The organism is Tenacibaculum sp. MAR_2009_124, assembly GCF_900105455.1.
Lineage (GTDB): Bacteria > Bacteroidota > Bacteroidia > Flavobacteriales > Flavobacteriaceae > Polaribacter.
On record NZ_FNSF01000005.1, the window covers coordinates 288,356 to 519,041 of the forward strand.

Genomic DNA, 230,686 nt, shown 5'->3' on the forward strand with positions numbered 1-230,686 from the left:
GAGGGTTAGACTGGGCGCAACAAGGACGAAATCATGATGCCGCATTAATCAAATATCAAAAAGATAAACTTGCCATAGATTTTGCTTTAGCTTATAATCAAGATTACGACAATCCTACGGGTTTTACTAATACCGGCAATACTTATAATACAACAGGTTTTTTCTCTTATAAAACTATGCAAATGCTTCATTTATCAAAAAAATGGACTAACTTTTCAAGCAGTTTATTGGTAATGAATAATGGGTTTCAAAAGTATAAAGAAGACGGTGTAACTCCAGATGGAACTAACAATTTGCAAACCATAGGAGCTCATTTAAACTATAAAAAAGGTAAACTAGGAATCTCTGGAAATGCCTATTTCCAAACTGGAGAACGCCAAGGTTCTGTTGATGTTCAAGAAGCTAGCTTATTAGGGCTAGAATTTAGTTATAAAGCTGCGGATAAAATAACTGTAGAGCTGGGTATTGAAAGTATTAGCGGAGCGAAGGATGATTCAGCTGCTTTCTTTCCTCTCTATGGAACTAATCATAAATTTAATGGACTTATGGATTATTTTTACGTGGGCAATCATGCGAACTCTATTGGATTAATTGACATTCATGCTAGCGCAAATTTTAATCTAGGAAAAAAAACTAACCTTATGATCAAAGCCTTAAATTTCAGTGGTCATCAGGAATTATCTAGTGGAGAAAAATCATTAGGAACCGAAATTGATCTAGTTCTTAAAAAAGGATTTAAAGGATTTAACATTGTTGGTGGTTATTCCCAAATGTTTGCTAGTAATGGTATGTATGAATTAAAAGGCGTTTCAGAAAATTTAGCTTCGAATAACCAGAGTTGGGCTTGGATAATGCTGGTTATAAAGCCCCAATTCTTTACTACCTCAAAATAGTATATATACCCGTTTTACCAATTGAAATTACTTTTATTAAATGTTAGGTTGCTCTTTTCACTTTGAGAGCAACCTTTTCTTTAACAAAAAATAATTACCTTTATACCAAAGAGATAGCTATGTTAAAGAAAATATATGGAAGTGCCGTATTTGGCATTGAAGCCACTACTATTACGGTAGAAGTTAATATTGGAAAAGGAATTGGATATCACCTAGTAGGCTTGCCTGATAATGCTGTAAGAGAAAGCTCTTATCGTATTTCAGCAGCTCTTAACAACATAGGTTATAAACTCCCTGGTAAGAAAATAACCATTAATATGGCACCTGCAGATATTCGTAAAGAAGGCGCCTCTTATGATGTTACTTTAGCCATCGGCATTCTCGCCGCTTCAAATCAAATAAACTCCGAAAACATTGAACAATACATTATCATGGGTGAATTATCTCTTGATGGATGTGTACAGCCTATAAAAGGAGCTTTGCCCATTGCCATAAAAGCAAAAGAAGAGGGTTTTAAATACTTCATTCTTCCGAAAGAAAATGCCAAAGAAGCTGCTATTGTTGATGGCTTGGAGGTTTTAGGAATTGAAAACATTACTGATGTAATTGAGCATTTTAGTAGAACACAATCCATTGAATCCACTACAATAGACACCAGAACCGAATTCTTTAAAAATCTAGAATTTCCTGAGTTCGATTTCGCAGATGTAAAGGGACAAGAGAGCATTAAAAGATGCATGGAAATAGCTGCTGCTGGCGGTCATAATATTATTCTTATTGGGCCTCCAGGAGCTGGAAAAACCATGTTAGCAAAACGATTACCATCAATTCTACCACCGATGACTTTACATGAAGCTCTCGAAACTACCAAAATACATTCTGTTGTTGGCAAAGTAAAGAATTCGGGACTCTTGTTTGAAAGACCTTTTCGGTCACCACATCATACTATTTCTGATGTGGCACTCGTTGGAGGTGGACAATATCCTCAACCTGGTGAAATTTCATTGGCTCACAATGGTGTTTTATTTCTTGACGAGCTTCCAGAATTTAAAAGAAGTGTTTTGGAAGTGATGCGACAGCCTCTTGAGGATCGAGAAGTAACGATTTCAAGAGCAAAATTTACGGTAAACTATCCTAGTAGTTTTATGCTAGTGGCAAGTATGAACCCCAGTCCATCAGGTTTTTTCCATGATGCTAGTTCTCCTGCCACCTCATCGCCTGCCGAAATACAGCGCTATTTAAGTAAAATATCAGGCCCTTTACTAGATAGAATTGACATCCATATTGAAGTAACTCCTGTTCCTTTTGATAAACTTTCCGATGAAAGAAAAGCAGAAAGTAGTGGAGAAATTAGAAATCGTGTCATCAAAGCAAGAGAATTGCAATCTTATAGATTTGAGTCTTTTGAAAACCTGCACTATAATGCTCAAATGAACGTAAAACATATACGAAACTTTTGTAAACTATCAGATAAAAGTAAGAGCTTACTAAAAACGGCTATGGAAAAACTGAATTTATCAGCCAGAGCCTATGATAGAATTTTAAAAGTTTCTAGAACCATCGCCGATTTGGCTAATGAACAAGATATTCAACCTCATCATATTTCTGAGGCCATTCAATACCGAAGTTTAGATAGAGATGGTTGGTTGGGGTGATATAAATCGTAAAAATCTACTTTAAATTACATTTCTTAATGGCAAAGAATCTAGCTTATTTAATCACAATGATTAGCCTAAATAAAAGCCCAAAAGAACATCCTTTTGGGCTTATTCATTAATTATTGATTGTATTAATTATTTCGAAGTTACTTCAGGTTTTTCCTTCTCCAATTTAGCAATTATTGGGTCAACACCAGCGGCGTACATCGTAGTCATAAATTGTAACACTTCAGGAGTTGTTTTCTCAGGACTTCCTCCTTCAAATGGAGGAAAAGGATCGTACTCCACATCTAACATTACTCCTTCTGCATAGTTTCTACCAACGATTTCCTCTAGTAATGCTAAAGACATATCCATACCTGCGGTTACACCAGCAGATGTCCAATACTTCCCGTCTTTTGTATAACGCTTACCAGTAAACTTGGCACCATATTTAGCTAACATTTCTTTCGCTCTAAACCAATTGGTAGTTGCTTTTTTACCTTTCAACAATCCCGTGCTACCTAAAATCCACGCTCCTGTACAAACACTCGTTGTGTAAGTTGTTGTTTTATCAATTTTTCGAATCCAATCTTGTACTTCCTTATCATATGCCGCTTCAATGGTTCCTTTAAAACCTCCTGGAATGACCAAAACATCTAAACTATTTACTTGATCTATGGTCGTATCGGGCACAAATTCAATTCCTGTAACTGAGGTGACATTACCCAATTTTAAGGCTATCAACTGAGTTTTAGCTCCCATAATCTGACTTAGAATATATCTAGGGCCGAAAACATCTAGACTATTCACACCATCATAGACCAAAACACCAATGGTTTTAATATTATGTGCTTTGGGCAGTACACTTGCCATTAATTCATCATGAGATAGTTCCTTTTCTACTATTTCTTCGTTGTCTTTAGATTTCTCTTTTTGTTGTTGCGAACAGCCCAGAAGAATTAAGAACAAGGCCATTATTATAAAGTTATTTTTCATTTGTTTATTTTAAGTTTGGTGAGTTCATAAACAACCAACAAGTACTTAAGCATTATGTAAAAATTCATTACATGAGAATATATTTCTTATTGGTGGATACGACTATTATGAATTGTTTTTTTTATAAAGTCAATAGACTGAAAGAATGACTGACACATCTCTTAACCATTAATCTATCAACTATTTAAACATGAAGGTGGATGAAAAATATCGTTTATAAATTGAAAACTATAATTATTATCATAACCAAGAATACAACGCCCTTTTTCACAAAAAGCAATACCTTGAACATCTTTATTCGAATGAGAGACCAAAACAAATTCATACTTAAAATGAACTAACTCTGGAAATTGTTGCTCTCTTTTATTTTGAGTTTCTTCCAATTGCTTTGTTAAATAACATTTTCCATTACAAGCAAGTTCTGGCTTTTCTTTATTAATGCATAAAAACTCTTTAATATACTCTTGATTCAGCAAAAAATCAATAATAACCACACCATTTGCTATGGGGTGAGCATGCAATGTTAGAAGTAGAAATATGGCTATAGATTTTCTCAAAATTTAGTACTGTACTCAAATTTACAGCAGTCCTGTGTATTTTCCATGAAAAATCACACATAAAAAACGCGCACTTATAAAAGTACGCGTTCACATCCAATCAAATTGTTGTAATCGAAAATTATTAGTAGTAAGCTATTTTAATTGAATGTTTAATTAAACTTATATTCTGTGAAACCTAATAAGAGTTTAGAAATTTCTATGTAATGAATTTACGAATACATTATTACCATCTAAAGCCGCACCTTTTTCAAATCCATTTGCACCACCTCCAATAGTAATTTTATATATATTAGCATCTCCTCCGTTTACATTTACAGGAATATAAAAATTACCATTTTCCACACAGTTTAACGAGAAAATATTAACATATGTCGCTTTTGGTATGTTTAACTCTGTAACCGTCTTAGTTTCTAAGTTAATTTCTACTAGCGTGCCATTATTCCCTGAAAGATCTCTCCAAACAGCTATATCTGCTTCTCTTACGACATTTGCATAAACAATATTGTTTCCAGCGTACCATGCATTCCAAATAGCAATTGGCTCAGTGAATTTCGATGAAATATCAAATACATAATCATCATAATCCCCGTCTTTAATTCTAACAAATACGGTTGGCTTCTCGGCTAATTCATCATGTCCATACCAGTGGATACTGTTTAAATTATATTGATAAATATCACCGTTTTCTGTTTTAAATGCTCCATTCGTTCTATATCCCCCATTATTCCCTGCAGATGCATCATTCTTTAAAACCACTGGATTGGTTATTGATGGATAATCAAATTTTATAGTTATCAAAGATTGAGCAAGTCCTGTTCTGTTAAGGTTTCCATAATAAGAACCAAAATATATTTTATCGTCTTTCACTAATCCGTTAGCCCATAACGCTTTTTTACCATCAACATCTGGCATATTGAAAAACCCATGCTTTTCTACTGTAAATGTAGCTAGGTCAATTATTGCAAAAGGAGCATCGCCATTTTCATTAGGAAAATTAGACAAGAATAAATCACCATTCCCAGTATCCTGAATATATCTATAAAAACTTCCAGGAAGCAATGCCGTCGTAGAAATGGCATCTCTCTTTACAAGACCATCAGTCGTAAATTCCATTTTATCAAGAGTTCCTTCATTACTATTTAAATAATAGAAAAATCCATCAACACTGGCCGATAAATTTGCATAACCTTCATTTCCGTTTCCAACTATAGAAATAGCTCCTGAAGTAAGGTTATCAGTCGTTAAGAAATATCCTTCTTCTCCAACCTCTGCTCCAATTAAGAATTTAGAATTAATAGGGCCAAGAAAATCGCTGTCATCATCATTATTTGCAACATATCCTTCTGGTTGATCACATGAGGTTTTTGACACATTTGGGTCTCCTAAACCATCGTTATCTGTATCTGCATACCAAACAGCTCCATTACAATCTTCATCTCCGCATGAAGTGAAGGTAGTTCCCATTGCTAAAACAAAGCAAAGTATCGTTAATTTTAAGATTTTATTTGTTGTCATAATTTAGTGTTTATCCGAATTGTTAATTTGTTTTTATTGTGATAGCTGGTAGTTTAATTTTACCGAAAAGGCTCTACCTGGTTTTTGAAGTAAATAATTATCATAAACCTGTTCATTTAATATGTTTGACATATCAAAAGCTATAATTACTTTTTTTGAAGGAAAAGTATAGCTCAAACCTGCATCAAAGATGAGTTGAGAAGGAATAACACTTTTGTTTTCTTCACTCGCTAAACTTGGCCAGCTTAGAAAGAATTCATGAACATAGCTAGATTGCACATAGAAAAACGATTTTGAGTTTTTTTGAATTAAGTCGTCAGTATTATACTGTAACCCTGCATTGGCTAATAAATAAGGTAAGTTTCTAAGTCTATCTCTGTATACAATATTCCTATTCCCATTCTCCTCAAATTCTAGATTGTTTCTGTAATCGTAATAACTTCCATTTAAGGATAACCTCAATTTTTCATCAAACTCATACATAATATCAAGCTCGGCACCGATACCAGAAACTTTATTAATATTTCTGAATTGACCATTTCCCTGACCATCGATTACAGTAAATAACAATCGATCAGAAACGTTTCTATAAAAGGTATTTACTTCTGCTTTTACTTTATGATTCCCTATTTCATAATTACCTAGTACTGCACCAAAATTGAAATTAAAACTCTGTTCAGGTTTAATGAATGGGTTGTTATCAATAGTTATTCCATCACCCAAAGCTTCCGTTGGACTAGGAAATCTAGTTGCTTGTTCAAGTGATGATTTTAACAATAAGTTGGGGATTAGCTTATAGGAAACAGCAAAGCCTCCTCCGAAGTTTGATATGCTATTTGTATATTCTACTACTTCATATTGATCTGTAAACTCTAAATCGTTCACCGTAGCATTGTAACCATAATATTTCAAGAAAACATTTGCCCGAAGTTTATCTTCAAACTTTTCTGTTTCTAATGATAAACCAGCAAACTGAGTTCCTAAACTTTGAGGTTCGATATAAGGAATTCTATAAACAGGTAAAAAAGGATCTTCTCCACTTCGAGTTGAATTTGTTTGTAAATAATTTACCCCAATTTTAAAGTCGTTTGGTAACTCATAAGTGGCATTTGCTCTGTATAGTTGATAGTGGTTTTTTTGTGTAAATTGAGATTTACCATCATATCCCATTTCTCCTCCTGCTAATCGAGTTCCAATAATCTCACCTCGCCAATCATATTGTACGAGAGTTGTGTCTATCAAAACACCTTTGGTATAAGAATACCCAGCAAATGCGTTTACATCTAGGCCTTTTGCAAAAAGATCTTTCTTTTTGTAGGTAAGTGTTGGAGCGATAGTCTGTTCATTATTTCTTACTCTACCAAATACTCTTGCCATTGTTTGCGCCGTTTGGACACCTTTTTTAAGATCAGAAGCGAGCAATGAAACAAAAACCTGATCTGCCCATTTTTTATCCGTTAGACCTATATCAAATTTTGCTGTTGTCGTTTGAAAATCATCATTAAATCGTTCTGCTGGATTCTCTTCTGTAAATTCAACCGCTTTAAATCCAGTTGATTCATCGGCATAGTGCACTCCTTTACCCCATACTTCATAATTATTATCCGAAAAATTATAGAAAGCTGATAATCGAGTCGTTAATCCATTTTCTTGTATCCACTGTCCATGTATTGCCGTTTGATGCGTATTAAATGAACCGAAAGAATATGATACTTCAGCAAAATTTGTCTTTTGTTTTTTTGTTACCAAGTTAATGGCTCCTCCTAAGGCATCGGATCCTAAATCAGTAGGTACAACTCCTTTATAAATATCTATACGCTCAATTAACGAAATTGGCAAATTGTTTATTGAATAAGAAGTTCCGTAAAAATCCATGGGGATACCATCAACGAAAAACCGTATTGCATTCCCTGACATACCGTCCAAAGCATATTCAAAATCAGATCCTAAACCACCTGTTCTTCGAACTCTTACACCCGCAGTTTTATCAAGAATATTATTTATTTCTAGGTTTTGAGCCTTTAGTGCTTGTGTTTCTATAGCCGTTACACTAAACCCTTTTTCTTTTAGTTTTGTTGCCTTTTTCTTTCCCTTTACAATTACTTCATCAATTCTTTCAACATTATCAAACAAAACTATTTTTTTATGTATCTCATTCTGTTTGGTTAGGTCTACTATAATCGATCGTGTTTTAAATGAAATCGCTGAAAACGTTAATGTATATTGAATACCACGAAGTTTTTCTATTTTAAACTTTCCGTCAATATCGGTAAACGCACCTTTTATAGAAGGTTTAACAATGATACTAACATCAGGGACAGGAACATTATTCTGATCAACAACAACACCTTTTATTACCTTATTGTCTTGCCCTACAACATTAATCGACACTTGAAAAAACAAGAGAATAGCTAAAAAATTTCTCAAAACTTTATTTAGATTTACTTTAAATAGCGAAATTAGCTATTCCTTAGAACCCTAAAAGCAATAATCTGTGAACGACATTTTTATTCTTTAAACAACATTTGAATCGTTAAAAGAAATATTTTGGAAAGCCCTAAATTTGGAAACTCATTGTTGCTATATCGATTAATGTAGAAAGAATTTAAATGAATATAATTACGACCTTTTTCAAAAAACATATTTCAGAAATTGCTTATCAACTATTCGTTGCAATTTTTGCTTTTCTATTTTTTGCATACAGTCAAGAAGTCTATGAGATTCAATCTTTTCAAGGATATCAACTACCACATGAGCTAGCGTTCTTTCTGAATTATTTTATTGCATCAATCACAATTAACTATTTACTGATTCCTAAATTTCTGAATACTAATAAACATCTATTATTTATTTCGTTGTTTACCTTAACCATCGGTTTTGTTATCTTAATAGATGAATATTTTTTAGAAAAATTATATTTCCCCGACACAAGAGGTACATATTTTCCAGGAATACTCTTCAGTCTATTAGAAACATTACCTCTTATTTTGTTAATGGTTTCTTTTAAAATATTTTGGGACTTCCGTAAAAAGCAAAATGAAGTAAAAAAATTAGAACTCCATGTTAAAGAGAGTGAATTACAATTCTTAAAACTGCAAATAAACCCTCATTTTTTGTTTAATAACTTAAATAATTTGTATTCATATTCTCTGGAGAACTCACCAAAAACCTCCACCATTATTATAGAATTATCTTCTGTTCTTAGATATATTCTTTATGATTGTAAAGCCGACTTCGTTCCTTTACATAAGGAATTGGATCATTTAAAAAACTTTACAGAACTCAATAAACTTCAAATAGAAGAAAGAGGTGTTATATCTTATGAAGAAAATATAGGTTCTTCAAAATTCGAAATTGCCCCTTTAATCTTAGTAGTTTTTATTGAGAATGCTTTCAAGCATAGTATGTTAAACCAATCTGGTGACATTTCAATTACTATTAATGTTAATGTTTCTATTGATGGTGTTTTAAGCTTTATTTGCAAAAACAATTATATTCCGTTTCACACAAAAACCAACTTGCAAAGCGGTATTGGATTGGTAAATGTTAAAAAACGTTTAGAACTAATGTATCATGACAAATACCAACTAGAGCTTAAAGAAAACGAAAACACTTACGAAGTACATTTATCCATGCAACTTAAACCTTCAAAAAATGCTTAACTGTATTATTATAGAGGATCAACCACCTGCGCAAAGAATACTTAAAAAATATATTGGAGACTCAGAAATTCTGATTTTAAAAGGCACTTTTGCTGACGCTATTAAAGGAGATGAATTTCTGAAGAAAAACCACGTTGATATTATTTTTTTAGACATCAATCTTCCTAAACTATCGGGTATCGACTTTTTACGATCTTTAGAAAACCAACCTCATATAGTTTTGACTACTGCTTTTTCTGACTTTGGTATAGAAAGTTACGAACATAATGTTATCGATTATTTATTAAAGCCTTTTTCCTTTGAAAGATTCCAAAAATCGATTCATAAAGTTCTCAAAACCCGTTCATCAGTAAAAAATAACGAAACAGTATTTATAAAATCTGGTTATGAGTTAATAAAAATAAATGCAGAGAATATTATTTATATAAAATCTGATGGTGACTACACAGAAATCATTACAAATAATAAAGTTTATTTGAGTAATGATTCATTGAAATACTGGGCTACAACACTAAATAAAACTTTTAAACAAATTCATAAATCTTATATAATTAACAGCAGTCATCTTGAAAAAATATCGACAAATAAGGTTTATTTACTAGAAGGTAATGTATTGCCTATAGGACGAGCGTTCAAAAAAAGTTTTATTGGAAACTTATAAATACCGCAATTAGTTACTAAAGAATTTGATGTAATTTCCCGGTAAAACAAAACTTAAGTTTCTTTTCTATAAGTGCTTGGGTTTACTCCAAAGTATTTTTTAAATGCCTTTGTAAAATGCTGTGAATATTTATACCCAACAATTTCGGCTATTTCATATACTGATTTGCTTGAAGATTTTAACATCCCTTCAGCTAGTTCCATTCTCCTTGCTGTTATAAATTTGAAAATGGTTTGTCCGAAGTTAATTTTAAATTCCTTCTTTAAATCTTGAGTGTTCATTCCTATTTTTTTCGCTATTGACGAAATTGTCAACTGACCACTTATATTCTCCTCTATAAATGACTTCGCTTCAACAATTTTATCATGATGCCTTATGATATGGATATCTTTTGATCGATCTTTAAAGTCTTGTAACTGTAAAATTAGCAGCTCAATTATTTTACACTCCAAATAGTGCGTTCTATAATGGTTGTCAATCTTACAATTTGCTATTTGCTGAATAACCAAAAGCATTTCCGAATTAATTTTATGGCTTTTTTCTCCAAAAACAAAGGGTTGATTGTTTCTAATCGCATCTCCTAAACGTTCCAATTCCTCCCAGTTATCCTTGAAAACTTTATGCACAAAACTTAGTGAAAGTGTTATTTCTAAAGTGTTTCTGGTAATATTAGCAGGAAAACTTAAAACGCCATCCACCTTAGGAAAAAAGAATAATTGATGATAGCCATTAGGAATAATAACAGGTAAACTTTTTTCATTTCTTGGCGAATATGAAGAAGATCCTTCTATTTCAAAATGCATTTTAAAAAAAGGAAAATTGTGTTTGACATCGATACTTAAATCTTTCTTTAAGTTTACTTTTCCCATCTCAATTTTAGCTCCATGCAAGAGATACTCATCAAATATGGCATCTACAAATTCTGTACATACTTTGTTTTGAGTTTTTTCGAACGAAGTATTATCTGAAAATCCTAGAGGATATCTGATTACCTTCTTTGTATTAATTGCACCGGTAAGTGAAAATGTAGATTTATAAGGTGGGAATTTCATATTTCCGAATGAGTTATTTTAACTTCCCTTTGCGTTATTTCTTAGCAAAAATATGAATTTATTTTTGCTGCGAAAAATCAGTCTAAATAAGAATAACGTTAAATGTTTATTAATACCAAACTTGCTTCTTACTTTTTATTAATCCTATCATTACTAGTTTGGAATGTTAGTTCTCAAAACAAGCTCATATCATTAAAAGGGGAATTGATAGATGAAAACGGCACCTCATTAAAATCTATTAGCATATACTTAGTGGAACTAAACATTACTACAAAAAGTAATTCTGCTGGTTCTTTTGAATTTAAAAACATTCCCCCTGCTATTTATACACTGATTATTGAAAGTGATAGTCATGAACTTTTAACAAAAAAAGTATCTCTAAAAACTCAAAATCAAGAAATTCAAATTGTCTTAAAAAGGAATGAAAAGTTAAAGGAAGTTATTGTTTTGGGTAAAAAGAAAAACCAATTCAAAAGCCTGGGCTACGAACTTGAGATACTTAATATTGCTAATGAGTTAAACAACACCAAAACACTCAATCAAATACTAGAGCAACAATCAAGCATTAATGTTCGCCAAAGTGGAGGTTTAGGTTCAAGGGTCAATTATTCCATTAACGGATTATCTGAAAAATCCGTTCGGTTTTTCATTGATGGTATTCCTATGGAATTTTATGGTGCTTCTTTTTCAATTAATACCATTCCCATATCTGTAATTGATAAAATTGAAATTTATAAAGGAATCACCCCTATTTACCTGAGTAATGATAATCTTGGCGGAGCAATTAATTTAATTACTAAAAAAGTATCCCAAAATCTAATCAAAATTTCCTATTCTTTCGGTTCTTTCAATACTCATACTTCATCCGTATACACAAATATAAACTTAGATAAAAAAGGAGCTTATATTAATGCTTTTGGTTTTTACAATTATTCAGATAACAACTATGAAATTTGGGGAGATAATGTTCTGGTAACGGATCCAGAAACTTTTAATGTAACAAGAAACAATCGCGTTGAACGATTTCATGACGCCTTTCAATCCAAAGGGATTAAAGCTTCCTTTGGAATCAAAAACAGGAGTTGGACGGATCATTTTGAAACAGGACTCATTCTAACCGACTTTGATAAAGAAATTCAACATGGCCCTACTATGGAAATTCCGTTTGGCGAAGCCACTTATTCTCAAAAAAACGGAACCGCGTATTTACGTTATTCAAAGAAAAACCTGCTTAACAAAAAACTAGGCATTCAATTATTCGCTGGGTATTCTGACCGAACTAGAGTTCATATTGATACAACCAAAAATATTTATAGCTGGAATGGTAAAATTATCGGTCAGAGAGTTCTTGGAGGTGAACAGTACGGGGTCTTAACCCAAAACACATTAAAGAAGAAAACTTTTATTCAAAAATTAAGTGCTGACTATAGATTGAACAACCAGCATAAAGCATACTTTACCTCTCAAATTGCCTTTGTCAATAGAACAGATAATGATCCTACTATTACTAATAAAAATGAAGCTTATTGGGCACCTCAACACTTTAACAAAAACACCTTCGGATTAGCTCTTGATTCGAAATGGTTGCATAGAAAGCTAAGCACCTCTTTTTTTATAAAAAATCATTCCTTTAATGCTAAAATTAAAACTACAGAAGACGGGCAATTGTTTAAAAACAGCAATGCAGATGCTAACTTCTTTGGTTTTGGGTTTTCATCTTCATACAAAATCAACCAACTCCTTATACTGAAAACCTCTTTTGAAAGAGCCAATAGACTTCCTGAGGAAACGGAAATTTTGGGAGACGGTGTAAACATTTTAAGTACAGATCAGCTTAAAGCCGAACAAAGCTTTAATTATAATATTGGTGTGCAACATCAATTATTACTGAATAATAATTCGACTTTAACATATAATCTATTCTTCTTTCGAAGAGATGTCGATAATTTTATTAAGCTATGGCAAAAAGATGATTCCGCCTTTGTTTACATCAATTTTGACAACATTGACATCCATGGTTTCGATGCTGAATTGAAATACAAATGGAAAAACAAATTTCAAGTGAACTATGCCATTTCTAGACTTTTTCCAATCATCAAATCGAGATTAGATAGCGATGGTAACAAAAACCTATTATTCAATTCAGAATTGCCGAACACGTTACTTTTTAAAAGCACTTTAAACACTCAAGTAAACTTTGAAAACACTTTTAAAACAAACGATGCCTTATCAGTTAAATGGGCTTCAAATTTTGTGGATTCATTTTTTGTTCGTGATAATGTTTTCGGTGCCGATAACAAAGATGAAATACCTCAACAACTCTCTCATAACGTTGGTGTAAACTATTCCTTCCCCAATAAAAAAATTTCTATTGGACTGGATTGCAATAATATTTTTGATGCACAGTTATTTGACAACTTTGCAATACAAAAACCTGGGAGAGCATTTTTTACTAAAATTAATTGGTCTATATAACAACTATAATTATTATGAATACTCGATTTAAGTTTACACAATTGCTAGGTTTAATATTCCCAGCAGTTTTTATGATGTCATGTTCAAGTGACAATGATAATGCTGGGGATAATCCTCCAGTTGAACCTGCTAACTACTCGGTTTTAGCGAATATTGACAGAACCTACTATTTAGCTCAAACAGATGATTTAACACAAGGAAATTTAAGTTTTGTTAATAACGGTACTCAGTTAAATTCAGATATCTCAGCAAAAGTTTTAAAACAAGGAGATTTTTTATATTCTCTTAATTATGGAACAGGTATTCTTACACAATTAAGAACCCAAGAAGATGGCAGCTATGCAACGGTTAAGGAACTTGACGCGGGTTTAGCTGTTGGATCAACAACACCTCGTTACAAAATAGCTAACGAAACAACCTTAATGTTATACAATGTAACCACTGAGGAAGTAAAAAATAATGCAGATGAAATTGTAGACTATGTTTGTACACTTCGTTTTGCGGCAGTTAATCTTCCTGATTTAACAATTAGTAACTTGACTGAATTTGTGATTCCTCAATCAGAAAATGCAAAATTAGGTGGTAGTTCAATTGGGTTTCATCCAATGCGTGTTGATAGTCCTGTAATTTCAGGAAACAAAATCTACTTTGGAATCATGCACTTAGATATTCAATCATCTCCAATTCCTCCTTTCAGAACTCCAAAACAAACTGGATTGGAAACTTTAGTATTTGATTATCCATCGTTTGCAAATGGTAAAATAGTAGAGTCTAACTCAGCAGCAGGGCACACTGGTGGCTATAGAGCTCCTTCTATGCATGTTGATGAAAGAGGTGATGTGTATCAGTCGAACTGGTTTGCTTCGGGAAGTAGATTCGATTTATCAGCAGGTGATAAAACTGTGATTAAAAAACTAACCAACGGATCGTATGATGAAACTTATGAATTTAATATTTCAGAAGCGTTGGGGCTAGATTCAAATGTTGGAACCATAGGTTGGTTCTATGTTGGAAATGGAGTTGGTTTTATGCCAATTCATATTGAAACCGAAGGAAATATTGTTAGAGAAGATTCGTGGAAAGTTGCTAAAATTAATGTGTACAACAAAACTGCTGAACTATTAGATGTTCCTTTTTCGAGATTATTCTCGTATCAAAATGGAGTAATTGAGGGTACTAAGTTTTTTATGGCTATTTCTCCTCAAAACCAAGATGCTTTTATCTATGAATTTAATACTGAAAACTCTTCAGTAAAAAAAGGACTAGCTCTTGACGGTGGTAATCTTTTAATTGAAGGAATTTATTAATTTGTTTTAACCTTGGTCTCTCCTCTGCATGGGGGAGGCCATTTTTATTCGTTATTATGAACTTAAAAAAACTAACATATTTATTAGCAATTTCCCTGTTAATATTATCGTGTTCTTCCAAAAAACACGAAGGTCCGTTTAACTATAATCTTATTAAAAACAAGTTGAACCTTACCCTGTCGGAGATTGAAGAGTTTGATAAAATTATTGGAGAATATAATGGAAAGTTGGTAGCTAATTTTCAAACTTCCGGTAGATCTAAATCCGAAAAAATGAAAAATGCTAAAGAGATTTCTTCAATTCAAGATAGTTTGATAAAGTTACTACTATCGAAAGAAAAATATAGTATTTATAAAACGGAAATTGATATTGAAAGAAAAGGAAGAGATCAACATAATATGAACTTGATAAAAGCACAACTGAGTTTAGATAGTTTGCAAACAAAAAAGTTTGAGGCTGCTAATAAGGCGTTTTACACCACCTTAATTGGCAACCATGATTATTATCATGGAAAGCCAGATGTTTATCTTCAATACTATAAAGAAATTGATGCCAATCGCCAGAATTTATTCGAAAAAATGTTAACCAAAGAGCAGCTAAACACTTATAATAAACTAAAAAGTGAATACAAAATTGGTCAAAATGAGCATTAGTTCATGAAGAAATTATTTATTCGAAAAAGAAGGAAGAATGAGAGTTATTCAAAATATTTAATAGCTCTTTTTCATTTATGGTTAGGACTTCTCTCCAGCCTAGTGATTTTTGTGGTATGCCTTACAGGAAGTATCTATGCTTTTAAAAATCAACTTCTACATTTTTTTTCTGATGAAATTGCTAAGACTTCAAACATCAAAAGTGCAACACCTTTACAAAAGTCGATAGATCTATTTACGGAAGAGTTTGAAACTCCTGCGACTATTTGGATAAAAGAGAACAATTTTGAAATCTCTTCTTTTTCAAAAAACAACTTGGGTACGCATGCTTATTTCAATCATAATACGGGAGAATTAGTTCGAATACAAAAACCAGAATTAGTCTCATTTTTCGAAGTTATACTAGAACTTCATCGCTATTTATTGATTAAAAATCCAGGTAAAATTATTGTTGGTATAAGTGTTCTATTTTTTACATACTTACTGATTAGTGGATTCATCCTATGGATTCCGAAACATTTCAAAACCTTGAAAAGTATTCTTACGATAAACTTCAAACTAAAAATCAAACGGATTAATTATGATTTACATCGAGTTTTAGGTTTTTATTCTCTTATTCCTTTATTATTTATCTCAATTACTGGTTTATATGTTTCTTTTTATTGGTTTAAAAATATAAGTATCCAAGTTCTAGGAGGACCTTCGATCACAATTAATCAGTCAAACATCGGAAATAATGGGCTAAGCAATGACATTGCCAATTCTTTCAATACCTTTTTTTATGAACTCCTCAATACCAAAGAAAACAAAGTCCAGAAGACGATAGATCAACTTTTAGAAATCGCAAAAAATAAGGTACATGACTATGCCTACATTAAAATAAGTTACCCTATTATGGCCAAAGGATATTATTCCTTCAAATTCTTCCGGAAAGGGCCATGTTCCATGTCTATTTATGATGAAATTAAAATTAATTCATTTGGAGAAATTAGCAAAACGAGTCTTTTCAGTGAGTTGGAACTTTACAAAAAGTACATGCTTATCGTAAAACCTCTTCATACTGGTGAAATCTTCGGAATTACTTCGATAATTATTTACTTTTTAATAAGTTTAATCGGTTCTTCTTTACCAATAACCGGATTTATAATTTGGTATCATAAAGCGGTTAAGTTAAAAAAATAAATTCCTATCATATCTCCGACAAAATTAAGAAAGTACTTGTATCTCCAAATTGCATTAATTCGTCAATAAGGTTTTGTAAGTGAAGTTGATTTTTTAAAACTACTTTTAAATGGACATTCTGATTTCCAGTGATTCTGTAGGCTTCTTTAATTTCCGTTTTTGAATTAATAAAATTGAATAATAATTTCAAATTCCCATGAAAAACTTTTACTAAAACAAAAGCCTCAATATCGAATCCCAGCAATTTGTAATCAAGTTTTAGATTATACTTTTTAATAACCCCTTGTTCCTCTAATTTCAGAACTCTATCTCTAGTTGCTGAAGGAGATAAACTTACCTTTCTACCAATTTCAGCAAACGTTTCTCTTGAGTTTTCTTGCAAACACTTAAGAATATCTTTGTCAATAGCCTCTAAACTAAAATCACTTGCCATATATTAATAAATACAATGAATTCTGTCTAAAAATACGTTTTTACAATTGAATCCACTTTAAAAACTCTGTAGAAAATAATAGTTTTACACTAAATTAATCGGAATATGAGTATTGCAATCATTTTTAATAATAAGAATCCTGACACTTGGCAAAAAGCATTAAATAAGAAGTTGACAGATGATACGGTTGAAATATACCCGAACATTAAAAATCCTGATGATGTCAAATTTATAGTATGCTGGAAACCTGAGGAAGGCGTCATTTCGAAGTTCAAAAACGTAAAAGTAATTCAATCAGTGGGTGCTTCTGTAGAACATATAACAAACACTCAAAAAATAGATAGTAACACCGTTGTAACAAGAATCATAGATCATAATTTATCGATGGATATGTTTGAATTCTTACTCTCTTCAATTCTATTCAACATGAAGAATTTGGACTATTACTCACAGCAAAAACAACTTCAAAACTGGTCGCCTAGAAATTATAAAGCTATCAAAGAAGTGACTGTTTGTATTCTTGGGCTTGGAGAAATAGGAAGTTTTGTTTCTGAAAAACTTTCTAACGTAGGCTTTAGTGTAAAAGGATGGTCTAACTCTGTTAAAAATATAGCTGGTGTACAAAGTTATCAAGGCGAAAAAGGATTGTACCATTCGATTGAAGACGTTGACTATCTGATTAATCTACTTCCTTTAACAAAGCAAACTGAAAACATACTCTCAAAACGGTTTATGAGTTCATTAAAAAAAGGAGCCTTTTTAATCAACGTAGGTAGAGGAGAACATCTGGTTGAACAGGACTTAATTCAGTTATTAGATTCCAAACATTTATCTGGTGCCTTATTGGATGTATTCAGAGAAGAACCATTACCAAAAGAACATCCTTTTTGGAAACATCCGAATATTACAATTACTCCGCATGTGGCTTCATTAACAAATGTAAATTCAGCAATAGATATTGTTGTAGAAAATTACCTTAGATTTAAAAACAATCAAGAATTATTAAACATTGTTTCACTTAAAAAAGGATATTAATTATGAATAGTTTTCATTATGCATTTAAAGTAAAAGACATCGCAAGTACCATTGAATTTTATGGTACTATTTTAGGATGCTCACTTGGAAGACAAACAGAAACATGGGTAGATTTTAATTTTTTCGGACATCAACTATCTGCTCATATATCGAAAAGTTTACCTGAGCTTGACTACTGTGGTCTAGTGGACGGAGTCAAAGTTCCTATACCTCACTTCGGTTGTATTTTACAAAAAGAAGAATTTGATTTTGTAAAACAGCAACTAGAAAACCATTCGATTGATTTTATTGTTAAACCTCAAGTTCGTTATGAAAACTTAAAAGGCGAACAACAAACCATGTTTGTATTAGACTACAGTAATAATCCTATTGAATTTAAATCATTTAAAAACGATCATGAGATTTTTTAATTTTGTTTTTGTAAAAAAATATAAAAACGACGACAATTGTCATAAATAGCAGGAGTACATAATAAAGGCTATTATTATCCGTAAGCGTAATGGGGTCCATATTTCCGGATGGTATAAATCCAGCCCAATAATATGGATTTACCAAATTTTCATTTTCAATATATGATAATTTCGCTTTATTTAATGCTTCATCCTTCCTCATACCTGTACGAAGATTTTTGTAAAACAAAATCATTAATTTTTCAGTCTGCGAATCATTCACATTCCATAGACTAGTAACCGTACTCTTGGTTCCAGCGTATGTAAATGCCCTAGCTAAACTAATAATTCCCTCTCCTTGTTTCAACTCCCCAACTCCAGTTTCACAAGCACTTAAAACTACCATTTCATTATTCAGTCTTAAATTATACAATTCACTTGCATAAAGTTTATTGGCATCATTTAGGTCATCTTGATTTTCGTTAAAAATTATGTATGAGTAATCACCGAAAGAATCATTCGCTTTTGCATGAGTAGATAAATGAACAATTTTATAATCTTTTGCATAATTAATAAAATTAGATTTAGTTGCATCTCCAGATTTATATACATCTCCATTAAAAACATTTGATATAGCTTCAACTTCTCTAATATTATACTTTAACTCACCGAATCCACTTTTTGGCTCTCCATTTTCAAAAGAAGGAGCAAAAGCAAGTAATCCCTCTTTTTTATCGATATGACTAGTCTTTAAATAATCATTTAACATTGAGGAATAGTTATAACTAATTTGGTGCTTCTTTAATAAATAAGGAAACTCATTAACCTTGATTTCTTCCGACGTTATTTCTGTTAATAAGGCGCCAAAAGGTATTAAACTTAAAGATCCATCAGGAATTATAATGACTCTTTTGGTTAACTTATCAGCTACAGGGAATATCAATTTGTTATAAAGATTAAATGCTAGGTCTCTATATTTGGTACTTCTTTCATTTTCCCCTGAATCAGATATGGAATTATTCAAATTAGATGTTATCGATTTTTTGAATTTTGTAATCCAATCGTTTAATGGAAAATCCTTTTTTATTTCTTTTACGACATACTCATTCTTCGAAAGAAAAAACAAAAAGATATTATCTTCTCCTACAAAATATTTCAATAAACATTGATCATCTTCCAAATTACTTTGTATATAATCAACTCCGAAAGATTTCTTTTTATAAATTAAGTCATAATACTCGGGGTAATTCTTTTTAGTCCTAAGATGAAATTCATCCTGTTCCTTTTTTAGATCGAAAATTGAATTTTTTAATTTAAAAAGCGTATCTTCATTAATAGTAGTATTCTCTTCATAAATTCTTTTCTCTATTCCAAAAAGTTTTGACTCTAGTTGGTTTTCTGTAACCAAAATGCTATCAGGTAGGTCTAGTAATTTTTTAGCGTCTAGTTTGTAAAAGTTCTCCAATAATAACCTTCCGTTAACCTTTTCGGAAATTTCAAAAGCTTTTAGCTCTCCACTTTCAGTATTACTATCTAATAAATGTTTTATTCTTCCTTCATACAAGTTATAACTACTGGAAATTCTAAAGTTTTTTGAAGATTTTCTAGAAAATATGTTCTGAACTCTATCTTGATATTTAATAAAATCGTTATAAACTATATTCAAAGAGTCTAAATATTTATTGTTACCAGATTGCTCTTTTATTTTTTTAAAAACTTTAATTTTTGTTTCAAAAAAATCATTTACATCTGATATTCCATAAAAATTATAGGAATTAAAGTTCCTGTTATTCTTTATGGTTAATTGATGATTGGCCTTTTCAAGAAATTGTTTGGACTTTACAATGTCTTTTTTCATAATATAGGCCTCAGCAAGTCTTAAATATATATCTATTAAAACAATTTCTCCTGTTGACTCAACCTTTGTTAACGCTTTGTTTAAAATTGATATAGCCTTACTATAATTACCTTTTTTAATGTATATCCTAGCTATATTCGTATGAATTTTAGTTACGTCCAAATGCTTTTCATCTAATTGATTCTGAAAAACATCTTCTGCTTTTTTTAAACTCTCTAAAGCACTATCATAATTACCTAATTCAAAATCTGTATTTCCTATGTTTCCATATACATAACCAATATATTGATGATTACTCCCTAAATGGGTTTCCCATATACTCAAGGCTTTTTTAAAATTAGAAGAAGCTTGAGTATATTTCTTTAACTCCTTATAAGACAAACCAATTGAATTATAAAAATCAGCTAACTTAGGATGCATAGGTCCGAAACTATTCGAATAAATTAAAATTGCTTTATCAAAATAATCTAACGATTTATCATACTCTTCATTTTCTCTGTAAATATTCCCCAAATTCCCATAGGCATGGGCTAAAACAGGATGAGTTTCTCCTAAATGTTTAGTATGTATCCGCAATGATTTTTTATAAAAAATTTCTGCCTCACTAAAGCTATTTTGATGATAATATATATTACCTCTATTAAGATATAAACCGGCTACATTAGGGTGGTCTTCTCCATAAATATCCATAAATATTTCTACAGCTATGCCATTGTATTTTATAGCATTTTCGAAATCCCTGAGCAACATTGTAACATTAGACAAATTAGCATAAGTCTTTGCTTTATTGAAGTGGTTCAGCTCTGTTTCGCTACTTTTATTTTGATACTCTAATGCCTTTTCTAAATATTGATAACTGCCCTTATAATCTCCTTTGATCGCTCTTAAGGTTCCAATATTATAATTTAAAAGCCCTTTTATTTCATTATCGGCTTCTTGTCTACCTTGTAATACCTCAAACCCTTTATCCGTGTAATACTTTATTGAATCAAGGTTCCTAAGAGAAATATGAATATTTCCTAACATAGCATATACTTCAGCAATTTTAATATTATTAGGAGATTCCTTAATATACCTGTATAAAGCTTCTTTATTTAAAACTAACGCTTCTTTGGGTTTAGATAACTTGAGCATTGTTCTAGCACTATCTAATAACTTTTCTGCTTTTTTTATTTCTGAATTTTGCCCAAAAGACGAAAAAGAGGCCAAAATAAATACTAGCGTAATTTTCTTTTTTAAATTCATTTTAGTCAATTTTTTTTAAAATTTCATCAATCTGTTTTTTTCTATTCCTACCATGTGAGTCTTTACTAAGTTCGAATATTTCTTTCGCCTTATTAAGACTATCTTGCTTTAAGTAAGTCAATCCTAAATACCATTGAGCTTCAATGGAAGAAGTTTCTTTTGAATTTATATTTCTGAATACAGATTTAGATTCTTCTATGTTATTCACCATCAAAAGAGAAATTCCGTAGTAAAGACCTGGAAATCCACTCAGCTCTTTTTCACTGAGTTCTCTAAATTTAAGGATAGCCTCTTCATACTGCTCATTATCATAATACCCCATTGCCTCTTTTAATAAATCATTTGTTTTATTATCTTCTCCTTTTACGGCATATACATTAGGGTATGGGGAAAAATTAGACTCAAATAACGTTGAATTTGAACTTGTCATAAATCGAAATGTTCCCAAAAAGATGACAGCTGCAACACTTGAAGTAGTAAGAAACATTTTGACAATCTTGCTTCTTTTTCTCTTTTTTCTTTCCATATTCCCTATACCTTCCAATTTTTGTTTTAGGTTATATCTTCCCATTTCCTTAACCGATGTTTCGGTCAGTGCATCAATAAAACCTTCATCTTCATTTAACGAACTCAACTCTTCTCTATCTGAATCTTCAATCTTATCATTAAGAAATTTATCAATTAAATTTTTAATTGACTTTTCATCTTTACCCATTAGTCTAACTCTTTAATTAATGATTGATACCTTTTTGAACTCACCACAATACTCTTCAATTTCTTTAAACATTTATATTTTTTATTTCTCGCTGCCTGTTCATTCTTTAACCCATTCAATTTGGCTATATCAATCATAGACATGTTTTGATATATATGCTGAATAAGAATCTCTTGGCAACCAATTCCTAAATGAAGAAACAATTCCTTTATAAAAGCAGTTTTAGAAAACGAAAATATCTCCAAGTTTTGTAATTCAAAATCTAAATCTTCTATACCAGTTGAAGTAGATTTATAAACTTTTCTTTCATTTCGAATCTTTTTGTACCACAAAAATCTTCCTATTGAGTAAATATATCCACAAACTGACGTTTTAAGAACAAATTTCCCTTTTTTTAAATTTTCATAAAAAACTATAACAGCCTCTTGAATAATATCATCAATATCAAAAGAGTTACCTCCGTTTTTTTTAATAAATACACTCAATGACTTATAATTCTCTTTGTATAGATAGGTTAGAACACGATTTTCCTTTTCATCATTAGTAATTAAGGATCTAATTATTTCCTCATCACTAAAAACACTTATTTTTTTTAACATCAATAGTTTTTTGATACTTGATTTTGTTCACTTTACAGACAAAAATAAAAAAAATAAAAAAAGCAAGGTTACGTATATAAAGTTTAGGGTATATGTAAATAGAAACATGTAATTCGAATTACTAAATATCAACATTAATTTAATATCTATTTATTATGAAAAAAGTTTTTATTATCATCCTATGCTTAGGAATACTTTCTTGTCAAAATCAAGAAGACAATTTATTTACTCAAAAAGAACAAAACTCTATTGTAGAAGATTCGAAAAACACTAATAATTCTGAATCCAGAACCATGGATATTCTAATAACTCCACCCGACGAAAACGGAGGCGGTGCTGGTAATGGCTGCGAATCTTCTCATTCAATCCTTGGAGGGTGCACTCCAGACATAAATGGAAACGCAGGTGGGAGTTTTGCTATTAATTATGATTTAGAAAGTGATTGCGATAAAGTAGTTTTTATAGGTGGTGTATTTAGAGTAAACAATAATCTGCCAAGAATTACTGAATTTAAGATTAAAAAGAAAAAAGGTAACTTAAAAGTTAACGGTTACAATTTAAGTTATAATAATAACACAGGAGAGTTCATCGCAACTCTTTTAATTACTATACCGAATCAAAGCACCGCTATAACCAATCCTATTGGTTATGATGGTAACATAGATTTAGTAGACCCAGATTTAAGCGTAATGCCAGAAGATGACAACGGTGATGGGCATATTAGTCCGGATGAGGTAGATTGGACTCCAACTGGAAGCACACCTACTATTATATCTCCAAACTATTCAATTAAAATTAAACAATTTAAAATTAACCCATGTGTAGGGTATATAAATTATTAATTATTGAGGGGAAGACACTATGATAAAGAACATAACCTTGAATACTAAAGTATTCAAGGTTTTATTATTTAACCAACTTAATTGTTAAAAAATACAACCAGAATTTAAATCATTTAAAAACGATCATGAGATTTTTTAGTTTTGAATAAAGAGAGTTTCAATACTAAGAATAATCTGCTATTAAAACACCGACTTTTTCACTTAAATCTTCAGTTTCATTAATAATTTTGCTTACTTCTTCTAAATCTTCAAGTGCGTCAAAAATTTGAATTTTAGGTACTAAATCTCTTAAAAGTCTCTCCGACCTGAGCTTAGATTCTACTAAATTATCATAGTCTTCAACTCTATTTCGACGATTAAAACTCCAGGCTCCCAAGCCCCTATTTAAAAATATTGATAGAATACTTCCTATGGTAGCAATGACACCAGAAATAAGCTGTAATTTAAACTTCATATCTTTATTTTCCTCAAACTCATTCAATAAAGTAATTAATATAGCGCTACTCCCTATAGCGGCAATAATTTGAGAAATTAACTCTAATTTTTTATAGGTATCTATTTTCTTTTTGATTTTCTTAAAAAACTCATGTGCTTGATCCGATACCGTTTCTAATGTTTCTTTCGCTGTTTTTGCTTTGATAAATATTTCCTCACGATTCACATCAACATCACCACCTTCTTCAATATTAGCACCAAGATCGTCTCCTATGTTGAACAAGTACTCATAGTTTGAATCTGTAGTATCTTTCAATCCTTGATATTTAGTTTGACTTAGCTTATGTAATAAACTAACCGTTTTCGAGTTTACCATGTCCGATTTCTTAATTTCTCCCATTTTTTTAGATTTTAAAATAATTAAATATAAAGTCGACCAGTTTTCGCCAAACCCCATTCTTTTTATAGAAAACTTCCACTTTAGTATCCCCCACATTGCTAAAGGAATCGGGTTTTAATATAATTTTCACTTTGCCAATACCTCCATTTATTTTTTCGTTTGAAATTGACGTGATTAAGTCTTTATAAGTATTTGCTTTTTTAAACGAATTCGCAATAGCCAATCCAAAATTTAAATCATTAATTATATCTGTAGTACCGGCTGCTACATTATAATACGAAGACGAACAACCTCCTGTAAAAACATCAACATTATACTCTTTTCCTAACTTTTTCACATACTCAAAATCCACTATATAATTACTATTACCCACTCCCTTAAATGAGCCATTTTCAACATGTCCTACCAAAAAAAGTTTCCCGCCTTTATTTTTTTTAAACTCATTTTTTATTTTTCTTTTTACATAGTTTGTACTCTTGTTTTTAATGAAATTAATAGCTCCTTTCGGAAACATTTTTCGCAAACTATCAATTACCTTATCTTTTGTCAACTTTAAATTTGATTCATGTTTTGATAAAAACACTGTTTTCATATTTCGTTTATCAATAGCCGTTGATAAATCTTTTTTTAGTTTAGAAATATCATCCCCCAAAGTACTTGTTCTCTCCATATAAACATTGGCCCCATCAAATAGTTGAATTGCATCCTTTTCTTCAACTTTATTTAACGCTACTTTTATAGGTATTTTATTTCTATGAAACTTCTGGTATTCAGCGTTTGTCTTCACATAGTAATTCTGATTAGTTATATCCTCCTTCAATTTTTTTCGAATGTCCGAACTCAAAGCAAACTCCCCATTATCTAAATTCTTATGAATCTTGAGATAATCTGACATCAGTGATTCTAAGTCGTTTTTATCAGTGTCAAGAACAATTTGAAATTCCTCTTTTTTTCTATTTAATTCCTCCTGAGCCCTCGTCTTAAAATCTTGATGTGCTATTTCTTCATTTAGAGAATGGTCTTTTTTAAATTGGTTTTTCGCCTTTTCCAATCTCTTATGAAGAAAATCAAGTTCCTCAAAAAAGTCTTTTTGGTTTTTAATAAGAATTTCGGTGTTCGGAGATTCAATATATCCAAGTGTATACAACTTCCTTTCCAACTCATTTGTTTCTTTAATTATGAGATCTAAATTCTCATCAACCAACGCATTTATTTTATCAAAATCTAAATTATCAACAGCCTTATTAAAAGGCTTTGCTTTTGCTATAAAATCAAGATCCTTTGGAGCCAATCGAAATCTTTTTAATTCTCTCCATTTGTAATATAAATGCTGTCTTAAGGTTGGTAACTCAGTGGGTACCTTAAATTTCCTTGCAAGCTTCTGCCCTACGAATAATCTTGTTTTTAACTCTTCATATGCAGCTATAAACCGCTCAACACCTTCCTGTGTTACTTTGTATTTATCACCAAATCCAACTGCGAAATCATGAGGTTTTATGTTATTCTTTTTCTGAAACGCACAAATAGCATCATATACCTTATTATTCACATATTTACCCCAGCCCATATTGTAACCAAACTCATCTTCAACGAGTAATAAGGCCTTTTTGTTTTCAAAAAATAATGATTCTTCCTTTAGTGAAACATTTTTTGTTCCAAATGCTTCCTTCAATTCTCTTTGTTTCACATAGTCTTCAACATTAAATTGATACCTTTTATATAATTCTTGATTTCTGGTATATAGATTTTTCCTCTTTTCTATCCATGGTTTATAAAAATCGTCAGTATATAACTTGTATTTATTTCCTTTAAACGTTGTCGGAAGTTTTTGAGTTCTGAGAATGGGGCCAAACCTTGGTTTAGGTTTTGCAATTCGAAACAATTTGACAAGTCCTTCGACTCCTCTTTTTACAACTTGAACCTGTGAGCAGGTGGTATGAATAGTAAACAGAAGAAGTACTAGTAAAGCAATTTTCTTCATGGTAGTAAGTTTGATTAAATAACAATAATTAAATACAATAGCTTCTGAAAATATCAGAATAGTCCCCGATAAAATATTATCTAACAGCGTGTTAGTTTCCAGTAAATTTAAACTAAATAATTGACTTTGAAAACTATACAAAAAAAAATCTGAAGCCAAATTACTTCAGATTTAACGTTGGTATCATACTTACATATAGGTATTCTTCCAATAAAATTAGAGCGCTCTATTTTATAGTGTATGTTTTTTTATCTGGCCCAACTCCTTTTATGATTAATGATTTCCATTCCTTCGGTAGTACTGGATTTTTTTGAACAACTCCCTCCTCAGTAAAATATAGGCCTCCAAAACCAAAAAGAACGGTTTGTAGCATCCCTCCAGCACCTGTTGCAAAATACGGATGTGTTCCAGTAGCTGTTTCGGAAAGGGCTCCGAAAGGTGGACGTTTATTTGGTTCGTAACTTTCTTTGAACAATCGAAAAGCATTTTCTGCATCTCCCAATCGAGCATAAATAACGGCAAAAACCGATTTCCCCATTGCAGGGCCTTCTTTAGCTAATTTAGGTTCATAATACTTTAAGTCTTTCAAAACAGTTTCTTTGTCTTTTACAATCGTTAATGGATATGACAGTAGATTTACATCCGCTTGCTTTATAGTTTCTCCATTGTATTTTTTGTGTTCCATAGTAGTTCCATCGGGAAATTTATGAATTACCATTCCATCCGCAACTGTTTTCCATATTGAATTAGCTTCTAACTTCAAAACTTTGGCAGCATCTACTGCATAACGTAAAGCTGTAATTGCTGAACCATTGGTAAAAGCATTATCATCAACATTAGGCGCAAATTCATTAGCTCCTACCACATTTAAAATACTATAGGTACCGTTTGAATTCTTTACAGAGCGACTCACCCAATAATCAGCAATTTCCCTTAGCATTGGATAACCTCTTTCTTCCAACCATTTTTTATCTTTTGTTACCAAATAGTAATTCCAAAAAGCAATGGCTATATCGGCCGTTATATGATGTTCAAAAGTTCCTGTTAATGCCCAGGCTGGTGTTGCTTCTTCGCCTGTGTCATCGCTTTCCCAAGGAAACATAGCACCTTTGTATCCAAAATTAATAGCTTTTTGCTGTGCTTTTTCCAAACGATCAGAACGATAATTAACCAATGACCTTGCAATATCTTGATTTAACACCAACAACGGAGGATACATCCATAATTCTGTATCCCAAAAAACATGTCCATTATAGTTCTGAGACGACAATCCCATGGGGGCAATACTTAAATCTGAATCGCCTCTTCCAAAAGCATATAAATGGTATAATGCCAATCGAATATCTTGCTGTGACTGTAAATCGCCTTCCACAATAATATCCCCTTCCCAAAGATTTGCCCACAAGTCTTTGTGTTGTTTTAATAATGCCTCTTTCGGTGTCAATAAATTGAAAATAACAAAGCGCTCGGATTCCGTTTGAGGGTCATGAAAATCTTGGGTTGTGCATTGTGCAGCTGTCCAAGAAAAATTAAACTTGGCATTGGTTTTTAAGTTTTTACTAAATGATAAACTATGATTGTATTCAGAAACCTTTTTGTGTATTAGCTCTGGTCGCTGATGTTCACGAGTACTATTGATTCCATCCCAAATAAAAGTACCGGAAGCAGCCACTTTATGTCTTCCTTGCCTACTCGTTGCCACCGTTTGTAGAATAGGCATCGTAGTTTCCAAGTCTTTTAAAACTCTGAATGTACTTGTAGGGTTTCTATATTCTTCAGGTGTTTTTAGACTTGCAGCAACTTCTACTAAAACATCCGTATTTGGTGTTATTGTTATATCTAAAAAACCTGAATATTGCACATTTCGTAAAGCATACATGGTGTATTCAATGCTGGCTTTGTTTTTAAAATCGAACCTAGTCGTAAAAGAAGCTTCTTTCATATTCAAGGTTTGTCGCCAATTTGATATGTTTTCATCAGAAATAAGCTCCCCATCAATGCTAATCTCCATTTCTTGAAAATCAATTCCCTTCAATATTCTACTCACTCCTAAAGGAGATTCTTTGTCATAAACATTATTCAAAATAATTTGTTTTGTTTCCAAAACGTGTTGAGAGGGTAAAATACCAATTCGCCCATTGGCTACTACGATTCCAGTATAGTTATTAGCCTCGCTCGTTGAAATATGCCAACCGTCATTTTGAGCATTTAAATAAATTGAAGCAATATTGAATAAAACGACCATCAATATTTTAAAATTATTCATAATCATGGTAAATATTATTTAGTTTGTTTGTCAACATAGAATCATCATATAATTCTCAAAAATTCCTTAAGAAGTATATGCTACTATTAAGTTATTTCTGAAAAGTTAAAATACAAAAACAATTTAAAACACTGAAAAACAAACAACAAACAGAAAAAAAACATCTTTCGTTTCCTAAAAAGGATACCGAAATTACTATGACTCCAGATGTCTCTAATTTCAACCAATTATTAAAATTTTCTCGTAGTGGGTCAAAAGAAGGTAATTACTTAACCGATTCGTATTTAGCACAAAATCTACTAATATCAAATAATTCACTATTCCGATTACCTAAAGAGGATTTTCAATACAAAATCAATGAGCTTATAATAGAGCAAAAGGAAATATCTCTACTAAGTTTTTAAACTATAAAAATCATAAAGGAGGAACAACCTCGCTTGATAATCTCAAAGAAAAATAGGTTTATATTGATGCTTGGACTTCTTGTTGCTAGCCTTATGAAACGGTAATTGTAAATACTTAGGCTCTAGCCTTTCCTAAAACTGCCTGTATCTTTTTATAGGGAATTTGTTTTTAAAAACTCCCTTATATTTCTTCCACAGAATCTACCTCGTAAATTACCCTTATTTTCAAGGCAATTAAAACGGAGATGATAAAACTCTACAAAACAACACCATAGCAATTCAGTTACCAACTCATTTCATTTATTGCATAAAATATAACTCTTTATTATTCGTTAAAAACGAATAGGATTGACATATATTCATTATTTTAGTCCACCACAAAACCGTTAATTATACTCAAAATGAAACGATTAATTTATATGGCAGTAGCTTGTTTGGCTATTGTTTCTTGTAAAGAGCAGCCTAAAGACTACGTTACGTTTACAGGTAAGATCACCAACAAGAATTCAGATTCTCTTGTAGTTGCTAACCCAAAGACAGGAGCAAAGAAAATTATAAAAGTAGATGAAACAGGAACTTTTAGTGATACATTAAAAGTTGAAACAGGTCTTCATGTTATTTTCGATGGTAAAGAGCAAACAACTGCATTTCTTAAAAATGGAAGTGAACTTAATTTAACTCTTGATACAAAAGAGTTTGATGAAACTGTTGTATATACTGGAAAAGGTGCAGATGAAAGTAATTTCTTAGTAAAATCTTCTTTGATAGAAGAAGAACTTCTTAAGAGTGGAGCAATATTCCAATTACCAAAAGAAGAATTCGAAGCGAAGTTAAAATCTTATGAAGAATCTTTCGAAAAAAGACTTATTGAAAAAACTTTAGATACTTCTTTCGTTGCTACTCAAAAAGGACGTGTAACAGGACTTAAAAACTATGCTTCTAGATACTATGAGCAAGTTGCTTATATCAATAAAAACCTTGCTAAAGGATTAGCTTCACCGAAGTTTGTTAATTTTGAAAATCACAAAGGAGGAACTACTTCTTTAGATGATTTAAAAGGAAAATATGTTTTTATTGACGTTTGGGCTACTTGGTGTCAACCATGTAAAAACGAAATTCCTTACTTAAAGAAAGTTGAGGAAAAATTCCATGGTAAAAATATTGAGTTCGTAGGAATTTCAATTGATCAAGCTAAAGATCATGAAACATGGAAAAACATGGTTTCAGAAAAAGACTTGGCAGGTACTCAATTATTTGCTGACAACAATTGGAACTCAGAATTCGTAAAAAGCTATAAAATAAACGGTATTCCTCGCTTTATTTTAATTGATCCACAAGGAAATATTATAAATGCACAAGCACCGAGACCTTCAGACGCTAAATTGGTTGAAGTATTAGAATCTTTAAGTATTTAAGGAGTCTATCTCGCAAAAACTTAAAACATCATTGATAAGTTCATTACACTTATTAATGGTGTTTTTTTATGCCCAACAACAATGAAAACTGACGTTTTTTGAAGGAATATATTTGGTTAAATATTTATTTTGTTTAGATTAATTAAAAATAATATATTTGCTCCATGGAAGTTTGTACACAAAAACATCAATATCGTTTATCGTACTCCAAACGTAATGCTTATCAATTACATTTGGGACATAAAACTATTCAGCTTACTTTTTGTCAATTATTAGCTTTCAGAAAAAAAATTCTAGAGCATACGAGTTTTAACGGATTAGAAACTATTATAAATGAAGACAACTTCGTTTTAATCTTCGTTGCAGACCGTAATCATTTATTACTTCTTGATGTTTCTCAATTATTAGAATTGAACGAGCTCATACAATCTATATTTACATCTAGCCCTGTAATTTAAAGGGCTCTGCTTTACTAAGACTACTTTTAAATTAGGCTCCGTACTTCTTAACGCTTCTTTTAATGCGTATCTTTGGCTTGCAATCATCTAAAACCACTAGTAACATGGAAACCGCAATAAGAAGAGACATGATTTTACATGTTGAAGTTGTCGATTTGTTGAATCATCAAATTATGATGGAACAGAAAGCTTCTTCAAAATATTTAGCAATGGCATCTTGGTGTGACCAAAGAGAGTTAAGAAATAGTGCTAAATATTTTTACAGTCAAGCTGAAGAAGAACGCGCTCACATGATGAAAATTTTTAAGTTCGTTAATGATAATGGAGGAAGTGCACTTTCACCAACTGTTACTGAAGTATCTCACGAATATGATAGTTTAAAAGGTATTTTCGAGGCGTCTTTAGATGCTGAAATTGAAGTTACGCAAGCGATACACAACGTGTTTAAAAAAGCCCGTCAGGTTGGAGATTTTACTTCTGAAATATTTTTACAATGGTTTGTTACTGAACAAGCTGAAGAAGAAGAGAAAGTAAGAGATATTTTAGATATGATTGAACTAATGGGAGACTTCCCTTTAAGAATGATTGACGAAAGAATTCCTACGGAATAACAGCATTATATACAGAAACAAAAACTGACAAAAAAAGAGCTTCGATTTGATTATCGAGGCTTTTTTGTTGTATTTATCATATTACTCTCTTTTTCCATTGAGCATATCTTCAATTTCTTTTAGAGTCTTTTCAATCCGATCAAGTCTTTCTTCAATATTTGATTCCTTCTTATCTTCCAAAGAATTCTGAAGTAAGCTAACAATAAAACCGAATAAAAAAACTGCAACTAAAACATTATGAAGAAAATGAACTAATTGAGAAAAGCTCTTTTTAGGTTTAAAACTATCTGAAAATAAAATATTGATTGTATATGGAAGAACTTCTTTATAACTCCAAAACTTATTGGATTTTATTATCTTTAATTCGTTCTTCCTTTCTTTACTCAATAGCTCGAGTCTTCTCAGCCCCTTATCCAGTATTTCAATAACAGACATCTCAAAATCTCCTTTCAACTCAAAATCTTTATAACTCTTATCTTTTGGTTCAACCTCTATGAACCTTCCATAAGGCTCATTCGGAATTTCTTTATCTCTTTCGTAAAAATATAATGTACTACTACCTGTTGTTATTGAATAATCGGGTTCATCTTCGTGAAAAGGATCATTATCATTGAACCAATAAATGGTTTCTTTTTCCAATAATTTCTTGTCATTCTTTAAAATGTTTTCAATAATTAACTTTTGATTGTCAATATCATTTTTATTGTAGTTTAATTCTAAATTATTCAGCTGTGATTTTTTTTCAAACGACAGTACTTTACTGTCTATTTCGATACTACTAGGGTCATTTTTTATGATAAGGACATAAATAATCGGAAAAACAACAACATGAATTAAAATAAAAAGAGAAATCATTTTTAATAACAATACATTTTCTTTTCTTTCTTTCCCAATTTTCCACAGGTAATAGCTGACAAATAGTAAAACAAGTATGATAATAGTATTAATGACGAAATCTAACATAAAAACTTAATTATTACTGTAAATATAAAAATCCCGCAGCATAGCTACGGGATTTTTTATATAATTCTTGATTCTAAAAATCTTGTATCGATTTTCTAGTATCTATAGTGTTCTGGCTTGTATGGACCTTCAACAGTAACTCCAATATACTCAGCTTGATCGTTGCGTAATTCTGTTAACTCAACACCAATTTTAGCTAAATGTAATTTTGCTACTTTTTCATCTAAGTGCTTAGGAAGCATATATACTTCATTTTTATAAGCATCAGAGTTATTCCATAATTCAATTTGCGCTAAGGTTTGATTTGTAAACGAGTTAGACATTACAAAACTTGGGTGTCCAGTTGCACAACCTAAGTTTACTAAACGTCCTTCTGCCAATACAATAATATCATTCCCATTCACAGTATACTTATCTACTTGTGGCTTGATTTCAACTTTTGTATTACCATGATTTTCATTTAACCATTCCATTTCAATTTCATTATCAAAATGCCCAATATTACAAACAATCGTTTTATCTTTCATTGCTTCGAAATGCTCCGCACGAACGATATCTTTGTTTCCAGTTGTTGTAATAACAATATCAGCCTTACCAACAACCGTTTCTAATTTCTTTACTTCAAAACCATCCATAGCTGCTTGTAATGCACAAATTGGATCAATTTCAGTAACGGTAACAATACTACCTGCACCTCTAAAAGAAGCCGCTGTACCTTTACCAACATCTCCGTAACCACAAACAATTACTCTTTTACCAGCCAACATTAAGTCAGTAGCTCTTCTAATTGCATCAACAGCCGATTCTTTACATCCGTATTTGTTGTCAAATTTAGATTTCGTTACAGAATCGTTTACATTAATAGCAGGCATTGGTAACGTACCATTTTTCATGCGCTCATATAAACGGTGAACTCCAGTAGTAGTTTCTTCTGATAAACCTTTAATTCCATCCACTAAGTGAGGATATTTATCTAAAACCATATTGGTTAAATCACCACCATCATCTAAAATTAGATTTAATGGCTTCTTATCTTCTCCAAAAAATAATGTTTGTTCAATACACCAATCAAACTCTTCTTCATTCATTCCTTTCCAAGCATATACTGATGTTCCAGCAGCAGCAATTGCAGCAGCAGCTTGATCTTGAGTAGAAAAAATATTACAAGAACTCCAAGTTACTTCAGCTCCTAAAGCTTGTAACGTTTCAATTAAAACCGCAGTTTGGATTGTCATATGCAAACATCCTGCAATTCTAGTTCCTTTTAATGGTTGCTCATCTTTATACTCTTCACGTAAGCTCATTAACCCTGGCATTTCAGCTTCTGCCAATTCTATTTCTTTTCTTCCCCAATCAGCTAAAGAAATATCCTTAACTTTGTACGGAACGTATGTAGCTGTATTTGTGCTCATATTTTTTGTATATTTTTTATCAAACTTTTCGAGCTACAAAGTTACGGAATAACTTTTTAACTTATGCCTCTCTATAAAACTGTAAATGTTAATAATACCACCCAAGTACTAATTTGGAAAATTGAAGAATCATTTGATGATTTATTTTCTGAAATTGACTTAACCGATGCAAGTAAAAATAGGGTTGAAGGAATGAAATCTGATTTGCATCAAAGAGGTTTTTTAAGCATTCGCCATTTATTAAACCTTGTTGGATACACCGATCATGATCTTATTTATGATGAATTTGGAAAACCTCATTTAAAAGATGGCAAATACATTTCTATAACTCACTCTTTTACGTTTACTGGTATTATTGTTTCTTCGGATACTCCTGTTGGTATTGATATTGAAAAAAGGCGCGATAAAATTGTAAAAATTGCACACAAGTTTACTCCTATTGAAGAATATAAGTCAATTGCTAATCACGATGCTTTGGTGAGTAAGCTAACTATTGTTTGGGGAGCAAAAGAAAGTTTGTATAAAATATATGGTAAAAAGAAACTCTTGTTTTTAAACCATATGTATATCGAGGATTTTTCTTTTGATACGGATCAAACTACAGGTAAAATATTATATGAAGGTCAAACTTCGGAATATGAGATTAAATTCTTGGAAATTGAAGACTTTACATGCGTTTATGCGTATTAAACATGTTTTTTCTGAAGTTTAGAAATAAGAACTATTTTTGCTAGAAATCATTTTTAATGAATATCTCAGTAGAACTCACTTTATCTCCACTTCAAAATGAATTTGAAGAACCAATCATCAATTTTATTAAAAAACTTAGAGCCTCAGGATTAACTGTTTTGGAAAATCCTCTAAGCACCCAGGTTTACGGAAACTATGATGAAGTAATGCAGCTATTACAAACTGAAATAAAAAATGTTTTCGAATACATAGACAATGGTCTTATTTTTATTAAGATTGTAAAATCAGACAGAAGTGATTATGAGCCAAATTTTTGATATTCTTTTCGGCCAATATTCTACGTATGATACCTTAGATATTGTTTTAGAAATTACCGCTGTAATTTTCGGTTTTTTGTCGGTCTGGTTCTCTAAAAACAATAATATTTGGGTATTCCCTACAGGAATGATTAGCACCGCTATTTTCGTGTATTTATTGTTAAAATGGGAATTATTAGGGGACATGATGATTAACGCCTATTACTTTATCATGAGTGTATACGGATGGTATATATGGACACGTAAAGTCAATGGAGATCGTGCTACCCCTATTTCAAAAACAACGGCAATAGAAAAACAAATTAGTGTCCTTATTTTTATAGCAACACTTGGGTTTGTTTATTTAGTATATACTATTTTTGATAAATGGAATGACTGGACGGCTTATGCTGATACCATTACAACTGCCATATTTTTTGTAGGAATGTGGTTAATGGCACGACGAAAAATTGAGAACTGGATTTACTGGATTATCGGTAATATTATTTCGGTTCCTCTTTATTTTTATAAGGGTTTCACCTTCACAAGCTTCCAATATTTCATTTTTACATTTGTCGCAATTTCAGGATACAAAGCATGGAAAAAAAATATAAACAGCAACCAATTAATTTAGTCAAAGTTGTTTTGTTCGGGCCGGAAAGTACTGGTAAAACAACACTTTCAGGACAGTTAGCTAGACATTACAATACCGTTTGGGCTCCTGAATATGCAAGGGAGTATTTGCAAGACAAATGGAACAATGAACGTAAAACTTGCGAAGAAAGTGACTTATTGCCTATTGCTGAAGGGCAAATGAAACTAGAAAACGAATTGGCAAAAAAAGCGGATAAAGTACTTGTTTGTGATACGGATCTATTAGAAACGAAAGTGTATTCTGAAGCGTATTATGGAGGTTTTGTGGATCCTACTTTAGATGAAGCAGCCAAATCGAATTCCTATGATATTTACTTTTTAACCTATATTGATACGCCTTGGGAGGCCGACGATTTAAGAGACAGACCTGAGCAACGATTGGAAATGTTTGAAGCTTTTGAAAAGGCTTTAAAAAAATACAATCGCTCGTATGTTTTGTTGAAAGGAGATAAGGAAACTCGATTAAAAAAAGCGGTGGAAGTAATTGACAAGCTACTTGCTGGTAAAGAAAATTTATATTCTTTTTCCAAAACTCTTACCGATTTGGACATGCATTTTATGCATCAAGATAACCCTATGACGAATGATCTTTTTTAATACGATTTGTCATTAAAAATTTCGTGTGTATTAATTGAATTATGTTTTCATTATAATAGGCAACAAAATAAAGCATAGCCTTAGCAATAGAATGCAAAAAGAAACTGTTTATATGGGAAATATTTATTTATAAATTGTATAGAATGCAAAAAGATCAGGTTTTAAAAGAGCTAAGCTTTAAAGCAATTCGTAGTTCTGGTAGCGGTGGACAGCATGTCAATAAAGTATCTTCTAAAGTAGAACTTAGCTTTTCTATTGCTGCTTCAGAAGGACTTTCAGACAACGAAAAAGATAGACTTCTTAAAAAGCTATCGGGTAAATTATCTAAGGAAGGTAGTATTACACTCACCTCTCAAGAGAGTCGTTCACAACACAGAAATAAAGAATTGGTTATTGAACGTTTTTTAAACCTGATTCAACAAGCATTGATTGTTCCGAAGGTTCGAAGGAAAACCAAACCCAGCAGAGCTTCAAAAAGGAAACGATTGGATTCTAAAAAACAGCATTCTGAGAAAAAAGACAATCGTAAAAAGTTTCGGTTTTGATATAGATTCTTTTTTCAATTAGAACTACAGATGTGTAATGATTATTTATAGTTTCTGATCGAGATCTTGTTCTCCTAGAATTGCCATTATCTAATAATGAACACTTAGCCATTAAATAAAGACCTTGATTGATTTAAAATATCTGCTTTACTATCCTTGGTAAGCCCTCTATTTTCAGCTTTCTCAAGTTTAGCACGAATCCAATCTATTTGAGCCTTTAACGATTCATCATCCGGTTCTGTTAAAGAAATACTTTTTTTTGCCATCATTCCAACTTTTGATGTTAATATACGCCAAAAACGAACTATGTCAAAATTATGTACCCAACAGTCATCGTAAAACAGTGTTGATGAACTCAAACAGTATTGCATTGGTGGGAAAGTAAGTGTTTTTATAATTAGGGTTTATAAGTAATACCAAATATCTTTTAGAGCATATTCGGTAGTATATGTTTATCTCTAAAGAAAAATCAATACCATTCTTCTAAAAAAAGCCATGTTGAAAACGATTATCTAATTTAAGAATACATTTTTTTGGTTATTTCCGACGTACTTGCAACGAATCAGGCAACAAGGCATATAGCGTTAGCCTATCGGCACGCCATATGCTTAGTTATTGTGCCCCGTTTTCATTTATTGTAGATTCTAAATAAGGCTTCATTTCGTTAAATACTTTCCCAAACTGTTCCTTAAGTAGAAGACTTCTTTTTTCAGTCAATTCTATTATATTACTTTTTTCTATTTCAGCAGTATCGGGTAATTCTTCAAGTGCCAGAATAAGCTGCGAATCTTTTGGTTGCTGTGATAAAATGAAATCTATCAAAATTGGTAAATTCTCACTGTCTTGACCCTGCTGATTTGGTGAATCAATAACAATAGGACAAAATGCAGAAGAGCCTTCTTTTCGTATTGTATGAAGGATACTATAGTAGTAAGCCATTAAAGCTCTTGGCATGGCACTACCTGATTCCTTGATACTTGCATCAATTCTTGAATAAGACTTTTCAGATAAAGAATGAACATTAAGCTTTTTCAAAAAGCGAGACATCAATTCTCTATAATCTGTTTTAATCCTATTTGACCTTTTGCGGTCTTCAAATCTTTTAACATCTGCTTCATATTCCTTCTGTAGCAATAACTTTGATTTCAGTTCTTCTTCATACTCACTAATCTCGCTTTCGAACAGTTTTCTTATTTCTTTTTTACCCTCACTTTCAATTACATCTTTGAGTTTTACTTTCTCTTTTTTACTTTCTAACTGCTTTTGAATTTCGACTATGGTTTTATTATTAGTCGAAAACTTGTTGTTAGTTTTTTCTATTTTACCCTTAACAGCAGATAATTCTTCTTTTAATTCTATAATTAAGTCTAAACACCTTTGTTCATCTTTTGCAATTCCAAAACGTTCTGAAAAATTATTTTCATAATCAGCTCCGCAGCTTGGGCAAGAAACGACTTCCTCTAAGTTATTTACAGCGAATTCATAATCACTATTTGTTTCACTTAAAGCCTTTTGTGTGATAATTAATTGAGATTCTATGTTGATTTTATGATTATAAAGATGTGTTAACTCATGTTTTAGCTGGTTTTGAGATTTATTTAAAACTTCACAATTCACAAGTAATTCAGTGATTTGAATTTGAAAATCTTCGATATCAATATTGAAGTCAATCTTCGATAATTTTTCCTTTAAGTTTTTAAGTAAACTACGTACAATTGCTAAATCTTTATCTATTTCCGATATCCCAATATTAACTAGACTTAATTCATTTTTCGCTTCATAAAATTTATTAGGTCGAATTCCAGTATGATAATTTACAATACTCGTTTTAGCATTAGGAAGATATAGTTTAGAGAATGAAGACCAGTTTGCTGTCCAACTCTTATCTTGGTCAGCATAGTAAGGGAGTAATAGGTAAGCAGGCGGAGGCGTTACTATTTCACCTTTTTTGTTAGGTAACTGAATTTTAAAATCAAAAAGTGAAGTGAAATATTCGGACAAATCTGAAACCTTACCAAAAGCTTCTAATTGATTTTTGTTATTATCAAATATGCTGTAACTCTTACCATTTCTTAAGATATGCAGAGTTTCATTTTCAATAGAAAATTCAATTAATGAAATTACATTTGCATCCCTCCAATTAGGATGAAGGTTCTGTGGTTCAGCACCAAAAGTCTGATATATAGACTTTAATAAACAGGATTTACCTGTACTATTTCTTCCTAGTATTATCGTTCTTTTGCTGTTGAAGTTTACTTCTCGTGCCTTGTCCTCTTTTAGTGACAATAGTAGCATCCTCTTTAATTTGAACTCCTTCATTTTTCCAATTTCTTAGGGTTCTAACTAGTTGTTTAAAATTCCCTTTATTCATATATTATATATAAAACCATGGCTGCAATTAAGTCTTTATTGAGACTGATACTGGCAAGGTTTGTAGTGTTTAATTCAGAAACTATTTGCTGTTGGCAGTCTAACAGACTAGAATTTTCAGCAAAAGTCAGCTTAGATTTTGTCTTTCGAATTTGATCTTCAACTTTTTTAAATGCCTTGTCGTTATAGGACATTTTTTTAAGCTCATAAATCCTTGATTGTGTCTTAAAAGATTGTACAATTTGAAAATTCACTCCCTCAGCATTTAACCTGTTTTCAATAGATAGGGTGGTTTTAGGTATGGAGTTAGAGCTTTCTAATTCTTTTATGTATTTATCAAAGTCATTTCGACTAATTGATTTCTTTGCTTTTAACTCTTCAAAATTTGTCACAGATTTTTCATAATCAGTCTTCATTTTGATTTCGTCAAAAATTGATTTGTACAGAGGAGCAATCTTATAGCTTAGCTCTGAGAAGTTATTGTCCAAAAAATCAACAATTCTAGCCTTTGCTAAGTCAGAATGTTTGTCAATGTCTAATTCTCCTAGTTTGAAAAAAGTAATTTTTTCAAAGTCTTTCAAATCATTTAGTGAGTGTTCGCTTTTTAGTGCGTCTATAATTTTATTAAGCTCTATATTTCTTAATTCTGACACACAAAATCCAGAAGTGTCTTCACATTTATTATTATCCGCCAACACACCTTTAACCTTGTTATTAGTAATAAAGTTTAGTGATTCAACATTATCGCCAAATTTGACTAAGTGATCGAAAAGCTTACCAAGGGGTGAGTTAAGAAGAGATGTTTTGCCTTTTTTTTGCTTAATTAATTGGTTTAATGTCCAATGATTTTTTTTGTTAGTCTTTACTTGATAAAACGAAATTTTAGTTGGGTCTGAAGATGAATCAAAAATTATGATGTCATCATGATGTTCTAACGTCAAAAGATAATCTTCTGGTTTAGAATGTAATTCCAGCAGTTTACAAATTGCCCAGTCTTTTTGAAAATCAAATCTATTTGAAGATGATGAACCACTATTTTCTCTTGGTCTGGTGGAAATAATGTTTTGTTTAAGTTCACTCATTCTTTAAAGTTTGTTCTAATGGGGTACAACGGTCTCGTATAAGAATAGTAGCGGATTTTACTCACTTACTTTTCGTTTAAACACAGACCTTTTTTATATTCACTTACTTTCGTTTTAGCGATTAAACCGCTATTATTTTTATACAATGTTGTGGTGCGTTTTTATGGCATAGGGTATTTGCATTCCTCATCTTTTTTCGATTCAGATGCTACCTTCTCAACATTAAACCAACCATCAGTTTGTCCTTCGTAAATCTTTTCCTCACATTCTGGACAATAAGCTTCTTCAGTTGCTTTTGTTTCCGAAAACATTAGTTTTTCTTCTCGGATTTCTGATTCCGATTTACAATTTTCGCATTCTACTGTTATAATTTCCATTCCTATACGTTTTAGAGAAATAATCTTTTTAAATCAGGAACAGATACTTGGTTTAAGTAATTGTCCCGACAAAAACATCCATTACAAGTTCTTGTTTTAAATTTATTTTTTAGTGGGGGATTAATTTTTAAAGTTTCTTTTAAATCAGCCATTGCTTGATTGAAAAAGACAAGTCCAGTTTTGGTTATTTGGACAGCAGGATTGTCAACAATAACTTCTTCAACATAATCCATAAGAATTGAATCCATATTATTTTTGATTGTTGTCATTTTTCGTTGTCTTTGATACTGTTCCCAATTTTCGCTCAATTCCTCAACTGAAACGAAATATTTTTGCTTGTCCGTCATTTCTACATTCCAATTTATCGGATTGTCTTTTGTAACCCAAACATCTAAATCTATCTCATTTAAAAAATCGGTCGTTAATTTAAAAAGTACTGGACCATAATAGTTTTGACGACTAAAGTATGTATGAAGGTCAACTGTATCTAAAAAAACATCATTCCAAACATCAAATACTTTATCAATTGCGTCTGATGATTGAGGCGTTTGGTTAAGACCTTTTGATTCTACAGCACCACGAGACATTAAACCTCCTTGTTCGATAAAAGTTCGTGATGTGCCAACAGTATTTGCGTGATACAAATGATGTATTCCTTTTTCGCTTAATAAATTATATAAATCTTTATTATTTAGTTTCATTGTTTCTTAAATGCACCACAACTAGTTATATCCAAACAAATACACCAGTCATCCATTTTATATTCCCAGATAACCAAACCTTTTGGGTTTTGTTATCCATTCAATTAATTATTAAAAAAGCCTTGCTAAAAAGGAAAAGATTACTTTTAGAAAAGAAATATGGAAGCATGCGGTTAAAACATAGATATTTCTTTAGATTTTGTAGTATTTCGTTAATTTTTTAGTGTTGCTTTTTCTTTACGAGACTAAACTATAAAAAACAGTTCAAATTTCCTTGCGGGTTCCCGTAAACACCTTGTTTTTAATTGTAAATGTTGAGTTTTTAGTATTGAGTTTTAAATGTTAAATTTTGAATTATGAGTGTTCACGCTAGTCTTTACGACTTTAGCAGAAATCTAAACCTACTTCAGTATAAAAAAAGAAATGAGATTTCTCAGTCGTTGCCTTCTTCGAAATGACGCTGCTTTAATTTTGAGTGTTGAGTTTTGAGTATTAACACGAGTCATTTCGACTTTAGGAGAAATCTAAACCAACTTCAGTAATAAAAATAGCAACGAGATTTCTCAGTCGTTACCTTCTTCGAAATGACACTGTTTTAATTTTGAGTGTTGAGTTATCAGTGATCAATGTTTAATTATGAATGTTGAATTTTAGATGTCTAGTCTTTTGTTATCGTCATTACGAACGTAGCCAAAGCGAAGTGAAGTAATCTTCCAAAATTGAGTTCTAAAGTTAATCGGAAATATCAAGAAACAGATTGCTTCGTCGCATACTCCTCGCAATGACCTTCCTTTTAATAATTATCAATGTTGAATTTCGAGTTTTAAGTGTTTGTACTAGTCATTTTGGCCTTGGGAGAAATCTAAACCAATATCAGTACTAAAAATAGTAATAAGATTTCTCAGTCGTTGCCTTCTTCGAAATGACACTGCTCGAATTTTGAGTGTTGAGTTATCAGTGATCAATGTTTAATTATGAATGTTGAATTTTAGATGTCTAGTCTTTTGTTATCGTCATTACGAACGTAGCCAAAGCGAAGTGAAGTAATCTTCCAAAATTGAGTTCTAAAGTTAATCGGAAATATCAAGAAACAGATTGCTTCGTCGCATACTCCTCGCAATGACCTTCCTTTTAATAATTATCAATGTTGAATTTCGAGTTTTAAGTGTTTGTACTAGTCATTTCGACCTTGGGAGAAATCTAAACCAATATCAGTACTAAAAATAGTAATAAGATTTCTCAGTCGTTGCCTTCTTCGAAATGACACTGCTCGAATTTTGAGTGTTGAGTCAACAATGATCAATTATCAGTGATCCGTGATCATTATTATTTATTCTTTAAGGATGATAAAAAGCCAATACCGAATCTAGCCAGATACTGGGTAAACCTAACTGCCCGAAGTGTCCAACTCCTTTCATAATGCTTAGTTGCGCATTTGGACAAACCTTTTTCTTTAAATGATAAGCTATTTCAACTTTTGCTACCTCATCTTTGTCTCCCCAACAAATATGAACAGGAATTTCTGTATTTTTTAATGCAGGTAACCAACGTTTTGCTTCGTATTTCCTTCTATCCAAAATGTATTTTATGGTAAGATGGGTTACTCGCTTTCCTTTGTTATAGGTCGTCATATCCCATAATCGCGTGATTTCTTTTTCATCTAAAGGGCTATCACCATGTGCGCTTCTAATTTGATGACGAAAAATCCATTTGGTAGAGATCTTCGCTAAGTACTTCCCGAGTTTTGTTAACAATAACTTCTGCATTATTCTTAAATCTGCCAATTCAAGAACAACACTTCCATTGGTAAACGTATAGCTCTTAAATCCGTCAGAGAATGTATTTGGAAGACTTTTTTCAACTTCTCTAGCCACTAATTCGGTTGCCACACTATTTCCCATATCATGCGCCAATAAATGCCCTCCAGTAACACCAAAATGCTTCCATACCTCTAAGGCTACATCTGCTTGTTCTAATAATGAATACGAATATCCTTTTATGGGTTTATCGCTAAAACCATAGCCTGGAAAATCAAATAAAACAATGCGTTCGAAATGGTTTGACAATCCATTTAACACCAAATGATAGGAAAATGAGCTCTCAGGAAAGCCATGCAATAATAACAGTGTCTTGTCAGAAGAGGCCGAAGAATTTCCAACTTCCTTTGCAAATATTTTTAGTCCGTTTGCCTTGTTCGAGTTGATATAAACTCCAGAGACTTCCCATTCTTTTAATTCTTTATCCTTCATCATTTGAATCTGTTGTTTGTTTTAAAATCCAATTCATCATTTCTTTTTTATCAATAGCATTCCATGTACCTTGTGTGCTCTTCATTTCTGAAGGATTATCTTCAGGCTGCAAAATGATTAACTCGGTATTTTCATTTCCTCTAAGATTTAGTTCTGCCAAAAAACCAACGATATCCGTTACGTTGTTCTCATAGAGAGTTCTGAAGTACTTTTTTAATCTGTAGTGAATCGCAGGTTCAGCATAAGCTCTTATCGCATAGTTTTTGTACAGATCAACATTGTTATTTTCAAGATTGGAATAGCTATATGAAGAAAAATCGTGATAGTGTTGCGGTGCAGTTTCGGGCGTGCCTTTTAAATGAGTTTCTAGCATATAGTTCATAAACTTCGGTTCCCAAAGATTAATTTTATTAATACGAATATCCCGTTCGTGCTGATGCCATTTCCTTGTAAAATCTAAAGTAAAATTGCACATTACAATTCCTTTGATGTCAAGCTGAAAATCAGCATTAGATTCCTTCATATATTTAATATACTGCATGGCTCTATGCCCAACTAAACTCGTACCTAAAAAGAATACATTTCTATTAGGTAATTTATGTTTTAAAAAAGCTTCTTTAATTAACTCTTCAGCAGAAAGCATGGATGATTTATCAAAATAAAAGTCAAGAGGAACTTCCGTTGACACAGACAATACGGCAAAGCCGTTTATATCTGCTTGGTTATATAGTTGTTTTGCACTCCTGTTCTTTTTGTCATACTCTGAACCTTCTAGAAAAACAAGAACACCTTTTACCGTCTTCTTTTTCGGAAGCATCAGTGTATATCCACTTTTGATAAAAGGCAAGAAGTCTGTATCTCCTTTTCCAATTCGTATGCTATCGTTCTTTAAAGGCTTGTATTCCTCAACAATTTTCTGAGAGAAAGCTTCATAACAAGAAACAAATAAGATGATTAAAAAGATTAACTTAAAGTTCGTTTTCATGGTAGCTGTTTTAATACCTGAGGAACTAAAGTTAGGGTTTTATTTTAAATTTATCTATAATACCAAAGAAACATAGCCCCTATTTAAGGTTCTATGTTCCTTTAGAAACTGCCTGTAACTTTTTACGCTACATGAGTAAATATTTTATTCACAATTTTCCAATGATTATCAATTTTCACCAAAGACAAATAATCATAGTAATTATAGCCTAACATTGGCACATGTGCTTTAACCATGGCAGTATTACCAATGACATCAACTCCAATAATATTCATTTTAAAAGTCTCATTTAACTCCGATGGACTCTGTCTGTTCTTAACTCCTTCAACATACTCCTGTACATTTTTCAAATAGGCCTCACCTTTTATGTCTCCATGAATTAACGTATTTTCATAAAAACAGTTTTCTAATTTCTTAACTTCTCCATAAAAAATTCCTTCGAAATAGTTCTCAATTAAACTTTCTATTTCTAGCATGTTTTCCTTGTACATAATTATTTATTTAAAGTGAATGTCCGATGGTATGCCCACCAGCTACGTTAATAGTTTCTCCTGTTACAAAATTGGAGCTAGCCAAATAATAAGCCGCCTCAGCTACTTCATAAGCTTCCCCTATTCTTTTCAACAAATGCAATCCTGCCAAACTATCGGCATTTTCAATTCCTATTTTTCCTTGCAAAGGACTTCTTATAATTCCTGGAGCAATTGTATTTACCTTAATATTATTTTTACCAAATTCAGTAGCCAATTGTCTAGTTAGTGAATGAATAGCTCCTTTACTTGTAAGGGGAGCTGAAGCCGGAAACCCTTCAATAGCATGATCTACTAAAACGGTTCCTAAATTAATTATTGAGCCATTGTTTTGCTTGATCATTTCAGGAATTACTGCCTGCGATGCGAAATAAGTCCCCTTCAAATTGACATTCCAATAAAACTCTAAATCCTTTTCTTCAACATCTAAAAATGGCTTTGGAGAAAACACGCCTGCGTTATTGATTAATACATCAATAGTGTTGAACTTTTCCAAAGCTAAACGTACTAGTTTTTTACTCGTTTCTTTCTTGCTAATATCTCCAGCGAGATAAGCTGCATTCGAAGGAGCTCCTAATTCTTCATAACTCTCTTTAAGCTTTTCTTCATTTGAAGAGTTCATAACCACATTACTGCCTCTTTCTATAAAATATTTGGCTATTTCTTTACCAATTCCTGATGATGCTCCTGTAACAATTACTGTTTTGTTTTCCATTTCAATTATTTTTTAGTTCCTAAATATTGTTCTCCATTAACTCCCCAATTCTCAATAGGGATTTCTTCAATTACTACATGGGTTGTTTCTGGGTTTTTATGAAGAATATCAACTACTAAGGAAGTGGCTCCAGCTATCAATCTACGTTTTTGTTCTGTTGTTACTTCTTCATCTGTAACTTTAATATTAATGTATGGCATAACTTTTTATGAAATTATTGTCCTACAAAATTGATGAGAAATTGAAACTATGGAAAGGAGGTTTGTCACCTATTTTAGGTGATATAGGTCACATTATATCAGGAAAAGAATATTATGAATTCAATCTGCTTAGAGTTTCTCTCGAAACACCTAAATAGGCGGCTATCATTTTTTTGGGAACTCGCTGAAAAAGCTTCGGATATTGCTCGAGAAGAAGTTCATAGCGCTCTTTGGTTGAATTTCTTAGTAAGGATAGCACTCTATTTTGGAGGGCTATTCGTCCAAACTTACTTTTTTTGGCCCAAAAACGCTCCATCTTGTGCATTTGAGAAGTCAACTTTTCTCTATTTTCAAAAGAGATGTATAATAACTCACTATCTTCTATACAATCGATATAAGTTTTAGACCTCTGTTGTGTCACAAAGGATTCATAATCGGTTATCCACCAATTTTCCATTCCGAATTGAAGAATATGTTCCTTGCCGGAATCATCAACGAAATAGCTCTTTAAACATCCTTTTATTATCCAAAATTCTTTCGATACAACTTCACCTTTCTGTACAATGTATTGATGTTTTCGCTTTTTAATGGTAGTAAAATGCCCTAAAATAAAATCGAACTCTTCGTCTGTAAGATCTACAATTTCTTCGATATGTTTTCGTAGTGGATGCATAATTTTCAAAGTCATTTATTAAACTTCATCTTAATCTCTAAAAGGACTTTTCTTGCTATTTACAATGTTTTGGAAAGCCTTTGTTTATATTTTACTTTACTATAATGAAGTTAAGATTATTAGTATTCTATTCATTGATTATCATTAATTCCTTCAGGTATCTGAATTTCACTCTTGAAATGTTTTTCTATAACTAAAAATGTCAATGCTATAAAATTCTCAACCACCACTTGATAGTTTGGAGTTTATCTTTTTCTATTTCGTTTAAATTGCTCTTTTCAAATTCAATCAAACCATTCCTAACAATTTCTATTCCATAGTTTTCTCTTATCCAAAAAGGAAATTCTTCAATACTTTTATTCCAGTTCTGCAAAGTTGATTTTAAAACAGTTACCACATCTAATTCCGTCTTAGGACAGTATTCATTTAATATAATACCAGCATATTTTTGATCTATATGTTCAGTTAGAGGCCTTTGGTTATTCCCAATCACATATAAAACGCTGGAAACAACTATATCATTTGAAACATTATTTAATCTTTGAATGAATTGACGAATTCGTAAATCACCAATTTGATCAATTAAATCGATGGATTTGTAAAACTCGTCTTGAAACTCTTCTAATGTTTTTGGAATATTCATTTTTCTTTAAATACTGCGAAATCTACACTCTCTTTCAATTATTTAATTAACTACTCCACGTTTTTTCCCATTGAAAAAATATTCTTTACAAAAAATTATTTTTTAACCCTTTTGCCATTTTTGTACTCTGTTATTTTCTCTTTTCCTTTTTTACACACACAATATTCTTTCCCATTCTTCTTTCCATCAACATAGATAGCTCTATAAATGAGTTTTTCTCCTTTTTCATCATATTCTAACTCTATTCCGTGCTTCTTTTTTCCTTTGTATTGGCAACTATATGTTAACTTTCCCTTATTAAAAATCTGAACAAAAATTTTCTTTCCATCTTCATCATAAGTCATAGTTCTGAAAAGAGACTTATCCAGTCTATAATCATTTTCTTTTGAAACTACATTTGGTTTCCTCGAATTATAAATTGTTTCATTTGAAACTCTTACCTGTTTTCCATTAAAATACTGTTTACTCCACAAGATAACACCGTTGTCATAAGCTTCCTCATAAACCAAATGATTATTCTTTCTTTTCCTGTGTGCCACTCCAGAGAATAGCGCATCATTTATGTTTTTATACACCAATTCATTATAAACATATAATTCTTTATAATCAACTACCTCCTGAGAGAATAAATGTTGACTAAAAAAAGCTATAGCAAGTATTAATAGCATTTTTTTCATTTTCTGATTTTTAACGCAATATCATATTCAAAATTCTTGGCAGGGAATGGTTCTCTCAGTTCTACTCAAAAACTTCAATCAAATGCTCCCAACCCATAGCTTCTGCATATTCCAAGGCTGTTTTTCCACTGCCAGACTTTATATCTTTATCAGCACCTTGCTCTAATAAAATTTTGATACCTATTTTATTTCCCGCAATTGCTTCTTTGTGCAACAGAGACAGTCCATCATCATCGATTATCGTTAATTCTTCAGGGTTATCTTTTAAAAACTCAGACATTTTTTCAGTCATGTTCTTACTCATTGGATGTTCTGCAAGGTTTTCAGGTTTCTCTTTTTGTTCGTATACTAATAAAACCTCGTTATAATCACCGAAATCCAGTCCCCAAGTAGTATCATGATGTTCTCTTTCCTGATCGTTCATTCCTGAGCGCATAACTTGAATTGTAAATCCGCCATAGGTTTTACCTTTAATTGAAATCATCCAATCGCCAATCTCATCGATTTTACGCGTAACAATATCTCCTTTATCAACATTGGTTAATCTATTAGGTTGATTGACCAATTCTCCTGTAATCACTTCTCCATTAAAGCTTATATTATTAACCCACATATGTTCCACAAGAGTTTCCTTCTCTCTAGAAAATTTCTGTTGAAATGGAACTTTAACCATCGCAAAGTCATGCGCAGGAACAATTCTTCTCTGCTCCCAATATAACTCTCTCCAAAAATATTTAAAGTTCGTTTGAGCATCGAGTGACGCTTGTTTCATTAACTCATCTTGTTGAGCATAAAAAACATTCTTATTTCTTCCTTGAATTTTCTTTTTACCAAATAAAGTTGAAAATAGCCCCATTTTTCTAAGTTTAAATTAAAGCAGTTTTTGCTTTGTGTTAGTTGATTAATTTTTACCAAAATTGCACAAAAAAGCCCAATAATAAATGTTATTGAGCGTTTTTTAATATGATTCTTGTCTCAAAGTTTCCCTTTATACATTTTCAAAAACCTTATTTCTCACCTTTTTTACTACCACAATAACTATAGATTAAATCTTCAACTGAATTATCTCCAAGCTTTTTTGCTTTTTTTAAGTCTCGGCAAGCATGTCGAGTTTCACTTCTGCTCGGTTGTAAATTCCCTCTTCCAGTCAAAAGATTAATCTTAGCGGTTCCACGATTCGCAATTGCTTGAACATAATTCGGTTTAAGTTTAGTCGCTTCATTATAATCTTTAATGGATTGCTCATAATTTCCTTGCATATCATTTGAAACACCGCGAATAAAATATAATTCTGGGTCTCTTGGATTTATTTTTAAATACTGATCACAATTTTTTATTACCTCATCAAACTTCCTTTCAGAATAATGAATCCGAGCCAACCAATATAAAGCGGACTCCATCATTCCTTCATTACTTTTTGTGTCAACAACATAGGTGTAATCCTCTTTCGCTTCTTTATAATTTCCTGAATACATTCTTGATAAACCTCTATCAATAAAAGAAGCCATATCAGTACTATCTAATTTGATTGCATTAGTAAAATCAGCTATAGCCAAATCATATTTGCCTAAACGATTATAGGACAGCCCTCGATTAATATAACACGTTTTTTGAATTGATGTTTCTTCAATAATTGTCATCAATTTTGTATAATTCTCGATGGCTTCTTCATAATTTCCAGATTTGTAGTTGGAAATTCCTTTATTGTACAGCACAATTGAATCATTTTGTCCATTGATATAAATTGATACTAAAAGAAAAATTATTGTTAATTTTAATTTCATAGACTTAATTTATTAAGAAGATTTTATTTTGTAATATAAACTAAGATTACACCACAGATTTACGATTAGTAGATAACTTATAGTAACCTTGCTTCATTAGCTTTTCTGCAATTTCAATTCTTCCTTTGGCTCCATTTTCCATAATAAAATCTAGCTCTTTTTTGGTCAAAATCGACACATTAACTAGAGAGACCTCTTCAATACTCAATTGTATTTTACTGGAAACCTCATTTGTTTTTAGTCCCAATAAAACACCTACTTCTCCAGCCTCGTTTAAAAATTGACTCGGTAAATCAATTCCATTCACTACCGATGAGATGTAGGTATAATCATTTAAGGTATATGATATATTTGGATTCGATGCCGCCATTCTACTAACCTGACTTAAAACTTTAAACTCCCAAGAGTCTATAATCTCCTGAATATTTTTATACTTACTATCCGTTATTGTATACAATTCAATACCGACACCATTGTAATTCTGGTTTTCAGGATTGGTATCATAATCATCATAAGGGTCAGTCAAACCATCAGAAGCGATAATGGTTCCGTTTTCAAGTTGAACTCCTATATGTGCTTGTCTTAATGATGGCCATCGTGGTCCTCCCATAAAAGAAGGATTTATCATGTTTCCAACAACATCGGAAAATAATTCACCTGTAGTTTTCCAATAGTGTTCTCTTTTTTCACATGAAAGTTTAAAATGCTCTTCGTAGTTCATAGTGTTTGTTTTATCAATTTTCGATTTCGAATGTTGCTGATTTATGCTGTAAAATTACTGTTTTTCGAATAATACAAAACAACTCATACTACAAATAATAGCGGACCATAAGACACTTTAAATTGCGAAACATTCATTTTACAACTTACCACTTATAAACCGCTATTAATTAAAATATAATATTACGAAGAGAATTTATTCTACAACAGTAATTAAATCTTCTTTACTTTTCCTCACCTTTTTAAGATTCACCAGCCAATCATTTTTTACGTCTCTATAACCCAAAGGAAGCAAAACGCAGCTTCTTAATCTCTCTTTTTTGAGATCTAAAATTTCATCCAACGCATTTGCATCGAAGCCTTCCATTGGTGTTGCATCTACCTCCTCGAAGGCAGCGGCAGCAATGGCCTGTGAAAAAGCGATATAAGCTTGTTTCGCAGCATGATTAAAGTTTACTTCTGGATCTCTTTGAGGATAATTACTCAATAACATTTGTCTGTAGTTTTCCCAACCTTCATTTTTGAATCCTCGAACTTCATTTACAAGATCGAACATTTTGTTAATCCTAGCTTCTGTATAATTATCCCAAGCTGCAAAAACCAATAAATGAGAACAATCAGAAACAACAGCCTGATTCCATGCTATTGCCTTAATTTTATCTTTTACCTCTTGATTTGTGACTACATACACTTCAAAAGGTTGTAATCCACTAGACGTTGGAGCTAATGATATTGCTTCAATAATAGTATCAATCTTTTCTTGAGAGATTTTTTGGCGATTCATTGCTTTCGTTGCATAACGCCAATTCAATTTATTTATTAATTCCATGTTTATCTTAATTCTTTTAATAATGTTTTTGCTGCTAATTTTCCAAGCTCATTAGATGCTAATGGGCTCGATCCAGTGATTAATCTCCTATCTAAACAAACAGTCTTATCCATTTTAGTGTTCATCAAATTAGCTCCAAGGCTCTTTATTTTTTCACTAAGTCCATTAACCATTTTTCCTGGAAGGTATCCAAACATTGGAGTCTTATTGTCTACTGAATCAGGGAATACTGCCATATTATACCCTTTGTACAAAAATTCTTGATCGTTCAAAGTAGTTGATAAAAATGCTCCAGGACCATGACAAAGACTGATTGTAAACAGATCATTTTCATGAGCCCATCTAAGGATTCTACCTACATTTTGATCTTCAGGTAAACCAATCATTGCTCCATGCCCACCTGGAACAAACACCGCTGCATATGCATCTGATTCCTCAAAATAAGAATCAATAAAATCAGCTAAACTACGTGGCTTTTCAAAACCTGATTTAAGTTTATTATAGATTTCCTTAACGTGCTTATCTTTCTCAGGAAAAGCCCACATTTCCAAAACTACTGGTTTTCCCGTTGGAGTTGCAATTTCAAAATCAAATCCAGCATTTTGTAAATGCAACATTGGCACTAACGTTTCTACTGGATGGTTTCCCGTTGAAAAATATTTTCCATTCTTCATTTTTAAATTCTTGTTTTCTGTGAATATTACAAGAATCTTCGACTTTTTACCTTGATATTTTTGGTACGTGATATTTTCAAAATCCGTTTTATCAGACACTGCCATTTTTAAGGCCATTTTTGACGGACTGTATGATCCATCTGACTCTAATTTTGGAGCGAAACCCAGTATTTTTTTCAACATGACTTTTATGTTTAGAATTATTACCTCAAAAGTAAAAGACACATTTCGGATAAAAATTACCCTATGTTAATAAATTGATTATCTGGTTTTTTTGGCTCGAACTCTACTCAAACTTTGTTGAGTTATTCCTAAATAAGAGGCTATGTGGTAATTGGGGACGTACTGCTCAATATCTGGATATTGTTGAAGAAAGAAATCATATCGTTCCTGAGCTGTTAATTGAAGTTGATTGATGATGCGTTTATGTAAACTAACAACATGCCGTTCTAAATTCTTCCTTTGAAAAACTTCAAATTCAGGAAATAACGAATGTATATTCTCTAAATCTATTGCATTAAACTCAATAAGTTCAGCATCTTTAATACATTCAACAGTAAGCGTGGCAAGCTCATCATTATAAATAGCTATAAAATCACTGATCCACCAATCTCTAATAGCAAACTGAAGTGTATGTTCCTTTCCGTTTTTATCAAGACAAAAAGAACGTAAACAACCAGTAGTAACGAAATAGGTCTTATTCACAGCTTGACCTTGACGAATGAGTATGTCTCCTTTTTCAACAGATTTTACTTTTCCTATAGAATAAAGATGCTTTTCTGCTTCTTGAGAAAGCGAAATAGCCTTTTTTATTTTATCTATTAAATTCTGCAACAGCTTATTTATTATTGATTCCTAATTTTGAAGCTTTAGCTTTTAAAATTACTGTTTTTAAACCAAATAGTAATAACTAATGTTCTCTTAACAACATATTCATTGTTGAATTAGACACAGCAGTTAGCTCTTCCTTTTTCTTATCAGACTCATCATAGGAACAATCGCCTCCTAAATGAACAACTGCAACTTTTTTACCTGAAATTGTATCCAATCCTACCCCATAAACTGGTGCATATCCTCCAGAGTTTTTCAATAACACATAACACTTAGCTTTAAAAAGCTCTGTTGCTATTGCTTCTGTTCTTTTTTTTAGATCAGCTCTTAAGTCTTTATTTACTTCAAGTTCATCCATTCGAGCAAATAGATCTATACAAGAAGAAATTGTATTTAATTCAGAACCTAATTTGTCAGTCAATACATCTTCTTTTAAATTTTTAATAGGAAGATCCATTATAAAAGAAACTTGGGAATCAACTTCTTTCACCTTTCTTAACTCATTCAGAAGTTTATTCTCCTGTCCAAATGTAATTGAGTTAAAGCTTGATATTAATAGTAAGTATATAATCTTTTTCATAATTGTTTTACGACCGTTGAGTTTTTTGTAGAAAATTTATCATCATTTCAGGACGAGACAAATCTATAGATAAAACTAAACATGAATTTTTATTTTTTATTAGATCTTTTCGCCCAAATTACTAGCCCAATTAGTAATACTCCAATAACAGTCATCCATTTTATTCCAAACTTCACGCCTAGCAATGGATATTCCTGTACTGGCTCATTAAACAATCCAAAAATCACATAAATCAATCTCGTAGGCAAAAATGACAGACTAATTAGAATTGCCAAATATTTTGGATTTGAATATTTTGTTAAGACAGAATGGATTATTGGAGCGATATGAACTTCCGCTATTCCAAGAAAAATAATTGAAACCAAATAGGTAATTGTATGTTCTTCAGTCGGTGCTTCTGGAATTAAATATAATATACCAAGTGATGTTGCTCCAAAAACAAAACCTAGCAGTAATTTAAAGAACTGACTGCTGTAAAAATATGTCCATAAAACATACATTATTAAACTTATTGGTAAAACAAAAACGGAGTTAATTGATTCCCAAAAATATGATGGAATATCAGAAGTAGATAATTCACGTAATTGTAATTGCAAATCAAAAATTCGAATATTTGACATTTGGTAAAGTCCCCAAAACAAACCAACAATAATGCATGTCACTAAAATGCTAAAAACTCTCTTACCTAATGGAAATTCTTCACACTTCTGATCGTTTTCCAATATTACCTCTTTTGAAGATAAAATAGGAATTAACGAAATTAGCATTAATATCCCAGCAAAAGCAAAACCTATGTTATAGCCATATTTTTCTCCCAAATACCCCAATACCAATATTCCAAGAAACGCCCCTATATTTGTCGCTGAATAAAGTAATGTAAATCCTGAATCCAATAACCTAGTCCGTTTCAAATAAAGTTTCCCGAAATTTGAGGTAATATTGGGTGTAAAAAAACCACTCCCAACAATTACGAAAAACAATCCTGTATAAAGTCCAGTTAATGAAGGAATGCACAAAACAAATGCTCCAATTGCTTGCATAACTCCTCCTATTAGAATCGCCTTTTTGTTACCAATCAGCAAGTCTCCAAATATAGCTCCTACAATCCCAGAAAAAACTAAAGAAGCCGTAAACCAACCGTAAATTGTAAGTGCTTCTCTGTTTTCCATTTTTAACGTTTCTCCAATCATATAAAGAACCGCAATGGCACGAAGACCATAGTAAGCAGCCTTTTCAAGCAGACTAGAAATAGCATAATTATATATCTCTTTTGTATGTTTTTGATGTTGATTATTCTCCATGCAATTTTTAATTTATATATTATTAGTAGCTCTTTTTAAGTAGTCCTGTAATCGTTAATTTCTCTGAATAGCAAAAATCAAAGTCGAATCAGGCAGTAACTTTATCGATTCTTCATGATTCTTGTCTAACTTAATTTCTTTTGTTATTCTTAAAATAAGATACTCTGCACTTTTCTCTGATTTGTAGGAATATTCAAGTCCGTTTATAATCAAATCACAAGCGCCATCAATTAATGACAATTCATATAAACCTCCTCTAAACCTAATACTCAATGAATTTGCTGAACCATAAGTCTGATATTCTATTCCCGATTTTCCACTAGTCGTTTTTCCAAAATACTTTTTATAACTGACATCATACACCTCGTGTTCATCTTTTTCAATTTCCAGTTTAGCATAACTGCCTTGAAAATCCAATAAAGTTTTTTTGTTTTCAGAATCTTTGATGATTAAAATTCCATTGACCGTTCCTTTAAAACTACCAGACTCTACATTCTGAAAAACGGAGTTAAACTCACTTCCATCAATAGCATATTCAGAATATTGCCCAAAACTTTTAATAGAAACAAGTATTAAAAGCAACGTAAAATTTAATTTCCTTATTTGATTAATCATCATGTTCATAGCTTAGTTTTATTTATTTCAACAACTCGACCCTCCAGCCATTTTAGAGCAATTTTTTTTGTTCTACTTCTATAGAATTCAGTCCATTTTGATTTAAAATTCTCTTCTTCAATTCCATTTGTAAGATATTCCATGTCTACACCAACCTTAATTCCTTTTCGATGAAATTCTATACCATAATTTTTTGTCGAATCAACTAAAATTTGGTAATTAACTTCAAGTTTTTCCTTGAATTTTTCTGTAGAACCTATGAAATCAGCTATTATTTCAAACCTTTCCTCTTTTGTTAATCTTGGAATAAAAATATGAGTATCGTACCCTTTTTCATTTGCAATAATAGCTTCCTTTATATCTCTCTCTTCCTCCTTTGTCAGACCCGAATTATACTCTGCCTTACATTCCGAAATCAACGAATAATCAAAAATGTGAACCCCAATTACCTTAAGATCTCTTTTTCTTAAATAGAAACTTTGATTCAAAGAAGCAAAAGAATAAGTAAAGGCTGTAATTAAAAATTCTATATCTGTTTTTGTCTCTTTCATTTTTTAGTTAATATGTTATTGATAACACTTTTTAAGTAGTTGTTTTTTCAATCAATAAGCCCTTCATCCTTCATTATTTTAAGAGCTTTTTTAGTTTCTCGATCACCTCCTGTCATCGATCCAAGAAGCATGATCAAACGTTTTTTTATTTTTCCTTTTTCATCTTCAAATAACACTTCAAATCTTGATCGACTAAGTCCTTTAAATGCCTTTTTGAATCGTATTTCTTTAATTTTTATCCGATTTATTATTGGTGTAGCAGAATTGTTAATACTAGTAAAAACCCCATAAACTAGGTAAGTCCCTAATAAAACAAATACTATAGGCTCCAAGATCTTTCCATTTCGAAATCCTTCAATGACAACATATAAAAGCCCTATTGTGATAACTCCATAAAGAACTAAAATTCTTGTTATGCTCTTACCAATGGTTACATTTGCAACATTACCAATAATTCCATCTCTTAATAAAACGATCTTGTCAGGGAGTACATGACAAAATCCCGTTTTTGTTTTGAATGTATTTTCTTGTTTCATTTATTTATCAATATCGTATGACGAGTTTCTAAGTACTTATAATCTAAAGAAATCATTTTTCTAATAATTATTTTTGAGTTAGTACGTGCATAACTTCTGAATAACTTAAATCTACTGTTGACTCTATAAACTCCATCCGTTTTGCTTCAGCTCCATGTCTCGCAGAATCAATAATCGCTCTCTTCTCAACCTCTGAAACCCCTCCTTCTATTCTTTCCATCTGCTGAATCAAAACATTAAAACAGGTAAACCAATTCTTTGTTGAGTATAATTTAGAAATTCCTTCTTTCATCAATTCCTCAGCTTTCATAAAGTCGGCAAAGACAATTCTTGAATCAGAAAATTCACCTTCCATAAGTTGGATTCTTTTTGAGTTTAAATCATGAATTTCAATCTTGTTTACATATAATTTTATATATAGGTATTTTTCTTTTATCATGTATTCGATTTAGGATAAGGGTTCATATTAATCAATTGCAATTTCATCTATAGCAAATAGCTCTTTTTTTGTAAAGTTAATAAATAGAGTCCAATTTTAGACAAGTCTCTACTTTGAACACCATCAAATTTAAAAAGCGTTCAAAATTACTAGTATAACAAAAAAACTGCCTCAAATCAATAAGGCAGTTTTTAAATATCATTCAAAAAACATTCCTATAACGGAATGTTTCCATGCTTTCTTTTGGGTTGTTCTACCTTTTTACCTTCCAACATAGCAAAAGCCTTGATGAGCTTTCGCCTTGTTTGTTCAGGTAAAATTACCTCATCCACAAAACCACGTTCTGCTGCACGATAAGGATTCGCAAACTTATCTGCATATTCTGCTTCTTTTTCAGCTAACTTCGCCTCATGGTCATCGGCTTCTGCGATTTCTTTTTTAAAGATAATTTCACTCGCTCCTTTGGCTCCCATTACGGCAATCTCCGCGGAAGGCCAAGCAAAATTCATATCTGCACCAATATGTTTGGAGTTCATTACATCATAAGCACCACCATAGGCCTTTCTCGTAATTACACTTATTCTTGGCACCGTTGCTTCACTTAAAGCATATAACAACTTCGCTCCATTGGTTATAATGGCATTCCACTCTTGATCCGTTCCTGGTAAGAACCCTGGAACATCTACCAATACCAACAGTGGAATATTAAAGCAGTCGCAAAAACGAGTAAATCTAGCGGCCTTTTTAGAACTATTTACATCCAGACATCCAGCTAAACTCATCGGTTGATTCGCCACAATTCCAATACTTCTTCCTGCCAAACGCGCAAAACCAACTACGATATTGTCCGCATAATCCTTGTGAATTTCAAAAAATGAATTCGAGTCAGTAATACCGTCAATCACCGCACGCATATCATAAGGTTTGTTGGCATTATCAGGAACAATACTGTTCAATTCTTCTCTAATTTCTGTGCCTAATTCAAAAGGTAATTTTTGAGTGGTTTCTTGATTGTTTTGAGGCATATAGCTCAACAATGTTTTAATATCTTCCAAACATTGGACATCATTTTCTGAAGTTAAATGGGTTACACCAGATTTGGTTGAATGCGCACTTGCTCCTCCTAACTCTTCTGAAGTTACCTCTTCATTGGTTACCGTTTTCACCACGCTAGGTCCAGTAACAAACATATAACTCGTATTTTCAACCATAATGGTAAAATCTGTCATGGCCGGAGAGTACACCGCTCCACCTGCACAAGGCCCCATAATTCCCGAAATCTGAGGAATTACTCCCGATGCTTGTACATTTCTATGAAAAATATCGGCATAACCACCTAACGAACGCACTCCTTCTTGAATACGCGCTCCTCCAGAGTCATTTAATCCAATCAGCGGTGCTCCAATTTTCACGGCCAAGTCCATAATTTTACAGATTTTTTCCGCGTGAGTTTCCGATAACGAACCTCCAAAAACGGTAAAATCTTGAGCAAATACATATACCAACCTTCCATTTACGGTTCCGTATCCAGTCACTACGCCATCACCATAAAACTTCTGGTTTTCCATTCCGAAGTCTGTGGTTCGGTGGGTTACCAAAATCCCTACTTCCTCAAACGATCCTTCATCTAATAAGTAATCAATTCGTTCACGCGCAGTTAGCTTACCTTTGCTATGATGTCGGTCAATTCTTTTTTGTCCTCCACCAACTTTAGCTTCCGCTATTTTATTTTGTAATTGTTCTATTTTAGTATTCATGTTTTTTCTTGTTTTGGGCGTTTCCCAAGGGTCGGGCTTTCCGCTATATCTTTTATGGATTTTCGCAAACTCAAACCAATAAAAGGATGCCGCTGCAATCCCTAACGCAACTTAAAGTTTTATTGATTTACAAGACCTTACAGGTCTATAACATCAGCTATCAATTTTCATTCGATTTAATTTACTTCTGATAGCTTTTAACATGTTTTTAAAACTTGTTGTTCTTTTAAATAAACTTGTAAAGCTAATTTCGCTGCGATCTCTGCTTCATGTTCGTATCTCGATTCCAACTGTTCGGGAGTATAATATTTTTTTACAAAATGCGTATCAAAATCTCCTGAAGTAAAGGCTTCATGCTCACAAACAAATTTCCCAAACGACAAGGTGGTTTCAATTCCTTTGATATGATAATCATTAATTGCCTGCTTCATGAGTTCAATCGCTTCTTCACGATTTTTTCCATAGGTAATTAATTTAGCAATCATCGGATCGTAATAAATCGGAATTTCCATCCCCTCTTCAAAACCGTCATCTACTCTTATATTAGCTCCTTTCGGAGTTTTATAGGTTTCCAGTACTCCAATACTTGGAGCAAAATTGTTTAACGGATCTTCGGCATAAACTCTTAACTCTAAAGCATGACCATTAATCGTTAAATCTTCTTGAGCAAAGTCCAACTTTTCACCCCTAGCAATTTTAATCTGTTCCTCTACTAAGTCAATTCCTGTTATCATTTCAGTTACAGGATGCTCTACCTGCAAACGAGTATTCATTTCAAGAAAATAAAAATTTTTGTTTTCGTCCAACAAAAACTCTACAGTACCTGCGCCTAAATAATCACAAGCTTTTGCTACTTTAGCCGCAGCTTCTCCCATTTGCTGACGAATTTCAGGAGTTAATACACTTGAAGGAGCTTCTTCAACCACCTTTTGATGTCTTCTTTGTACCGAACATTCTCTTTCAAATAAATGCACCACATTTCCATGTCCATCTGCCAACACCTGAATTTCAATATGTCGAGGCGACCCTACATATTTTTCTATAAAAACCGATCCATCGCCAAAGGCAGACTCTGCCTCGGAAATAGCTCTATTCATTTGTTCTTCGATATCTTCTGCCTTATCAACCACTCGCATACCTTTTCCTCCACCTCCAGCAGACGCTTTTATCAAAATAGGATATCCGATTTCGTCGGCTACTTTAGCGGCATAAACTACATCAGTTACGGCTTTATCTATTCCTGGAACCATGGGGATATCATAAGCTTTTACGGCATCTTTAGCTGCCAGCTTACTTCCCATAACTTTAATTGCTTTTGCTTTCGGACCAATAAACGTAATTCCATTTTTGGCAACAGCCTCACTAAATGCAGCGTTCTCACTCAAAAATCCATATCCTGGGTGGATTCCATCAACATCGAGTTGCTTTGCTAGTTCGATGATTTTATCTCCTAATAAATAGGATTGATTTGAAGGGGCTCGCCCAATACAAATGGCTTCATCGGCGAAAGCCACATGCGGCGAATTTCTATCAGCTTCAGAATACACTGCTACCGTTTTTATACCCATATTTTTTGCCGTACGCATAACACGCAACGCTATTTCTCCTCTATTTGCTACTAAAATTTTCTTCATTAAAACAAACTTAATTCAGTTATCAACTGTGTTAAAAATTATTTATACTTCAAACATTTTTAATTAAATTCCTCTAAGAGGGTTCCATTTCAATTAATACTGCATTCTTTTCAACCTTGGCACTTGTTTCCACTAGAACAGATTTCACTACGCCATCTCTCGGGGCTAACAACGTGTTTTCCATTTTCATGGCTTCTAGCACCAAAATACCTTCCCCTTCTTTCACTTCCTGACCAACCTCAACATTCACTGAAACAATTAATCCTGGCATTGGCGCTTTAATATCGTTTTCTTTTTTAACCGAACTTACTTCAAGCCCTAATTCACCTATTAAAATATCTAATGAATTGGATATTTTCACCTCATAACTATTGCCATTAACTTCAACAACATAGGTTTTATCATTAAAATTCTGTTCTAATATTCTTGCCTGAAAAGATGTTTCTTTTTCTAAAACATGAAAACTTCCATCAGATTTCACTACAGCATCTAATTCTTCAATTTGTTCGGCTGTAAAATCAAAATTATCATAGTTATTGACTTTTGCCTTGAATGGTTTACTCATAAATTCACTATTTTTCCGCACTAAAATATTAAAATTTCACGAGATAGTTTAACAGAAACATAAACGAAAACGTTGTTTTAATACAGATACTTCAAAAAAAACATACTTTATTGTAATTTCTTTACATATTTTGAACTTATATTGCTTTAGACATTGCTATTTAACTTTTCTTGGGTAATTTTGCCCTGTTCTCAAAAGGGGTGCCTTTTATAGTTTTGAATTTTAAGTTATTAATACTTTTAGAAATACACCATGCTAATATGGTTACAATAATTTTCTAAATTTCAAATTACGATTTTATCATTCTAAATAAGGCTGAGATCATACCCATCGAACCTAGAACAGGTAATGCTGTTTAGGGAAACATTAGAAAGTTTGATACTTTCACAATAAGACAACACTGATTAATCATTGAATAATCACCTCTTTTTATTCATTTTATTTTTTATAAAATGACATTTCACTCATTCGTTAAAAAAGTAAACTTAGTTGCTTTTTTAACTATCATGCTTACTACGCTAAATGTAAATGCGCAGAGCGTTATTTTAACAGGGAAGGTAATCTCTAAAAATCAAAAACCACTTGAAGGAGCTTCCGTTATTATTCCTTCACTTAAAAAAGGAACTATTACAGATGCTGAAGGAAAATTTAAACTCAAACTTGAAAAAGGGAACTATCAAATTGAAGTTTCTTTTGTTGGATATAAGCCAATTCAAAAGCAAGTAAATACTGATAACACAAAAGAGTTAGTATTCCAACTATCTTCTGAAAACAGTGTTTTAGATGAAGTATTGGTATCGGCTGTTCGTGTAAAAGCAGATGCACCTGTAACGCACTCGAATTTATCAAAAAAAGAAATCGCCAAACGTAATTTAGGACAAGATATTCCTGTATTACTAAACTATTTACCATCTGTAACGTCTTCTTCTGATGCAGGAGCAGGAATTGGATATACCTACATTCGCGTTCGTGGTTCAGACGCTTCTCGTGTAAATGTTACGATTAACGGAATTCCTTATAACGATGCTGAAAGTCAAGGAACTTTTTGGGTTAATATGGGAGACTTCGCTTCGTCAACTGAAAACTTACAGTTACAACGTGGTGTTGGAACTTCTACCAATGGTTCAGGTGCTTTTGGAGCTAGCTTAAACATCTTAACAGATGCTGTTTCTGAGGAAGCCGGAGGAGAGATTTCAAACTCTTTTGGTTCTTTCGGAACAAGAAAGCATACAGTAAAGTTTACTACTGGAAAAATCAATGAGAACTTCGAATTCGCAGGACGTCTTTCGAATATTTACTCTGATGGTTATGTTGATCGTGCTTTTACAGATTTAAAATCGTATTTCCTGCAAGGGAGTTATACCGATGAAAATACTCTAATCAAAGCTCTTGCTTTTGGTGGTCAAGAAAAAACTTACCAAGCTTGGTTCGGATTAACAAAAGATCAACTAGAAGAAAACCGTCGTCAAAATCCATATACTTACGATAATGAAACCGATAACTACTGGCAAGATCATTATCAATTGCACTGGAATGAAAAATTATCTGACGAATGGACAACCAATATTGGTTTAAACTATACTAGAGGTAAAGGTTATTTTGAGCAATTTAAAGATGGTGAAAATGCAGCAGATTATAATAACTTAATCAATGATGACAGTGATGTAATCGTAAGAAGATGGTTGGACAATCATTTTTATGTTGCCAACGGAACTATAACCTATAATAAAGAAGATCTTGAAGTTATTTCTGGTGTTTCGTATAGTACGTATAACAACGAACATTATGGTGAAATAATCTGGGGAAGTGATTTAGCTGCGAATACTAACTGGGGAGATCGATATTATTTTAGTGATTCAAAGAAAACAGATTGGAGTGTTTTCTCTAAAGTTAGCTTTAACATTACAAACTCTTTAAAAGCATTTGTTGATATTCAAGGACGTTTTGTTAACTATAAAACCAAAGGATTAACTTCAGATAGAGATGCAATTGATGTGGACAAACAGTTCAATTTTTTCAATCCAAAATTAGGACTAACGCATCGCTTTGATGAAAAGCACAGTATTTATGCCTCTTATGGACGTGCAAACAGAGAACCAAACAGAAATGATTTTGAAGGTGGAAATTCTCAGCATGAGAGTTTAAATGACTATGAATTAGGATGGAGATTCTCAAATGAAAAAATTAAATTGAATACGAACATTTACTATATGGATTATCAAAATCAGTTAATTTTAACGGGTGCTATCGATCCAAATTCAGGAGAACCTTTAAGATCTTCTAGTGGTAATAGTTATCGATTCGGAATTGAAATCGATGCCGACATTCAATTAGATAAAACCTTATCCATTAGACCAAACATAGCTTTTAGCGAAAACATCAATCAAGATTATTTCTCACAAATAGATGGAGAATTAACCAATTTAGGAGATACCCCTATTACTTTTTCTCCTGATATTATCTTCGGAAATGCACTGGTTTATCAACCTATTTCAAATCTTCAACTTGCTTTCCTATCTAAATATGTAGGAAAACAGTTTATGAGTAACTTAAATAGTAGCGTAACAGATTTAGATGTTTTAAAAGGGTTCTTTACAAGTGATTTCAACCTTACTTATGAGCTTAAAACGAAAAAAATATTTAAGTCAATTGTATTTACTGGAGTGGTAAACAACATCTTTAATAAAGAATATGTTGACAGAGGTTATTACTATACCTACGATGATACTTGGTCTAATCCAGGTACCACAACTACTTTAGACGGTGCTGGGTATTATCCACAAGCAACGCGTAACTTCCTGTTAGGAGCAACTTTAAAGTTCTAATAACAGTCTAACAATAAATCTTTAGATATTTTATCCAACCTACTTCGAATAAATTATTTAAAACTAAATTTAGATTTCGTTTATAAAAAAGACCGAGCACGAGCTCGGTCTTTTTGTTTATTCAGGTTTTCCCAACCTCATCATTGTTTCAATGATTTCTTTCAGTTCTTCTGGAGGATTTCCATCATCAAATATCGACGATTTATACTCTTCTCCATTTACTTTAATGATCAACTCGGCTTGCATCGCTCTGTCAGAAGCACTTTCGTTTGAAAGTACTTTATACTGCCCCATTTTAGAAAGTACTATTTCATTTATTAAATCTATTAACTTTTCTCTATTTGCATTAGTGATCTTCTCATTTCTTTCCTGTTTTCTATCTTTATAAAACACATTTTCAGATGTTATTTTTAAAACTACAGAATTACCTCGAGTAATGGCTTTATAAAGAATTTCGTCAAAATTCTTAATTACTTCTTGAGAAAAAGAAATACTTCCCATCAAGAAAAACAGCAACATAAATAATTTCGAATACTTCATTTAAGAAAGAGTTTAATGCTTTGGTTAAAATTACGTCTTTTTTCTTTTAAGAACTATCAACAAAAAATCACTGGCTAAACTAATATGTTACAATCTCCTAACTGCTAATGAGATGTACTCGTTTTATAAAGACAAAAACCTCAACAACTTCATAAAATGTGTTATTCAACTACTCGACAAAACGCTAAAAATCAACTAAAACCGACATACCACACTAAAAAAAGTCTAATCTATAAAGTGTTTTGTTAAATTTTAACAAAAAACAGTACTTTTGTTGAAAAATAAACAAGTTAAAGTTTGTTAAGAAAACATTTAATTTAATTATTTTCACAGACGAAATCAATAATCATAGAAATTAACCCTTAAAAATTTAAAGTTAACCATTCATTAACGCTTTTAACACGAACAACCTCTAATTTTATCCGATCTCAAACTTTCCTCCAACCGAGATAAAATTTTAAACTACAAAAACTTTACAAATGAAAAAAAGTACTCTTCTACTTAATATAGCAGCAATGCTTATTATTTTGTGTGGATATTCAGGCTTTGCCCAAGTTCCGCCTTATTATGACGGTGTCAATGTGAATCAGACTGGAGAAATCTTAAAAGATGATCTTTCTGTTTTGATTACAAATACACATACTACGTTTCTGAGTTATACGCCAGGAGTGTGGGATGCGCTAAGACAAACCGATTTAGATCCAACCAATTCCAACAATGTATTACTTATATATGGATACAATGATTCTGATAACAACCATGTTACCGATCGTACCCGTTCAAAAAACAGTAATGGAGGAAACACTGGTGATTGGAACAGGGAACATACTTACCCTCGCTCATTAGGGAACCCGAACTTAGGGAGTTCAGGTCCTGGGTCTGATGCCCATCATTTAAGAGCAAGTGATGTTAATATGAACTCTAACAGAGGAAACTCTCGCTTTGCGGATGGGAGCGGAACTTCAGGAAATGTTTCTGGAGGATGGTATCCTGGTGACGAATGGAAAGGTGACGTTGCCCGTATGATGATGTACATGTATTTACGTTACGGATCACAATGTTTACCAAGTGGTGTAGGAACGGGAACGCAAAATTACAGTACTGATATGATGGATATTTTCTTAGAGTGGAATGCAGAAGACCCTGTTTCTACTTATGAAATTAATAGAAATGTTCTTTTAGAAAGTATTCAAGGGAACAGAAATCCATTTATTGATAATCCAGCATTTGCAACCTCTATTTGGGGTGGCCCTCAAGCTGAGGATCGCTTTAATTCCGGAGGTGGAGATACTGAAGCTCCTACGGCTCCAACTAGTTTAAGTGCGCAAAACACAACACAAACAACTACCGATTTATCTTGGACTGCTTCAACTGATAATGTAGGTGTAATTGCTTATCAAATATTTAACGCAAGTACACAAATTACAGCAACAGCAAACACAAATTTCACGGTTACTAACCTAACACCAAATACATCTTATACTTTTTCGGTAAGAGCAATTGATGCCGCTGGAAATGTTTCACCCAATAGTAATATAGTAAATGTAACGACTCTTGAAGGAACTAACCCACCGACTGGATCGGCAATTGTTTTTCAAGGATTTGAAGGAACTACAAATGATACTTGGAACTATACCAACTCTCCTGTTAACTGTACAAACGGATCGGACGTTTGGGACATCGTAACTAGCGTTGGTTCTATAGGTTCAGCAAATACTGACAGTAACTTTTTCGGAGTAAGAGATCTAGACGGCAACTGTGGTTCTGCTGATGGAGGTACCATTGCTTTTGATAGTGTAGATATTTCAAATTATACAGATGTAACTCTTTCATTTGCTATTAATGTTGTTGGTTATGATGTTGCAAATGGTGATGTAATTAGTTATGAAGTTTTTCAAGATGGAACCTCTCAAGGTGTTGTTACTATAACAGATGCTAGTCCATACAGCACAAACGGTTGGGTAAACATTGAAGAAACCATTCCTGATGCTGTAAACTCAGTTAGTTTTTCAATAAGTGTTAAACAAAATGGAGGTAGTGATTATGCTGGTTTTGATGATGTTCAATTACAGGGAAATGAAACAGCAACTACACCTGATATTATCATTAATGAAGTAGATGCCGATACTCCAGGTACCGATACTCAAGAATTTGTTGAGTTATACGATGGTGGTACTGGAAATACGAGTTTAGATGGTTTTGTATTAGTTTTTTATAACGGTTCAAACAACCAAAGCTATGCTGCTTACGATTTAGACGGACAAACAACCAATGCGAATGGATACTTTGTTATTGGAAATCCTGATGTGCCAAACGTTTCTTCAATTACATTCAATAGTAATGGATTGCAAAATGGTGCCGATGCAGTGGCTTTATACCAAGGTGATGCTACTGATTTCCCAAATAATTCAACAATCAGCACAGATAATTTAGTAGATGCTTTTGTATATGACACCAATGACGGCGACGATGCTGACTTGTTAGTATTATTAAATGCTGGTCAAGAACAAATTAATGAAGGCGGTGCTGGTAATAAAGACGAGCATTCTTCTCAAAGAATCCCTAACGGTTCTGGTGGAGCAAGAAATACAAGTTCATACGCACAACTTGCGCCTACTCCTGGTGCAAAAAATGAGACTGCTACAACTCCCGTTAACATTATTATCAATGAAGTTGACGCCGATACTGAAGGTACCGATACTCAAGAATTTGTTGAATTATACGACGGTGGAGTTGGAAACAGTAGTTTAGATGGTTTTGTACTGGTTTTATATAATGGTTCGAATAATCAAAGCTATGCTGCTTATGATTTAGATGGGCAAACAACCAATGCAAATGGATATTTCGTAATTGGAAACCCTGATGTACCAAACGTTTCTTCAATTACATTTAACAGTAATGGATTACAAAATGGTGCAGATGCAGTGGCTTTATACCAAGGTGATGCTACCGATTTTCCGAATAATGCAGCAATCACAACAGACAACTTAGTTGATGCTTTTGTATATGATACAAACGACGGGGATGATGCTGAATTACTAGCATTATTAAATGCTGGTCAAGAACAAATTAACGAAGGTGGTGCTGGGAATAAAGATGAGCATTCTTCTCAAAGAATCCCGAATGGTTCTGGTGGAGCAAGAAATACAAATACTTACGCTCAATTGATTCCTACTCCAGGTAAAGAAAATATGGCTCCTGTCGCTCCTTCAAGTATTATCATTAACGAAGTAGACGCGGATACTCCAGGTACTGACACTCAAGAGTTCGTTGAATTATATGACGGTGGTACGGGTAATACTAACTTAGATGGTTATGTATTGGTATTTTATAATGGTTCAATTAACCAAAGCTATGCTGCTTACGATTTAGATGGCCAAACAACCAATGCGAATGGATATTTTGTGATTGGAAACCCTGATGTTGCTAATGTTTCTTCTATTACATTCAACAGTAATGGATTGCAAAATGGTGCCGATGCCGTTGCTCTATATTCTGGAAATGCCGCGGACTTCCCTAATAACTCTGCAATCACAACAGATAATTTAGTTGATGCTTTTGTATATGACACAAATGATGGTGATGATGCTGAATTATTAGTGTTACTTAATAGTGGTCAAGCTCAAATTAATGAAGACGGCGCTGGAGATAAAAACAATCATTCATCTCAACGTTTTGCAAATGGTACTGGTGGAGCTAGAAATACTGACACTTATGTACAAGCTTTACCAACACCAGGTGCTGCAAATAGTAATGCTACAGAAGAAATCAATGTAATTATTAACGAAATTGATGCCGATACTGCTGGTTCGGATACTCTTGAATTTGTTGAGTTATATGATGGTGGTACAGGTAACACAAACTTAGATGGTTTCAGTATTGTACTATATAATGGTTCAAATAATCAAAGCTATGCTGTTTATGATCTAGATGGTCAAACAACCAACGCTGAAGGTTACTTCGTTTTAGGAAATGCTGATGTTGCGAACGTAAACATGATTTTACCTAACAATGGATTACAAAATGGAGCTGATGCAGTTGCCTTATACCAAGGTGATGCTGCTGATTTTCCAAATAATTCTGCAATTACCATCACCAACTTAATCGATGCATTGGTTTACGATACTAACGATAATGATGATGCCGAACTTCTAGTTTTATTAAATCCTAATCAAGCTCAAATAAATGAGGGAGAATTAGGAAACAAAGACGGGCATTCGATACAACGTATTCCTAACGGACAAGGTGGAGCTAGAAACACTACCACATACACTCAGGCAGTTCCAACTCCGGGTACAGAAAATGGAGCAGTGCCTCCAACTCCAGATCCTATTACGATTAGTGAAGCTAGAGCTAAATCAGAAGGTGACGTTATTACTATTTCAGGTATTCTAACGGTATCAGACCAGCTAGCTGGATCTGCATATATTCAAGATAACACAGGAGGAATCGCAATTTTTGATCAGCAAGTTCATGGTGATGGCGTTTTCATGATTGGTGATTCTATTACAATAACAGGAACTAGAAGTATTTTTAATAATCAAATTCAAATTAGCCCTGTTAGTGAAGTAACCAATAACGGAACACCTTCTAATACAGTTACTCCTGCAACGATTACATTAAGTCAATTATCAGATTATCCTGGTCAATTAGTTCGTATTGAAAATCCGGAATTTCCTACTCCAGGAGATATCTTATTCGGAAATTCAAACTACACTCTTAGTGACACAAGCGGAATGGGTGAACTTAGAATAGACATTGATGTTGAAAGCATTGTTGGCTTGGGGCAACCTGAATCTTGTAATGAAATCATAGGAGTTATTGGAAAATTCCAAGATACGTATCAGATTTTACCTAGAATTAGAGAAGATCTTTCTTGCGCTAGTACTTATGAAGTGCCAGATATTTTTGTAGAAGTTGATAAGTCGAAAGCATTAGATATTGTAACTTGGAATATAGAATGGTTTGGAGACGAATCTAATTCTCCTTCAGCTGGAAACCCTGATTCTGACGCAATCCAAAAAGAAAATGTAAAAAATGCTTTACAGTCTTTAAACGCCGATATTATTGCAGTACAAGAAATTGTAGATGTTCCTTTGTTTACAGCAATGGTCAATGAGTTACCTAACTATGAGTTTATTCTTTCTGAGGCTACGTCATATCCTAACGATACTGAAGGAGCTAAACAACGTATCGGATTTATTTACAACAGTACTACCGTAAATATTACAAGCTCAAAAGTACTTTTAGAAACTATCCACCCTTATTATAACGGAGGAGATGAATCGGCTCTTACCGATTACCCGGTAGCAGATAAAACAAGATTTTACGCCAGCGGAAGGTTACCTTTCATGATTACAGCGAATGTTACTGTAAATGGAAATACGCAAGAATTCAACGTAGTAAACATTCACGCCCGAGCCAACAGTGGTAATGGTGCTCAGGATCGCTATAACATGAGAAAATATGACGTTGAAGTTTTAAAAGATTCTTTAGATACTAACTATCCAGATAAAAACATTATTCTTCTAGGAGATTATAATGATGATGTTGATGAGACTGTTGCTGATGTTTCTACAACTGTTTCCTCTTATGATGCTTTTGTTCAGGATTCAGAACGTTATAATATTGTTTCTTCTTCTTTAAGTGATTTAGGATTTAGATCATATGTATTCAGAGGAAATATGATCGATCATATCGCGCTTTCTAATGAATTAACTGAAGAGCATATTGCAACATCAGAGCGTGTACATTATGAATTTTATAATGCCACATACACTAGAACCTCATCGGATCACTTCCCGGTATCTACACAGTTATTATTAAAAACTCTTACTGTTGATGATTTAACAACTAGTAATGCTACTTGTAATGGAAATGAAGACGGTACAGCAACTGTTAGTATTTCAGGTGGGTGTGCTCCATATATTTATACTTGGAGTAATGGAGTATCAACTGAAGAAAATACTGTTTCAGATCTTGGAGCAGGAGACTATACAGTAACTATTACAGATACTTTAGGAAACACTATAACCGAATCTTTTAGTATTTCAGAAAATGAGCCGCTAACAGCAGTTTTATCAGGAGAACAAACTATTTACTTCGGATATGAAAATAATTCTTGTGCAACAATCAATGTTGTAGAAGTTCAAGGTGGTACAGCTCCATACACTTATCAATGGAGTAATGGAGTTACAACGGCAAACAATACAGTTTGTCCAACGGAAACAACAACCTATACTGTTGAAATTACTGATGCAAACGGATGTACGGTAACAGGTGAAACAACGGTTAATGTGATAGATGTAAGATGTGGGAAAAAATTGAATCGTGTTGAAATGTGTTTTGGAGGAAGAACCATTTGTGTTCCTAAATACTTTGTAAACTTCTACTTATGCTACGGAGCAACACTTGGTAGCTGTGATCCAAATTCGAACGAATTCTATTTCACACAGTTCAAAGTATTCCCAAATCCTTTTGCTAGAAACAGTTATGTTAAAATTAAGGGTACTACTGATAAAACAGTAACCTTAACTGTTTACAATTTGAGAGGGAAAAAAGTATTTGAAGAAAATGTTGACCTTGTGAATAACAGAGCTAGAGCAACACTTAGATTATCTCATTTAAGAAGAGGACTTTATTATTTACAAGCAATAGTTGATGGTGAAGTTAAAAAGAGAAAAACATTATTTAAATATAGGTAGAAGAGTAACCTCTTTATATTAAAATTACCAATATGCATTCCGGTACACCCTCAAAGGTACTGGAATGTTTTTTTTCATAAATATCTAAGCGTCTATTAAATATTTACTTAACAAAACCTTACCATAGCAACCTCTCTTTTTCGACATTTAATTATAAATATATTTTAAAATTAAAGTCGTAAACCAAGTTTCATAGAATAATGCTATTTACAAATGAGAATTTCACTCTTAAATAAATAACATGGGTTGGGTTTTATATCAAATAAACCCTAAAATGCTATAAAAAAACACATTTATAAATAATCTTCAAGTAAAAAAAGAAGCCTAATTTAAGGCTTCTTTTTAAATCTAATCAAATATACATTCTCAAAATATTCATTATACTCTAAAAATTCTGAATGTTTCAGTTTTTCGATATTAATCTAATTCAACATCGATGCTCTAGCACCTCCTGGTTGAAAAATAGCTCTCATTCTATTACGTTGACCATCACTAAACATATACATACATGCATCATCAACATAATCCATATAATTCATTGTCATATCAGGAGATTTACAATTTACTGTTGGATATGTAGGACAACCGTAATTTGGTCCATCAGAAGAAGGAGTATCGGCTACAAAATCGTCTTGACGACATCTTCCATCTCCCCAAATATGACGCAAGTTCAAATAATGCCCAACTTCGTGAGTCATTGTACGGCCTTTATTAAATGGAGCAGAAACATAGCCTGTATTTCCAAAATATTGCGGTGAACATACAACCCCATCAGTGGTTAAACTACCTCCTGGAAATTGAGCATACCCTAAAATTCCTCCTCCTATGTTACAAACCCAAATGTTTAAATGAGTTTCTGGACTTACAGGAGGATAAGCTGATTTTACAGCATTATTAGTTCCCAAGAAGTTCTTGAATCAGCATGTCTGAAAGTTCCAGCCAATGTAAATGAAAACTCTGCATCAGTTACATCATTTTCAAAAGTAGTTCCTGAAGGAAGGTTCAAATCATTATTTGCAGCCCTAAAGTCTTCATTTAACACACTTATTTGTGACGTAATTTGCGCATTACTAATATTTTCATTTGAGTTACTATACACCACATGAACATAAACAGGAATATTAATTACTCCTAATCCATCAGCAACTGGAGCCACATCAACATCGCCGCTTCCGCCACCGTTGTTTCCTCCACCACCATTTCCGCCACCTGGTTTTCCTTTACCAGCTAAAAACTTACGGGTAGCAAATTCTATGTCATACATTTTTTGATATAACTTAGGATTCCTTTCAAGCTGTGCATTTAAAACTCTCATAGAATGACACTTGTGATCTCTACCTCTGTCGTGACTCTCTTCAGTTTTCACATAAAAATCACTCATATCAATGGTTTGCTGATCATCTAAAGGTAAGTTGTTTTTAGATTCATCTTGACATCCCACAAACATAGCAGATACTACTGCTAGACTTAACAATAATTTTTTCATTTTGTAATAATTTAATTTAATGTTTTTTAAAAAACCTTCATTGATTTCCCCAAACCAAAACAAGAAGTTAATTTTTTACGCTATCCGTAAAAAACAGAAGGATTTTTTAACGAATCCTAATATATAACTTTCTTTCATTAACAAAAATTCTTTTTTATTCAATAAAAAAAACCTCATATCCCTTTATTTATCACTTGTGAGGCAAAATTCACAAAATACTGAAAATCAAGAAATGAAATAAAAAAACCACGAAAAACGTCAAATCGGTAAAATAGAAACGAGAAAATTAAACAAAATCATCATTCCTGTTTAACATTTAACAATAGTAGAATTACTGAATTTTATTACCCTGTTCAAAATGAAATTTTATAGATATATTTACCAAAAAATATATCTATTATGGAAAATTTACACAACACTAAGGTTTTAGTGGCACAAGTATCTCAAACCGAAAGAATTGCTTTTTACAAGAAAACATATGCTCATGTAGCGGGAGGGGTTTTTCTTTTCTTAGTTTTTGAATATTTATTCTTACAAAGCGCAACGCTTGTAAACTTTGCTCTTTCAATGTTAGATGGATATAAGTGGCTAATTTTATTAGGAGGTTTCATGCTAATTACAAATTATGCTGAAAGTACTGCTCTGAAAACCTCAGATAAGAATGTTCAATATTTGGCATATGCGGTTTATATATTCGCTGAAGCCTTTATTTTTATTCCGCTTATTTACATTGCAATTACTTATACCAATGGTTTCGAAGTTTTAAATCAGGCGGCTATTGTAACTCTTGGTTTATTTGCTGGAATTTCTTCTATCGTTTTCATTACTAAGAAAGACTTTTCTTTTATAAGAGCTGGTTTATCAGTAGGATTTTTTATTGTTATCGGATTAATTATTGCTGGAGCTCTTTTCGGCTTTAGCCTAGGATTATGGTTTTCGGTAGGAATGTGTGTACTTGCAGGAGGTTCTATTTTATATCAAACTTCTAACATGGTTCATAAATATTCAACTGATGATTATATTCCAGCAGCTTTAGGTTTATTTGCTTCTTTAATGTTGTTATTCTGGTATGTAATCCAAATATTCTTATCGAGAGACTAATAGTTTCCTATTTGAAATTAGCGTAAGAAATATTACCTATAAAAATAAAAAGCATCTTAAAATCTTCAAGGATTTTAAGATGCTTTTTTTCTTATTAAGGGGAAAATTATATTTTCAATACTCTTAAGCAGTCGAAGCTAAGATTCCCTCCTTACAAAAATTATTATTTTTTTCTAAACTAACATCATTTGAGCCTTTTTTACGGCATTTACAAGTTGGTCTATTTCTTCTTTTGTATTGTAGAAAGCAAACGATGCTCTAATAGTTCCTGGAATACAAAAATAATCCATAATTGGTTGCGCACAGTGATGCCCTGTTCTTACAGCAATTCCTAGTTTATCTAAAATTGTTCCAACATCATATGGATGTACTCCTTCTATATTAAAAGAGATAACCGATGTTTTATGACTGGTACCGTAAATTTTTAAGCCTTCTATTTTTTCAAGCTCTTTAGTTCCGTAAGCTAATAATTCTTCTTCTTGCTTTGCTATTTCATCAAAACCAATTGCATTCATATAATCTATAGCTACCCCAAAAGCAATTCCACCGCAAATATTTGGCGTTCCTGCTTCAAATTTATGTGGTAATCCTGCGTAGGTGGTTTTTTCAAAAGTTACTGTTTCTATCATTTCTCCTCCTCCTTGATAAGGTGGTAATAAATTCAACAGCTCTTCTTTTCCATATAAAAGCCCAACACCTGTTGGTCCGCACATTTTATGAGCAGAAGCTACATAATAGTCAACATCCAACTCTTGAACATCTGGTTTTATATGAGGGCAAGCTTGGGCTCCATCAACCAAAACCTTTGCTCCAACTTTATGGGCTGCATCAATAATTTCTTTGATCGGATTAATCGTTCCCAATGCATTAGAAACATGATTACAAAAAACAAGCTTTGTCTGAGAGTTTAAAAGACCGTGGTAGGTTTCCATATTTAACGAACCATCATTTTCCATTGGAATCACTTTTAAAATGGCACCTACTTTTTCACATAGCATTTGCCAAGGAACGATATTAGAGTGATGTTCTAGTGCCGACACTAAAATTTCGTCTCCTTTCTTTAAAATGGATGCATAACCCGAAGCTACAATATTAATACTATGCGTAGTTCCAGCGGTTAAAATTATTTCATAAGAATTCTTCGCATTAAAATGCTTTTGAATTTTTATTCTAGCTTCTTCGTATTTATCAGTCGCCTCTTGACTTAAGGTATGAACTCCTCTATGGATGTTTGCATTATAGTTCGAGTAATAATCCACAATAGCATCAATAACTATTTGAGGTGTTTGGGAAGTAGCTCCATTATCAAAATAAACTAATGGTTTGCCATGTACTTCTCTCTTTAAAATAGGAAAATCTTCTCTAATTTTTTCTATGTTGAACATCTGCTAACTTATTTAAAACAAAGGTACGGCTTGGAATTTAAAAATGATAATGTTCAAATAAATTATTCTAATCACATCATTAAAACATCATATCTTATAATAATTCCAAATACAACGTATTTTAAAGAATAACTCCGAGCTTCTGTTTGAAAAACCTTCTATTTAATTTACTTTCTATTTAAAAAAATCGTGTATTTTTGATAAAAACATTGATAATGAAATTATTAAAAAAGTTCCTTCTACTCCTACTTATTGTTGTTGCTATTATTTTCTATTTTAACTATCCTAAATTGAATATTCTCGCTGGATACTCTGCAAAAAATACGGCATCATCAGTTTTTGTAGCTAATAGAACACTTGAATTTACCGATAGTACAGACAATAACTTCTCTCCGATTAACTTGACTTCCGATAAAATTAATTCTGAGGAAAAATCAGCCACGGGATCGGTTTATGGGTTGCTAACAAGAAAAGCAGTTTATAGAGATGGTTTAGGTTGTGTGCTCGTCAGTGATGACTTTGATCCTTCTAAATCTTCTTTGGTTCCAAACAGGTCGCAACCTGATATTGGAACTCCATATCCTTACGGAAATGCTCCACAAAAAGACACTTTATTTGCAAATATTAATTACAATACGTTGAATACTGCTGTAAGTTCAATGTTTAGCGATGTGAATAAAACAAGAGCGGTACTGGTAATTTATAAAGACCAAATTATTGCTGAAAAATATGATACTGGTTTCACTAAAGACTCCAAAATTTTAGGTTGGTCAATGACAAAGAGTATTACAGGAACTTTATTTGGCATTATGCAATGTCAAGGAAAATTAAATGTTTTTGACAAAGCTCCTATCTCTGAATGGCAAAATGATGCTCGAAAAAACATCACCATTCATAATTTATTACAAATGAATTCAGGCTTGGAATGGGATGAAGATTACAATACTATTTCTGATGTTAGTAAAATGCTTTTTTTAGAGAAAGACATGACTAAATCTCAAATTGACAAGCCTCTTGTTGGAAAACCAAATCAAACATGGAATTATTCATCAGGAACAACAAATTTGTTATCAGGAATTTTAAGACAGCAATTCGATTCTCATCAAGAATATTTAGATTTTTGGTATAAGGCCTTAATTGATAAAATTGGAATGAACTCTATGGTATTAGAAGCGGACATGAGCGGAAACTATGTTGGCTCTTCGTATGCATGGGCAACGCCTAGAGATTGGGCTAAGTTTGGCCTTTTATACCTTCATAATGGTAATTGGGACGGGAAACATTTATTTGACAAAGATTGGGTTGATTATGCAACTACTCCAACGCCCACTTCAGATGGATGGTACGGTGCACAGATATGGTTAAATGCCGGAAGTAGATATCCTGATGTTCCAAAAAATATGCTCTCGTTTAACGGATATCAAGGGCAAAATGTTTTTGTTTTACCTGAACAAGATATGGTGATTGTTCGCATGGGATTGACTAAAAATGCAGATATTAACGTATTTTTGAAAACTGTAATCTCAGCAATAAAACATTAAAGAATGAATCCTTATTACTACGTGCTATCAATTAATGGTTTACTATTTGTTTTTAGTGTTATTTTCTATTTATTCCCTCCTAAACGAATCAATTCAATTTATGGGTATAGAACGCCAAAAACTATGAAAAATGAAACCATTTGGAATTTTGCTAATACTTTTTTCGTAAAGCAATTTATGATGTATTCGGCAATTTCCTTAGCAATGGCTCTTTTATTTGTTTTCTTAGCCAAAGAAGTAAATTGGCAACCAATGGCCATTATGCTGCTTTCGCTTGCCGTATCAGTGATTAAAACGGAACAAGAAATTAGCAAAAATTTTGACGAAGACGGAAACAAAAAATAAAATTCAAAACAAAAAAGGAGCCTTACGCTCCTTTTTCTTTTTATCTATTCACTATACTCTTGTTTAAGCGTTGAAATATCTTCTATAATTTTTAGTATTTCCTCCTTCTTAGTTCCATCATAAATACCTCTAATTCTTCGTTGTTTATCAATAAGAACAAAGTTTTCAGTATGAATAAAATCATTTTCATCTCCTGTACCTTCATCCAATACTGCAAAATAGCTCTTCCTAGCTAAATCATAAATATGCTTCTTATCTCCTGTTGTAACATTCCATTTTCCATCAATCACTCCTTTTCTATCAGCATAAGCACGTAACACTGAAACACTGTCCATAGTTGGTGTTACCGAATGCGATAAAAAGGCAACCTCATCATCATTCATATAGTGCTCTTGTAAATCTGTCATATTACTTGCCATAATTAAGCAAATATTTTGGCAACGTGTAAAAAAGAAATCCGCCACGTAAATTTTACCTTCGTAATCTTTCTGAGTAATTATATCACCATTCTGATTGATTAACCTAAAATCTGATACGGTATGATTTTTTGATTTACTTCGTAATGAAGCATCCACAAGCTTAGGATTGATATCATTTGGACTATAAATTGGAAGTCTTTTATCAACTTTTACTAAATGATAATAAACAGGCAAACCAACTGCCATGAAAACCAACAAAAATATAAATGTGCCTTTTGATTTTTTAAAGAACTGTAAATCCATTCTCAGGTAATAATTTACACAAAAATACAACTTAAAAAAACGTTTTTATCCTGTGAATTTAAAAAGTTTGTTAAAAGAAAAGGTTGATTAGATAACAAACTTTTAGAACTCTTTTTAAAAACGTACATTTGTCAGATTTTAAAATCTAGAAATAATACCTTTTATGGAAATTTTAATAAAAGCATCTCAATTTATTTTAAGTTTATCGTTACTGATTGTTCTTCATGAATTGGGGCATTTCATCCCTGCGAAACTATTTAAAACCAAGGTTGAAAAATTTTATCTATTCTTCGATTATAAGTTTTCTTTATTTAAAAAGAAAATAGGAGAAACCGTATATGGTATTGGTTGGATTCCGTTAGGAGGCTATGTTAAAATTGCGGGTATGATTGATGAAAGCATGGATAAAGAGCAAATGAAACAGGAACCTAAACCATGGGAATTCAGATCGAAACCAGCTTGGCAACGATTAATTATCATGCTAGGAGGTGTTACAGTTAATTTTATTCTTGGTATTCTTATTTATATCTGTTTATTATGGGGTTATGGAGAAAAATTCATACCAAATTCTAACGTAAAGGATGGTATTTGGGTTCAAGATTCATTAGCCATTGATTTGGGTTTAAAAACAGGAGATAAAATTCTAAGTATAGATGGTCAAAAAATAGAAAAGTTTGGGCAGCTTCCTATTGAATTTATCAATGGAAACAATTTTACTGTTGAAAGAAAAGGAGAGGCTATTAAAAAAGAAATACCTACCGATTTTATTTCTAAATTAATCGATAGAGGTAAAAATGCAGGGTCTTTTATTCGTTTAAGACAACCATTTGTAATTGCAGATGTTCCTAAAGAGTCTCCTAATGCCACTAGTGGACTGCTACCAAAAGATATTATTACTGCTATTCAAGGGGAGCCTATTACCTATTTTGATCAAGCAAAGCCTATATTAGAAAAGTATAAAGGGCAATCTATTACTATAGATACCAAAAGAGGTGACAATTCGGTTAGCATCCCTGTTACCATTTCTGAACAAGCCACCATTGGAGTTTTACAAGGTAGATTATCAGCACCAGACTTAGAAAGATTAGGTTATTACCAATTAGCTAACAAATCGTATTCTTTTACCGAAGCAATACCTGCAGGAACGACTAAAGCTTGGACTACTTTAACAAATTATATAAAACAATTAAAGAAAATAGTAAATCCAAGTACCGGAGCTTATAAAGGCCTTGGAGGTTTTATTTCAATTGGAAGCATTTTTCCATCTCAATGGAGCTGGTACGCTTTCTGGAACATCACTGCTTTCTTATCTATCATGCTAGGTTTTATGAATCTTTTACCAATACCTGCGCTAGATGGAGGTCATGTAGTATTCACCCTTTGGGAAATGATTACGGGTAAAAAACCAAGTGATAAATTCTTAGAATATGCTCAAGTAGCTGGATTTGTTTTACTGTTGGCACTCTTATTATTTGCCAATGGAAATGATATATTTAGAGCTATTTTTAAATAAAAACTCTTTGTTAAAATAAGAAACTCCCGAGATAATCTTTCGGGAGTTTCTTATTTTTACTAAATGGAACTTCTTCCTCCTTTTAAAAAAATAATTCACGTTGACATGGATGCCTTTTACGCTTCCGTGGAGCAATTGGACAATCCTGAACTCATAGGTAAGCCAGTAGCTGTTGGTGGCAGTGAAGTAAGAGGTGTTGTTTCGGCTGCTAGTTATGAAGCCAGAAAATATGGAGTTAGATCTGCTATGAGTGGTGTTTTAGCAAAACAAAAATGTCCTCACTTAATTTTTGTGAAACCTCGTTTTGCTCGATACAAAGAAATCTCTTCTAAAATTAGAACCATTTTTTATGAGTATACAGATTTAGTAGAGCCTTTATCATTAGATGAAGCTTATTTAGATGTCACAGAAAATAAAAAAAGAAATTCTTCGGCAAGTTTAATAGCTCAAGAAATACGCGAAAAGATATGGACAGAACTTCAACTAAGAGCCTCCGCAGGAATCTCTATTAATAAGTTTTTAGCAAAAGTAGCATCCGACATCAACAAACCTAACGGACAAAAAACAATTAACCCAGATGAAGTCATTCGTTTCTTAGAAGAATTACCTGTCAATAAATTTTACGGTGTAGGAAAAGTAACAGCGGCAAAAATGCATAATCTCGGAATATTTAATGGAATTGATTTAAAACAAAAATCACTTGAAGAATTAACGCAGCTGTTTGGCAAATCTGGAAATCATTATTACCATATCGTTAGAGGAATTCAAAACAGTGAAGTAAAACCAGACAGAACAAGAAAGTCTATAGCTGCTGAGAGAACTTTTACAGATAATATTTCTTCTGAAATATATATGTTAGAACGATTGAGTCGCATTGCAGATGAATTAGAGAAAAGAATGATTCATTCTGAAACCAAAGGAAAAACAATTACATTAAAAATCAAATACAGTGATTTTACACAACAAACTCGCAGCAAGACTCTCAACAGCTTTATTTTCGAAAAAAAAGACTTCTTTCCCGTCATAAAGGAGTTGCTCTATCAAGAAACACTCAGAGAATCTGTAAGACTTTTAGGGATTTCAATAAGCAACCTAAACACTGAAAAAAAATCTCCAGTTTGGGTACAGCTTTCTTTCGATTTTTAACGTAAGGGAATTTTTAAAGTAACCCTTGTTCCTTTTGGATGTCCTTCCTTGTTTATTAAATCAGTATAAACCAAAGAGTAATTATTTTGAAAACCATCAGCAAAGTTTCTTAATCGCTGTTTGGTCAAATCAATACCTATAGACTTCCTCTTTAAGGATTTACTAGTTTTAATTTTTAAAGCTTGATCGCGTCCAACACCATTATCCTCTATATCTATTTGAAAATAATCTTCAGAATCTTTCTTCACTTTCAAACTAACCTGCTTCTGACCTTTTTTTGAAGACAGTCCATGCCATATTGCATTTTCTAAAAATGGTTGCAGAATTAATGGCGGTATTTTTACTTTTTCAATGTTTATTTCCTCAGCAACCGTTTCTTCATAATCTATTTCATTAGAAAATCGAATATTCTCAATACTCATGTACAATGTCATTGTTTTTAACTCCTCGCTTAAACTCACCTCTTTAGTCTTCGAAGATTCAAGTATACTTCTAATGAGTTTAGAGAATTTATTTAAATAATACACGGCATGTTTCTGTTCATTTTTAATGATATATAGTTTAATTGAATTTAAAGCATTAAAAACAAAATGAGGATTCATTTGGCTCTGCAAAGCCTCTTGTTCTAGCATTAGTATTTTCTTTTCATCATTAAGCAACCTCTGACCGTATATAGCATATAGTAAGACTCCAAACAGTGCTATAGAAACTAAAGCAATAATTAAAACGTTTCTATTACGAGTTAATTTCAGCTTTGTAATTTCATTCTCCTTTGCAAGTCCTTTAATTTTATTATTTTTTACTTCATTATCATACTTATTTATTAGATTGTTAACATACAATACGTTTCTGTCATTAAAGGTTTTTCGTTCGCCTTCAATAGATTTCTTGTAAAAAATATAAGCATTCTTATAATCTTCCTCAATTTTATATATTTCCGATAAGTACTCATATGATCTATTAACATGAGTAGGAATTCCATACTTTAACCCTGTGAACAATGCTTTTTTAATATTCTTTTGAGCTTCCTTGAGCCGAAGAAGTTTTATTTGACAATAACCTAATGTATTATAAACTGCTGATACGTAATAATTATTCCCAAGCATATCAACTAAAGACTTCACTTCATTGATAGTCTCATATGCCTTTAAATACTCACCTTTTATAATTAAAACGTTACTAATACTATTATGGCAAATAATTCTACCCAATTTGGAATTAGATTCTTCATTGTATTTTAATGACAAATTATAATTCTCAAGAGCATTTTCAATATCTCCAAGGTTTTGATAGGCCGTCCCCATATTTTGATAGTTAATAGCCAAACCCCTTTTATCATTTAATTTTTTCTGTGTCACAATTGCGACCTCAAATTTTTCCAACGCCAGTTTATATTGCTTCAACGTTAAATAAATATTCCCGATACTGTTTTCAGAAATACTCTTGCTACGCATAATATCTTCTGGATCTCCTGGGTACTTATTAGACAACTCTAGTGCATATTGATGGTAATTCAATGCACTTCTAATTTTATCTTGCCTTCTGTAAACAACTCCAATTAAATTTAAAGTAATAATTTCAGCGGGGATTTCCTTTATAGATCGAGAGATTTGGAGAGCCATAATATGGTTCTCTATTGATTCTTTATACAAAGTTTTATTCCTACTCTCTCTACCAATAGCATTATAAGCATAAATTTTACCATAATCATTGTTACCTTTAATACTTTGTTCTAGTAAATAACTACGATCCTTATTGGTTAACTTCGCCTTTCTAAAAAATTTTTGAACCTCAAAAAAAGACTCAAACTCCTTTGTTAAAAAACTATTAATCAAACTGTCTTTTCTCACCATCTCATCTTGACTAAACGCAGTTGTTGAAAAAATAAGTAGGTAAAAAATTATAAATCCCTGTTTGTACATTGTTCTTAAAATTTATCAAGAAAATCAGATTTCTTTTGTCTTGATACAGGAATCTTATGCCCCCCATCTAAAATAACGTAACCATCAGCTTTTAAAAATTCCTTAATTTTATTCAAGTTAATAATATAGGAATTATGTATTCTAAAAAAGTGGTCTTCGGGTAATAGCAGGTTAACTTCTTTTAGTTTTTTTGTTACAACAATCTTTTTGTTAAGTGTAGTATAGATGGAACTATAATTACCATCAGATTCTACATAAACAATTTCTGATTCATCTAAAAAGATGAGTTTTCCATCAGTACTGATTGTTATTTTTCTTCGATTAAATCGTTCATTAAAACTAGTTAGAATCTTTTCAAACTTGTTCGAACTATCGGTTTTGGTATGATAACTCTTTATCCTATTAAGAGTTTCTTCTAAATCATCAGAATCTATCGGCTTCATTAAATAATCAATTGCCTGATTTTTTAATGCTTTAATGGCATACTCATTATAGGCCGTTGTTATTACAACAGCAAAATCTCTTTTTTTTAGTTTTTCCAAAAGTTGGAAACCATCCATAGTTGGCATTTCTATATCTAGAAAAAGACAATCCAAACTATTCGAGTTTATGTATTCAATGGCTTTCTTTTCGTCTGAAAATGTTTTAACAACTTCAATATCTTCACTAAAATTAGAGAGTTCCCAAGTAAGACCTTGAATTGCCTTTGGTTCATCATCAACAATAACAGCTTTTAACATATCGTTCTTTTCTACCAAATGTACCTCATAAAAAGTTAAAAATAAAATGAATACTCTATTAAATCTACAAAAACAGAGCGAAACTTAAACATATTATAACATTAATATCACCATTTACACACATGCTTTCACAAATTATACAATATGCTTTCAATAGATTATATTTTCGTCGGATATTTGCCGTGTAATATACAAGGGGAATCATTTTGATAATTGGGGGATTAATCAATAATGATAATTAAATTGGGGAGCATTGCATTAGCAATGCTTTTCTTTTGTCTTACTTTTTCTTATTTATCTCAAAAAAATTCACAAAAAAAAAGCCGCCCAAATGGACAGCTTTCTAAGTCATATAATCGTACTGATTCTTAAGCTTCAAAAGGAACTATAGAAACATATGATCTGTTATCTCTTTTCTTTTGGAATTTAACAACACCATCAACTCTAGCATGTAAAGTATGGTCTTTCCCCATATATACATTTTCACCTGGATTGTGTTGAGTTCCTCTTTGACGAACAATAATATTACCAGCAATTGCTGCTTGTCCTCCAAAAATCTTCACACCTAAACGTTTCGATTCCGATTCACGACCGTTCTTCGAACTACCGACACCTTTCTTATGAGCCATCTTTGTAAGTTTTTAACGTTAATTATTTACTTAATACTTCAATTAATTCAGCTTTCTTTAAAGAAGTGTATCCACTAATACCTCTCTCTTTAGCTAAAGCCTTTAATTCAGAAACAGTTTTAGAGCTTAAATCGTTAGACTCAGCTTTTTCTTCTGCTTTCGGCGCTTCAGTTTTAGGAGCTTCTTTCTTAGCTGCTGCTTTTTTAACACCAGACGCTGCAATACCCTCGATTTGAATCTCAGTTAAATATTGTCTGTGTCCGTTTTTCTTTCTGTAACCTTTTCTTCTTTTCTTTTTGAAAACGATTACTTTATCACCTTTTAAGTGACCTAATACTTTGGCAGTTACTCCTGCACCTTCTATAGCTGGGGCGCCAATAGTTACACTTCCATTATCTTCAATAAGCATTACTTTATCAAAAGTTATTTCTGATCCTTCTGCTTCTTGTAAACGGTGAACGTATACTTTTTGGTCTTTTGCTACTTTAAATTGCTGCCCTGCTATCTCTACGATTGCGTACATACTTTCTATTTTGCGTTTATACATTAAAACACAACTCCTTACAGAAATTGCGGCTGCAAATATAAGTGTTATTTATTTAAGAAGCAATCTATCAACCACAAAATTAACACTTTAAACAGCTAGGAAATATAAATTATAAAATATTTACAAAACCATGTAACGCATGGCACTAAAATACGTCCTATTTTTGACAAATTAAAAGAACAAACTAAAAAGTAATCGATGAAAAAAACTATTTTCACTCTTGCGACCCTTGCCGTATTTGTCTTCACATCAAATGCGCAAAAGGTTGAATTTGAAGAGTACGACTTAGACAATGGAATGCATGTAATTCTACATCAAGACAATACAGCTCCTGTTGTTACAACATCTGTAATGTACCATGTTGGGGCCAAAGATGAACAACCAAACCGCACAGGAATGGCTCATTTCTTTGAACATTTGCTATTTGAAGGAACCAAAAACATAAAAAAAGGAGAATGGTTTAAAATTGTTTCTTCTAACGGTGGTACTAATAATGCCAATACTACCGACGACAGAACTTACTATTATGAAGTTTTCCCTTCAAACAACCTTGAGTTAGGTTTATGGATGGAATCAGAACGATTATTACATCCAATCATTAAGCAAGAAGGTGTCGATACTCAAAATGAAGTTGTAAAAGAGGAAAAACGAATGAGAGTGGACAACCAACCTTATTCTCGTTTTTTAGAGAACGTTAAAAAACACATGTTTAAGAAGCATCCATATAAAGGGACTACCATTGGAAAAATGGAACATTTAGACGCTGCTACCTTAGACGATTTTTTAGCTTTCAATAAAAAATTCTACGTACCTAATAATGCTACCTTAGTTGTGGCTGGTGACATAAACTTTTCTGAAACAAAGAAATTGATTGAAGCTTACTTTGGCTCTATTCCTAAAGGTGAAAACATTGTTAGAAACTTTCCAAAGGAAGATCCTATACAAAAAGAGTTTACTGCAAAAGCGTACGATCCTAATATTCAAATTCCCGCGATCGTAGCAGCTTACAGAACACCTTCAATGAAAACTAGAGACGCTCGTGTTTTAGACATGATTTCTTCATATTTGAGTAGTGGAAAGAGCTCTGTTCTGTACAAAAAACTTGTTGACGATAAAAAGATGGCTTTACAAGCAGGTGCTTTCAACTTAAGTCAAGAAGACTACGGAACCTACATTCTATTTGCTCTTCCGTTAGGTAAAAATTCACTAAGTGATTTAGTAAAGGAAATGGATGTTGAAATTATTAAAATTCAAAACGAATTAATTTCAGAAAAAGATTTCCAAAAACTACAAAACAAATTTGAAAACGACTTTGTTAATTCAAACTCTAGTGTTGAAGGTATCGCGAACTCTTTAGCCCGTTTTAACGTATTATACGGCGACACTAATCTTATTAATTCGGAAATAGACATTTACAGATCTATTACAAGAGAAGAGATAAAAGCAGTAGCTAAAAAGTATTTAAACAAGAATCAACGTTTGGTAATGGAATACTTACCAGAATCAAAAAAATAATTCAGTAATAAGACATATTATGAAAAAAACAATATTATCAGCATTAGCAGTGGTAACCATGTCTTTTGCTGTTTCAGCCCAACAAATAGACAGAAGTATACAACCAAAACCGGGGCCTTCTCCTAAAATTAAACTAGGGAAAGCTGAAAAGTTTAATTTATCAAACGGATTGAAAGTGATAATGGTTGAAAACCATAAACTTCCTAGAGTTTCCGCTTCATTAACGATCGACAACCCTCCAATGACTGAAGGAACGAAAGCAGGTTTATCTGACCTAATGGGAGGGCTTTTAGGCAACGGTACTTCAAAAATTTCTAAAGACGACTTTAACGAGCGTATCGATTATTTAGGTGCATCAGTATTCTTTAGCAGTAATGGAGCAAATGCTCGTTCATTGACCAAATACTTTCCTGAAGTATTGGAGTTAATGGCCAACGGAATTAAAGACCCTAAATTCACGCAAGAAGAGTTCGACAAATCTGTCGAAAGAACTTTAGAAGGAATTAAGTCTAACGAAAAAAATGTTAAGGTTATAGCCGGTAGAGTTGAAGATGCTTTAGTATATGGTAAAAACCATCCCTATGGTGAGTTTATCACTAAAGAAAGTGTTAAAAACATTACTTTAGAGGATGTAAAAAACAATTATACTACTCATTACCGTCCTAATAATGCCTATTTAGTAATTGTTGGAGACATCAATCCAAAAAGCACTAAAAAATTAATAAAGCAATTATTTAGTTCATGGCAAAGTGGAACGATTCCTACTTCAAACATTCCTGCACCTCAAGAGGTTAATACCACCGAAATTAACTTTATCGATGTGCCGAACGCCGTACAATCTGAAGTTGCCGTAATTAACTCAGTAGATTTAACTTTAGGTGATAAAGATTACTACGCAGCTTTGTTAGCTAACAATATCCTTGGTGGTGGTGGTACTGCTCGTTTGTTTATGAATTTACGTGAAGATAAAGGATATACTTACGGCTCATATTCAAATATCTCACAAAATAAATTAGAAGGAGCGGGTACATTTAAAGCTAGTGCTGCTGTTAGAAATGTAGTTACTGATAGTGCTGTGGTTGAAATCCAAAAAGAAATCAACAAAATCAGATATCAAAAAGTATCTAAAGAAGAATTGAAAAACTCAAAAGCAGAGTACATTGGTAGTTTTGTAAGAAATGTTCAAAAGCCAGCTACCGCTGCGCGTTTTGCCTTAAACATAGCTCGTTATGACTTGCCTGAAAACTTCTATGAAAATTATCTGGAAAATATTAATGCGGTTACTTTAGAACAAGTTCAAAATGCAGCTTTAAAGTACTTCCGCGGAGATAAAGCTAGAATTATTATAACAGGTAAAGGTATTGATGTATTAACGAACCTTGAAAAAACAGCGGACTACAAAATTAATTATTTTGACAAACACGCTAATCCTACTTCTAAACCAGCGATGAGTTTACCAATCCCTGCTGGAGTTACGGCTTCAACAGTAATTGACAATTATTTCAAAGCAATTGGAGGGAAGGATAATGTTTCAAAAGTAAAGTCTATTTACACTAGTTCGAATGCTGAAATTCAAGGAACTCCTGTAAGCTTAGTAACGAAAATAGCAGCTCCTAACAAACAGTCAAATGTAATTTCTGTAATGGGTAATGTAATGCAAAAAATGGTATTCAATGGAGCAACTGGATATCAAGAAGCTCGAGGACAAAAGAAAGAGATGACAGCTGAAGAATTAGAAGAAAGCAAGAAAACCACGGCTCCATTTGCTGATGAAGCGTATAGAAAAGGAATTCTTGACAGAATAGAACCTATTGAAGGAAATAACGCTTACGTAATTAAATTTGGTAAAAGTGAAATTTTCTATGAAGTAAAAACTGGTTTAAAAATCAAACAAGTAAAAACCGCAAAAGGCCCACAAGGGGAAGTAAAAGTACCAACAGTGTTTTCTGATTATAAAGAAGTGAACGGTGTTAAATTCCCTCATAAAGTAACACGCACAACAGGACCTATGAAAATGGAATTTATTGCTAAAGAAATAAAAATAAACGAAGGTGTTTCTGACGAAGATTTTCGTTAATTGTTTTGTTCAAAACAAATATAAATTTAACTAAAAAAAGAGTGATATGTTAAAAAAAATATCAAATTTCAAAGAATTAAGTAACGAAGAATTAAAGAAGGTTAATGGAGGATTTGACCCATGTTTTGCAACCTGGAATGCACTTGCCGATGGAGCAGAGGGTGGATATTTAGACGACCCAGTTACAATGGAGACTCTAGTGAATCAATATATTAGTGAATGCATTAGTCAAGCACAATAATCTATGATAAAGAGTCAAGGAAAACCTTGGCTCTTTATTTTTTTTTATTAACTAAGTATACTCCAAACAGAATCACGATACCTGCTAAGAGCTGTAAAAAACTCAACTCTTCTCCATCAACCACACCCCACATTACTGCTACAATAGGAATTAAATAGGTTACTGAAGTCGAAAAAATTGGTGATGATATTTGAATCAGTTTATTAAATAAAATTTTGGCGAATCCTGTTCCTACTATCGCCAAAACAAATATGTATACTAAAGCTGGCTTTGTTTCAGATGTTAATTCAAATGAGCTAAAAAAACCAGTATAAGCCAACACCAACAAAGCAGGGATAATAATTAAAACAAAATTCCCAGTAGTGATTGCCAAAGCGTCTATATCTTGTAAATACTTTTTTATGATATTCACGTTAAATGCATATCCAAATGAGGAAATAATTGGAAGTAATGCATACCAATAATTTTGATCGGGATTCATATTTGCTCCTTGCAATATTAAAGTTACCGTTCCTAACAATCCTATAAATATTCCAAGCAACTGACTTTTCTTAAAGTTAAAACTAAAAAATGTCGCACCAATCCATAAAGCATTAAAAGGAGTAATAGAATTTAAAATTGACGCAATAGAACTGTCAATTCCCTTCACAGCATAAGCGTATAAAAAGGCAGGAAAAAACGTACCTAATAATGAACTCAACAATACCCATTTCCATTGAGCTCTTCGAATCCTTTTAATAGACCGATATCCAATTATTAACAAGAAAATACCTGTAATGATTACTCGTAATGCTCCTAATTGAATCGGTGTTAACCCAATCAAAGCCTTTTTCATTAAAATAAAAGAACTTCCCCAAATAAGAGAAAGAACTATTAAATAGCCCCATTTTTGTTGCTTCCCATTCATTACCCACTCATTTTAAGGACAAAAATCGACTATTTATGCATGATAATTTTATTTTATTAATAAATTTGTATTATAATCCAATAATTTAAAGTGATGAAAATTGAAAAATTATTATTAGCGTTTGCCCTAGTATGTTTTTTTACAGTAAGCTGTAAAAAAGAAGGAAATAAAGAAGCAGAAACTCAGAAAGAAGAAGTTGCCTCTAAAATTGAAGAAGCAAGCTTTGCTATTTCAGGAATGACTTGCGAAGTGGGATGTGCCAAAGTAATAGCATCAAAACTTTCAAAGAAAGAAGGAATCATCGATGCCGAAGTTGTGTTTTCAGAAAAAAGTGCCAACATAAAGTTTGACGCCAATAAAACCAACAAAAAAGACATTATAGCCTTTATTGACGGTATTGCAGATGGAACAACATACAAGGCGTCTGAAGCATCTAAAAAGACATCATGTGAATCATCAGACGAGAAAAAAAGCTGTTGTAAAAAAGAAGAAGGAAAAGATACCGCTGTAAAGGAATGCTGCGATAAAAAAGAGAAAGAAATGGCTTGTACTGAAGATTGTAAAAACGAATGTCACGCAAAAGCCTAATCGTACTATTTTTAACATAAACTCATCTCAACTTTTTGTTCTAGAACGAAAATGAAGTGAAATTTCTTCAGATGAGACACTTTTTTATTCATAGTTCGCTAGAGTTACGAATAAACAAAGTAACAAAATACAGTTAAACTTGACTCGCTTTTTAAGAAATAGAAAATGTCAAGATGAATTCAATAAAAAAAGTCTCCAAATTGGAGACTTTTTTTATTACTTTTTTGTTTTTATTCCTGCTCTACACCAACGTTGGCCGATTCACTAGCTCTTCTTTCCAACTCAGCCTGAAACTCCTCCATAACGGGCTTAACAGTACTATCGGGTATATCGGAAACTTTAATATACATTAACCCATCAACAGCGTTATTAAATTTTGGATCAACGTTAAATGCTACTAATCTCGCATTCTGTTTTACATACTTCTTTATTAAAACTGGTATCCTTAAAGCCCCAGGTTCAATTTCATCAATTATTTTATCGAACTTCTGCATATCTGCTTCAGTTTCATCAAAAACAAAATCTTTATCTGTATCCTTTAATTTTACTTTAAATTCTTTCTTTGGACGAATATATTGAGCAATATAAGGGTCGTAATAGTGAGATTTCATAAACTCAATCATAAGCGATTTAGAAAACTCTGAAAACTGATTACTTATGCTTACTCCACCAATTAAATATTTATGATCAGGATAACGCAATGTCACATGCACAATACCTTTCCAAAGCAAAAACAACGGCATCGGTTTTTGTTGGTATTGTTTTATAATGAAAGCCCTTCCCATTTCAATTGATGCTTCCATCATCGAATGCAATTCCGGCTCTATTCTAAACAATGTTTGAATATAAAATCCATTTATTCCATACCTCTTATATATTTCCTTTCCAAGTCCCATTCGATATGCTCCTGCCAAGCAGTTCTTCTCGCTATCCCAAAGAAACATATGGTAATAGTACTTATCGTACTTGTCTAAATCTAAAGGTTTATTGGTTCCTTCCCCTACTTCTCTAAACGTAATTTCTCGAAGCCTTCCAATTTCATGAAGTAGATTTGGAATTTGTTTGGCACTTGCGAAAAAGACCTCATAATTTTTACTTTTTAACAAACGAGCGTCAGAAGCTCTTAACTTCTCTACTTCGTTTATAAAAATATCAGGATTTTTCTGGGTAGAAATATTCTTTACCTTTTTCGGAATTTTTAAATGTTGAGATGATAAAATCTTCTGAGGAGATTTTTCATATGGATTGGCCAACATATAAGTCTTTCTTCTTAAAAATTGGTAAAAATCTGGAATTTCTGGATAAGCTTCTTGGTCTTTCACCAAAATTGGCTTTCCTATTCTAACCTTTATGGTTCTATGTTTCTGAGAAAGTAATTCCGACGGCAATTTCGCTGTTCGAAGTGTACCGCTTATCTTGGATAATACATAAAAAAGTTTACTGTTTTTTGCATGGAAATAAATAGGTATTACAGGTACTTTTGCTTTTTTAATTAAACGAACTGCACCCTGTTCCCACTCTTTATCAACTTTCAACTTACCATCACGATAAGTAGACACTTCTCCCGCTGGAAAAATCCCTAAAGGCTTCCCCTCTCTCAAATGTAATAAGGCACTTTTTATTCCCGCTACGCTCGATTTTGCATCTTTATGTCCTTCAAAAGGATTCACAGGCATAACATAAGGTTTTAACGGATCAACCCTATGCAATAAAAAATTAGCTATTATTTTATAATCAGCTCTATGTTCTGCCAAAAGTTTTAATAATAGAATCCCATCTATACCGCCCAATGGATGGTTAGATATCGTAATAAAAGGACCTTCTTTCGGTATTCTTTTTAAATCCTCCTCTGGAATTTCAAACTCAATTTGAAACTCATCCAACAAACCATTTAAAAAAGGTAAATCTTTTTTATGCTTGTGTTTATTGTATACCTCATTGACTTTTGAGATACGTAAAATCTTCATCAACAACCAACCTGAAAACGTTCCAAAGACTCCAAATTTGTCGGCTCCAATTGCTTTTGCAACCTCTTTCGGTGTTACTAATCCCATATTTAGATTTAGTTAGACATAACTGCAAATATAGAGTAAATTTATGAGCTTTACATGTTTTCTTGGATGACTAATTGCGCCGTTTCAGTATTTATTTGTCGGATTAAAGATTTACCACGCTTTCTAATTGTATTGATCGCATTATCATCAAAATGTCTAATTGTATATAAAGTTACATCTCTGTAGGACTTAATATTATAAGATTCTTGAAGTTCTTCATGAAACTTTTCGAAGTTCTTAAACTTATCATCAACACATACAGAAAAACTCAAAGCAGAATTTTGAATCAAATTCACTTTTAACCTGTATTCATGTAGTTTTTTGAACACATGACTAATATTATTTTCTACCATAAAAGAAAAGTCTTTTGCTGATATAGATATCAAGATTTGACTCTTCTTCACAATAAAACATGAAACCAAAGGATTTAACTGAACTCCTTTACTAACTTTTGTTCCTTGCTTGTTTAAATCATCAAAAGAACGAACGTTTAATGGAATATCTTTTTTCTCTAAAGGTTGTATTGTTTTTGGATGTATTACCGATGCTCCATAAAACGCCATTTCAATGGCCTCAGTATATGAAATTTCTTGTAATAACTCTGTCTCCGAAAAAACCCTTGGATCGGCGTTTAACACCCCTTCCACATCTTTCCAAATAGTAACACTTTCAGCGTTTAAACAATACGCAAAAACACCAGCAGTATAATCCGAACCTTCTCTACCAAGTGTTGTCGTTACATCATTATTGCTTCCAATGAAACCTTGGGTGATATTCAATTTTTGAACATCCACTTTTTCTTTAATAATACTTCCAGTTAGTTCCCAATCAATTTTGGCATCTCTATGATTGGCGTCAGTTTTGATATATTCTCTAACATCTAACCATGTATTTTGAATACCAACTTTCTTTAAATATTGGCTAACGATTGTAGTCGACAATAATTCTCCATATCCTACAATTTGATCGTAAACATAATTGTATTTTCTCGATTCATTATTAATTAGAAAACCACTAAGCTTGCCAAACAAATCGTTCACTATATTTTTAACCTCGTGGTTTTCTTCAGTGAACAAATCCTTAATCATGTTATTATGAAATTCTTGAATAAACGTCAAGGCTTCGTTCAAGTTGTTTTGCTTATTGTAGTAGGCTTCAATTAACACCTCAAAGGCATTCGTCATTTTACCCATTGCTGATATTACTACTAAAGTATTTTCAGCTCCTTCATGTTGTAACACTCTTACAACATTTCTTAATGCGTCAGCATCTTTTACAGATGCACCTCCAAACTTAAATATTCTCATTATTTAGTTTTTCTTCACAAATTCTTTTAAACTTTTTTCATTCATCTGTACAACCTGCCAACCATCTAAAATAGTCGCTCCCGTACTTTCATAAAAATCGATAGCACCTTTATTCCAATCTAACACTTCCCAAGAAACCCTTTTGCAACCTTGTACATGAGCATAATTTAACACTGCTGTGTATAAGGCTTTCCCTGCTCCGATTCCTCTTTTTGATTGTGTTACCATTAAATCTTCTAAATGAATAATTCTACCTTTCCATGTCGAATATCTTTCATAAAAAAGTGCCATTCCAACAATGTTCCCATTCGATTCCTCTGCTACAATTGTTTTAAACTTAGGATTTGCAGAAAAACCATCACGTATTAAATCATCTTCAGTAACCTCAACTTCATTAGGTAATTTTTCAAATACCGCTAACTCCTTAATCAAGCCAAGAATTGCTTTCACATCATATACTTCACCGTTTCTAATAATAAAGCCCATTGTCGATTTTTTGTGTAAAGATACTTTGAAAACCTATTGCTGAAAATAATCCAATAATTTAAAACACATCATTTTTATTTGTTGAAAAATTTTAAAGTACGAAAACGTTGTAATAAGATAAAAAGTTGGCATCTTTGTGCTTAGAACCAGAGAATTTTTTAAAATGAATAATAAGCATATGACGCTTGGTGAGTTTATCATCAGCAATCAAAAATCTTTCAAATATTCATCAGGAGAGCTTTCACGCTTGATTAACTCTATTCGTTTAGCTGCCAAAGTAGTTAACCACGAAATTAGAAAAGCGGGCTTAGTTGACATTACTGGTGCTGCAGGAGACATTAATGTTCAAGGTGAAGCACAACAAAAGTTAGATGTTTTAGCGAATAACTTATTCAAGCAAACCCTAATTAACAGGGAAATTGTTTGTGGTATCGCTAGCGAAGAAGAAGATGATTATGTTGTTGTTGAAGGGAACAACAAAGCCAATGAAAACAAATATGTTTTATTAATGGATCCTTTAGATGGGTCTTCAAATATAGATGTAAACGTTTCTGTTGGAACTATTTTTTCTATTTATCGAAGAGTTTCTCCCGTAGGAACTCCTGTTACTCAGGAAGACTTTTTACAAAAAGGTAATGAGCAAGTTGCGGCTGGCTATGTTGCTTATGGAACCTCAACCATGTTAGTTTTCACTACAGGAAACGGTGTAAATGGATTTACTTTAAATCCAGCTATCGGAACGTTTTATTTATCGCATCCGAATATGAAGTTTCCAGAAATAGGTAAAATTTACTCAGTGAGTGAAGGTTATTTTACACATTTCCAAGAAGGGATGAAACGTTTTTTAATTCACTGTAAAGAATTAAACAAAGAAGACAATAGACCTTATACAGCAAGATATATTGGTTCTTTGGTTTCTGATTTCCACAGAAACTTAATAAAAGGAGGAGTTTATATTTATCCTGCAACCGCCATTAATCCAAAAGGAAAACTTCGTCTTTTATACGAATGCAACCCTATGGCTTTTATATGCGAGCAAGCTGGAGGAACGGCGTCTGATGGTTTTACAAGAATTCTTGATATTAAACCAACAGAACTCCATCAAAGAGTTCCTTTTTACTCCGGAAGCAAACAGCTAGTGGCGAAAGCTGAAAGTTTTATGAATGAGTTTTCATCAGATGAAAAACCAGTTTACGAATAGTACAATACCAAATAAATCATAAAGTGCAATGTAAACACTCGTTCATTTTCCCTTTTTCTACATTGAAAAACAATTCCGTAGCTAAGGCTATGCAAGTGTTTTACAGCTTTTGAAAAAGAAAAAAGCAATTTCGTGTTTCTTATAACATTTTAAAATTCATTTGGTATCAATAAATTTTATAGTTTTATAATATTTCCATAAGGCAAACGGTTGTTTGCCTTATTTTTTTATCCTAACTTTACCTTCGTTAAATCAAAAAAATTAAACTTTTAAAAATCAATAAATTATGGCTTTTGAATTACCTGAATTAGGATATGCTCACGACGCTTTAGTACCACATATAGATGCAAAAACTATGGAAATTCATCATGGTAAACACCATGCTGGATATACTAGCAAATTAAATGCTGCTATCGAAGGAACGGACTTATCTGATAAATCTATCGAAGATATTCTTACTAATTTAGATATGAGTAATGGAGCTGTTCGTAACAATGGTGGAGGTTTTTATAACCACTCTTTATTTTGGACAGTAATGAACCCAGAAGATAGAGGTTACTTATCTGGTGAGTTAAAAGATGCAATTGAAGCTGAATTTGGATCAAAAGAAGCTTTTATTGACGCTTTTTCTAAAGCAGCGGCAACTCAATTCGGTTCAGGATGGGCTTGGTTATGTGTTCACAAAGGAGGAAAAGTTGAAGTTTGTTCAACTCCAAATCAAGACAATCCATTAATGCCAGGTGTATCATGTGGAGGAACTCCTATCTTAGGATTAGATGTTTGGGAGCATGCTTACTATTTAAATTATCAAAACCGTCGTCCAGATTATATTGATGCTTTCTTTAAAGTAATCAACTGGAATGAAGTTGAAAGAAGATATGCTGCAGCGAAATAATTGTAGTGCAATTATCGAATAAAAAAAGGACTTGAAAATTTCAAGTCCTTTTTTTATGCTTATCCTACCTGTTATTTCAAGTTATCTTTTAAATTGAAACATTATTTCTCTTATTGGTTCGAGTAATGGCACGCTCATTCTTCCAATCGATCCATTCCTGCCCTTTTAGCCTCCTCATAATATTATCAATAGTTCTCATTACAAAAACATTATAAATAGCCTTTCCTAAATTTCTAGGCTTCCTTGCAATAGCGCGTAAGCTCATTGAAAACCCTGGTGTGATATATCTCATATAATGCCACCATCCTTCGGGCATATAAAGTACATTTCCATGTTCAAGTTCCGCAGTATATCCCTTTGCATTTTTAAGTGCTGGCCATTTTTTAAAGTCTGGATCGTTAAAATCAATATCCTCTCTTGTTATTAAAGAGTTTGGAATTTTATAAAGATATTTATTTTGTTTTTGGTCAAATAAAATACATTTTTTCTTCCCTTCGAAATGAAAATGAAAAATATTAGCTAAATCAATATCATAATGCATAAAAGTATACGAATCACGCCCTCCAAAGAAAAGCATAGGCAAACCTTTCATTAATCGCAATCCAAAATCAGGGAATTTAAAATCCTTTTGAAGTTGCGGAACCTCCTTTAAAACATTCCATAAAAAAATTCTAAATTTAGTAGGTTCTTTTTTTAATAAGTCTACATACTCTCTCATTTTCATTGTAGCATGTGGCTCGTTAAATCCATCTTTATAATCAACAGGTCTATCGTCATATAAAGGAACAGTTTTATCTCCTGCAATCTCTTTCATATAATCCAACGACCATTTTGAATATGCTGGCCAATCTTCAATAAAACGCTCAATAACGACGGGCTTTTGAGGCTTAAAGTAATTCTTAATAAAGTCTTCTTTGGTAATCGTTTTGACTCTATCTACGTTTTGTAATTGTAGTCCCATTGCTTCCAATTTTTCCAAATGTAAAGTTAAGAAATTGTTATGAAGTTTTTTGCATAGTATTTTGTTAAAAAAAGTACCCATCAATATTTAAACTGATGAGTACTATTTTTTTAGGAAATTTTTTCCTCTATTTTTTTCGTATCTCTAGAGCCTCTTTCTTCTTTTGTTCGTTTCTATCAATTTTATGCCCTGGTCTTGTCCATTTTGGCTTTTCACCTAAAGCTTTATACCCTGACTCTTCAGCTTCAACAGATTCTCTTTGCTCATGTTTAAAGAAAGCTTTTTGCGGATTTAACCCTAACTCTTCAAACATCTTCATATCTTCATTAATATCAGGATTTGGTGTCGTTAATAACTTGTCTCCTGCAAATATAGAATTCGCACCAGCAAAGAAACACATTGCTTGCCCTTCTCTACTCATTTGTGTTCTACCAGCCGATAAACGAACTTGCGATTCAGGAAGCACAATACGTGCAGTCGCAACCATTCTTACCATCTCAAAAATATTAACGGGTGGTTGATCTTCCATTGGAGTTCCTTCAACCGCTACCAAAGCATTAATTGGTACTGATTCAGGATGTGGAGAAAACCTTGTTAAAGTTTCAAGCATTCCTGCTCTATCTCCTATACTTTCTCCCATACCAATAATACCTCCTGAACAAACTGTTACATTTGTTTTTCTTACATTTTCAATAGTATCTATCCTATCTTTAAATGCTCTTGTAGAAATTACATCGTCGTAATAATCTTCTGAAGTATCGATATTATGATTATAGGCATATAAACCTGCCTCCGATAAACGCTTTGCTTGATTTTCAGTAACCATTCCTAAGGTACAACATACCTCCATGTCAAGTTTATTAATAGTTCTCACCATATCTAACACTTGATCAAATTCAGGACCATCCTTAACATTTCTCCAAGAAGCTCCCATACAAACTCTTGATGAACCTCCAGATTTTGCTCTCAATGCCTGAGCCTTTACCTGATTTACTGTCATTAAATCATTTCCTTCGATATCTGTATGATAGCGAGCTGCCTGTGGACAATACCCACAATCTTCAGAGCAGCCTCCTGTTTTTATTGATATTAGGGTACTAACTTGTACTGTATTTGGATCGTGATATTTTCTATGCAATGAAGCTGCTTCATATAAAAGCTCCATTAAAGGTTTATTATATATAGCTAATATTTCTTCTTTTGTCCAATCATTTCTTACATCGCTCATAAACTTAAGTTTACTTGTTAGTTGTTTGAAGACTCAAAAGTACTAATAATTAATTTATGCTTTTCACTTTTTTACCGATTAAGTAAGAATTAAACACTCCTGTATTTTGAGCCCATTTTATACTATTCTACTTACCGATCTGGTATAACTGTTCTAAGCTTTTTTGCTAATTAATACAGATACTGCATTACCTCCAAAACCAACGGCATTTATTAATACTTTATTGATGTTTTTTGGTTCTTGTTGTTTTTCTATAAACGGAACATGAATTACCTTTTGATTTTGAATCATTAGAATTGCTAATTCCAAACTTAATAAACCAGAAGTTGCAAAAGTATGCCCGAGTTTCCATTTATTGGTTGTTAAAAAAGGACAATTACTTCCAAATACTTTTTTAATAGCATTCAATTCTGATTCATCTCCCTTTATCGTTCCTGGTGCATGCATTACAATAGCATCAATATCATTTAATTGGTTATCCCCTAATGCCATTCTCATTGATTTCTGAAAACAATCAGCATTAGTTGATATTGATATATTATGTTTTAATACTTCTGTTGCATATCCCACTCCCTCAATAATGGCTAAGGCATTTTCTTGTTCTCCATCTTCTAAACACACAACTGAAGCGCCTTCACCTAATACCATTGTGTTTTTCTTCTTACTTTGATCTAATGCTTTACAAGGAAAATTATCTTGGTTGTTCGCATATACTTTTAAAGCTTTCATTTGAGCAATAGTAAACCCTGTTAACGAAGCTTCACTTCCTCCTACTAAAAACTTATTGGTCATACCCGATAAAATCCAAGCTACACCGTTTAGCAACGAATGTAAGCCTGTTGAGCAAGTAATTGAATGAGATATTTCTGGTCCGTTTGTTTGTAAATCGTGGGCGATCCATGACGAGATATTTCCTAAGGTTGTCGTTGGAGAACTTATAGTTGAAGATTTACCTGTTTCTAAATATTCTTGGTGATATTTCTCGAACAGTGACGTTGCTCCTCTTGAAGAACCTATGTTAATTCCAAAATTATCTACTGGCTTCCACTGAGCATCATTAATGGCTCTGCGTGCAACAAATAATGCATATAAAACGGAATCATCTAAGTCTTTATATTTCAAATCCGACCTACTTAACTCCTGAACTAATTCTCTATCAGAAGTTTTCAACTCAGCAACCCAAGCATTAAAATTTTCGTATTCCCTCTCATTAAGAAAATGCTTCTCTTCATTATAGTTGTCCCAAATTTCCTCAAAAGTACTCCCTAGTGCCGATAACGACGCAATTGAGGTAATGGATATTCTTCTATTCAAACCCAAAAAATTTCCACAAAAATAAAACTAATTATTCCCATTGCCTTCGAATTCTTCTTAGATTTTTAGGTTTTCTAAGGTTTTTCCTTGCCTTTCTTCCTTTAAAAAAATAGATCGAAGGTACGTTCTTAATTATTTCAATCGAAACAAACAATGATTAAAGTACTTTTATTCTTGTAACATTTCCTGTAATTTTAAGTCGTATTAGAACAACTCAATCAAATTTAATCCTAATTTAAAAATTATTATGTCAGATCAGAATCAGAAAAGTTGGTTTAGTAGGAATTGGTTATGGTTCATTCCAGTTAGTGGATGTTTGGGTATTATTTTACTATTTATTTTTGGTATTGGAGCAGCCATTTTTGGAGTTTCAAATATGATCAATAACGCTACTCCTGTAGAATACGCTTTAGAACAAGCCAATAGCAACAACAAAGTACTTTCTGCTCTAGGAAACCCAATTGAAAAAGACGGATTTCCTAATGGTAATATTTCTCTTCATAACAATGATGGAAAAGTAGACTTTTCAATTCCTATCAAAGGAAGTAAAGGTGAAGGTTTTTTAATTGTTCGAGGTATTAAAACCGATGGAGAATGGGCTTTTGAAGATTTATATGTTGAAATAAAAGAAACACAAGAGCAAATAAACTTGCTTGAAAAAGCACTAGAAAGTATCTAATGCTTTTTCAATAGTAGTATATATTTTATGCAATTGCTCGTCTGTAATTACAAAAGGCGCGAGTATGTATATTGTGCTTCCTAACGGACGTAAACAAACTCCATTTTCCATAAAGAAATTAAACAATTGATAACGAAGGTTACCATAACGTTCCATTTCTAAATTCAAATCCAATGCGAATATTACACCTAGCTGACGTGTTTCTTTAACCTTTGGATGGTTCTTTATTTTCTCTTCAAACGTTCTATGAGACTTGATAACACGTTCTATTCTTGTTTGTATTTCATCACTCTGCAACAACTCCACACCAGCCAAGGCAGCAGCGCAAGCCGTTGGATTGGCGGAATAAGTATGACCGTGAAAAAAACCTTTTCCTAATTCATCACTTAAAAACGCATTATAAATTTGTTGAGAACAACTTGTAATTGCCATCGGGACCAAACCAGCAGTTAAAGATTTTGATAGGCATATAATATCAGGTAAATTCTGTAAATATTCAGAAGCAAAGTTTTTACCTGTTTTACCAAACCCTGTCATTACCTCATCTGCAATAGTAACCACTCCCTTATTTTTAGCTATTGCCAAAAGTTCATCTATAAATGCCGCTTCATGCATTTTCATTGCCGCTGCGCCTTGAACCAATGGTTCAAATATAAATGCTGCAACCTTATGATCTGTCAATATCTTTTCAAACTGCTTTTTTACTTCATTAAAATTATTAGCATCAGGAACAGGGATTCGTTCAACATCTATAAAAAAATCTTCAAAAGGACCGTTGTAAACAGACAAGCCTGAAACAGACATTGCCCCAAAAGTATCACCATGGAAACCTCCTTCTAAAGCAATTACTTTATTTCTTTTATCGCCATTATTAAAATGATACTGCAGTGCCATTTTTATGGATACATCAACAGAAGTAGAACCATTATCAGAAAAAAATATTTTTTCTTGATTATCAGGTAGAATTTTAATGAGTTCTTCTGATAGTTTTATAGCGGGTTCGTGAGTGAATCCAGCAAAAACAACATGATCTAGTTGTTCCATTTGCTTTGCAACCTTGTTCGTAATATATGGATTGCAATGCCCATACATACAAGTATACCATGAAGCTATTCCGTCAATATACTCGTTTCCTTTATCATCATAAAGCACAGCTCCTTTTGCCTTTGTTATTGCAATATGATCAGGATGTAATTTATGTTGTGTTAATGGATGCCACAAATGTTTTTTATCACGTTCTCTTAAAGTCATTTTTGTCTTGTTTTATTAAAAGCATGGCTTATTTCTAGAGATTATCTCTGAAAAGATCCGCATATTCTTTAATTACATTCTGATCAAAATAAGGTTCTTCGTCAATTCGTCCTATTACTCGAACATCAGTCATTTTTTCAATGATACTCTCCGTGGTCTTATGCTCCTCTCCTGAATAAACAATGGAAACATCATACCCCTTCTCCTTTAACAATTTTATTGTTAACAGTGAATGATTTATACTTCCTAAATAATGACGAGAAACCACAATAACTTTATAATCTGGTTTAATTACATCTAAAATTGTATCGGTATCATTCAAAGGAACTAATAATCCTCCTGCTCCTTCGATTACTAAATCATTCTCTGTTTCTGGTTCCTGGACAGATTTCAATTCAATAGAAACTCCATCAATTTCGGCCGACGCATGTGGACTCATTGGGGTTTTTAAGGCATATGCATTTTTATGAAAAACAGATTTTTCATTAGATACCAAATCACGAACCTTATCCGTATCGGAATTTTCTAATTCTCCAGCTTGCACTGGCTTCCAGTAATCTGCTTGTAAAGCTTCAGTTACGATAGCTGACACTACTGTTTTACCAACTTCTGTTGAAATTCCAGTTATGAAATACTTTTTTTGCATTAAAAGATAGTTTTACAATCATTACAAACTAATTTCCTCCTTTCAAAAAAAGGAAATAACATAGAGGAAAAACCCTATACTTTTATACAGCAAAGGTAGCAAGCTTCTCTAGAACTTCAGTAATTTGATTGAAAGTATTATAGCTATGTAAACAAAATCGTAATCTTTCTTTACCCTTTGCTACTGTTGGAGATAAAATTGGCTTCACATCAAAGCCGCTAGCCAACAATTTTTTCGCAATTTCTTTCGTTTTTTGATTTCCAGAAATAATACAGCAATGTATGGCAGATGAACTTTCTATAAAGTTTAATTTTAATTCTGCAGCCGTCTTTTTAAAATGCAGAATGTTTTTTTCAAGTAATGCTTTGCTATCTCGACCTTGTTGACTTTGTAAAAGTTCATAAGCTGTTTTTATAGTTGCCAATGTATGTGGCGCCAAACCTGTTGTATAAATAAAACTTCTTGAATAGTTTACTAGAAACTGTTTCAACTCTTTACTACCTAAAACCACAGCACCATGACATCCTAACCCTTTTCCGAATGTGAGTATCCTTGCAAAAATCTTTTCGTTTAATTCCGACTCTTGAGTCGCTCCAAGTCCTTTTTTACCAAATACACCTAAAGCATGAGCTTCATCGACAATAAGGTAAGCTCCATATTTTTCACAGATCTTGCACATAACTTCCAATTCAGGTGAATCTCCATCCATTGAAAAAACTGATTCAGTAACTACATAAATTTCCCGGTCAACGGTATTTTCTTTCTTTGAAAAGGTCTTTAATTTTTCTTCAAGATCAGCTATATTATTATGGTCGAATTTATACGATTTTGCATTCGACAACTGCATCCCATCTCTTATAGAAGCATGAATAAACTCATCATACAAGATAATATCTCCTCGCTGAGGAACACTCGAAAACAAGCCCAAATTAGCATTGTACCCAGAATTAAAAATTAAAGCAGCTTCGGAACTATGTATGCTAGTAAGCTCTTCTTCTACTATATTGTATAATACATGATTTCCAGAAAGTAATCTTGAGCCAGTTGCTCCATTATGATCCCCTTTTATCCTGATCAACAATTCATTAGTCTGAAAGTGAAGTTCATTTGATTTCGCGAAACCAAGATAATCGTTCGAAGAAAAATCTACCAAATTATTTATCTGTCCAAGAGATCGAATTGATTTCTCAGTTTTTCTAAACTCTATTTTTCTAATCAGTTTTTCAGGAAAATTCATGCAGCAAAATTACAAGAGTTTTAAAATAAAATGAAAATTATTTTGTTTAGTTAGGGAACCTAACTATGTTTGTAGAAATAATTATTAAATCAAATACAATGTCAAAATCAATTTTTTACCACGCAGGATGTCCAGTTTGTGTAACAGCAGAAGAAGAAATCGTTACACTTATTGGCAAAAACAATGTTGAAATAGTTCATTTAGGAGAGCAATCCGATAGGGTTTTGGAAGCAGAAAACAATCAAATAAAATCAGTACCTGCTTTATTCACTCCAACAGGAAACGTATTGCATCTAAATTTCGGGGCTTCTTTAGAAGATTTAAAAAATTAACATTTTTTTTGCTTCACATAGTTAGGATTACTAATTTTGTGAAGCAAAATCTTTTATTATGTCTTCTTTCAATCCTATTATTCAAGATAAAAAAATAGACAGCAAAATAGTTGTTTCGTTAGAACGTATTTCTGAGGCCTTTAGAGTTTTGTTATGGGACGAGAGTAAAAAAAACTCTTTAAGTCCAATTCAAATTCAAATACTTATTTTTTTATTATTTCATTCTAAAGAACAATGTAAAGTAAGTTATTTGGCCAAAGAATTCAACATGACCAAAGCTACTATAAGCGATAGCATTAAAGCTTTGCATCGGAAAGAACTTATAAAAAAAGAAAGTGATGTAAACGATACCCGGAGCTATACAATATCACTGAGCACTAAAGGTATGGTAATTGCCAGACAAAGCTCCATTTTTACAAAGCCTTTTGAAAAGACTCTTGAGAACATGGACTCAAACAAAAAGGAGGTAATTTTAGACGGTCTGCTTAACCTAATTTCCAGTTTAAATAAAGCAGAAGTAATTACCATTCAACGTATGTGCACAACATGCAATAACTACTCCTTTGGTAACAATACACACTACTGTAAACTTCTTGAATTAGAACTAAAAACTAATGAACTAAGAATTGATTGCCCCGAACACGCTTCCTAAGCATAAAGAATAATAAAAACTATGAGCTACGATATTATTACGAACCCAGATGCTGTTAAAATTAGTCTAAGTCAACTTCATTTAAGTACTAACAATCAGGAGAAACTAGAGCAATTAATTGATGAATTCAGTTACCTCTCTTTATTAAGAAAATACGACCTATCTGTAACGAACAAAGTATTATTCCATGGAGCCAGTGGTTGTGGTAAAACAGCAACTGCCAAAGCAATAGCCAAAAGACTTCATAAAAAAATTATCACGCTCGATTTGAGTGAGTTTATTTCAAGTAAACTTGGTGAAACTTCTAAAAACATTAGTTTAAGCTTCAAAAAGGCTGCTAGAGAAAATGCCGTTCTATTCATTGATGAATTTGATTCTTTAGGAAAACTAAGAGATTATGACACCAAAGATTCAGGAGAAATGAAACGTGTGGTAAATACTCTGTTACAACTTATCGATCACATTCCAAGCAATATACTCTTAATATGTGCAACTAATTTTATGAAAGTAATTGATCAAGCTCTTTTAAGGCGTTTTGAAATAAAACTTTCCTTTGAGTTACCAACGAGTCATGAACTAGACATTTATTACGATGAGTTATTATCTAGATTTCCGAAAAACTTGCAAGACATTGAAAGAACTTATCATATTTCATATGCAGAAGCTAAGGATATAGCAGAAAACCAAGTAAAAAAAGAAATTATTTTTAAAGAAAAATCGAAAGAAAAAATTCATGAAAACAAACTTGCCTATAATTGAAAATATCAAAGCAATACGTACAAGAATAGAAAAAGCTTGCATTCAATCTAAACGAGATGTATCAGATGTACAACTTCTTTTGGCCACTAAAACCGTTAGTCCAAAAAAAATTAAAATAGCGCTTACCAACAATGAGTATTTAATAGGAGAGAATAAAATCCAAGAAGTTAAAGAAAAGTACGCAGCTCTTAAACCAATTCCGCATGAAAAACATTTTATTGGTCATTTGCAAAGCAATAAAATCAAAGAAATTCTAAAATACGGTGTTACCTGCATTCAATCCTTAGATCGTTTAAGTTTAGCTGAAAAATTACAGAAAAGGCTTCTTTATGAAGACAAGCATATAGATGTATTTATTCAAATAAACACCTCTGCCGAAGAAAGTAAGTTTGGTGTTTCTCCAGACCATACTATTGATTTGATAAAAAAAACAGCTTCTTTTGATCGCATACATATCAAAGGACTCATGACTATAGGGCTATTTAGTGATGACAAAGAAAAAGTACGAGCATGCTTTCAGCTTTTAAAACAACTTCAGCAAAAAATTATCTCAGAAAACATCCCCAATGTTTCTATGAAAGAAATTTCAATGGGCATGAGTGGAGATTTAGAAATTGCTATTGAAGAAGGTGCTACTATTATCAGAGTAGGAACAGCTATTTTTGGAGAAAGAGCTTATCCTGATAGTTATTATTGGAATGAGAACATAGATAATAATGTTATTCAATAAAATCTTCATTTAACATTTACTTTTAAGAACTGAATAACTAGTCCTTTTTAATAATCTGTCTAATTTTAATTCTAAAGGCAGCAAATAACAACGTCATAAACGGACTCAACCAATTGAATACGGCGAAGGCCGCATATTCACCCACTCCAACACCTAAAACACTAGACTGATATGCTCCACAAGTATTCCAAGGAATTAACACAGAAGTAACTGTTCCTGAATCTTCCAAAGTTCTACTTAAATTTTCAGGAGCTAGGTTTCTATCTTCAAAAGCTTTTTTAAACATTTTACCAGGAATTACAATCGCCAAATATTGATCAGAAGCAATTGCATTTAATCCTAAACAACTGACAACTGTACTCGCAAACAATCCAAATATATTACTTGCCAATGACAACAAAGACTTGGTAATTCTAGACAATGCTCCAATTGCGTCCATGACTCCACCAAAAACCATAGCACAAATAATTAAAAAGATAGTCCATAACATTCCTTTCATACCTCCAGCACTAAATAATTCAGTCAACTTTTCATTATTTGTTGTGATTTGAGTATCTGTAAAAATTGCGCTAACGATAGATTGCATTTTTGACTCTGACAATACCATTAACACATCAGATTGAAATAATATCGCGAAACCCCCGCCAATACAACACCTGTTCCTAAAGCAATTAATGGTTTCGTTTTCATTAAAATCATTGCTATTACCACTAAAGGCACAACAAACAACCAAGGTGTTATATTAAATGAACTATCAATAGATCCTAATAGCGCACTGATATCAGCACTTCCTGAAGTTTCAATTGTTGCACTTAATACTGCAAAGACCACTAGTGTTATTAATATCGTCGGAACTGTCGTAAAAGTCATGTACTTTATATGCGTAAACAAATCAGTTCCTGCCATTGCTGGCGCTAAATTTGTTGTATCCGATAACGGAGACATCTTATCTCCAAAATAGGCTCCCGAAATTACCGCTCCCGCAATCATTCCTGAAGGGATCCCTAAAGCACTTCCGATTCCAACTAAGGCAATACCAACAGTAGCCGAAGTAGTCCAAGAACTTCCCGTGGCAATCGATATAATTGCTGCAATAATAACTGAGGCAGGTAAAAATATTTCAGGGCTCAAAACTTGCAACCCATAATACACCATTGCAGGAATTATCCCACTTACTAACCAAGTTCCAGCTAAAGCTCCAACTAAGAATAAAATCATAATTGGAATAAGAACACTCTTCCAATTTTCAACAACTTCATTTATCATTCTTTTTAAAGGAACCTTATTTAAAAATCCCATAATTGCAGCGGCTAAACCTCCAATAAGTAATATAAATTGATTCGAGTAATCTCCTAACCAAACACCATCAGCAAAAAAAATGTTATATGCTAAAAGTGCCATTAAAAACAAAACTGGAATAAGAGCTTCTTTCATACTCAACTCTTTATTATCCAAAATCTTTTGATCTTCAATTTTTATTTCGGTTAAATTTTTACCCTCTTGCATTGTTTAGTTTTTAGAAGTGTAATGTTACCATTTTTAAAAGAATTACACAAATTGAAACAGTTTAGTACATTTGCTTACTATGGATTCATTAACTCAAATTGTTTTAGGTGCAGCATGTGGTGAAGTTGCGCTTGGTAAAAAAATCGGAAATAAGGCAATGCTCTTTGGAGCTATTGGTGGCACCATACCTGATTTGGATGTGATATTCGGAAAACTTATTTACCACAATGAAATTGATGCTATGGCGTTCCATAGAGGGTTCATGCATTCCTTTCTCTTTTCTTTTATAGGAGCTTACTTGTTTGGCAAACTAACTTTTTACTTATATAACAAGGGGAAAAGAAAAAACACAACGGTTACCAAAGATTGGATATGGTTATTTTTCCTATCCCTTTTAACTCATCCGATATTAGACTCTTTTACTCCGTATGGCACACAACTATTTTTACCTTTTTCAAGTTATAGAGTTGCCTTCAATAACATTTCCGTAGTTGATCCTTTGTACACCCTTCCATTCCTGTTACTTCTAATTACAGCGATGTTTTTCAATAGAAAAAGTACAAAAAGGAGAAAACTTGTAAAGCTTAGTTTGTACCTAAGTTCATTTTATATGCTACTAACTATTGTCAATAAACTTTACATAGACACCGTTTTTAAAGAATCTTTTAATGAAGCGAAAATTTCCTATACAAGATATTCTGTTCAACCTACTATTTTAAATAACTTTTTATGGTATGGAATCGCCGAAACCGAAAAAAATTTCAAAGTTGGGTTTTATTCTCTTTTCGATGCCAAAAAAGGAATCGACACGATCCTTACCATTCAAAAGAAACATGATTTACTCGACATTAATCATCCAGACATTCAAACTTTAGCTTGGTTTAGTAATGATTATTTCAACTTAGAAAAGGACTCCACTCAATATATATATTACGATTTACGATATCCTCTATTAAATCCAAACGATACGAAAACCTCGGTTTTTAAATTTGATTTAAAAAAAGTTAATGATCGATGGGACATTCTTCCCTTCAAAGGAAATCCCCCATCAAAAGAAGATTTTAGCCTATTCTTAGAAAGAATAAAAGGGAAATAAAAACCCTGCTAAAAAAGCAGGGTTCACCTTATTCACAATAATATGCTTAATGGATTAGCTCCTTACAGAACACCAATCTCTAACATACACTCTTTAATTATTTCATAAGTTCTTTCGATATCATTATCCAATCCAATTGAAAATCGAATAAGTCCATCGGTAAGTCCCATTTCCTTTTGTTCATCCAAAGGAATTTCAGAAGATGTTGACGTTCCTGGTGCAGAAAACAATGTTTTATAAAAACCTAAACTTACTGCCAAATATCCAATATTTCTTCCTTGCATTAACTCCATTAATAAGTTTGCTTTCTCCAAAGAACCAGCATCAATAGTTAGCATTCCACCAAATCCGTATTCCTTATTCATCATTTCTTTGAAAATCGCATGAGATGGATGGGAGGTTAATCCTGGATATACAGTTTTCAATCCAACTGCTTCAAATTTCTGGGCTAAATACATGGCATTTTTGCTATGTTGCTTCATACGAAGATGCAAGGTTCTCATATTTTTTAATATAGAAGCCGAACGCATAGAATCCATAGAAGCTCCTAATAGCATGCTAGCTCCATCAATTACGCTTTTCTGAGAATTTACAAAATCAGATGTACCACAAACAACTCCACCCATCGTATCTGAATTACCATTAATAAACTTTGTTAAGCTATGGATAACAACGTCGGCTCCTAGTTGAACAGGGGATATTGATAGTGGTGAAAACGTATTATCAACTACCAGTTTTAAATTATGTTTTTTTGCAAGTTTAGCCAACCCTTTTATATCTGCTACTTCTAACAATGGATTACTAACACTTTCACAATAAATCATTTTTGTATTCGAATTGATTGCCTTTTCTACCGCATCGAGCTTTGTTATATCAACAAATGATGTTTGAATATTCATACGCGGCGTAAAGTTTTTGAGGAAGGCATAAGTTCCTCCATAAATAGTTCTACTAGATACTATATGATCACCAGCTCCACATATTTGTAAAATAGTAGGTGTTATAGCTCCCATACCAGAAGCGGTAACATTTGCCGTTTCCGTTCCTTCCATGGCTGCCAATGCCTCACCCAAATACAAGTTAGAAGGAGAAGAATGACGTGAGTATAAATAACAACCATCTGTGTTTCCTTCAAAAGTATCAAACATTGTTTTGGCACTTAAAAAAGTATAGGTTGACGAATCCGACACCGAAGGGTTTACTCCTCCGAACTCTCCAAAATATTGTAAATCTTGGATATTATTAGCTGGTTTAAATTCCATTAAAAGTAAATTTTACTGTTTATTTAATACTAAATTCACTTTTTATTGATAAAAAATCAATCAAAAACTTAAAATATAGATATTTTTTCTATTTTTAATCTATAAATTTAATAAAGAGATGAAAAAACACTTCACTTCTCACCTTTTCTTAGATAATTTTTCAGATGAGATTAGATCAAACAGATAAAAAGCTATTAAACCTTTTACAAAAGGATAGTAAACAAACAACTAAAAGTCTATCGCTACAATTAAATTTATCGGTAACAGCTGTTTATGAAAGAATTAAAAAACTTGAAAAAGATCAAGTTATTCAGCAATATACAGCCCTTATTGATAAAAATAAAATAGACAAGTCCTTGCTTGTGTTCTGTCATATTAGACTAGAAAAACATACGAAAGAATACATCGCTGTATTTGAAAACGAAATAAACAAGTTATCAGAAGTAATTGAATGCTTTCATCTAAGCGGAGAGTATGATTATGTATTAAAAATTTACATTAAAGACATGCAAGCTTACAGAGAATTTATGGTAAATAAAATTACTGGCTTAAAACACATAGGAAGCACTCACAGTGTATTTACTATAAGTGAAGTGAAAAATACTACAGCAATTGATTTATAAGGCTTAAAACGGTAATTTAATCACCTTTTTTTTCTTTGGTTTTTTAAGATATAAATATTTAGTACTATAATCAATAAAAGCTTTTCCCGACTCCAAAACATCGGCTCCAATTATTCCTTGTACTTCTTTAGCATTCTGCTGCGTTAAAGCAGCATTGACATGAGACAAATCAAAAAGAACTAAATCGCAATTTGTACTTTTCCAGTCTCCAATTTTTAAAGAATTATTTTGAGATCTCTGAGTTTCCATATCTGTTGCACCAGCTCCCGCAGCTTTTATTTCACTTTCTTCAGAAATGAGATTGAAATACTCCTTCAAATCTAAACCCACACAAGAATTAGAAGCTCCGGTATCTAAAATAAATCTACCTTTAATTCCATTGATTTTTGCCTTTACTTCAAGATGGTTCGTTACAATTTTTTTCAATTTGATTTTTAGATACTTCTTTTTCTTTAATACTTTTTTCAAACTTGCCATTTCTTGTACTTTTGTACCACAAAGATACAACTGAATTATTACATAAAATCAATGTAATAGTTAAACCAATTCATAAATTAAATGATTACTGACACGCATACACATTTATATTCTGAGCAATTTGATGAAGACAGAAAAACTATGATTGAAAGAGCAAAAGACGCAGGAGTTTCACGTTTTTTTATCCCTGCCATCGACAGCTCTTATATGGATAGAATGTTGGATTTAGAACAAAATTTTTCCAATGATGTTTTTTTAATGATGGGATTACACCCAACCTCAGTGAAAGAAAATTACAAAGAAGAATTAACTTTCGTTAAAAAGTGGATTGATCAAAGAGATTTCTGTGCTATTGGAGAAATAGGAATTGATTTGTATTGGGATAAAACGTTTTTAGCACAGCAACAGGAAGCTTTTAAAACTCAGATTCAATGGGCCAAAGAGAAAAAGTTACCAATTGTTATTCATTGTAGAGATGCTTTTGATGAAATCTTTGAAATTTTAGAAGAAGAAAAATCAGACGACTTATTTGGAATATTCCACTGCTTTACTGGAACTCTTGAACAAGCTAAACAAGCTATTTCCTACAATATGAAATTAGGAATTGGCGGAGTCGCTACCTTTAAGAATGGTAAAATCGATACGTTTTTAAACGAAATAGATTTGAAGCATATTGTTTTAGAAACCGATTCTCCCTATCTAGCCCCTACTCCATACAGAGGAAAACGCAATGAAAGCAGCTATATAATAAATGTGATTGATAAATTGGTTGATATTTACGGTTTAAGTTTCGAAGAAATTTCCGAAATTACAACTCAAAATTCAAAAAACGTATTTGGTGTCTGACTTAAAAACAGCATATTGTAAAACCCCGTTAGGAATTACTAAAATAATAGGTGATGATAACGGGGTGCAATCAGTTTCTCTTTTAAATGAAGATATAAGTATTGATGAATTACAAAGCACTTCTTCCCCTCTGCCCATAAAAAACTGCATTCAACAGCTCCATGAATATTTTGAAGGAACGAGAAAAGAGTTTTCAGTAAAGCTAAATCCACAAGGAACAGAGTTTCAACAAAAAGTATGGACTGCTTTACTTGATATTCCTTTCGGAAGAACAAAAAGCTATTTAGAGCAATCAAAGAAGTTAGGCGATGTAAAAGCGATCAGAGCCGTTGCTTCCGCAAATGGTAAAAATCCCGTATGGATCTTGATTCCTTGTCACAGAGTTATTGGATCTGATGGTTCTTTAACGGGATATGCTGGAGGTATTTGGAGGAAAAAGTGGCTTCTAGAACATGAAAGTGGCAGTAAACAACAAACTCTCTTTTAAAAACAAAGACTTCTCTAAAAACTTAAAAAACTAACAAACAATCAATTAAAAAAACAAACACGACATTTTATGTCTCATTTCCTACCTTTTTAGTATGTTTTTAAAAAATAATAGTAAACATCCATACTTCACTACACTAACCACTTGATTTTCAATATACATTTGCCTCAGAAAAATTAAATAAATATTTTAAATAATTATTCAATGAAAATAAGGGCTACAGAGATATTGAAGCATAACTATTTCGTTAACAGCGAGTTTTTATTAAAAGAAAAGTTGTTTTATTATTATTTTTTTGTATCTTGTTGAAAGTTTCTCGATAATTTAAATCATCCCCTAAAAATGAAAAAAACAAAAACTACAAAAATTCTGCCTGCTGCTATCAGGATTCACAATTAAATTAGAACATAAACTTTTAACCTAAGTTTCGCTAATACTATTCTTATTACGTATGAATCCGTAATGAGTTATACACAAAAAACATTTATTGTTTTATTGTGCTGAATAATTAACATATTTATTAGTACTACAAATCTTAAAAAACATCCCCTAAAATGAAAAAAATCAAAAGCATTCTGCGGACTATACTCTCTTAGTCAATTAAAAATCAACATATAATTTTTTAGAACAATTCTCTACAAAGGGCTCTTTATGTCTTATCGACAAACAAGCTTTAGTAGAAAGCCTGTCTATTCCTTATGTACGACTTTATATAGTCATACATGAGCATAGAAATCTAATACCCTATAATAAACATAAACTTTAAAAAATCCCCTTACAATGAAAAGAATAGCTATAGCAATATTATTTTTATCGCTAAATCATTTAGCCGCTCAAGAATCTAATTATGAAATCAGAAATTTAGAAATTAACACTCGATTTTCTGAAATTGGCCCAACATTTTACGAAAACAATACATTGGTTTTTGCAAGACCAGCAGCAAGCAATGCAAGTAAGAAGCCAAAGTTCTTCAATTTATATCAAACAAATGAATCCCCTCAATTTTACTCTAAGAAAAAAAGAGTAACCCCCTTTTCAAAAGAAATCAACACGATTTATCACGAATCTAACGCTGTTTTCACTAAAGATTATAAAACCATTTACTTTACCAAAACAAATGCTAAAAAGAGAAAACCTGGTAAAAGAGACTCTAGAGGTTCTATCGTTTTAAAAATTTACAAAGCAACCAATGTTAACGGTAAGTGGAAAAACATTGTAGAATTGCCATTTAACTCGGACAACTATTCTGTTGCTCATCCGGCATTAAGTAACGACGATAAGAAGTTATACTTTACCTCTAACATGCCCGGAACACATGGTGAATCAGATATATTCGTAGTTGATGTATTAGGAGACAACGAGTATAGTACCCCAAGAAATTTAGGATCGAAAGTAAATACTACAGGAAAAGAAATGTTCCCTTTCATTGACGAAAATAACAATCTATACTTTTCATCAGATAGCCATAAAAACAATAAAGGAGGTTTAGACATATACTGTTCTAAATTTGAAGACAGTAAATACAGCGCTCCTCAAAGTCTTGGAGTACCGATCAATAGCGATGCTGACGATTTTGGTTTTATTAAAAAGAGCGGTCAAAATGCTGGTTATTTTGCATCAAACAGATACGGAGGAAAAGGAGCCGACGATATCTATTCATTCATGCAAAACAGCGCCGTAATTAGCTTAACCATCGATTTAGATTAATTGAGATTACGTTTTTCGATAAAGAATTTTTTAAGAAGAAAACTACATTCTTCTTTTAACACCCCTGATACCACTGTAGTTTTTGGATGAATCCTAGTATCCAAAACAGTAAATCCCAACTTGGGCTCAGATGCGCCATAAACAATTTTGCCTATCTGAGCCCAATAACTTGCTCCAGCACACATCTGACATGGTTCTAAAGTGACATATAATGTGCATCCTTTCAAATATTTTCCCCCTAAATAATCTGCTGCCGCTGTAAATGCCTGCATTTCAGCATGAGCTGTTACATCATTTAGAGTTTCAGTTAAATTATGAGCTCTTGCTATTATTTGGTTATTAAAAACAATAACTACACCCACCGGAACTTCACCTTTATCGTAAGCCGTTTGTGCCTCTTGTAAGGCCTTCTTCATAAAATATTCATCATCAAACGGATCCATTTCAGTTTACTTTTTAAGTGTTTCCCAACAAAAGTAACCAAAAAATATATGGGTGAGCTGAGTTCAAATTAGTTATTTTTGTTCAAAAGTTTACAATTTGGTTTCAATTAACGTCCCTAACAATAAAAAAATTTACTTTGCTTCTGACCAACATCTAGGAGCTCCTTCTACCGAAAAAAGCTTCCCAAGAGAACAAAAATTTGTTGATTGGTTAAACGTGGTAAGAGAAGACGCCTGTGCTATCTTTTTATTAGGAGATTTATTCGATTTCTGGTTTGAATACAGAACTGTTGTACCGAAAGGGTTTGTTAGAGTTTTAGGGAAACTAGCGGAGATAAGAGATAGTGGAATTCCCATTTACTTTTTCGTTGGAAATCACGACTTATGGATGAATGATTACTTTCAGAAAGAACTCAATATTCCTGTTTTTCACGAACCCCAAGAATTTAAATTGAATGAAAAAACTTTTTTAATTGGACATGGTGATGGTTTAGGCCCACATGACAAAGGGTACAAAAGAATGAAAAAGGTATTTACTTTCCCTTTATTTAAATGGATGTTCAAATGGCTACACCCTGATTTAGGTGTTCGATTAGGACAATACATGTCTGTAAAAAATAAATTGATTTCCGGAGACGATGATGCCAAGTTTTTAGGTGAAGAGAATGAATGGTTGGTTCAGTATTGCAAAAGAAAATTAGAAACTAAAGAGTATAATTTTTTTGTTTTTGGACATCGTCATCTGCCCTTAAACATCGACCTTCCTAAAAACAGCAAATACATTAATTTAGGTGATTGGGTACAATACTTTACCTACGGTGTTTTTGAAAATGAAAGCATGGAGTTGAAGGAATTCTAAAAACTTTCTCTCAAAAAAATGAGAGAAAGCCAAACAATATAACTTTTTTTAACTTGTAGGTTTAAGGGAAAACAAACAAATTGATTTTTTCTTTTTCTGGGCAATTGTAGTGGTCAAAGCAAAATTCCCAGTTCTTTTAGAAATATATTTTATACTCCACCATTCTTATAACAGAATTGAAAGTACTCCCAAAACTATAAGAATAAAACCTGCGGGAATTTGATATTTCAGCAGCTTTAAACGTAAAGCCTGTCCTTTTTCTTTAGCAGCATCATTCTTCTCTAAAAGGTATTTAGAAATTAGTCCATACCCCAAAATAAATCCTACAACGAACTCAATAATATTTACTCCAAGAGAAATAAGCCATCCAAGACTAAAAGAGGTGAGACTCAAAATTGATTGAATAACTCCCCATACTCCCCAAAATGCAAGTAAAACACCGATCCAACCCTGAAAAGGTGTTAGCTTATCTATAATTTCTTTTGCATTTGGTTTTTTCGCAATAATAGCTGGCGATGCAGCTAAAACACCTCCTAAAATTGCAATAATTGCTCCTAACATAATTTGTATTTTAATAGTTACGATAGCTAATATAGTTTAGTAAAAGGATAATAACAAGCTCTAACTATTATTCGCAACACACAAGCTACTATTCGATAAAAAAACCTAATAAACAACACATTAACACAAAAATTAGGCTAAAAAAAATCCAGAAGAGCAAAAACTCTTCTGGATTAAAACAATTAATAAAACTAAGTATTACTTAGTTAATTTATTAAAACTTAAATGTTAATCCTGCTCTAAATGAAGTTCCATTAAAACCAAATTGGTTAACCTCCCAAGGATACCTGAATCGTCCTCCAAGATTGGTTACTGCATCTCCTTTAGGATCAATTTCATCTGGAAAGACATCGAATAAATTATTCACTTGTGCTCTGAAAGATATAACTTCAGAAAAATCATATCCAAATGACAAGTCAGTTACCACCTTTCCTGTAAAGGTTTGGTCTTTCGACGGATCTGAAGCATGCTGCCAAGTTACCTCTCCAAAATAAGTATTATTTAAATTAGCAGAAAAATTTCCAATTTTATAGTTTCCACCGAATAAAAACTTCATATTAGGTCTTGCGCTAACAATTCTTGATTGTTCTTTCCTATTGAAAATTTTATTCTTATACCCACTTAACTTACTTGGTGTTTCAACCTCTCCTTCTAAATTGGTTCTATTTACATTCAACGCTACATTAACCCCTAGCTTCCCAGAAGCAAAATCAATGTTTTTATAGCGCATTGTATAATCAAATCCTTGTGTAACTGTATTTACTGCATTAATAAAAAATTTAATACTCGTAACATTATTATCATCTAATATCTGTTGCACTGCGGCATTTGGAACACCATTATCATCTTCACCAGTAATCTCTCCTGTAAATAACACTCTATCATCAACTCGTACATTGTAATAATCCAATGAAATTGTAAAATCTCTAGAGGCTTTTACCGTTATCCCCGCTGAAATATTCTTAGAAGTTTCAGCGAACAATGGTGCCACTCCAAGATCTCTAATTACAGGACTCACATTATTAAAAGTTCCTTGATTTGAAATTGTATTTCCTGAAACCAATGTCTGTACATTACTTAAATAAACTTGATGCAATGAAGGCGCTCTAAAACCAGTACTATATGACGCTCTTAGTACACCCGCTTCACCCAACTTATATCGAGAATTTATTTTCCAAGAAGTATTTCCTCCAAAATCTGAATAATTTTCATAACGTACAGCTCCACCAATTAAAAAACGATCAGAAACATCCCAATCCAATGTTCCATAAACACCTATATTGGTTCTTGTTTCATTTAAAGCATTACTCGGTTGTAACCCCGGAAACGATTGTGCTCCTCCATCTATATAAGACTCTTCCTGACCTTCAGTAACTTCGAAACGTTCTTGACGAGCCTCAACTCCCAGCCCCATACTTATTTCTCCAAAACTTCTATTAACATCAAAGTTTCCAATAATATTACTAAAACCATACGCTCCTGCATCGAAACTTGTAGGACTCGCTGCACCTAAACTCGGATTAATCGTGTTTCCAATAATATAATCAACTTGATTTCCACCATACGTTGCGCTTAAATCAGTATTGAAACCACCAAGTAAAAATTTTCCTCCGGCAGTAAATAATATATCTTTAATATCCGTTTCAAAAGTAGGCTGAAACCCTTGGTATACTCCATTTGCATCATAAAGAGGGTTGTTTTGCGGGGAATTTTGTCCAGGTACACCTGGCCAATATGGAACTCTATATAAAGCAAAACTTTTCCCTTTCCTCAAATTAAACCCACCAAAAGCATATAATTTGGCAGTATCATTTAACGGAAATTCTGCATTAATATAAGCATCTCCTTTTCTCATTTCTGGTTGTCCTACAATCATTCCCAAATCAGGATTTTCCCTTAACCAATCTGTATTTCCAAATAAAATATCATCTCCAGTTGCTAAAACACCATCAGTCGCCAAGTAACCATCGGCAGCTTCAATTGGAATTTCTCCAATACTATAAAGTAAGCCAAATAAACCATCTCCTCCTGGAGTACCTGCCCTATTAGTATAATCCTGATAACTAAAACCTAAAGTAGCATTTAAAAAACCACCGTTTCCAAAAGTCATTGTATGATTAATATCAGCATCGGCATTAAAACCATCTCCCCTTGAAGTTACACCTGAATTAATATTTACTTGAGTAAAATCAACATCCTTCTTCAAAATAATATTTACCACTCCAGCTACGGCATCAGAACCATATTGAGCTGATGCTCCATCTCTAAGAATTTCAACTCTTTCAATAGCCGCAGTAGGAATACTTTTCATATCCGTTCCAACCTCTCCCTTTCCAGGTGTATCATTTACATAAACTAATGCACTCTGATTTTTTCTTTTACCATTTATCAAGACCAATGTTCTACTTGGTCCTAAGCCTCTTAAATCGGCCGGATCAAAATGCGCCGTTGCATCCGAAATTGTTTGATTTGTAGAGTTATAAGAAGGTACGGCAAAAGTTAACATTTGATCAATACTTGTTTGACCTGTAGCTTGCAACTCACGAACCCCAACATTATCAATTGGCACCGCCGAATCTAAAATTGTTCTTGGTTTCGACCTGTTCCCTGTTAATACGACTTCGTCCAATACACCACTATCTTCTTGCATGGTAATTCGAATTGTGGTGCCTGAAGTAACATCCCTCTCTATTGTTTTAAACCCAAGAGATGAGAAGATTAACACCCCTGGCATTTTTCTCAGAGTTATCGTGAACTCTCCCTGATCATTCGTATTTACACCATTTGAAGTTCCTTTCTCTATAACATTTATAAAAGGTAATGGCTCATTTTTTTCATCTAATATTTTTCCCTTAACTACTTGACCATAGGTAAATGCGCAACACATTAATACTAAGGCAGTAATTAGCTTGGTTAATTGTTTCATACGTAATAATTATTTATAGAAGTGTTTAATGATTAAAAAACCCTAATTGCAGAGTCATTAATAAAAGACACAAAATATAAAAACATACTCTTAAATAATCATAATTTTTTATTTTTTCAACACCTTTAGTCAGTTTTTTAGGTTTAACCATACTTTAACAAATCAGAATGTCTTATTATTGTAGTTTTGTTAAACAAAAAAGCTAACATAATTCGAAATTATATGGATGTAGATGTAAGAGCAATCAATGAGAAAATAGAGCAAGAGAGTGCCTTTGTTGATTTATTGACTACCGAAATGAATAAGGTGATTGTAGGTCAGAAGTATATGATTGAGCGATTACTAATTGGTTTATTAGGAAATGGACATATTTTACTAGAAGGTGTTCCTGGTCTTGCGAAAACTTTGGCAATTAACACTCTTTCAAAAGCAGTTCAGGGTAGTTTTAGTCGTGTACAATTTACTCCGGATTTACTTCCAGCAGATGTAGTTGGAACAATGATTTATAACGTAAAAGAGAATGACTTTTCGATTAAAAAAGGTCCTGTTTTTGCAAATTTTGTTTTAGCAGATGAGATTAACAGAGCACCTGCAAAAGTACAATCGGCTTTACTGGAAGCAATGCAAGAAAGGCAAATTACTATTGGTGATCAAACCTTTAAACTTGACGAACCATTTTTAGTAATGGCAACTCAGAATCCTGTTGAACAGGAAGGAACGTATCCTTTACCTGAAGCTCAAGTTGACCGTTTTATGCTAAAAACTGTTATTGACTATCCTAAAATTCAAGACGAACAGATAATTTTACGTCAAAACTTAAGTGGTAACTACGAAAAAATTAACCCAGTAGTTTCTATAGAACAAATTATTCGTGCCAGAAATGCTGTGAACGAAGTTTATATGGATGAAAAGATTGAAAAGTATATCCTTGATATAATTTTTGCAACCCGTTATCCTGAAAAATATAATTTAGAAAAATTACAGCCTCTTATTAACTTCGGATCATCTCCTCGTGGTAGTATTGCTCTAGCTAAAGCTGCCAAGTGCTATGCTTTCATTAAAAGAAGAGGGTATGTAATTCCTGAAGATGTAAGAGCTGTTGTATATGACGTTTTAAGACATAGAATTGGAATTACCTATGAGGCTGAAGCCGAAAACATATCTTCAATCGATATTATTAATGATATTATTAACGAAGTACAGGTACCTTAAAATATAACCAACGGAAACCTAACCACACTCTACAAACAGAAAAATTTCACCCCCTTTAAATTAATCTAGTTAGAGATGACTTATAAATTAACAACTTACAAAACCTTAACAGGAACAAAGAGAATTTTAGAGCTTAAAAAAAGAAAAAGAACTGAAGCTATTATTTATCAAAATGAAGAGCCTTCTTTTTTCGTAGATTGTTTTGATTTACAAACTGAATCAAATGTTATCATGAATAGCCTAGTACTAGGACAAAAAAGAAGTATTTGTAATGTGATAAAAGAAATAGCTCAAAAAAACAATGTTAACATAACAGTGAAAGAGGCGCCATTACTTTCAATTGAAAAATCATTTGAATTAAAAGAAGTTGAACTTCCGCCCTTACCTGAAAATTGGTTGAACTAGTGCATGGACACAAAAGAATTACTAAAAAAAGTTCGCAAAATTGAAATTAAGACACGAAGGTTGTCTAATCATATATTCGGAGGAGAATACCACTCGACCTTTAAAGGTCGTGGTATGACCTTCTCTGAAGTGCGTCAATATCAATATGGTGACGATATTCGAGCAATTGACTGGAATGTTACTGCAAGATATAATGAGCCCTTTGTGAAAGTTTTTGAAGAGGAACGAGAACTTACCATGATGCTTGTTGTGGATATTTCTGGTTCAGAGTTCTTTGGCACAAATCAACAGTTTAAAAAAGACACTATTACGGAAATTGCTGCTACTCTTGCCTTTTCAGCAATTCAAAATAACGATAAAGTAGGTTTGATTCTGTTTTCTGATCAAATCGAACTTTTTATTCCTCCCAAAAAAGGAAGGAGTCATGTATTACGTATTATACGTGAACTTATAGAGTTTGAAGGAAAAAGTAAAAAAACGGATATTGACCAGGCATTAAAATTCCTTTCCAACGTCTTAAAGAAGAAAGCAATTGTTTTTGTTCTTTCTGATTTTATGAATGACAATTACGAACGTACTTTAAAAATTGCTGGAAACAAACACGATTTAACAGGAATTAGAGTATTCGACAAACATGATCAGGAAATTCCTAATATAGGAATGGTTCCAATGTTAGATGCTGAAACTGGAGAAGTACATCTTGTTAATACGAGTTCTTCTTCTGTAAGAAAACAGTACAAAACAAATGCCCTATATCTTGAAGATTATTTTATAAGTACTTTTAGAAAAAGTGGCGCAGGAGTTATAAATACTCGTGTTGACGAAAGCTATGTAAAAAAACTATTAGGATATTTTAAACAAAAAGGATAATTGTTAAGCTATTACGTTCACGAAATTATGAAGCAAAACCTATTATACATATTATTCTTATTTTCGATAACCATTGGATATTCTCAAAACCAATTGGTTAAAGCTGAGATTGACACCATAAGCATTCGAATTGGAGAACAGTTTCAATATAAACTTACGATTGACGAAACGGAAAATGTAATTATTCCGAAACTTGAAAATTTAAAAGGTTTAGAGGTGGTTGATTCTTTAAAATTAGACACCATTAACAACAAGTTAATTCAAAAGTATGTCTTAACGGGTTTTGATAGCGGTGCTTTTTATATTCCACGACAACAAATATTCATAAAAAATCAAGCACACCTTACCGATAGTTTATTAGTAAATGTAGCTACCGTAGCGATTGACACTACCAAAGTAAAAAAATTCCCTATAAAGGGGATCAAAGGAGAACCCTATCAATTTGATGATTATAAAGAATATATTTTCTGGGCACTAATCGTTTTACTTATAGTTATTACAACCTTATACTTTGCTCTGAAACGAAGTGACAAAAGCACTTCTGAAGCCTTTGTTCCTAAATTAGCTCCTTATCAAGAAGCATTGCAAAATTTAAAGCTATTGGATGAAAAACTTCTATGGCAAAATAATAAAGTAAAAGCTCACTATAGCGAGTTAACTGAAATTATAAGAAACTTTATTGAACGAGAGTTGAATATCCCAGCACTTGAACAAACAACCAATGAATTGGTTGACACCCTCACGGACTTCAGCAATATAAATACTATTACCACTGACAAAGAAACGATTCAAAAACTTGAAAAACTATTAAGTAAATCAGATCTTGTAAAGTTTGCTAAGTCAAAACCTATGGCTCATGATATTGAGTTTGATAGAAAAAATGCTGAGATTATTATTAATAATATTAAACCAGCAATAACAGAAGAAAATACAGAAACTAGTTATAGCAAACCCGTTGTTATTATCGAAAAACCAGAGGTTAAACAACCTAATATGGTTTCCAAAATTTTAATTATTGTTGCAATAATTGCCATCGGTATTTTAATTTCTTATGGAATTTCGAAAGCTAAATCAATGTCTAACTTAACAAAAGAACCAGTAGAAAATGTTCAATAATTTTGAATTTCACAACCCAGAATTTCTTTGGCTACTATTGTTTATTCCTTTGTTAGCTATTTGGTATTTCCTTACCAATAAAAAAAACAGTGCACGATTAACCATTGGAAGTACAAAAGCTTTCATGATAAAAAAGTCTATTTTATCAAGACTAAAGCCGCTTTTATATGTTTTAAGACTGTTAGCTCTAGCTTTTATTATTGTTGGATTGGCTCGTCCTCGTAATGTTTCTATCAGTAAAAAAACAAAAACGAACAGAGGAATCGATATCGTTATGGCTATTGATGTGTCGGCAAGTATGCTGGCAAAAGATTTAAAACCAAATCGTCTTGAAGCTTTAAAAAGAGTAGCTACCGAATTTGTAAACAAACGACCTAATGACAGAATCGGTATTGTGGTTTATGCTGGAGAGAGTTTTACACAAACACCTATAACAAGTGACAAATCAATTGTAAAACGAACTATTTCTGAAATTAAATGGGGACAGTTAGAAGGCGGAACGGCTATTGGAATGGGGCTTGGCTCAGCCGTGAATCGTTTAAAAGAAAGCAAAGCAAAGAGTAAAGTAATTATTCTTTTAACAGACGGTGTAAATAATGCTGGCTTCGTAGATCCTAAAACTGCCACTGAACTTGCAAAAGGAAACAATATAAAAGTTTATACCATTGGTATCGGTACAAACGGAATGGCTCCATTTCCATGGGCTAAAGACCCTAGAACGGGAAAAATATCCTTTAGAAATCAACAAGTAGAAATTGATGAAAAGCTTTTGCAACACATTGCAACCGAAACTGAAGGTAAATACTTCAGAGCAACTAATAACACAAAATTAAAAGCTATTTACGATGAAATAAATAAGCTTGAAAAAACAAAAATTGAAGAGTTTAAATACTACAACTATACCGAACAATACAGGTTATTTGTATTTATAGCTGGTATATTTTTGCTTTTAGAGTTTACACTTAAAAATACAGTTTTTAAAAGTTTTATTTAATAAAACCCTATTATGTACAAGATAGAAGAACCAATATATTTTTACTTTTTCGCAATTATTCCGATAATAATTGTAATCTACCTATTGGTTTTTTGGTGGAAAAAAAGAGCTCAGAAAAAATTTGCATCACCAGAATTATTGGAAAAACTAGCTCCGAACTCATCGAACTTTAAATCCATCCTAAAACTAATATTTTTATTAATAGGGATATCATTTCTGATTCTAGCATTGATCAATCCAAAAATGGGAACCAAACTAAAAACAGTGAAAAGAGAAGGAGTTGATGTTGTTTTTGCTTTGGATGTTTCGAAGAGTATGTTAGCAGAAGATATTGCTCCAAATAGATTAGAAAAATCGAAACAAGTAATTTCCAAAATCATTAACAAACTAGGAAGTGATAGAGTAGGAATTATCATTTATGCTGGAAATGCCTATCCTCTTTTGCCTATTACTACTGATCATGCGGCAGGGAATATGTTTTTGCAAAACGCAAATCCAGATATGGTAACTAGTCAGGGGACTGCGATTAACGAAGCCTTAAATTTAGCCAGGACCTATTATAATAATGATGAGCAAACAAATAGATTTTTAATTATTATATCTGACGGAGAAGATCATCAAGAAGACACAAAGCAAATTGCGCAAAATATAACTAACGAAGGTATTAAAGTTTATACCATTGGTGTTGGAACCGAAACTGGAGGGCCAATTCCTTTAAAAATAAATGGATCTTTAATAGGCTATAAAAAAGACCGAAAAGGAGAAACTGTTATTACACAAAGAAAATCAACCATACTTAAAGATATTGCAGATATTGGAAATGGCAATTATGTTGATGGCAATAAAACGGAAGTTGCTGTTGATGCGATTGCCAATGTAATTGCCAATGCTCAAAAAAGTGAATTTGAGACAAAACAATTTTCAGATTATCAAGACCAGTTTCAATGGCCTCTTGGTATTGCTTTGTTGTTTTTAATTTTAGATGTTTTACTTTTTGACAGAAAGACAAAATGGTTAAAGAAAATTGACTTGTTTAATGAAGAGACTAAAAATTAAAAAGGTGAACAAATTAAATATTTTAATTATTGGGCTCTTAACCTTGTTTTCTTTTCAGGTTAATGCTCAAATAGACACGCTTCAACTAAAGAAAGAAGCACGATCACTTCTACGCGAAGGCAATGAACTATACAATAAGCAAAAGTTTGACGATGCCTCAATCGCCTATAGAAAAGCCCTAGGGAAAGATAGCAAGTATGATAAGGCAGCGTATAACTACGGGAACTCATTATATCAAAACAAAAATTATAAGGAAGCTGTTTCTCAATATGAACTAACAACGAAAACATCAAAAGATAAAATTGCAAAAGCTGAAGCTTATCATAATATCGGTAACGCTATGATGGAACAAAAGCAGTTTCAGCCGGCAGTCGATGCCTATAAAAATTCGTTACGAAATAATCCTAACGATGATGAAACTCGTTATAATTTGGCAGTTGCACAAAAAGAATTAAAAAAGCAACAGCAAAAGCAAAAGAACGACAAAAACAAGGATAAAGACAAGGATAAAAAAGATCAGAACAAAGATAAGAAGGACGACAAGAAAGATCAGAAGGATAAAAACGACGAAAACAAAAAAGACGATCAAAATAAAGATAAGAAAGACGGAGACGATAAGGATAAAAAAGATCAAAACAAGGATCAAAAAGATAATAAAGACAAAAACCAACAAAATAACGAGAATAAAAAAGATCAGAAGCCTCAGAAACCTCAACTTGGTAAGATGACTCCTGAACAAATGAAACAACTTTTGGAGAGCTTAAATAATGAAGAAAAGAAGACCCAAAAGAAGATGAACGTTAAAAAATCAAAAGGAAGAAAAGTTAAGCAAGAAAAAGACTGGTAATATTTTAACAAAACCCTAAGATTGAAGCCTTTATAAATTAGTTTTCATTTTAGATATTTGAATGTTAAAACATGGGTTTATAGCATATTAAAAATGAGTAAGAACTTAACATTTTATATTATACTATTTTTTACAACTATTTCTCTTTCATTGCAAGCGCAAGAAGGGAAATTTGTTGCTAGTGTAAGCAAAAACAAATTAGGTGTTAATCAACGCCTAAAAATTGAATACACTATAAACAAGCAAGGAGCTGATAATTTTACACCTCCTAATTTTAAAAACTTTAGAATTGTTGGTGGTCCAAGTCAATCTATTAGTCAATCCTATATTAACGGTGTTGTTACGTTTTCTCAGTCTTACACCTATATTTTGCAACCTAAGAGGAAAGGAGAGTTCAACTTACCTCCTGGTTCTATTGAAATAGAAGGAGAAACTATACAGTCAAATGTTATTAAAATAATAGTTCTGGATGCTGTTGAGTTACCCAAAAATCCTAACGATCCAAATTATATAGCCTCTCAAAACATTCATTTAGTTGCAGAAGTTTCCAAATCAAGACCTTATGTTGGAGAAGGTCTTTATTTAGAATATCGACTCTATTTTAGTGAAAATGTTGGTATTTATGACAATGCTATTACCGAATCTCCGCAATATAATGGGTTTTGGAATCAAGAAATTAAAAACACAGGAACACCGGTAAAACAAGGTAGCTATAATGGTGAGAAATACCGTTATGCTGTTTTACACAAGGCCTTATTAATCCCTACAAAATCTGGAAAACTTACTATAGATCCAATGAAAATGGATATTGTAGTTGCCGTTCCTACAGGAAGAGTAGATTTTTTCGGAAACCTGATCACAAAACAGGTTAGACGAGAATTTTCTTCAGCGAAGAAAACCATTTCTGTAAAAACACTACCATTAAAGAACAAACCTGAAAACTTTAATGGAGCTGTTGGTCAATTCTCCTTTGATGTAGCGTTAAGTAAACAAATTTTAAAAGCAAATGAATCTTCTCAAATTTCAGTTGCTGTTAAAGGGAAAGGAAATTTAAAACTTTTTGAATTACCAAAGGTAGAAACTCCAAAAGAACTTGAAGTTTATCAACCAGAAAGAAAAGAAAAAATTTCCATCACTTCTACTGGACTTAAAGGAAGTATTACTGATAACTATACAGTTGTACCAGAATATAAAGGAAAGTACAAAATACCTTCTGTTAGTTTTTCTTATTTTGACCCTAAGAAAAAAGTATATCAGACTATCAACTCTGATGACATGTATGTGCAGGTACTAGAAGGAAAAGAACTTACTTCCAATTCTAATAATATCCCAATTACTAAACAAAACATACAAGTTACGGGCAATGACTTTAGATATATTCAAACAAAATCTGAATTTAATAAAATTAATAAATCAGATTTCTTTAAATCTACTTTGTTCTACTTACTCTTAATTATTTCTATTCTCTCAATACCTGTTGTAATCCTTTTCAATAGAAAAAAAGAAGAGAGAGATAGAGATGTGGCAGGTAATAAGAGAAGGTTAGCTGATAAACTAGCAAAGAAATATCTTTCTGAGGCTCAAAAACAACTCGGTCATAAAGAAGCATTTTACGAATCTCTTGAAAGAGCATTGCACAATTATTTAAAAGCTAAATTAAAAGTAGAAACCTCAGATATTAGTAAAGACAAAATTACAGGGCTTCTTGAAAAACGTAATGTAGATAGTGATACGATTAATGAATTTATTTCCGTATTAAACGACTGCGATTTTGCTCGTTACACACCTATCGATAGTGTGCAAATGAATCAAGAGTTCGATAAAGCAAAGCAAATAATAACCCAATTAGATAAACAGTTATAATGAGAAATATCCTATTACTTCTAGTACTGCTATCGAACATTGTATCCGCTCAAAACACCGATGCTTTATTTGCAGATGCCAACAAGTTATACCGACAAGATAAATTTGAAGAGGCGCTGAACATTTATAAAAAAATTGAAGCCACGGAAAAACTCTCTTCTGAATTATATTATAATATTGCAAATTGTCATTATAAATTAAATAAAGTAGCCCCAAGTATTTATAATTATGAAATGGCTTTGTCACTTGATCCATTTAATCAAGACGCTCGAAATAATCTTGCTATTGCCTATAAATTGACTCTAGATAGAATAGAACCTCTTCCAAAAACTCTATTTCAGAAAATTAGCATCAATTTCTTTGAAAAACTTCATTATAATACATGGGCTTATATTTCAGTTGTTTTATCAGTTATTGCTAGCCTACTTTTTATCTTATTTTATGTATCCTATGATTCACGAAAAAAGAGGGTTTATTTTACTATTAGTATCTTAAGTTTTATTTTACTCATAGGCTCATTACTAATTACGTACCAGCAATTTAACGCTTTTCAAAATAAACAAGAAGCTATTATTTTTGCTCGAGAAGTTGAAATAAAAAATGCTCCTACTTCAAGTTCTGGTGATGTTTTTACACTTCATGAAGGAACGAAAGTATCGGTAATTGACTCAGTAGATGATTGGAGAAAAATTAAGTTAATTGATGGGAAAATCGGATGGATTCAGTCAAATAACATCAAAATCATCAATAATTTTTAATTTTTGTTAACAAGCGGTTAAAACTTATTATTGTATATTAGGAGCTCATAAAAAATGAGCAAGTATATTTTCACATATCTTCTAATAACATTAATAACCTCAACTGTGGTTATTCCTACGTACATGAGCCTTTCTGAAGAAATTTGTGAAACTTCTGTAGTAATGGATACTGAGAAAGATAGTGACGAAGCTCATAAAGAATTAGAAATCAAATTTCTTCATTCTGATCAAGAATCATTTACTTACAATAATGCAATTACCCAAATAAAGCTACCTTATAAAATTAAGGTATATAATCCTGTTTATAAAAAACAAGAATGTCCTCCTCCTGAGGGCATTGTATAAAACCCTTTTCGATTTGTATAAATTCACCTTATTTTCTAATAGGGACAGGATAGCGTAATGCTATTTTTTCTAATTTATATACATCATTTATTCAAACTTAACCATTAATTTCAAACTATTAGTTCACACTAATACAAAACCACGTTTTTATGTTTAAAACAATTAAAAGCGATTTACCCGCTAGTATAGTGGTGTTTTTCGTTGCATTACCCCTCTGTTTAGGGATTGCTCTCGCAAGTGGGGCACCATTATTTTCAGGCCTAATTGCCGGTATTGTTGGAGGTATTTTAGTAGGATCTCTAAGTGGATCTAAAATTGGCGTAAGTGGACCAGCCGCCGGTCTTGCTGCCATCGTGCTAACCGCTATCGGTGAGTTAGGAGGGTTTAATAATTTTTTACTTGCCGTTGTTCTTGGAGGAGCTATTCAGTTAGTCTTCGGACTCCTAAGAGCTGGAATTATAGGGTATTACTTTCCTTCATCAGTAATAAAAGGAATGCTAACTGGAATCGGTCTTATCATTATTCTAAAACAAATTCCACATTTCTTTGGATATGATGCCAACCCTGAAGGAGATTTTGCATTTTTCCAAATAGACGGTGAAAATACTTTTTCAGAAATATTAAATACTGTTAATCATATTGGAGTGGGATCAACCATTATAGGAATCATTGGTTTAGCAATCCTTCTTTTATGGGACAAAGTACTTGTTAAAAAAGCCAGAATATTTCAATTAATTCAAGGACCAGTTGTTGCGGTGGTAGTAGGTATTATTTTCCATATTGTTACCCAAGGCAGTGAAACTTTAGGTATTAGCTCAAAACATTTAGTAATGGTTCCTGTACCAGAAGGTATCGATTCTTTCTTTGGTCAATTTCAACTTCCTAATTTTGCACTAATTACGGATCCTAGTATTTGGATTACAGCATTTACTATTGCCTTAGTCGCGAGTTTGGAAACATTATTATGTGTTGAAGCAACAGATAAAATCGATCCAGATAAAAATGTTACTCCAACAAATAGAGAGCTACTAGCCCAAGGAGCAGGAAATATTGTTTCAGGATTAATAGGTGGATTACCAGTAACGCAAGTAATTGTTAGAAGTTCGGCAAACATCCAATCAGGAGGTAAAAGTAAAGCTTCAGCTATAATACATGGATTTTTATTACTTATATCGATTATTCTAATTCCAAGATTATTAAACCAAATTCCCTTATCAGTTTTAGCCGCTGTTCTATTTATTGTAGGATTCAAACTTGCTAAACCATCATTATTTAAGAAGATGTATTCTTTGGGTTGGAAACAATTTCTTCCGTTCATAGTAACCGTTTTAGGAATTGTATTTATTGACTTATTAAAAGGAATTGGTCTTGGATTAACTGTTGGTATCATTGTAATTCTGATAAAAAGTTACCAAAATTCTCACTTCCTACATATTGAAGATATTAGTAATGGACTACATAAAATTAAAATGACCCTTGCTGAAGAAGTAACTTTCTTTAATAAAGGAGCAATTTTAAAGGAATTGGATAGTTTGCCTAAGAATACACATTTGGAAATAGATGTTAGAAAAACACGCTATTTAGATAATGACATTATAGAAATTCTAGAAGACTTTGCCTATAAAGCTCAAGAGCGTGATATACATATTACCGTTTATTCCGAGCGAGGTATCGTAGAAAACCCAACTAGTTTTATCGAATTTTTCAAATTACGTCCGAAAACCACCTAACGATGAAAAGTGATAAAACCAATTACCGAATTTCGGTATTAACAGATTTAAAAGAAAGTGCTGAAACGGTTATTGAAACGGCCTTGAGTATTGCTAAGGTTACAAAAGGAAGTATTGCTATTTTCCATGTATTGAAACCTTCAAATATTGTACATTCTGAAAACCAACTTTCTGCTTCAAGAAACATTAATAATGAGTACACCAAAACTGAAAAGAAAATAGAAGCGCTTGTAGAAAAGTATTCAATAAAACATGATACACCTATTAGCTATTCCTTTTCTATTGGTAATATTAAAAACAATATTGAACTCTATTTAAACGACCATGCACCAGACATTGTTGTAATTGGTAAAAAAAGTTCGGCTGCATTAAGTTTCTTTGGAAATGGTGTAACAGATTTAGTACTTAAAAAACATCAAGGAGAGGTTGTTATCGCTGCAGATGGAAACAAACTAGTACCTAATGAACTTATTAATTTAGGTTTTTTAAATAAATTAAGACCATTTAAAAATCCAGATATTTTCATTCAAATCGCTCAAAATGCAATTGATCCAATAAAAACGTTTCAATTTACTGATGATATTAACCACGATCAAACAGTTATAGAATCGTTTAAAAACAAAAAAATAGTTGAATATGTTTTTGAAAAAAGCAATAATGTTGTGAATAATCTAACCACTTATTTACGCAAAAACAACATCAACTTACTTTGTTTACCAAGAAAAAAGAACAATCAAACAACAAAAGAATTGGACATTAATGATGTATTAAATAAATTAAACATCTCATTATTAGTAACCGCAAATTAAATTTAACACAAACACGAATTAAATGAAAGCTCATACCAAAGAAACCCAAGCTGTTATGACACCAGAAAAATCGCTTCAAGCCTTAAAAGAAGGCAACTTGCGATTTCAACAGAGTTTAAAAGCAGAGAGAAACCTATTGGAACAAGTGAATGACACTAAGAACGGACAATTTCCTTTTGCTACTGTTTTGAGTTGTATTGACTCAAGAGTATCTTCTGAACTAATTTTCGATCAAGGAATTGGAGATGTTTTTAGTGTTAGAATTGCTGGCAACTTCGTAAACGAGGATATATTAGGAAGTATGGAATTTGCATGTAAACTTGCAGGAACCAGATTAATCGTCGTTTTAGGACACACCAGTTGTGGAGCAGTAAAAGGAGCCTGTGATGATGCAAAACTAGGAAATCTAACAGGAATGTTAGGGAAAATTAAACCCGCAGTAGAAGCTGTTGCAGAACCTAAGGATGCCTCAATTAGAAATTCTTCTAACTTAGATTTCGTAAACAATGTAGCTAAGAAAAACGTTGAATTAACAATTGACAATATTGTAAAACAAAGTGAAGTCTTAGCAGACATGCATAATAATGGAGAAATTCAAATCGTTGGAGGCATGTATGATATCAAAGATGGCTCTGTAACATTTTACGAATAAAACACGAAAAATAATCACCTAAAAAAGAGTCTATTACAATCAATAGACTCTTTTTTTTTACAAAGAATCCGTATCTTGCAACCAATAACTTACGATTTTTTCAATCAAAAAAAGTCATAAAGTTTTATGACATAGATTCTTATAATGTTATCATTTTGTATAAAGCGCAAATACCTCTTATAAAATTTCGTAATAATATTTACATAAACTAAGTTTGCCGCTGAAACTGTTAAGTAAAATAAACTGATTTAACATACAATATTTATAAATGAAAAAGTTATTTTCAAATATAAGAGGCGATTTTTTTGGTGGAATTACCGCTGGTATCGTTGCACTACCTTTAGCAATTGCTTTTGGTGTTTCATCTGGATTAGGACCAAGTGCTGGTTTATATGGAGCCATTTTTATTTCATTCTTCGCAGCTTTATTTGGAGGAACTAGCACACAAATCTCTGGGCCAACGGCTCCTATGACCGCAGTAAGTATGGTCGTAATCGCTAATATTATTGCTCTGAATGACGGCGATGTTTCAAAAGCTTTGCCATCAATTTTAACGGTGTTTTTACTTGCTGGTTTTATTCAAATTCTTTTGGGTGTTATTTCTCTCGGGAAATACATAAAATATATCCCTTACCCAGTAGTATCTGGTTTTATGTCGGCTATTGGGGTTATTATTTTGGTTACTCAAGTACTTCCATCTATTGGGTATAACGCTAAAGAGGATATCGACTTTGTCAACAAATTTAAACCTCAGGCCGAAGAAATTATTTTAGAAAACATTCTAAAGGACGAGGCTCGTGAGGGTGTTTTAGTATTGGAAGATTTCAAAAAAACCATTGAACGCGCCGAAAAAATACTACCTGAAGATATTTTAAAAGAAAGTAAAACCCTTGCTGCAAAGAATGCTTCTGGAGTTCTTGGAACATTAAAAGTACTTCCTCGAGCTTTGACGAAAATTAATTGGCTAGAACTTATTCTTGCCCTAGGAACCATTTTCATCATTTATGGATTCAAACGAATTACTACCTCTATTCCCAGTACTTTAGTAGCATTGGTTATTATGACAGGTATTTCCGTTGGTTTTGGTCTTAACTATAAACCAATTGAAGAAATCCCCAGTGGTTTTCCTACAATGAACTTCGCTATCTTTTCGCAATTTAGTTTAGAAAATATTACCCCGTATATTTTTACCGCTTTAACTCTTGCTCTTTTAGGAGCAATTGATTCCCTTTTAACCTCGGTAGTTGCGGATAACATGACCAAAACGAAGCATAAACCTAATAAAGAACTAATAGGACAAGGTATTGGGAATAGCATTGGAGCTTTGTTTGGAGGAATTCCAGGTGCTGGAGCTACAATTAGAACTGTAGTAAACATTAACTCAGGAGGTAAAACCAAATTATCGGGGATGATTGCTGGTGTTATGTTATTGATTATCTTATTAGCCCTCGGACCTGTTGCTTCAAAAATCCCAGCTGCAGTATTAGCTGGTATTTTGGTTACCGTTGGTATTGGTGTAATGGATTATAAAGGATTAAAAGCAATCCCTAATTTACCAAAAGACATTAAACTAGGCCCAATAAAAATGAGCTCCGAAGTAATTATTATGCTTGTAGTGCTACTTCTATCTACCTTTTGGAATTTAGTATATGCAGTTGGAATTGGTTTGGTTATAGCCTCTTTAATGTTTATGAAAAAGATTGGTGATTTAACCGCAAAAAAATCAGATGTACTTCCATTAAGTGAAAAAGCCTGGGCAGATGAAAAAGACTTCCCTAAATTTTTACTAGAAGAAGTATTTATCAAGCACATTAACGGTCCGTTATTTTTCGGATCAACAAATGAGCTTCAACAGCTTGCTAAACAAATTCCTTTAACAGCATCGACAGTAATCTTTAGAATGGATAAAATGCAATATTTAGATCAGTCTGGATTATATGTCCTCGAAGATATATTGGTAGATCTTAAAAAGGATCGTAAAAACGTCCTTTTTGTTCACCTGCAAGAACAACCAAGATATATGATGGAACGCATTGATATTATTCCCGACTTAATTCCAGAATCAACAATATTCAATTCATTTGACAAGTGCCTTCAGTGGGTGTTACAAAATGTTAAGGATGAATACTAAAATATAATAGAAAAGACTGCTAATGCAGTCTTTTCTATTATATTTTAGTATTCTTATATCGTATCAAATGAATTTTAAAACTGTAACACCTCAATTTATTAATTGTCTTTAACATAACTAACGAAACTATTACCATGCTAAAGGCTTCCAAAATTACCATTGCCATACTATCTACATTGATTGGTATGTATCCAATTATCTATTTTGTAATAGATAGAAAATTCGGTCTTCTATCCTCCAAATCAGCAGAACTTCTTAATGACATACTATGGAACACTATGTTTTATGGACATATAACCTTAGGTGGTCTTTCTTTATTAATTGGTTGGATTCAATTTAGTAAGAGGTTACGAGACCGCCGAATAAACATTCACAGGCTCATAGGAAAAACCTATACTGTCAGTGTTTTAATTAGCGGAATATGTGGGCTTTATATTGCACTAAATGCTACTGGAGGTATTATAAGTATCATCGGCTTTTTTAGTCTTGGAATTGTATGGCTTTACACCACCATTATCGGTTACAAAACAGTCATTCAAGGAAATATTCGTTTTCACGAAAAAATGATGATATATAGTTACGCCGCTTGTTTCGCTGCTGTAACTCTAAGAATTTGGCTTCCTATACTTACGTCAATCCTTGGTGAATTTTTAAGCGCGTATAGAATTGTGGCTTGGCTATGTTGGGTACCGAACTTGATTGTGGCTTATTTCATCATCAACACTAAAAAGTATTCAAAAAAAGAACTAACTGTAATACATAATTCTCTAAACAAATAAACCAGCCTGATACAAGAGTACGAACATTTCATCGCAGGGTAAATTAACACAACTTTATGATTTCATTCACTCATAAATATTTGCAACCCTTAGGTATTTAAGGTACTTTAGGAGGGTTAGAAATATTGGTTTCAAGCGTTTTAAAAAGGCTTCAAATTCAATAATTTCAAAATCAAAACGAATACTAATTGTTTTGTGAAGGTAGTTGTGAATTGATGGCAAATTGTATTTTTATGGCCCTTAAACGACTATTACAGCAGAAAGTTCTTTGTATATGATTACAAACTACTACGTCAAAACTGAAAACTATTGTGAATTGATATCAAACTGTATTTACCCAATTTATATATTCAGTATTTAAGAGTAGATCATTGTTTACATAAGAATCCAAAAAAAGCTACATAATTTTTTATGTAGCTAATTTCTGCTCATACCAGTTGGTGTTTGAAATTAACGTAATAGAAAATGAAGATTTTTTTCTTTAGATAAAGAAGAAAATTAAAGCATAGCCATAGCTACGGTTTCTTTTTATTCCGAAATGGAAAGGAAAAAAGAACGTTTTATTGCGGTAATTTCAAATTACAAATGGTATTAACTAATCAAATATTACATAATATGCAAATTCACATAAATATATAACCCACTGTTAACCAAAAAGTAAATGAATCATTAACCTTGCATTAATAATTCACTATAAACCAAATGGTTACCAAAAAAGCGGGCTATATTCTTGAAATTGATAAAAACTGAACAAACCTTAAAACCTTTATAATAATGAAAACAAAACTTTTAGGACTCTCAATTCTAATAGCTATTCTTTCGTGTAAAGAAAATAGCTCTACTAAAAATAAGGTCTCCAAAAAAATTAAACAATACACCATCGGTCAATTTATGGACAATGAAGCTGTAGGAGGTGGAAGTTTTTCAAAAGATAATAGTAAACTTCTTATTTCTAGTAATCGATCTGGAATATATAATGTTTATACAGTTCCTTCACAAGGTGGTGAAATGTCAGCCATTACTAGTTCTGATAGCACATCAATTAATGCGGTTTCATATTTCCCTAAAGATGATCGAATGTTATTAAGCGCGGACGGAAATGGCGATGAAATTAATCATTTGTTTGTCAGAGAACTCGATGGAGCAGTAAACGATATTACTCCTTACAAAGGAGCCAGGTCTAGTTTTTATGGATGGTCAGAAAGTAAAGAACATCTCTATTTCGGATCCAATAAAAGAAATCCTAAATACTTCGATGTTTATAAGATGTCTCTAAAAAACTACACTACTGAAATGATATATCAGGATGATAGTGGGTTAAGCTTATCCGATATTTCTGACAATGAAAAATATTATGCTTTGTCAAAGTCATTGAATACCAACGATAGTGATTTATTTCTTTTTAATAATGAAACAAAAGAGAAGATTAAAGTAAATGACAAGCAAAGTGCGAACTCTGCACAGGCTTTTTCAAAAGACAACTCGACATTCTATTACACTACAGACGATAATTCTGAGTTTGCCTATTTAATGTCGTATGATATTAAAACTAGAGAAAAGAAAATGGTTTATCAAAAATCATGGGACATCTCTGGAATGCGCATCACTTCCAAAGGCAAATATATGATCATATATATTAATGACGACGGTAAAAATGTTATCGACGTTTTAGATGCAAAAACCATGAAGCCAATTGAATTACCTGACTTCGGAAATAAAAGTATTACAAGTGTAAGATTTAGTACTGATGAGTCTTGGATGAGAATGTATGTTGGTGGTTCAAATTCACCTTCAAACTTATATAGTTATAATTTAAAAACAAAAGAAAAACATCGTCTAACAAACGTGTTAAATAATGAGATCAATTCAGACGATTTAGTGACGGCTAAAGTTGTTCGTTTTGAATCGTTTGATGGCACCATTATACCTGCCATTTATTACCTTCCTCATCAGGCTTCCATAGAAAATAAAGTTCCGGCAATGGTTTGGGTGCATGGAGGTCCTGGAGGGCAAACCAGACAAGGTTTTAGCTCTTTGATCCAATATATGGTTAATCATGGGTATGCTGTTTTAGCAGTAAATAACAGAGGGAGTAGTGGTTATGGAAAAACCTTTTTCCAAATGGACGATTTAAACCATGGCGAAAAAGATTTAAAGGATTGTGTAGAAGGCAAGAATTGGTTAGCAGAACAATCTGAAATCGATGGTGAGCATATCGGAATTATTGGTGGTTCTTATGGAGGTTATATGACTATGGCCGCTTTAACTTATGCTCCAGAAGAATTTGATTTAGGGGTTAACTTATTTGGAGTTACCAACTGGATTCGTACCTTGAAAAGTATTCCTCCTTATTGGGAGTCCTTCAGAAAGTCGTTATACTTGGAACTTGGCGACCCTTTTTCTAAAGATTCCGTTCGATTAAAGCGTATTTCTCCATTATTTCATACCGACAAAGTAACGAAGCCTCTAATTGTATTACAGGGTTCACAAGACCCGAGAGTATTGCAAGTAGAATCTGATGAAATCGTTGAAGGAGTTAGAAAAAATGGTGTTCCAGTTGAGTATGTATTGTTTGAAGATGAAGGACATGGTTTCGTTAAAAAGGAAAATCAAATAGAAGCCTACAGTAGAATACTTAAATTTTTAGATACACATTTAAAAAAAGAGGTTAAAACAACCGAAGAAAAACCTACAAAGATTAAAGCTTAATGATTTTTAGTTGTTATTTCATTTAAGAAAAATCTATATTTCCATGAACCCTTTCTATAACACAGGAAGGGTTCTTTTTTTAGCTATATTCTCCTATTTTAAAACTCCTTATAGATCAACAGTCTATGCTTTCAACGCACAATTATAAAGATCAGACAAGTATTCGAAATCTTAACTTACAAAATAAAATCACTGAAGGGTAATGAACTACCCCGATGCAAGCATACGGGGTATCTGTTGAATTCATAATTTTATATTTCGAGGCAAGCCTCGGGAAATTAAACCCTTGGCTATCGCCCTGCGATTAAATTATTATAATATTTGATAGCCTTCTGTTTTAAAGGATTTGTACTCCAAACAGTCCATTCGTTTGAATAAGGATCGTATCCACATTTGAGTGGTTTAGAATATATATCATCCGGTTTTTCAATATACGCTCTACAATCGGTACAGACATACCTAAATTCACATACTTTACATGTTTCTATTTGATCCTTTGTAATTGCCCATTTTTCGGTTAACTCTTTACTTTTAATTACCTCTTTTAGCTTCACGTTCATTATATTTCCAAAGCTCTTTTCCATACTGGGGCAATTTCTAATTTTACCATCTATATCAATACTTATTTTTCTGTTTAGGCATGAGTTGTAAAGTTTGCTTTCCATGAAGGTGTTCATGTTTACAGGAAAAAATGTTTCTGAAATGGTTCCGCAACATGAATTATTTTTGAGCGTTTTTTTTGTGTAAATTAATTTTCCAAAATAATTTTCTTCTATTTTATAAGGAATGATTTCGTTTGCAGGAGAACCAAAAACCCTAACAGATGACACCCTTTTATTTTGGGTGATATCTTTGTTTATTTTACTAGTTGTTACCCCTTCATAAAAAGGAAAAATATAATCAATAGAGGAAATGGTTGAATTTGATGTATCCAAAAACGTCAAAAATGAATTAATATCTTCAATGTCTATTTTATCATAAAATCGAATTTCAAAGTGATAGCAATTCAATTCTTCAAGTTCTTTTACAACTTTCATCAAATCATAATTAGTTTTCTTATTTACCTCTAAAATAGCATTTGTGACGGTCGATTCGGAGTCCCATTTAATCTCTAACTTAGGAAACCATTCGGTAGTATTCGTAAAGAAAATAAAATCATTTTCAAGTAAAAAAATAAAATATTCTTCAATTATATCATCATACTCATTATTGTATATTTTCATAATGGCATCAATACTCTTTCCTTCTTGATTTTCCAAAATTTCAAATAAATCATTTGGTATCAGTTTTAAAATATTACGTTGTAAATCACAAATAACGCTTCGATTTGCGCCCTTAACAGGTATACAATTAGAAAACAATTTAAAAGGTTTGTGTAGATTAAGATTCATCAATTAAGTCAATTTTTGATATCGGTTTGTAAAAACTAAAAAAAAATGAACGACTCTTTTTTTTAGTCGATGATTGATTCTTGTTTAATTTCAGAACATTACATTTTTGAAGTGTTAGCGGTAATTTTTTATTGTTATTAGGCATTTTTTAATATTAAGCTTGTTGCGATTTCTTTTTCAATATAATAATTACAATTTTTTGAGAGCCAATCCAATTGTCCCATTGGATTTATTTCTAAAAAGACAAATTCTTCTTCTGACGAGTAAATTAAATCAATAGAACCAGTATTTATACTCGATCTTTTACTAAACTCTAATATTTGGTTTTTTACTTCATTTGGTAACTTAAAAGGAACGCATCTGTTGGGCTTTTCATCATTATAGTTCCTATAGTCAATCGCAGTTTTTTCGTCTTCTTGGGAAAAGATAGCCATAGGAAACAAAGTATTTTCATAGAAAAACACTCTTATTTCGAATAGTTTATCAATATACCCTTGCACAAAAATTGGCATAAAACTATCATCTAATAATTCAATATCTGAATTATCAATTAATAAAGTTCCTTTGGAAGAAAGGTATGTATCTTTTGTTATTTGCACATTGACTGGATATCTGAGGTCTTTTGTAATTATCTTTTTATTTTCTAGTTTAAAGTGAAGCAACTCTTTTTTAGATGTTGTAACTAGAGTTTTAGGTATTTTGAACCCACATTTTTTTGCTAGAATTAAATGATCTAATTTAAAATTTTCAACTTCCTTAATGTAAGAACCGATATAAGCTTTAGACGTAGATCGTTGAAAATTTTCCAGAGACTTAATAACTGAATCTTCTTCTCTTTTAAGATATAAAAACAAATTACGGTTATTTAATGTGCTGCTGTCAAGGAACTTTAATCTCCCTCTCCTGTGCCATACTACATTTATAGTAGAAAAATCAACATTATTTATGGTGAGTTTTTCAGAAGTATTGTCAATAGAAAAAGAATTTAAGCTACTTATATCTTCCGTTTTAATGAAAAGAAAATCAGCATTGTATTTCTTTAACCATTGGATAACGATATGTGTAGTAATGTCTTTTTTACTACTTATTAATAGTATCATTTTTTGTTCTTAGGTCTTTGACAATGACTCCCATATCTCTTATTCCCCAAGGAATTCCGTTTCTGCCGTGTAAGTGCCACATAATCATTGAACCTTCAATGGCAGGCATACGCCCTGTGTTTATTTCTTTAATTAAAAGCTGTTTTACCTCTGCCTTATACTTTTCTGGGGTATGCTGAAAAATAACCCAAGCACCTATCGGCTTTTCTAAAAATTCAGTGTTTGGAAATCCATGTTTTTTTGTAATCGCAATAAGTTCTATCGTATTTTGTTCATCCATAGGTAACTGAACTTTCCAAATGGAATCTCGTTTTCTTTTGAAAACTTCTTTGGGTAAATTACTTTTTCTGAGTTCATCAAGTAATAATCTGTTTTTTTGATCAGCATCTACCATTTGTTTAATTTGTCTTGATAGTGCTTCTTTGTTTAAAGTTTCTTTTTGACTTGCACAGGAACTTAGTATTACAAGCATTAATAACATTGGGTAAAAAAAAATATTTTTCATTTTTTAGTTTTTAAAGGGACAACAATACTGTTGTCCCATAATTAATTATACACATACATTAAAACAAAGTTCGTCTCCATTAGATATTTTACCATCTTCATCATGGTCATATAATGTATCGCCACAACCTCCTGTAACACTAGTTTCGGTTGGAATTATCTTTGTACCTCCAAAGATGTTAGAGGTATCTTTGATAATCTCATTCTGATTATAATCTCTTATACTTTTCATTATAAATTCTCTTTTAATTACATTTATGATATGTTATACACTCTCCTGCGTCTAATGTTCCATTATCATTGGTGTCATCATGAGTATCGCAGGTTTCAGAACCATCTTGAAGTGTCCATTTAGTTCCTCTCGGACCCCTACCTCCAAAAACAAGATGCATTGCTTCTTTGTTAAGACTTTCGTTTTTAAATATTGATATTCTTTTCATATTTTGAAAATTTAAAGTAGTTTTAAGCTACTGGTTTTATACCTACTCTGTTAAAAGGTTTTTCAGTTTCCACCTATCTATCTGTAGCGCCACAAATATTTTTCATTTATATACTATATTGTTAAGAAAAGACTCAAACTGCAAAATTATTATCAAATAGAACGGGATAACTAGCATTTATTTAGGGGATAATCATCTTCATAGACTACCAAAACTAATTGATTCCTAGAAACAAAACAATACCTACTACCCCTAAAAAACACTAAGGGATTTCCCTAAATTTAGTCTAGAGCCCAAAGTCAAAAGTCAAAAGTCGAAAAGAATAAAAAACTCAACATTCAACCCTCAACACCCAACACCCAACATTCATCGCTCAAAACTCAAAACTCACAATTCAAAATTCAAAATTCAAAATTACCACTCCTTCGAAACCACCATCAAACACGCTTTCTCTGTCTCACTTCGAGTAAAATTATTTGTAATAAAATGAAAAATAATTTTGTATCGAGAAGTCTAAATATCAAATTGAATTATCAATTCACAACTCAACACTCAAAACTCAAAGTCCAAAGTCCAAAGTGTCAAGGAATAAAAAATTCAACACTCAAAACTCACAATTCAACATTCAACATTAAACATTAAACACTCAAAATTCAAATAGTATGAGTCAACACAGTGGTACGTCTTAACCGATTCACGCACCAAAGGTTGACCTTGTCAGGGAAAACAACCACCATTTAGTATTATGTCTTCAATGAACTCCCCGATGAAAGCATACAGGGTATCTGTTGGATTCATAATTTATATTTCGAGGCAAGCACCAGGGAATTAAGCCCTTGGATATCGCCCTGCAATTAAAATCTAAATGGTGTTCAACTAGTTTAACTACAAAGCCCTTCATCTTTGCGCCTAACCAATTTAGTTTTAAAACATAAATATCCCCTAGCCTTAATAATTAAGGCACTACTCACTTCTGCCAATAAGTAATTTGATAATGTTTTGTACTTATACCAGTTATGATTTGAAATTAATGTAAAAGAAAATGATGGTTTTTTTCTTTATTCAAGTTTTAAAAATTGAGCATAGCCTTAGCTTATGGTTCTTTTTTCTAATAAAGAAGAAAGGGAAAAAAGGGCGTTTTATTACGGTAATTTCAATTTGTAAATGGTATTAATACAGTATTAATTTTTTAACGTAAAGTTTATCATAGGCAAGTTGGTTTCATATTCACTTTCTGTTTTCTTTATAGTATACCCGTAACTGTACAAACTTTGTACGGCTAGTTGCACTAATTTATCTATATTTGTTTGAGTATGTAGCAAATATAAGAATTAATTTCGTTTTTAATCGAAATAATTTCTTTTATTTTCGTTTTTAGTTTATACCATGACAGATTTTTACGAAAAACTCAAGCAATACAAAAAAGAAAAATCATTAACATATAATGATTTAGGAGAGCTGATAAGTGTTAGTGGTGACACCTTTAGAATGGCTATGAATAAGAAAACATTTTCTAAACTAAGACAAGAAAAACTATTGTCAATTATTAATAGCCAACAAACCAGCGCTCATTTGAGTGAAAGTAATATCTTTTATGAAAAAGAAGGAGTTAAATTCAGTATCGACGAAATAATTTCGTTTCTAACCGTTAATATAAAGCTAATAAATAACAGCGGAAAACTTGAAAATCTAATCAATGCTATAAATACAGTTAAAAACATTGACCAATACAATACCTTAAGCGAAGAAATTGAGAAAATTAAGAGTTTACTTGAAAGAAATAAAGATGTATTAAAGTAAATGAGGTAAATCATTAAATATATCATTCAATCCTTCAATTACCTTTGCTCTCGCCTTATCTTCTTCATTTTTTAATTTTTCTAGCTCTTTCTCAGCTTCTTTAATTGTTTCCTCATTCACATACCTTTGTTGCTCAACCGTAAGAAGAGACTTGGACTTTCTCTGAAACAATCTTCTAAGTTTATCGGTTACCCTCTTTAATCCCATGGTTAAATAGCAATTTTATTTAAAGTATCTTTTATATCCTTATCCAATTCATCAGCTTGCTGTTTTACACTTTCAATCGAATCAATTGATTTATCATGTTTTTCAGCATACAAAGCATTAACAGTCATTTTTCGATAATGCTTTCTCTTAATTCTTAAAATCAAATTGATAAGCGTATGTATAACACCCTGTTTTTTGGTAAAGTATTTGATTAATTGCGCTATAAAAAAGGCGATAGCTACGCAAATTATCGCTTTAAAACCAAGGTATACTTCTGTATAAAAATCGTTTGCTGTTTGAAAGAAAAGATGATACAACCAAAAAAACGAAACACCAATACCAACAATAGAAATTATTTCATGTCCTGTTTTTAAAGTTCTTTTATAGTCGTCAATCAACGATTTAACTGAAAAGTACAACCCAAGCAAAACCAAACCAAAAACAAACAACCAAAATTTAAAACTAGCCCTTCCTAAAAAAGAATGTTCTTTATAAAGGGATTTCTTTCTTTTACTGTAAACCTTTAATTTTTCTTGGGCTAATTTCCTGTATTCATTTCTTTTAATTTTATACTCATCTATTGTCAATGTCACACCTAACTCATTAAGCAAAGAGTCTTGGATAAAATTTCGCTCAGCGATTATTTTATCATAAGTTTTATAATGTTTTAAATATGAATCAGAGTATCGTTGAAAAGGGGCGTGAAATAAAGACATAGCAACCATTAAAAATGCTCCTATGCCTAATAAAATACTTTTTACTTTATTATTCAGAGCCGTCTTCTTGTGGATCGGGATCTTCTGTTCCGTCGTCTCCTGGATCAACGAATTGTATTTCTTGTTGTTCATTCTGCTCTATTTGTTCTAAACTAGTATCAGTACAACTACTAAAAAATCCCACAATACCAATGATTACTATAATTCCAACTATTTTTTTCATGATTACGTTAGTTTATCAAAATTAATACTAACGTAAATATAGCGGTTTAGTTGAATTTAAGCAGAGGTCTTAAGCTTGGTTTTAAAGTTGTTATCAGTTGTAAAAGAGCCAAACATAACCCTATTTTTAACCAAAAACAATACACAATTCCCCTAGAAAATTACTCAGGGTTTTCCCTAGATTTAGTCTAGAATCCAAAGCTCAAAGTCCAAAGGCGAAAGTCGAAAAAAACTCAAAACTCACAACCCACAACTCAAAATTCAAAACTCAAAACTCAACACCCAACATTCAACATTCAACACTCAACACTCAACACTAAACCTTCAAAACTAAAAACTCATAATTCAAAACTCACAATTCAAAATTACCACTCCTTCGAAACCACCATCAAACACGCTTTCTCTGTGTCACTTCGAGTAAAATTATTTGTAATAAAATGAAAAATAATTTTGTATCGAGAAGTCTAAATATCAAATTGAATTATCAATTCACAACTCAACACTCAACACTCAAAATTCAAAACTCACACAAAACAAACAAAGTTCATTTGTTTAGAATTTTGTTAGCTTCTATGTTTCCTATTTTCCAATTCCTTACATTCATTTGAATATTACCAAAAAATCCACTAATTTGGGCTTTACAACAGTATACAAGGCTGTAAAGCACGATCAAGAAAAAAGAAATGACACAAACTACTGCAAATCAAACCCCCGAGCAGAAAGCACGTGATATTATAGATGCAATGTTACACGAAGCGGGCTGGTTAGTACAATCCAAAGAAAACATCAATTTATCCGCAGGTACAGGAATTGCCTTACGAGAAACCAATACCGTTTCAGGTTCGGCAGACTACGTATTGTACATAAACCGAAATCCTGTTGGTGTAATAGAAGCCAAAAAAGAAGAAGAAGGACACCGTTTAACCGCAGCAGAAGACCAATCGATTAGATATGCCAAAGAAGGTATCAAAATAGGTTCTTTTCTTTTAACCAATGAAAAACCCTTTGTATATGAAAGTACGGGTACTATTACCAGGTTTAGAGATATTAGAGACCCAAAACCGAAGGGCAGACGCATCTTTAGCTTTCATAAACCAGAAACCTTAGCGCATTCTTTAAAACAAGGTAGCTCTTTGCGCCAACGTTTACAGGAATTACCAGAGTTATCACCCGAAGGATTGCGAAAAGCACAGGTAACTGCCATACGTAATTTAGAAACCTCCTTTAAAAACAACAAGCAAAAAGCGCTGATACAAATGGCAACAGGTGCAGGTAAAACCTTTACCGCTGCTACCTTTAGCTATCGTTTATTAAAGCATGCCAAAGCCAATCGTATTTTATTTTTGGTAGATACTAAAAACTTAGGAGAACAAGCCGAGCAGGAGTTTTTAAGCTATCAACCTACGGACGACAATCGAAAGTTTACCGAATTATACAACGTACAACGTCTAAACTCCAATTATATAGCACCCAACAGTCATGTATGTATTTCTACCATACAGCGATTATATTCCATATTAAAAGGTGAAGAATTAGACGAAACCAATGAGTTGGCACCTACCGAAGAAAATACATGGATGCAGCAACAACTAAATAAAAAAGAAGCTGTACCAGTTGCTTATACTCCTAACGTACCCATTGAAAGCTTTGATTTTGTAATTATTGACGAGTGCCACCGCTCTATTTATAATCTATGGAAACAAGTGCTCGATTATTTTGATGCTTTTTTAATTGGGTTAACCGCCACACCCGATAACCGAACTTTCGGTTTTTTTGAAGAAAATGTGGTAAGTGAATATACCTTAGAAGAATCGGTAATTGATGGGGTAAATGTAGATTATCAGGTATATACCATTGAAACCGACATTTCTAAAAAAGGAGCGGTTATACAATCAGGTTGGTTTGTAGACCGACGTGATAAATTAACCCGTAAAAATAGATGGCAACAGGAGGATGAAGATACTGATTACAAAAGAAACGATTTAGACAAAAAGGTAGTAAACCCAAGTCAAATCCGTAATATTATCAAAGAATACAAAAAGGTATTACAAACCACTTTATTTCCGAAACGTTTTGATAAAGACGGGATCTATGAAGTACCCAAAACCTTGGTATTTGCCAAAACCGATAGCCATGCCGATGATATTATCAAAATTATTCGTGATGAGTTTAACGAAGGCGACGATTTTTGTAAAAAACTTACGTATAAAAGTAAAGAAGATCCAAAATCGGTATTAAACCGTTTTAGAATTAGGTACGAACCTCGAATCGCTGTTACGGTAGATATGGTGGCTACGGGTACCGATGTAAAAGCCTTAGAAGTACTGCTTTTTATGCGTGATGTAAAAAGTAAAAACTATTTTGAGCAAATGAAAGGGCGTGGTACTCGCACCATTGATAGCGATAGTTTGCAAATGGTTACCAAAGCAGCAAAAAGCAAAACCCACTTTATTATTGTAGATGCCGTGGGAGCCACCAAATCTAAAAAAACCACCAGTCGTTCTTTAGAACGAAAACCAACCATTGGCTTTAAAGCCCTTTTAGATGCCGTTAAAATGGGCGTAACCGATGAAGATTTGTTTTTGTCACTCGCCAACCGACTCTTACGTTTGGAAAAACAAATAAGTACCGCTGAAAAGGAAAAAATTATAAGCCTTACGGGTAAAACCATTCCGTTAATAGCCAAGGAACTATTAACTGCCTACGACCCTGATGTTTTAAACGATGCCACGGAAGCCATCATAACAAAAATTCCAAGGGAAGACCACACTCCTGCCCTATATACCCAAACCCGACAGAAAGTGCAGCAAGAGTTGTTAACAAAAGCAGCAAGCAATTTTACAGGAGAGTTTTGTACCTATATAGAAGAAGTACGCAAACAAAACGAACAAATTATTGACCATATTAATATTGATACGGTAACCAAGAGCGAATGGGACACTACCTCTATAAGCAATGCGAATGAGATAGTTAACGATTTTAAAAGCTATGTAGAAACCCATAAAGACGAAATAACAGCCTTAAATATTTACTATAACCAACCCCATAACCGCAGAAACGTTACTTTTGCCATGCTAAAAGAAGTGTTGGACAAGCTAAAAGCAGACAAGCCTTTGCTGGCGCCACAGCACGTTTGGGATGCCTATACACAGTTGGAAACCGTAAAAGGAGAACAACCTTTAAAAGAATTAACCATTTTAGTGTCTTTACTACGCAGAGTATGCGGTATTGATACCCAATTAAAAGCCTATGACAAGGTGGTGGATGATAATTTTAAAACCTGGATGTTTCAACAAAATGCAGGGCAACACAACCGTTTTACGCCTGAGCAGGTAGACTGGTTACGTCTAATTAAAGAGCATATTAAAAACAGTTACCATATTGAGGTGGATGATTTAGACTATACACCTTTTGATGCCCAAGGCGGCCGTGGCAAAATGCACCAACTTTTTGGCAACCAAATGAATGAAATTATGAACGAACTAAATAATATATTGGCTGCATAATGAAAGAAGATTGGACTGAATCTATTTTAGAAAACTTTATTTCTTATAATGGAGTTTTCTCAGATGGAGATTGGGTAGAAAAGAAAGATCAAGATGTCAATGGAGAAGTTAGGCTAATACAATTAGCTGATATTGGAGATGGAAACTTCAGAGACAAATCGAATAAAAAACTTACTATAGACAGAGCGAGAAAGATGAATTGTCTTTTTCTGAATTATGGAGATATTTTGATTGCAAGAATGCCAGAACCATTAGGTAGGGCTACTATTTTTCCTTTAGATAAAAAAGAATCTTATATAACAGCTGTGGACGTTGCTGTATTAAGACCTAATGCATGTTCAATAAACTCTAAATATTTATTACATTTAATAAATAGTCCTAGTATAAGAAGTGAGATAGACAAACTAAAAAGCGGTACAACGAGAAAAAGAATTTCTAGAAAGAACTTAAATAAAATTCTTTTTCCTTTAGCACCATTACCCGAACAACAAGCCATTGTAAAAAAAATAGAAGGCTTATTGAGCAGTTTAGATCATAGTGTGGAAAGTTTAACCAAAGCCCAAGAGCAATTAAAAATATACCGCCAAGCAGTGCTTAAAAAAGCGTTTGAGGGGGAGTTAACCAAAGAATGGAGGGAGAAAAAAACAGATTTACCTACTGCTGATGAATTGCTAGTACAAATACAAGAAGAACGAGAAAAGCATTACGAAAAACAAATTGACGATTGGAAAAACGCAATTAAAGTTTGGGAAGAAAAAGGGAAAGAGAGTGAAAAACCTAAAAAACCCAGTAAACCAACTAACTTAGATTTCAAAATAAAAATTCTTGATGATATAGCTTCTTTATTTAAAACTCCAAAAAGTTGGAATATACAACATTTAGCATTTATTTCTGATAATAGACCTAACAGCATTGTTGATGGTCCTTTTGGTTCGTCAATCAATGTGGCGGAAGATTATAAAAAGGAAGGGGTACCAGTTATTAGAATGGTAAATATTAGACCTCTTAAGTATATTTCTAAAAATCTTAGATACATAGTTAAAGAAAAGTTTAGGAAATTAATAAGGCATAATATTTTAAGTGGTGATGTCCTAATAGCTAAAGTTGGGGCTACGATAGGTGATTGCTGTATTTATCCAGATAAGGAGCCAGAAGGAATGTTATCTACGACAGGGAGCTGTAGAATTAGATTAGATTCTAATGTATATCTACCAAAAATGCTTCAGTATTATATCTATTTTCAAAAGTATAAACTAAAGAATATCGCTTCTCAAACAGCGCAACCTTTCTTAAACATGAAGGTGTTGAAATCATATCCAATTCCCTTTTTAACTATTAAGGAACAACACCAAATCGTTAAAGAAATAGAAAGCCGTTTATCGGTATGTGATAAATTGGAAGAAAGCATTGTTACCAGTTTACAAAAAGCCAAGGCATTACGCCAAAGTATTTTAAAAAAAGCCTTTGAGGGTACTTTGTTAACACCGCAAGAAATAGCAGCCTGTAAAGCAGACCCCAACTATGAGCCTGCCAGCGTGTTGTTGGAAAAAATTAAGGCAGAAAAAGCAGCAAAAGAAGCTCCCAAAAAAACAACCGTAAAAAAGAAACCCAAAAAAAGAGTAGCAAAACATTAAACAACTATGAATAGAAAAACAATATATAAGCTGAGGTCATAAACAGATAATCCAAAAATAACACCGCAAGAGCCGTTAAAATTAAAAGCTGTTTGAGCTAAAGCGAGTTCTTTTAATTTAGGTTCGAGGATAATTATTTTTGAGAGAAGTGTGGTTAAGACTAGATTTTTTGTTTCTTTTTCATCAATGGAAAAAGAAAATAACATAAATAAAAGTTGATAACAACGATGTTACAAAGAGAAATAAAGACAAATAAAATAATCTCTTCATCAATACAAAGATTGCTTCGTACCTCGCAATGACGGTGACGAATGTCAGTTCGAGTGATTTTACGAAGAGAAACGGAGTAAAATGGTATCGAGAACTAGTTATAAGTTACCAATACTTTTTGATAACTCTTATGAGAGCAACGGAAGTACAAAGCTACGCTCAGCTTTACAAAATATAATTTACTAGAAGTGATGGAATAAAATATAACCAACAATAAAAGAAAAAACCATACAATGAAACTAGATACTATTACAAAAGAACATATTCTTAAAGCCGCCAACGAAATTGATCATGTAGGAATTGATAAAAATTCTCTTAATAATAAATATTGGGTTGTTGTAGAAAAAAAAGAATATCCTTTTAAGTATCTACTAAATTATGCTTATAAATTAGCAAATAATACAGACGAGAATTTAAACTTTAAATCAACAGAACATTACCGCAATTATGTAAAAAGTATGGGCTTTGAGATTAAGTTTTACCCTCAAAACATTAACTTCTTAAAAAAACATGAAATAGAGCATTATAAGGAAATTGCTGGTAAAAAATACAGAAAGGCAAATGATAAAGATGTTCGATATAGTCAGCTAATTGCTCCCAATGTAAAAAAGCTAAATTTCTTAGCAGAAAATACTGTAATTGAAAATTTTTATGCCAAACCAGACAATCACTGGCAATGGTCTGGTACTTTTAAAACCTATTTATGGATACGGATTTATAGAGAAGGCGATAGTGAAAAAGTATATTTTGTATTAGGTATTAACAGACATGGAAATCTCTATTTAGATTTGAATTGCCAACGCTCAAATCATTCAGGCGGAAAAACAAAAGCGCTTTCTGAAGAAACTATTGATTTGTTTGACAACTATTTAAAGGAAGCCGACTATTACGGCATGGAAATTAAGTTTGATGATATTGAAAATTATAGTTGGGAGGGTTTAATTCAGCGCACACAAAATTATATATACAAATATGCCTCGCTATACGACAAATTGGAGTTGTTAACTAAAACAGGCATCGTTCCAGAGCAAATCGCTACTTTAACAGAAAGTGATATACCCGAAAAAACCAAATCTTATGTTAAAGAAAAGGGAAGTTTCAAAGGAAAAAAAATTGATTGGAGCAAAAAACAATTAACATCAAGTAAATTAGGATTATTGGGTGAAGAACTTGTAATAAGCGCAGAAAAAGAAAAGTTGGAAAAACTTGGCTTTTATGAAGAAATGGAAAAAGTTGAAAAAAAACTAGATGGTGAAGGCTATGATATTTTAAGCTTTGATGAAAACAAAAACGAGCTATACATTGAGGTTAAAACAACCAAAGGAAGCAAAGATGAACCCTTTTACATTTCAGCCAATGAAAAGGCCTTTTGCGAAGTAAATAAATCTAATTACCGCATTTATCGTCTTTATAATTATAACTATCATCGAAAATCAGCAAACTATTATATCATTCAAGGGACAGACCTCTCAAAATTTGATGTAACCCCAATTAATTTTGAAGTTTCAAAAAAATAACAAAATTTAATGGAAAGCAAAAGTGTGATACATAACGGATTCAAATTGAAATCTCTTGTAATTAAAGGGCATCCGGTTTTAGGAAACAATACTTTTAATTTTTTAGATGAAAATGACACATCTGAGTCCATTTATTTCAGTGTGTTAATAGGTCCAAATGGTACAGGTAAAAGCGAATTGTTTCGTTGTTTATTAGAATTGTTCAGAGGAGTCTATCAAATGAACGATCGAGGATTTGATGTTCAATATTTTTTTCAAATTGAGTACTACTGTAAAGGGAATTTAATTAGATTTGGAAACCTACGTGATAAATATAATTTTGTTACATCAACGACGAAAAAGCCGTATGAACGATACCCTAAACCTTGGTTATCTTTATGGAATGATAAAGAGGAAAAATATAATAAACTTGAAACGAATAATTCAATTGTTTCGCTACCCTCAAGTATTATTGCAATTTCATTAATGCTTACAGATAAGTATATTGTTCCTAGAAACGACAAGGAAAAGGAAGCCTTTCCTATTTATAAATACTTAGGAGTTAGAAACAGACCTCAACAGGCAAGTACGAGAGGCTATGTTCGAAGAACCGTTGAGTTTATTGTTGAACAAATTAATTCGGATGTATTCAAAGAAGGAATTGATAATTTGTCGAAGTTTTTAGGTTACGATGGAGGTATTTTAGTGCAATATAAAACCGCATATACTCCTAAGTTTTTTAAAGGAATTACTACTGTTGATCTATTAGATTCTTTTTTTAGGGAAATAGATGAACGGTATAAAAGTTTAGGCACCCAGCCCCCTTTTAAACTAAATCATTATAAATCAATTAAAAAACAATCGGGTCAGATTGAAAAAATTGTTGATTTTATGAATTATCTCTATACTAAAGAAAGGCTTTCAAAAGCAGTGAAAGGTTCTTCTTCTCGCTATATTCAATATCGTATTGATGATAATAAAGATCATTCCTTTTTAAAAGAAGAATATGCTTTAATAGACGAACTACGAAAATTGGGTTTTGTAAGCGCACCGGATATTAAATTAATAAAAGAAGAACAAGAATTAGGAGTACAGGAAACAAGTTCTGGAGAATTTCACTTCTTTTCTACCATGGTAGGCTTAATGACCACAGTTAAACCTAACAGTTTAATATTTATTGATGAGCCTGAAATTAGTTTGCATCCAAATTGGCAAATGAGATATTTAGAGTTCATCCGACAATTATTTTCGGAAGAAAAATATAATACCTGTCATATCATAATTGCGACACATTCACATTTTCTTATTTCTGATTTACAGGGAGAGTCTGCCAAAATTATTGGTTTAAAAAAAGAAGAAAATCAAATTCAAACAATTGATATAAATACAAATACTTATGGATGGTCGGCCGAAGATGTATTGTATAATATATTTGAGGTTAGCTCAACAAGAAACTTCTATGTAGCCGAGGAAATTGGAAATCTATTGAAGGAAATTTCAAAAAAAGATATAGATAAGGAACAAATTTCAAATGAAGTTGAGAAGTTAAGTTATCTGAAGACAACCTTAAAAGATAATGATCCGTTAAAATCTCTTATTAAAAATATTGAAAAAGAGTTTACAAATGACTAGATTATTAATTGAAAGAGAAGCTTGGATAATAAATGAAAAGTATGCTTTATCGCAAGAAGATCTTGATATATTACAAGAACATCCTGTTAAGGTGGCTAAAGATTGGAGTAAAAAAGAGTATAAACCGATCCGAGACCGAATAAGAGCACATTATTTTAGCATTCAAAATAAAACTTGTAGTTACTGTCGACTCCCTATTAATGAAGGAACAGATAATGTAGAGGTAGAGCATATAATTGATAAAAACAGGAGACTTGATTTTATTTTCGAGACACTTAACTTGGTTGTATCTTGTCATAAATGTAATTTTAGCAAAAGTAAAAAAGAAGTAATGAGCGTTTGCCCTCCAGAGAATACTTACCCAATTAATGGCACAACGTTCAATATAATACATGGTCACTATGATAATTATTTTGACCATCTTGAATTTCTTGCAAATAGTTCTTACCATGCTTTAACAGATAAAGGTGAATTTACAATAGATAAATGTAAGTTAGACAGGGTTGGACTGGCAGAACAAAGAGAAAGAATTTCTATGTACGAAAACGATTCAATAATTAGTGATGTATTAGAAATTAAGAATTCTGTAAACCCAAATGAAAAAATAGAAGCCCTTATAGAAAAACTAAAACAAATTAGACAATAAAAAATGACAGACGCAACAATCATATCAAAAATTTGGAACCTAGCTGGCGTATTACGTGATGATGGTGTAAGCTATGGCGACTATTTAGAACAAATTACCTACCTGCTATTTTTAAAAATGGCAGACGAATTAAACAAGCCTCCCTACAACAAAGGCTTGCATTTTCCGAAGCTAAAAGATGTAGATGGCAACGAAATTAAAGATGCTGAGGTTTGTAACTGGGAAAATCTTGCCGACAAACGCGGTGCCGAATTAGAATCTTTTTACAGTCAGCTACTACGTACCTTGGCTAGTGAAAAAGGAATTTTGGGGCAAATATTTACCAAAAGTCAAAATAAAATACAAGACCCTGCCAAGCTTTCCAGAGTTATTGACATGATAAACCGTGAAGATTGGAATTTAATGGGGGCTGATATAAAAGGAAAAATATATGAAGGCTTACTGCAAAAAAATGCGGAAGATACCAAAAGTGGTGCTGGGCAATATTTTACCCCAAGAGCCTTAATTAAAACCATGGTAGCCTGCGTACAACCCAAGCCAGAAAAAACCATTGCAGACCCATCATGTGGTACAGGAGGTTTCTTTTTGGCAGCCTATGATTATATTGTAGAAAAGCACGATTTAAACCGTGAGCAAAAAGCCTTTTTAAAAAACCAAACTTTTTATGGTAATGAAATAGTAGCCAATACCCGCCGCATGTGTTTAATGAATATGTATTTGCACAATATTGGTGAAATAGATGGCGAATCTACCATTAGCCCGAACGACTCGTTAATTACCGATGACGGAAAACGTTTTGACTATATACTTGCAAATCCGCCATTTGGTAAAAAAAGTAGCATGACCATTACCAACGAAGACGGCGATACTGAAAAGGAAGATTTAAGTTATAACCGTCAGGATTTTTGGGAAACCACCTCTAACAAGCAACTAAATTTTTTACAACACATAAAAACCCAGTTAAAAGCCACAGGAGAAGCAGCAGTAGTGTTACCCGATAATGTGTTGTTTGAAGGTGGTGCAGGTGAAGTAATAAGAAAACAACTACTTAAAACTACCGAGTTACATACAGTTTTAAGACTTCCTACAGGTATTTTTTATGCCCACGGGGTAAAAGCGAATGTATTGTTTTTTAACAACAAACCTGGTAGCAAAGAACATCAAACAAAACATATTTGGTTTTATGATTACCGTACCAACATACATCATACCCTAAAGAAAAAACCAATGACCGAAGCCAATTTGGCTGATTTTGTTGCGTGCTATAACCCTGAAAATATTTATAAGCGAAAAGAAACTTGGAGCGAAGAAAATCAAGAAGGGCGTTGGCGAAAATATACCTACGAGGATATTATTGAGAGAGATAAAACAAGCTTAGATATTTTTTGGATAAAAGACAAAAGTTTAACCGATTTAGATAATTTACCCGACCCTGATATATTAGCAGGTGAAATTATTGAAAATATAGAAGCCGGCTTGGCAGGTTTTAAAGAAATTATGGAAACCTTAAACGAAGAATAAACAGGCTTTATAAAACAAATGAAACTATACCAAAACTCCACTTCACTAAAAACACTCAAGGAGCAGCCATTTAAACTTGAAAAAGAAATACAAACCTTTTTTGAAGAAAATATGGAACAGTTACTTGAAGTAACGATGGTAAAGTCGGAGTTTACAATAAAAAACAAACGTATTGATACTCTGGCTTTTGATGAACAAAGCAAGGCATTTATCATTATCGAATACAAAAAAGAGAAAAACTATAGCGTGGTCGATCAAGGGTTTACCTATTTAAGTTTGATGTTAGAAAACAAAGCGGATTTTATTTTAACCTACAACGAAACCTTAGGTAAAACCCTACATAGTAAATCGGTAGATTGGTCTCAAACACGTGTGGTTTTTGTATCACCTCACTTTACTGAAAATCAAAAGCAAGCAACCAATTTCAAAGACATTGCCATTGAATTATACGAAGTAAAAAGATACGAAGGCAACATAATAGGCATCAACCCAATTAAAAAAACAGCTTCGGCAACCAGTATAAAACCCCTAACAGAGAAAAACCAAGAACTTCAAAAAATAAGTAGAGAAATAAAAGTATATACAGAAGAATTTCACTTAGAAAGATATACTGAAGCAACCAAAGAACTTTACGAAGCGTACAAACAGGCAATTTTAAACCTATCCGATTCCATAGAAACTATTCCAAAAAAGCAATACATCGCATTTAAGAAAGGAAAAAACATAGTGGATATCGTTACCATGAAATCAGGTTTAAAACTCTTTATAAACCTCTCAAAAGGCACTTTAAACGATACCCGTAACATTACCCGTGATGTTTCCAATATCGGACATTGGGGAAATGGCGATTACGAAATAGTAGTGAAAGACACCAAAGACCTTGAATACATAATGTTTTTAGTAAAGCAAGCCATTATATAAAATACCAAGAGGGTTCATCCCTTAGCTAAAAGCCCAAAGTCGAAAGCCAAAAGTTTAAAGTCAAAAGCAAACAATTCAACACTAAAAATTTAAAACTCAAAATTTAACCTTCAACATTCAAAACTCACAATTCAAAATTAAAAATTACCACTCCTTCGAAACCGTCATAAAACACTCATTATCTATGTCACTTCGAGTAAAATTATTTGCAATACAATGGAAAATAATTTTGTATCGAGAAGTCTCTACATTCACCAAAAATTGTTCTCGATACAATTTTTATTTCGTTTACACTTTATAAAAATTACTCGAACTGACAGGTAGCGAACAATCAAGAGAGGCAAAACTAAACACTCAACCCTTAAAATTTAAAACTCACAATTTAACATTCGACATTTAACTACTTAAAAAACTGTCGAAACCAAGAAATAGAGAACGAAGAAATGGAATTGCGATGCGCAGCATAACGCATGAAATTTCGAAAGAGAACGATGCGCAGCAATTTCCTAGGTTAGACTTGATTTTTTGCTTCATTTTGTATCAAGACAAAAGAAGAGGAGCAGTAATCTTTTACCTAGCTAAGTTCATGTTTAGAATAAACAATGGATTTCAGTCATTAACATTCCTTTGAAAAAACCGTAAACATCCTTTATCTATGTCACTTCGAGTGAAATTATTTGTAATGCAATGGAAAATAATTTTGTATCGAGAAGTCCCTGCATTCAACAAAAATAGTTCTCGATACAATTTTTATTTCGTTGCCACTCTATAAAAATTACTCGAACTGACAGGTAGCGAACAATCAAGAGAGGCAAAACTAAACACTCAACCCTTAAAATTTAAAACTCACAATTTAACATTCGACATTTAACTACTTAAAAAACTGTCGAAACCAAGAAATAGAGAACGAAGAAATGGAATTGCGATGCGCAGCATAACGCATGAAATTTCGAAAGAGAACGATGCGCAGCAATTTCCTAGGTTAGACTTGATTTTTTGCTTCATTTTGTATCAAGACAAAAGAAGATAAGTATCAATTTATAATTCAAAATTCATAATTACCACTCCCTCGAAACCGTCATAAAACACGCATTGTCTATGTCACTTCGAGTGAAATTATTTTCCATTGCATTACAAATAATTTTGTATCGAGAAGTCCCTAAATGAAAAGCTAATAGCAACTCATAATTCAAAACTCAACACATACAATTCAATAAAAATCAAATAACAAAGCAACAGGAAAGTATAACAAGCATTTAGGATGGTTTAACAAGTAATCAGAAAAGCTTCACAAGGCAGGAGAATCTCATAACAAGGTCTAAGGAAAGCTTAACAAGACATAAGCAACGTTATACATAACAACAGAATACCATAACACGATCAAAGGATTGATTAACAAGAGTATATAAAAGTTAAAAACGCGTTAAAAACTATTTTTCACAACCTAATCATTTGATTACTAGCCAAATATTTTATATATTTATTCTCAATTGGTATAAAAGAAGCTATTCAAAGAATTGAGAAAGAAGTTATACCAAATTAATTTTAAAATGACACAAAAAATGCGACCTTGCTTTTTTCTTTTTCAAAGCTGTAAAACCTTTACATAGCAATAGCTATGGAATTGTTTTGCAATGTAGAAAAAGAGAAAATGAACAAGTATTTATGTAGCATTTTGACGTTTATTTGGTATTAAATTGCTAAACGATAATCCGTAATTCATAATAACTCTATCTGTCAATCTGAACTTATTTTAGTCTCATATTATAAACACTTGTTTTATAGTGTAATGGGATTCCAGAATAAAATCAAAATGACAGAAATATCATGGTTCTAAACAATAACGGACAATCAAAACTCAAAATTTAAAACTTAACACTCAAAACTTAAAAAAGAACTTCTGAGTACCTAAAAAAATTGTTTAATTATAAAACCAAATTGTTATGTCATCAACATCACAAAAATCATTTTCAAGCCGATTAGGGAATGCTAAAAAGTTAAAAACCATTGTAAGCAACTTTGCCACCTATCAACCACCAATTACTGAAGCCTCGGTAGGAAACTTAAACGAAACCATTACACAAATTGAAGTTTTGCAAACCGATTACAACAATGCCAAAGCAGATTACACTGTTAAAACCGACGAACGAAGAAAGGTATTCACAGAAAATGCAAACTCAATTGATAAGCAATTGGCACCAATCAGAGCCTTTGTGGAAGCCTTAAAAGGAAAAGACAGCACAGAACTATCACAAGTAAGCTCTTTAATAAAGAAAATTCGTGGACAAGCCTCAAAAAAAGTAAGTACAACGGATGAAGAAAACGAAGAAAAAACCATCAGTCAAGTTGAAAGAACCTATGCAAGTAGAGTAGCTAATTTTAGAAACATTATTGATATACTCACCACACTAGGACCAAGTTATATTCCAGCAAATACCGAGTTAACATTACCATCTCTACTTGCTTTAGCCGAAGAAGCAGAAGCAAGTACAGAAGCCGTTGATTTAGCACTCGCAACCTTAAAACCAATTATAGAACAACGAAGAACATACTTTGAAGACCTGAGTAAGCAAATACAAAGCATTAAGAACTTTGTAAAAGCCCAATACGGACAAAGCTCTAACGAATACAAACAAATAAAAGGACTCTCCATATAGTTCAAAACTAAAGAAATAATGAGCTGTCGCCCCACGAATGAACTACCCCGATGCAAGCATACGGGGTATCTGTTGAATTCATAATTTTATATTTCGAGGCAAGCCTCGGGGAATTAAACCCTTGGCTATCGCCCTGCGATTAAGAACCTCATCATCTTTCAAAGACTGTGAGGTTTTTTTTATGAAATTAAGAAACTGTCTAAACCAAGAGATGGAATTGTAATGCGCGGCATAAGAAACTCAAAAGTCCAAAGTCGAAAGCAAAAAGCTAACAATTCAAAATTCAAAACTCAAAATTCAAAACTCAAAACTCAACACTCAACACTAAACACTAAACCCTCAAAATTCAACACTCAACACTCAACACTCAACACTCAAAACTCATATTTTTTAATTGTACTCACCTATTTGAACAATTTTACCGCTATGATTCATACGCACCTTAACAACATTTTTTAGCCCAAGTAGTCCCACTCTTTTCCAAGTAATTCCTTTTGTTTTTGGATTATCATCAACTGTTGCTTCTATATGATGTCTAAAAAAATAGTCTTTTGTTCTTATTTTTTGAACTCTATAAAGATATTTCCCTATTGTTTTAGCGTTTTCCTCATCGAGTAAATCTATTTCCTTCGGATTAAAATTTTCATCCGAAAAAACGAACATTTCATTTTGTTTCAATGAAAATAAAAATTTCCACCCAAGGTTCTGATTGAACTTTTTATCTACCACTGATAGACCTTTATTAGCTCTATGAACTGCTTCATAAAAAGAAATTACCTTCTCTTCCAAATTTCCTTCTTTATCGGCATATATAGCAATATGATGATTATTCCCAGTACTGATGAAATCAGCAGGAATTTGATTTCCATCTTCATTCAAAATAGCTCTTCCTAAATGATCTTTTTTGCAATGTAAAGGTTCCGCATTGGTAACACCAGTTATTGTAACTCTTTTAATACTTATGCCCCTTTCTTGATCTAACCAAATTGGATATTCTTCAAGATTTGAAAAAGCTTCTTTTGCATTATTTTTATAGGCTTCCAATCGCTCCAGTAACAACGCACGTATTTTTAAATCTACTACTTTGTTAATACATTTTTGATTTCTGAAGTTCTCCGGAGTTATCTCCTTCCTAATGGTATATAAATGTTCGTAACAATAAACTTCTTTTAAAGGTTTCTTTTTATAAAGAATAGGTGTTGACCTGAGTGTTTTAGCCGCAAACGCAATTGACGGATTGTTTTTATACTTTGACAAATGACAATGAACTGCTTCTTTTTGTTCTTCATTGATTATTAACTCTGTTTGTTCAACTTTAAAGTTTTTTGAAATTTTTGTAGGGCTTTGTTCAACTTTCTTTACATATCCGTATACCGTTTCTTTATGCAATTGTCCTCTTGGAGTAAGTTGTTGTTTTTTTAGTACACCGCTTCCTGTTTTTACTTCATTTATATTTTTTGTAACGACCTTATTTTTATTCTTAAAAGACACTAATACATCTTCAATACATTTTTTAGTTGTACTTCTAAAATTTGGTAGTGGCGGTATAAATAAACTTTTCCCTTTAAGTTCTTCCTCTATTTCCCTGAACATATCCGACTCTTTACCTTCTGAGTTCAAACGAAGGTTTAAACTATTTATATAATGAATATGATTTTCAGTTGTAAACGCTACCGTTAGGGCATCTAAAGCTAAATGACGATGATCGTTTCTTCGATTCCAGTCCTTAATAACTTCCACTTTAATTAATTCTTCCTTCCCTTTATCTAATCTCTCCTCAAAACTCGTTAATTCTAAATCTCGATATTTAGAAATGTTAAGATCTTTTATAACATTAACTAAATCCCAATCTCTCTTAAGTTTATCCGTTATTCTACTTCCTGTTGGCACTACATTTTCAATAGCTGCCTCAAGAATATTTATAGCTTTCTTTGTTATATATTGACTCGTGCGTACATCCTTTTCAATAAAGTTCTCAGGTAAATTATGTTGGCTTAATAATAATTTATTGCGTTTTGCCTTTGAAATTCCTGATACTCCTTTTGAATCGTATAAATTATCAACTCTCTTTTCATAGGTATCTAACTTACTCTTATAATCATGCGAGACAAAATCAAAAGCAGTCCTATTTGCTTTTTTGAAATTTAATTCACGATATGTTATTGTTTTGTTCGAATAAGAATCATCAAATAACGCCGACTTAGGTATTATATGTTCAATATTAATTTTTGAAGTAAACAAATCTTCATAATCGATTTTTCTGTTAGTAAAAACCTCTCTATAGCCGTTTGGCTCTAATTCCTGATACAATTTAAAACGTATAACATCTCCTCTTGTTGGATCTGGTATTCCAAAATCTCGTCTTATGATACTTTTAATTTTTTGATTCCTTTTGGTGGCCTCTGTAATATTTTTAACTAATAATGCTCTTTCTTTAGCATTCTTTTTTAATTCTCTGGAAAGCTCTATACGTAACTCATTAGGTTTTCCGTATTCAATGATTATCTGATTTACCAAATTAATCATCTGATTCAATATCTTATTAACTACAGGATTTCGTAATTCGTTTTTAGGCAATGGCTCTAATTTGTCGACCAATACTCTATCCTCCTTCTTTTCGGTTGGTGAATTGTCAGAATTATGATATCCAGCTAAAACACAAGCTTTAGAATAACCATATCCATCTTGTAAGTAAGGAATAATTTTTCTGATAGCTTTACTGGATAAATTGCCATATTCTAAAGGAAATGAAATGTTTGCTATCATTTTTGCCTGCTCAATAGCAAACCCAAACTTTTGAATAAGTTTCTTTTTTAAACCAACCGAAGTGTTTCCGTAAACCTCTGTATCCTCAACACTTATATTAGAATCTTCTTCTGTTGCATATAATAAATGCCAAAGATGATACCCCGATTGCTTATCAAATTCACTTCCTTCATAATTAGCATTAAAATCAAGAATGTCTGTCACAATTCCTAAAGCTCTGAAAACAGTAGTAGCCTCTTCTTTAATTTCAAAAACACTTTTCTTCTCCCATTCACATAAATATCCTTCGTTTTCAAGAATATTTCGGTATACAGCAAAAAGTGCTTGATTCGTAGTATTCCCTTCAATAATATCGTAGTTACATTTCCAATTTCCGAGCTTCCCCATTTGAAAATATTTGCCAACTATTTTTAATAAGGCATATGGTTTTAAATCTCCTCTTATATTCAACGTTTGAAAAAGATGATTTCTCACCTCTTTATCTAATTCTTTACAAATTAGTTTTTCTTTTGATTCAATATTTTCGAACTCAAGGTTATTTATGTTTTGCCATATTTTGAATTCTTGAAAAAGTGGTGATGATTTCGCGATCACTTTTCTCCCAATAATCCTCTTTTTTATCTTCCCCAAAACTTTGTTAACATAATTTTGCTCACGACTTTCAAATGGACAAAAACTCAATAATCCTTTTTGAGACTTGAGTCTTCGCTGATAAAATATGATAACATCTCGTAATACTTCCTTTAAATTATTTGTTAATTCGGGATGAAAAGCTGATTGAGTTCTCCAGATTTGTTCGAATTCATCTAAATAATCACTTCTATAAAAAACTTGATTTTTTATAGAAGTATGTCTATTATTTTTTATTTGTTGATAGAGGTTTTCACCTACCGTTTGATTATTAAAATAAAGTCTCTTACTTCTGTCAGAAATGGCTCCTAGATATCTACTAGATTTAACAATGTCACCATTAATTTCTTGGAAAACTATAGCAAGTTGTTCTAAATTTAGCTTTCTTGATAAAGCTCTTACTCGAAGTTTATATAATTTCTTTTTAAGCTCAACACCTCTTACTTTAATTTTTAATCCTTTAATATCAAAAGGCTTTTGACAAATAGTCCAAGTTTGATTTTTACTCTTGCCCTGTAAATCAGCATATAAATCATCTTTTAAGAGTTCAGAATGAAATTGTTTTTGAAATTCCCATATCGAATTAAACTCTTGAAACAAATCCGAGCGGTAAAAATCAGGAATCATTTTTTTTCCTGCGTTCAATAATTGTAAACTATACTCACCAGGAGTTAGTTTCATTTCTTGAAGTTCTTTTGCCACATTTATAGTATCAATTGCGTTTCCTTCTTCTTCCTTTTTTATTTTCCTACTACTTTTATATCCTCTTTTTTTATTTATATTTAATAATACACGAGCCAATTCTTCTAAAGAAATTTTTTTTCTTGCTGCCTTCGCTCGCAATGCCAAAGTTTGATGAGTTGTACTTTTACCATGTTCAGTGAGAACGGTTTCTTTTGAAATAATTTTGTTCTTTAACAAAATATCTATGAGCGCTTTCCTTCGCAATGCAAAACGTTGTAAATTTCTTCTTGAGCTGCGTTTTTGTATTCTGTCCGCATTGGTTTTTTGCGGCTTGCCTTTTTCGAAGTTTATTTTCTCATCAACAGTCAGAGGGTTAACACGTACCCCCAATTTTATAATTTCTGAAGAATCTCTTTCGCATTCTTTCACCAGAGCCCAGCCAATGGAATTAGTCCCAAGGCTTATACCCAACACTTTTTTGCTCATGTTTCTTTTTAAAGTTTTTCATATGTTTTTCATTCTCCTACAAAGGAAGCGAAAACAAGTCTCTACCCATTGTTGAACAATTACGTTGGTTTTCTAAGAAATAGTTTTTAATCACATGAATTTTCTCAACCTCAACGTAAGACAAAATTATTTTAGATTGAAGCAAATAAAACAAGGTAAAAGTCCTTTAGCAGAGGCATAAAAGTAGTGAAATAGTAATGAGAGGTTTACACCAAAAATGTTAAGCTTTTCAAAAAAATAAGTATATTAGCTGTTATACAATTTGATAATCAATTCACAATAAGGATTATTCCGTTGTGAAAACACTCAAGGCGGCAGTATTGTCGCCTTTTTTATTTTTATCTTTATTCTCTAATAATTTCTATTGTTGCTGCCTGCGCCTTTATAATTTCCTTAAAAAACTCTTTTAAGTTAAAATACTCTAAACTATTAAACACACTTCTATCAACACTGAATTTAAAGAAAAGCAAATACTCTTGATTTTTGACATGATTATTAACTAGCAACCTACCTCCATTATTTGGCAATGACAGTGCCTTATTTTCTAATAGTTTTTTCACAGTATAGCCCTCGGGAAGTTTAATAGACAATATGTAGGTGAAATTCTTTGGATAACCAAAATCAACTGGATAATCACGTTTGTTCAGTTTAAACGGGTTTTCTTTTATCTTAGAAATTAAAATTGGTGATATTATGTATCCACCATTTTTTAATTCTGTTTCTAATGAAAATTGATAGGTCTCGGTTAACGATTTTTCAAAATCCGTTTTATTATCAATATTAAAATCTTCTATTTCTAAATACGGATATTTTGATTCAAAGCTTTCTAAAATTTCTTCTTTATTTTTTGAGACCAACTCTCTTCTTCTATCCAACGCTTTATATCCAGTTTTAACAATTTTCATGCTTCCGATAGCCTCTTCTTCTAAAAGATCTAGTTTTACCCTAATACTTTCGGTTACCTTTGTTTTCATAGCTATCGGTTCCCAGAAACTACCTTTCTCAAAATCTAATACTCTTCCATCACCATTTACCGCTTCAAATCGAACCAACCCAAAGGGCAAAAACTTATCCGTTGCATCTAGGTAATACACTTTTTCATTTAAAATTATTTTAACAAAAAGGTAATTGAATTCATTTATTACAGGGTGCACCTTGATGGGTAAAGCTCTATTTCTAGTTTTAGACAAGACCAAATACGACTCAATTTTTAATGCCTGTAAGGCATTGTATAACGACAGGTTTATATCAAATATATTTCCTGTTCCTTGCTCAAACGCTTTTTTAACATTAACCTTTCTTGATGGCCAATACTTCTCATTCCAATTGAAATGATTTTGTATAAATCCAAAAGCTATCTTTGCTTTTTCTAAGTCAGAAGATGTAGTAAAACAATTCTCTGGTAACTTTCTTTTGAAATATCCTTTTTTGGTCACTTGCTTATCTAAAAAATTATTTTTCAACTCTTTACCAGCATCTTTCCAAGTAGTTGTATACCTTTTTATCTCCCCCTTGGGCTTTTATACAAGGCCAATTCAAATGACAACTTTGCTTTATAATTATCTGGGCTTAGCATATAATCTTCTTCTTCAAAGGCTGGAATAGTATCCATTCCGTAACTCAAATTTACACAAGCCCCACTGCTTAATCCTGGAACATCGATACAATCATGTTGGATTTTCTGATCATTTCGTTTCAATTTAAGGAATCCTAGAATCCTAACATTATATTGCCAATTTCCTAAAATAGATGCTGTAAAATCACTTTTTAATTTGGGTATATCCGACTGAAACTTCCAATCGTCAATTGCTGAATATGGAGAAGTCACAGAATATACATATTCGATTACACTTCCTTCCTTTATATCAGGCATTGTAAAAACGGCTTCTTTCCATTTATTCCCCAAGTCTTTATAATAGACATCCTTTTCAAGAAGGTGCTTCTTTTGAACCTTGCCACTTTCTAAAAGGTTGTAGGTAATTCCTTTTATATCATGGATTTTCTCTTCATCATAATACCGTATCTTAACAATAGACTCATCAACCCCCTTTTTCTTAAGTATTTTTACTTTAAAATAATAATCAGTAGTTTTTCTATAGTTCCTTTTTTTATTTAAATAATAGTTTCCATGCTCTTTTAAAATTAGTGCTCCAGCAATTGTATCATTCTCGTAGGCCATCATTTCTAACTCTTCTTTGGAAACATCTCCTAATTTACTTGATATACTTTTTTGGGAATGTGTAGTGAGACTAATAAGTCCTGAAAAGACTAAAAGTATTATTTTTTTCATAAGCTATTTTAATTAAAAACCCTTGCAACTTGCAAGGGTTCAAAAATAAAAAATAGATTTTTTATTGCAAATTTTTAGAGCTTATATGAAACTCTTCATAAGTTTCAAGTAAACTTATAAGACCTGATACTAAATCTTGTGTTTCTAATAAGATACTAAAATATAATGTTGTGTTTTTAGGACTTGTCTCGTCCGTTCTAATTCTATCAACTTGTTTTTCAATTGAACGAGAAACTTCTTTTAATAAAGTTCGTTTTTCTTCAATGATAAGAGAAAGTTTATCAAAACTACGTTCCTCAAAAACATCTTTAATATTACTAAGTAATGACGATAACGTACCATCTATTTCTTTTAAATCCTTTAGCTGACCTTTTTTCAGGTTTTTATGATTATTGTTAACATGTTTATATGTCGCTCTAGAAATATAACTAATAGACTGGGCTACATCTTGCAAATACCCAAGAATTAAAATGTAGAATCTACTGGCTTGAACTGAAGTATCATCTAAAGACTTGATAAAATAAAATACCCCATCTTTTAGGCTATCAATTTCATCGTTTAATTTCGTTACGTGCTTATCTGTTTTACGCAATTTAATTAAATCGTGATTTGCCAAATCATTCACCACACTTGAAAACAATTTGTTTATTCTTTCTGCAACTCCCGCAATATGATCAGAACTTTCCTCGATTACTCCATTAATTGAGATTAACTCTGCTCTTTCAACATAAACCTGTTTCTTTTCTTCTTTTGATTTTCTGGAATACATGATACTCGTTCTTGTTACCAATCCTATAATTAATAACAATAACACAGGAATCATTGCAATATGCCAACTAATTAAATAAGCTACAATACCAGCAGCTGTAAATGCAACAATAGCAGTTAAAAACCAACCTCCAATTACATTAAGTACACCTGCTACTCTGTACACGGCGCTCTCACGTCCCCATGCTCTATCTGCTAAAGAAGTACCCATTGCTACCATAAATGTTACATAAGTAGTTGATAATGGCAATTTCATAGAGGTTGCTATAGAAATTAAAATACTTGCCATAATTAAATTTACCGCTGCTCTTACCAAGTCAAACGCTGGTAACTCATACACCTTATCTTTTGGTAATTTAATTATTGGTTTCTCAAACTTTGAGTTTATATAATCTTGAGTTTTAGAAGGGATAACTAAATTAATTCCTTTATTAGTAAACATTGCCAATCTTACAACAACTCTTGAAAGATTATTAGGCTGAAACTTTTCTTGCCCTTCACCTTGTCTTGATAAATTAATTCCTGTTTCAATTACGGCTTTTGCTTTTTTAGAAGTCCATAATGTAATGACCATAACAGCTCCTGCAAGCAATAATAACCAAACATTAGAAGGCACTTTCTTTGCTAAGACTCCCATTGAAAATTGATCGGCAGCAACACCTGATGCTTGCCATGCTTCATACGAATTTAAAGCGGCAATAGGCACTCCAATAAAGTTTACCAAGTCATTTCCAGCAAATGCCATTGCCAAAGAAAATGTTCCTACGGCAATAATAACGACTAAGATGTTAAGTTTAAAAAACTTTACAATTCCATGTGATATTAACGACCAAAGAGCAAAACTTCCCGCAACAATTGCTACTGAGTTTCCTTCAACTAATCCTTTTATATTTCCATAGAATGGAGTTCCTTTCAATCCTTTGATAATAATGAAATATGTAATTGCGGTAATTGCAAACCCACCAAATAAAGCATTGATGTAAGCGGGTCTTTTTTCAAAATCAAAAGAATAAATTAACCTTGAGAAGTACTGAACGATAGCACCTACCGTAAAGGCTACGATGACCGAAATAACTATTCCGGTTATAATTTCCATAGCTTTTTTATCATTAATATAAGACCAAATATCAGCGATAGTCTGAGTATCACTTGCCGAAATTTTTATTAACGCCATTGCTACTGCCGCCCCTAACAATTCAAATACAATAGATACCGTTGTTGAAGTAGGCATTCCAAAGGAATTAAAGATATCTAACAATAAAATATCTGTAATCATTACTGCCATGAATATGTACATAATTTCTTCAAACATGAACATATCAGGATTAAAAATCCCTTTACGAGCAACCTCCATCATACCGCTTGAAGTAACTGCCCCAATGAACACTCCAAAACTGGCTATAATCATGATTGTTTTAATCGGTATCGCCTTTGAGCCAATAGCTGAATTTAAAAAATTAACAGCATCGTTACTTACCCCCACTACTAAATCTGCTAGAGCTAAAACAGCTAGCGCGACAAGCATTAAAATATATGGATCTCCCATTCTGTAGTTTATAATTTTAGTGTTGCAAAATTACTAACACGTAATATCACAAATGTTATTTTTATGTTATCATTTTTTAAAAATGAATATCTACCTGAAGTCTATATAAAAACTTGTTCCCTGTAAACATTTCATCTATATAACTTATATCAGTTTGGACTTTCAACTTATGTCCAGCAATATACTTTGAAAGTCCTAATGTATAGTTATTTATATCAGACTTACCTGTCAACTCTTCAAAAGAAACATTACCATACCTTCCTGAAACTTCCCAATTCTTCTTAAACAAATAACCCCCTTGTAAATTCAAAGCGCTTCCTTCTAAAACCGATACTTTATCTCCTTTATCATCAAATACAATAGACCCATCAGAATTTTTAGCTATTGCATTCTGCGCATCTCGGTGAGCATATTCTCCCATAAAAGAAAATCCTTTATACTTGAACATAGCGTCAGCAAAAATGGTTGAAATATTCGTTTCATGAAACCCTACATCGTTTCTCATGTAGCTTCCCATATTACTTCTAGTTTTAACTGCATTATTATTAAAATCGTAGGTAAATCCTAAGGCCAATTTCGGTTTCTCTTCCCTATCTAAATCTGCTCCTTTGTAATCGCCCTTTGAACCAGTAAACAGACCAAATGGTAACATTTCAATTCTTGAAGTATATTGAAATCCTCCTAAATTTCCGGTAGTAACATTTCGACCTTCACCTTGAGAAATAGCAATAATTTCTCTTATTAAAAATTTATCTGTTAAATTAAAATGATGTCTTAACTGCATTCCCATATCACGATCTATATTAAAATGTCTATTCAATAAAGATCGATCTACTAACTGCATGTCTCCTGAAGAAATAACACGTTCTCTGTTTCCTGGAAGTTTCGTTTGCCCCATCCATAAATCAAAGTTCTTGTGGAAATTCCATTTTATTACCGCGTCATAAATTACTCTTGGAGCGTTGTTTGTAAATTCATTAGCGCCACCGATATCATTATTTGATAATCCTAACTCAATTTTGTACGTTAGTTTAGGTGAAAAAGCAAAACCGTTAAATTTTAATCTAGCTCTTCTTACAGCAAATGATGTTGATGTCTCTGTACCAGATTCGGTACTCCAATTTGCTTGTGTTAAGAATTGCATTCTTGCGGAAAACTTCATGGACCAAGTACTGTCTTTATCGACAATGTTCAATATTCCTTTACCAAATTTTTTCGTAGTTGTAGTAGTAGGCTCACTTTTTTTTTGCGAATAGGCAAAAAGTGTCATGAGCATGCTTAGTACAATAAGCACGTTTCTATTATTCATTAGATTTAGTTTTTGTCGGACGCAAAGAACCAAACCTAACGTTAATTAAGTGTTAAGTGAATGTTATTAAAAAACTGCTTTGGCCAAATACAGTACGTCATATTCGATAGTCGACAAAAACTAAACTATGACTAGTTCTCAAATTTAAAGAAGTACAAATCTACCCTCTTGTAGTTACGTTATAATTAATTTAACCTTAAATAATTGTTATGTTAAATGTTTATATATAATAAGACAAGCTACTGGGACCTTCTAAAACATCTCTTTTAATTTGCATTACACCAACAGCGCTTGTTACCACATGCCACTTAACCAATGTTATTTCATTGTTTTCAATTTCTAACCCAGTAATACAGCGAGGGTGGACACAACTTCCGTCATTAAAATGTGGCGGTTCGTCTTCAGAAGGAAACCTAGGCCTATGTGTATGTCCTGTAATAATCATTTGATTATTATTTTCTTTAACCCATCTTTCTAATCGGCGCTCTACTCTAATTAACCCTTTATGATTTTGAGCAGGACTCGTTGGGTCTTTTACACCGAGAACTTGCAAGGGCTTCCACAATACTTTTACAAGAAACCTACTAAGCTTCCAAAAGTTATAATTGAACCAATCAGCTTGGTGCCCATGTAATAAAAAGATACTCTTACCATCACTTTGAGTAAGTCTAATCCCTTCCGAAAAAGAAGGCCCTATCATGAGTTCTTTTTCTTTATCATCAGAAGTATTATAATAGTAATGCAAGTTTTCAGCTATTTTCTTTGGATTTCTATAATCCATATCATGATTCCCCCAAATGAAATGTAATCGTCCGAGCTCATGAAATTCTTTCAACAAGAGAAAAACGTCCTTATTTGCATCAAAAATTGCAGAAAACTTATTTTCCCATAACTCATCCCCGTCTCCTAGTTCTATATAGGTAAAGTCTTTGTTTAAGTATTCTGATAAAGCATAATGATAAATTTTTCTATTATGTGAAAAGTCATCAGCGAAACTATTATCTCCCCTGTGACAATCCGAAAACAAGATATACCTGGAATCTTTAGAGAGATCCAATTTTTTTGCATTTAAAAAAGCTCTAGATATTCTATAACTTGAAGACATAACCTTACTTTTTATTAGCATAAAGATGCGGAAAAATTTCTAAAACCTTATACCACAATTTACCCTACCTTAACTTTTTGCATTTTACCCAAATAAAAAACAAAACTTACCTTCTGATTATAAACAAGATACATTACTTTTAAGCTAATAAACTTATCATTAAGTTTTACGAATAAAATTAACTTTAAACCCTTCTAAAATGAAAAGCAAGTATTTACTTATTTGTACGGTATTTTTATACCTGAATTTGAGCAATGTTTTCGCTCAAACCCCCAACATGTTTTATGGTACTATTGAAACAGAATATGCCACAAAACTGAAAAAATTGGCTCCAAATGATATTAATATCATTTCCTCCTTAAATGGATATAGTGCGGTTAAGCTAAGTGATAAAGCTGCCGAAAAACTGCATCACATGGTACTGACTCACGGGCCTGGTTTTATCTTCGAAAAATCGGAAGCCCAAGCCATCAACACCATCAATAACCATCAATCCAGACAACAACAACAAAAAACAGCTAGCTATTCAATTTCTGAAGATCAATTGGTAAATCAAGGGATTACTCTGGTAAACAATACCAATATCGATGCACATATTAGAGAATTGGAAGCCTATGGAACCAGATATCACACTACTCAAAAGGCAAGACAATCGGTGCTAGATTTAAAGCAAAAATGGGAAACCATATCAAATGGACGATCGGATGTATCTGTTAAAATTGTTGAACATCAAAGTACCTCTATGCCCTCCGTTGTAATGACTATTCAAGGTCAAGAATTACCAAATGAATATGTAATTATTGGTGGTCATATCGATTCTGTGAGTCCTGAACGAGATACCAACGCACCTGGAGCTGACGACAATGCTTCTGGGATAGCTACCATTACAGAAGTGGCTCGAGTACTGTTCGAAATGAACTTTCAACCTAAAAGAACTATTGAGTTTATGGCGTACGCAGCTGAAGAAGTAGGTTTAAGAGGTTCTAGAGAGATTGCGGAAGACTATAAAAACAGAAATGTCAATGTTATTTCTTATGTCCAGTTCGACATGACCAACTACAAGGGGTCTCCGAAAGATGTGTATATTTCTGACGATAGCTTTAATAGCACTACTTTAAATTCTTTTTTGGCTAATTTAATGGATCATTACAACGCATCTGGAAGTCATCAATTTACTTATGATTACACACGCTGTAACTACGGTTGCTCCGATCATTATAGTTGGGCTCAGCAAGGGTACGCAGCAGCTTTTCCTTTCGAGGCTTCTTTTAACGAATCAAACCCTTATATTCATACCATTAGAGATACTTCTACCAGGTTCCCTACAGCGAATGCCACCCATGCTGCCAAATTTGCCAAACTTGGACTTGAGTACTTAATTGAAGTAGCAAAAAGCAAGGGTAGCGTTACGGTTCCTTCATATTGTAGTTCTAATGGAAACAATGTTAGCGACGAGTACATTCAAAATGTCACTATTGGGAACATTAATAATAATTCCAGCGCCCAAAATGGATATCAAGATTTCACAGCTCAAAACACTGAATTAAAACAAAACACTTCTCACACCATTTCTATTACTCCAAAATGGACGGGAAGAAGTTATCAGGAAGGTTATGCAGTATGGATTGATCTTAATCAAGATTCAGATTTTGAAGATGCTGGTGAATTGGTATGGAGCAAATCCATTTCAACTGAATCTCCTGTAAGTGGTAGTTTTAGTATTCCATCAACAGCAAAGCTCGGAAAAACTAGGATACGTGTTAGTATGCAATACAATAAAATCCCTTCTCCTTGCGGGGCTTTTAATTATGGAGAAGTTGAAGATTACTCAGTAACCATTGCAGAAGGAGGAGGAACGGATCCTGATCCTGATATCTGTGCTGGGGTACCTCAATACAACGCCAACCAAAATTACCAGTCTGGCGATAAAGTCGTTTATTTTAACACATTATACGAAAGAACATCAAACGGCTGGAAACGTATTGGAACTTGCGGAGTTAATAGAGTAGTAAATGATACCGAACCAATCCCTACATTAGTAAGCAATAATAAAGTCGTTTTGGTTTCTCCGAACCCACTAAAAGGTAAGGTTATCACAGTTCGAATACAAAATGAGTTATGGAAGTATAAAGAAGTGACTATTTACGATGCCAATGGTAAATTGTTACAAAACATTTCAATGAAAGCGGACAGTCAAAATATTGACGTTTCTAACTTATCTGCAGGAATTTACTTTATTTCTCTTTCAAACACCAATAGCATTTACACGCAACAATTAGTTAAAGAATAGTAACCTTAATCAAGTTTTTATTAAATAAACCCGAGCCTTTCAAGCTCGGGTTTATGCATTGCACTCGCTCAAACTTTTCTAATTTGCTGAAACCTTAACATTTTCAATATTCAACGTCATATTTTCATTATTTATATCACTTCCAGTATACTTGAAAGCAATGTAAGCAGTTCCTGAATAAGCTGATAAATCTATTTCGCCCGAATCAGTAAATGTAAACCAAGATGAGAAGTTTTCTAAATAACTAACCTTAAACGGCAATGGTGCCCAAGTAGCGTTCTCAACTCCGCCTTCTTCACCATTAAAATCAGTAGAAATTAGTACTTCTAATGGATCATGCCCCTCGTCTGGATAGGCATGTTGCGTTTGAAATGTTAACATTTCATTGTCCTGTGCTTCTAAGTTGATTTCAGGAGTAATTAACCATACAATATTTGAACTATCACCCGATCCAAACGGATTGAATTCAGCGTAACCATTTCTTTGATATACACTTTCCATCCAAACTTTAGACCCCGCTTCAGCATAGTTAATCCATCCGTCAATATCAAGATTGGTATCATCTGTAGCAGTTTGAAAATCTTCCCCAAAAATAGGATCGCACCTCGCTTCTGTGAAATCTAAATCGTAAGTGTCTCGAATAAATAATTGAAAATCGCCTCTATAATTTCCAATTACTGCTATTATGTTCCCACTCATATCTGGAATAGACTGCGCTTTAAAATCGGCAAAACCACTATTACGCATAATAATCTTTTCTCCATCAATACAGCTGTTAAACACACGATTTGCATTAAAAGTGTTATCCAAATTCCCATAAGTTTGACCTTTACTTTCGGCTTGCATATTATTTAAAGAAACCAACATGCTGTTATGCGATATATTTAAATCTGCTATACTACTTATTTCTCTTGGCACAATTTCAGTTACTATAGAAGATCTTAGTATATGATCTTTTTCAATATCGTTGAAAAATGGTATTCTGCCCACGGAAGCTCCATTAACTTTCCCAATCTCTAACACACCATTATTATCATGCATTCCTAAACCATCTAACTTTACATAAACTTTTCTGCCGATATTATAAAAAGCATACATATCAACTGCGTCAACCGCTAATTGAATTGCAGCTGTAGGACTTTCAGGTTTATTCTGAATAGCTAAAACCTTATACATATTTCCAGCTTCATCACTTGACACAACATAGCCTTCAATTACTAAGCCCTCTCCTATGGAACTAAAATTTAATACATCACTACCTAAATCATTAAAGGTTGCTATTAATGTCGAAATAGAACTATTAACAATTATACTAGGTTCTTCGACTGAAACTTCTGGTAGACAATAATCATTATTATCTACACATGAAACAGCTGCTTTTAAAAATAGAAGTAAAACGGCTATTACAATTATACTTTTCATTTTCATTTTTTTATTGTTTTGGGTTTTGTTAAAATCTTAGATAGACATTCATAAAATAAGTTGTTCCTCTTCCCTGCCAATATTTGTTTCCAAAAATAGGTTTTGATAAATCTTCATCGGCTTTAGAGGTTCTGTAATTGGCATTTCTACCTTGTTCAAAACCTCCAGATATATATTCTTTATTAAATAAATTATTAATGCTAGCGAAAAAACCCACATAATAATTTCCTATTCTCCAAGATTTACCTCCCACCGCATTCACGATCAAATAGCTATCAAATTCTTCTTGAGCCAAAAGTCTTTTCGCAATTATTGGATCGTATTCAAAAAACTCAACACCATCAGCATCTATAACAAAGTTTTCCGTTCTTTTTAAAGGAGCTATATCTACAAAAGTGTCATCTAAATAGTTTACAGTAGCACCTAGCCACCAATAGTCAGGATCTCGATATTCAAAACCAATAGAATACGCCTTTTGAGGACCTGATGCAATACGGTAATTTTTTAAATATGCGACTTGAGCTGATTGAAGTCTTTCAGGTAAAGGAGCATCTGAAGTAAGATAAATTAAGGGATTGTTCTGATAAGTATATTGACCTATATTGGCCGCTCCTTTTAACTTAGTTGATGGAGTTAACTGTAAATCAACTCCTATCTCAAGTCCAAAATGTCTTTTCTCAATTCCAGTAAGCACTTCCTGAACAAATGCAGCATTATCTCCTCCAATACCATCTGCGAAAAAAAAACCGATTTCAGTAGCATCTTTAATACCTATAAAATATCCAGTAAGTTTCGTTTGTAACAAAGGAGAACGAAAAATATAACTAGTATCAAAAGACAGCATCTTTTCACTACTCAAGCTATTTACAGTTTCATTGTTTTCTCTTGGATTTGAAAATGTATTTCTCAATGTTGGAGCCTTCGTAATATAACCTCCGTTAACATCTACTAAATGACCTCCTAAAAACTTAGAGGTAAATCCAGTTTTTATACTAAAATTAGTGAACCCCATTTTTTCAGACTCTCCAAAAGAGTTATCGACATAACTTCCATTCTGGTATAGTCCTTCTCTCTGATGATTAGATTTTGACACATTCCCAGCAATATAAAAATCAACTTTCTTGTATGTAAATTGCCCTTGTAAAAAAGCGCTATACATACTTGAATTGAATATATAATTATAACCGAAGCGATCTCCCGTTGTAACTAGTCTATTTGGATTCCTTACATCATTTTGTTTGGATGTTAAATCATCTCCAAAAGTATCGATATCTAAAAAACCGTCCCCTCCAAGTAAATCAATAACATTTGCAAAATTCTCAGACTTCACTTGCCTAAATTGTACTTTACCATTCAATGTGATATTGTTATTTAATTGGCTTGAAAAAATCGTGTTTATCGAAAACTGATCTTCATCATTTCTATCTTCATATAAGATATATTTCGAATTTGTACTTTCTATTCCTGTCAAGTTCTGACGTATCATCTCATCCCAATTCCATTGTCCATTATCTAAGAATTCTTGCAACAAATCGTACTCCATTCCGGTGCCATTTCTCAAAGCAAAACTTGGTAACTTCTGATAGTATGTTGGGTCTGGATTTGAGCCTCCACCAATAGGCCATCCATTTACCAACCTAGTCCCATTAAAATTTATACGACTATTACCTATTCTACCTATTTGATAAGAAAAGTTGGTATTCAATCTTGTATTCTCAGACACACTCCAATAATGATTCAACATGATTATAGGCTCAAACAAATCTTTTACTCTAGAGTTTCTTACTTTACCATTTTGAAAACCCCAATACGGATTGTATTTACTACCTTTTAAATCAAATACCTCTTGAGTATTCGGAGCAGACTTCCCTCTTTTATTAGCAGCTGCAATTAAAGATGCATTGATACTGTGACGATCATTAATTACTTTTTCTACAGATAAAAACATAGAATTCGCGTCGTAAAATGTCCCATTTACATAGCCTTCATTTCCCGCTCTTCTGCCTCCAGAAATTGCAAAAGCCCATCCATTTTTAGACAAACCTGAAGTATATGTTCCTATTACTCGATGTACATAACTTCTATTTGAAGAGGCATAAGAAATTCGAATTCCTTTTGAATATTCTGATGCTCTCGTATTAATGTTTGTAGTTCCTAGAGCACCTCCAAAATCATAACTAGAAGGAGTTAATCCACTTGTAAATTCTTGATTTCGCATGACATCGTTTAAACCACCCCAATTACTCCATTGAGGTCTTCCGTTGTAAAACTTATTCATTTCGACTCCATTAATCAATACTTTGCCATTTTCCGAGTCTAATCCTCTTACTCTAAAAAAAGACGAACCCCATTCAAAGGCTGCTGTTCTTAAATATAAATCTTCCGATGACTGCAATAAACCAGTAATATTATCTGCAATACTAGTATCATCATTAAGTTCATCGTCGGCAATTGTTATAATACTTAAATCTTGATCTTCTGAAATATCTTCGTATAATAAAATAATACCGAGATCAATAGTTTCTCCTAAAAACTGTACTGGATAATTTTGAGTTTCATATCCTTGAAGCGCGACGGTTATGTCATAGTTTCCGTTTGGAATTTTTTCTAAGATAAAACTACCATCACTTTTTGTTGTCCGACTTAAGTTTAGCTCTTTGATACCAACGAAAACTTCTTGCAGAGGCTCTTCCGAATTCTCCTTTAAGACAATTCCTTTTAAAACGTTTTGAGATTTTACAGATACGCAGACACAAAACAACATGACAACCGTTGTCCTAAAATTTTTCATAGCAATTAAATATTTTAGTTAAGTTCTCTAAATGAGAATTCTAAATTACAAAAAAATAAATAAACCACTCAAAATCAAGAGATTTACAAAGGGATTTACTTTTTTATCTTATTTTTAGCCGAAATTTCAATTCTATGAAAAAAAATGTAATTCTTACTATTTTAAGTTTTTCTCTCGCATTTTGCTACGCCCAGAAAAGTAAAACATATAAGATCAGGACCATTGCTTTTTACAATTTAGAAAACTTATTCGATCCCTATGATGACCCTAACAAAGACGATGAAAAAAGTCCTATTATGGAAATTAAAAGCGATCGAGAAAGAGTATATCAAGATAAACTTAATAAGTTAGGAGAGGTAATTTCGCAGATTGGTATTGAAAAAACTCAAACCAGTCCCGCTATTTTAGGTGTTTCAGAAATAGAAAATAAAAAAGTTCTTGAAGATTTAGTTGCTTCGGAAAAATTAAAGGACAAACATTATGGGATAATCCATTTTGATTCACCTGATAAACGAGGTATTGATGTTGCCTTACTTTATCAACAAAAGTATTTCAAACCCGTTCACTACGAAATCTTTAATCCAAACATTTATTACAATAATAAAAAAATATATACAAGAGACATACTTTTAGTTTCAGGTTATTTAGATGATGAATTAATTCATGTTATTGTGAACCATTGGCCTTCTAGAAGAGGAGGTGCTGAAAAGACAAATCCTTCAAGAGAAAAAGCAGCCTATAAAGTTAGTCAGATTATTGAGAAAATTAAGTTAAATGATCACAACCCAAAAGTTTTAATTTTAGGCGACTTTAATGACGACCCTACAAATTCAAGTTTTAAAAGTGTATTAAAAACAAAATCTAAGAAAAAAAATGTGTCGGAAGGAGATATTTACAACCCCTACGAAGATATGTTTCGCAGGGGTTTTAGTACATTAGGTTATAGAGGTAAATTTAATCTTTTCGATCAAATAATGTTCACTTCTCCTATTTTAAATCGGGGGAATAAAGATTTTTCAAACTTTAAAATGTATAAATCTGGTGTTTTCAATAAGACATTTTTAACTCAAAAAACGGGAAAATTTAAGGGGTATCCATTTAGGAGTTTTTCTTACGGGAAATATACGGGAGGATATAGTGATCATTATCCAGTCTATTTATACCTAATTAAAGAAAATTAGAAACTCATTAAATTTCTTAGTTTTTACATAAATCGTTGAGATAATTGTTCATTCTAATTTGAAACAACGTTCCTCTTAATAAATCTTCGATCTGAGAAAGTTCAGACGCTGTTACTGCCATACTCACCTTATCAGAAGGTGTTTGTAACAAAAGCGATCTACATGCGCCAGAGGCCTCACAAGAAGCACATGACCTTTGAACTTTAGCATCACAAATTTTATCTATAAATAATTCAATTTCTTCAGTGGTTAAATGAAAACCCGTATCTCTAAATATAATTTGAGTTAGGTTAGATCGGACTTCCTTCCATCGAAAAGAAATACCGATATCATTATTGTATATTTTATAAATACCGTCCATAATCAATTTAATAGTCGGACAAATATAATTTATTTAGACCAATTCTAAATAAATTATTTCAAATCTTTTACTATTAATTGTATTGAGGTTACCCCATTCCAAGTATTTTCATCTAAACAATAAGCAATATCAAAACCATTCTCTATTAAGTTTATCTTCTTTCCTAAACTAAAGCCTATCGCCCCGTAAGTTCTTCTATCAGCTCCGTAAATAACATTAAGCTTCAAGTGACTCTTATCACTTCCCACTTGCTTTCCGTATCCATTATCTCTAACACTTGAGCTATAAAACACTGGTTTCATATTCTGAGGGCCAAAAGGAGCCATTTGCTGTAAAATTCTGTAAAACTTAGGGCTTATCGAACATAAATCTAATTCAGCATCAATACCTATTTCTGGAACTAATAAATCCTTTGAAATAGATGCGGCAACAACCTCCTCAAATTTTCTTTTGAAATTATCGTATTGTTCTGGTAAAATAGTTAATCCTGCCGCGTATTTGTGTCCTCCAAATTGAACCAAAAACTCAGAACAAGCTTCTATAGCATTGTACACATCAAACCCTTTCACTGATCTTGCCGATGCAGCCAGTTTATCACCGCTTTTCGTAAATACAATCGTTGGCCTATAAAATGTTTCGATTAACCTTGAAGCTACAATTCCGATAACACCTTTATGCCAATTTTCATCATATACAACGGTCGTGAATTTTTCTTCTTCGTTGTTATCCTCTATCTGAACTAATGCCTCTTGTGTAATTGCTGCATCAAGTTCTTTTCGATCCGAATTAAACTTTTCAATATTGGAGGCTTCTTCTTTTGCTGTTTCAAAATCTAGTTCAGTTAATAAACTCACCGCAAAATTCCCATGTTTTATTCTTCCAGCTGCATTAATACGAGGTGCTATAACGAACACAACATCGGTTACAGTTAGCTCACTTTTCTCTAGTTGATGAATAATTGCTTTTATTCCATTTCTTGGTGCGGTATTAATAACCTGAAGTCCGAAATAAGCCAATACTCTATTTTCACCAGTAATAGGAACAATATCAGCAGCCACAGCCGTAGCTACTAAATCTAAATAAGGAATTAAGTTATCAATTACTCCGTCATTTCGATATTCTAATGCTTCTATTAATTTAAAGCCAACTCCACAGCCACATAATTCTTTATAAGGATACTCGCAATCAACCTGTTTCGGGTTTAAAATTGCCACAGCCTCAGGAACTTTTTCTCCAGGTTTATGATGATCACAAATAATAAAATCAACATTTCTCTCTTTGGCATACTCAACTTTATCAATAGCCTTAATTCCGCAATCAAGTGCAATGATTAATTGAAACCCATTATCAACAGCAAAATCGACACCTTGAAAAGAAACTCCGTACCCTTCTTTATATCGATCAGGGATGTATGTAGCCACCTTTGAGTATCTTTCCATAAGATACGAATACATTAGTGAAACTGCGGTAGTTCCGTCGACATCGTAATCGCCGTACACTAATATTTTCTCTTCGTCTTCTATTGCTTTTTCAATTCTCTGCACCGCCAAATTCATGTCCTTCATTAAAAAAGGATCATGTAAATCATCGAGTGAAGGGCGAAAAAAACTCTTCGCTTCATCGAATGTTTTAATACCTCTTTGTACTAATAACTTCGATAACACTCTATCTATTCCAAGTTCTTCAGCTAATTTTTCAACCTCTTTTTCATTAGGTTCTGGTTTAAATGTCCATCGCATGCAATTTATTTTTTATGAAAATGTATATCAATCTTAACGTCAGCAAATTTTTTAAACATTTCCATCACTCCACAATATTTTTCTACAGACAAATTTACCGCTTTTTCAATTTTATCTTCCTTTAACTCACTTCCTGTAAAATGGTAGTCTACCCAAACTGTATGATAATACTTAGGGTGTTCTTCTGTTAATTCTCCTTTTACAATCATTTTAAAATCGTCAACTTCCGCTCTCATTTTCTTTAAAAGTGCTACAATATCTAAACCAGAACATCCTGCTAAAGACGAAAGCATCATTGCTTTCGGTGCTAAGCCAGAGGCATCTCCTCCATTTTCTTCAGTGGTATCAATAACAACACTGTGTCCCAAAGGGTTATCCGTCTCAAACGCCATTTTCTCTTTCCAAGTAGTAGTAACCGTATGCTGTGCCATAATATTTTATTTTTGCTGTTTACGTAATTTTATATGATATTTACCGACTTTGCTTTGTGTTTACAAAGTTTTACAAAACAAACTTACAGTAAAAAAATATCAATAAAAATTAAAAAGTATAGACTATGCCGTTAGTAAACCCTTTACCAGCAAATCATGATCTGGAAACAAAAGAACTAGCTGATTTTTTTAATGAAACATTAGGTTTTTGTCCGAATTCAGTATTAACAATGCAACATAGACCCTTAATTTCAAAAGCTTTTATCAATTTGAACAAAGCTGTAATGAAAAATGAAGGAAAAGTTACTTCAGCTTTAAAAAGAATGATTGCTTGGGTTTCAAGTAATGCCACAGGTTGTAGGTATTGCCAAGCACATGCTATTAGAGCCGCTGAGCGATATGGGGCAGAACAAGAACAATTAGATAATATTTGGGAGTACAAAACTCATCCAGCATTTAGTGATGCTGAAAGAGCTGCTTTGGATTTTTCTTTGGCAGCCAGCCAGGTTCCAAATATGGTTGATGAAAAAATAAATGATGAGCTTCACAAATATTGGACGGAAGGAGAGATTGTGGAAATGCTTGGAGTAATATCTTTATTTGGTTATTTAAATCGTTGGAATGACTCTATGGGTACTAGTATTGAGGATGATGCAGTTAAAAGTGGAGAAAAATACCTAGAAAAAAACGGTTGGAATAAAGGTAAGCATTTATAATTTTTTTATATCTTAGAGCAAAACAAAAGTCTTCTCTCTGCATAGAGAAGACTTTCTTTTAACCTTAAATAGATGTCCCCCCACAGTTCACCTAAACTAAGTCTTAGAACAAATTAAAAAAGATTTAGACAATAGGTGGTTGCGAATAATGCAAAATCGATAAAACTATTTTTGCATTTTTTAAGTTGGACAACACTATTTAAGAGACATTATGGGTATAGAAAAAGATAAACTCTTTAACGTTATTAAGCAAAAGTTGCCTAAAAACGTGCTTTTTACAGAGGAAATCGCGGATGTATTGGATGTGAGTTATGATGCTTCTTACAGAAGGATTAAAGGAAGGACTTCGTTAACTTTTAAGGAAGCCGTTAAATTAGCAAGGCACTACAAAATATCATTAAACGAATTGTATGAATTGCCTTCGGACAATTCTTTGTTAATTAATAAGAATAAGTTTCAAGATAATATCGATGGTCTTATTCACTTTTACAAAGAACTTTCTTATTACACTAAAACATTTCATTCAACAGATAGAACTCAAGTAGTTTATTCTGCCAAAGACATCCCTTTTTACCATGTAAAAACAACTAATCTTTATTGGAAGTTTAGAATTTATGTACATTTAAATTTTTCACAAAATAATTCAGTTAATAACAAGGTTTCGTTTTACAACTTTAACCCGAAATTTGCTGCCATTGAGGAAGCTAATAATTTTAGGGAAACATTTAAGTTAACAGACATTGTTGATATTTGGAGTGATACTACTATTGATAGTTCGCTTTACCAAATATTTTACTTTTTCCGCACAAAAACATTAAGGAAAGAGGAAGCTTTATTATTGTGTGATGAAATTAATTCAATTATTAAAGAAATTGAATACAATGTTACCAATGAAAATTCGGACAACTTACCAAGTAAGAAAAAATTTAGATATACACTTTACTACAGTAAATTATTGAATTTAAATCATACGATTTTCTTTAAAAATGAAGTAAAAAAAGGTGTTTTGATGCCTTATGGCTCCTTTTCTCACATAAAAATTGAAGATTCCAATATATGTGATGAAATGGATGTGTATTTGCAAAAGCAATTACAATTAGCGAAAAAAATATCTGTTGATACTGAAATCGACAGGAAAGTCTTTTTTACAACAATGTATGAAAAGATTGATCAATTAAGAAATGAGATTAATTCGAAAATTCTTATTTCATTCTTATAAAAAAAAGCCTTGAGGAATTCCTCAAGGCTTTTAACTAATTATTTTTTTAATAAATCTCTTATCTCCACAAGAAGTTCTTCTTGACTTGGGCCTTTTGGCGCTTCTGGAGCAGGTTCTTCTTTTTTCTTCATTTTATTGATTCCTTTTACAACCATAAACATTACAAAAGCAACAATAATGAAGTCAATGACATAGGTGAAAAACTCTCCATAGAGCATTGCTACTTCGCCAACTACTTCTCCGGCGTCATTTGCTTGACCTTCCTTTAAAATTAGTTTTAGGTCTTTAAAATTGGCATTAAATAACAACCCGATTAAAGGAGAAATAATTCCTCCAGTAAAAGATGTTACAACTTGTTTAAAAGCAGCTCCCATAACGAAACCAACTGCAATATCAACCAAGTTACCTTTCATCGCAAAGTCTTTAAACTCTTTGAGCATTCCCATATTTTATGATTTTACTGTTAAATTTATTTAAATGTATAAAAAAATTAGTGTTTCACCAACCTTTTAATTCTTTGAGACATAGCTGTTAAAACTTCATAAGGTATCGTTTCGCATTTATTAGAAATAAATTCAATATGCTGTTGATGATTAAACAGTATTACTTCATCACCTTCACTACAATCTATCTTCGTAACATCTACCATAATCATATCCATACAAACATTTCCAATAATCGGCGCGACCTGATTATTGATGATTACAAATCCATTCTTATTTCCGAGTTTTCTTGAAATACCATCTGCATGTCCAATAGGAATTGTTGCACTTCGTGTAGGTTGGCTTGCCACGAAAGCCCTATTATATCCAACAGTTTCTCCTGGTTGGATAATATGTATTTGTGAGATTATAGATTTTAAGCTATGGGTATTTTTCAACTTTGCGGTTTCTTCTGGAGTATTTCCAAATCCATACAAACCAATACCAAGGCGAACCATATCAAATTGTGCCTTCGAATAATTTACAATACCTGAAGTATTCAATATATGAATCATTGGCTCATATCCTAAATGCGTATAAATCTCCTTTACAATATAGGCGAAGTTGTTAATTTGACCAACGGTAAACTCTTGTTCATTTAAATCTTCACTTGCCGCCAAATGAGAGAAAACAGATTGAACTTTCACATTATTCGACTGCTTTAACTCGGCCAAAATTGTTGGAATATCAGAATGCCAAAAGCCTAATCTATTAAGACCTGTATTAAACTTAATATGAACTGGATAATTCATTAAAGGTTGTTCATCCGCAAGTTTTAAAAATGCATCAAATATTTTAAAGTTGTATAAGTTCGGCTCTAAATAATATTTTACTATTAATTCTAAATTCTGAATTTGCGGATGTAAAACTAAAATAGGTGTTTTAATTCCTGCTTCACGCAATGCAACCCCTTCATGCGAATAAGCCACAGCAAAATAATCAACTTGGTCTTGCACTATTTTCGCAATTTCAACGGCTTCACTTCCATATCCAAAAGCTTTTACAACAGCCAACATTTTTGTTGATGGGTTGAGTTTTTGTTTGAAATAATTTAGATTGTGCAAAACTGCGTTTGCATCTATTTCCAACACGGTAACATGATTATTCATCTGCGTTATCTTTTTCTATTTTAGAATTTTGCATTGCCTTATAATACGCGGCTCTACTAAGCGGCTCATATTCTTGAGTTTCTCCTAGCATAACAAGATCGTCATTCGCTGCTTTCCTGTAACTGTAGTGAGCCAAATTTCCTGTTCGAGTACATACGGCATGAACTTTTGTAACATATTCAGCCGTTGCCATTAAAGCTGGAATAGGTCCAAAGGGATTTCCTTTAAAATCCATATCTAAACCCGCTACAATTACACGAATTCCTCTATTTGCCAAATCGTTACATACAGCAACAATCTCATCATCAAAAAATTGTGCTTCATCAATCCCTACAACATCGACATTATTGGCTAAAAGTCGAATATTTGAAGATGCAGGTACAGGCGTTGATCGAATTCTATTTTCATTATGAGATACCACTTCCTCATCATCGTATCGCGTATCTACCTCTGGTTTGAAGATTTCAACTCTTTGTTTTGCTAATTGTGCTCTTCTTAAGCGTCTAATAAGTTCTTCTGTTTTTCCAGAAAACATTGAGCCACAAATTACTTCTATCCACCCAAATTGTTCTGTATAATTTACTGTATTTTCAAGAAACATTTTGTAATTTTAAGCTCTGTTATTAACATTTGTTTTTACTTTCGAATAGAGAACAAATTTATTAAAATTTAAGAGCAAAACTTAAAAACATAAAACAACTTATGCACAAAAAATTAGCCTCCGATTTAACAAGTTTAGCACACAGTATTTTAAAAATGAAAAATAAAGAAGATGTGCTAGAGCTAAAGAAAAAAGCATACGAAGTTTATGAAAAACTTTCAGTTTTAGCTTATGTAGATGAGTATATAAACACAACTCCAAACGCAGAAGTTACCAAAGAGGAATTAATAAACAAGGTAATTGAAGCTGAAGAAAGAAGAGATCTCATAGAAAAGGAAAATGAACAGGTTCCTCAAGAGAAAATTGAAAACTCTCCTATAAATGATGTTATCCCTGAAAAGAGCATTGTTCGAAAACCAATAATTTCTGAAACTCCAACTGAAGACATTACAGTAAATTCTTCCGAAGAAAAGAGCAAAGAAGAAGAACCAGACGAGGAAATTGTTGTAAAACATATTTTAGAAGAAGAACCCGAACAGCTTCAACAAGAACCGGAAACCTCTGAAAAAAACAATGAATCTGTAGAACACGTTGAAAAAATAACCGAACAACCTTTTGACGAGTTGGAGGAGTTATTATTCAGTAAGAAAAGTGATACTTCTAAAAATGATGTTAAGGATATAGGTGAACGTAAAACTCCAACCTTAGAGGAAGAATTAAATGACACACTTCCTGTTGATGTAATGGCAAATCTTTTTGAAAAGGCAGAACCAAAAAAATCATTAAACGATCATTTACAAAATACGATTCAAATTGGTCTTAACGACAGAATTGCCTTTGTAAAACATCTATTCGAAGGAAATCAAACAGATTTTAATAGAGTTATTTCCCAACTAAATACTTGCAAAACCGAAAAAGAGGCGAAAAAATTCATTAATAAATTGATTAAACCAGACTACGATTGGTCAGAAAAAGAAGAATACGAAACAAGACTTCTTGAGATAATTGAGAGACGTTTTGCTTAAAAACCAACTAGGTTCTTTTTATTTCTCTTAACTTTAAGAAAGTTAATTTCTTTAAGTTTCTTTTACAACTCATGAAAAGTTTCATATAATATATATATAGTACCTTTGATTTTTAAAGTAATTTTTGAACATGTTTACAGATATAGCGAATAAGATTTTTCAAGGAGTAATTAATGACTACCATATTAAAGATGATGTATATCAAGAATTCGTCAATAAATACAGTGAAAAAGAAGATTTACTAAGTCATTTACTTTATAGAAAGTGTTGGATTGATACTGTTCAATGGCATTATGAAGATATTATTAGAGATCCGAATATAGATCCTATTGCTGCCTTAGATTTAAAACGAAAGATTGATGCTTCGAATCAAGACAGAACGGATATGGTTGAATATATAGATGCTTATTTTTTAGAACAATATAAAAACGTTTCCGCTAAAAGTAACGCTACCATAAATACAGAAAGTCCAGCGTGGGGTGTTGACAGACTTTCCATTTTAGCCTTGAAAGTATATCATATGAATGAAGAGGCGAATCGCTCAAATGCATCAGAAGAACATAAAAATAATTGTCAGAAGAAACTTGATATTTTGCTTGAGCAACGTACAGATTTATCTTCGGCAATAGACACTCTTTTGACAGATATAGAAAAAGGGAATAAATACATGAAGGTTTATAAGCAAATGAAAATGTATAATGATGATGAGCTAAACCCTGTCCTTAGATCTCAAAAGTAATTTCATTTGCAATCTACAACAAAACATATTTTGGTTATACGCCTCTCAGCCATGGGAGATGTTGCCATGACGGTACCTGTACTCAGGGCTTTATTAAATCAGTACCCAAATGTTAAAATTACTGTTGTTACCCGATCATTTTTCACTCCTTTTTTTGATGATTTAGAGAGAGTTTCTATTTTTTGTCCGGACTTAAACGGCAAACATGAAGGCTTTTTAGGTTTGTTTCGACTTCATAAGGAATTATTAAGTTTGAATATAGATTTTGTTGCGGACCTACATAATGTTTTGAGGTCGAAAGCACTCATTGCTCTTTTCAAAATCAGAGGCTATAAGTCGTATCAATTAAATAAGGGTAGAAAAGAAAAAAAGGAATTAACTTCCCTAAATCAAAACAAAAAATTAAGGCCACTTAAGTCAACACACGAACGCTATGTTGATGTATTTCGAAAACTGGGATATACAATTGATTTATCGCAACGATATAAGCCTTCTAAAAAGAAACTTCCTGTTTTAATAGAACACCTTAAAAACCAACAACTAATAGGTATTGCTCCATTTGCAGCTTACGACAGCAAAAGCCTTCCAAAACAGCAATTAAATGAGCTCATTATGGAGCTTAGCACTCTTGAGAACACCAGTATTTTACTTTTTGGCGGTGGTGATAAACAAAAACAGGTTTTCGAATCTATTGAAAGTAAATACAACAATGTATATTCTCTAATTCAGAAAGGGAGTTTTAAGGAAGAACTTGATATTATATCAAACTTAGATGTAATGATCTCTATGGATTCAGGAAATGGTCATATGGCAGCTATGTATGACGTTCCAGTAATTACTATTTGGGGAGTAACACATCCATTTTTAGGTTTCGTTCCATTTAATCAAAAAATGGAAAACCAAATTCTACCAGATTTAGAAAAGTTCCCATTAATCCCAACATCTGTCTATGGAAAAGATTTTCCTGATGGCTACCTAAAATGTTTTAATACCATTAGTATTACTAACGTCGTATCTCAAGTTAAAAAGTACCTTTAAACTTCATTAAAAACGATACGTTACTCCAATGGTTGTATAGCGATCCATTGTTCTTAGTGAGAAACTTACTTTACTCTCTTTATTATACTTTTTAGTAAACAAATAAGAAAAACCCGTTCCTATAAGTGCACCTGCTAAAACATCCCATTTATCATGTTTATCGGATGTAATTCTAGAATAACCAACATAGGCGGCTAATACATATGCTGGAACACCGACCTTCCATCCATATCTTTTCTGGAAAAAAGCAGCACTAGCAAAAGATATAGCTGTATGACCAGAAGGAAAGCTATTCAAACTTTCACCACTTGGTCGTTCTTTATCTATCAGTAATTTTAAAGCATATACACTTGCTGAAGTTGCCAAAAAACTCTTGGTAAATTGAAGTGTTCCATTACTTTCATCATCCCAAATAAATGTTGAACCCAAGGCCAACGTCGGTAGGACCGCTACCAAAACATCTCCTGAAGTTTTATGGAATTTTTGACTACTGGTGAGTGGGTGCTGAGCCCAAGAGCAGAAAAATGTAAATAAAAAAACAATGAAAAAATTACCTCTAACCATGTAACCAATATAAAATTAAAGTTAACGTACAAAATACTCATGACACCAAATACAGCATCAATATACAACTTTTTAAAAATCAATATATTGTATAGGAAAACGAGTTTATAAAAATGGATTGCATAAAAAAAGCTCAGTTTATTAAAACTGAGCTTTTGAATATAAGGTATTGGTTTTTTATTTAAGCTTTTTCTTAACTGCAACTTCAGTATAAGCTTCAATAGTATCACCTTCTTTAATATCATTGTATCCTTTAATTTGAATACCACAATCGTATCCTTTAGTAACTTCTTTCACATCGTCTTTAAAACGTTTTAAGGAAGTTAATAAACCGTCATGAACAACAATTCCTTCTCTAACAATACGAACTTTCGCATCTCTCGTTATCTTACCATTCATTACCATACATCCTGCAATGTTACCAACCTTAGAGATCTTATAAACTTCTCTGATTTCAACATTACCAAGAACTTCTTCTCTCATTTCAGGAGAAAGCATTCCTTCCATTGCATCTTTCAGATCATTAATTGCATCGTAAATGATCGAGTATGTTCTGATATCAACTTCTTCCTTATCAGCAACCACTCTGGCATTTCCTTGAGGACGTACATTAAATCCTACAATAATAGCATCAGAAGCCGTAGCTAATAATACATCAGATTCCGTAATAGCTCCAACTCCTTTGTGAAGTATGTTTACCTGAATTTCTTCTGTAGATAATTTCTGGAATGAATCAGTTAAAGCCTCAACAGATCCATCAACATCACCTTTTAGGATAATATTTAACTCTTTAAAGTCTCCTAAAGCAATACGACGTCCAATTTCATCTAACGTTAATGTTTTCTGAGTTCTTACCGATTGCTCACGTTGTAATTGAGAACGTTTTACTGCAATTTGCTTCGCTTCTCTTTCATCATCAAATACATTAAACTTATCTCCTGCCTGTGGCGCACCATCAAGACCAAGAATAGATACTGGTGTTGAAGGTCCAGCTTCATTTACTTTATTACCTCTTTCATCAAACATAGCTCTTACCTTACCACTATGCTTTCCAGCTAATAAATAATCTCCTATTTTAAGCGTTCCTGCTTGAACTAGGATTGTAGAAACATATCCTCTACCTTTATCTAATTGAGCCTCTACTACCGTTCCTACAGCATTCTTATCAGGATTAGCTTTCAGTTCTAGAATTTCAGCTTCTAATAATACTTTTTCAAGTAATTCATCAACTCCTTGACCAGTTTTAGCCGATATTTCTTGTGATTGAATATTACCTCCCCAATCTTCAACAAGTAAATTCATTGCTGATAACTGAGTTTTAATATTGTCAGGATTAGCATTTGGCTTATCAATTTTGTTAATCGCAAATATAATAGGCACGTTTGCCGCTTGAGCATGTGATATTGCTTCTTTTGTTTGAGGCATCACATCATCATCTGCTGCAATTACAATAATTACTAAATCCGTTACTTGAGCACCACGTGCACGCATCGCTGTAAACGCCTCGTGACCTGGTGTATCTAAAAACGCTATTTTCTGACCATTATCTAACGCTACTCCATATGCACCGATATGCTGTGTAATTCCACCACTTTCTCCAGCAATTACATTCGCTTTACGAACGTAATCTAGTAATGATGTTTTACCATGATCAACGTGACCCATTACTGTAATAATTGGTGCTCTATTTAATAAGTCTTCTGGTTTATCAACTATTTCTTCAATAGATTCTTCAACCTCCGCTCCAACGAATTCAACTTTATAGTTAAACTCCTCAGCAACTATTTTAAGTGTTTCAGCATCTAAACGCTGATTCATTGTTACCATCATTCCTAACATCATACATGCAGAAATAATATCGGTAACTGGTTTATCCATCATTGTAGCAACCTCACTTACGGTAACAAACTCTGTTACTTTAAGTACTTTGCTTTCTTCTTGTTGTGCCTTTAATTCAGCCTCTGCCTGTTGACGATGCTGATCTCTTTTATCTCTACGATACTTGGCTCCTTTACCTTTACTAGATTTCCCTTGAAGCTTTTCAAGAGTTTCTCTAACTTGTTTTTGGATTTCAGCTTCTGTAAGCTCTTCCTTTTTAACAATAGGTCTTCTTCCTCTTTGGTTTCCACCTGCACGGTTTCCACCAGGACGGTTCCCTCCAGGGCGATTTCCTCCAGGACGATTTCCTCCAGGGCGGTTATTCGTATTCCCTCCAGTACGGTTATTATTATTCCCTCCTTGACGATTATTGTTGTTTCCTTGAGAATTGTTGTTATTACCTTGCTTATTATTGCCTCCAGGTTTGTTTACAATTCTTTTACGTTTCCTCTTATCGCCATCTTTCTTATTATCCTTATTGTCTGGCTTTTTCTTCTTAGGTCTTTCAAATTGTTTTAAATCAATTTTTTGTCCCGTGATTCTAGGCCCATCCAATTTTTTATACTGAGTTTTTAATTTCTCAGCATTTTCAGGAGTTACTTCCGCTTGCTTTTCAACAACTTTAGGTTTATCAACCTTTTTAGCTCTTGATAACTGACTCTGCTCAACCGCCTTGTCTATTTTAGAAGACGACGCTGGCTTTGAATGCTCAACCTTAGGAGCACTTTCCTCTACTTTTTTTATAGTATCTTCTTTTTTCACTATTGGAGCAGGTTCTTCCTTTTTTACAGGAGGAGTAACTTCTTCTTTTGGTTCCGTTACTTCTACTTTAGGTGCTTCTGCTTGTTTGGTTACTTTTTCTTCAACTACTGGTACTGGTTCTTCTTTCTTTTCAACAACAGGCTCTTCCTTAACTTCTGGTTCTTCGACCACTTCCTTGCCTGTTTCAATGTTAATTTTACCAACAGTTTTAAGTTCTAATTTAGTTGCTTTGGCTTTTAAAACTTCTTGCTTTTTAGCTTCTTCGTCTAAACGTTTCTTCTCTTGCTCTGCTTCTAGTTGTTGGCGAATTGCCTCTTTTTCTTTTCTCTTCTCTTCGCTCACCTCCTTAGAAGCTACTTTTTTAGATTTATCTGTTTGGAATCCATCAAGTAATATTTGATATTCCTTATCAGAAATCTTTGTAGTAGGGCGAGTCTCAACCTCATAGCCATTTTTAGCCAGATGCTCCACAGCTCTATCTAAAGAAATGTTTAATTCTCTTAAAACCTTGTTTAGTCTTAATTTTTTGCCTTCAGCCATAAATTATTATTATACTTTATTCCTAAAAAACACACTTTACAATAAACATTATAGTTATGTTTTTTTTCATTTATCGCTAGTTTTTAACGGCTCTAGCCTTCCGTAACTATTTATTCTTCAAATTCTTCTCTAAGAACTCTCTGAACTTCTAAAATTGTTTCTTCTTCAAGATCGGTTCTTTGAACTAACATTGAAACATCTTTTTCTAAGACGCTCTTCGCTGTATCTAATCCAATTTTTTTGAATTCTTCAATTACCCAAGCTTCAATTTCATCAGAGAATTCTGTCAGTTCAACATCTTCTTCTTCAAGTCCTTCCCTTTGAACATCTATTTCATATCCAGTTAATTCACTTGCCAATCTAATATTAACCCCAGAACGTCCAATTGCTTTTGACACTTCTTCTGGTTTCAACAATACATTAACACGTCCTTTCTTTCCATTTTTTTCCTCCTCAAATTTATCGATGGTAACCGATAAAACTTTAGCAGGGCTTAATGCTCTTGATATAAATAATTGTTCGTTTTTCGTATAATTAATTACATCAATATTCTCATTTCCTAATTCACGAACGATACCATGAATACGTGATCCTTTTACTCCAACACATGCTCCTACAGGATCAATTCTATCATCATAAGAATCAACGGCTATTTTCGCTTTATCTCCAGGAATTCTTGCAACTCCTTCAATGGTAATTAAACCATCAAATACTTCAGGTATTTCTTGTTCAAACAGTTTTACCAAGAATTTTGGTGCTGTTCTGGATAAAATTATTGCTGGTTTATTCCCTCTTAATTCAACTGATTTAATAACTCCACGAACGGTATCTCCCTTTCTAAAGAAATCAGATCGAATTTGCTCGCTTTTCGGCAAAACAATCTCATTCCCTTCATCATCCAGTAAAATTACAGCATTATGACGAATATGATGTACTTCTGCGCTATAAATATCACCTTCTAGATCTTTAAATTGCTTAAATACATTTGTACTATCGTGCTCATGTATCTTAGAAATTAAATTTTGACGCAGCGCTAATATAGCTCTTCTTCCTAAGTCTACTAATTTTACTTCCTCAGAAACATCTTCTCCTATTTCAAAATCAGGCTCTATTTTTCTAGCCTCAGATAATTCGATTTCTTCGTTGTCATCTTCCGACATTTCATCTGCTACTACAACCCTGTTCCTCCAAATCTCCAAATCTCCTTTGTCAGGGTTAATAATAATATCAAAATTTTCATCTGATCCAAATCTACGTTTCAAAGCGGCTCTAAACACTTCCTCTAAAATAGACATAAGTGTTACTCTATCAATACTCTTGATATCTTTAAACTCCGAAAACGAATCGATTAGCGCAATATTTTCCATCTCATTATCTTAATTAAATATAATCTTCACTTTTGCTTCTTTTATATCTCCATAAGGTAAAACTGCTGTTTTTTCAACAGTATGTTTTCCTTTCCCTATAGGTTTAGGCTCTCTTGCTTTCCATTGTAAGGTAATATCCTCGTCAGTTACTTCAACTAAAACCCCTTCATACTCTTGGGTTTTTGTTTTCACTTTAAGCGTTCTCCCCTTATTCTTCTTATACTGACGTTTTTGAATTAAAGGATGGGCGATATCTGGTGTGGTAACTTCTAATGCAAAATCTTCCTTTTCTCGATCTAAATTATGTTCAATATTTCTACTTATTCGAACACACTCGTTCAAAGGTACACCTTCATCTCCGTCAACAATAACTTTTACCCTATTATTTTCAAGAAACTGTAAATCTATCAAAAACAGCGAATTGTTCTGTTCTAGGGCTTCCTGTAATAATTCTTTTACTCTTTCTTGATCCATTTTAGATATAAAAAGAGGGGACGTTTGTCCCCTTCATTTATTAATTCTTTAAATTCCTTGCAAATATACTAACTAAATACTTAACAAGCAAATAGTTTTTTCTTTAAATATTTTGTAATTTTAAGGTGTTACTCTCTTCACTAACCCCACATACATATGAAAAAAATATTGATTCCAATAGATTTTTCAAAGCACTCCGAGTACGCTTGTGTTCTTGCTTCGAAAATTGCAAAAAAAGCCAACAGCGAAATCCATCTGGTCCATATGGTAGAACTACCATCGGGTATTGTTGACATGGGCGCTGGAAGCAACTTTAGCATACCGGAAAGCATGCTTTACCTAAGAAAAGTTAAGGACAAACTCGCCGACATCAAAACTAAATATTTTGATAGCTTCGAAGACATCCAACACTCTATTCGCTTTCAAAATCCCTACGAAGGAATTCGAGACTATTCGAAAAAAATCTCACCCGACCTCATCGTCATGGGTTCGAAAGGGCAAACTGCCCTTAAAGAAATGATTATTGGATCAAACACGGAAAAAACAATTGCCAGCCTAAACATTCCAGTATTAATCACAAAAAAGAATGATGCTAAGTTTAAGTTTAAAAAAATGGTATTTGCCTCTACTTTTGAAAAAGATGAAGCAAAAGCTTTTGAAGGCTTTTTAGAGTTTACTCGTTATTTTAAAAGCAAACTTTATTTACTTAAGGTAAATACACCAAAGCACTTTGAAGATTCTAACGATTCAAAAGAGAAAGTAGAAAAATTCATTAAAAAGTATGATGTCGAAAAATACTCAATCCATGTTTACAACAGTAAATCTGTTCCTAGAGGTATTTTAAACTTCTCAAAAGACAAGGAAGTTGATTTAATTTCGATAGCAACTCATGGTAGAACTGGCCTTTCCAGATATTTAAATGGAAGCATTTCCATGAGTCTTTCCAAAAATGTTGTAAAACCAGTATTGACTTTTAAGGTATAAAAACCTGCAATCAGAATTCAATAAAAAAACCTTCAGAATTTCTGAAGGTTTTTTAGTACGGGCGGAGAGACTCGAACTCTCACACCTTGCGGCACTAGATCCTAAGTCTAGCGTGTCTACCAATTCCACCACGCCCGCTCTTTTTGAATTGTGCGTGCAAATATACATAAACTATTCAAATATCAAACACAAATTATTGGTATTTACAACCTCAATTCTATAGCTCCCTGTAAATCAGAAATTTTCCCATAAAAAAAAGCTCTCGAACGAGAGCTTACAACTAAATTCTATTTTAAAACCCTTCTAAAATTTTAAATAGATTGCTAATGCTCAGCAAACATATACACTTTCCTTAGAGTCTCTGTTAACATAATATTATCTGTTTCTTAAAAAATCCCTCAACAAATGGCGCAATTTTCATATTCTTAATGCAACTCTATTTTAACGAAAACTAAAACACCTATTTAGTAACTAGTTCACAAACACTTTCAAAAGACTCAGAAGATTTCGGCTACAGAATTCAAAAAAAATCTGTTAACTTAGCGTACTTAATTATTTTACAATGCAAACTATTCAAGACTATATAACCAACCATAAACAGCGCTTTTTAAATGAGCTTATTGAGCTTCTTAAAATACCATCGGTAAGTGCTGATCCTGCTTTTAACCAAGATGTACTTAATACTGCTGACAGTGTCAAAAACAGCTTAGAAAAAGCTGGTTGCGACAAAGTTGAAATTTGTGAAACCCCAGGATACCCAATTGTTTATGGTGAAAAAATTATAGATCCAAACCTTCCTACTGTATTGGTTTATGGTCATTATGACGTTCAACCTGCGGACCCTATTGATTTATGGGACTCTCCTCCTTTTGAACCCGTTATAAAGAAAACAGAGACTCATCCTGATGGGGCCATTTTTGCAAGAGGGGCATGTGACGACAAAGGTCAAATGTACATGCATGTAAAAGCTTTGGAATACATGACAAAAACAGGAAACCTTCCTTGTAATGTAAAGTTTATGATTGAAGGTGAAGAAGAAGTTGGGTCGGAAAGTTTAGCTTGGTTCGTTCCAAGAAACAAGGAAAAATTAGCCAATGATGTTATCTTAATTTCTGATACAGGAATGATTGCTAACAATATTCCTTCTATTACAACTGGTTTAAGAGGCTTAAGTTATGTTGAAGTTGAAGTAACTGGACCAAATAGAGACTTACATTCTGGATTGTACGGAGGTGCTGTAGCGAACCCTATTAACGTATTGACTAAAATGATTGCTTCATTACATGATGAAAACAAACATATTACCATTCCTGGCTTTTATGATAAGGTTGAAGAATTGTCAAGAGAAGAACGAGATGAAATGGCAAAAGCTCCATTCTCACTTGAAGATTATAAAAACGCTTTAGCTATTGATGCAGTATATGGTGAAGAAGGCTTCTCGACCAACGAACGAAATTCTATTCGTCCTACGCTAGATGTTAACGGAATTTGGGGTGGTTATACTGGTGAAGGAGCAAAAACTGTTATTGCAAGCAAGGCTTATGCTAAAATTTCAATGCGTTTAGTTCCTAACCAAGAGTGGCGAGAGATTACTGAGTTATTTAAAAATCATTTTGAAAGTATCGCCCCTGAAGGTGTTTCGGTAAAAGTAACACCACATCACGGAGGTCAAGGATATGTAACTCCAATTGACAATATAGCCTACCAAGCAGCTAGTAAAGCTTATGAAGCAACCTTTGGTGTAACTCCTATTCCGCAACGTAGCGGAGGTAGCATCCCTATTGTTGCTTTGTTTGAAGAAGAACTAAAGAGCAAAACTATTTTGATGGGATTCGGCTTAAACTCTGATGCCATTCACTCTCCAAACGAACATTTCGGAGTTTGGAATTATTTGAAAGGTATTGAAACAATTCCTTACTTCTATAAATATTTTACGGAATTAAGTAAATAATAATACTAAAAAAAATCCCATTTTTAAAAAGTAAAAATGGGATTTTTTATAAAGAGTTTTGTCTTATTTTTTAATTCTCTCATAGTTTCTTTCAGCTCTTTCATATTCTCTTTTAGCACGCTCTAATCTTCGTTTTGCACTTTCTTTTCTCGCTTTCTCTGATTCACGTACACTTTCACCATTAATCACATACTTAAGTTCTTTTCCAATAGCTACAATCCTTTCTTGAAAACCTGTTGAAGTCATTTCTTTATCTACATAAATTCTCACAACACCTTCACTTACCCTACACTTAAAGGCTTCTTCATTATTTTTCAAAACACTCCAAAAAGAAGTCCCATTGCTATTTGTAAACTTCATTTCTTTGAATTTATTCTGAAGAAAATTTCTCACGTCAGCGGTAACTTCATTATTAAAGGAAGCTCTAAATTTATAGATAGTATTGGTGCTTTTTACCGAAATAGAACTAGAACTGTTACGTTTATTTCTTTTTGTTGAAGTGTTATAGGAATAACTCCTTCCTTCAGTGGCACTATGTACTTCTGTTGGAGGTTGGGGTGGCTCTGGTGTTTCTTGAGCTTTCATAAATATTGATGTCAAAAAAAGTACTAAACACATTAAAGTTTTCATAATTATTAATTTTAAAGTTATACGTTATTTTTAAATACTAGGGATCCCATTCCTGTAAAAAACATTACAGAAACCCTTTATTTTTTTTATGTTTTAAATGATTATTTTTTTGTAGAATCTAACTTAAATTCAAGCCCAACCCCTCTTACACTTTCAATTTTAATTGAAGAATCTTCTTTAAAATACTTTCGTAACCGACTAATAAACACATCCATACTTCTACCAGTAAAAAAATCATCGGTTCCCCAAACAGCTTGTAATATTTTATCTCTTTTCAACAATTGATTTTTATGTTGAACCAAAAATTGAACAAGTTGTGCCTCTTTTTCAGTCAACCGTTGAACAGTTTCTTTATAAGTGAGTTCGAGTTTTTCCTTGTTAAACTGATACTTTCCGATAGCAAAATCATTTTCCGAGAAATGAGCAAGCCCCTTCTTCTGAGTTCTTTTGATAATATTTTGTAAACGCAGAATAAGTTCCTCCGCCTCAAAAGGCTTTATAATGTAATCGTCTGCCCCTAATTTCAATCCCTTTATTTTATCCTCCTTTTGACTTCGAGCAGTTAAAAACACAAAGGGCATTTCAGGATTCAGTTCAATAACCTTCTCTGCTAACGAGAATCCATCTAACTTGGGCATCATTACATCAAAAACACAAATATCAAATTCGTTTTTATGAAATACCTCCATGGCCTCTTCTCCATCTTTCGCCCAAGTAACCTTAAACTCGTATAAGCTTAAATATTGTTGTAAAATATTGCCAAAATCAATATCATCTTCAGCTAACAAAACTCGTTTCATGCCATAGGAATTTTAATTGTTATCGTTGTTCCTTTAGAAGGTTGACTTTCCAAAGTAACAACTCCTTTATGAGCTTTAACTATTTGATTTACATAATACAATCCCAAACCTAAACCTTTTACATTATGCACGGTATTGTTATCTATTCGATAAAACTTATCAAATACTCTTTTCTGTTGATCTTTAGCTATTCCTACTCCATTGTCTACCATGATAATACTAAAATATCTCTCCGATTTTTCCGTAGAAACCGCAATAGTATCCGCTCCATATTTTACAGCATTATCCAACACATTCAGCACAACCGTATTAAATTGAAACTTATCTATCATTAATACAATATTCTCTTTGGAAAGATGACTCGAGAGAGTAATACCTGCATGTTGCAAATGATAATCGTTAATTAAGTTTTCTAACCAAATTTTAACATACACTTCCTCTTTTTCCAGTTGAATATCTTCAAAACCTAGCGAGTTATGTACCACTTGATCTATTACCTTTTGTAATCGATTTCTTTGTCTGTCAATAGTTGCTATAGTAGATTGCACAATAGCTTCGTTTTTCTGAACGTTTTTATCTTGTAATGTTTTCGTAGCAATGCTTAATGTAGCTAAAGGAGTTTTAAGTTCATGAGTAATATTGTTTACAAAATCGGTTTTTATATCTGCGTTTTTTTTCTGCTTTATAAAGGAATAAAAAGCCAACACGAATAATACAACAATCGTTACTATTGAACCAATACTTGCCAACAACACCCAAAACATTCGACTTAAAACTACTAATTTCCAATTCTTAACATCTATATAACTCTTTGTTGTTATTACAAAACCCAGCTTTTCATCTTTAATAGAAAGATTACTATTTTCTTCTTTAGAAGAACTCATTGTAGACCATTCTCCTTTATTTATATGATATCTGGTATCTTCATTTAGTGAATCTCCAAAAAGCAATACGGGCTCATTCTTTGCGCTCACCAAAGTATCTTTTCCCAATTCATTAATAAGTATAGCATTTGTAATATTCTTCTGATATGATACTGGAAATGTGAGCTCTTTCTTTTGTATTATATTCTTAAAGTAGCTTTTGAAGCTATCGTTTAAACTATCCCTTTTCTTGTAAAACAGCGTAAATAATTTTTCATTAGAAGTAAAACTACCTTCGTATTCTGAAACGACTTGCTTTAAAATTGCTGCGTAAGCCTCATCCCATTGGTCCGTTTTTTCCAGAAACTTTAGCTCCTGCTTCATTTCTTTAAAAAAGACATCACGTTGTAACTTAAATGTATTCTCAATTAAAGAATATTGAATAACAGATAAGGTTACTAATGCTATAATCGATACGATTATTAATATGTTTATTCTTGTTTTCACATTTCAAAAGTAATAGAAACTTCAGATAATCAATCATAAAAAGAGACCGTTAACCTAGCGTTAACCGTTAACCTATTTAAACGAGTTCATTAACATACAAGATTATAAAAAGCGTTTTCTGAATATTTTAACACTTCTACACTTGTAGAACTAAAAATTATCTCTACATTTGTAGAGTAAATTCTAAACATGTAGAGATGCAACTATCAAAAACAGAAGAACAAGTAATGCAATACTTATGGAAACTTGAAAAAGCTTTTATGAAAGATATACTCGCTGAGTTTCCAGAACCTAAACCGGCTAACACAACAGTTGCAACACTACTTAAACGAATGAAGGATAAAGGATTTATCGACTACAAACTATATGGAAAATCAAGAGAGTATTTCCCTCTAGTAAAAAAATCGGATTATTTCTCAAAACATGTCAAAGGATTAATTAAAAACTTCTTTAATAACTCCGCAAGTCAATTTGCTTCGTTCTTTACCTCTGAAACAGATTTATCCGTTACAGAACTTGAGAATTTAAAAGAGCTTATCGATAACCAAATAAATGAGCAAAAAAAATGATTTTATATATTTTAAAAACGATCACTTGCTTATCACTGCTATTAGTGTTCTACCATTTCTTTCTTGAAAAGGAAAAAATGCATCGATTTAATCGTTTCTACTTATTGGGAAGTATTATTACTTCATTTTTAATTCCTTTATTCATAATAGAAACAACTGTGGCCATCCCCATTGAATCTGAATATATAGACAACACATTCATTACCGCTACTTCAGAAAAGCAATCAATAAATTATCTAAACTACTTCCTATATATTTGGTTTATAGTATCAGGAATACTTTTGATTAGATTCTTCAAAAATCTTTGGAATCTCATAAAAATCATAAAAAACAATCAAAAAATACAATACAAAAAAGCCACTTTGATATTGGTAGACGATTCTATTAGTCCCTACACTTTTTGGAACTATATTTTTATCAACAAAAAGGAATTTGAAAATAAAGAAATAGAAAAAGAATTATTTACTCATGAACTAACGCATGTTACTCAAAGGCACACCTTTGATATTATTATCCTTGAGCTGCTTTTAATTAGTTTTTGGTTTAATCCAATGTTTTATTTACTTAAAAAATACATTCGCCTAAACCATGAGTTTTTAGCTGACAATAACGTAATTATATTACACAACAATATTTCCGAGTACCAACACTTATTATTAAACAAAGCTGCTTGGAACAACAATTATTACTTGGCCAGTAATTTCAATTATTCATTAACAAAAAAACGATTAGTTATGATGACAACTAACAGTTCAAAAACGAAAATTCTGCTAAAAAAATTAGCAGTAGTGCCTTTAATTGCTGGATTTACTTTTGTATTTGCAGAAAGAGTTGAAGCTCAGCAAAAGCAACGCACTCTTAAAGAAGTTAAATCAAAAGATGATAAAGTAAAAGATGTTCATGTTTATAATGACAAGGTCACTTACACTTACGAAAGTGGTAAAACGATTGTAAAAAAACGATCTCATTTAACAGAGGCTGAAAAGCAACAACTTCCGCCTCCACCTCCAACATCAAAAATAAAAGGAAAAATCCCTCCTCCACCTAAAAAGTTAAAGGAAAAGAGTAAAATTCCACCACCACCGCCACACGAAACTGATCACCATAAAAAAAGTAACGAAATTGCACTTACCAGAGTTACTGCGGAAGGAATGAAGTATCACAATCGATTCGGGTCGAGAGTTACCAAAGATGGAAGAGTCATGAAGCCAGAAGAGCTGAGAAAAGAAAAAATGATTTTAAAGGAAAAAGCACGCAAGAGCAAAAGAGTTTTAAGTGAGGTAAAACAACATAAAAGAGAACTTTCTAAACGTCCGTCAAAGGCAATCGCAGAGGAAAAACAAATAAAGACAAACCTTATACCTCCTGTCACTTTTGTGCACCTTCAAAATAAAATACTCACTCCCAGTAAAAAGTTAAAAGAAACTAGACTATGGTTGCCGAAAAACCAATCTGGCACGACAAACTAATAGGTGGTCTAGTGATCCAGAATCGCTGATGTAAAAGTACAAAAGATCAATTTTATGTTAAAAACAGTTGAAAAACACTGTTTTCTGTAACATTTTCAATAAAGAATCGTTTTAATATATATGTTAAAACGGTTTTTTCTTATTTGCTCTGGAGCTGACCTGCCCCTTCTAGATGAATGTTCCAATGGAGAGCAAAACAAATATGTTGGCATTGGGGCAACCATTTTCTTTACTGCCTTTATGGCTGCCATTGCTGGTAGTTATGCTTTATATACTGTTTTCGAAAACATCTATACATCCATTATTTTTGGTATTATTTGGGGTTATTAATCTTTAACCTTGATCGTTATATCGTTTCAACAATGCGCAAAAAGGACAACTTTAAAACAGAGTTTTTACAGGCGCTTCCCCGAATTATCTTGGCTATCATCATTGCTGTTGTTATCTCAAAACCATTGGAGTTAAAAATTTTTGAAAAAGAAATCAATCAAGTTCTTCTGGTAGAAAAAAACAAAATGACACTCGATAACAAATTGCAAATTGCTCAACAATTCGACCCAGAAATAGCTAAATACAATACTGATATAGCACAACTAAAAAACGAAATAACAGCGAAAGAAAATGAAGTAAATACTTTGTATGACACCTATATTGCAGAAGCTGAAGGAAGAAAAGGGACGAAACTTATAGGAAAAGGACCTGTATATAAAGAGAAAAGAGAAAAACACGATCAAGCACTCAAAGACCTCTCTGCTCTCAAAGAAATTAACAAGACTAAAATAAGGGAAAAGGAATCGAAAATAACACAATTAAAAGAACAACAAGAGTCTTCAGAACAAAGTGCTCAACCAATCATATCGAACGTTGACGGCTTAATGGCCAGAGTAAGTGCCTTGAACAAACTACCTTGGTTACCCTCATTTTTTATTTTCTTATTATTTCTAGCAATTGAAACAGCTCCCATCCTTTCAAAACTAATAAGTTCTAAAAGCGAATACGATTACAAGTTTGAACATCAAGAATCTGGTGTAATTACATGGATAAAACAGCAGAGTTTTCAAAAAAACAAACATTTAGAAACTGATAAAGAAATTACTAATAAAGTATATGAAGATCTTAAAAACGAAGAAGAAATCTACAATCATAAGCAAAAATTAGCAAGACAATTACTCAAATCACAAGCCGATTCCTTTTTGCAAAAACAACAAAAACTTTTATAATTTCTTTTTTTTTGTAAATTTGTGCATTATTTGTTAAATAAATAATTGCATGAAAACTATTTACACAACTATCGCTATGATATTCTTAGCGAACAACTTACTATTCTCCCAAGAACTTAATTTACAGGCACTCCTTATTCCTGAAGAGTTAAAAATTAATGCTGATGCGGTTTTACGATTAGCTGATCAAAAAATAACTATCTCCGCTGTTGACGAAATGTTGGTCTCTAAAAAAAGAATAGTTACTGTTCTTAATAAAAGAGGAAATAGACATATTAGAGGTTATGCTCATTATAACGCAGACACCAAAATCAAAAAACTATCCGCAATTATCTATGATGGATTTGGGGAAAAAATAAAAAAATACTCAAAAAATGATTTTAAAGATGTAAGTGCAGTGAGCGGAGGTACTTTATATTCGGATTCTAGAGTAAAATATTTAGAATACACTCCAACATCATACCCGTATACCGTTGTTTTTGAATTTGAATATCAAAATTCATCAACCGGATTTATTCCTAGGTGGCTTCCTTTAGAGGGATTTAATATTGCTATTCAAAAAAGTATTTATCAACTCCTAAATCCTTTGAATATTCAATTCGCTAAAAAAGAAATCGGTTTTGAAGGTTATAAGGTCAAAAGAATCACAGACAACCATCAATTGCATTACGAAGTTTTAAGCCAAAACGCCATAAAAGCTGAAAGTCTTTCGATTCCTTTCGAAGAATACACCCCTTTTCTAATAATTTCCATGAACGAATATGCCTTAAAAGGAGTCAAAGGACAGGCGAAAAATTGGAAAGAATTCGGAAAATGGAGATACGAATACTTAAAAAATGGGAATGATCAACTTTCCGAATCCATTATTTCCGAAATACAAGACTTAGTTAAGGGGGTAGAGAATCCAATTAATAGAGCGAAAAAAGTATATCAATATGTTCAAAACAAAACTAGGTATATAAGTATTCAGGAGGACATAGGGGGTTGGGTACCTATTCCAGCTACAGAAGTTCATAAGAGTGGCTATGGAGACTGCAAAGGCCTAACAAATTATACAAAAGCATTAATGGATGCCGCAAATGTAAAATCTTACTATTCCGTAGTTTGGGCGGGACGACCCAAAAAAAATGTTTTTAAGGATTTCCCTTCAATGCAAGGGAATCATATTATCCTTAACATCCCTGAAGAAGATGGGAATGATATCTGGTTGGAATGCACGAGTCAAACGCTCCCTTTTGGTTATTTAGGAGATTTCACCGATGACAGAGATTTACTGGTGATTACACCAGAAGGAGGGATTATCAAAAGAACTCCGAGTTACAAAGATTCAAGTTTTCAAAACACCCGCGCGAACGTAAAACTCTTAAAAAACGGAAATTTAACAACCAGCTTAAATATAAAGTCAACAGGGAATCAATACAATTATGCATATGATGTAGAAAGTTATACAGAAAAAGAACTAGAAAAGCATTATAAAGAATATGTTTGGGACTACAACAATAATTTAGAGTTGGTGTCTACAGAATTCAATAATGATAAAGAAACAGTTGAATTCACTGAAAAAATTGAACTTTCGATAGAGAATTTCGCCACTGTAAGTGAATCTAACTATTTGTTCAAGCCTAATATTTTAAATAGAAACACTAATATTCCAGACCGTTATAGAAATAGAAAAATGCCTTTGAAACTGAAGTTCAGTTTTACAGACAAAGACGAATACCATATTGAACTTCCTCAAGAATATCAATTAAGTCTTTTACCTGAAACTAAAGAAATAAAAAACAAGTTTGGGCACTACAAAGCATCTCTTGAAAGAGTTGATGACAAAACAATTAAATACAAAAGAGAATTTTCTTTAACTGAAGGTGTTTTCCCAAAAGAAGACTATAAGTTATACAGAAAATTCATAAAATCAGTAGCTCGTTACGACAATCAAAGAATTGAACTAACGAAACAATAAGCGCTATAAAATTAAAATTCTTAGAACAGTTATTAAACCAATACCCCACAATTTTCTAACATATCTAGGGTATAAGTGATCATAACTAAAAACAAAAAACACATGAAAAAATTAATTGCTTTTATTCTGTTACTAACCTCTGCAACTCTCTTTTCTCAAGAATTTAAATTCGGAAAGGTGTCAAAAGAGGAACTTATGGAAACCGTTCATCCAAAAGATTCAACAGCGGATGCTTCTTATTTATATAAAAAAAGAAGAACATCCTTTGATTACGACACTAACAAAGGATTTATGGTTGTTACCGAATGCCATGAAAGAATAAAAATATATACCAAAGAAGGCTTTGATTATGCCACAAAAGAAATTTCGTACTACGTTCCAGATTCTGGTGAAAGAGAAAGAGTGAATATAGAAAAAGCCTATACTTTCAATATGGTTGATGGAAAACCAGAAAGAACAAAAGTTACTTCAAATAATGTTTTCGAAGAGAAAACAAACAAGTACTACTCACAAAAGAAAATCACCTTTCCTCAAGTAAAAGAAGGGAGCGTACTCGAATTAAAGTATAAAATTGTTTCTCCGTATCGATCAATAAACACCCTAAATTTTCAATACGGAATACCAGTTAATGTTCTTGACTATCAAGTTAAGATTCCAGAATATTATATTTTTAACAAGCGTGCTAAAGGTTTCTATTCTGTTCCATTAAAAGAAAGTTCATACAGGAATACTATAAATTTCAAATCAAAATATAGAGGTGGAGGTGTAGTAACCTCTACTAAATTCTATAGCCAAGATGTTAATTATACTGGTGTAAAATATAATTTTAATGGAATTAATATTCCTGCCATGAAGGACAATGAACCTTATATTGGAAATATCAGAAACTATAGAGGAGGGCTTGAGTTTGAACTATCAGCAACAAGATTTCCTAATTCCCCCTACAAAAACTACTCTACCTCATGGGAAGATATTAGTAAAAAGATTTTTAATTCATCAAGCTTCGGAGGACAGTTGAATAAATCTGGCTATTACAAAGATGACTTAAATACTGTATTAGAAACGGCAAAAACAGATAATGAAAAAATAGTTGGTATTTTCAATCTTGTAAAATCAAAAATGACATGGAATGGCTACCATAGTAAATATGCCGATGAAGGAGTAAGAAAAGCATATAAAGAAGGTACAGGAAATGTTGCTGAAATTAATCTGATTTTAACGTCGATGCTACGTGCCGCTGGATTGACAGCAAATCCGGTTCTGGTAAGCACCAAATCTAATGGCGTACCCATTTTTCCTACTAGAAAAGGATTCAACTACGTGATTTCAAAAGTTAATTTTGCTGACGGATCGTATGTATTATTAGATGCCACCGAGAAATTTTCAATTCCTAATGTTTTACCATTACGCTGCTTAAATTGGGAAGGAAGGGAAATTAGAAAAAACGGCGTTTCCAACTCAGTAGCACTTGTTCCAACCAGTCTTGCTAAAGAGTCAAATAAACTGTACGTTAAAGTTAATGAAGACTTATCGGTTGATGGTATGTACCGAACAACATATGAAGATCATGTTGCCTTGATTTTTAGAAAAAATAATGAAAGTAAGAAAGAAGAAGATATTATTAGTGATTTAGAGAACAAATTCAACATTGAAATAGACAACTTCAGAGATTCTAATAAAGATAAGCTCTTTAAAAAACCTACGCGTTCATTTAAATTCACCTCTGAAGACCTTATTGAAGAAATTAATGGTAAGTTATACCTAACTCCTTTGTTTTTTCTGGCTAAAAACGAAACCCCTTTCAAATCAAATGAAAGGAACTATCCTATAGACTACCGTTTACCTTGGCAGGATACATTTTCTACAACAATAACAGTACCTGAAAACTACTCAGTTGAATCAGCTCCAGAATCAATAGCTATAGGTTTACCTGAGGGTATGGGAGTTTTTAAATACCAAATTGTTCATAATAAAAATAAAATTAGAGTTCAGTGTGTATTACAAATGAACGAATATCTTATTGCTCCAAATTACTATGAAACGGTAAAAGACTTCTACAAACAACTTGTAGAAAAGGAAATGGAAAAAATTGTACTTGTAAAGAGTTAAGCAAAGAATCACTTCGTTTATATATAAAACACCAGAATAGGATTTCTATTCTGGTGTTTTTCTGTTATATAGCATATAATTGTCAAAATATTTATTACATTTAAACATTAGCTTCTAATCTGCATTTTAGCTTACATACTACACACAAAAAAAAATGTCAATCAGAAGCAGAGTTCTATGGTTTTAAGAGAGAAAAAGTTTGCGATACTTTATTTTATAGCATCAGTATTATCTTTAGTTTTTATCGATAATGATTCTATCATAGAGCTAGTTTTAAAATTACTTTCACTAACCTTTTTATCTTTCATGTACCTTAATAGGTCTAGAGTTATAAACATTTGGTATTTGTTAGTGCTCCTTTTTTCTATTGCTTCAGATGCTTTTTTAATATTCGACACAGACCTGCTCTTTATCGGATCGATGCTTTTAATTATTAATAGGTTTTTATATATAATAATTGCTAGAAGAGCCATATTCCAAACAAAATTACATCTTTTGATATTCTACCTTGTTCTATGTTTATTACTCTTTGTGGTTATATATATTATACTAAGACCCTATTTAAAAGAAATATTGGGTATTTTTATGACAATGGGGTTTTCGTCTTGTGTGATGCTCCTATTTGCCTATTTAAACTATTTAAACAGGATGAATAGAAGAAACAAGTACTTTCTTTTCGGTTTATTCCTAATAATTACCGCCGATGTCTTAATGATTTTCAACAAGTTTTTGGACTACAACATTTTGTATGTTATTGCCTATACCTCGATATACTATGTGGCTCGCTATTTAATCTGTGAATCCATGATTGTAGGTAAACCTCGAAGACGTAGATAACAAAACGTAATTATTTTTCTTTTTTTAATGGTCTCATTAACCCTTCTTGAGCAACAGAAGCTATTAACTCTCCGTTTCTAGTATAAATGTTCCCACAAGCAAAACCTCTTGCTCCGAATGAGTTAGGACTTTCAATTGAAAATAACATCCAATCATTGAAATCAAAATCTCGATAAAACCACATTGAATGATCTAAACTTGCCATTTGCGTATTTCCAAAATGTGCTTTACTCGCGTTCGGGTACAAACAAGCTGTTAAAATATTATAGTCGGAAATATATGTGAGTATTTGTTGCTTTACTGCCAACTCTAAATCTTCTTCATTTCCTTTTAGCTTAAACCAAACATCAACAATTGGAGGCAAGTCTTTCTTTTCTAAAGGATTTACAAATTGAACTGGTTTAAAATCAATAGGACGCTCAATACTCAAAAACTCTTTCAATTTCCTTGGTAAAAAATCACCAAACTGCTCCAACATATCCGACCAACTTAGCAATTCTTCTGGCTGCTTTAGTTCTTTTTTTATAGGCATTTGATGCTCATACCCTTCTTCTTTCCTATGAAAAGAACAAGCCAAAATAAATATCGTTTTATCATTTTGATGAGCTGTTACACGACGTGTTGAAAAACTACCTCCATCTCTTATTACCTGAACGCTATAGGTAATGGGGATATTCAAATTCCCTGCCTCCAAAAAATAAGAATGTAATGAATGCAAAACTCTATCCTTCGGTACGGTTCTATAAGCGGCATTTAAGGATTGAGCTAACACCTGGCCTCCAAATACATTTGGACTTCCAATATCTTTACTAACTCCATTAAAACAATGGTCTCCTACATCTTCAAGTATAAGTATTTTTAATAGTTCTTTCGTGTCTTTCATTTGTTCGTTATAATTATACCATTTAGCAATTACTCAAGCGCTAAAATATCAACTTAGATTCTCCTACTTATTTCATCTTAAACGGAAATTTTTGATTAAACTCAGTAGGTTTTATTTTATTCAAAAATAGACTAAGTATTTTATTTGGAAGATGTTTTCTGTGTCTTAAATATATGGTCATTTCTTGAGGAACTGCCCCTACAGAACTCTTTATTTCGCTAGCTGTTCGTCCAAAACTCAACCACTTAACTTTGTTAACAATAGCAGTTTCAATGTAATCATAAAGCATTCGTTGATATATTGCTAATTCTCTATTTAAATCATATTCAATTCCAACAAAATGCGCATCTAAATTATTTCTACTGATAATTCCAGACAAAAACCCAACTAATTTGCCATCTAACCAATATCCTTTCAAAATATAGCTATCTCCTAAATTTTCCTTCAGTGTTTTATAAGTACTCAGATTAAAAGCTCCGAGATTAAAACCTGCTCTGGTTGACACTTTTTTGTATAATCGTGTCATTTCGGGCAACAATTCATCTAAAGTAGCCAACTCAATATCCTTAACTTTCAATTTCGCACTTTTTAAAAATGCCTTTTTGGCTTTTACCCTAAATTTCGTTTTCATCGCTGCCAAATAATCGTTGAACTCTTCCCAATCACTATCAATTTTCATGATCATATTCGGCTCTACTTGAAAGGAATAAAACCCTTCCGTTTTGAGTTCATCTGTAATAGAAAGTGACTCTTCAATAAAATCTTTAATCATATAAGCGTCAATCTCTTTCTTTAAATCTTCTCTAGAATTCACTAACTCTAAAGCTGTTCTTACAAATTGCTTTAAAATTTTCTTTCTGTCCTGATCTGGACGAACAACAACACCATGCTCTCCAGTCACAAAAGTATTACCACATGTAAATACTTTTAAAGGCTTCCCAGAAGGCAAAATTCTAAACTTTCTACCTAAACATTTTATATATTCAAAAATCGTTTGACTCTCATCTTGAAAACCATCGATATTAAAATCTATAACTTGAATAACACAGAGTCCTATTGCATTGCCATTATCATCGTTAAGAACAATGTATGCAAATTGAATTTGACTATTGTTTTTTTCTAAGGCAATTAAATATTTTGGATTGAAATAAAGATTCTTTTTACATCGAAGATCCTCGTACACTTGATCAGGAATATCACCCACCGACTCATAATAATTCGAATGAGCAGAAGGCAAGTTATGATTGCATGGTAATAAATTCACTAAACTCTTATTTTTATGTAAATTAAGAAAAGTTTCGTGAAAAACGAAAAAGAAGATACCTTGAATATTATTTTAGGGTATGTCCACGCACTAAGAACAACCTTAAAGCCAATAATATCAAACATTTACACTCTATAGGTTTAAATTTATATATATTACTTTTTCAGAATTCAAAAGAGCCTCTATCGGCTTTATAAAAATCCACGCTCTATAGTTACTGTTACTGATTTCGTTTTATGTTTTAAAAACATAAAAGCAACAATAGTTAATAGTATCTTTGCACCTAATACAGACATCATATTAATAAAAAACAAAATCTCTAGTACTCAAATTATAAAGATGGAAAACAATGTTATTATACGTCAGATTAGATACATTTTTGATTTTAAAGATTCGAAAATGATTGAATTATTTGCCTTGGTAGAGCATAAAGTAACCATTGAGCAAGTGCATAATTGGATGAAAAAAGAAGACCAACCATCTTATAAACCTATGCAAGATGAAGAATTAGCTCATTTCTTAAATGGACTCATTATCTTCAAACGAGGAAAAAGAGAGGGACCACCACCCCAAGCGGAGAAAAGTTTAAATAATAACCTCATCTTAAGAAAACTTAAAATAGCATTAAACTTTAAAGACTTCGATATCATTGATACTCTTTCTCTGGTAAAATTAAACATCAGCAAACATGAATTGAGCGCCTTTTTTAGAAACCCTAAGCAGGATCAGTATAGAATTTGCAAAGATCAATTTTTAAGAAATTTTCTTTTTGGTTTACAAAAAAAATATCGCCCGACTAAGGACAAGGCTTAATCTATTTGAGTTCTTTTTGCAACTGTATTCAAACGAGTTAAGAGTCTTTTTATAAATCGAAATACTTGATTAGAATTAGATTTACTGAATATAGATACTTCAATTAGATATATAATACTATTTATTCTTTCAGCTTCTTTTTAATTTTCCGAATGGTTGGAGAACTCAGATAAAATAAATAAAAACCAGAGCAAATTGTTAGTAAACCTACTATTGAAAAAACACGTAGCACCCAGTTCGTGATATGGTCTCTGGTTTCAAAATCCATTACGTGTAACATCCATAAAAAGTCAAATCGCCTCCAATTATCATTTCTCACAGAAGTTATTTTCGCAAATCTAGGGTCAACATATACTTTCGTATTTGTTTCATGTTTTAAACGAACAGCATATACTGGTAATTGTTTACCACGATACTCATGATGGTTACTCAAGTCGTTTTCTATAAACGCTATATTACTTATTGGAATAGGGTTATATAATCTACTTTCTACAAAGGCTACAATTTCTTTTTCTGAAAGTTGATTCCGTAATTGGTAATTTCCTTCAGAAAGTGTTATTAAACAACTATTAGCTCCGCTAGAAACTCGAAGTAAACTGTCTGCACCAAATACAACTCCTTCAATTTGGCTGCTTTTAAATCCTGTTTGGTTTTCCAAAGAATCTAAACAAGACGCCAATGATTCATTGACCTTAAAACTGAAACTTTTTTCAGACTTATCTAATAAGGTTTTTCCATGAACATCTTTCATGTTATTCCAGCTAAAATAAAGGCCACCGACCGTCCAAAACAAAAATTGAACACCAATAAAAAGTCCTAAATAACGATGTGTTTTTCTGGTAGTTAAATGTAGTTTTCTTGACATTTTTGGTTTAATTATTATATACTATAGATTTGACATTTCTCTATCATACTCTATTTCGATGACTTATTCCATTTACGATATTAATATCCTAGAATTTGGTTTGTCACTTCGAGTAAAATTATTTGAAATGAAATGAAGAACAATTTTGTATCGAGAAGTGCTCCCTATTACCGTATACTGTTCTCGATACACTTTTCACTTCGTAAAAACCACTCGAACTGACAGTTCAACAATACCAATACACGAACATCTAAAATAGAATTAATCTTTGTTTCAACCTCAGTATTTTTTAAGTCTATTTCTTTTTCCATTGATGAAAAAGAAACAAAAAATCTAGTCTTAACCATGCTACACTCAAAAATAATCAACCTCGAACCTAAATTAAAATAACTCACTATCGTTCAAACAGATTTTAATTTTAACGGTTCTTGCGTAGTTATTTTCTGATTGCCTGCTTATGACAACATAACTTTTATACTCCGAATTATTAGAACAATAGGAATTCAACATTCTATAGCAAAAAAGCCATTGCAAATTTTTACAATGACTTTTTCTTTGTTTTATTTATAGCTAGTCATTTCGACCGATAAGGAGAAATCTCCTGAATTATTGGAGGGTAAGTTTTGAATATGTTCTTTAAATCAACACCTCTCCAGTGAAATAACTTTTACCCAACAATATTGATAATCTTCCCAGGCACAATAATCACCTTCTTTGGCTCTCGTCCTGCGAGTTGTTGTTGTGTTTTTTCATGAGCCATTACTGTTTTTTCAATATCCTCTTTACTCATATCTAATGGTAAGTTCAATTTGAAACGCATTTTACCATTAAATGAAATCGGATATTCTTTTTCCGACTCTACCAAGTACTTTTCTTCGAACGTTGGGAAAGCAGCAAAAGCGACAGATTCTTCATAACCTAACTTACTCCATAGCTCTTCTGCAATATGAGGCGCATATGGAGAGATTAACACTAATAACTGCTCAAGTATAGCTTTATTATTACACTTTTGTGCAGACAATTCGTTTACTGCAATCATAAATGTAGACACCGAAGTGTTAAAAGAAAAATTCTCGATATCTTCTTCTACTTTCTTAATGGTTTTGTGTAATGTTTTTAAATTTTCTTTAGTTACTTCTCCTTCTGAAACCTCAAAATTATCTCCATTATGAAACAATTTCCATAATTTTTTTAAGAAAGAATACACTCCCGAAATACCAGAAGTTTTCCATGGTTTGAATTGCTCTAATGGTCCTAAAAACATTTCGAACAAACGTAAACTATCCGCACCATATTCTTCACAAATATCATCAGGGTTTACTACATTAAACCAACGCTTTGACATTTTCTCAACCTCACGACCAACAATATACTTTCCATCTTCTAACTCAAACTCTGCATTTGCAAACTGAGGTTGCCAATTCTTAAGTCCATTAATATCTAATTCATCAGATGAATTTATAAGCTTTACATCTACACGTAATTCTTCGGTGTTATATTGATCCTTTACTCCGGCTGAAACATATCTATCTGTACCAGAAACTCGGTAAACAATTGCCGAAGTTCCCAAAATCATACCTTGGTTTATTAGTTTCTTCGCAAACTCATCAACAGGCAAGAAACCTCTATCGAATAAGAATTTTTGCCAAAAACGTGCGTACAATAAGTGTCCTGTAGCATGCTCAGAACCTCCAATGTATAAATCAACATCTTTCCAATACTCTACCGCCTCTTTGCTTACAAACTCACCATCATTACGAGCATCCATATAACGGTTAAAATACCAAGAACTACCTGCCCAACCTGGCATTGTGTTTAGTTCTAATGGAAACACCGTAACATTATCTATCAGTTCATTACTAACTACCTCTGCAGTTTCGCTATTCCAAGCCCATACCTCAGCATTTCCTAATGGTGGTTTTCCATCTTCTGTTGGCAAGTACTTTTCAACTTCAGGTAATACGATTGGTAAATGTTTTTTATCAATCATTTGAGGCATTCCGTTTTTGTAATACACTGGGAATGGTTCTCCCCAATAACGTTGACGACTGAATACCGCATCGCGCAAACGATAATTTATTTTTCCGAAACCAAAACCACGTTTCTCCATTTCATAGATCACGGTTTTCATTGCTTTTTTATAAGGTAAACCATTTAAGAAATCGGAATTTGCAATAACCGTTTTTCCCTTATCAGCAAAAGCCTCTTCAGAGATATCAGCACCTTCAAAAATATTCGGGATCGCTATATTGAAATGTTTTGCAAAATCATAATCACGTTGATCTCCACATGGCACGGCCATAACCGCTCCAGTTCCATAGCTAGCCAACACGTAGTCACCAATCCAAACTGGTACTTGCTCTCCTGTAAATGGATGTAAAGCATAGCCACCAGTAAAAACTCCTGAAATTGTTTTTACATCAGCCATACGGTCACGTTCCGAACGTTTTGCCGTAGCCTCTACATACGCTTCTACAGCTTCTTTTTGCTCTTCAGTGGTTATTTTTGCTACCAATTCATGCTCTGGAGCCAATGTCATAAAAGACACTCCAAAAATAGTATCAGGACGAGTCGTAAATACATCAATATTTGCATCATGTCCATCGACCTTAAAAGTAACCATTGCTCCTTGAGACCGACCAATCCAATTCGTTTGACTATCTTTTAGTGGCTGTGGCCAATCTATCTTATTTAATCCGTCCAATAAACGTTGTGCATATGCCGTAATACGCATTGACCATTGCGTCATTTTTTTGCGAACCACAGGATGCCCACCGCGTTCAGAAACACCATTTACAATTTCATCATTTGCCAACACAGTTCCTAAAGCAGGACACCAGTTCACCTCAGTATCTGATAAATACGTTAAGCGGTATTGTAATAGAATTGCTTGTTGTTCGGTTTCTGAAAAACCTTTCCATTCTTCTGCAGAAAATCCTTGAATATCTTCATCAGAAACAGCATTCACATCTGCATTACCTTTTGTTTCAAATATTGAAACTAATGTTGTAATGTCCTCTGCTTTATCCGTGTCTTTATTATACCATGAGTTGAATAACTGAATAAAAATCCACTGTGTCCATTTGTAGTACTCAGAATTCGATGTACGAACCTCACGAGACCAATCGAAAGAGAATCCAATCTTATCTAACTGCCCTCTATATGTTTTTATGTTTGTTTCTGTAGTAATTGCTGGATGCTGCCCTGTTTGAATGGCATATTGCTCAGCAGGTAATCCGAAGCTATCATATCCCTGAGGGTGCAATACATTAAATCCTTTATGACGTTTATAACGCGCATAAATATCACTAGCTATATATCCTAATGGGTGTCCAACGTGCAACCCTGCACCAGATGGATAAGGGAACATATCTAACACATAATACTTAGGCTTATCAGAATTATTTTCAGCTTTGAATGTACTTTTATCTGCCCAGTACTTTTGCCACCTTTCTTCTATTTCTTTGTGATTGTATTGCATCGTATAACTTCTTGTTTTAAAGGATGCAAATTTACGTTTATTTCACTAGTATAAAAACTAAGCTCTATAATTCTATTTATTCTTGTTTAAACCTGCGTAGTGCATAAGAAAATCGATTCCATTTGAAAACGAACTCAAAATTGGGTTAAACAAACAAAAAAACAACAAAGAATACCCTCATAAGAACTACATATTTAACCATTGCTTAAACTCAGCTGCTTTGTTTTTACTTATAATAATTTCTTCAGAAGTATTTGAATGCACAAGTATTTTTAGCTGGCTTTTACCATACTTTATGATTTTATCTATCGCTGAAATACTAATAATAAACTGGCGATTTGCTCTAAAGAAAAGAGATGAATCAAGATTTGAATACATATCATCTAAACTTGCATTTGAGGTCGATTTTTTTCCATCGAAACAAACAACATAGGTAATGGTGTTTTCGGTATATATATAAGCGATATCACTTATTAATACAGGCACTAACTCATTTCGTATATAGGTTAAAATTCTCTTTCTACTAACATCTAAAGGCTCGTTTGTTTTTTCAACTATTTCTTCTTTGTTTTCTTTTTCTTTCTTTTCTCTATAAGAAACCAAATCGGTATTTAACTTAGAAAGGTTAATAACCTCATTAGCCAAGTTAGAGTTTTTCATTTCTAATTGCTTCTCATAACTACTTCCTATAATTCTTACAGAAAGAGAAGACAAAACAATAACTAGCACTCCCATAATTAAAAAGATTACATAGAAATTGCTTTTTAATTTTCTTAATTGTTTGTGCATACTCTTTACATTAACATTGGCCGCTACGATAAGGTCTGAATTTTTAATCGGAGCAATATGTATTACTTCGGAAATCAATTGATCGTCTTCCTCTTTAGACATATTTGACATTAATAAATCGTACAGGTCATTGGTATTATTCTTTTCTTTTAGCGATGCCAACAACTTTGAATTTGAATTAACGGGCTGCCCTACTTTAGTAACATCTGGATGACATACTTTTTTACCTGACCAATCGAAAATTGAAATAAACCAAGTATCAGAATTGCTTTTAGAGAGTGTCGTTTGAAGATTATTTAAAATATCGGTTTTATCAATTTTATTACGCAATTGAAAATTTAATATGCTTGCAATTTCGTTAGCCTCTCTTTTACTAGTTTCAACTTGAACCTCTAATAACTGATTGGCACTTGCCTTAATAAAATACTGAGCCCCAATTATAGATATTAGCAAAAAAACTAAGCTTATTGCTAAAACGGTAAATAGGTATAATCTGTCTTTTCTCATCTGTTCGGTTAATCCTAAGATTTATAAATAGCTTTTTTCCTTTTCATCACTCATTTTTCCTTACTCAGTAAAATTCTCCTAAAAATATCAAAATAAATGATTTTCTTTGAAATGATTTTTTATTTCATCAAATGAACAAGAAAAATAGTTTTTTATTTAAAAGCATTAGTGCTTTGTTACTAATAAGCTTGCTATATTACTATTTTTCCAATTCAAAAAATATAAAGTCTTTACCCTCTAATTTTATCATTAAATCTATTGATCTCGCCAGTTCATACGCTTTAGACGAAAAAAAAGCGGATTCATTATATATAAACAAGATTATAAAGGTTTATGGTAATGTAAAAGAAATTTCGTATTTAAATAATAGAAATACTGTAATTCTATTGGGTAGTTCTCCGACTTCAAGTGTGATTTGTGATTTAAATAAAAACGAATTGAACAAACTAAACCAACTTAAAACCAATCAAACTGTTTATATAAAAGGAATTTGTAAAGGTTATTTAAACGATGTTATACTTTTAAACTGTTATATAGACACTATTAAAAACGATGAATAAACTCTTCACTCTTTTAATTATTTTCTCTCTGTTTGCGTTTAGAGACTCTATTCCTAAACAGTATATCGCCCGACAAGGTCAGGTTACTTTTTTCTCTTATGCTTCCGTTGAAAATATTGAAGCTAAAAACAATCAGGTATTAAGTATTCTTGATCTTGAAAAAAAAGAAATAGCCATTAGTATGTTAATGCGAGCCTTTATTTTTAAAAAGGATTTAATGCATGAACATTTTAATGAGAGCTATATTGAATCTGACATTTACCCCAAAGCTACTTTTGAAGGAGCTCTTAAAAATTTTGATCCCGAGGATACAACAAAACAAACTAAACTAATTCATGGAACGATAACCATACATGGAATATCAAAAGAAATTGATATTAAAGCAACGATCAACAAAACGCAAAGAGGTTATCATTTACTCGGTGAATTTAATCTTACTGTTCAAGATTTTAATATTAAAATACCTCCAATCTTAGCAAATAATATTGCCAAAGTTGTTTTGGTTAAATTTAACTTCCAATACCTACCCTATGAAAACGACTAAACTTTTATACCTACTTATCATACTGCCATCCTTTTCAATGGCACAGAATTTATTAAGTAAACTAGACAAAGAGTACCCTAATAAACCTGTATTTGAAATTGCCACTTTCAAAACCACAAGAATTGGTCTTGGACATTCTATTGAAACGAGAAAACAAGGGGCTTTAGAAATATCTTTATCGAATAGATTCTGGAATCACAAAGAAGGAACAACGCAACGGTTCTTAGCAGACGAAGTTAGTATTAGATTTGGTTTAGACTACGCAATTACGGACAACTTTACCGTCGGGGCGGGTTATACCAATTTTGATAAAATAACTGATAGCTTTTTAAAATATAAATTTGTTAGACAAGCAAAAGGGGCTAAAAAATCGCCTTTTAGCATTGCTTTGCTTCAAGCAATGTCTTATCGAAATAAAAGCCTCACTCAAGCATATGACCAGTATGGAGTACCCTACTTCAATGATCATAACTCAAATATATATAATTTTACTACTCAATTGTTAATTGCACGAAAATTCAATACGAAATTTTCAGCTCAGCTGTCTCCTATTTTTATCACAAGAAATAATAGTATTTTTGAAGAGCAACCTAAAAGTCAGTATGCTTTAGGTTTTGGAGCTAGATACAAAGTTGGAGGACATGTTTCTATAGTTTCGGAATATTATCATGTTTTTAATCCAGTAAAAACTGTTCCTACCTACAATCCTTTTATGATTGGTGTAAATTGGGAATTAAGTCATTTATTATTACAGTTTCAAATGACTAACGCTAGAAATTATGCTGAAGACACTTTTATTACACAAACAACCAACAATTTCAATTTTCATGATGGAAACTTTCACTTTGGATTCAATGCTATCTTCGTGCTTCATTTAAGTAAAAACAAAGTCAATTAAAACCATCATCTTAAACAAAAACTAACGAAAATGAATACTACTATTGACCTTAAGTCACAAGTTCTAAACCTTTTAAAAGATGAGAGTTCAACTACTGAAATCGAAAATTCAATTTATACGATTCATCAGCACTTTCATGAGGTACTGGATATACCCAATTTTGATGAATCAATACCTAATCTAGCCGCTGTTTCAACATCAAAGGGAAAGGCTTTAGGAATGAATCATGCAGCTAAATGTTTATTTGACTATAAAAGAACAGTAAAGTTTTTAAAGGGAATGATAGCTGCTATTAAAGAAAAACAAACAGCTCATCCTAATGAAACTATTCGAGTTTTTTATGCAGGATGTGGACCTTATGCTCCTTTTGTTACTTTGATTGCACAGTTGTTCCGTTCTGATGAAATTCAATTTGATATACTAGAAATTAACGCCCTTTCATTAAATCATGCTAAAAGCTTAATTTCAGGTCTACAACTAAATGATTATATCGGGGAATATTATCAAGACGATGCTATTACTTTTAAAATCGATCAAGAGAAGCAATATCACATTTTATTCAGTGAAACCTTAGATGCTTTATTATTTCGTGAATGTTATGTGCCTATTCTTTTCAATATGCTACCCCAACTTCCTGACAATATTCATGTTATACCAAACAATGTTCAAGTAAACATGAATTTATCTCTTATGTCAATGACTAACGAAGGATATAAAGCAGATAAAACAGAGACTATCCTAGATGCAAGACAATCCGTTTCGGAACATGCATCTGTTGAATCCATTCCTGAAAGGCTTCCTCAAAGGACAGTGAACGTGAAGGAGTTAAACATTGAAGATTATAACTACTTTTTACTTGATACGAAAGTGAATGTTTTCGATGATATTTGGTTAGAAAGAAACGAATCTTCGTTAACAATACCGTTGGAAATGGAAATTCACAAGCCTTTTGATTTCTCCAAAATGGTATTTACCTATGAAATGAAAGACGCAATTGAATTGAAATACCAGCTTTTTGAGTAATAACACTTATAATAATATATAAAGACAAAACCGTTGAAGAGATCTTCAACGGTTTTGTTATTTTAAAAGTATTCTTTTTTAAAATTGATATCCAAGAGACATTTGGAAAGTTCCGTTTTTCATTTCTCGAAAATCTTGAATATCTACAACTCCCAATGAGTAACGAGATTGTAAAAACAAGCCGTTATCAAATTGATAACCGAATCCAAAATTAATACCGAAATCATAACTATCTATCTTAGTATTGTATTCTCCCAAGACATTGTCAACTACCTTATCATTGACCAAAAAAGAAACTTCTGGTCCAACTTCTAAAGAAAGTCCTTTTATCGGATAATATTTGGCCATTACAGGCAAAGAAATATAATCTACTTTAAAGGTTGCATCTTCGATTTTAGCTCCACGTTGTGTATATAAAACCTCAGGTTGGATTGAAAATGAATCTGACAATTTCGCCTCGAGAGTTATTCCTCCATGGAAGCCCAATCTGGAACCAATATCAGGATCATCTTGCCCCATATAGTCAAGACGAATAGTAGAAACATTTAGTCCAGCTTTTACACCAAATTTTACATCTTGCGCGTTTACTGTTGCAAATGCAATCATACATACAATTGCTAGTACTGTTTTTTTCATAATAGTAGTTTTAGTTTTCATGAAGTCTTGTGAAACAAGTACTGTGCCAAAAACTAATTAAAATTAGATACAAACGATCATATTTATAAAAAAGAACCTTCCAGAAAACAAAAAAATCAGACTTAAAAGTCTGATTTAATATTATTTAAACATCCTCGTCGTAAAGAATGTTTTTTCGAAAATTTTAAAAATTTTTATCCCTTTACTGGAATGGTAACTACGGTCGTACCCCAACCTAAATGCATGCTAAAGTTATCATCTTCCCCTTCAAATACAATAGAAAAAGCCTCAAGACTTTTACTACTTTTCGATACAGTTCCTGTTACTCTCACTACATCTTCACTTTCTTGATAAAAATAAGATCCCCAAACATTTTTCGAAGTACTTAATATAACTGTCCATTCTTTTTCTCCTGGAATTGTAAAAAACGTATAGGTTCCTGGTTTTACTTCTTTTCCTCCAAAATTTAAATTTTCATAAAAAGTAATTTCAGCTGCCTCATTCGCCCCTGTTCTCCAAACTTTACCTGCTGGAGCTAATTTTGAAAGACTTCTACTTTTTAATTGAGGACGACTGTAAACAATCTTAACTTTTTTATCTGATTCTCTGTAACTTGATGGGTACGAAGCGGCATCCATTGGACTTTTATCCAATCCAGGGAATTTTTGAGCGTTTACTTCGTTTGAAAATACTAATGCTACAATAAAAACAATAATTGATAAAATCGATTTCTTCATGTTAATGACTTTTAGTTAACTATTACGTGATTCGTCTTCAAATGTACTAATCCTTACAGTTGCTTTTATTCTTTTAACTTAAATTTTAGCAAAATATTTCATTATTAAACAGCTTTTCGTTTAAAGAAACTTGATATCCAGATTAACAAAACACTTAATCCGAAAAGTGGTAAGAGTAATCCCAAGACTCCAATTAAAATTAATATTGAAGGTGTAACTGAGAATGATTTTGGTACTTTCGGTACACCTAAAGTACCTTTCTGCTTTCTTAACAAATAAGATATTATAGCCGAGATACTCATAACAGTCAATACCAAAGCGACACCAAACATAATCCAGAAATTCCATCCTCCGAATTGGCCTTGATGAAATGCCATTACCCACATTCGTGCTCTCATTAACACTCCTACATCACTCCACGTATGCTTTTTTACCAAGCTACCACTGTATTGATCAAAGTGTAGCATTCTTTGAGCATCTAAATCAAAGGTTTTATTGAAAACACAGAACGTACTTTTCTCTGACTTTGGTAACCCTACAGACAATTCTCCTTTTAAGTTTTGACTTTTAGCTATTGTAATCATTTCGTCTAAAGTCAATGCATCTCCTTCTATCTGGGACGTCAATCCTCTACCACTCCATGTTTTAGGATAGCCTGTATTGGTAACCTTTTGAATCCATTTAAACCCACCTCCAAAAACATCTGTCCAAGGCAAACCTCCAGCTAAAGTCAATACTAAAAGTCCAGAAAACCAAAAACCAAGAACAGCATGCAAGTCTCTATAAAAAGTCCGTTTCCCTTCATTAAACCTGGGTAAAAACACTCCACTAACTCCTCTTTTAAAAGGCCACCAAACATAAAGTCCTGTAATGATTAAAACAATCATCCAACAGGCTATCAACTCAATTATTTTTGTTCCAAAAGAACCTCCTAACAATTCGCCGTGCAACTTTCTTACGGTATACATCCAAGTATTTTTTGGTGAAAACTTACCTGTTACTCTTCCCGTATTAGCGTCAACAAAAATGGATGTTTTATGACTAAACCTTCCTGCTACGAATTCAGTTGCCAATCCATTGTCGTTTAATACTATTATTGAACTCAATGGTTTCTTCATTTCCTTTTTCGCAATTAACCACTGCTCCTGATAGGAAAGTTCTTGAACATCGCTACTGACAACTTTTGTTATATTACTTTTATAACCTTGTTCAACTTCAGATTTAAAAAGGTAAATAGCTCCAGTTATTGATAAAACCAATACAAATGGTAAGGAAATTAGCCCTGCTATAAAATGCCATTTCCACAACCATTGGTTTAATTTTCTATTTTTCATATGTTCAAAACGTATAAAAAGCAAGGGGATAAATCCCCTTGGAGTTTAAAATTTATATTTAACACCAAAATGAAATGCTCTTGGATTACCAATACTATAAGTATTTTCTCTTGCCCATCGGCTATATGAAGCTCTTACCGCATGTAGTTTATCGAATACATTTAAAGCCTGTCCCCAAATTTCAAATTGACGATACGTAAAATTCGCTCTGAAATTGAATACATGATGCCCTGCATAGGTAGTTGTTCCAAAAATTGGATCATCATTGGAATCGGTTTCAACAATTGCCTGTCCCTCGAAACTCGTGTTATACGATCCTACTTGTTCATGTTCTAAGGTCAACAACAAGTCTTTTATTGGGCGATAATTCAACGTTGTATTTGCAATATAATTTGGAGCAGTTTGCATAGCTGTATTTGAATAATCTATATTATTTTCAAAGAAGGATATATACTTATGTGTTGCATAGCTCCCGTTATAATTCAAATATAAATTCTCTAAAATTGAATATTTAACGCCTAACTCTATTCCTGTAGATCTTGTTTTCCCCGCATTCTTCTGAACAAAATTCCCATCGTCATCTCGTAAAGAGATTAATCGATCAATTCCATCCAATTGATATAAAGCGATGTCAACTTTTAATTTTGAAGGAATCATAAAATACCCACCAATTTCATAGTTATGAAACTTCGATGGTTTTAATGAGAAAACGGATCCTGTACTATTTCTTCCATTACGGAATAAAGTACCTATTTGAGGAGGCGTAAATCCTTTAGAATAATTAGAGTACACTCCACCATTTGTACTGATATCAAAATTCAACCCTAACTTAGGGGCTATATTGTTATACGTTACTTTTGTATCACTAACTCCAGAATTGCCTTCATCTAAGTTATTATAGTCATAAGTAAATCCATCATAACGTAGAGCTCCCGTGAACTTTACTTTTTTAAGTGGAGATATTTCAAATTGAGCATATCCAGCATAATTAAGAATATCTGCATCATACTTTAAAATGTATTCTCCGTTTCTAATGGTATATCCTATATTTTGAGCTGTTGTAGTGTTTACCTCAACATCAATAGTTTCGGCCTGATAGGTTTGAGGTGAAAAATCAGCAGTCGTTCCAACAATTAAACTAGAGTTTGCAAAATCAAAATCCATTTTATGCTGAATTAACCCTACATAACTTTGGAATTTGTTTGCATTAGTCTCACCTCTTCCAGTACCATCTAAAACTCCAGCAACTCTGTTTTGTCTAATTCTATATGAAGGGATCTGATTCATTTCATTATTTCTATATATGAAATTCATCGAAGTTTTATGTGCATCGTTCCATATTTTATTTAAGCTAGATCTAAATCGAAAAGATTTTGCCACTCTTTCAGTAAATGACTGATTACTCTCATAATTTCCATCTGAGTAGTTTTTTTCAGATAAGGATCCTGACATATCTGAACGGTAATCGATAAGCGTAGCACTATTTACCCATTGCAACGTTTCAGAAAAGTCATTTACGTTTTTAACGGTTATTGCCGTCTTTTCATAATCAGAATGCCCTATTAAACCATTATCTCTTCTTGCATGATGTCCTCCAACATAAAATCCATATTTCTTATTCAATGTTGTTGATGCTTCCGCTTCGTATCTCGTCAATCCTAAGTCATTTACTTGAAAACCTATTGAACCTTTAAGTTTTTCACTTGGATTTTTTGTTATGAAGTTAAAACTTCCTCCGATAGCTTCACTCCCGTAAATACTCGATGCCGGACCTTTTAAAACCTCCACTCTGTTAAACGTTGTGTTATTCATTTCCAACAAAGCATTATGGTTGAATACTGCTACAGGACGAATCGGCAATCCATCTTCCAAATACAAAAACAAAGATCTTGTTGAAATTGGAGAACGAACCGCCATAAAATGCTGCTCGTTACCTGAAGCTTTTGAGGTACTCATAAAAACCCCTGGTACTTGATTCACAATTTGTTCAATACCAAAAGCCTTTGTTTCTTCAATTTGTTTTGCTGTTAACAATCCTACCGAAGCAGGAACTTCTTTTCTTTTTTGAGCTTCTCTACTCGCAGAAACTACAATTTCCTCTAATCCTTCAGATTCATAAATTAGTTTTATAATATTAGCTTTATTTTCAACAAGAAGGACTTGTTTCTTTTTGTAGCCCATCATAGAAATGGTTACGTTTCCATTTGGAGATTTAATCATAAAACTCCCTTCGCTATCTGTAACCGACCCAATAGTTCGAGCTTCTTTATAAATAATAGTTGCTCCAAATAATGGCTTATTTTGTTCGTCAACTACCTTTCCTTTAAAAAGTGTTTGCGCATTTGTAGTGATTGCTATTAGCAAAATTGCAATAGTTATTATATACTTATTATTCATTGTTATATGTTATCCTAGAAATTGTAATTTAAGTAGACACTTGATCTATATTTTACATCTATAGTTCCTTGCGCCAGTTCTTGCTGTATTGGATACATGGCCAATACTCCGATTGTAAGTTTTTTTGAATTATACTCTACTCCCAAACTTGAAAATAAGGCGTGCCCTTGGGTATTTCTAATCGAAACTCCAAGTATCTCATTGGCATCATAAAACTCGCCTGATATTCCCAATGAAGGGACAAAGTTGTTTTGTTTGGAATCTTTAAAAACATAGAAAAAAGTGCTATTAAAATTAAACTGATTTCCAAACCTGTACTTATCACTGTTTTCCTTTTTAAAGAAATAATTCAGATAGTTAGTAACTCCGAAATTATTGTATTTATATACATATTGAAGATTGGTTACATAATCTACACTTCCTGTTCCTAATTGAAAACTAGGATTTATAGAGTTGTCAATTGCTTCATCAAATGTTCCTGTTGGAAGTTTTAATCCTGCTCCGAATTTTAGCATATGATTGTGTGAAGAAACCTTGTCTTTCTCTTCATTGTAATTACTTGCTTTCTTATTTAGAACGGTATAATTAATTAAAAAAGATACATCTCCTAACCCATTAATGGTAGTTGTTCTATCCGCATATTCTCTCGAGTGAAAATGTATTGGGACAAAAACTTGAACTTCCAAATATTCTTTGATAATGGGAATTCTCGACCAAACTTGTATCGTATTAAAATACTCGTTTATTACTGGTGAATTATTAAAAATCCCGTCTTTTGATTGGTATTTTTGATGTAAATATCGAACTCCAACAAAGTTATTATCAATAATACCTCCTAGGCCTAAGCTTCCACCATTGTTGCTACAACCACAGGCGTCGCATTCTTCTAAAAATTCCCAATAATACTTTGGAAATGGATTGTTTGCTTGTGTAGTTTGAATTGCTACTAGTACTAAAAATAGTATTATAATTTTATTCAGCGAATCTTTCATCGGTAAGAAATTCGTTATCAGTTAGTGTTTTTAGAAAAGCTATAATGTCTTCTTTTTCTTGTTCATTTAAGGGAATTCCCAATGTCCCATCCGTATTTTTAAGCAGTGGATCTAAGTTCTCAGTTTCACGAACGCCAGTCGAATAAAAATCCAATACCGATTTTAAGGAACCAAACCTGCCGTCATGCATATAAGGACCAGTAACTTCAACGTTTCGTAAACTCGGCACTTTAAATTTGTATTTATCTGTTTCAATTAAGGTTACCGTCATTCTTCCCAAATCGTTAATATTTGGATCAATTGGAAGACCATTATTTCTGAAAGCATCATCTGTAAATAAATCTGAAGTATGACAAGAAGAACACTTGTTTTTAAAAAGTTCTAATCCTCTTTCTTCTTCCAATGTAAAAGAAACACTCTCTTCTCCTCTTATGTATTTATCATATTTAGAATTGGCTGAAACCATCATGATCATAAATTGTGACATCGCTTTGAACGTATTTTCAACATTGATTTGACCATCATCAAAAGCCAACCCGAACAATTTTTTGTATTCCTGATTCTCATTAAGTTTTTGAATCACATTGCTCACCGTTTCATCCATTTCTACTGGATTCGTAATAGGAATAATCGGAAATAAATCTAGATGAAAAGCAGCACCGTCCCATGAAAACTGTTTTTGATACGCCATGTTTTGAATAGGTTGTGCATTTCGCTTACCCTCTCTATCCTCCACTCCATGACTAAAACGATGTCCGTGATGTGTAAAAGCAAATTGTTGTTGATGACAAAAAGCGCATGAAACCACTCCATCGGCAGCCAGACTTCCGTCGTAAAACAACTTTTTTCCTAATTCAAATCCCTTTTCTGTTATGGGGTTTGTACTTAAATCGTAATGAGTTTCTGGAAAATTAGAAGGCTGCTCAAAAACAACTTCAACATTAGTGTATACATCTTCTTTTTTACAACTAAAAAAAAAGCATACTACAAACAGTATTAATAAATATCTCATCTGTTAACTTTTAGTGTTACGTAAGCAATTAGCGTTGTTTTGTGAAAAAGAAAATTCGGCTATTCAATGAACTGTCCCGATGCACGCATACAGGGTTTCTGTTGAATTCATAATTTTATATTTCGAGGCAAGTCTCGGGGAATTAAACCCTCGACTATCATCCTCCGATTAAAACCTAACTGCTTAAAAATAGAAATGCTAAAGAGTAGAAAAACTACTCTCAGTATTACTGGAAGATTCTCTGTTGAATCCAAATTGAAATACGATTCAATGAAAATTCACAGCCAATTCTACCCTTTAGCTCCCTTCTATTTTTAATGATGATTTCCGTTATGAACGTGGTGCACCATGAACATGCCTTTGCAGTTATCAGCAATCTTTAAAGCATTTGGTCCTCCCATGATGGTAGATTGATCAACAAGTTTAATTTTCTCTTGACCATCTAACATTACATTGGCATCAACTTTTACATGTAATTGAGGTGATTTTTCCGCACTTACAATGGCTAAATCCATTGGTAACTCAACTTCTCTGTATAAATCATCACCACTGCTACCTCTGCTAGCAATATGAAGCATAAAAATATCTTCTGTTTCTTGAGCATTCGCCTTGTAGTTTCCTTCTAATACCACAAACTTATAACCCGCTTGCCAACTCCAAGTCATATTATAATTCTCAGCTATCGTCCAAAAATCTTCTTGAGCCGCTTGACCTTGAAGAAAACGCTCTCTATCAACTCCAATTCCGAACTTCACTTTGGTATATTTTCCTGCTGGAACATCTTTTAAAGAAATTTCAACGTTTTTAGTTTTTCCATTACCTCCTTCGCTGATAATAAAATATCCATGATCTTTTGGATAAACCACTTCTTTTCCTTCGTCCGTTACTAAAACAAAATTGCTTACGATATAATCGAACGAGTTGATAGTTAATATTTCGCCATTCCCATTTGTATATGTTGATCCTAATATGAGTTTATCGTTTTTAAAACCATTGTCAAACTCAATTACAACATCGTTTTTTCCTTCTAAATCGTTCTTAATTTCTTCGTTATTACTACATGAAGCGAATACCATAGCCGCCGCTATGAATGCTATTGCTTTTTTCATCCTTTTAAATTTTGTAGACAAACGGTGCTCATTCATAAATGACTCACCATTTATTTTATAGTTTTTTAGTATTACTCTCAGTCTCCAAGTGAATTGTCGATCATGGAGAGTATTCATTTAATTGTTATATGTTATGCACGATGTATTCCATTTTACATATCAACTACCATACATATTTTACGCGTCTAATAGTTTTAATAATATGTTTTATGGAATAAACTTTCGATTTTGTCTTATAATAATTTTCGGACAAACTAATAGCCCTTAGTTGATCACATAGAAAGCTTAACCAATATGACACATATTGTTTTCTCTTAGCTCAAATAAGTATTAATTGAACAAAAAATCGATAAGACGATAACTAAACGGTTGGTGGATGAAAAACTTCTTGAATTCTTAAGTAGGTATAATTTCCATCGTACTTGAAGTATTTTTTTAAATTTGATGAAAATAATTGATTCGCTTGTATATCCAAAATAGAGATAAACCCTATTGGATATTCTTCCATTGAAATGCGTAAGGATTGGTAATCGTCTTCTTGTTGCTTTTGAAGCTTATCCATCAGTTGACATTTACCATTACAACTCATTTCTGGTTTGTCTTTGTTTATACACAACACTTTTGCTATGTAATCATAATTAATTACATATTCTACATAAGGCCCTATCGGACGAAGCATCGCTAATAGGTATAGAAATACAAAAAAATATGTTATCGATGTTTTAAACAAAGTTGGTTAACACTCACAAAGTGAGATTTAATTGTTGCGAATTTCCCTCGCAATGTTTTTATATATTCTCGAAACATTTTGAAATTTTCACACAAAATGTTTGTCAAAATGCAAAGGTACTTTACTTTCTTTTTTTAGGCAAAAGAATAGCTTTCAAATTTTATGTTTTAACTATTTCTGAATCAAATATAATACCTTTGTACCCAGGAGATGAAAAAACTAAAAGCTATGTTTAGAAAAAGTATCTGTAAATAGAACCAAACAAAAAATTGTAAATCATTATATAATCATACCCCACAGAATCATATAAGGTAATAAACCTTTAATGATTTAAATGTATTCATAAAGGAGTATCAAAACGACTCTCCATTGAACAAATATGAAAAACAAATTTTCAAAAACTATAAAAATTAAACATATGAAAACAACAATTAAAATTGCTCTTATCGCTATGATAGGAATAAGTTTTGGAGTGAGAGCGCAAAATGAAACAGTTAATGGAAATCTTACTGTGAAAGGTTCGTCTTCATCTCGAGGAGCTTCTTCAATATATTCAACTGAGATCGGGAAAACTCAATTTAGGATATCAACAAATATACAGGACGCAGAAAACGCTTTTCTCTATAATTACAATCAAGATGCAAAAACTTTTCATACGATTAACTTTGGAGGTACTCATTCTTTATCAAGTGGAATAACTGTATTAGGCAATGGAGATGTAGGAATTGGGGCTTCATCTCCAGCTTCCAAATTAGACATAAGAGGTAATCTGATAATTGATAGTGGTAATACACCTCACATATACACAAGTCATGAGAATATAGAAAAGAATAAATTTTTGCTTCTTCTAAACTCTCCTAACTATAGAAGTGCCTCTAGATTAAAAGTTGGAGGTCTTTTAATTTCCGACACCTATTCTTTTGCAAATCCAGATAAGAATGACTTAATAGTGAAAGGAAAAGTTGGAATAGGGACATCTAGTGCTAAATCAAAATTTCAAATATCAGGAACCCCAAATGATCGAATTTTAATATCGAACTCAGCTATAAATTTTAATACTAACAGCCCTAAACTTTCATTTTTTGGTTATACATATGGAGACCAAATAACAGGGCCTTCGCTTCAAAAGATTCACACCGCTAGCTACGGTCGTGGAAGATTAGCTATATTTCAACATGGTGGTGCTGATTACTCTTCTGAAGAAGAAGTTATGAGCATCTTACCTGATGGTAATATAGGTATTGGCATAACAGAACCAAAATCTAAATTAGATGTAAATGGAAGCATTGTTGTAAAAAATGGTCACAATTTATCTTGGGGAAATAAATATGGAGAAGGCATTCCCACAATAGCTGGAAATACTACTTCAGGACTTCACTTTTACCCAAACGGAAGTACTTTAGGCGCAACAATGCAGATTTTAAAAGATGGTAAGACCAAGTTTATGAATAACATTGCTGTTTTAGGTAAAATAGAATCTAGAGAGGTTAAAGTTAGCAACACGCCAACCGCTGATTTTGTTTTCGAAGAAGACTATAGTTTACCGTCATTAAAATCAGTAGACAAGTATATAAAAGAAAAAAAACACTTACCTGAAATAGCTTCTGCCAAAAAAATGAAAAGAGATGGTGTGAATATTGGGAATTTCCAAATTCAGTTATTACAAAAAATTGAAGAGCTAACTCTCTACACCATCGAACAAGAAAAGAAGATTAAAGCTTTAGAAGAACAAACAAAAGAAATTAAAGAATTGAAAGTACTTGTCAATAAATTACTTGAAGATAAAAATTAATAATAGTCTGTCATCAAAACAAACCTTGCTAAAACAAGGTTTGTTTAACCTACTACATGATGGTTAAGCCTAGAGTTTTAGTTGCTTTTTAATTTTTATCATCTCAACATCATTAAAAATGATAAGTCCAAAACTTCCAAAATAGAATCATCACATCAACAACTCTAATTTTGTATTTGTTAAAGTAATATGATAAGTTCATGATTAAGATACAATCTTAAAACCTTTCTTAAACAAATTTAGTTTCTTTGTAAAAGATTAATATTTACGCAATGAAAAAAGCAGAAAGAACTCGTTTAAGTATTTTAAATAAAGCTTTTGAGTTAATCTATTCAAATGGCTATCGAGCTACGAGTATCGATGAAATAATTGCTACAACTCAAGTAACAAAAGGAGCTTTTTATTATCATTTTAAAAACAAAGATGAAATGGGAATTGCCATGATTAACGAAGTTATAACGCCTCGTATCTCTAAAGTTTTTGTTGAACAACTTGAAAATGAAGACAATGCTTTGCTTTCAATTTACGCTCTATTTCAGCATCTTCTGATGAAAGATCGCTTCTTAAAAATCGAACTTGGCTGCCCAGCTTCTAATCTTATACAAGAAATGACTCCTTGGAATACTTCTTTTTCATATGCCCTTAACAAAGTTGTAGATCAATGGTTAAATTCATTAATTACTGCGCTTGAACGAGGTAGAAAAAACAAAACTGTTAACGAGAACATAAACACTAGATCAACAGCTATGTTTATTTTATCTGGATATTGGGGAGCAAGAAACCTTGGAAAATTAGAAACATCTACCGTCCCTTATCACACTTTCTTAGAACAACTTAAGACATATTTAAAAACATTAACATAATTTTTTTACACAAAAACATACTAACCAGTATGTTTTGTATAGTTTTGCTCTCCAGTAATTACTAAAAAAGAAATGGAAAGCATATACAACGAGCAAGGGATATTAAACAATAAAGAAATTTTACGATTCAAGTTTTCGCTTATTACCTCCAAAATAGGAGAAAACAAAAATAAATTACTTCATAAACTCGGTCTAAAATCTTATTTCGGGACTGATTTCGAAAATATATCCATCCCCGATTCAAAAATCGTTCGCTTAGCAATTGAAGAAGCAAATGATCTTTATAATTTTTCTTTATTAAAACATTGTTATCGAACCTATTTTTTCAGCGCGGGTATAGCACTCTCACAAAACTTAAAAATCGATAAAGAGTTTCTATGTACCACCTCTATTCTGCATGACATCGGTTTGACAGATAAACACAACCACGTGTGCGACAAGCAGTGCTTTGCCGTTCATAGTGGTAGTTTTACTAAAGAACTTGCGCTTAACAACGGAGTGGGTAAAATCCGAGCAAACAACATGAAAACTAGTATTGATATGCACTTAAACCCTTATGTTAACCGAAAAAAATTTGGGAATGAGGCCTATGTTTTGTCTAAGGGAGCAGCAATGGATGTAATTGGTGCCCATTCTTTTCAACTATCACCAGGTTTTATCCATGATGTTCATAAGAAGTATCCTAGAGTTAACTTTAAAGAAAATATTCTGAAGACCATGACCTTATTAAATCATAAAGAAAAAACAAGAGCCGATACGCTTTTTAAAATGGGCTTTCAAAAACTCGCATCCAACAATGATTTAGATATCATATAACTATGCATACTATAAAGCAGGTAGTAAAAGAACCAATAGTTTATCAACACCGCAGGAATCAAGACAACTTTTATACAGAGCTAATAATTATAAAGAAAACTCAAACACATTACAGGTGTCTTTTGTAAGACTTAAAATAAAATCCAACCATATAAAAACAACTTTAATCAATTGATATAAAACACGCTACGCATCAAATAACATTAAAAAAAATCATAGATATTCAATCTTAATTTTAATTTATTCTAAATAAAAACCTATATTTGCACGGATCTATATTTGAAATAAATGATTGTTTTTTATACTGAGACTAAAAAAGTTAGGCAAATTTCTTCTGTAACACCTACAAAAAGTGTGACTACAGCTTGCGATAGTGCCTGTGCTTCAAATTGCTTAAAACCAAAAAGTAAATGCTGCAATAAGTATCTAAAAAAAGGCATCAACTGTAAGCGATGCCCTTTAACTTATAGCTTTAAAGCTGTATCTTAAACTATTCTACTTTTAACAAAAAGTAGTTTTTTCTTCCTCTTTGTAATAACACGTATTTATCAGCAATCAAATCTTTATCGGTGATTGTATAATCGTCTTTTACTTTTTCTTTATTTACAGATATTGAGTTCTCTTTTAATGCTCTTCGTGCATCTCCATTCGACTTCAAGAAGTTTGTTTTAGCTGCTAAAGCTCCTATCATATCCAGTCCTTCAGAAAAATCTTCATTCGTTATAGAAGCCTGAGGAACCCCATCAAAAACATCTAAGAATGTTTGTTCATCCAAACTCTTTAAATCTTCTGCTGTAGACTTTCCAAATAATATATTCGATGCCGCAATCGCTTTATCTAACTCCTCTTTTGAATGTACAAAAACAGTTACCTCCTCCGCTAACTTCTTTTGTAAAGCTCTTGCATGTGGTGCTTCTTTATGCTCTTTAATTAAATTTTCTATCGTTTCTTGATTTAAGAAAGTAAAGATTTTAATATATTTCTCAGCATCTTCATCTGAAGTGTTTAACCAAAACTGGTAGAATTTATACACGGAAGTTTTATCGGCATCTAACCATACATTTCCTCCTTCAGACTTTCCAAATTTTGAACCATCTGCTTTTGTAATTAATGGACAAGTAGCTGCATAAGCCTTCACTTCTTCACCAACATTCATTCTTCTTACTAATTCGGTTCCAGTAGTAATATTACCCCACTGATCAGAACCTCCCATTTGAAGTTTACAGTTATGCGCTTTGTACAAATGATAAAAATCGTATCCTTGAATTAATTGGTAGGTAAACTCAGTAAAGCTCATTCCACCACCACCTTCTCCAGAAATTCTTTTCTTTACAGAATCTTTCGCCATCATATAATTCACCGTAATTCTTTTTCCGACATCACGAGCAAATTCAATAAATGAAAAATCCTTCATCCAATCGTAATTATTCACCAATACTGGTGAATTCTCAGCACCATTATCAAAATCAAGAAAACGTCCTAATGTTCTCTTAATTCCTGCTACATTATGAGCCAATGCTTCTTCATTTAAAAGGTTACGCTCATCTGACTTTCCCGATGGATCTCCAATCATTCCGGTCGCTCCTCCTACTAAAGCAATTGGTTTATGTCCC

At 32.5% G+C, this 230,686-nt stretch carries 199 protein-coding genes, 1 tRNA gene and 2 pseudogenes (2 of these 202 cut by a window edge); 91 read left to right on the forward strand and 111 right to left on the reverse strand.

The window, feature by feature from the left end; translation table 11 throughout:
• Both BLW23_RS11955 and BLW23_RS11960 read left to right on the forward strand, forming a co-directional pair.
• Positions 1-893, forward strand: the 3' portion of a protein-coding gene (locus BLW23_RS11955) for an alginate export family protein (RefSeq protein WP_093670138.1). It extends 385 nt beyond the left edge of the window; only the last 893 of its 1,278 coding nucleotides appear in the window; its start codon lies beyond the left edge, outside the window; the stop codon is at positions 891-893.
• A 119-nt stretch (positions 894-1,012) separates the two neighbouring features.
• Positions 1,013-2,548 carry a YifB family Mg chelatase-like AAA ATPase gene (locus BLW23_RS11960; protein WP_093671772.1) on the forward strand — a complete coding sequence of 512 codons (1,536 nt, stop codon included), beginning with the start codon at positions 1,013-1,015 and terminating at the stop codon, positions 2,546-2,548.
• A 138-nt stretch (positions 2,549-2,686) separates the two neighbouring features.
• Here the strand turns inward: BLW23_RS11960 and BLW23_RS11965 are convergent, their stop codons facing one another.
• The 4 genes from BLW23_RS11965 to BLW23_RS11980 form a co-directional block, all read right to left on the reverse strand.
• Complete coding sequence (locus BLW23_RS11965) at positions 2,687-3,529, reverse strand: DJ-1/PfpI family protein (protein WP_093670140.1); 843 nt, start codon at positions 3,527-3,529, stop codon at positions 2,687-2,689.
• Between the two features lie 176 nt (positions 3,530-3,705).
• Positions 3,706-4,086, reverse strand: a complete 381-nt coding sequence (locus tag BLW23_RS11970) for a hypothetical protein (protein WP_143032162.1) — start codon at positions 4,084-4,086, stop codon at positions 3,706-3,708.
• Between the two features lie 189 nt (positions 4,087-4,275).
• On the reverse strand, positions 4,276-5,604 hold the full coding sequence (locus tag BLW23_RS11975) for a hypothetical protein (protein ID WP_143032163.1): 1,329 nt from the start codon (positions 5,602-5,604) through the stop codon (positions 4,276-4,278).
• 33 nt (positions 5,605-5,637) lie between these two features.
• Positions 5,638-8,031 (reverse strand): TonB-dependent receptor, encoded by a 2,394-nt coding sequence (locus tag BLW23_RS11980; RefSeq protein ID WP_093670146.1) that lies wholly within the window; start codon positions 8,029-8,031, stop codon positions 5,638-5,640.
• 182 nt (positions 8,032-8,213) lie between these two features.
• On the opposite strand from BLW23_RS11980, the gene BLW23_RS11985 reads away from it, so the two are divergent.
• A complete protein-coding gene (locus BLW23_RS11985) occupies positions 8,214-9,266 on the forward strand; it encodes a sensor histidine kinase (protein ID WP_093670148.1) in 1,053 nt (350 codons plus the stop codon).
• Positions 9,259-9,927 carry a LytR/AlgR family response regulator transcription factor gene (locus tag BLW23_RS11990; protein ID WP_093670150.1) on the forward strand — a complete coding sequence of 223 codons (669 nt, stop codon included), beginning with the start codon at positions 9,259-9,261 and terminating at the stop codon, positions 9,925-9,927. Before BLW23_RS11985 ends, BLW23_RS11990 begins: the two co-directional genes overlap by 8 nt.
• Positions 9,928-9,980: 53 nt before the next feature.
• On the opposite strand, the gene BLW23_RS11995 is transcribed toward BLW23_RS11990, so the two are convergent.
• Positions 9,981-10,979, reverse strand: a complete 999-nt coding sequence (locus BLW23_RS11995) for a helix-turn-helix transcriptional regulator (RefSeq protein WP_093670152.1) — start codon at positions 10,977-10,979, stop codon at positions 9,981-9,983.
• 102 nt (positions 10,980-11,081) lie between these two features.
• On the opposite strand from BLW23_RS11995, the gene BLW23_RS12000 reads away from it, so the two are divergent.
• Genes BLW23_RS12000 through BLW23_RS12015 form a run of 4 tightly spaced genes read left to right on the forward strand, consistent with a single transcriptional unit; the run spans position 11,082 to position 16,596 of the window.
• Complete coding sequence (locus BLW23_RS12000) at positions 11,082-13,454, forward strand: TonB-dependent receptor (RefSeq protein ID WP_093670154.1); 2,373 nt, start codon at positions 11,082-11,084, stop codon at positions 13,452-13,454.
• Between the two features lie 14 nt (positions 13,455-13,468).
• Positions 13,469-14,761 carry a DUF4374 domain-containing protein gene (locus BLW23_RS12005; RefSeq protein WP_143032164.1) on the forward strand — a complete coding sequence of 431 codons (1,293 nt, stop codon included), beginning with the start codon at positions 13,469-13,471 and terminating at the stop codon, positions 14,759-14,761.
• A 56-nt stretch (positions 14,762-14,817) separates the two neighbouring features.
• Positions 14,818-15,414: a hypothetical protein gene (locus BLW23_RS12010; protein WP_093670158.1), complete on the forward strand. Its 597-nt coding sequence runs from the start codon at positions 14,818-14,820 to the stop codon at positions 15,412-15,414.
• A gap of 3 nt (positions 15,415-15,417) precedes the next feature.
• Entirely contained in the window at positions 15,418-16,596 is a 1,179-nt protein-coding gene (locus tag BLW23_RS12015; RefSeq protein WP_093670160.1) for a PepSY-associated TM helix domain-containing protein, read from the forward strand.
• 7 nt (positions 16,597-16,603) lie between these two features.
• On the opposite strand, the gene BLW23_RS12020 is transcribed toward BLW23_RS12015, so the two are convergent.
• Positions 16,604-17,029: an Lrp/AsnC family transcriptional regulator gene (locus BLW23_RS12020; protein ID WP_093670162.1), complete on the reverse strand. Its 426-nt coding sequence runs from the start codon at positions 17,027-17,029 to the stop codon at positions 16,604-16,606.
• 105 nt (positions 17,030-17,134) lie between these two features.
• On the opposite strand from BLW23_RS12020, the gene BLW23_RS12025 reads away from it, so the two are divergent.
• On the forward strand, positions 17,135-18,064 hold the full coding sequence (locus tag BLW23_RS12025) for a 2-hydroxyacid dehydrogenase (protein WP_093670164.1): 930 nt from the start codon (positions 17,135-17,137) through the stop codon (positions 18,062-18,064).
• Positions 18,065-18,066: 2 nt separating this feature from the next.
• The gene (locus BLW23_RS12030) at positions 18,067-18,474 is read left to right on the forward strand and encodes a VOC family protein (RefSeq protein WP_093670166.1); all 408 of its coding nucleotides are present in this window, start codon (positions 18,067-18,069) and stop codon (positions 18,472-18,474) included.
• Here the strand turns inward: BLW23_RS12030 and BLW23_RS12035 are convergent.
• The 3 genes from BLW23_RS12035 to BLW23_RS12045 are packed head-to-tail and all read right to left on the reverse strand — an operon-like array spanning position 18,449 to position 22,870.
• A complete protein-coding gene (locus tag BLW23_RS12035) occupies positions 18,449-21,556 on the reverse strand; it encodes a CHAT domain-containing protein (RefSeq protein WP_093670168.1) in 3,108 nt (1,035 codons plus the stop codon). The genes BLW23_RS12030 and BLW23_RS12035 overlap by 26 nt on opposite strands.
• A gap of 1 nt (position 21,557) precedes the next feature.
• Complete coding sequence (locus BLW23_RS12040) at positions 21,558-22,271, reverse strand: tetratricopeptide repeat protein (RefSeq protein WP_093670170.1); 714 nt, start codon at positions 22,269-22,271, stop codon at positions 21,558-21,560.
• Complete coding sequence (locus BLW23_RS12045; RefSeq protein ID WP_093670172.1) at positions 22,271-22,870, reverse strand: RNA polymerase sigma factor; 600 nt, start codon at positions 22,868-22,870, stop codon at positions 22,271-22,273. The genes BLW23_RS12040 and BLW23_RS12045 overlap by 1 nt, the downstream gene beginning before the upstream one ends.
• Positions 22,871-23,025: 155 nt before the next feature.
• Between BLW23_RS12045 and BLW23_RS12050 the strand changes: the two genes are divergently transcribed.
• A complete protein-coding gene (locus tag BLW23_RS12050) occupies positions 23,026-23,712 on the forward strand; it encodes a hypothetical protein (RefSeq protein ID WP_093670174.1) in 687 nt (228 codons plus the stop codon).
• A gap of 163 nt (positions 23,713-23,875) precedes the next feature.
• Here BLW23_RS12050 and BLW23_RS12055 read toward each other — a convergent pair whose 3' ends face one another.
• From BLW23_RS12055 to BLW23_RS12065, 3 genes are all read right to left on the reverse strand, one after another.
• On the reverse strand, positions 23,876-24,547 hold the full coding sequence (locus BLW23_RS12055; RefSeq protein ID WP_143032165.1) for a hypothetical protein: 672 nt from the start codon (positions 24,545-24,547) through the stop codon (positions 23,876-23,878).
• A gap of 4 nt (positions 24,548-24,551) precedes the next feature.
• On the reverse strand, positions 24,552-26,528 hold the full coding sequence (locus BLW23_RS12060) for a hypothetical protein (protein ID WP_093670178.1): 1,977 nt from the start codon (positions 26,526-26,528) through the stop codon (positions 24,552-24,554).
• A 226-nt stretch (positions 26,529-26,754) separates the two neighbouring features.
• Positions 26,755-28,794, reverse strand: a complete 2,040-nt coding sequence (locus BLW23_RS12065; RefSeq protein WP_093671774.1) for a glycosyl hydrolase family 95 catalytic domain-containing protein — start codon at positions 28,792-28,794, stop codon at positions 26,755-26,757.
• Between the two features lie 805 nt (positions 28,795-29,599).
• Here BLW23_RS12065 and BLW23_RS12070 point away from each other — a divergent pair.
• The 3 genes from BLW23_RS12070 (at position 29,600) to BLW23_RS12080 (ending at position 31,682) form a co-directional block, all read left to right on the forward strand.
• The gene (locus BLW23_RS12070) at positions 29,600-30,613 is read left to right on the forward strand and encodes a TlpA family protein disulfide reductase (protein WP_093670180.1); all 1,014 of its coding nucleotides are present in this window, start codon (positions 29,600-29,602) and stop codon (positions 30,611-30,613) included.
• 164 nt (positions 30,614-30,777) lie between these two features.
• Positions 30,778-31,071, forward strand: a complete 294-nt coding sequence (locus tag BLW23_RS12075) for a hypothetical protein (protein WP_093670182.1) — start codon at positions 30,778-30,780, stop codon at positions 31,069-31,071.
• Positions 31,072-31,175: 104 nt separating this feature from the next.
• Complete coding sequence (locus tag BLW23_RS12080; RefSeq protein ID WP_093670184.1) at positions 31,176-31,682, forward strand: ferritin; 507 nt, start codon at positions 31,176-31,178, stop codon at positions 31,680-31,682.
• An 81-nt stretch (positions 31,683-31,763) separates the two neighbouring features.
• On the opposite strand, the gene BLW23_RS12085 is transcribed toward BLW23_RS12080, so the two are convergent.
• Entirely contained in the window at positions 31,764-32,537 is a 774-nt protein-coding gene (locus tag BLW23_RS12085; protein WP_176829811.1) for a hypothetical protein, read from the reverse strand.
• Between the two features lie 203 nt (positions 32,538-32,740).
• Entirely contained in the window at positions 32,741-34,057 is a 1,317-nt protein-coding gene (ahcY, locus tag BLW23_RS12090) for an adenosylhomocysteinase (RefSeq protein WP_093670188.1), read from the reverse strand.
• Between the two features lie 63 nt (positions 34,058-34,120).
• Between ahcY and BLW23_RS12095 the strand changes: the two genes are divergently transcribed.
• From BLW23_RS12095 to arfB, 5 genes are all read left to right on the forward strand, one after another.
• The gene (locus BLW23_RS12095; protein ID WP_093670190.1) at positions 34,121-34,747 is read left to right on the forward strand and encodes a 4'-phosphopantetheinyl transferase family protein; all 627 of its coding nucleotides are present in this window, start codon (positions 34,121-34,123) and stop codon (positions 34,745-34,747) included.
• A gap of 56 nt (positions 34,748-34,803) precedes the next feature.
• Positions 34,804-35,064, forward strand: coding sequence for a thiamine-binding protein (locus tag BLW23_RS12100; RefSeq protein WP_093670192.1), 261 nt, complete (start codon positions 34,804-34,806; stop codon positions 35,062-35,064).
• The gene (gene pnuC / locus BLW23_RS12105; protein ID WP_093671776.1) at positions 35,048-35,677 is read left to right on the forward strand and encodes a nicotinamide riboside transporter PnuC; all 630 of its coding nucleotides are present in this window, start codon (positions 35,048-35,050) and stop codon (positions 35,675-35,677) included. The genes BLW23_RS12100 and pnuC overlap by 17 nt, the downstream gene beginning before the upstream one ends.
• Positions 35,641-36,294: an AAA family ATPase gene (locus BLW23_RS12110; protein WP_093670193.1), complete on the forward strand. Its 654-nt coding sequence runs from the start codon at positions 35,641-35,643 to the stop codon at positions 36,292-36,294. The genes pnuC and BLW23_RS12110 overlap by 37 nt, the downstream gene beginning before the upstream one ends.
• 143 nt (positions 36,295-36,437) lie before the next feature.
• Positions 36,438-36,839 carry an alternative ribosome rescue aminoacyl-tRNA hydrolase ArfB gene (gene arfB, locus BLW23_RS12115; protein WP_093670195.1) on the forward strand — a complete coding sequence of 134 codons (402 nt, stop codon included), beginning with the start codon at positions 36,438-36,440 and terminating at the stop codon, positions 36,837-36,839.
• A gap of 104 nt (positions 36,840-36,943) precedes the next feature.
• On the opposite strand, the gene BLW23_RS23250 is transcribed toward arfB, so the two are convergent.
• The 28 genes from BLW23_RS23250 to BLW23_RS12250 form a co-directional block, all read right to left on the reverse strand.
• Positions 36,944-37,105, reverse strand: coding sequence for a hypothetical protein (locus BLW23_RS23250; protein ID WP_176829812.1), 162 nt, complete (start codon positions 37,103-37,105; stop codon positions 36,944-36,946).
• 346 nt (positions 37,106-37,451) lie between these two features.
• Positions 37,452-39,158, reverse strand: coding sequence for a coiled-coil domain-containing protein (locus BLW23_RS12120; protein ID WP_093670197.1), 1,707 nt, complete (start codon positions 39,156-39,158; stop codon positions 37,452-37,454).
• 44 nt (positions 39,159-39,202) lie between these two features.
• Positions 39,203-40,291 carry a DUF4297 domain-containing protein gene (locus BLW23_RS12125; protein ID WP_093670199.1) on the reverse strand — a complete coding sequence of 363 codons (1,089 nt, stop codon included), beginning with the start codon at positions 40,289-40,291 and terminating at the stop codon, positions 39,203-39,205.
• A gap of 161 nt (positions 40,292-40,452) precedes the next feature.
• Complete coding sequence (locus BLW23_RS12130; protein ID WP_093670201.1) at positions 40,453-40,668, reverse strand: hypothetical protein; 216 nt, start codon at positions 40,666-40,668, stop codon at positions 40,453-40,455.
• A gap of 11 nt (positions 40,669-40,679) precedes the next feature.
• Positions 40,680-41,369 (reverse strand): hypothetical protein, encoded by a 690-nt coding sequence (locus BLW23_RS12135; RefSeq protein WP_093670203.1) that lies wholly within the window; start codon positions 41,367-41,369, stop codon positions 40,680-40,682.
• Between the two features lie 1,337 nt (positions 41,370-42,706).
• Positions 42,707-43,621, reverse strand: a complete 915-nt coding sequence (locus tag BLW23_RS12140; protein ID WP_093670205.1) for an alpha/beta fold hydrolase — start codon at positions 43,619-43,621, stop codon at positions 42,707-42,709.
• The gene (locus tag BLW23_RS12145; protein WP_093670207.1) at positions 43,608-44,603 is read right to left on the reverse strand and encodes a hypothetical protein; all 996 of its coding nucleotides are present in this window, start codon (positions 44,601-44,603) and stop codon (positions 43,608-43,610) included. Before BLW23_RS12145 ends, BLW23_RS12140 begins: the two co-directional genes overlap by 14 nt.
• Positions 44,604-44,725: 122 nt before the next feature.
• Positions 44,726-45,094, reverse strand: a complete 369-nt coding sequence (locus tag BLW23_RS12150; protein WP_093670209.1) for a nuclear transport factor 2 family protein — start codon at positions 45,092-45,094, stop codon at positions 44,726-44,728.
• Between the two features lie 10 nt (positions 45,095-45,104).
• Positions 45,105-45,848, reverse strand: coding sequence for an SDR family NAD(P)-dependent oxidoreductase (locus tag BLW23_RS12155; protein WP_093670211.1), 744 nt, complete (start codon positions 45,846-45,848; stop codon positions 45,105-45,107).
• A 5-nt stretch (positions 45,849-45,853) separates the two neighbouring features.
• The gene (locus BLW23_RS12160; RefSeq protein ID WP_093670213.1) at positions 45,854-46,048 is read right to left on the reverse strand and encodes a tautomerase family protein; all 195 of its coding nucleotides are present in this window, start codon (positions 46,046-46,048) and stop codon (positions 45,854-45,856) included.
• A 112-nt stretch (positions 46,049-46,160) separates the two neighbouring features.
• Complete coding sequence (locus BLW23_RS12165; protein ID WP_093670215.1) at positions 46,161-46,736, reverse strand: Crp/Fnr family transcriptional regulator; 576 nt, start codon at positions 46,734-46,736, stop codon at positions 46,161-46,163.
• 193 nt (positions 46,737-46,929) lie between these two features.
• The gene (locus BLW23_RS12170; RefSeq protein WP_093670218.1) at positions 46,930-47,364 is read right to left on the reverse strand and encodes a hypothetical protein; all 435 of its coding nucleotides are present in this window, start codon (positions 47,362-47,364) and stop codon (positions 46,930-46,932) included.
• A 95-nt stretch (positions 47,365-47,459) separates the two neighbouring features.
• Positions 47,460-48,041: a hypothetical protein gene (locus BLW23_RS12175; protein ID WP_093670220.1), complete on the reverse strand. Its 582-nt coding sequence runs from the start codon at positions 48,039-48,041 to the stop codon at positions 47,460-47,462.
• Positions 48,042-48,102: 61 nt separating this feature from the next.
• Complete coding sequence (locus BLW23_RS12180) at positions 48,103-48,897, reverse strand: DUF2314 domain-containing protein (protein WP_093670222.1); 795 nt, start codon at positions 48,895-48,897, stop codon at positions 48,103-48,105.
• 151 nt (positions 48,898-49,048) lie between these two features.
• Complete coding sequence (locus tag BLW23_RS12185; protein WP_093670224.1) at positions 49,049-49,825, reverse strand: tetratricopeptide repeat protein; 777 nt, start codon at positions 49,823-49,825, stop codon at positions 49,049-49,051.
• Positions 49,826-49,871: 46 nt separating this feature from the next.
• On the reverse strand, positions 49,872-50,546 hold the full coding sequence (locus BLW23_RS12190) for a suppressor of fused domain protein (RefSeq protein WP_093670226.1): 675 nt from the start codon (positions 50,544-50,546) through the stop codon (positions 49,872-49,874).
• A gap of 195 nt (positions 50,547-50,741) precedes the next feature.
• A complete protein-coding gene (locus BLW23_RS12195) occupies positions 50,742-51,374 on the reverse strand; it encodes a nitroreductase family protein (protein ID WP_093670228.1) in 633 nt (210 codons plus the stop codon).
• Positions 51,375-51,376: 2 nt separating this feature from the next.
• The gene (gene hchA, locus BLW23_RS12200) at positions 51,377-52,231 is read right to left on the reverse strand and encodes a glyoxalase III HchA (RefSeq protein ID WP_093670231.1); all 855 of its coding nucleotides are present in this window, start codon (positions 52,229-52,231) and stop codon (positions 51,377-51,379) included.
• Between the two features lie 78 nt (positions 52,232-52,309).
• Positions 52,310-52,882: a Crp/Fnr family transcriptional regulator gene (locus BLW23_RS12205; RefSeq protein ID WP_176829813.1), complete on the reverse strand. Its 573-nt coding sequence runs from the start codon at positions 52,880-52,882 to the stop codon at positions 52,310-52,312.
• A gap of 76 nt (positions 52,883-52,958) precedes the next feature.
• Positions 52,959-53,459: a hypothetical protein gene (locus BLW23_RS12210; RefSeq protein WP_093670235.1), complete on the reverse strand. Its 501-nt coding sequence runs from the start codon at positions 53,457-53,459 to the stop codon at positions 52,959-52,961.
• A gap of 89 nt (positions 53,460-53,548) precedes the next feature.
• Positions 53,549-54,760 carry a POT-type proton-dependent oligopeptide transporter gene (locus BLW23_RS12215; protein WP_093670237.1) on the reverse strand — a complete coding sequence of 404 codons (1,212 nt, stop codon included), beginning with the start codon at positions 54,758-54,760 and terminating at the stop codon, positions 53,549-53,551.
• A gap of 54 nt (positions 54,761-54,814) precedes the next feature.
• Complete coding sequence (locus BLW23_RS12220; protein ID WP_143032167.1) at positions 54,815-55,378, reverse strand: hypothetical protein; 564 nt, start codon at positions 55,376-55,378, stop codon at positions 54,815-54,817.
• A 2-nt stretch (positions 55,379-55,380) separates the two neighbouring features.
• On the reverse strand, positions 55,381-55,926 hold the full coding sequence (locus BLW23_RS12225; protein WP_093670241.1) for a hypothetical protein: 546 nt from the start codon (positions 55,924-55,926) through the stop codon (positions 55,381-55,383).
• Between the two features lie 47 nt (positions 55,927-55,973).
• Complete coding sequence (locus tag BLW23_RS12230; protein WP_093670243.1) at positions 55,974-56,462, reverse strand: phosphoribosylaminoimidazolesuccinocarboxamide synthase; 489 nt, start codon at positions 56,460-56,462, stop codon at positions 55,974-55,976.
• A 67-nt stretch (positions 56,463-56,529) separates the two neighbouring features.
• Positions 56,530-56,901 (reverse strand): hypothetical protein, encoded by a 372-nt coding sequence (locus BLW23_RS12235; protein WP_093670245.1) that lies wholly within the window; start codon positions 56,899-56,901, stop codon positions 56,530-56,532.
• 215 nt (positions 56,902-57,116) lie between these two features.
• Positions 57,117-58,658, reverse strand: a complete 1,542-nt coding sequence (locus BLW23_RS12240) for an acyl-CoA carboxylase subunit beta (protein WP_093670247.1) — start codon at positions 58,656-58,658, stop codon at positions 57,117-57,119.
• A 197-nt stretch (positions 58,659-58,855) separates the two neighbouring features.
• On the reverse strand, positions 58,856-60,292 hold the full coding sequence (gene accC, locus BLW23_RS12245; protein ID WP_093670249.1) for an acetyl-CoA carboxylase biotin carboxylase subunit: 1,437 nt from the start codon (positions 60,290-60,292) through the stop codon (positions 58,856-58,858).
• A 73-nt stretch (positions 60,293-60,365) separates the two neighbouring features.
• Complete coding sequence (locus BLW23_RS12250; protein ID WP_093670251.1) at positions 60,366-60,857, reverse strand: biotin/lipoyl-containing protein; 492 nt, start codon at positions 60,855-60,857, stop codon at positions 60,366-60,368.
• Positions 60,858-61,309: 452 nt separating this feature from the next.
• Here BLW23_RS12250 and BLW23_RS12255 point away from each other — a divergent pair, with 452 nt between their 5' ends.
• A complete protein-coding gene (locus BLW23_RS12255) occupies positions 61,310-63,682 on the forward strand; it encodes a TonB-dependent receptor (protein ID WP_176829814.1) in 2,373 nt (790 codons plus the stop codon).
• Positions 63,683-63,799: 117 nt separating this feature from the next.
• Here BLW23_RS12255 and BLW23_RS12260 read toward each other — a convergent pair whose 3' ends face one another.
• Positions 63,800-64,222 carry a hypothetical protein gene (locus BLW23_RS12260; RefSeq protein WP_143032168.1) on the reverse strand — a complete coding sequence of 141 codons (423 nt, stop codon included), beginning with the start codon at positions 64,220-64,222 and terminating at the stop codon, positions 63,800-63,802.
• Between the two features lie 479 nt (positions 64,223-64,701).
• Here BLW23_RS12260 and BLW23_RS12265 point away from each other — a divergent pair, with 479 nt between their 5' ends.
• Positions 64,702-70,926, forward strand: coding sequence for an endonuclease (locus BLW23_RS12265; RefSeq protein WP_255362787.1), 6,225 nt, complete (start codon positions 64,702-64,704; stop codon positions 70,924-70,926).
• Positions 70,927-71,348: 422 nt separating this feature from the next.
• On the opposite strand, the gene BLW23_RS23870 is transcribed toward BLW23_RS12265, so the two are convergent.
• Entirely contained in the window at positions 71,349-71,831 is a 483-nt protein-coding gene (locus BLW23_RS23870; protein ID WP_317039320.1) for a zinc metalloprotease, read from the reverse strand.
• A complete protein-coding gene (locus tag BLW23_RS23875) occupies positions 71,810-72,412 on the reverse strand; it encodes a zinc metalloprotease (RefSeq protein WP_317039321.1) in 603 nt (200 codons plus the stop codon). Before BLW23_RS23875 ends, BLW23_RS23870 begins: the two co-directional genes overlap by 22 nt.
• 399 nt (positions 72,413-72,811) lie before the next feature.
• Here BLW23_RS23875 and BLW23_RS12275 point away from each other — a divergent pair, with 399 nt between their 5' ends.
• Complete coding sequence (locus BLW23_RS12275; RefSeq protein ID WP_093670255.1) at positions 72,812-73,513, forward strand: Bax inhibitor-1/YccA family protein; 702 nt, start codon at positions 72,812-72,814, stop codon at positions 73,511-73,513.
• 173 nt (positions 73,514-73,686) lie between these two features.
• Here the strand turns inward: BLW23_RS12275 and BLW23_RS12280 are convergent, their stop codons facing one another.
• Positions 73,687-74,898, reverse strand: coding sequence for an aminotransferase class V-fold PLP-dependent enzyme (locus BLW23_RS12280; RefSeq protein ID WP_093670257.1), 1,212 nt, complete (start codon positions 74,896-74,898; stop codon positions 73,687-73,689).
• A gap of 215 nt (positions 74,899-75,113) precedes the next feature.
• Between BLW23_RS12280 and BLW23_RS12285 the strand changes: the two genes are divergently transcribed.
• Together BLW23_RS12285 and BLW23_RS12290 are read left to right on the forward strand one after the other, a co-directional pair.
• The gene (locus tag BLW23_RS12285) at positions 75,114-76,439 is read left to right on the forward strand and encodes a serine hydrolase domain-containing protein (RefSeq protein WP_093670259.1); all 1,326 of its coding nucleotides are present in this window, start codon (positions 75,114-75,116) and stop codon (positions 76,437-76,439) included.
• 3 nt (positions 76,440-76,442) lie between these two features.
• The gene (locus tag BLW23_RS12290; RefSeq protein WP_093670261.1) at positions 76,443-76,784 is read left to right on the forward strand and encodes an SdpI family protein; all 342 of its coding nucleotides are present in this window, start codon (positions 76,443-76,445) and stop codon (positions 76,782-76,784) included.
• Between the two features lie 44 nt (positions 76,785-76,828).
• Here the strand turns inward: BLW23_RS12290 and BLW23_RS12295 are convergent, their stop codons facing one another.
• Positions 76,829-77,506, reverse strand: a complete 678-nt coding sequence (locus tag BLW23_RS12295) for an SCO family protein (RefSeq protein WP_093670263.1) — start codon at positions 77,504-77,506, stop codon at positions 76,829-76,831.
• A 163-nt stretch (positions 77,507-77,669) separates the two neighbouring features.
• Here BLW23_RS12295 and rseP point away from each other — a divergent pair, with 163 nt between their 5' ends.
• Both rseP and dinB read left to right on the forward strand, forming a co-directional pair.
• Positions 77,670-79,019: an RIP metalloprotease RseP gene (gene rseP / locus BLW23_RS12300; protein ID WP_093670265.1), complete on the forward strand. Its 1,350-nt coding sequence runs from the start codon at positions 77,670-77,672 to the stop codon at positions 79,017-79,019.
• A 63-nt stretch (positions 79,020-79,082) separates the two neighbouring features.
• Positions 79,083-80,165, forward strand: a complete 1,083-nt coding sequence (gene dinB / locus BLW23_RS12305) for a DNA polymerase IV (RefSeq protein WP_093670267.1) — start codon at positions 79,083-79,085, stop codon at positions 80,163-80,165.
• Here dinB and BLW23_RS12310 read toward each other — a convergent pair.
• From BLW23_RS12310 to rplU, 4 genes are all read right to left on the reverse strand, one after another.
• Positions 80,162-82,018: a tetratricopeptide repeat-containing sensor histidine kinase gene (locus BLW23_RS12310; protein ID WP_176829815.1), complete on the reverse strand. Its 1,857-nt coding sequence runs from the start codon at positions 82,016-82,018 to the stop codon at positions 80,162-80,164. The genes dinB and BLW23_RS12310 overlap by 4 nt on opposite strands.
• Positions 82,019-82,092: 74 nt before the next feature.
• Positions 82,093-82,827: a LytR/AlgR family response regulator transcription factor gene (locus tag BLW23_RS12315; RefSeq protein ID WP_093670271.1), complete on the reverse strand. Its 735-nt coding sequence runs from the start codon at positions 82,825-82,827 to the stop codon at positions 82,093-82,095.
• 368 nt (positions 82,828-83,195) lie between these two features.
• Positions 83,196-83,456 (reverse strand): 50S ribosomal protein L27, encoded by a 261-nt coding sequence (rpmA, locus tag BLW23_RS12320; protein WP_093670273.1) that lies wholly within the window; start codon positions 83,454-83,456, stop codon positions 83,196-83,198.
• A gap of 22 nt (positions 83,457-83,478) precedes the next feature.
• On the reverse strand, positions 83,479-83,979 hold the full coding sequence (rplU, locus tag BLW23_RS12325; RefSeq protein ID WP_093671782.1) for a 50S ribosomal protein L21: 501 nt from the start codon (positions 83,977-83,979) through the stop codon (positions 83,479-83,481).
• A 222-nt stretch (positions 83,980-84,201) separates the two neighbouring features.
• On the opposite strand from rplU, the gene BLW23_RS12330 reads away from it, so the two are divergent.
• Genes BLW23_RS12330 through BLW23_RS12340 form a run of 3 tightly spaced genes read left to right on the forward strand, consistent with a single transcriptional unit; the run spans position 84,202 to position 87,836 of the window.
• Positions 84,202-85,518, forward strand: coding sequence for a M16 family metallopeptidase (locus BLW23_RS12330; protein ID WP_093670275.1), 1,317 nt, complete (start codon positions 84,202-84,204; stop codon positions 85,516-85,518).
• Positions 85,519-85,537: 19 nt separating this feature from the next.
• Positions 85,538-87,595 (forward strand): M16 family metallopeptidase, encoded by a 2,058-nt coding sequence (locus BLW23_RS12335; protein ID WP_093670277.1) that lies wholly within the window; start codon positions 85,538-85,540, stop codon positions 87,593-87,595.
• A gap of 46 nt (positions 87,596-87,641) precedes the next feature.
• Positions 87,642-87,836 (forward strand): bacteriocin class II family protein, encoded by a 195-nt coding sequence (locus tag BLW23_RS12340; RefSeq protein ID WP_093670279.1) that lies wholly within the window; start codon positions 87,642-87,644, stop codon positions 87,834-87,836.
• Between the two features lie 34 nt (positions 87,837-87,870).
• Here the strand turns inward: BLW23_RS12340 and BLW23_RS12345 are convergent, their stop codons facing one another.
• Entirely contained in the window at positions 87,871-88,743 is an 873-nt protein-coding gene (locus BLW23_RS12345) for a DMT family transporter (RefSeq protein ID WP_093670281.1), read from the reverse strand.
• A 93-nt stretch (positions 88,744-88,836) separates the two neighbouring features.
• Here BLW23_RS12345 and BLW23_RS12350 point away from each other — a divergent pair, with 93 nt between their 5' ends.
• Complete coding sequence (locus BLW23_RS12350; RefSeq protein WP_093670283.1) at positions 88,837-89,331, forward strand: cation transporter; 495 nt, start codon at positions 88,837-88,839, stop codon at positions 89,329-89,331.
• Between the two features lie 230 nt (positions 89,332-89,561).
• Here BLW23_RS12350 and BLW23_RS12355 read toward each other — a convergent pair whose 3' ends face one another.
• Genes BLW23_RS12355 through BLW23_RS12365 form a run of 3 tightly spaced genes read right to left on the reverse strand, consistent with a single transcriptional unit; the run spans position 89,562 to position 93,178 of the window.
• Positions 89,562-91,385 carry a GNAT family N-acyltransferase gene (locus BLW23_RS12355; RefSeq protein WP_093670285.1) on the reverse strand — a complete coding sequence of 608 codons (1,824 nt, stop codon included), beginning with the start codon at positions 91,383-91,385 and terminating at the stop codon, positions 89,562-89,564.
• A gap of 50 nt (positions 91,386-91,435) precedes the next feature.
• Positions 91,436-92,692, reverse strand: a complete 1,257-nt coding sequence (locus BLW23_RS12360) for an aspartate kinase (RefSeq protein ID WP_093670287.1) — start codon at positions 92,690-92,692, stop codon at positions 91,436-91,438.
• Positions 92,693-92,695: 3 nt separating this feature from the next.
• The gene (locus BLW23_RS12365) at positions 92,696-93,178 is read right to left on the reverse strand and encodes a GNAT family N-acetyltransferase (protein WP_093670289.1); all 483 of its coding nucleotides are present in this window, start codon (positions 93,176-93,178) and stop codon (positions 92,696-92,698) included.
• A gap of 163 nt (positions 93,179-93,341) precedes the next feature.
• On the opposite strand from BLW23_RS12365, the gene fbp reads away from it, so the two are divergent.
• The gene (fbp, locus tag BLW23_RS12370) at positions 93,342-94,379 is read left to right on the forward strand and encodes a class 1 fructose-bisphosphatase (protein WP_093670291.1); all 1,038 of its coding nucleotides are present in this window, start codon (positions 93,342-93,344) and stop codon (positions 94,377-94,379) included.
• Positions 94,380-94,665: 286 nt separating this feature from the next.
• Positions 94,666-95,274, forward strand: a complete 609-nt coding sequence (locus BLW23_RS12375; RefSeq protein WP_093670293.1) for a superoxide dismutase — start codon at positions 94,666-94,668, stop codon at positions 95,272-95,274.
• A gap of 88 nt (positions 95,275-95,362) precedes the next feature.
• On the opposite strand, the gene BLW23_RS12380 is transcribed toward BLW23_RS12375, so the two are convergent.
• The 3 genes from BLW23_RS12380 to BLW23_RS12390 all read right to left on the reverse strand — a co-directional run bounded on the left by BLW23_RS12380 (position 95,363) and on the right by BLW23_RS12390 (position 98,777).
• A complete protein-coding gene (locus tag BLW23_RS12380; protein WP_093671784.1) occupies positions 95,363-96,235 on the reverse strand; it encodes a cupin-like domain-containing protein in 873 nt (290 codons plus the stop codon).
• A 127-nt stretch (positions 96,236-96,362) separates the two neighbouring features.
• On the reverse strand, positions 96,363-97,463 hold the full coding sequence (bioB, locus tag BLW23_RS12385; RefSeq protein WP_093670295.1) for a biotin synthase BioB: 1,101 nt from the start codon (positions 97,461-97,463) through the stop codon (positions 96,363-96,365).
• 153 nt (positions 97,464-97,616) lie between these two features.
• Positions 97,617-98,777: a beta-ketoacyl synthase N-terminal-like domain-containing protein gene (locus tag BLW23_RS12390; protein WP_093671786.1), complete on the reverse strand. Its 1,161-nt coding sequence runs from the start codon at positions 98,775-98,777 to the stop codon at positions 97,617-97,619.
• Positions 98,778-99,024: 247 nt separating this feature from the next.
• Here BLW23_RS12390 and BLW23_RS12395 point away from each other — a divergent pair, with 247 nt between their 5' ends.
• Positions 99,025-99,456, forward strand: a complete 432-nt coding sequence (locus tag BLW23_RS12395; RefSeq protein ID WP_093670297.1) for a cytochrome c oxidase assembly factor Coa1 family protein — start codon at positions 99,025-99,027, stop codon at positions 99,454-99,456.
• Here BLW23_RS12395 and bioA read toward each other — a convergent pair.
• From bioA to BLW23_RS12410, 3 genes are all read right to left on the reverse strand, one after another.
• Entirely contained in the window at positions 99,442-100,707 is a 1,266-nt protein-coding gene (bioA, locus tag BLW23_RS12400; protein WP_093670299.1) for an adenosylmethionine--8-amino-7-oxononanoate transaminase, read from the reverse strand. The genes BLW23_RS12395 and bioA overlap by 15 nt on opposite strands.
• Before the next feature lie 34 nt (positions 100,708-100,741).
• The gene (bioD, locus tag BLW23_RS12405; RefSeq protein WP_093670301.1) at positions 100,742-101,353 is read right to left on the reverse strand and encodes a dethiobiotin synthase; all 612 of its coding nucleotides are present in this window, start codon (positions 101,351-101,353) and stop codon (positions 100,742-100,744) included.
• An 82-nt stretch (positions 101,354-101,435) separates the two neighbouring features.
• Positions 101,436-102,590 carry an aminotransferase class I/II-fold pyridoxal phosphate-dependent enzyme gene (locus BLW23_RS12410; protein ID WP_093670303.1) on the reverse strand — a complete coding sequence of 385 codons (1,155 nt, stop codon included), beginning with the start codon at positions 102,588-102,590 and terminating at the stop codon, positions 101,436-101,438.
• 98 nt (positions 102,591-102,688) lie between these two features.
• Between BLW23_RS12410 and BLW23_RS12415 the strand changes: the two genes are divergently transcribed.
• Genes BLW23_RS12415 through BLW23_RS12430 form a run of 4 tightly spaced genes read left to right on the forward strand, consistent with a single transcriptional unit; the run spans position 102,689 to position 105,063 of the window.
• Positions 102,689-102,922 carry a thioredoxin family protein gene (locus BLW23_RS12415; protein ID WP_093671788.1) on the forward strand — a complete coding sequence of 78 codons (234 nt, stop codon included), beginning with the start codon at positions 102,689-102,691 and terminating at the stop codon, positions 102,920-102,922.
• 58 nt (positions 102,923-102,980) lie between these two features.
• Positions 102,981-103,574, forward strand: coding sequence for a MarR family winged helix-turn-helix transcriptional regulator (locus tag BLW23_RS12420; RefSeq protein ID WP_093670305.1), 594 nt, complete (start codon positions 102,981-102,983; stop codon positions 103,572-103,574).
• Positions 103,575-103,595: 21 nt separating this feature from the next.
• On the forward strand, positions 103,596-104,333 hold the full coding sequence (locus BLW23_RS12425; protein WP_093670307.1) for an AAA family ATPase: 738 nt from the start codon (positions 103,596-103,598) through the stop codon (positions 104,331-104,333).
• Positions 104,308-105,063, forward strand: coding sequence for a YggS family pyridoxal phosphate-dependent enzyme (locus BLW23_RS12430; RefSeq protein ID WP_093670309.1), 756 nt, complete (start codon positions 104,308-104,310; stop codon positions 105,061-105,063). Before BLW23_RS12425 ends, BLW23_RS12430 begins: the two co-directional genes overlap by 26 nt.
• Before the next feature lie 37 nt (positions 105,064-105,100).
• Here BLW23_RS12430 and nhaC read toward each other — a convergent pair.
• Positions 105,101-106,569, reverse strand: a pseudogene (gene nhaC / locus BLW23_RS12435) (Na+/H+ antiporter NhaC).
• A gap of 79 nt (positions 106,570-106,648) precedes the next feature.
• Between nhaC and BLW23_RS12440 the strand changes: the two are divergent.
• On the forward strand, positions 106,649-107,665 hold the full coding sequence (locus BLW23_RS12440; RefSeq protein ID WP_093670311.1) for a metal-dependent hydrolase: 1,017 nt from the start codon (positions 106,649-106,651) through the stop codon (positions 107,663-107,665).
• A 62-nt stretch (positions 107,666-107,727) separates the two neighbouring features.
• Here BLW23_RS12440 and BLW23_RS12445 read toward each other — a convergent pair whose 3' ends face one another.
• On the reverse strand, positions 107,728-108,927 hold the full coding sequence (locus BLW23_RS12445; protein WP_093670313.1) for an aminotransferase class I/II-fold pyridoxal phosphate-dependent enzyme: 1,200 nt from the start codon (positions 108,925-108,927) through the stop codon (positions 107,728-107,730).
• 164 nt (positions 108,928-109,091) lie between these two features.
• Here BLW23_RS12445 and BLW23_RS12450 point away from each other — a divergent pair, with 164 nt between their 5' ends.
• Positions 109,092-109,550 (forward strand): Lrp/AsnC family transcriptional regulator, encoded by a 459-nt coding sequence (locus BLW23_RS12450; protein ID WP_093670315.1) that lies wholly within the window; start codon positions 109,092-109,094, stop codon positions 109,548-109,550.
• A gap of 3 nt (positions 109,551-109,553) precedes the next feature.
• Here BLW23_RS12450 and BLW23_RS12455 read toward each other — a convergent pair whose 3' ends face one another.
• Positions 109,554-110,027: a retropepsin-like aspartic protease gene (locus tag BLW23_RS12455; protein ID WP_093670317.1), complete on the reverse strand. Its 474-nt coding sequence runs from the start codon at positions 110,025-110,027 to the stop codon at positions 109,554-109,556.
• An 81-nt stretch (positions 110,028-110,108) separates the two neighbouring features.
• Between BLW23_RS12455 and BLW23_RS12460 the strand changes: the two genes are divergently transcribed.
• The 3 genes from BLW23_RS12460 to BLW23_RS12470 all read left to right on the forward strand — a co-directional run bounded on the left by BLW23_RS12460 (position 110,109) and on the right by BLW23_RS12470 (position 113,067).
• Positions 110,109-110,873: a TatD family hydrolase gene (locus tag BLW23_RS12460; RefSeq protein WP_093670319.1), complete on the forward strand. Its 765-nt coding sequence runs from the start codon at positions 110,109-110,111 to the stop codon at positions 110,871-110,873.
• The gene (locus BLW23_RS12465; protein WP_093670321.1) at positions 110,866-111,360 is read left to right on the forward strand and encodes a methylated-DNA--[protein]-cysteine S-methyltransferase; all 495 of its coding nucleotides are present in this window, start codon (positions 110,866-110,868) and stop codon (positions 111,358-111,360) included. Before BLW23_RS12460 ends, BLW23_RS12465 begins: the two co-directional genes overlap by 8 nt.
• A gap of 780 nt (positions 111,361-112,140) precedes the next feature.
• Complete coding sequence (locus tag BLW23_RS12470) at positions 112,141-113,067, forward strand: TolB family protein (RefSeq protein ID WP_093670323.1); 927 nt, start codon at positions 112,141-112,143, stop codon at positions 113,065-113,067.
• On the opposite strand, the gene BLW23_RS12475 is transcribed toward BLW23_RS12470, so the two are convergent.
• Entirely contained in the window at positions 113,064-113,510 is a 447-nt protein-coding gene (locus BLW23_RS12475) for a nucleoside deaminase (RefSeq protein WP_093670325.1), read from the reverse strand. The genes BLW23_RS12470 and BLW23_RS12475 overlap by 4 nt on opposite strands.
• 97 nt (positions 113,511-113,607) lie before the next feature.
• Here BLW23_RS12475 and BLW23_RS12480 point away from each other — a divergent pair, with 97 nt between their 5' ends.
• Positions 113,608-114,369, forward strand: a complete 762-nt coding sequence (locus tag BLW23_RS12480) for a UDP-2,3-diacylglucosamine diphosphatase (protein ID WP_410529753.1) — start codon at positions 113,608-113,610, stop codon at positions 114,367-114,369.
• Between the two features lie 165 nt (positions 114,370-114,534).
• Here the strand turns inward: BLW23_RS12480 and BLW23_RS12485 are convergent, their stop codons facing one another.
• Both BLW23_RS12485 and BLW23_RS12490 read right to left on the reverse strand, forming a co-directional pair.
• Complete coding sequence (locus BLW23_RS12485) at positions 114,535-114,930, reverse strand: hypothetical protein (RefSeq protein WP_093670327.1); 396 nt, start codon at positions 114,928-114,930, stop codon at positions 114,535-114,537.
• A gap of 214 nt (positions 114,931-115,144) precedes the next feature.
• Positions 115,145-117,856: a TonB-dependent receptor gene (locus BLW23_RS12490; RefSeq protein ID WP_093670329.1), complete on the reverse strand. Its 2,712-nt coding sequence runs from the start codon at positions 117,854-117,856 to the stop codon at positions 115,145-115,147.
• 222 nt (positions 117,857-118,078) lie between these two features.
• Between BLW23_RS12490 and BLW23_RS12495 the strand changes: the two genes are divergently transcribed.
• The 16 genes from BLW23_RS12495 (at position 118,079) to BLW23_RS12570 (ending at position 136,132) form a co-directional block, all read left to right on the forward strand.
• Positions 118,079-119,068: an AAA family ATPase gene (locus BLW23_RS12495; RefSeq protein WP_093670331.1), complete on the forward strand. Its 990-nt coding sequence runs from the start codon at positions 118,079-118,081 to the stop codon at positions 119,066-119,068.
• 75 nt (positions 119,069-119,143) lie between these two features.
• Positions 119,144-119,473 (forward strand): hypothetical protein, encoded by a 330-nt coding sequence (locus tag BLW23_RS12500; protein WP_093670333.1) that lies wholly within the window; start codon positions 119,144-119,146, stop codon positions 119,471-119,473.
• Between the two features lie 3 nt (positions 119,474-119,476).
• The gene (locus BLW23_RS12505; protein ID WP_093670335.1) at positions 119,477-120,343 is read left to right on the forward strand and encodes a DUF58 domain-containing protein; all 867 of its coding nucleotides are present in this window, start codon (positions 119,477-119,479) and stop codon (positions 120,341-120,343) included.
• Positions 120,344-120,370: 27 nt separating this feature from the next.
• On the forward strand, positions 120,371-121,459 hold the full coding sequence (locus tag BLW23_RS12510) for a hypothetical protein (RefSeq protein ID WP_176829816.1): 1,089 nt from the start codon (positions 120,371-120,373) through the stop codon (positions 121,457-121,459).
• Positions 121,449-122,453 (forward strand): vWA domain-containing protein, encoded by a 1,005-nt coding sequence (locus tag BLW23_RS12515; RefSeq protein WP_093670337.1) that lies wholly within the window; start codon positions 121,449-121,451, stop codon positions 122,451-122,453. Before BLW23_RS12510 ends, BLW23_RS12515 begins: the two co-directional genes overlap by 11 nt.
• Before the next feature lie 12 nt (positions 122,454-122,465).
• Positions 122,466-123,509 carry a VWA domain-containing protein gene (locus BLW23_RS12520; protein WP_093670339.1) on the forward strand — a complete coding sequence of 348 codons (1,044 nt, stop codon included), beginning with the start codon at positions 122,466-122,468 and terminating at the stop codon, positions 123,507-123,509.
• Positions 123,490-124,356 carry a tetratricopeptide repeat protein gene (locus tag BLW23_RS12525; protein ID WP_176829817.1) on the forward strand — a complete coding sequence of 289 codons (867 nt, stop codon included), beginning with the start codon at positions 123,490-123,492 and terminating at the stop codon, positions 124,354-124,356. Before BLW23_RS12520 ends, BLW23_RS12525 begins: the two co-directional genes overlap by 20 nt.
• A gap of 93 nt (positions 124,357-124,449) precedes the next feature.
• Complete coding sequence (locus BLW23_RS12530; protein ID WP_093670341.1) at positions 124,450-126,219, forward strand: BatD family protein; 1,770 nt, start codon at positions 124,450-124,452, stop codon at positions 126,217-126,219.
• On the forward strand, positions 126,219-126,977 hold the full coding sequence (locus tag BLW23_RS12535) for an SH3 domain-containing protein (protein WP_093670343.1): 759 nt from the start codon (positions 126,219-126,221) through the stop codon (positions 126,975-126,977). The genes BLW23_RS12530 and BLW23_RS12535 overlap by 1 nt, the downstream gene beginning before the upstream one ends.
• Positions 126,978-127,031: 54 nt before the next feature.
• Positions 127,032-127,322 carry a hypothetical protein gene (locus BLW23_RS12540; RefSeq protein WP_143032169.1) on the forward strand — a complete coding sequence of 97 codons (291 nt, stop codon included), beginning with the start codon at positions 127,032-127,034 and terminating at the stop codon, positions 127,320-127,322.
• 149 nt (positions 127,323-127,471) lie between these two features.
• Positions 127,472-129,052: a SulP family inorganic anion transporter gene (locus BLW23_RS12545; protein WP_093670347.1), complete on the forward strand. Its 1,581-nt coding sequence runs from the start codon at positions 127,472-127,474 to the stop codon at positions 129,050-129,052.
• 2 nt (positions 129,053-129,054) lie between these two features.
• Entirely contained in the window at positions 129,055-129,861 is an 807-nt protein-coding gene (locus BLW23_RS12550; protein WP_093670349.1) for a universal stress protein, read from the forward strand.
• 22 nt (positions 129,862-129,883) lie between these two features.
• The gene (locus BLW23_RS12555; protein ID WP_093670351.1) at positions 129,884-130,513 is read left to right on the forward strand and encodes a carbonic anhydrase family protein; all 630 of its coding nucleotides are present in this window, start codon (positions 129,884-129,886) and stop codon (positions 130,511-130,513) included.
• Between the two features lie 268 nt (positions 130,514-130,781).
• Positions 130,782-132,644 carry a SulP family inorganic anion transporter gene (locus tag BLW23_RS12560; RefSeq protein WP_093670353.1) on the forward strand — a complete coding sequence of 621 codons (1,863 nt, stop codon included), beginning with the start codon at positions 130,782-130,784 and terminating at the stop codon, positions 132,642-132,644.
• Positions 132,645-132,778: 134 nt separating this feature from the next.
• Complete coding sequence (locus BLW23_RS12565; protein ID WP_093670355.1) at positions 132,779-133,423, forward strand: DUF2306 domain-containing protein; 645 nt, start codon at positions 132,779-132,781, stop codon at positions 133,421-133,423.
• A gap of 774 nt (positions 133,424-134,197) precedes the next feature.
• Positions 134,198-136,132: a S9 family peptidase gene (locus BLW23_RS12570; protein WP_093670357.1), complete on the forward strand. Its 1,935-nt coding sequence runs from the start codon at positions 134,198-134,200 to the stop codon at positions 136,130-136,132.
• Positions 136,133-136,422: 290 nt separating this feature from the next.
• Here BLW23_RS12570 and gwsS read toward each other — a convergent pair whose 3' ends face one another.
• The 5 genes from gwsS to BLW23_RS12595 all read right to left on the reverse strand — a co-directional run bounded on the left by gwsS (position 136,423) and on the right by BLW23_RS12595 (position 139,567).
• Complete coding sequence (gwsS, locus tag BLW23_RS12575; RefSeq protein ID WP_093670359.1) at positions 136,423-137,523, reverse strand: grasp-with-spasm system SPASM domain peptide maturase; 1,101 nt, start codon at positions 137,521-137,523, stop codon at positions 136,423-136,425.
• A 137-nt stretch (positions 137,524-137,660) separates the two neighbouring features.
• On the reverse strand, positions 137,661-138,623 hold the full coding sequence (locus BLW23_RS12580) for an ATP-grasp domain-containing protein (RefSeq protein ID WP_093670361.1): 963 nt from the start codon (positions 138,621-138,623) through the stop codon (positions 137,661-137,663).
• Complete coding sequence (locus BLW23_RS12585) at positions 138,604-139,128, reverse strand: hypothetical protein (protein WP_093670363.1); 525 nt, start codon at positions 139,126-139,128, stop codon at positions 138,604-138,606. The genes BLW23_RS12580 and BLW23_RS12585 overlap by 20 nt, the downstream gene beginning before the upstream one ends.
• A gap of 45 nt (positions 139,129-139,173) precedes the next feature.
• On the reverse strand, positions 139,174-139,359 hold the full coding sequence (locus tag BLW23_RS12590; RefSeq protein ID WP_093670365.1) for a hypothetical protein: 186 nt from the start codon (positions 139,357-139,359) through the stop codon (positions 139,174-139,176).
• Between the two features lie 13 nt (positions 139,360-139,372).
• Positions 139,373-139,567 carry a hypothetical protein gene (locus tag BLW23_RS12595; protein ID WP_093670367.1) on the reverse strand — a complete coding sequence of 65 codons (195 nt, stop codon included), beginning with the start codon at positions 139,565-139,567 and terminating at the stop codon, positions 139,373-139,375.
• A 1,386-nt stretch (positions 139,568-140,953) separates the two neighbouring features.
• Here BLW23_RS12595 and BLW23_RS12600 point away from each other — a divergent pair.
• Entirely contained in the window at positions 140,954-141,367 is a 414-nt protein-coding gene (locus BLW23_RS12600; protein WP_093670369.1) for a hypothetical protein, read from the forward strand.
• On the opposite strand, the gene BLW23_RS12605 is transcribed toward BLW23_RS12600, so the two are convergent.
• Genes BLW23_RS12605 through BLW23_RS23255 form a run of 3 tightly spaced genes read right to left on the reverse strand, consistent with a single transcriptional unit; the run spans position 141,359 to position 142,513 of the window.
• The gene (locus BLW23_RS12605) at positions 141,359-141,574 is read right to left on the reverse strand and encodes a hypothetical protein (protein WP_093670371.1); all 216 of its coding nucleotides are present in this window, start codon (positions 141,572-141,574) and stop codon (positions 141,359-141,361) included. The genes BLW23_RS12600 and BLW23_RS12605 overlap by 9 nt on opposite strands.
• A gap of 2 nt (positions 141,575-141,576) precedes the next feature.
• Entirely contained in the window at positions 141,577-142,290 is a 714-nt protein-coding gene (locus tag BLW23_RS12610; RefSeq protein ID WP_143032170.1) for a hypothetical protein, read from the reverse strand.
• 49 nt (positions 142,291-142,339) lie between these two features.
• Positions 142,340-142,513 (reverse strand): hypothetical protein, encoded by a 174-nt coding sequence (locus tag BLW23_RS23255; RefSeq protein ID WP_176829818.1) that lies wholly within the window; start codon positions 142,511-142,513, stop codon positions 142,340-142,342.
• Between the two features lie 682 nt (positions 142,514-143,195).
• Here BLW23_RS23255 and BLW23_RS12615 point away from each other — a divergent pair.
• From BLW23_RS12615 to BLW23_RS12655, 8 genes are all read left to right on the forward strand, one after another.
• Positions 143,196-146,018, forward strand: a complete 2,823-nt coding sequence (locus tag BLW23_RS12615; RefSeq protein ID WP_093670375.1) for a type I restriction endonuclease subunit R — start codon at positions 143,196-143,198, stop codon at positions 146,016-146,018.
• Positions 146,018-147,652 carry a restriction endonuclease subunit S gene (locus BLW23_RS12620; RefSeq protein ID WP_093670377.1) on the forward strand — a complete coding sequence of 545 codons (1,635 nt, stop codon included), beginning with the start codon at positions 146,018-146,020 and terminating at the stop codon, positions 147,650-147,652. The genes BLW23_RS12615 and BLW23_RS12620 overlap by 1 nt, the downstream gene beginning before the upstream one ends.
• 503 nt (positions 147,653-148,155) lie before the next feature.
• A complete protein-coding gene (locus BLW23_RS12630; protein WP_093670381.1) occupies positions 148,156-149,439 on the forward strand; it encodes a protein NO VEIN domain-containing protein in 1,284 nt (427 codons plus the stop codon).
• Positions 149,440-149,448: 9 nt separating this feature from the next.
• Positions 149,449-151,050 (forward strand): AAA family ATPase, encoded by a 1,602-nt coding sequence (locus tag BLW23_RS12635; RefSeq protein WP_093670383.1) that lies wholly within the window; start codon positions 149,449-149,451, stop codon positions 151,048-151,050.
• Positions 151,043-151,696: an HNH endonuclease gene (locus BLW23_RS12640; RefSeq protein WP_093670385.1), complete on the forward strand. Its 654-nt coding sequence runs from the start codon at positions 151,043-151,045 to the stop codon at positions 151,694-151,696. Before BLW23_RS12635 ends, BLW23_RS12640 begins: the two co-directional genes overlap by 8 nt.
• 3 nt (positions 151,697-151,699) lie before the next feature.
• Complete coding sequence (locus BLW23_RS12645) at positions 151,700-153,217, forward strand: class I SAM-dependent DNA methyltransferase (protein ID WP_093670387.1); 1,518 nt, start codon at positions 151,700-151,702, stop codon at positions 153,215-153,217.
• An 18-nt stretch (positions 153,218-153,235) separates the two neighbouring features.
• Positions 153,236-154,138, forward strand: a complete 903-nt coding sequence (locus BLW23_RS12650; RefSeq protein WP_093670389.1) for a DUF5655 domain-containing protein — start codon at positions 153,236-153,238, stop codon at positions 154,136-154,138.
• A gap of 1,943 nt (positions 154,139-156,081) precedes the next feature.
• Complete coding sequence (locus BLW23_RS12655; protein ID WP_093670391.1) at positions 156,082-156,795, forward strand: hypothetical protein; 714 nt, start codon at positions 156,082-156,084, stop codon at positions 156,793-156,795.
• A gap of 390 nt (positions 156,796-157,185) precedes the next feature.
• On the opposite strand, the gene cas9 is transcribed toward BLW23_RS12655, so the two are convergent.
• The 6 genes from cas9 to BLW23_RS12685 all read right to left on the reverse strand — a co-directional run bounded on the left by cas9 (position 157,186) and on the right by BLW23_RS12685 (position 168,400).
• Positions 157,186-161,361: a type II CRISPR RNA-guided endonuclease Cas9 gene (gene cas9 / locus BLW23_RS12660; RefSeq protein ID WP_093670393.1), complete on the reverse strand. Its 4,176-nt coding sequence runs from the start codon at positions 161,359-161,361 to the stop codon at positions 157,186-157,188.
• 365 nt (positions 161,362-161,726) lie between these two features.
• Positions 161,727-162,845, reverse strand: a complete 1,119-nt coding sequence (locus BLW23_RS12665; protein WP_093670395.1) for a hypothetical protein — start codon at positions 162,843-162,845, stop codon at positions 161,727-161,729.
• A 38-nt stretch (positions 162,846-162,883) separates the two neighbouring features.
• Complete coding sequence (locus BLW23_RS12670) at positions 162,884-163,672, reverse strand: DUF3857 domain-containing protein (protein ID WP_093670397.1); 789 nt, start codon at positions 163,670-163,672, stop codon at positions 162,884-162,886.
• A 61-nt stretch (positions 163,673-163,733) separates the two neighbouring features.
• Entirely contained in the window at positions 163,734-165,986 is a 2,253-nt protein-coding gene (locus tag BLW23_RS12675; protein WP_093670399.1) for an inorganic phosphate transporter, read from the reverse strand.
• Positions 165,987-166,062: 76 nt separating this feature from the next.
• Positions 166,063-167,295: a porin gene (locus tag BLW23_RS12680; RefSeq protein ID WP_093670401.1), complete on the reverse strand. Its 1,233-nt coding sequence runs from the start codon at positions 167,293-167,295 to the stop codon at positions 166,063-166,065.
• 220 nt (positions 167,296-167,515) lie between these two features.
• Positions 167,516-168,400 (reverse strand): metallophosphoesterase, encoded by an 885-nt coding sequence (locus BLW23_RS12685; protein ID WP_093670403.1) that lies wholly within the window; start codon positions 168,398-168,400, stop codon positions 167,516-167,518.
• A gap of 199 nt (positions 168,401-168,599) precedes the next feature.
• Here BLW23_RS12685 and BLW23_RS12690 point away from each other — a divergent pair, with 199 nt between their 5' ends.
• Positions 168,600-170,690 carry a M20/M25/M40 family metallo-hydrolase gene (locus tag BLW23_RS12690; RefSeq protein WP_093670405.1) on the forward strand — a complete coding sequence of 697 codons (2,091 nt, stop codon included), beginning with the start codon at positions 168,600-168,602 and terminating at the stop codon, positions 170,688-170,690.
• Between the two features lie 78 nt (positions 170,691-170,768).
• Here BLW23_RS12690 and BLW23_RS12695 read toward each other — a convergent pair whose 3' ends face one another.
• Positions 170,769-172,112 carry a DUF5689 domain-containing protein gene (locus tag BLW23_RS12695; RefSeq protein ID WP_176829819.1) on the reverse strand — a complete coding sequence of 448 codons (1,344 nt, stop codon included), beginning with the start codon at positions 172,110-172,112 and terminating at the stop codon, positions 170,769-170,771.
• Positions 172,113-172,140: 28 nt separating this feature from the next.
• Entirely contained in the window at positions 172,141-174,903 is a 2,763-nt protein-coding gene (locus BLW23_RS12700; protein ID WP_093670409.1) for a TonB-dependent receptor, read from the reverse strand.
• Between the two features lie 134 nt (positions 174,904-175,037).
• Here BLW23_RS12700 and BLW23_RS12705 point away from each other — a divergent pair, with 134 nt between their 5' ends.
• The gene (locus BLW23_RS12705; RefSeq protein WP_093670411.1) at positions 175,038-176,084 is read left to right on the forward strand and encodes an endonuclease/exonuclease/phosphatase family protein; all 1,047 of its coding nucleotides are present in this window, start codon (positions 175,038-175,040) and stop codon (positions 176,082-176,084) included.
• 16 nt (positions 176,085-176,100) lie between these two features.
• On the opposite strand, the gene BLW23_RS12710 is transcribed toward BLW23_RS12705, so the two are convergent.
• Genes BLW23_RS12710 through BLW23_RS12720 form a run of 3 tightly spaced genes read right to left on the reverse strand, consistent with a single transcriptional unit; the run spans position 176,101 to position 178,615 of the window.
• Entirely contained in the window at positions 176,101-176,445 is a 345-nt protein-coding gene (locus tag BLW23_RS12710) for a hypothetical protein (protein WP_093670413.1), read from the reverse strand.
• A gap of 53 nt (positions 176,446-176,498) precedes the next feature.
• Positions 176,499-178,184, reverse strand: a complete 1,686-nt coding sequence (gene recJ, locus BLW23_RS12715; RefSeq protein ID WP_093670415.1) for a single-stranded-DNA-specific exonuclease RecJ — start codon at positions 178,182-178,184, stop codon at positions 176,499-176,501.
• A 5-nt stretch (positions 178,185-178,189) separates the two neighbouring features.
• Complete coding sequence (locus tag BLW23_RS12720) at positions 178,190-178,615, reverse strand: OsmC family protein (protein ID WP_093670417.1); 426 nt, start codon at positions 178,613-178,615, stop codon at positions 178,190-178,192.
• Positions 178,616-178,740: 125 nt separating this feature from the next.
• Here BLW23_RS12720 and BLW23_RS12725 point away from each other — a divergent pair, with 125 nt between their 5' ends.
• Together BLW23_RS12725 and BLW23_RS12730 are read left to right on the forward strand one after the other, a co-directional pair.
• Positions 178,741-179,331 carry a carboxymuconolactone decarboxylase family protein gene (locus tag BLW23_RS12725; RefSeq protein ID WP_093670419.1) on the forward strand — a complete coding sequence of 197 codons (591 nt, stop codon included), beginning with the start codon at positions 178,741-178,743 and terminating at the stop codon, positions 179,329-179,331.
• Between the two features lie 211 nt (positions 179,332-179,542).
• Positions 179,543-180,550, forward strand: a complete 1,008-nt coding sequence (locus BLW23_RS12730; protein WP_093670421.1) for a helix-turn-helix domain-containing protein — start codon at positions 179,543-179,545, stop codon at positions 180,548-180,550.
• Between the two features lie 38 nt (positions 180,551-180,588).
• Here BLW23_RS12730 and mscL read toward each other — a convergent pair whose 3' ends face one another.
• From mscL to BLW23_RS12745, 3 genes are read right to left on the reverse strand one after another with little or no spacing between them, the layout of a single operon-like run.
• Complete coding sequence (mscL, locus tag BLW23_RS12735; protein WP_218134052.1) at positions 180,589-180,996, reverse strand: large-conductance mechanosensitive channel protein MscL; 408 nt, start codon at positions 180,994-180,996, stop codon at positions 180,589-180,591.
• Positions 180,997-181,040: 44 nt separating this feature from the next.
• The gene (gene alr, locus BLW23_RS12740; RefSeq protein ID WP_093670423.1) at positions 181,041-182,141 is read right to left on the reverse strand and encodes an alanine racemase; all 1,101 of its coding nucleotides are present in this window, start codon (positions 182,139-182,141) and stop codon (positions 181,041-181,043) included.
• A complete protein-coding gene (locus BLW23_RS12745; protein WP_093670425.1) occupies positions 182,134-182,742 on the reverse strand; it encodes a thymidine kinase in 609 nt (202 codons plus the stop codon). The genes alr and BLW23_RS12745 overlap by 8 nt, the downstream gene beginning before the upstream one ends.
• A gap of 155 nt (positions 182,743-182,897) precedes the next feature.
• Here BLW23_RS12745 and BLW23_RS12750 point away from each other — a divergent pair, with 155 nt between their 5' ends.
• From BLW23_RS12750 to BLW23_RS12760, 3 genes are all read left to right on the forward strand, one after another.
• Positions 182,898-183,767 (forward strand): hypothetical protein, encoded by an 870-nt coding sequence (locus BLW23_RS12750; RefSeq protein ID WP_255362788.1) that lies wholly within the window; start codon positions 182,898-182,900, stop codon positions 183,765-183,767.
• 130 nt (positions 183,768-183,897) lie between these two features.
• Positions 183,898-184,506 carry a DUF4254 domain-containing protein gene (locus BLW23_RS12755; protein ID WP_093670429.1) on the forward strand — a complete coding sequence of 203 codons (609 nt, stop codon included), beginning with the start codon at positions 183,898-183,900 and terminating at the stop codon, positions 184,504-184,506.
• Positions 184,507-184,512: 6 nt separating this feature from the next.
• A complete protein-coding gene (locus tag BLW23_RS12760) occupies positions 184,513-185,544 on the forward strand; it encodes a glycosyltransferase family 9 protein (RefSeq protein ID WP_255362789.1) in 1,032 nt (343 codons plus the stop codon).
• Between the two features lie 6 nt (positions 185,545-185,550).
• Here BLW23_RS12760 and BLW23_RS12765 read toward each other — a convergent pair whose 3' ends face one another.
• The 4 genes from BLW23_RS12765 to rimP all read right to left on the reverse strand — a co-directional run bounded on the left by BLW23_RS12765 (position 185,551) and on the right by rimP (position 191,129).
• The gene (locus BLW23_RS12765) at positions 185,551-186,108 is read right to left on the reverse strand and encodes a phosphatase PAP2 family protein (protein WP_093670433.1); all 558 of its coding nucleotides are present in this window, start codon (positions 186,106-186,108) and stop codon (positions 185,551-185,553) included.
• A 177-nt stretch (positions 186,109-186,285) separates the two neighbouring features.
• Positions 186,286-189,288 (reverse strand): translation initiation factor IF-2, encoded by a 3,003-nt coding sequence (gene infB, locus BLW23_RS12770; RefSeq protein ID WP_093670435.1) that lies wholly within the window; start codon positions 189,286-189,288, stop codon positions 186,286-186,288.
• Between the two features lie 110 nt (positions 189,289-189,398).
• Complete coding sequence (gene nusA, locus BLW23_RS12775; RefSeq protein ID WP_093670437.1) at positions 189,399-190,655, reverse strand: transcription termination factor NusA; 1,257 nt, start codon at positions 190,653-190,655, stop codon at positions 189,399-189,401.
• 9 nt (positions 190,656-190,664) lie between these two features.
• Entirely contained in the window at positions 190,665-191,129 is a 465-nt protein-coding gene (gene rimP / locus BLW23_RS12780) for a ribosome assembly cofactor RimP (RefSeq protein ID WP_093670439.1), read from the reverse strand.
• Positions 191,130-191,285: 156 nt separating this feature from the next.
• On the opposite strand from rimP, the gene BLW23_RS12785 reads away from it, so the two are divergent.
• A complete protein-coding gene (locus tag BLW23_RS12785) occupies positions 191,286-192,113 on the forward strand; it encodes a universal stress protein (RefSeq protein WP_093670441.1) in 828 nt (275 codons plus the stop codon).
• Positions 192,114-192,169: 56 nt separating this feature from the next.
• Here BLW23_RS12785 and BLW23_RS12790 read toward each other — a convergent pair.
• A tRNA-Leu gene (locus BLW23_RS12790) sits at positions 192,170-192,251 on the reverse strand.
• A 424-nt stretch (positions 192,252-192,675) separates the two neighbouring features.
• Between BLW23_RS12790 and BLW23_RS12795 the strand changes: the two genes are divergently transcribed.
• Positions 192,676-194,064 (forward strand): dipeptidase, encoded by a 1,389-nt coding sequence (locus BLW23_RS12795; RefSeq protein ID WP_093670443.1) that lies wholly within the window; start codon positions 192,676-192,678, stop codon positions 194,062-194,064.
• 63 nt (positions 194,065-194,127) lie between these two features.
• Here BLW23_RS12795 and BLW23_RS12800 read toward each other — a convergent pair whose 3' ends face one another.
• The 3 genes from BLW23_RS12800 to BLW23_RS12810 all read right to left on the reverse strand — a co-directional run bounded on the left by BLW23_RS12800 (position 194,128) and on the right by BLW23_RS12810 (position 196,864).
• Positions 194,128-194,694 carry a hypothetical protein gene (locus BLW23_RS12800; protein ID WP_176829820.1) on the reverse strand — a complete coding sequence of 189 codons (567 nt, stop codon included), beginning with the start codon at positions 194,692-194,694 and terminating at the stop codon, positions 194,128-194,130.
• Between the two features lie 101 nt (positions 194,695-194,795).
• Positions 194,796-195,494, reverse strand: coding sequence for a response regulator transcription factor (locus tag BLW23_RS12805; RefSeq protein ID WP_093670447.1), 699 nt, complete (start codon positions 195,492-195,494; stop codon positions 194,796-194,798).
• Positions 195,491-196,864 (reverse strand): sensor histidine kinase, encoded by a 1,374-nt coding sequence (locus tag BLW23_RS12810; RefSeq protein ID WP_093670449.1) that lies wholly within the window; start codon positions 196,862-196,864, stop codon positions 195,491-195,493. The genes BLW23_RS12805 and BLW23_RS12810 overlap by 4 nt, the downstream gene beginning before the upstream one ends.
• A gap of 197 nt (positions 196,865-197,061) precedes the next feature.
• Between BLW23_RS12810 and BLW23_RS12815 the strand changes: the two genes are divergently transcribed.
• The 6 genes and pseudogenes from BLW23_RS12815 (at position 197,062) to BLW23_RS23905 (ending at position 205,028) form a co-directional block, all read left to right on the forward strand.
• A complete protein-coding gene (locus BLW23_RS12815) occupies positions 197,062-197,433 on the forward strand; it encodes a BlaI/MecI/CopY family transcriptional regulator (protein ID WP_093670451.1) in 372 nt (123 codons plus the stop codon).
• Complete coding sequence (locus tag BLW23_RS12820) at positions 197,430-198,902, forward strand: M56 family metallopeptidase (RefSeq protein ID WP_093670453.1); 1,473 nt, start codon at positions 197,430-197,432, stop codon at positions 198,900-198,902. Before BLW23_RS12815 ends, BLW23_RS12820 begins: the two co-directional genes overlap by 4 nt.
• Before the next feature lie 120 nt (positions 198,903-199,022).
• Positions 199,023-200,122 (forward strand): annotated as a pseudogene (locus BLW23_RS12825) (DUF4407 domain-containing protein).
• 49 nt (positions 200,123-200,171) lie between these two features.
• Positions 200,172-202,082: a DUF3857 domain-containing protein gene (locus tag BLW23_RS12830; protein ID WP_093670455.1), complete on the forward strand. Its 1,911-nt coding sequence runs from the start codon at positions 200,172-200,174 to the stop codon at positions 202,080-202,082.
• A gap of 102 nt (positions 202,083-202,184) precedes the next feature.
• Entirely contained in the window at positions 202,185-204,191 is a 2,007-nt protein-coding gene (locus BLW23_RS12835) for a transglutaminase domain-containing protein (protein ID WP_093671796.1), read from the forward strand.
• 177 nt (positions 204,192-204,368) lie between these two features.
• Positions 204,369-205,028 carry a lysoplasmalogenase family protein gene (locus tag BLW23_RS23905; RefSeq protein ID WP_093670457.1) on the forward strand — a complete coding sequence of 220 codons (660 nt, stop codon included), beginning with the start codon at positions 204,369-204,371 and terminating at the stop codon, positions 205,026-205,028.
• Positions 205,029-205,038: 10 nt separating this feature from the next.
• Here the strand turns inward: BLW23_RS23905 and BLW23_RS12845 are convergent, their stop codons facing one another.
• Both BLW23_RS12845 and BLW23_RS12850 read right to left on the reverse strand, forming a co-directional pair.
• Positions 205,039-205,911 carry an acyl-CoA thioesterase gene (locus tag BLW23_RS12845; protein ID WP_093670459.1) on the reverse strand — a complete coding sequence of 291 codons (873 nt, stop codon included), beginning with the start codon at positions 205,909-205,911 and terminating at the stop codon, positions 205,039-205,041.
• 67 nt (positions 205,912-205,978) lie between these two features.
• Positions 205,979-207,175, reverse strand: a complete 1,197-nt coding sequence (locus tag BLW23_RS12850) for a GNAT family N-acetyltransferase (protein ID WP_255362790.1) — start codon at positions 207,173-207,175, stop codon at positions 205,979-205,981.
• A gap of 339 nt (positions 207,176-207,514) precedes the next feature.
• On the opposite strand from BLW23_RS12850, the gene BLW23_RS12855 reads away from it, so the two are divergent.
• The gene (locus BLW23_RS12855) at positions 207,515-207,988 is read left to right on the forward strand and encodes a YehS family protein (RefSeq protein ID WP_093670463.1); all 474 of its coding nucleotides are present in this window, start codon (positions 207,515-207,517) and stop codon (positions 207,986-207,988) included.
• A gap of 121 nt (positions 207,989-208,109) precedes the next feature.
• Here BLW23_RS12855 and BLW23_RS12860 read toward each other — a convergent pair whose 3' ends face one another.
• The 3 genes from BLW23_RS12860 to BLW23_RS12870 form a co-directional block, all read right to left on the reverse strand.
• Positions 208,110-208,853 (reverse strand): hypothetical protein, encoded by a 744-nt coding sequence (locus BLW23_RS12860; RefSeq protein WP_093670465.1) that lies wholly within the window; start codon positions 208,851-208,853, stop codon positions 208,110-208,112.
• Positions 208,854-209,520: 667 nt separating this feature from the next.
• On the reverse strand, positions 209,521-212,334 hold the full coding sequence (leuS, locus tag BLW23_RS12865; RefSeq protein ID WP_093670467.1) for a leucine--tRNA ligase: 2,814 nt from the start codon (positions 212,332-212,334) through the stop codon (positions 209,521-209,523).
• Between the two features lie 186 nt (positions 212,335-212,520).
• Positions 212,521-213,630 (reverse strand): LytR/AlgR family response regulator transcription factor, encoded by a 1,110-nt coding sequence (locus tag BLW23_RS12870; RefSeq protein ID WP_093670469.1) that lies wholly within the window; start codon positions 213,628-213,630, stop codon positions 212,521-212,523.
• A 131-nt stretch (positions 213,631-213,761) separates the two neighbouring features.
• Here BLW23_RS12870 and BLW23_RS12875 point away from each other — a divergent pair, with 131 nt between their 5' ends.
• From BLW23_RS12875 to BLW23_RS12890, 4 genes are read left to right on the forward strand one after another with little or no spacing between them, the layout of a single operon-like run.
• Positions 213,762-214,190 (forward strand): OB-fold protein, encoded by a 429-nt coding sequence (locus BLW23_RS12875; RefSeq protein ID WP_093670471.1) that lies wholly within the window; start codon positions 213,762-213,764, stop codon positions 214,188-214,190.
• Positions 214,183-214,734 (forward strand): YceI family protein, encoded by a 552-nt coding sequence (locus BLW23_RS12880; protein ID WP_093670473.1) that lies wholly within the window; start codon positions 214,183-214,185, stop codon positions 214,732-214,734. Before BLW23_RS12875 ends, BLW23_RS12880 begins: the two co-directional genes overlap by 8 nt.
• Positions 214,721-215,632, forward strand: a complete 912-nt coding sequence (locus BLW23_RS12885) for a DUF5777 family beta-barrel protein (protein WP_093670475.1) — start codon at positions 214,721-214,723, stop codon at positions 215,630-215,632. The genes BLW23_RS12880 and BLW23_RS12885 overlap by 14 nt, the downstream gene beginning before the upstream one ends.
• A 30-nt stretch (positions 215,633-215,662) precedes the next feature.
• Positions 215,663-216,655 (forward strand): hypothetical protein, encoded by a 993-nt coding sequence (locus tag BLW23_RS12890; protein WP_093670477.1) that lies wholly within the window; start codon positions 215,663-215,665, stop codon positions 216,653-216,655.
• A gap of 78 nt (positions 216,656-216,733) precedes the next feature.
• On the opposite strand, the gene BLW23_RS12895 is transcribed toward BLW23_RS12890, so the two are convergent.
• The 8 genes from BLW23_RS12895 to BLW23_RS12930 all read right to left on the reverse strand — a co-directional run bounded on the left by BLW23_RS12895 (position 216,734) and on the right by BLW23_RS12930 (position 225,551).
• Positions 216,734-217,291 (reverse strand): porin family protein, encoded by a 558-nt coding sequence (locus BLW23_RS12895; protein ID WP_176829821.1) that lies wholly within the window; start codon positions 217,289-217,291, stop codon positions 216,734-216,736.
• Between the two features lie 194 nt (positions 217,292-217,485).
• Complete coding sequence (locus BLW23_RS12900; protein WP_093670481.1) at positions 217,486-218,028, reverse strand: DUF2911 domain-containing protein; 543 nt, start codon at positions 218,026-218,028, stop codon at positions 217,486-217,488.
• A gap of 104 nt (positions 218,029-218,132) precedes the next feature.
• The gene (locus tag BLW23_RS12905) at positions 218,133-219,362 is read right to left on the reverse strand and encodes a PepSY-associated TM helix domain-containing protein (RefSeq protein ID WP_093670483.1); all 1,230 of its coding nucleotides are present in this window, start codon (positions 219,360-219,362) and stop codon (positions 218,133-218,135) included.
• A 45-nt stretch (positions 219,363-219,407) separates the two neighbouring features.
• A complete protein-coding gene (locus BLW23_RS12910; RefSeq protein ID WP_093670485.1) occupies positions 219,408-221,759 on the reverse strand; it encodes a TonB-dependent receptor in 2,352 nt (783 codons plus the stop codon).
• A 14-nt stretch (positions 221,760-221,773) separates the two neighbouring features.
• Positions 221,774-222,751, reverse strand: coding sequence for a transporter family protein (locus BLW23_RS12915; protein ID WP_093670487.1), 978 nt, complete (start codon positions 222,749-222,751; stop codon positions 221,774-221,776).
• Positions 222,732-223,763, reverse strand: coding sequence for a cytochrome-c peroxidase (locus BLW23_RS12920; RefSeq protein WP_093670489.1), 1,032 nt, complete (start codon positions 223,761-223,763; stop codon positions 222,732-222,734). The genes BLW23_RS12915 and BLW23_RS12920 overlap by 20 nt, the downstream gene beginning before the upstream one ends.
• Positions 223,764-224,077: 314 nt before the next feature.
• Positions 224,078-224,872: an MbnP family protein gene (locus BLW23_RS12925; protein WP_093670491.1), complete on the reverse strand. Its 795-nt coding sequence runs from the start codon at positions 224,870-224,872 to the stop codon at positions 224,078-224,080.
• A 361-nt stretch (positions 224,873-225,233) separates the two neighbouring features.
• Positions 225,234-225,551, reverse strand: coding sequence for a hypothetical protein (locus BLW23_RS12930; protein WP_093670493.1), 318 nt, complete (start codon positions 225,549-225,551; stop codon positions 225,234-225,236).
• 469 nt (positions 225,552-226,020) lie between these two features.
• On the opposite strand from BLW23_RS12930, the gene BLW23_RS23260 reads away from it, so the two are divergent.
• From BLW23_RS23260 to BLW23_RS12945, 3 genes are all read left to right on the forward strand, one after another.
• The gene (locus BLW23_RS23260; protein WP_176829822.1) at positions 226,021-227,394 is read left to right on the forward strand and encodes a hypothetical protein; all 1,374 of its coding nucleotides are present in this window, start codon (positions 226,021-226,023) and stop codon (positions 227,392-227,394) included.
• A gap of 272 nt (positions 227,395-227,666) precedes the next feature.
• Positions 227,667-228,257, forward strand: coding sequence for a TetR/AcrR family transcriptional regulator (locus tag BLW23_RS12940; RefSeq protein ID WP_093670495.1), 591 nt, complete (start codon positions 227,667-227,669; stop codon positions 228,255-228,257).
• 72 nt (positions 228,258-228,329) lie between these two features.
• Positions 228,330-229,073 carry an HD domain-containing protein gene (locus BLW23_RS12945; protein ID WP_093670497.1) on the forward strand — a complete coding sequence of 248 codons (744 nt, stop codon included), beginning with the start codon at positions 228,330-228,332 and terminating at the stop codon, positions 229,071-229,073.
• A 490-nt stretch (positions 229,074-229,563) separates the two neighbouring features.
• On the opposite strand, the gene tyrS is transcribed toward BLW23_RS12945, so the two are convergent.
• A protein-coding gene (gene tyrS, locus BLW23_RS12950; protein WP_093670499.1) for a tyrosine--tRNA ligase crosses the window boundary here: on the reverse strand, positions 229,564-230,686 show its 3' portion. The gene runs 182 nt beyond the window's last position; the window shows 1,123 of its 1,305 coding nt (coding positions 183-1,305); its start codon lies beyond the right edge, outside the window; the stop codon is at positions 229,564-229,566.

Excerpts from the sequence above, each read along its gene's own strand:
- BLW23_RS12875 (WP_093670471.1), top strand. The coding sequence starts at position 213,762 with ATGAACAAGAAAAATAGTTTTTTATTTAAAAGCATTAGTGCTTTGTTA.
- BLW23_RS12100 (WP_093670192.1), top strand. The coding sequence starts at position 34,804 with ATGAATATCTCAGTAGAACTCACTTTATCTCCACTTCAAAATGAATTT.
- BLW23_RS12765 (WP_093670433.1), bottom strand. The coding sequence starts at position 186,108 with ATGGTTAGAGGTAATTTTTTCATTGTTTTTTTATTTACATTTTTCTGC.
- gwsS (WP_093670359.1), bottom strand. The coding sequence starts at position 137,523 with ATGAATCTTAATCTACACAAACCTTTTAAATTGTTTTCTAATTGTATA.
- BLW23_RS12330 (WP_093670275.1), top strand. The coding sequence starts at position 84,202 with ATGAAAAAAACTATTTTCACTCTTGCGACCCTTGCCGTATTTGTCTTC.
- BLW23_RS12705 (WP_093670411.1), top strand. The coding sequence starts at position 175,038 with ATGAAAAAAAATGTAATTCTTACTATTTTAAGTTTTTCTCTCGCATTT.
- BLW23_RS12855 (WP_093670463.1), top strand. The coding sequence starts at position 207,515 with ATGGAAAACAATGTTATTATACGTCAGATTAGATACATTTTTGATTTT.
- BLW23_RS12020 (WP_093670162.1), bottom strand. The coding sequence starts at position 17,029 with ATGGCAAGTGATTTTAGTTTAGAGGCTATTGACAAAGATATTCTTAAG.
- BLW23_RS12030 (WP_093670166.1), top strand. The coding sequence starts at position 18,067 with ATGAATAGTTTTCATTATGCATTTAAAGTAAAAGACATCGCAAGTACC.
- BLW23_RS12900 (WP_093670481.1), bottom strand. The coding sequence starts at position 218,028 with ATGAAGAAATCGATTTTATCAATTATTGTTTTTATTGTAGCATTAGTA.
- BLW23_RS12005 (WP_143032164.1), top strand. The coding sequence starts at position 13,469 with ATGAATACTCGATTTAAGTTTACACAATTGCTAGGTTTAATATTCCCA.
- BLW23_RS12425 (WP_093670307.1), top strand. The coding sequence starts at position 103,596 with ATGAGCTACGATATTATTACGAACCCAGATGCTGTTAAAATTAGTCTA.
- alr (WP_093670423.1), bottom strand. The coding sequence starts at position 182,141 with ATGAATAATCATGTTACCGTGTTGGAAATAGATGCAAACGCAGTTTTG.
- pnuC (WP_093671776.1), top strand. The coding sequence starts at position 35,048 with ATGAGCCAAATTTTTGATATTCTTTTCGGCCAATATTCTACGTATGAT.
- BLW23_RS12085 (WP_176829811.1), bottom strand. The coding sequence starts at position 32,537 with ATGATTTCTCTTTTTATTTTAATTCATGTTGTTGTTTTTCCGATTATT.
- BLW23_RS12860 (WP_093670465.1), bottom strand. The coding sequence starts at position 208,853 with ATGTCAAGAAAACTACATTTAACTACCAGAAAAACACATCGTTATTTA.
- BLW23_RS12240 (WP_093670247.1), bottom strand. The coding sequence starts at position 58,658 with ATGAATACTAAAATAGAACAATTACAAAATAAAATAGCGGAAGCTAAA.
- BLW23_RS12185 (WP_093670224.1), bottom strand. The coding sequence starts at position 49,825 with ATGAAATTAAAATTAACAATAATTTTTCTTTTAGTATCAATTTATATC.
- recJ (WP_093670415.1), bottom strand. The coding sequence starts at position 178,184 with ATGCGATGGACATTTAAACCAGAACCTAATGAAAAAGAGGTTGAAAAA.
- BLW23_RS12175 (WP_093670220.1), bottom strand. The coding sequence starts at position 48,041 with ATGAAAAAAATGCTATTAATACTTGCTATAGCTTTTTTTAGTCAACAT.
- BLW23_RS12685 (WP_093670403.1), bottom strand. The coding sequence starts at position 168,400 with ATGTCTTCAAGTTATAGAATATCTAGAGCTTTTTTAAATGCAAAAAAA.
- BLW23_RS12230 (WP_093670243.1), bottom strand. The coding sequence starts at position 56,462 with ATGAAACAAGAAAATACATTCAAAACAAAAACGGGATTTTGTCATGTA.
- BLW23_RS12250 (WP_093670251.1), bottom strand. The coding sequence starts at position 60,857 with ATGAGTAAACCATTCAAGGCAAAAGTCAATAACTATGATAATTTTGAT.
- BLW23_RS12730 (WP_093670421.1), top strand. The coding sequence starts at position 179,543 with ATGGGTATAGAAAAAGATAAACTCTTTAACGTTATTAAGCAAAAGTTG.
- BLW23_RS12210 (WP_093670235.1), bottom strand. The coding sequence starts at position 53,459 with ATGAAAAAGATTATATACTTACTATTAATATCAAGCTTTAACTCAATT.
- BLW23_RS11990 (WP_093670150.1), top strand. The coding sequence starts at position 9,259 with ATGCTTAACTGTATTATTATAGAGGATCAACCACCTGCGCAAAGAATA.
- BLW23_RS12535 (WP_093670343.1), top strand. The coding sequence starts at position 126,219 with ATGAGAAATATCCTATTACTTCTAGTACTGCTATCGAACATTGTATCC.
- BLW23_RS12925 (WP_093670491.1), bottom strand. The coding sequence starts at position 224,872 with ATGAAAAAAGCAATAGCATTCATAGCGGCGGCTATGGTATTCGCTTCA.
- BLW23_RS12135 (WP_093670203.1), bottom strand. The coding sequence starts at position 41,369 with ATGAAACTAAATAATAAAGATTTATATAATTTATTAAGCGAAAAAGGA.
- BLW23_RS12725 (WP_093670419.1), top strand. The coding sequence starts at position 178,741 with ATGCCGTTAGTAAACCCTTTACCAGCAAATCATGATCTGGAAACAAAA.
- BLW23_RS12585 (WP_093670363.1), bottom strand. The coding sequence starts at position 139,128 with ATGAAAAATATTTTTTTTTACCCAATGTTATTAATGCTTGTAATACTA.
- BLW23_RS12835 (WP_093671796.1), top strand. The coding sequence starts at position 202,185 with ATGAAAAAATTAATTGCTTTTATTCTGTTACTAACCTCTGCAACTCTC.
- BLW23_RS11985 (WP_093670148.1), top strand. The coding sequence starts at position 8,214 with ATGAATATAATTACGACCTTTTTCAAAAAACATATTTCAGAAATTGCT.
- BLW23_RS23255 (WP_176829818.1), bottom strand. The coding sequence starts at position 142,513 with ATGAAAAAAATAGTTGGAATTATAGTAATCATTGGTATTGTGGGATTT.
- BLW23_RS12055 (WP_143032165.1), bottom strand. The coding sequence starts at position 24,547 with ATGGGAGAAATTAAGAAATCGGACATGGTAAACTCGAAAACGGTTAGT.
- BLW23_RS12155 (WP_093670211.1), bottom strand. The coding sequence starts at position 45,848 with ATGGAAAACAAAACAGTAATTGTTACAGGAGCATCATCAGGAATTGGT.
- BLW23_RS12750 (WP_255362788.1), top strand. The coding sequence starts at position 182,898 with ATGAAAAATAAAGAAGATGTGCTAGAGCTAAAGAAAAAAGCATACGAA.
- BLW23_RS12565 (WP_093670355.1), top strand. The coding sequence starts at position 132,779 with ATGCTAAAGGCTTCCAAAATTACCATTGCCATACTATCTACATTGATT.
- dinB (WP_093670267.1), top strand. The coding sequence starts at position 79,083 with ATGGAACTTCTTCCTCCTTTTAAAAAAATAATTCACGTTGACATGGAT.
- BLW23_RS12805 (WP_093670447.1), bottom strand. The coding sequence starts at position 195,494 with ATGAAACGAGTTTTGTTAGCTGAAGATGATATTGATTTTGGCAATATT.
- bioB (WP_093670295.1), bottom strand. The coding sequence starts at position 97,463 with ATGAGCGATGTAAGAAATGATTGGACAAAAGAAGAAATATTAGCTATA.
- BLW23_RS12485 (WP_093670327.1), bottom strand. The coding sequence starts at position 114,930 with ATGTTAGGAGCAATTATTGCAATTTTAGGAGGTGTTTTAGCTGCATCG.
- BLW23_RS12035 (WP_093670168.1), bottom strand. The coding sequence starts at position 21,556 with ATGAATTTAAAAAAGAAAATTACGCTAGTATTTATTTTGGCCTCTTTT.
- BLW23_RS12620 (WP_093670377.1), top strand. The coding sequence starts at position 146,018 with ATGAAAGAAGATTGGACTGAATCTATTTTAGAAAACTTTATTTCTTAT.
- BLW23_RS12145 (WP_093670207.1), bottom strand. The coding sequence starts at position 44,603 with ATGAAAACGAACTTTAAGTTAATCTTTTTAATCATCTTATTTGTTTCT.
- BLW23_RS12060 (WP_093670178.1), bottom strand. The coding sequence starts at position 26,528 with ATGAAGAAAATTGCTTTACTAGTACTTCTTCTGTTTACTATTCATACC.
- BLW23_RS12265 (WP_255362787.1), top strand. The coding sequence starts at position 64,702 with ATGAAAAAAAGTACTCTTCTACTTAATATAGCAGCAATGCTTATTATT.
- BLW23_RS12700 (WP_093670409.1), bottom strand. The coding sequence starts at position 174,903 with ATGAAAAATTTTAGGACAACGGTTGTCATGTTGTTTTGTGTCTGCGTA.
- rseP (WP_093670265.1), top strand. The coding sequence starts at position 77,670 with ATGGAAATTTTAATAAAAGCATCTCAATTTATTTTAAGTTTATCGTTA.
- BLW23_RS12310 (WP_176829815.1), bottom strand. The coding sequence starts at position 82,018 with ATGGTGAGAAAAGACAGTTTGATTAATAGTTTTTTAACAAAGGAGTTT.
- BLW23_RS12800 (WP_176829820.1), bottom strand. The coding sequence starts at position 194,694 with ATGAAAACTTTAATGTGTTTAGTACTTTTTTTGACATCAATATTTATG.
- BLW23_RS12520 (WP_093670339.1), top strand. The coding sequence starts at position 122,466 with ATGTACAAGATAGAAGAACCAATATATTTTTACTTTTTCGCAATTATT.
- BLW23_RS12530 (WP_093670341.1), top strand. The coding sequence starts at position 124,450 with ATGAGTAAGAACTTAACATTTTATATTATACTATTTTTTACAACTATT.
- BLW23_RS12430 (WP_093670309.1), top strand. The coding sequence starts at position 104,308 with ATGAAAACAAACTTGCCTATAATTGAAAATATCAAAGCAATACGTACA.
- cas9 (WP_093670393.1), bottom strand. The coding sequence starts at position 161,361 with ATGAGCAAAAAAGTGTTGGGTATAAGCCTTGGGACTAATTCCATTGGC.
- BLW23_RS12600 (WP_093670369.1), top strand. The coding sequence starts at position 140,954 with ATGACAGATTTTTACGAAAAACTCAAGCAATACAAAAAAGAAAAATCA.
- BLW23_RS12395 (WP_093670297.1), top strand. The coding sequence starts at position 99,025 with ATGTCAGATCAGAATCAGAAAAGTTGGTTTAGTAGGAATTGGTTATGG.
- BLW23_RS12130 (WP_093670201.1), bottom strand. The coding sequence starts at position 40,668 with ATGGAAATTATAACAGTAGAATGCGAAAATTGTAAATCGGAATCAGAA.
- BLW23_RS12505 (WP_093670335.1), top strand. The coding sequence starts at position 119,477 with ATGGACACAAAAGAATTACTAAAAAAAGTTCGCAAAATTGAAATTAAG.
- BLW23_RS12015 (WP_093670160.1), top strand. The coding sequence starts at position 15,418 with ATGAAGAAATTATTTATTCGAAAAAGAAGGAAGAATGAGAGTTATTCA.
- BLW23_RS12845 (WP_093670459.1), bottom strand. The coding sequence starts at position 205,911 with ATGAAAGACACGAAAGAACTATTAAAAATACTTATACTTGAAGATGTA.
- BLW23_RS12895 (WP_176829821.1), bottom strand. The coding sequence starts at position 217,291 with ATGAAAAAAACAGTACTAGCAATTGTATGTATGATTGCATTTGCAACA.
- BLW23_RS12360 (WP_093670287.1), bottom strand. The coding sequence starts at position 92,692 with ATGAGAATATTTAAGTTTGGAGGTGCATCTGTAAAAGATGCTGACGCA.
- BLW23_RS12000 (WP_093670154.1), top strand. The coding sequence starts at position 11,082 with ATGTTTATTAATACCAAACTTGCTTCTTACTTTTTATTAATCCTATCA.
- BLW23_RS12635 (WP_093670383.1), top strand. The coding sequence starts at position 149,449 with ATGGAAAGCAAAAGTGTGATACATAACGGATTCAAATTGAAATCTCTT.
- BLW23_RS12630 (WP_093670381.1), top strand. The coding sequence starts at position 148,156 with ATGAAACTAGATACTATTACAAAAGAACATATTCTTAAAGCCGCCAAC.
- BLW23_RS12645 (WP_093670387.1), top strand. The coding sequence starts at position 151,700 with ATGACAGACGCAACAATCATATCAAAAATTTGGAACCTAGCTGGCGTA.
- BLW23_RS12420 (WP_093670305.1), top strand. The coding sequence starts at position 102,981 with ATGTCTTCTTTCAATCCTATTATTCAAGATAAAAAAATAGACAGCAAA.
- BLW23_RS12495 (WP_093670331.1), top strand. The coding sequence starts at position 118,079 with ATGGATGTAGATGTAAGAGCAATCAATGAGAAAATAGAGCAAGAGAGT.
- BLW23_RS12580 (WP_093670361.1), bottom strand. The coding sequence starts at position 138,623 with ATGATACTATTAATAAGTAGTAAAAAAGACATTACTACACATATCGTT.
- BLW23_RS11965 (WP_093670140.1), bottom strand. The coding sequence starts at position 3,529 with ATGAAAAATAACTTTATAATAATGGCCTTGTTCTTAATTCTTCTGGGC.
- BLW23_RS12795 (WP_093670443.1), top strand. The coding sequence starts at position 192,676 with ATGCAAACTATTCAAGACTATATAACCAACCATAAACAGCGCTTTTTA.
- BLW23_RS12910 (WP_093670485.1), bottom strand. The coding sequence starts at position 221,759 with ATGAATAATAAGTATATAATAACTATTGCAATTTTGCTAATAGCAATC.
- BLW23_RS12045 (WP_093670172.1), bottom strand. The coding sequence starts at position 22,870 with ATGTTAAAAAAAATAAGTGTTTTTAGTGATGAGGAAATAATTAGATCC.
- BLW23_RS12905 (WP_093670483.1), bottom strand. The coding sequence starts at position 219,362 with ATGAAAAATAGAAAATTAAACCAATGGTTGTGGAAATGGCATTTTATA.
- BLW23_RS12880 (WP_093670473.1), top strand. The coding sequence starts at position 214,183 with ATGAATAAACTCTTCACTCTTTTAATTATTTTCTCTCTGTTTGCGTTT.
- BLW23_RS12890 (WP_093670477.1), top strand. The coding sequence starts at position 215,663 with ATGAATACTACTATTGACCTTAAGTCACAAGTTCTAAACCTTTTAAAA.
- BLW23_RS12065 (WP_093671774.1), bottom strand. The coding sequence starts at position 28,794 with ATGAATAATTTTAAAATATTGATGGTCGTTTTATTCAATATTGCTTCA.
- BLW23_RS12610 (WP_143032170.1), bottom strand. The coding sequence starts at position 142,290 with ATGTCTTTATTTCACGCCCCTTTTCAACGATACTCTGATTCATATTTA.
- BLW23_RS12095 (WP_093670190.1), top strand. The coding sequence starts at position 34,121 with ATGCCTCTCTATAAAACTGTAAATGTTAATAATACCACCCAAGTACTA.
- BLW23_RS12540 (WP_143032169.1), top strand. The coding sequence starts at position 127,032 with ATGAGCAAGTATATTTTCACATATCTTCTAATAACATTAATAACCTCA.
- BLW23_RS12545 (WP_093670347.1), top strand. The coding sequence starts at position 127,472 with ATGTTTAAAACAATTAAAAGCGATTTACCCGCTAGTATAGTGGTGTTT.
- BLW23_RS12275 (WP_093670255.1), top strand. The coding sequence starts at position 72,812 with ATGGAAAATTTACACAACACTAAGGTTTTAGTGGCACAAGTATCTCAA.
- ahcY (WP_093670188.1), bottom strand. The coding sequence starts at position 34,057 with ATGAGCACAAATACAGCTACATACGTTCCGTACAAAGTTAAGGATATT.
- BLW23_RS12345 (WP_093670281.1), bottom strand. The coding sequence starts at position 88,743 with ATGAATGGGAAGCAACAAAAATGGGGCTATTTAATAGTTCTTTCTCTT.
- BLW23_RS12415 (WP_093671788.1), top strand. The coding sequence starts at position 102,689 with ATGTCAAAATCAATTTTTTACCACGCAGGATGTCCAGTTTGTGTAACA.
- BLW23_RS12820 (WP_093670453.1), top strand. The coding sequence starts at position 197,430 with ATGATTTTATATATTTTAAAAACGATCACTTGCTTATCACTGCTATTA.
- BLW23_RS12375 (WP_093670293.1), top strand. The coding sequence starts at position 94,666 with ATGGCTTTTGAATTACCTGAATTAGGATATGCTCACGACGCTTTAGTA.
- BLW23_RS12220 (WP_143032167.1), bottom strand. The coding sequence starts at position 55,378 with ATGATGATTAATCAAATAAGGAAATTAAATTTTACGTTGCTTTTAATA.
- BLW23_RS12940 (WP_093670495.1), top strand. The coding sequence starts at position 227,667 with ATGAAAAAAGCAGAAAGAACTCGTTTAAGTATTTTAAATAAAGCTTTT.
- BLW23_RS12140 (WP_093670205.1), bottom strand. The coding sequence starts at position 43,621 with ATGATGAAGGATAAAGAATTAAAAGAATGGGAAGTCTCTGGAGTTTAT.
- BLW23_RS12280 (WP_093670257.1), bottom strand. The coding sequence starts at position 74,898 with ATGTTCAACATAGAAAAAATTAGAGAAGATTTTCCTATTTTAAAGAGA.
- BLW23_RS12690 (WP_093670405.1), top strand. The coding sequence starts at position 168,600 with ATGAAAAGCAAGTATTTACTTATTTGTACGGTATTTTTATACCTGAAT.
- BLW23_RS12160 (WP_093670213.1), bottom strand. The coding sequence starts at position 46,048 with ATGCCATACATTAATATTAAAGTTACAGATGAAGAAGTAACAACAGAA.
- BLW23_RS12590 (WP_093670365.1), bottom strand. The coding sequence starts at position 139,359 with ATGAAAAGTATAAGAGATTATAATCAGAATGAGATTATCAAAGATACC.
- BLW23_RS12680 (WP_093670401.1), bottom strand. The coding sequence starts at position 167,295 with ATGAATAATAGAAACGTGCTTATTGTACTAAGCATGCTCATGACACTT.
- BLW23_RS12165 (WP_093670215.1), bottom strand. The coding sequence starts at position 46,736 with ATGACTTTGAAAATTATGCATCCACTACGAAAACATATCGAAGAAATT.
- BLW23_RS12235 (WP_093670245.1), bottom strand. The coding sequence starts at position 56,901 with ATGATAAAAGAAAAATACCTATATATAAAATTATATGTAAACAAGATT.
- BLW23_RS12125 (WP_093670199.1), bottom strand. The coding sequence starts at position 40,291 with ATGAGTGAACTTAAACAAAACATTATTTCCACCAGACCAAGAGAAAAT.
- BLW23_RS12655 (WP_093670391.1), top strand. The coding sequence starts at position 156,082 with ATGTCATCAACATCACAAAAATCATTTTCAAGCCGATTAGGGAATGCT.
- BLW23_RS12720 (WP_093670417.1), bottom strand. The coding sequence starts at position 178,615 with ATGGCACAGCATACGGTTACTACTACTTGGAAAGAGAAAATGGCGTTT.
- BLW23_RS12675 (WP_093670399.1), bottom strand. The coding sequence starts at position 165,986 with ATGGGAGATCCATATATTTTAATGCTTGTCGCGCTAGCTGTTTTAGCT.
- BLW23_RS12470 (WP_093670323.1), top strand. The coding sequence starts at position 112,141 with ATGAAAAGAATAGCTATAGCAATATTATTTTTATCGCTAAATCATTTA.
- BLW23_RS12455 (WP_093670317.1), bottom strand. The coding sequence starts at position 110,027 with ATGGCAAGTTTGAAAAAAGTATTAAAGAAAAAGAAGTATCTAAAAATC.
- BLW23_RS12215 (WP_093670237.1), bottom strand. The coding sequence starts at position 54,760 with ATGGAGAATAATCAACATCAAAAACATACAAAAGAGATATATAATTAT.
- BLW23_RS12945 (WP_093670497.1), top strand. The coding sequence starts at position 228,330 with ATGGAAAGCATATACAACGAGCAAGGGATATTAAACAATAAAGAAATT.
- BLW23_RS12755 (WP_093670429.1), top strand. The coding sequence starts at position 183,898 with ATGTTTACAGATATAGCGAATAAGATTTTTCAAGGAGTAATTAATGAC.
- BLW23_RS12815 (WP_093670451.1), top strand. The coding sequence starts at position 197,062 with ATGCAACTATCAAAAACAGAAGAACAAGTAATGCAATACTTATGGAAA.
- BLW23_RS12010 (WP_093670158.1), top strand. The coding sequence starts at position 14,818 with ATGAACTTAAAAAAACTAACATATTTATTAGCAATTTCCCTGTTAATA.
- BLW23_RS12710 (WP_093670413.1), bottom strand. The coding sequence starts at position 176,445 with ATGGACGGTATTTATAAAATATACAATAATGATATCGGTATTTCTTTT.
- BLW23_RS12070 (WP_093670180.1), top strand. The coding sequence starts at position 29,600 with ATGAAACGATTAATTTATATGGCAGTAGCTTGTTTGGCTATTGTTTCT.
- arfB (WP_093670195.1), top strand. The coding sequence starts at position 36,438 with ATGCAAAAAGATCAGGTTTTAAAAGAGCTAAGCTTTAAAGCAATTCGT.
- BLW23_RS12195 (WP_093670228.1), bottom strand. The coding sequence starts at position 51,374 with ATGGAATTAATAAATAAATTGAATTGGCGTTATGCAACGAAAGCAATG.
- BLW23_RS11960 (WP_093671772.1), top strand. The coding sequence starts at position 1,013 with ATGTTAAAGAAAATATATGGAAGTGCCGTATTTGGCATTGAAGCCACT.
- BLW23_RS12410 (WP_093670303.1), bottom strand. The coding sequence starts at position 102,590 with ATGAATTTTCCTGAAAAACTGATTAGAAAAATAGAGTTTAGAAAAACT.
- BLW23_RS12515 (WP_093670337.1), top strand. The coding sequence starts at position 121,449 with ATGTTCAATAATTTTGAATTTCACAACCCAGAATTTCTTTGGCTACTA.
- BLW23_RS12605 (WP_093670371.1), bottom strand. The coding sequence starts at position 141,574 with ATGGGATTAAAGAGGGTAACCGATAAACTTAGAAGATTGTTTCAGAGA.
- fbp (WP_093670291.1), top strand. The coding sequence starts at position 93,342 with ATGAATAATAAGCATATGACGCTTGGTGAGTTTATCATCAGCAATCAA.
- BLW23_RS12255 (WP_176829814.1), top strand. The coding sequence starts at position 61,310 with ATGACATTTCACTCATTCGTTAAAAAAGTAAACTTAGTTGCTTTTTTA.
- BLW23_RS12930 (WP_093670493.1), bottom strand. The coding sequence starts at position 225,551 with ATGCTTCGTCCGATAGGGCCTTATGTAGAATATGTAATTAATTATGAT.
- BLW23_RS12595 (WP_093670367.1), bottom strand. The coding sequence starts at position 139,567 with ATGAAAAGAATATCAATATTTAAAAACGAAAGTCTTAACAAAGAAGCA.
- bioD (WP_093670301.1), bottom strand. The coding sequence starts at position 101,353 with ATGCAAAAAAAGTATTTCATAACTGGAATTTCAACAGAAGTTGGTAAA.
- BLW23_RS12490 (WP_093670329.1), bottom strand. The coding sequence starts at position 117,856 with ATGAAACAATTAACCAAGCTAATTACTGCCTTAGTATTAATGTGTTGC.
- BLW23_RS12335 (WP_093670277.1), top strand. The coding sequence starts at position 85,538 with ATGAAAAAAACAATATTATCAGCATTAGCAGTGGTAACCATGTCTTTT.
- BLW23_RS11975 (WP_143032163.1), bottom strand. The coding sequence starts at position 5,604 with ATGACAACAAATAAAATCTTAAAATTAACGATACTTTGCTTTGTTTTA.
- BLW23_RS12120 (WP_093670197.1), bottom strand. The coding sequence starts at position 39,158 with ATGAAGGAGTTCAAATTAAAGAGGATGCTACTATTGTCACTAAAAGAG.
- BLW23_RS12570 (WP_093670357.1), top strand. The coding sequence starts at position 134,198 with ATGAAAACAAAACTTTTAGGACTCTCAATTCTAATAGCTATTCTTTCG.
- BLW23_RS12285 (WP_093670259.1), top strand. The coding sequence starts at position 75,114 with ATGAAATTATTAAAAAAGTTCCTTCTACTCCTACTTATTGTTGTTGCT.
- BLW23_RS12080 (WP_093670184.1), top strand. The coding sequence starts at position 31,176 with ATGGAAACCGCAATAAGAAGAGACATGATTTTACATGTTGAAGTTGTC.
- BLW23_RS12640 (WP_093670385.1), top strand. The coding sequence starts at position 151,043 with ATGACTAGATTATTAATTGAAAGAGAAGCTTGGATAATAAATGAAAAG.
- bioA (WP_093670299.1), bottom strand. The coding sequence starts at position 100,707 with ATGACTTTAAGAGAACGTGATAAAAAACATTTGTGGCATCCATTAACA.
- BLW23_RS12500 (WP_093670333.1), top strand. The coding sequence starts at position 119,144 with ATGACTTATAAATTAACAACTTACAAAACCTTAACAGGAACAAAGAGA.
- BLW23_RS12040 (WP_093670170.1), bottom strand. The coding sequence starts at position 22,271 with ATGGGTAAAGATGAAAAGTCAATTAAAAATTTAATTGATAAATTTCTT.
- BLW23_RS12150 (WP_093670209.1), bottom strand. The coding sequence starts at position 45,094 with ATGTACAAGGAAAACATGCTAGAAATAGAAAGTTTAATTGAGAACTAT.
- BLW23_RS12915 (WP_093670487.1), bottom strand. The coding sequence starts at position 222,751 with ATGAAAGATTCGCTGAATAAAATTATAATACTATTTTTAGTACTAGTA.
- BLW23_RS23875 (WP_317039321.1), bottom strand. The coding sequence starts at position 72,412 with ATGAAAAAATTATTGTTAAGTCTAGCAGTAGTATCTGCTATGTTTGTG.
- BLW23_RS23905 (WP_093670457.1), top strand. The coding sequence starts at position 204,369 with ATGGTTTTAAGAGAGAAAAAGTTTGCGATACTTTATTTTATAGCATCA.
- infB (WP_093670435.1), bottom strand. The coding sequence starts at position 189,288 with ATGGCTGAAGGCAAAAAATTAAGACTAAACAAGGTTTTAAGAGAATTA.
- BLW23_RS12695 (WP_176829819.1), bottom strand. The coding sequence starts at position 172,112 with ATGAAAAGTATAATTGTAATAGCCGTTTTACTTCTATTTTTAAAAGCA.
- rpmA (WP_093670273.1), bottom strand. The coding sequence starts at position 83,456 with ATGGCTCATAAGAAAGGTGTCGGTAGTTCGAAGAACGGTCGTGAATCG.
- leuS (WP_093670467.1), bottom strand. The coding sequence starts at position 212,334 with ATGCAATACAATCACAAAGAAATAGAAGAAAGGTGGCAAAAGTACTGG.
- BLW23_RS12510 (WP_176829816.1), top strand. The coding sequence starts at position 120,371 with ATGAAGCAAAACCTATTATACATATTATTCTTATTTTCGATAACCATT.
- BLW23_RS12885 (WP_093670475.1), top strand. The coding sequence starts at position 214,721 with ATGAAAACGACTAAACTTTTATACCTACTTATCATACTGCCATCCTTT.
- BLW23_RS12295 (WP_093670263.1), bottom strand. The coding sequence starts at position 77,506 with ATGGATTTACAGTTCTTTAAAAAATCAAAAGGCACATTTATATTTTTG.
- BLW23_RS12290 (WP_093670261.1), top strand. The coding sequence starts at position 76,443 with ATGAATCCTTATTACTACGTGCTATCAATTAATGGTTTACTATTTGTT.
- BLW23_RS12340 (WP_093670279.1), top strand. The coding sequence starts at position 87,642 with ATGTTAAAAAAAATATCAAATTTCAAAGAATTAAGTAACGAAGAATTA.
- BLW23_RS12650 (WP_093670389.1), top strand. The coding sequence starts at position 153,236 with ATGAAACTATACCAAAACTCCACTTCACTAAAAACACTCAAGGAGCAG.
- mscL (WP_218134052.1), bottom strand. The coding sequence starts at position 180,996 with ATGGGAATGCTCAAAGAGTTTAAAGACTTTGCGATGAAAGGTAACTTG.
- BLW23_RS23260 (WP_176829822.1), top strand. The coding sequence starts at position 226,021 with ATGAAAACAACAATTAAAATTGCTCTTATCGCTATGATAGGAATAAGT.
- BLW23_RS12050 (WP_093670174.1), top strand. The coding sequence starts at position 23,026 with ATGAAAAAAGTTTTTATTATCATCCTATGCTTAGGAATACTTTCTTGT.
- BLW23_RS12355 (WP_093670285.1), bottom strand. The coding sequence starts at position 91,385 with ATGGGATTAGTAACACCGAAAGAGGTTGCAAAAGCAATTGGAGCCGAC.
- BLW23_RS12450 (WP_093670315.1), top strand. The coding sequence starts at position 109,092 with ATGAGATTAGATCAAACAGATAAAAAGCTATTAAACCTTTTACAAAAG.
- BLW23_RS23250 (WP_176829812.1), bottom strand. The coding sequence starts at position 37,105 with ATGGCAAAAAAAAGTATTTCTTTAACAGAACCGGATGATGAATCGTTA.
- hchA (WP_093670231.1), bottom strand. The coding sequence starts at position 52,231 with ATGTTGAAAAAAATACTGGGTTTCGCTCCAAAATTAGAGTCAGATGGA.
- BLW23_RS12550 (WP_093670349.1), top strand. The coding sequence starts at position 129,055 with ATGAAAAGTGATAAAACCAATTACCGAATTTCGGTATTAACAGATTTA.
- rimP (WP_093670439.1), bottom strand. The coding sequence starts at position 191,129 with ATGGATCAAGAAAGAGTAAAAGAATTATTACAGGAAGCCCTAGAACAG.
- BLW23_RS12110 (WP_093670193.1), top strand. The coding sequence starts at position 35,641 with ATGGAAAAAAAATATAAACAGCAACCAATTAATTTAGTCAAAGTTGTT.
- BLW23_RS11995 (WP_093670152.1), bottom strand. The coding sequence starts at position 10,979 with ATGAAATTCCCACCTTATAAATCTACATTTTCACTTACCGGTGCAATT.
- BLW23_RS12555 (WP_093670351.1), top strand. The coding sequence starts at position 129,884 with ATGAAAGCTCATACCAAAGAAACCCAAGCTGTTATGACACCAGAAAAA.
- BLW23_RS12870 (WP_093670469.1), bottom strand. The coding sequence starts at position 213,630 with ATGAGAAAAGACAGATTATACCTATTTACCGTTTTAGCAATAAGCTTA.
- rplU (WP_093671782.1), bottom strand. The coding sequence starts at position 83,979 with ATGTACGCAATCGTAGAGATAGCAGGGCAGCAATTTAAAGTAGCAAAA.
- BLW23_RS12445 (WP_093670313.1), bottom strand. The coding sequence starts at position 108,927 with ATGGAATTTAAACCAGCTAATAATATCCAAGATTTACAATATTTTGGA.
- BLW23_RS12745 (WP_093670425.1), bottom strand. The coding sequence starts at position 182,742 with ATGTTTCTTGAAAATACAGTAAATTATACAGAACAATTTGGGTGGATA.
- BLW23_RS12475 (WP_093670325.1), bottom strand. The coding sequence starts at position 113,510 with ATGGATCCGTTTGATGATGAATATTTTATGAAGAAGGCCTTACAAGAG.
- BLW23_RS12440 (WP_093670311.1), top strand. The coding sequence starts at position 106,649 with ATGGATTCATTAACTCAAATTGTTTTAGGTGCAGCATGTGGTGAAGTT.
- BLW23_RS12615 (WP_093670375.1), top strand. The coding sequence starts at position 143,196 with ATGACACAAACTACTGCAAATCAAACCCCCGAGCAGAAAGCACGTGAT.
- BLW23_RS12025 (WP_093670164.1), top strand. The coding sequence starts at position 17,135 with ATGAGTATTGCAATCATTTTTAATAATAAGAATCCTGACACTTGGCAA.
- BLW23_RS12525 (WP_176829817.1), top strand. The coding sequence starts at position 123,490 with ATGAAGAGACTAAAAATTAAAAAGGTGAACAAATTAAATATTTTAATT.
- BLW23_RS12365 (WP_093670289.1), bottom strand. The coding sequence starts at position 93,178 with ATGGGCTTTATTATTAGAAACGGTGAAGTATATGATGTGAAAGCAATT.
- BLW23_RS12920 (WP_093670489.1), bottom strand. The coding sequence starts at position 223,763 with ATGAGATATTTATTAATACTGTTTGTAGTATGCTTTTTTTTTAGTTGT.
- BLW23_RS12785 (WP_093670441.1), top strand. The coding sequence starts at position 191,286 with ATGAAAAAAATATTGATTCCAATAGATTTTTCAAAGCACTCCGAGTAC.
- nusA (WP_093670437.1), bottom strand. The coding sequence starts at position 190,655 with ATGGAAAATATTGCGCTAATCGATTCGTTTTCGGAGTTTAAAGATATC.
- BLW23_RS12225 (WP_093670241.1), bottom strand. The coding sequence starts at position 55,926 with ATGAAAGAGACAAAAACAGATATAGAATTTTTAATTACAGCCTTTACT.
- BLW23_RS12460 (WP_093670319.1), top strand. The coding sequence starts at position 110,109 with ATGATTACTGACACGCATACACATTTATATTCTGAGCAATTTGATGAA.
- BLW23_RS12830 (WP_093670455.1), top strand. The coding sequence starts at position 200,172 with ATGAAAACTATTTACACAACTATCGCTATGATATTCTTAGCGAACAAC.
- BLW23_RS12315 (WP_093670271.1), bottom strand. The coding sequence starts at position 82,827 with ATGTTAAAAGCTGTTATTGTTGATGATGAACCAAAGGCAATTCAAGGT.
- BLW23_RS12260 (WP_143032168.1), bottom strand. The coding sequence starts at position 64,222 with ATGAAGTATTCGAAATTATTTATGTTGCTGTTTTTCTTGATGGGAAGT.
- BLW23_RS12350 (WP_093670283.1), top strand. The coding sequence starts at position 88,837 with ATGAAAATTGAAAAATTATTATTAGCGTTTGCCCTAGTATGTTTTTTT.
- BLW23_RS12190 (WP_093670226.1), bottom strand. The coding sequence starts at position 50,546 with ATGAACTACGAAGAGCATTTTAAACTTTCATGTGAAAAAAGAGAACAC.
- accC (WP_093670249.1), bottom strand. The coding sequence starts at position 60,292 with ATGAAGAAAATTTTAGTAGCAAATAGAGGAGAAATAGCGTTGCGTGTT.
- BLW23_RS12380 (WP_093671784.1), bottom strand. The coding sequence starts at position 96,235 with ATGGGACTACAATTACAAAACGTAGATAGAGTCAAAACGATTACCAAA.
- BLW23_RS12670 (WP_093670397.1), bottom strand. The coding sequence starts at position 163,672 with ATGAAAAAAATAATACTTTTAGTCTTTTCAGGACTTATTAGTCTCACT.
- BLW23_RS12180 (WP_093670222.1), bottom strand. The coding sequence starts at position 48,897 with ATGGGGCTATTTTCAACTTTATTTGGTAAAAAGAAAATTCAAGGAAGA.
- BLW23_RS12075 (WP_093670182.1), top strand. The coding sequence starts at position 30,778 with ATGGAAGTTTGTACACAAAAACATCAATATCGTTTATCGTACTCCAAA.
- BLW23_RS12170 (WP_093670218.1), bottom strand. The coding sequence starts at position 47,364 with ATGAATATTCCAAAAACATTAGAAGAGTTTCAAGACGAGTTTTACAAA.
- BLW23_RS12560 (WP_093670353.1), top strand. The coding sequence starts at position 130,782 with ATGAAAAAGTTATTTTCAAATATAAGAGGCGATTTTTTTGGTGGAATT.